Origin of the sequence: Rhodococcoides fascians A25f (assembly GCF_000760935.2) — a bacterium.
Taxonomy (GTDB): domain Bacteria; phylum Actinomycetota; class Actinomycetes; order Mycobacteriales; family Mycobacteriaceae; genus Rhodococcoides.
Genome location: NZ_CP049744.1, coordinates 3,216,043 through 3,446,728, shown reverse-complemented (window position 1 = coordinate 3,446,728; position 230,686 = coordinate 3,216,043). Strand labels below are relative to the sequence as shown.

218 protein-coding genes, 2 tRNA genes and 1 pseudogene (2 of these 221 running past the window's edge) are annotated in these 230,686 nt (G+C 64.8%); 158 read left to right on the top strand and 63 right to left on the bottom strand.

What is annotated here, in order from left to right:
• Positions 1-1,070, top strand: the 3' portion of a protein-coding gene (locus tag BH93_RS16205) for a THUMP-like domain-containing protein (protein ID WP_037174095.1). It extends 103 nt beyond the left edge of the window; 1,070 of the gene's 1,173 nt are visible here — the last part of the coding sequence; the start codon falls outside the window, past its left edge; it ends in the stop codon at positions 1,068-1,070.
• Here the strand turns inward: BH93_RS16205 and BH93_RS16200 are convergent.
• On the bottom strand, positions 1,058-2,380 hold the full coding sequence (locus tag BH93_RS16200) for an outer membrane protein assembly factor BamB family protein (RefSeq protein WP_052065120.1): 1,323 nt from the start codon (positions 2,378-2,380) through the stop codon (positions 1,058-1,060). The genes BH93_RS16205 and BH93_RS16200 overlap by 13 nt on opposite strands.
• A 148-nt stretch (positions 2,381-2,528) precedes the next feature.
• On the opposite strand from BH93_RS16200, the gene BH93_RS16195 reads away from it, so the two are divergent.
• The gene (locus tag BH93_RS16195) at positions 2,529-3,290 is read left to right on the top strand and encodes an acyltransferase (RefSeq protein WP_037174093.1); all 762 of its coding nucleotides are present in this window, start codon (positions 2,529-2,531) and stop codon (positions 3,288-3,290) included.
• A 43-nt stretch (positions 3,291-3,333) separates the two neighbouring features.
• Here BH93_RS16195 and BH93_RS16190 read toward each other — a convergent pair whose 3' ends face one another.
• The 3 genes from BH93_RS16190 to BH93_RS16180 are packed head-to-tail and all read right to left on the bottom strand — an operon-like array spanning position 3,334 to position 6,922.
• On the bottom strand, positions 3,334-4,581 hold the full coding sequence (locus BH93_RS16190; RefSeq protein WP_037174090.1) for a glycosyltransferase family 4 protein: 1,248 nt from the start codon (positions 4,579-4,581) through the stop codon (positions 3,334-3,336).
• Entirely contained in the window at positions 4,578-6,110 is a 1,533-nt protein-coding gene (locus BH93_RS16185; RefSeq protein WP_037174431.1) for a 1,4-alpha-glucan branching protein domain-containing protein, read from the bottom strand. Before BH93_RS16185 ends, BH93_RS16190 begins: the two co-directional genes overlap by 4 nt.
• Positions 6,111-6,133: 23 nt before the next feature.
• Positions 6,134-6,922, bottom strand: coding sequence for a class I SAM-dependent methyltransferase (locus tag BH93_RS16180; protein ID WP_242458991.1), 789 nt, complete (start codon positions 6,920-6,922; stop codon positions 6,134-6,136).
• Positions 6,923-7,142: 220 nt separating this feature from the next.
• Between BH93_RS16180 and BH93_RS16175 the strand changes: the two genes are divergently transcribed.
• From BH93_RS16175 to ligA, 10 genes are all read left to right on the top strand, one after another.
• Entirely contained in the window at positions 7,143-7,943 is an 801-nt protein-coding gene (locus BH93_RS16175) for an electron transfer flavoprotein subunit beta/FixA family protein (RefSeq protein WP_032376980.1), read from the top strand.
• Between the two features lie 42 nt (positions 7,944-7,985).
• Positions 7,986-8,942 carry an electron transfer flavoprotein subunit alpha/FixB family protein gene (locus tag BH93_RS16170; RefSeq protein WP_037174086.1) on the top strand — a complete coding sequence of 319 codons (957 nt, stop codon included), beginning with the start codon at positions 7,986-7,988 and terminating at the stop codon, positions 8,940-8,942.
• Between the two features lie 148 nt (positions 8,943-9,090).
• Positions 9,091-9,909, top strand: coding sequence for a GNAT family N-acetyltransferase (locus BH93_RS16165; RefSeq protein ID WP_032403138.1), 819 nt, complete (start codon positions 9,091-9,093; stop codon positions 9,907-9,909).
• On the top strand, positions 9,906-10,817 hold the full coding sequence (locus tag BH93_RS16160) for a lysophospholipid acyltransferase family protein (RefSeq protein ID WP_242458990.1): 912 nt from the start codon (positions 9,906-9,908) through the stop codon (positions 10,815-10,817). The genes BH93_RS16165 and BH93_RS16160 overlap by 4 nt, the downstream gene beginning before the upstream one ends.
• Positions 10,818-10,900: 83 nt before the next feature.
• Positions 10,901-12,139, top strand: coding sequence for a cysteine desulfurase family protein (locus tag BH93_RS16155; RefSeq protein ID WP_052065119.1), 1,239 nt, complete (start codon positions 10,901-10,903; stop codon positions 12,137-12,139).
• Positions 12,139-13,227 (top strand): tRNA 2-thiouridine(34) synthase MnmA, encoded by a 1,089-nt coding sequence (gene mnmA, locus BH93_RS16150; RefSeq protein WP_032376985.1) that lies wholly within the window; start codon positions 12,139-12,141, stop codon positions 13,225-13,227. Before BH93_RS16155 ends, mnmA begins: the two co-directional genes overlap by 1 nt.
• Positions 13,224-14,243, top strand: a complete 1,020-nt coding sequence (locus BH93_RS16145) for a methionine synthase (protein WP_037174081.1) — start codon at positions 13,224-13,226, stop codon at positions 14,241-14,243. Before mnmA ends, BH93_RS16145 begins: the two co-directional genes overlap by 4 nt.
• 133 nt (positions 14,244-14,376) lie before the next feature.
• Positions 14,377-15,564, top strand: a complete 1,188-nt coding sequence (locus BH93_RS16140; RefSeq protein WP_052065118.1) for a GGDEF domain-containing protein — start codon at positions 14,377-14,379, stop codon at positions 15,562-15,564.
• Between the two features lie 66 nt (positions 15,565-15,630).
• Entirely contained in the window at positions 15,631-15,813 is a 183-nt protein-coding gene (locus tag BH93_RS16135; protein ID WP_032378171.1) for a hypothetical protein, read from the top strand.
• 172 nt (positions 15,814-15,985) lie between these two features.
• Positions 15,986-18,019, top strand: coding sequence for an NAD-dependent DNA ligase LigA (gene ligA / locus BH93_RS16130; protein ID WP_242459239.1), 2,034 nt, complete (start codon positions 15,986-15,988; stop codon positions 18,017-18,019).
• Between the two features lie 15 nt (positions 18,020-18,034).
• Here the strand turns inward: ligA and BH93_RS16125 are convergent, their stop codons facing one another.
• The gene (locus BH93_RS16125; RefSeq protein ID WP_032376988.1) at positions 18,035-18,685 is read right to left on the bottom strand and encodes an amino acid-binding protein; all 651 of its coding nucleotides are present in this window, start codon (positions 18,683-18,685) and stop codon (positions 18,035-18,037) included.
• A 306-nt stretch (positions 18,686-18,991) separates the two neighbouring features.
• Between BH93_RS16125 and gatC the strand changes: the two genes are divergently transcribed.
• From gatC to BH93_RS16110, 3 genes are read left to right on the top strand one after another with little or no spacing between them, the layout of a single operon-like run.
• Positions 18,992-19,291 carry an Asp-tRNA(Asn)/Glu-tRNA(Gln) amidotransferase subunit GatC gene (gatC, locus tag BH93_RS16120; protein ID WP_032378172.1) on the top strand — a complete coding sequence of 100 codons (300 nt, stop codon included), beginning with the start codon at positions 18,992-18,994 and terminating at the stop codon, positions 19,289-19,291.
• The gene (gene gatA / locus BH93_RS16115; protein ID WP_037174077.1) at positions 19,288-20,760 is read left to right on the top strand and encodes an Asp-tRNA(Asn)/Glu-tRNA(Gln) amidotransferase subunit GatA; all 1,473 of its coding nucleotides are present in this window, start codon (positions 19,288-19,290) and stop codon (positions 20,758-20,760) included. The genes gatC and gatA overlap by 4 nt, the downstream gene beginning before the upstream one ends.
• Before the next feature lie 6 nt (positions 20,761-20,766).
• Positions 20,767-21,849, top strand: coding sequence for an alpha/beta hydrolase (locus BH93_RS16110; protein ID WP_052065116.1), 1,083 nt, complete (start codon positions 20,767-20,769; stop codon positions 21,847-21,849).
• Between the two features lie 30 nt (positions 21,850-21,879).
• Here the strand turns inward: BH93_RS16110 and BH93_RS16105 are convergent, their stop codons facing one another.
• Complete coding sequence (locus BH93_RS16105) at positions 21,880-23,280, bottom strand: alpha/beta-hydrolase family protein (protein ID WP_052065115.1); 1,401 nt, start codon at positions 23,278-23,280, stop codon at positions 21,880-21,882.
• A complete protein-coding gene (locus tag BH93_RS16100; RefSeq protein WP_155290950.1) occupies positions 23,277-23,924 on the bottom strand; it encodes a hypothetical protein in 648 nt (215 codons plus the stop codon). The genes BH93_RS16105 and BH93_RS16100 overlap by 4 nt, the downstream gene beginning before the upstream one ends.
• Before the next feature lie 165 nt (positions 23,925-24,089).
• Between BH93_RS16100 and BH93_RS16095 the strand changes: the two genes are divergently transcribed.
• The 3 genes from BH93_RS16095 to BH93_RS16085 all read left to right on the top strand — a co-directional run bounded on the left by BH93_RS16095 (position 24,090) and on the right by BH93_RS16085 (position 27,131).
• Entirely contained in the window at positions 24,090-25,325 is a 1,236-nt protein-coding gene (locus BH93_RS16095) for a sensor histidine kinase (RefSeq protein WP_371832068.1), read from the top strand.
• A gap of 10 nt (positions 25,326-25,335) precedes the next feature.
• The gene (locus BH93_RS16090) at positions 25,336-25,998 is read left to right on the top strand and encodes a response regulator (RefSeq protein ID WP_037174076.1); all 663 of its coding nucleotides are present in this window, start codon (positions 25,336-25,338) and stop codon (positions 25,996-25,998) included.
• 101 nt (positions 25,999-26,099) lie between these two features.
• Positions 26,100-27,131, top strand: a complete 1,032-nt coding sequence (locus BH93_RS16085; protein ID WP_032376991.1) for an ATP-dependent 6-phosphofructokinase — start codon at positions 26,100-26,102, stop codon at positions 27,129-27,131.
• Between the two features lie 17 nt (positions 27,132-27,148).
• On the opposite strand, the gene BH93_RS16080 is transcribed toward BH93_RS16085, so the two are convergent.
• A complete protein-coding gene (locus BH93_RS16080; RefSeq protein WP_242459238.1) occupies positions 27,149-27,613 on the bottom strand; it encodes an acyl-CoA thioesterase in 465 nt (154 codons plus the stop codon).
• A 94-nt stretch (positions 27,614-27,707) separates the two neighbouring features.
• Here BH93_RS16080 and gatB point away from each other — a divergent pair, with 94 nt between their 5' ends.
• Complete coding sequence (gatB, locus tag BH93_RS16075; RefSeq protein ID WP_037174061.1) at positions 27,708-29,219, top strand: Asp-tRNA(Asn)/Glu-tRNA(Gln) amidotransferase subunit GatB; 1,512 nt, start codon at positions 27,708-27,710, stop codon at positions 29,217-29,219.
• A gap of 56 nt (positions 29,220-29,275) precedes the next feature.
• On the opposite strand, the gene BH93_RS16070 is transcribed toward gatB, so the two are convergent.
• The gene (locus BH93_RS16070; RefSeq protein ID WP_037174060.1) at positions 29,276-30,424 is read right to left on the bottom strand and encodes a PQQ-dependent sugar dehydrogenase; all 1,149 of its coding nucleotides are present in this window, start codon (positions 30,422-30,424) and stop codon (positions 29,276-29,278) included.
• Positions 30,425-30,508: 84 nt separating this feature from the next.
• Between BH93_RS16070 and BH93_RS16065 the strand changes: the two genes are divergently transcribed.
• On the top strand, positions 30,509-31,504 hold the full coding sequence (locus BH93_RS16065) for a DoxX family protein (protein WP_037174059.1): 996 nt from the start codon (positions 30,509-30,511) through the stop codon (positions 31,502-31,504).
• Between the two features lie 68 nt (positions 31,505-31,572).
• Here BH93_RS16065 and ilvD read toward each other — a convergent pair whose 3' ends face one another.
• Together ilvD and BH93_RS16055 are read right to left on the bottom strand one after the other, a co-directional pair.
• On the bottom strand, positions 31,573-33,414 hold the full coding sequence (gene ilvD, locus BH93_RS16060; RefSeq protein WP_037174058.1) for a dihydroxy-acid dehydratase: 1,842 nt from the start codon (positions 33,412-33,414) through the stop codon (positions 31,573-31,575).
• A gap of 59 nt (positions 33,415-33,473) precedes the next feature.
• Positions 33,474-33,899: a PH domain-containing protein gene (locus BH93_RS16055; RefSeq protein ID WP_037174423.1), complete on the bottom strand. Its 426-nt coding sequence runs from the start codon at positions 33,897-33,899 to the stop codon at positions 33,474-33,476.
• A 365-nt stretch (positions 33,900-34,264) separates the two neighbouring features.
• Between BH93_RS16055 and BH93_RS16050 the strand changes: the two genes are divergently transcribed.
• From BH93_RS16050 to BH93_RS16030, 5 genes are all read left to right on the top strand, one after another.
• Entirely contained in the window at positions 34,265-36,223 is a 1,959-nt protein-coding gene (locus tag BH93_RS16050) for an acetolactate synthase large subunit (RefSeq protein WP_032376997.1), read from the top strand.
• Entirely contained in the window at positions 36,220-36,723 is a 504-nt protein-coding gene (ilvN, locus tag BH93_RS16045) for an acetolactate synthase small subunit (RefSeq protein WP_008717436.1), read from the top strand. Before BH93_RS16050 ends, ilvN begins: the two co-directional genes overlap by 4 nt.
• A gap of 62 nt (positions 36,724-36,785) precedes the next feature.
• Positions 36,786-37,787, top strand: coding sequence for a ketol-acid reductoisomerase (gene ilvC, locus BH93_RS16040; RefSeq protein ID WP_170944858.1), 1,002 nt, complete (start codon positions 36,786-36,788; stop codon positions 37,785-37,787).
• A 188-nt stretch (positions 37,788-37,975) separates the two neighbouring features.
• The gene (gene serA / locus BH93_RS16035; RefSeq protein WP_037174057.1) at positions 37,976-39,571 is read left to right on the top strand and encodes a phosphoglycerate dehydrogenase; all 1,596 of its coding nucleotides are present in this window, start codon (positions 37,976-37,978) and stop codon (positions 39,569-39,571) included.
• A 42-nt stretch (positions 39,572-39,613) separates the two neighbouring features.
• Positions 39,614-40,624 (top strand): 3-isopropylmalate dehydrogenase, encoded by a 1,011-nt coding sequence (locus tag BH93_RS16030; RefSeq protein WP_037174056.1) that lies wholly within the window; start codon positions 39,614-39,616, stop codon positions 40,622-40,624.
• 80 nt (positions 40,625-40,704) lie between these two features.
• On the opposite strand, the gene BH93_RS16025 is transcribed toward BH93_RS16030, so the two are convergent.
• The gene (locus BH93_RS16025) at positions 40,705-41,916 is read right to left on the bottom strand and encodes an MFS transporter (RefSeq protein ID WP_037174055.1); all 1,212 of its coding nucleotides are present in this window, start codon (positions 41,914-41,916) and stop codon (positions 40,705-40,707) included.
• Between the two features lie 133 nt (positions 41,917-42,049).
• Between BH93_RS16025 and BH93_RS16020 the strand changes: the two genes are divergently transcribed.
• Genes BH93_RS16020 through BH93_RS16010 form a run of 3 tightly spaced genes read left to right on the top strand, consistent with a single transcriptional unit; the run spans position 42,050 to position 45,375 of the window.
• Positions 42,050-42,823, top strand: coding sequence for a fumarylacetoacetate hydrolase family protein (locus tag BH93_RS16020; RefSeq protein WP_037174053.1), 774 nt, complete (start codon positions 42,050-42,052; stop codon positions 42,821-42,823).
• 7 nt (positions 42,824-42,830) lie between these two features.
• Positions 42,831-44,306, top strand: coding sequence for a glutamate--tRNA ligase (gltX, locus tag BH93_RS16015; protein ID WP_037174050.1), 1,476 nt, complete (start codon positions 42,831-42,833; stop codon positions 44,304-44,306).
• Between the two features lie 46 nt (positions 44,307-44,352).
• On the top strand, positions 44,353-45,375 hold the full coding sequence (locus BH93_RS16010) for a YihY/virulence factor BrkB family protein (RefSeq protein WP_037174049.1): 1,023 nt from the start codon (positions 44,353-44,355) through the stop codon (positions 45,373-45,375).
• Here BH93_RS16010 and BH93_RS16005 read toward each other — a convergent pair.
• Positions 45,315-46,898, bottom strand: coding sequence for a bifunctional 3'-5' exonuclease/DNA polymerase (locus BH93_RS16005; RefSeq protein ID WP_037174048.1), 1,584 nt, complete (start codon positions 46,896-46,898; stop codon positions 45,315-45,317). The genes BH93_RS16010 and BH93_RS16005 overlap by 61 nt on opposite strands.
• A 245-nt stretch (positions 46,899-47,143) precedes the next feature.
• Between BH93_RS16005 and BH93_RS16000 the strand changes: the two genes are divergently transcribed.
• Together BH93_RS16000 and BH93_RS15995 are read left to right on the top strand one after the other, a co-directional pair.
• Positions 47,144-47,215 (top strand) — tRNA-Gln (locus BH93_RS16000).
• Positions 47,216-47,305: 90 nt separating this feature from the next.
• Positions 47,306-47,378 (top strand) — tRNA-Glu (locus BH93_RS15995).
• A 62-nt stretch (positions 47,379-47,440) separates the two neighbouring features.
• On the opposite strand, the gene BH93_RS15990 is transcribed toward BH93_RS15995, so the two are convergent.
• Positions 47,441-47,608, bottom strand: coding sequence for a DUF5302 domain-containing protein (locus tag BH93_RS15990; RefSeq protein WP_165430210.1), 168 nt, complete (start codon positions 47,606-47,608; stop codon positions 47,441-47,443).
• Positions 47,609-47,724: 116 nt separating this feature from the next.
• Positions 47,725-48,453, bottom strand: coding sequence for an IclR family transcriptional regulator (locus tag BH93_RS15985; protein ID WP_032403157.1), 729 nt, complete (start codon positions 48,451-48,453; stop codon positions 47,725-47,727).
• A 144-nt stretch (positions 48,454-48,597) separates the two neighbouring features.
• Between BH93_RS15985 and leuC the strand changes: the two genes are divergently transcribed.
• From leuC to BH93_RS15970, 3 genes are all read left to right on the top strand, one after another.
• Entirely contained in the window at positions 48,598-50,022 is a 1,425-nt protein-coding gene (leuC, locus tag BH93_RS15980) for a 3-isopropylmalate dehydratase large subunit (protein WP_037174047.1), read from the top strand.
• Positions 50,023-50,067: 45 nt separating this feature from the next.
• Positions 50,068-50,685 carry a 3-isopropylmalate dehydratase small subunit gene (gene leuD, locus BH93_RS15975; RefSeq protein ID WP_032377008.1) on the top strand — a complete coding sequence of 206 codons (618 nt, stop codon included), beginning with the start codon at positions 50,068-50,070 and terminating at the stop codon, positions 50,683-50,685.
• Between the two features lie 150 nt (positions 50,686-50,835).
• Complete coding sequence (locus BH93_RS15970) at positions 50,836-51,522, top strand: HU family DNA-binding protein (RefSeq protein ID WP_032377009.1); 687 nt, start codon at positions 50,836-50,838, stop codon at positions 51,520-51,522.
• 92 nt (positions 51,523-51,614) lie between these two features.
• Here the strand turns inward: BH93_RS15970 and BH93_RS15965 are convergent, their stop codons facing one another.
• The 3 genes from BH93_RS15965 to cofC form a co-directional block, all read right to left on the bottom strand.
• Positions 51,615-52,550, bottom strand: coding sequence for an NUDIX hydrolase (locus BH93_RS15965; RefSeq protein ID WP_032377010.1), 936 nt, complete (start codon positions 52,548-52,550; stop codon positions 51,615-51,617).
• Positions 52,550-54,670, bottom strand: coding sequence for an RNA degradosome polyphosphate kinase (locus BH93_RS15960; protein WP_230594596.1), 2,121 nt, complete (start codon positions 54,668-54,670; stop codon positions 52,550-52,552). Before BH93_RS15960 ends, BH93_RS15965 begins: the two co-directional genes overlap by 1 nt.
• A 157-nt stretch (positions 54,671-54,827) precedes the next feature.
• On the bottom strand, positions 54,828-55,598 hold the full coding sequence (cofC, locus tag BH93_RS15955) for a 2-phospho-L-lactate guanylyltransferase (protein WP_080730462.1): 771 nt from the start codon (positions 55,596-55,598) through the stop codon (positions 54,828-54,830).
• A 122-nt stretch (positions 55,599-55,720) separates the two neighbouring features.
• Here cofC and BH93_RS15950 point away from each other — a divergent pair, with 122 nt between their 5' ends.
• Both BH93_RS15950 and BH93_RS15945 read left to right on the top strand, forming a co-directional pair.
• The gene (locus BH93_RS15950) at positions 55,721-56,719 is read left to right on the top strand and encodes an NAD(P)H-dependent glycerol-3-phosphate dehydrogenase (protein ID WP_037174045.1); all 999 of its coding nucleotides are present in this window, start codon (positions 55,721-55,723) and stop codon (positions 56,717-56,719) included.
• A 73-nt stretch (positions 56,720-56,792) separates the two neighbouring features.
• A complete protein-coding gene (locus BH93_RS15945; RefSeq protein WP_037174044.1) occupies positions 56,793-57,899 on the top strand; it encodes a D-alanine--D-alanine ligase family protein in 1,107 nt (368 codons plus the stop codon).
• A gap of 9 nt (positions 57,900-57,908) precedes the next feature.
• Here the strand turns inward: BH93_RS15945 and BH93_RS15940 are convergent, their stop codons facing one another.
• Both BH93_RS15940 and BH93_RS15935 read right to left on the bottom strand, forming a co-directional pair.
• Entirely contained in the window at positions 57,909-58,520 is a 612-nt protein-coding gene (locus tag BH93_RS15940) for a DUF3515 domain-containing protein (RefSeq protein WP_037174043.1), read from the bottom strand.
• Between the two features lie 3 nt (positions 58,521-58,523).
• Positions 58,524-58,772: an Lrp/AsnC ligand binding domain-containing protein gene (locus BH93_RS15935; protein WP_032377015.1), complete on the bottom strand. Its 249-nt coding sequence runs from the start codon at positions 58,770-58,772 to the stop codon at positions 58,524-58,526.
• A gap of 58 nt (positions 58,773-58,830) precedes the next feature.
• Here BH93_RS15935 and BH93_RS15930 point away from each other — a divergent pair, with 58 nt between their 5' ends.
• Genes BH93_RS15930 through BH93_RS15920 form a run of 3 tightly spaced genes read left to right on the top strand, consistent with a single transcriptional unit; the run spans position 58,831 to position 61,205 of the window.
• A complete protein-coding gene (locus tag BH93_RS15930; protein ID WP_442981232.1) occupies positions 58,831-59,952 on the top strand; it encodes a thiamine-phosphate kinase in 1,122 nt (373 codons plus the stop codon).
• Positions 59,953-59,991: 39 nt separating this feature from the next.
• Positions 59,992-60,516 (top strand): gamma carbonic anhydrase family protein, encoded by a 525-nt coding sequence (locus BH93_RS15925; RefSeq protein ID WP_032377016.1) that lies wholly within the window; start codon positions 59,992-59,994, stop codon positions 60,514-60,516.
• Positions 60,513-61,205: a uracil-DNA glycosylase gene (locus BH93_RS15920; RefSeq protein WP_032377017.1), complete on the top strand. Its 693-nt coding sequence runs from the start codon at positions 60,513-60,515 to the stop codon at positions 61,203-61,205. The genes BH93_RS15925 and BH93_RS15920 overlap by 4 nt, the downstream gene beginning before the upstream one ends.
• A 21-nt stretch (positions 61,206-61,226) precedes the next feature.
• Here BH93_RS15920 and BH93_RS15915 read toward each other — a convergent pair whose 3' ends face one another.
• The 6 genes from BH93_RS15915 to rpmB all read right to left on the bottom strand — a co-directional run bounded on the left by BH93_RS15915 (position 61,227) and on the right by rpmB (position 65,870).
• Entirely contained in the window at positions 61,227-62,021 is a 795-nt protein-coding gene (locus BH93_RS15915; protein ID WP_080739047.1) for an enoyl-CoA hydratase/isomerase family protein, read from the bottom strand.
• 83 nt (positions 62,022-62,104) lie between these two features.
• Positions 62,105-63,499, bottom strand: coding sequence for a sensor histidine kinase (locus BH93_RS15910; RefSeq protein WP_242458989.1), 1,395 nt, complete (start codon positions 63,497-63,499; stop codon positions 62,105-62,107).
• Positions 63,499-64,218: a response regulator transcription factor gene (locus BH93_RS15905; RefSeq protein WP_037174037.1), complete on the bottom strand. Its 720-nt coding sequence runs from the start codon at positions 64,216-64,218 to the stop codon at positions 63,499-63,501. The genes BH93_RS15910 and BH93_RS15905 overlap by 1 nt, the downstream gene beginning before the upstream one ends.
• 52 nt (positions 64,219-64,270) lie before the next feature.
• Complete coding sequence (locus BH93_RS15900; protein WP_037174035.1) at positions 64,271-64,915, bottom strand: phosphatase PAP2 family protein; 645 nt, start codon at positions 64,913-64,915, stop codon at positions 64,271-64,273.
• Complete coding sequence (locus BH93_RS15895) at positions 64,912-65,484, bottom strand: M15 family metallopeptidase (RefSeq protein ID WP_052065113.1); 573 nt, start codon at positions 65,482-65,484, stop codon at positions 64,912-64,914. Before BH93_RS15895 ends, BH93_RS15900 begins: the two co-directional genes overlap by 4 nt.
• A gap of 194 nt (positions 65,485-65,678) precedes the next feature.
• Positions 65,679-65,870 carry a 50S ribosomal protein L28 gene (gene rpmB, locus BH93_RS15890; protein ID WP_008717389.1) on the bottom strand — a complete coding sequence of 64 codons (192 nt, stop codon included), beginning with the start codon at positions 65,868-65,870 and terminating at the stop codon, positions 65,679-65,681.
• Between the two features lie 275 nt (positions 65,871-66,145).
• Here rpmB and BH93_RS15885 point away from each other — a divergent pair, with 275 nt between their 5' ends.
• The 14 genes from BH93_RS15885 (at position 66,146) to smc (ending at position 83,711) form a co-directional block, all read left to right on the top strand.
• Positions 66,146-67,825: a DAK2 domain-containing protein gene (locus tag BH93_RS15885; RefSeq protein ID WP_080739046.1), complete on the top strand. Its 1,680-nt coding sequence runs from the start codon at positions 66,146-66,148 to the stop codon at positions 67,823-67,825.
• Positions 67,826-67,837: 12 nt separating this feature from the next.
• Positions 67,838-70,102: an ATP-dependent DNA helicase RecG gene (gene recG / locus BH93_RS15880; protein ID WP_165712726.1), complete on the top strand. Its 2,265-nt coding sequence runs from the start codon at positions 67,838-67,840 to the stop codon at positions 70,100-70,102.
• 211 nt (positions 70,103-70,313) lie between these two features.
• On the top strand, positions 70,314-73,730 hold the full coding sequence (locus BH93_RS15875; RefSeq protein ID WP_037174029.1) for a pyruvate carboxylase: 3,417 nt from the start codon (positions 70,314-70,316) through the stop codon (positions 73,728-73,730).
• The gene (gene rsmD, locus BH93_RS15870) at positions 73,727-74,281 is read left to right on the top strand and encodes a 16S rRNA (guanine(966)-N(2))-methyltransferase RsmD (RefSeq protein ID WP_037174026.1); all 555 of its coding nucleotides are present in this window, start codon (positions 73,727-73,729) and stop codon (positions 74,279-74,281) included. Before BH93_RS15875 ends, rsmD begins: the two co-directional genes overlap by 4 nt.
• Before the next feature lie 36 nt (positions 74,282-74,317).
• Positions 74,318-74,806, top strand: coding sequence for a pantetheine-phosphate adenylyltransferase (gene coaD / locus BH93_RS15865; RefSeq protein ID WP_037174024.1), 489 nt, complete (start codon positions 74,318-74,320; stop codon positions 74,804-74,806).
• A gap of 135 nt (positions 74,807-74,941) precedes the next feature.
• On the top strand, positions 74,942-75,730 hold the full coding sequence (locus BH93_RS15860) for a DivIVA domain-containing protein (RefSeq protein WP_032377026.1): 789 nt from the start codon (positions 74,942-74,944) through the stop codon (positions 75,728-75,730).
• Between the two features lie 90 nt (positions 75,731-75,820).
• Positions 75,821-76,429 (top strand): YceD family protein, encoded by a 609-nt coding sequence (locus BH93_RS15855; protein WP_032403173.1) that lies wholly within the window; start codon positions 75,821-75,823, stop codon positions 76,427-76,429.
• Positions 76,430-76,612, top strand: coding sequence for a 50S ribosomal protein L32 (rpmF, locus tag BH93_RS15850; RefSeq protein ID WP_032397784.1), 183 nt, complete (start codon positions 76,430-76,432; stop codon positions 76,610-76,612).
• Between the two features lie 26 nt (positions 76,613-76,638).
• Positions 76,639-77,421, top strand: a complete 783-nt coding sequence (gene rnc / locus BH93_RS15845) for a ribonuclease III (RefSeq protein WP_037174022.1) — start codon at positions 76,639-76,641, stop codon at positions 77,419-77,421.
• The gene (gene mutM / locus BH93_RS15840) at positions 77,421-78,287 is read left to right on the top strand and encodes a bifunctional DNA-formamidopyrimidine glycosylase/DNA-(apurinic or apyrimidinic site) lyase (RefSeq protein ID WP_032377029.1); all 867 of its coding nucleotides are present in this window, start codon (positions 77,421-77,423) and stop codon (positions 78,285-78,287) included. Before rnc ends, mutM begins: the two co-directional genes overlap by 1 nt.
• 91 nt (positions 78,288-78,378) lie before the next feature.
• On the top strand, positions 78,379-78,807 hold the full coding sequence (locus BH93_RS15835) for an OsmC family protein (RefSeq protein ID WP_032377030.1): 429 nt from the start codon (positions 78,379-78,381) through the stop codon (positions 78,805-78,807).
• On the top strand, positions 78,807-79,721 hold the full coding sequence (locus tag BH93_RS15830) for an SMP-30/gluconolactonase/LRE family protein (RefSeq protein WP_037174021.1): 915 nt from the start codon (positions 78,807-78,809) through the stop codon (positions 79,719-79,721). The genes BH93_RS15835 and BH93_RS15830 overlap by 1 nt, the downstream gene beginning before the upstream one ends.
• Entirely contained in the window at positions 79,718-79,993 is a 276-nt protein-coding gene (locus tag BH93_RS15825) for an acylphosphatase (RefSeq protein WP_032377032.1), read from the top strand. The genes BH93_RS15830 and BH93_RS15825 overlap by 4 nt, the downstream gene beginning before the upstream one ends.
• A 64-nt stretch (positions 79,994-80,057) precedes the next feature.
• Positions 80,058-83,711, top strand: a complete 3,654-nt coding sequence (gene smc / locus BH93_RS15820; RefSeq protein ID WP_037174020.1) for a chromosome segregation protein SMC — start codon at positions 80,058-80,060, stop codon at positions 83,709-83,711.
• Between the two features lie 12 nt (positions 83,712-83,723).
• Here smc and BH93_RS15815 read toward each other — a convergent pair whose 3' ends face one another.
• Positions 83,724-84,356: an MSMEG_1061 family FMN-dependent PPOX-type flavoprotein gene (locus tag BH93_RS15815; protein ID WP_032377034.1), complete on the bottom strand. Its 633-nt coding sequence runs from the start codon at positions 84,354-84,356 to the stop codon at positions 83,724-83,726.
• Positions 84,357-84,450: 94 nt separating this feature from the next.
• Between BH93_RS15815 and ftsY the strand changes: the two genes are divergently transcribed.
• From ftsY to trmD, 12 genes are all read left to right on the top strand, one after another.
• On the top strand, positions 84,451-85,839 hold the full coding sequence (gene ftsY, locus BH93_RS15810) for a signal recognition particle-docking protein FtsY (RefSeq protein ID WP_197914411.1): 1,389 nt from the start codon (positions 84,451-84,453) through the stop codon (positions 85,837-85,839).
• A gap of 187 nt (positions 85,840-86,026) precedes the next feature.
• Positions 86,027-87,331, top strand: coding sequence for an ammonium transporter (locus BH93_RS15805; RefSeq protein ID WP_371829143.1), 1,305 nt, complete (start codon positions 86,027-86,029; stop codon positions 87,329-87,331).
• A 72-nt stretch (positions 87,332-87,403) separates the two neighbouring features.
• Positions 87,404-87,742 carry a P-II family nitrogen regulator gene (locus tag BH93_RS15800; protein ID WP_019664269.1) on the top strand — a complete coding sequence of 113 codons (339 nt, stop codon included), beginning with the start codon at positions 87,404-87,406 and terminating at the stop codon, positions 87,740-87,742.
• Entirely contained in the window at positions 87,732-90,263 is a 2,532-nt protein-coding gene (locus tag BH93_RS15795; protein ID WP_037174413.1) for a [protein-PII] uridylyltransferase, read from the top strand. Before BH93_RS15800 ends, BH93_RS15795 begins: the two co-directional genes overlap by 11 nt.
• A gap of 207 nt (positions 90,264-90,470) precedes the next feature.
• Positions 90,471-91,454 carry a M23 family metallopeptidase gene (locus BH93_RS15790; RefSeq protein ID WP_037174412.1) on the top strand — a complete coding sequence of 328 codons (984 nt, stop codon included), beginning with the start codon at positions 90,471-90,473 and terminating at the stop codon, positions 91,452-91,454.
• Positions 91,455-91,602: 148 nt separating this feature from the next.
• Positions 91,603-93,162, top strand: a complete 1,560-nt coding sequence (gene ffh / locus BH93_RS15785) for a signal recognition particle protein (RefSeq protein ID WP_032403595.1) — start codon at positions 91,603-91,605, stop codon at positions 93,160-93,162.
• Positions 93,163-93,180: 18 nt separating this feature from the next.
• Positions 93,181-94,290: an amidohydrolase family protein gene (locus BH93_RS15780; protein WP_037174411.1), complete on the top strand. Its 1,110-nt coding sequence runs from the start codon at positions 93,181-93,183 to the stop codon at positions 94,288-94,290.
• Positions 94,283-95,113: a CPBP family intramembrane glutamic endopeptidase gene (locus BH93_RS15775; protein ID WP_037174019.1), complete on the top strand. Its 831-nt coding sequence runs from the start codon at positions 94,283-94,285 to the stop codon at positions 95,111-95,113. Before BH93_RS15780 ends, BH93_RS15775 begins: the two co-directional genes overlap by 8 nt.
• A gap of 186 nt (positions 95,114-95,299) precedes the next feature.
• On the top strand, positions 95,300-95,776 hold the full coding sequence (gene rpsP / locus BH93_RS15770; protein ID WP_032377037.1) for a 30S ribosomal protein S16: 477 nt from the start codon (positions 95,300-95,302) through the stop codon (positions 95,774-95,776).
• Positions 95,773-96,015 (top strand): RNA-binding protein, encoded by a 243-nt coding sequence (locus BH93_RS15765; protein ID WP_008717313.1) that lies wholly within the window; start codon positions 95,773-95,775, stop codon positions 96,013-96,015. Before rpsP ends, BH93_RS15765 begins: the two co-directional genes overlap by 4 nt.
• Positions 96,016-96,030: 15 nt before the next feature.
• Entirely contained in the window at positions 96,031-96,609 is a 579-nt protein-coding gene (rimM, locus tag BH93_RS15760; protein ID WP_037174018.1) for a ribosome maturation factor RimM, read from the top strand.
• A 3-nt stretch (positions 96,610-96,612) separates the two neighbouring features.
• Entirely contained in the window at positions 96,613-97,293 is a 681-nt protein-coding gene (trmD, locus tag BH93_RS15755; protein WP_037174017.1) for a tRNA (guanosine(37)-N1)-methyltransferase TrmD, read from the top strand.
• Positions 97,294-97,298: 5 nt separating this feature from the next.
• Here trmD and BH93_RS15750 read toward each other — a convergent pair whose 3' ends face one another.
• The gene (locus BH93_RS15750) at positions 97,299-98,255 is read right to left on the bottom strand and encodes a serine hydrolase (RefSeq protein WP_032377040.1); all 957 of its coding nucleotides are present in this window, start codon (positions 98,253-98,255) and stop codon (positions 97,299-97,301) included.
• 68 nt (positions 98,256-98,323) lie between these two features.
• On the opposite strand from BH93_RS15750, the gene BH93_RS15745 reads away from it, so the two are divergent.
• The 13 genes from BH93_RS15745 to BH93_RS15685 all read left to right on the top strand — a co-directional run bounded on the left by BH93_RS15745 (position 98,324) and on the right by BH93_RS15685 (position 111,509).
• A complete protein-coding gene (locus tag BH93_RS15745) occupies positions 98,324-100,672 on the top strand; it encodes a Tex family protein (protein WP_032377041.1) in 2,349 nt (782 codons plus the stop codon).
• Between the two features lie 107 nt (positions 100,673-100,779).
• A complete protein-coding gene (locus BH93_RS15740) occupies positions 100,780-101,628 on the top strand; it encodes a hypothetical protein (protein ID WP_032378187.1) in 849 nt (282 codons plus the stop codon).
• Positions 101,629-101,766: 138 nt separating this feature from the next.
• Positions 101,767-102,108: a 50S ribosomal protein L19 gene (rplS, locus tag BH93_RS15735; protein ID WP_032378188.1), complete on the top strand. Its 342-nt coding sequence runs from the start codon at positions 101,767-101,769 to the stop codon at positions 102,106-102,108.
• A gap of 143 nt (positions 102,109-102,251) precedes the next feature.
• Entirely contained in the window at positions 102,252-103,028 is a 777-nt protein-coding gene (lepB, locus tag BH93_RS15730; RefSeq protein WP_037174015.1) for a signal peptidase I, read from the top strand.
• A complete protein-coding gene (locus tag BH93_RS15725) occupies positions 103,025-103,819 on the top strand; it encodes a ribonuclease HII (RefSeq protein ID WP_196248413.1) in 795 nt (264 codons plus the stop codon). Before lepB ends, BH93_RS15725 begins: the two co-directional genes overlap by 4 nt.
• Positions 103,820-103,856: 37 nt before the next feature.
• On the top strand, positions 103,857-104,162 hold the full coding sequence (locus BH93_RS15720) for a DUF2469 domain-containing protein (RefSeq protein ID WP_008717288.1): 306 nt from the start codon (positions 103,857-103,859) through the stop codon (positions 104,160-104,162).
• Between the two features lie 408 nt (positions 104,163-104,570).
• The gene (locus tag BH93_RS15715; RefSeq protein WP_032377043.1) at positions 104,571-104,915 is read left to right on the top strand and encodes a histone-like nucleoid-structuring protein Lsr2; all 345 of its coding nucleotides are present in this window, start codon (positions 104,571-104,573) and stop codon (positions 104,913-104,915) included.
• A gap of 363 nt (positions 104,916-105,278) precedes the next feature.
• The gene (locus tag BH93_RS15710; protein ID WP_032377044.1) at positions 105,279-105,635 is read left to right on the top strand and encodes a YraN family protein; all 357 of its coding nucleotides are present in this window, start codon (positions 105,279-105,281) and stop codon (positions 105,633-105,635) included.
• Positions 105,635-107,140 carry a YifB family Mg chelatase-like AAA ATPase gene (locus BH93_RS15705; protein WP_032377045.1) on the top strand — a complete coding sequence of 502 codons (1,506 nt, stop codon included), beginning with the start codon at positions 105,635-105,637 and terminating at the stop codon, positions 107,138-107,140. The genes BH93_RS15710 and BH93_RS15705 overlap by 1 nt, the downstream gene beginning before the upstream one ends.
• Positions 107,137-108,258 carry a DNA-processing protein DprA gene (gene dprA / locus BH93_RS15700; RefSeq protein ID WP_032377046.1) on the top strand — a complete coding sequence of 374 codons (1,122 nt, stop codon included), beginning with the start codon at positions 107,137-107,139 and terminating at the stop codon, positions 108,256-108,258. Before BH93_RS15705 ends, dprA begins: the two co-directional genes overlap by 4 nt.
• Before the next feature lie 94 nt (positions 108,259-108,352).
• Positions 108,353-109,135 (top strand): siderophore-interacting protein, encoded by a 783-nt coding sequence (locus BH93_RS15695; protein WP_037174014.1) that lies wholly within the window; start codon positions 108,353-108,355, stop codon positions 109,133-109,135.
• A gap of 69 nt (positions 109,136-109,204) precedes the next feature.
• Positions 109,205-110,131 carry a tyrosine recombinase XerC gene (locus BH93_RS15690; protein ID WP_032377048.1) on the top strand — a complete coding sequence of 309 codons (927 nt, stop codon included), beginning with the start codon at positions 109,205-109,207 and terminating at the stop codon, positions 110,129-110,131.
• 109 nt (positions 110,132-110,240) lie between these two features.
• Positions 110,241-111,509, top strand: a complete 1,269-nt coding sequence (locus tag BH93_RS15685) for a MinD/ParA family ATP-binding protein (protein WP_242458988.1) — start codon at positions 110,241-110,243, stop codon at positions 111,507-111,509.
• A 3-nt stretch (positions 111,510-111,512) separates the two neighbouring features.
• Here the strand turns inward: BH93_RS15685 and BH93_RS15680 are convergent, their stop codons facing one another.
• Entirely contained in the window at positions 111,513-112,019 is a 507-nt protein-coding gene (locus BH93_RS15680; RefSeq protein ID WP_155290948.1) for a M23 family metallopeptidase, read from the bottom strand.
• A gap of 347 nt (positions 112,020-112,366) precedes the next feature.
• Between BH93_RS15680 and rpsB the strand changes: the two genes are divergently transcribed.
• The 6 genes from rpsB (at position 112,367) to BH93_RS15650 (ending at position 117,445) form a co-directional block, all read left to right on the top strand.
• Positions 112,367-113,257 (top strand): 30S ribosomal protein S2, encoded by an 891-nt coding sequence (gene rpsB, locus BH93_RS15675; protein WP_032377049.1) that lies wholly within the window; start codon positions 112,367-112,369, stop codon positions 113,255-113,257.
• A gap of 159 nt (positions 113,258-113,416) precedes the next feature.
• Entirely contained in the window at positions 113,417-114,241 is an 825-nt protein-coding gene (tsf, locus tag BH93_RS15670) for a translation elongation factor Ts (RefSeq protein WP_032377050.1), read from the top strand.
• A gap of 176 nt (positions 114,242-114,417) precedes the next feature.
• Positions 114,418-115,146, top strand: a complete 729-nt coding sequence (pyrH, locus tag BH93_RS15665; RefSeq protein WP_032377051.1) for a UMP kinase — start codon at positions 114,418-114,420, stop codon at positions 115,144-115,146.
• 55 nt (positions 115,147-115,201) lie between these two features.
• Positions 115,202-115,759: a ribosome recycling factor gene (gene frr / locus BH93_RS15660; protein WP_037174013.1), complete on the top strand. Its 558-nt coding sequence runs from the start codon at positions 115,202-115,204 to the stop codon at positions 115,757-115,759.
• Positions 115,760-115,793: 34 nt separating this feature from the next.
• The gene (locus BH93_RS15655; protein WP_032377052.1) at positions 115,794-116,708 is read left to right on the top strand and encodes a phosphatidate cytidylyltransferase; all 915 of its coding nucleotides are present in this window, start codon (positions 115,794-115,796) and stop codon (positions 116,706-116,708) included.
• A gap of 17 nt (positions 116,709-116,725) precedes the next feature.
• Positions 116,726-117,445, top strand: a complete 720-nt coding sequence (locus BH93_RS15650) for a class I SAM-dependent methyltransferase (protein WP_037174408.1) — start codon at positions 116,726-116,728, stop codon at positions 117,443-117,445.
• 30 nt (positions 117,446-117,475) lie between these two features.
• Here BH93_RS15650 and BH93_RS15645 read toward each other — a convergent pair whose 3' ends face one another.
• Positions 117,476-118,318: an HpcH/HpaI aldolase/citrate lyase family protein gene (locus BH93_RS15645; protein WP_032403192.1), complete on the bottom strand. Its 843-nt coding sequence runs from the start codon at positions 118,316-118,318 to the stop codon at positions 117,476-117,478.
• Between the two features lie 102 nt (positions 118,319-118,420).
• Positions 118,421-118,840: a LapA family protein gene (locus tag BH93_RS15640; RefSeq protein WP_037174012.1), complete on the bottom strand. Its 420-nt coding sequence runs from the start codon at positions 118,838-118,840 to the stop codon at positions 118,421-118,423.
• Positions 118,841-118,967: 127 nt separating this feature from the next.
• Between BH93_RS15640 and rlmN the strand changes: the two genes are divergently transcribed.
• Positions 118,968-120,119 carry a 23S rRNA (adenine(2503)-C(2))-methyltransferase RlmN gene (rlmN, locus tag BH93_RS15635; RefSeq protein WP_052058493.1) on the top strand — a complete coding sequence of 384 codons (1,152 nt, stop codon included), beginning with the start codon at positions 118,968-118,970 and terminating at the stop codon, positions 120,117-120,119.
• A gap of 7 nt (positions 120,120-120,126) precedes the next feature.
• On the opposite strand, the gene BH93_RS15630 is transcribed toward rlmN, so the two are convergent.
• A complete protein-coding gene (locus BH93_RS15630; RefSeq protein ID WP_032377055.1) occupies positions 120,127-120,396 on the bottom strand; it encodes a DUF2631 domain-containing protein in 270 nt (89 codons plus the stop codon).
• Positions 120,397-120,609: 213 nt separating this feature from the next.
• On the opposite strand from BH93_RS15630, the gene puuE reads away from it, so the two are divergent.
• On the top strand, positions 120,610-121,509 hold the full coding sequence (gene puuE / locus BH93_RS15625; protein ID WP_037174406.1) for an allantoinase PuuE: 900 nt from the start codon (positions 120,610-120,612) through the stop codon (positions 121,507-121,509).
• 1 nt (position 121,510) lies between these two features.
• On the opposite strand, the gene BH93_RS15620 is transcribed toward puuE, so the two are convergent.
• Positions 121,511-122,032 carry a DUF1990 family protein gene (locus BH93_RS15620; protein ID WP_052065160.1) on the bottom strand — a complete coding sequence of 174 codons (522 nt, stop codon included), beginning with the start codon at positions 122,030-122,032 and terminating at the stop codon, positions 121,511-121,513.
• 69 nt (positions 122,033-122,101) lie between these two features.
• Here BH93_RS15620 and dxr point away from each other — a divergent pair, with 69 nt between their 5' ends.
• The 5 genes from dxr to BH93_RS15595 all read left to right on the top strand — a co-directional run bounded on the left by dxr (position 122,102) and on the right by BH93_RS15595 (position 128,560).
• Positions 122,102-123,295 carry a 1-deoxy-D-xylulose-5-phosphate reductoisomerase gene (gene dxr, locus BH93_RS15615; protein ID WP_242458987.1) on the top strand — a complete coding sequence of 398 codons (1,194 nt, stop codon included), beginning with the start codon at positions 122,102-122,104 and terminating at the stop codon, positions 123,293-123,295.
• A gap of 5 nt (positions 123,296-123,300) precedes the next feature.
• The gene (locus BH93_RS15610) at positions 123,301-124,524 is read left to right on the top strand and encodes a M50 family metallopeptidase (protein ID WP_037174010.1); all 1,224 of its coding nucleotides are present in this window, start codon (positions 123,301-123,303) and stop codon (positions 124,522-124,524) included.
• Positions 124,525-124,585: 61 nt separating this feature from the next.
• Positions 124,586-125,725, top strand: coding sequence for a flavodoxin-dependent (E)-4-hydroxy-3-methylbut-2-enyl-diphosphate synthase (gene ispG / locus BH93_RS15605; protein WP_037174404.1), 1,140 nt, complete (start codon positions 124,586-124,588; stop codon positions 125,723-125,725).
• 121 nt (positions 125,726-125,846) lie between these two features.
• On the top strand, positions 125,847-126,683 hold the full coding sequence (locus BH93_RS15600) for a GNAT family N-acetyltransferase (protein ID WP_032377058.1): 837 nt from the start codon (positions 125,847-125,849) through the stop codon (positions 126,681-126,683).
• A gap of 86 nt (positions 126,684-126,769) precedes the next feature.
• The gene (locus tag BH93_RS15595; protein ID WP_037174403.1) at positions 126,770-128,560 is read left to right on the top strand and encodes a penicillin-binding transpeptidase domain-containing protein; all 1,791 of its coding nucleotides are present in this window, start codon (positions 126,770-126,772) and stop codon (positions 128,558-128,560) included.
• A gap of 23 nt (positions 128,561-128,583) precedes the next feature.
• Here the strand turns inward: BH93_RS15595 and BH93_RS15590 are convergent, their stop codons facing one another.
• A complete protein-coding gene (locus tag BH93_RS15590) occupies positions 128,584-129,456 on the bottom strand; it encodes a helix-turn-helix transcriptional regulator (RefSeq protein WP_037174008.1) in 873 nt (290 codons plus the stop codon).
• A 149-nt stretch (positions 129,457-129,605) separates the two neighbouring features.
• On the opposite strand from BH93_RS15590, the gene map reads away from it, so the two are divergent.
• The gene (map, locus tag BH93_RS15585) at positions 129,606-130,481 is read left to right on the top strand and encodes a type I methionyl aminopeptidase (RefSeq protein WP_052065111.1); all 876 of its coding nucleotides are present in this window, start codon (positions 129,606-129,608) and stop codon (positions 130,479-130,481) included.
• Positions 130,482-130,521: 40 nt separating this feature from the next.
• A complete protein-coding gene (locus tag BH93_RS15580; protein WP_037174399.1) occupies positions 130,522-132,051 on the top strand; it encodes a cobyric acid synthase in 1,530 nt (509 codons plus the stop codon).
• Here BH93_RS15580 and BH93_RS15575 read toward each other — a convergent pair.
• Genes BH93_RS15575 through BH93_RS15565 form a run of 3 tightly spaced genes read right to left on the bottom strand, consistent with a single transcriptional unit; the run spans position 132,035 to position 134,009 of the window.
• Positions 132,035-132,730, bottom strand: coding sequence for an ABC transporter permease (locus tag BH93_RS15575; RefSeq protein ID WP_037174006.1), 696 nt, complete (start codon positions 132,728-132,730; stop codon positions 132,035-132,037). The genes BH93_RS15580 and BH93_RS15575 overlap by 17 nt on opposite strands.
• The gene (locus tag BH93_RS15570; protein WP_037174005.1) at positions 132,727-133,650 is read right to left on the bottom strand and encodes an ABC transporter ATP-binding protein; all 924 of its coding nucleotides are present in this window, start codon (positions 133,648-133,650) and stop codon (positions 132,727-132,729) included. The genes BH93_RS15575 and BH93_RS15570 overlap by 4 nt, the downstream gene beginning before the upstream one ends.
• Positions 133,647-134,009 (bottom strand): GntR family transcriptional regulator, encoded by a 363-nt coding sequence (locus tag BH93_RS15565; RefSeq protein WP_027496722.1) that lies wholly within the window; start codon positions 134,007-134,009, stop codon positions 133,647-133,649. The genes BH93_RS15570 and BH93_RS15565 overlap by 4 nt, the downstream gene beginning before the upstream one ends.
• A 106-nt stretch (positions 134,010-134,115) precedes the next feature.
• Between BH93_RS15565 and BH93_RS15560 the strand changes: the two genes are divergently transcribed.
• Complete coding sequence (locus tag BH93_RS15560; protein WP_037174004.1) at positions 134,116-134,682, top strand: alpha/beta fold hydrolase; 567 nt, start codon at positions 134,116-134,118, stop codon at positions 134,680-134,682.
• 6 nt (positions 134,683-134,688) lie between these two features.
• Here the strand turns inward: BH93_RS15560 and mtr are convergent, their stop codons facing one another.
• Positions 134,689-136,074 carry a mycothione reductase gene (gene mtr, locus BH93_RS15555; RefSeq protein WP_037174003.1) on the bottom strand — a complete coding sequence of 462 codons (1,386 nt, stop codon included), beginning with the start codon at positions 136,072-136,074 and terminating at the stop codon, positions 134,689-134,691.
• Complete coding sequence (locus BH93_RS15550) at positions 136,071-137,111, bottom strand: alpha/beta hydrolase (RefSeq protein ID WP_037174002.1); 1,041 nt, start codon at positions 137,109-137,111, stop codon at positions 136,071-136,073. Before BH93_RS15550 ends, mtr begins: the two co-directional genes overlap by 4 nt.
• A gap of 175 nt (positions 137,112-137,286) precedes the next feature.
• Here BH93_RS15550 and mqo point away from each other — a divergent pair, with 175 nt between their 5' ends.
• The 11 genes from mqo (at position 137,287) to BH93_RS15495 (ending at position 151,219) form a co-directional block, all read left to right on the top strand.
• Positions 137,287-138,807 carry a malate dehydrogenase (quinone) gene (gene mqo, locus BH93_RS15545; RefSeq protein ID WP_037173996.1) on the top strand — a complete coding sequence of 507 codons (1,521 nt, stop codon included), beginning with the start codon at positions 137,287-137,289 and terminating at the stop codon, positions 138,805-138,807.
• 11 nt (positions 138,808-138,818) lie between these two features.
• A complete protein-coding gene (locus BH93_RS15540) occupies positions 138,819-139,295 on the top strand; it encodes a GNAT family N-acetyltransferase (RefSeq protein WP_032377066.1) in 477 nt (158 codons plus the stop codon).
• A 310-nt stretch (positions 139,296-139,605) separates the two neighbouring features.
• On the top strand, positions 139,606-141,549 hold the full coding sequence (locus BH93_RS15535; RefSeq protein ID WP_080739067.1) for a magnesium chelatase subunit D family protein: 1,944 nt from the start codon (positions 139,606-139,608) through the stop codon (positions 141,547-141,549).
• Positions 141,550-141,558: 9 nt separating this feature from the next.
• The gene (gene cobO, locus BH93_RS15530) at positions 141,559-142,179 is read left to right on the top strand and encodes a cob(I)yrinic acid a,c-diamide adenosyltransferase (protein ID WP_032403206.1); all 621 of its coding nucleotides are present in this window, start codon (positions 141,559-141,561) and stop codon (positions 142,177-142,179) included.
• Positions 142,173-143,567, top strand: a complete 1,395-nt coding sequence (locus tag BH93_RS15525) for a cobyrinate a,c-diamide synthase (protein WP_037173993.1) — start codon at positions 142,173-142,175, stop codon at positions 143,565-143,567. The genes cobO and BH93_RS15525 overlap by 7 nt, the downstream gene beginning before the upstream one ends.
• Positions 143,568-143,579: 12 nt before the next feature.
• Positions 143,580-143,966, top strand: a complete 387-nt coding sequence (locus tag BH93_RS15520; RefSeq protein WP_052065110.1) for a cobalamin biosynthesis protein — start codon at positions 143,580-143,582, stop codon at positions 143,964-143,966.
• Between the two features lie 2 nt (positions 143,967-143,968).
• A complete protein-coding gene (locus BH93_RS15515; protein ID WP_037173992.1) occupies positions 143,969-144,985 on the top strand; it encodes a zinc-binding alcohol dehydrogenase family protein in 1,017 nt (338 codons plus the stop codon).
• Positions 144,986-145,042: 57 nt separating this feature from the next.
• On the top strand, positions 145,043-146,710 hold the full coding sequence (locus tag BH93_RS15510; RefSeq protein WP_032403209.1) for a DUF7800 domain-containing protein: 1,668 nt from the start codon (positions 145,043-145,045) through the stop codon (positions 146,708-146,710).
• An 84-nt stretch (positions 146,711-146,794) separates the two neighbouring features.
• Positions 146,795-148,477, top strand: coding sequence for an ATP-binding cassette domain-containing protein (locus BH93_RS15505; protein ID WP_032403210.1), 1,683 nt, complete (start codon positions 146,795-146,797; stop codon positions 148,475-148,477).
• Positions 148,478-148,488: 11 nt separating this feature from the next.
• Positions 148,489-149,724, top strand: coding sequence for a uroporphyrinogen-III C-methyltransferase (gene cobA, locus BH93_RS15500; protein WP_037174396.1), 1,236 nt, complete (start codon positions 148,489-148,491; stop codon positions 149,722-149,724).
• 7 nt (positions 149,725-149,731) lie between these two features.
• Positions 149,732-151,219 carry an MFS transporter gene (locus BH93_RS15495; RefSeq protein ID WP_037173989.1) on the top strand — a complete coding sequence of 496 codons (1,488 nt, stop codon included), beginning with the start codon at positions 149,732-149,734 and terminating at the stop codon, positions 151,217-151,219.
• Positions 151,220-151,232: 13 nt separating this feature from the next.
• On the opposite strand, the gene mgtE is transcribed toward BH93_RS15495, so the two are convergent.
• From mgtE to yaaA, 3 genes are read right to left on the bottom strand one after another with little or no spacing between them, the layout of a single operon-like run.
• A complete protein-coding gene (mgtE, locus tag BH93_RS15490) occupies positions 151,233-152,579 on the bottom strand; it encodes a magnesium transporter (RefSeq protein ID WP_155290947.1) in 1,347 nt (448 codons plus the stop codon).
• A 40-nt stretch (positions 152,580-152,619) separates the two neighbouring features.
• On the bottom strand, positions 152,620-153,831 hold the full coding sequence (locus BH93_RS15485; protein WP_037173987.1) for a DUF2786 domain-containing protein: 1,212 nt from the start codon (positions 153,829-153,831) through the stop codon (positions 152,620-152,622).
• The gene (gene yaaA, locus BH93_RS15480; RefSeq protein ID WP_037174393.1) at positions 153,828-154,571 is read right to left on the bottom strand and encodes a peroxide stress protein YaaA; all 744 of its coding nucleotides are present in this window, start codon (positions 154,569-154,571) and stop codon (positions 153,828-153,830) included. Before yaaA ends, BH93_RS15485 begins: the two co-directional genes overlap by 4 nt.
• Positions 154,572-154,641: 70 nt before the next feature.
• Here yaaA and BH93_RS15475 point away from each other — a divergent pair, with 70 nt between their 5' ends.
• Both BH93_RS15475 and BH93_RS15470 read left to right on the top strand, forming a co-directional pair.
• A complete protein-coding gene (locus BH93_RS15475) occupies positions 154,642-156,393 on the top strand; it encodes a proline--tRNA ligase (RefSeq protein ID WP_037173984.1) in 1,752 nt (583 codons plus the stop codon).
• Between the two features lie 76 nt (positions 156,394-156,469).
• Positions 156,470-158,194 carry an acyl-CoA dehydrogenase family protein gene (locus BH93_RS15470; protein ID WP_037173983.1) on the top strand — a complete coding sequence of 575 codons (1,725 nt, stop codon included), beginning with the start codon at positions 156,470-156,472 and terminating at the stop codon, positions 158,192-158,194.
• Positions 158,195-158,197: 3 nt separating this feature from the next.
• Here BH93_RS15470 and BH93_RS15465 read toward each other — a convergent pair whose 3' ends face one another.
• A complete protein-coding gene (locus BH93_RS15465; RefSeq protein ID WP_032377077.1) occupies positions 158,198-158,812 on the bottom strand; it encodes a TetR/AcrR family transcriptional regulator in 615 nt (204 codons plus the stop codon).
• Positions 158,813-158,894: 82 nt separating this feature from the next.
• On the opposite strand from BH93_RS15465, the gene BH93_RS15460 reads away from it, so the two are divergent.
• Positions 158,895-160,349 carry a DHA2 family efflux MFS transporter permease subunit gene (locus tag BH93_RS15460; RefSeq protein WP_052065108.1) on the top strand — a complete coding sequence of 485 codons (1,455 nt, stop codon included), beginning with the start codon at positions 158,895-158,897 and terminating at the stop codon, positions 160,347-160,349.
• Here the strand turns inward: BH93_RS15460 and BH93_RS15455 are convergent.
• Complete coding sequence (locus BH93_RS15455) at positions 160,312-160,752, bottom strand: ferritin-like domain-containing protein (RefSeq protein WP_032377078.1); 441 nt, start codon at positions 160,750-160,752, stop codon at positions 160,312-160,314. The genes BH93_RS15460 and BH93_RS15455 overlap by 38 nt on opposite strands.
• Positions 160,749-161,291, bottom strand: coding sequence for a hypothetical protein (locus tag BH93_RS15450; protein ID WP_230594505.1), 543 nt, complete (start codon positions 161,289-161,291; stop codon positions 160,749-160,751). Before BH93_RS15450 ends, BH93_RS15455 begins: the two co-directional genes overlap by 4 nt.
• Positions 161,292-161,418: 127 nt before the next feature.
• On the opposite strand from BH93_RS15450, the gene rimP reads away from it, so the two are divergent.
• The 8 genes from rimP (at position 161,419) to BH93_RS15410 (ending at position 169,779) form a co-directional block, all read left to right on the top strand.
• Complete coding sequence (gene rimP, locus BH93_RS15445; RefSeq protein ID WP_032378206.1) at positions 161,419-161,994, top strand: ribosome maturation factor RimP; 576 nt, start codon at positions 161,419-161,421, stop codon at positions 161,992-161,994.
• Complete coding sequence (gene nusA / locus BH93_RS15440; RefSeq protein ID WP_032377079.1) at positions 161,991-162,998, top strand: transcription termination factor NusA; 1,008 nt, start codon at positions 161,991-161,993, stop codon at positions 162,996-162,998. The genes rimP and nusA overlap by 4 nt, the downstream gene beginning before the upstream one ends.
• 96 nt (positions 162,999-163,094) lie before the next feature.
• Positions 163,095-163,427 (top strand): YlxR family protein, encoded by a 333-nt coding sequence (locus BH93_RS15435; RefSeq protein WP_196249085.1) that lies wholly within the window; start codon positions 163,095-163,097, stop codon positions 163,425-163,427.
• A gap of 97 nt (positions 163,428-163,524) precedes the next feature.
• Positions 163,525-166,404: a translation initiation factor IF-2 gene (infB, locus tag BH93_RS15430; RefSeq protein ID WP_037173982.1), complete on the top strand. Its 2,880-nt coding sequence runs from the start codon at positions 163,525-163,527 to the stop codon at positions 166,402-166,404.
• Positions 166,405-166,558: 154 nt separating this feature from the next.
• Positions 166,559-166,849 (top strand): DUF503 domain-containing protein, encoded by a 291-nt coding sequence (locus tag BH93_RS15425; protein ID WP_032377081.1) that lies wholly within the window; start codon positions 166,559-166,561, stop codon positions 166,847-166,849.
• A gap of 104 nt (positions 166,850-166,953) precedes the next feature.
• Positions 166,954-167,454, top strand: a complete 501-nt coding sequence (rbfA, locus tag BH93_RS15420) for a 30S ribosome-binding factor RbfA (RefSeq protein ID WP_052058494.1) — start codon at positions 166,954-166,956, stop codon at positions 167,452-167,454.
• A 1-nt stretch (position 167,455) separates the two neighbouring features.
• On the top strand, positions 167,456-168,454 hold the full coding sequence (locus tag BH93_RS15415) for a DHH family phosphoesterase (RefSeq protein WP_037173980.1): 999 nt from the start codon (positions 167,456-167,458) through the stop codon (positions 168,452-168,454).
• Positions 168,451-169,779 (top strand): MATE family efflux transporter, encoded by a 1,329-nt coding sequence (locus BH93_RS15410; RefSeq protein WP_032377083.1) that lies wholly within the window; start codon positions 168,451-168,453, stop codon positions 169,777-169,779. The genes BH93_RS15415 and BH93_RS15410 overlap by 4 nt, the downstream gene beginning before the upstream one ends.
• Here BH93_RS15410 and BH93_RS15405 read toward each other — a convergent pair.
• The 4 genes from BH93_RS15405 to BH93_RS15390 are packed head-to-tail and all read right to left on the bottom strand — an operon-like array spanning position 169,768 to position 172,874.
• On the bottom strand, positions 169,768-170,862 hold the full coding sequence (locus BH93_RS15405; protein WP_052065107.1) for a sulfate/molybdate ABC transporter ATP-binding protein: 1,095 nt from the start codon (positions 170,860-170,862) through the stop codon (positions 169,768-169,770). The two genes, BH93_RS15410 and BH93_RS15405, sit on opposite strands and share 12 nt — an antisense overlap.
• Positions 170,859-171,671, bottom strand: a complete 813-nt coding sequence (locus tag BH93_RS15400; protein ID WP_037173979.1) for an ABC transporter permease — start codon at positions 171,669-171,671, stop codon at positions 170,859-170,861. Before BH93_RS15400 ends, BH93_RS15405 begins: the two co-directional genes overlap by 4 nt.
• Positions 171,668-172,459, bottom strand: a complete 792-nt coding sequence (modA, locus tag BH93_RS15395; protein ID WP_037173978.1) for a molybdate ABC transporter substrate-binding protein — start codon at positions 172,457-172,459, stop codon at positions 171,668-171,670. The genes BH93_RS15400 and modA overlap by 4 nt, the downstream gene beginning before the upstream one ends.
• Before the next feature lie 16 nt (positions 172,460-172,475).
• A complete protein-coding gene (locus BH93_RS15390; RefSeq protein WP_032377085.1) occupies positions 172,476-172,874 on the bottom strand; it encodes a TOBE domain-containing protein in 399 nt (132 codons plus the stop codon).
• 243 nt (positions 172,875-173,117) lie between these two features.
• On the opposite strand from BH93_RS15390, the gene BH93_RS15385 reads away from it, so the two are divergent.
• From BH93_RS15385 to truB, 3 genes are read left to right on the top strand one after another with little or no spacing between them, the layout of a single operon-like run.
• Entirely contained in the window at positions 173,118-174,041 is a 924-nt protein-coding gene (locus BH93_RS15385) for a metallophosphoesterase family protein (protein ID WP_032377086.1), read from the top strand.
• Entirely contained in the window at positions 174,038-174,703 is a 666-nt protein-coding gene (locus BH93_RS15380) for a 4'-phosphopantetheinyl transferase family protein (protein ID WP_032377087.1), read from the top strand. Before BH93_RS15385 ends, BH93_RS15380 begins: the two co-directional genes overlap by 4 nt.
• 35 nt (positions 174,704-174,738) lie before the next feature.
• Positions 174,739-175,671, top strand: coding sequence for a tRNA pseudouridine(55) synthase TruB (gene truB, locus BH93_RS15375; RefSeq protein ID WP_032403613.1), 933 nt, complete (start codon positions 174,739-174,741; stop codon positions 175,669-175,671).
• A gap of 13 nt (positions 175,672-175,684) precedes the next feature.
• On the opposite strand, the gene BH93_RS15370 is transcribed toward truB, so the two are convergent.
• From BH93_RS15370 to BH93_RS15355, 4 genes are read right to left on the bottom strand one after another with little or no spacing between them, the layout of a single operon-like run.
• On the bottom strand, positions 175,685-176,419 hold the full coding sequence (locus BH93_RS15370) for a metal-dependent transcriptional regulator (protein ID WP_032378212.1): 735 nt from the start codon (positions 176,417-176,419) through the stop codon (positions 175,685-175,687).
• 19 nt (positions 176,420-176,438) lie between these two features.
• Positions 176,439-177,311, bottom strand: a complete 873-nt coding sequence (locus tag BH93_RS15365) for a metal ABC transporter permease (RefSeq protein WP_037173976.1) — start codon at positions 177,309-177,311, stop codon at positions 176,439-176,441.
• Positions 177,312-177,314: 3 nt separating this feature from the next.
• Complete coding sequence (locus BH93_RS15360; protein WP_052065106.1) at positions 177,315-178,139, bottom strand: metal ABC transporter ATP-binding protein; 825 nt, start codon at positions 178,137-178,139, stop codon at positions 177,315-177,317.
• Positions 178,136-179,047 (bottom strand): metal ABC transporter substrate-binding protein, encoded by a 912-nt coding sequence (locus BH93_RS15355; RefSeq protein WP_037173975.1) that lies wholly within the window; start codon positions 179,045-179,047, stop codon positions 178,136-178,138. Before BH93_RS15355 ends, BH93_RS15360 begins: the two co-directional genes overlap by 4 nt.
• Before the next feature lie 154 nt (positions 179,048-179,201).
• Between BH93_RS15355 and BH93_RS15350 the strand changes: the two genes are divergently transcribed.
• From BH93_RS15350 to BH93_RS15335, 4 genes are all read left to right on the top strand, one after another.
• Complete coding sequence (locus BH93_RS15350) at positions 179,202-180,170, top strand: bifunctional riboflavin kinase/FAD synthetase (RefSeq protein WP_176457617.1); 969 nt, start codon at positions 179,202-179,204, stop codon at positions 180,168-180,170.
• Between the two features lie 123 nt (positions 180,171-180,293).
• Positions 180,294-180,563: a 30S ribosomal protein S15 gene (rpsO, locus tag BH93_RS15345; RefSeq protein ID WP_027496764.1), complete on the top strand. Its 270-nt coding sequence runs from the start codon at positions 180,294-180,296 to the stop codon at positions 180,561-180,563.
• A gap of 394 nt (positions 180,564-180,957) precedes the next feature.
• The gene (locus BH93_RS15340; RefSeq protein ID WP_032377091.1) at positions 180,958-183,219 is read left to right on the top strand and encodes a polyribonucleotide nucleotidyltransferase; all 2,262 of its coding nucleotides are present in this window, start codon (positions 180,958-180,960) and stop codon (positions 183,217-183,219) included.
• Between the two features lie 67 nt (positions 183,220-183,286).
• Positions 183,287-184,573 (top strand): M16 family metallopeptidase, encoded by a 1,287-nt coding sequence (locus BH93_RS15335; RefSeq protein WP_052065105.1) that lies wholly within the window; start codon positions 183,287-183,289, stop codon positions 184,571-184,573.
• Here BH93_RS15335 and BH93_RS15330 read toward each other — a convergent pair.
• Complete coding sequence (locus BH93_RS15330; RefSeq protein WP_037173974.1) at positions 184,554-185,126, bottom strand: TetR/AcrR family transcriptional regulator; 573 nt, start codon at positions 185,124-185,126, stop codon at positions 184,554-184,556. The genes BH93_RS15335 and BH93_RS15330 overlap by 20 nt on opposite strands.
• Positions 185,127-185,179: 53 nt before the next feature.
• On the opposite strand from BH93_RS15330, the pseudogene BH93_RS15325 reads away from it, so the two are divergent.
• A pseudogene (locus tag BH93_RS15325) lies at positions 185,180-185,853 on the top strand (lysophospholipid acyltransferase family protein).
• Positions 185,850-186,647, top strand: a complete 798-nt coding sequence (locus BH93_RS15320; protein WP_037173973.1) for an SDR family oxidoreductase — start codon at positions 185,850-185,852, stop codon at positions 186,645-186,647. Before BH93_RS15325 ends, BH93_RS15320 begins: the two are co-directional and overlap by 4 nt.
• Positions 186,648-186,665: 18 nt before the next feature.
• On the opposite strand, the gene BH93_RS15315 is transcribed toward BH93_RS15320, so the two are convergent.
• Together BH93_RS15315 and BH93_RS15310 are read right to left on the bottom strand one after the other, a co-directional pair.
• Positions 186,666-187,409, bottom strand: coding sequence for a polyprenol monophosphomannose synthase (locus BH93_RS15315; RefSeq protein ID WP_032403616.1), 744 nt, complete (start codon positions 187,407-187,409; stop codon positions 186,666-186,668).
• A 70-nt stretch (positions 187,410-187,479) separates the two neighbouring features.
• Positions 187,480-188,271, bottom strand: a complete 792-nt coding sequence (locus tag BH93_RS15310; RefSeq protein WP_037173972.1) for a 2-phosphosulfolactate phosphatase — start codon at positions 188,269-188,271, stop codon at positions 187,480-187,482.
• Positions 188,272-188,337: 66 nt separating this feature from the next.
• Here BH93_RS15310 and BH93_RS15305 point away from each other — a divergent pair, with 66 nt between their 5' ends.
• Together BH93_RS15305 and BH93_RS15300 are read left to right on the top strand one after the other, a co-directional pair.
• Positions 188,338-188,772, top strand: coding sequence for a hypothetical protein (locus BH93_RS15305; protein WP_032377095.1), 435 nt, complete (start codon positions 188,338-188,340; stop codon positions 188,770-188,772).
• Between the two features lie 9 nt (positions 188,773-188,781).
• The gene (locus BH93_RS15300; protein ID WP_037173970.1) at positions 188,782-191,064 is read left to right on the top strand and encodes an FHA domain-containing protein; all 2,283 of its coding nucleotides are present in this window, start codon (positions 188,782-188,784) and stop codon (positions 191,062-191,064) included.
• Between the two features lie 8 nt (positions 191,065-191,072).
• Here the strand turns inward: BH93_RS15300 and BH93_RS15295 are convergent, their stop codons facing one another.
• The gene (locus BH93_RS15295; RefSeq protein ID WP_032377097.1) at positions 191,073-191,348 is read right to left on the bottom strand and encodes a hypothetical protein; all 276 of its coding nucleotides are present in this window, start codon (positions 191,346-191,348) and stop codon (positions 191,073-191,075) included.
• 98 nt (positions 191,349-191,446) lie between these two features.
• Here BH93_RS15295 and BH93_RS15290 point away from each other — a divergent pair, with 98 nt between their 5' ends.
• Together BH93_RS15290 and BH93_RS15285 are read left to right on the top strand one after the other, a co-directional pair.
• The gene (locus BH93_RS15290) at positions 191,447-192,097 is read left to right on the top strand and encodes an AMIN-like domain-containing (lipo)protein (protein ID WP_052065104.1); all 651 of its coding nucleotides are present in this window, start codon (positions 191,447-191,449) and stop codon (positions 192,095-192,097) included.
• Positions 192,098-192,177: 80 nt separating this feature from the next.
• Positions 192,178-192,618 (top strand): chemotaxis protein CheY, encoded by a 441-nt coding sequence (locus tag BH93_RS15285; RefSeq protein ID WP_037174388.1) that lies wholly within the window; start codon positions 192,178-192,180, stop codon positions 192,616-192,618.
• Between the two features lies 1 nt (position 192,619).
• Here the strand turns inward: BH93_RS15285 and BH93_RS15280 are convergent, their stop codons facing one another.
• Positions 192,620-193,333, bottom strand: a complete 714-nt coding sequence (locus tag BH93_RS15280; protein WP_037173968.1) for an aquaporin — start codon at positions 193,331-193,333, stop codon at positions 192,620-192,622.
• 290 nt (positions 193,334-193,623) lie between these two features.
• Between BH93_RS15280 and BH93_RS15275 the strand changes: the two genes are divergently transcribed.
• From BH93_RS15275 to nuoN, 14 genes are all read left to right on the top strand, one after another.
• A complete protein-coding gene (locus BH93_RS15275) occupies positions 193,624-193,983 on the top strand; it encodes an NADH-quinone oxidoreductase subunit A (protein WP_037173967.1) in 360 nt (119 codons plus the stop codon).
• 55 nt (positions 193,984-194,038) lie between these two features.
• Positions 194,039-194,593: a NuoB/complex I 20 kDa subunit family protein gene (locus BH93_RS15270; protein ID WP_037173966.1), complete on the top strand. Its 555-nt coding sequence runs from the start codon at positions 194,039-194,041 to the stop codon at positions 194,591-194,593.
• Positions 194,590-195,246, top strand: coding sequence for an NADH-quinone oxidoreductase subunit C (locus BH93_RS15265; protein WP_037173965.1), 657 nt, complete (start codon positions 194,590-194,592; stop codon positions 195,244-195,246). The genes BH93_RS15270 and BH93_RS15265 overlap by 4 nt, the downstream gene beginning before the upstream one ends.
• Entirely contained in the window at positions 195,246-196,544 is a 1,299-nt protein-coding gene (nuoD, locus tag BH93_RS15260; protein WP_032377103.1) for an NADH dehydrogenase (quinone) subunit D, read from the top strand. Before BH93_RS15265 ends, nuoD begins: the two co-directional genes overlap by 1 nt.
• Positions 196,541-197,452, top strand: a complete 912-nt coding sequence (gene nuoE / locus BH93_RS15255) for an NADH-quinone oxidoreductase subunit NuoE (RefSeq protein WP_037173964.1) — start codon at positions 196,541-196,543, stop codon at positions 197,450-197,452. The genes nuoD and nuoE overlap by 4 nt, the downstream gene beginning before the upstream one ends.
• 1 nt (position 197,453) lies before the next feature.
• On the top strand, positions 197,454-198,755 hold the full coding sequence (gene nuoF / locus BH93_RS15250) for an NADH-quinone oxidoreductase subunit NuoF (RefSeq protein WP_032377105.1): 1,302 nt from the start codon (positions 197,454-197,456) through the stop codon (positions 198,753-198,755).
• Between the two features lie 104 nt (positions 198,756-198,859).
• The gene (locus tag BH93_RS15245) at positions 198,860-201,268 is read left to right on the top strand and encodes an NADH-quinone oxidoreductase subunit G (protein ID WP_052065158.1); all 2,409 of its coding nucleotides are present in this window, start codon (positions 198,860-198,862) and stop codon (positions 201,266-201,268) included.
• Between the two features lie 26 nt (positions 201,269-201,294).
• Complete coding sequence (nuoH, locus tag BH93_RS15240) at positions 201,295-202,575, top strand: NADH-quinone oxidoreductase subunit NuoH (RefSeq protein ID WP_052065157.1); 1,281 nt, start codon at positions 201,295-201,297, stop codon at positions 202,573-202,575.
• Complete coding sequence (nuoI, locus tag BH93_RS15235; protein ID WP_037173963.1) at positions 202,568-203,113, top strand: NADH-quinone oxidoreductase subunit NuoI; 546 nt, start codon at positions 202,568-202,570, stop codon at positions 203,111-203,113. The genes nuoH and nuoI overlap by 8 nt, the downstream gene beginning before the upstream one ends.
• Positions 203,110-203,877, top strand: a complete 768-nt coding sequence (locus tag BH93_RS15230) for an NADH-quinone oxidoreductase subunit J (RefSeq protein ID WP_037173962.1) — start codon at positions 203,110-203,112, stop codon at positions 203,875-203,877. Before nuoI ends, BH93_RS15230 begins: the two co-directional genes overlap by 4 nt.
• Positions 203,874-204,173: an NADH-quinone oxidoreductase subunit NuoK gene (gene nuoK / locus BH93_RS15225; RefSeq protein WP_008717020.1), complete on the top strand. Its 300-nt coding sequence runs from the start codon at positions 203,874-203,876 to the stop codon at positions 204,171-204,173. Before BH93_RS15230 ends, nuoK begins: the two co-directional genes overlap by 4 nt.
• 16 nt (positions 204,174-204,189) lie before the next feature.
• Positions 204,190-206,061, top strand: a complete 1,872-nt coding sequence (gene nuoL / locus BH93_RS15220) for an NADH-quinone oxidoreductase subunit L (protein ID WP_037173961.1) — start codon at positions 204,190-204,192, stop codon at positions 206,059-206,061.
• Positions 206,058-207,596, top strand: coding sequence for an NADH-quinone oxidoreductase subunit M (locus BH93_RS15215; protein ID WP_037173960.1), 1,539 nt, complete (start codon positions 206,058-206,060; stop codon positions 207,594-207,596). The genes nuoL and BH93_RS15215 overlap by 4 nt, the downstream gene beginning before the upstream one ends.
• Positions 207,593-209,155, top strand: a complete 1,563-nt coding sequence (gene nuoN / locus BH93_RS15210; protein ID WP_052065103.1) for an NADH-quinone oxidoreductase subunit NuoN — start codon at positions 207,593-207,595, stop codon at positions 209,153-209,155. Before BH93_RS15215 ends, nuoN begins: the two co-directional genes overlap by 4 nt.
• Before the next feature lie 11 nt (positions 209,156-209,166).
• Here the strand turns inward: nuoN and BH93_RS15205 are convergent, their stop codons facing one another.
• Entirely contained in the window at positions 209,167-209,646 is a 480-nt protein-coding gene (locus tag BH93_RS15205; protein ID WP_037173958.1) for a DUF4188 domain-containing protein, read from the bottom strand.
• Between the two features lie 77 nt (positions 209,647-209,723).
• Here BH93_RS15205 and BH93_RS15200 point away from each other — a divergent pair, with 77 nt between their 5' ends.
• Positions 209,724-210,317: a TetR/AcrR family transcriptional regulator gene (locus BH93_RS15200; RefSeq protein WP_037173957.1), complete on the top strand. Its 594-nt coding sequence runs from the start codon at positions 209,724-209,726 to the stop codon at positions 210,315-210,317.
• Here BH93_RS15200 and BH93_RS15195 read toward each other — a convergent pair.
• Positions 210,311-211,231 carry a YdcF family protein gene (locus tag BH93_RS15195; protein ID WP_052065102.1) on the bottom strand — a complete coding sequence of 307 codons (921 nt, stop codon included), beginning with the start codon at positions 211,229-211,231 and terminating at the stop codon, positions 210,311-210,313. The genes BH93_RS15200 and BH93_RS15195 overlap by 7 nt on opposite strands.
• A 137-nt stretch (positions 211,232-211,368) precedes the next feature.
• Positions 211,369-211,623, bottom strand: a complete 255-nt coding sequence (locus BH93_RS15190) for a hypothetical protein (protein WP_032378219.1) — start codon at positions 211,621-211,623, stop codon at positions 211,369-211,371.
• Between the two features lie 58 nt (positions 211,624-211,681).
• Here BH93_RS15190 and BH93_RS15185 point away from each other — a divergent pair, with 58 nt between their 5' ends.
• The 7 genes from BH93_RS15185 (at position 211,682) to BH93_RS15155 (ending at position 222,690) form a co-directional block, all read left to right on the top strand.
• Entirely contained in the window at positions 211,682-212,212 is a 531-nt protein-coding gene (locus BH93_RS15185; protein WP_052065100.1) for a DinB family protein, read from the top strand.
• Between the two features lie 86 nt (positions 212,213-212,298).
• Positions 212,299-213,789, top strand: coding sequence for an aldehyde dehydrogenase family protein (locus tag BH93_RS15180; protein WP_037174381.1), 1,491 nt, complete (start codon positions 212,299-212,301; stop codon positions 213,787-213,789).
• Positions 213,790-213,813: 24 nt separating this feature from the next.
• Positions 213,814-215,325: an APC family permease gene (locus BH93_RS15175; protein ID WP_032377115.1), complete on the top strand. Its 1,512-nt coding sequence runs from the start codon at positions 213,814-213,816 to the stop codon at positions 215,323-215,325.
• Between the two features lie 12 nt (positions 215,326-215,337).
• Positions 215,338-216,885 carry a GMC family oxidoreductase gene (locus BH93_RS15170; RefSeq protein WP_037173955.1) on the top strand — a complete coding sequence of 516 codons (1,548 nt, stop codon included), beginning with the start codon at positions 215,338-215,340 and terminating at the stop codon, positions 216,883-216,885.
• A 70-nt stretch (positions 216,886-216,955) separates the two neighbouring features.
• Positions 216,956-218,797: a putative nucleotidyltransferase substrate binding domain-containing protein gene (locus tag BH93_RS15165; protein WP_080739065.1), complete on the top strand. Its 1,842-nt coding sequence runs from the start codon at positions 216,956-216,958 to the stop codon at positions 218,795-218,797.
• 24 nt (positions 218,798-218,821) lie between these two features.
• Positions 218,822-221,500 (top strand): MGH1-like glycoside hydrolase domain-containing protein, encoded by a 2,679-nt coding sequence (locus BH93_RS15160; RefSeq protein WP_242458986.1) that lies wholly within the window; start codon positions 218,822-218,824, stop codon positions 221,498-221,500.
• Positions 221,501-221,583: 83 nt separating this feature from the next.
• A complete protein-coding gene (locus BH93_RS15155; protein WP_037173951.1) occupies positions 221,584-222,690 on the top strand; it encodes an alcohol dehydrogenase catalytic domain-containing protein in 1,107 nt (368 codons plus the stop codon).
• Positions 222,691-222,693: 3 nt separating this feature from the next.
• On the opposite strand, the gene BH93_RS15150 is transcribed toward BH93_RS15155, so the two are convergent.
• Positions 222,694-223,482: an ABC transporter ATP-binding protein gene (locus BH93_RS15150; RefSeq protein WP_037174376.1), complete on the bottom strand. Its 789-nt coding sequence runs from the start codon at positions 223,480-223,482 to the stop codon at positions 222,694-222,696.
• A 94-nt stretch (positions 223,483-223,576) separates the two neighbouring features.
• Here BH93_RS15150 and dapB point away from each other — a divergent pair, with 94 nt between their 5' ends.
• From dapB to BH93_RS15130, 4 genes are all read left to right on the top strand, one after another.
• The gene (gene dapB, locus BH93_RS15145) at positions 223,577-224,335 is read left to right on the top strand and encodes a 4-hydroxy-tetrahydrodipicolinate reductase (RefSeq protein ID WP_032377119.1); all 759 of its coding nucleotides are present in this window, start codon (positions 223,577-223,579) and stop codon (positions 224,333-224,335) included.
• A 50-nt stretch (positions 224,336-224,385) separates the two neighbouring features.
• Positions 224,386-224,805, top strand: a complete 420-nt coding sequence (locus tag BH93_RS15140) for a hypothetical protein (protein ID WP_052058497.1) — start codon at positions 224,386-224,388, stop codon at positions 224,803-224,805.
• A gap of 6 nt (positions 224,806-224,811) precedes the next feature.
• Positions 224,812-225,264: a flavodoxin family protein gene (locus tag BH93_RS15135; RefSeq protein ID WP_037173950.1), complete on the top strand. Its 453-nt coding sequence runs from the start codon at positions 224,812-224,814 to the stop codon at positions 225,262-225,264.
• A 157-nt stretch (positions 225,265-225,421) separates the two neighbouring features.
• Positions 225,422-226,186, top strand: coding sequence for an alpha/beta hydrolase (locus BH93_RS15130; protein ID WP_347402315.1), 765 nt, complete (start codon positions 225,422-225,424; stop codon positions 226,184-226,186).
• Position 226,187: 1 nt separating this feature from the next.
• Here the strand turns inward: BH93_RS15130 and BH93_RS15125 are convergent, their stop codons facing one another.
• Positions 226,188-226,640, bottom strand: coding sequence for a hypothetical protein (locus tag BH93_RS15125; protein ID WP_052058487.1), 453 nt, complete (start codon positions 226,638-226,640; stop codon positions 226,188-226,190).
• Positions 226,641-226,793: 153 nt separating this feature from the next.
• Between BH93_RS15125 and BH93_RS15120 the strand changes: the two genes are divergently transcribed.
• The 4 genes from BH93_RS15120 to zwf all read left to right on the top strand — a co-directional run.
• Positions 226,794-228,164, top strand: coding sequence for an OFA family MFS transporter (locus BH93_RS15120; protein WP_037173949.1), 1,371 nt, complete (start codon positions 226,794-226,796; stop codon positions 228,162-228,164).
• Positions 228,161-228,277, top strand: a complete 117-nt coding sequence (locus BH93_RS28365; protein WP_420030340.1) for an MFS transporter small subunit — start codon at positions 228,161-228,163, stop codon at positions 228,275-228,277. Before BH93_RS15120 ends, BH93_RS28365 begins: the two co-directional genes overlap by 4 nt.
• Before the next feature lie 35 nt (positions 228,278-228,312).
• The gene (locus tag BH93_RS15115; protein WP_037173946.1) at positions 228,313-229,521 is read left to right on the top strand and encodes a winged helix-turn-helix domain-containing protein; all 1,209 of its coding nucleotides are present in this window, start codon (positions 228,313-228,315) and stop codon (positions 229,519-229,521) included.
• A gap of 64 nt (positions 229,522-229,585) precedes the next feature.
• Positions 229,586-230,686, top strand: partial view of a glucose-6-phosphate dehydrogenase gene (gene zwf / locus BH93_RS15110; protein WP_032403260.1) — the 5' portion only. The gene runs 354 nt beyond the window's last position; 1,101 of the gene's 1,455 nt are visible here — the first part of the coding sequence; its start codon is at positions 229,586-229,588; the stop codon falls past the right edge of the window.

Genomic DNA, 230,686 nt, shown 5'->3' with positions numbered 1-230,686 from the left:
CGGTGCGCGACACAGCGTCGGTGCGCACTCGCTTCCCCGACCACGCGAGTGCCCTGATCGAAACCGTCACTGTCCGCCGCAAGGCCCGGGTGAAGTTGTTCGAGTCCGATCACTGGCTGGTGACCGACGACGCCGTCCAGCAAGCCACTCCGACACTCGTGGCGCGCAGGCGTGCCGAGCGACTGGCCGGTCGTCGAGTGCACGATGTCACGTGCTCCATCGGCAGTGAACTGGCCGTGCTGGTCGGATCGGCCGAGCTGGCGGTCGGGAGCGATCTCGACCCGATCCGGCTTCGGATGGCCGCACACAACGTGCCTGCTGCCACCCTGCTGCGGGCCGACGCACTGACACCGACGACGCGGGGGACCGTCGTCGTGGCCGATCCCGGCCGCCGAGCGGGCGGGCGGCGACGCCATGATCCGGCAGCGCTGCAACCTCCGCTACCGGAACTGTTCGACGCATATCGCGGCCGAGATCTGGTCGTCAAATGCGCGCCAGGTCTCGACTTCGACGCTGTCGATTGGCCCGGCGAGATAGAGGTGGTCTCGCTCGACGGAGGGGTGCGTGAAGCCTGCCTGTGGTCGGAAGGGCTCAGCGAGAAGGGTATTCGGCGTCGTGCGGCAGTTCTTCGCTCCGATGGCAGCGCACTGGACATCACCGATGCCGAATCCGACGACATTCCGGAACGGCCGCCAGGGCAGTACATCGTCGACCCCGACGGGGCAGTGGTCAGGGCCGGTCTGGTTCGTCACTACGGTGCCAGATTCGGTCTGTGGCAACTCGATCCGAGGATCGCATACCTGACCGGGGATACGGTACCGGCGGGGGTACGCGGCTTCCGGGTTCTGGAGCAGTCCAAGTTCTCCGAGAAAGTGCTTCGGCAGCAACTGAATCGGATGGACTGCGGCTCGGTCGAGATACTCGTGCGCGGAGTGGACGTGGATCCCGCGATACTGCGGCCCAAGCTCAAGCTTCGCGGAACCGTCGCGCTCTCGGTGGTCATCACCCGCATCGATCGGTCCGCGGTGTCCTTCGTCTGCGCGCCCGGGGCGATCGATCAGCCGGTGTAGGTGAAGATCTCACCCAGATAGCTCGCGGTGACGACCTGCCCGTCCGGCCCGATGGACGTGCCGACGGTGGCTCCGACGACGTCGGGAACAGGCTGTGAGTCCACCGTGCTGCCGGTAGCCGAATCGAACGTGAGCAGCGCCAGTCCGTCGCCGTCGCGGACGACGGTATGGCCGCGGCCGTCTGCGGATTGTGCTGCTGTTCCCGCTTGTTCGATGTCGTCGCGCACCCACACCCGCTCGACGGAATCGCCGTTGTCGCGCAATCCGACCAAGGTGCCGTCACCGCCGGCGGGGACGATGGTGCCGTCCGCGGCGATCGACGGGGACGCCCCGACTCCGAGTCCGGTGCCCTCGGTCCACCTCTGCCGCCCGTCCGCGGTGTCGAACGCGGTCAACCGGCCGTCGACGTCGGCCACGTAGACCGTCGACCCGTCCTCGGACAGCACCGGAGACGACGCGACTCCTGCGGGCAAGAGGTCCGAGGACCAGCGTTCGGTGAGTCCGGGGGAGCCATCGCGGTTGTACTGCAGTGAAACGAGTTGCGGCGCAATCGAACCCGGACGCCACAGTGTGAGATAGATCGCTCCGGTTGCGGTGTCGACCGCGGGTGCTGCTGGTACGACGCACTCCGACCCTCCCGCACTGCACTCGGCGAGCCCGGTGTCGACCGGCTGAAAATCGGAGTTCGGATCGGTGAGGAAGTTCGGCGTCGGAACGAGGTCGAGGATGGGCACTCGAAGCTGCCCGTTCTGGGTGTCCAGAACGCTGACCTGACCCATCTGGGTCACCGAGAGCACGCTCCCGTCGCCGAGGAACTGAGCCGACTTCGGTACCCCGTACACCGGTGTCCGCCAACGAAGTTGCCCGTGATCGTTGTACGAGTTCATGCCGCCGTCGTCACCGATGTACACGTTGATCGCGGAGTCGACGGTAGGCGTTGCCGTCACGACCGATGGTCCGACGCGATTGCACCAGCGCTTGCGAGCGGAGTCGATCTCGAAGGAGAAGAGGTTGCACCCGGATTCGGTGGCTGCGGTGACGAACATCTGGCCCGTCGAGCCGATGGACACCGGAGAGCTCACGGTGCCGCCGGTGGGCCGCGTCCAGTCCAACGTGAGGGGAGAGTCGACCGACACTGCGGTCGATCCACTGTTGTGCGCGTTCGCGTGGGAGGCGGGCCACGAATCGGGTGAGAGCGGTTCGATGGCAGCGGTGTCGGAACTGCAGCCGCTCAGGGTCACCAGCACAACCGCAGCGGCGAACGCAGTGACCTTTCTGCCGGTCCTGCCGTGGGCACTGACGCCGTGCATCGATCGCTCCCCATGAGGTCTTCCGTGCCCGACGCGGTGCCGGGGCGTCCTGTTCTCCTGCGCCGACTGGCAACAGTCGACAGGCAACCCTAGCCCGCCGACGGGTGCCGGCAGAGAGCGGGCGAACGAGAAACTAGGGTGAACGACCATGACGAGTATGTGGAACGCGCCGCTGCGGACACGCTGGCGCGGGTCGAGACGACGCGATACAGAGCAGGCGCGTTTCCTGACGCGTGCGTCCCTCGATTGGGTGCTCGCGAACAAGGCGTACACGCCCTGGTATCTCGTGCGGTACTACCGACTTGCGAAGTTCAAGATGGCCAACCCGCACGTGATTCTGAGGGGCATGGTATTTCTCGGCAAGAACGTCGAGATCCACTCCACCCCCGAGCTCTCGCGTCTCGAGATCGGGCGCTGGGTACACATCGGCGACGGCAATGCCATTCGATGCCACGAGGGTTCGCTGCGGATCGGTGACAAGGTGGTGTTCGGCAAGGACAACGTCGTCAACACCTACCTCGACATCGAGATCGGCGCGTCGACGCTGGTGGCCGACTGGTGCTACATCTGCGATTTCGATCATCGGATGGACGATGTGAACATGCCCATCAAGGACCAGGGAATCGTGAAGGGGCCCGTGCGAATAGGGCCGGACACCTGGATCGCGGCCAAGGTGACGATTCTGCGCGAGACCAGGATCGGACGCGGCTGCGTGCTCGGTGCCCATGCCGTGGTCAAGGGCGAGATTCCCGATTACAGCATCGCCGTCGGTGCCCCGGCCAAAGTTGTCCGCAATCGCAAGGACGCGTGGGAAGCCGGTGCCGCAGAACGCGCGAAATACATTGCGGCGCTGGAGGACATTGCACGCAAGAAGGCCCTCGGTCAGGCCGAGGCGGCGCGGGAGAGCTGACGACCAGGTGAGCGGAAAGTCGTAGTGGGTTACGAGGTTCTGCTCACGTGCGGCCGGGGAGAGCGCGTTCGACGATGTGCGGACGGCCCAGCGGATGGCGAACCTTACGCTTGGCTTCCAGGTAGACCCGGGCCGTCGCCTCGGCGACGTGTTTCCAGTCGAAGTCGACATCGAGGCGTTCTCGAGCCGCTACCGCCCGTTCCTGCGCGGCGTCGGCGTTGTCGAGCACCTTCCGCACGGCCGCGGCGAGCCCAGCGACATCCGCGGGCGCGAAGGACAGACCGGTGACACCGTCGACGATTGCTTCGCCGAGGCCGCCTGCGGTGGACGCGACCAACGGTGTGCCTGCGGCCGCGGCCTCGAGAGCGATGATGCCGAACGGTTCGTATCGGCTCGGCAGGACGATGGCGTCGGCTCCGTGCAGCCAACCGAGCAACTCGGTGTGATCCAGGTTGCCCAGGAACGACACTGCCCGGCTCACCCGGTGCGTGCGCGCCAGCCCCGCCAACCAAGCGAACTGCGTTCCCTCACCGGCGATGTGCAGAGTGGTACCCGGGTGACTCCGCCGAATACGGGGGAGGGCGGCGATTGCGTCCTGGATGCCCTTCTCGTATTCGAGCCGGCCGACGTAGAGCAGCTTCGCGGGCTCGGATCGGGGCTCGCGTCGTCGGAAGCTCCAGGTGGATCCGTCGATTCCGTTGCGAATGACCGAGACCGACGACTCGGACACACCGAACAACGTGGTCACCTCGTCTCGCATCGACGCCGAGCAGGTGATGACTGCATCCGAGTCGTTGGCCAGCCACCATTCGACGGAATGCACCTGACGGTTGACGGGACCGGAGATCCAGCCACTGTGACGTCCGGCCTCGGTGGCGTGGATGGTCGAGACCAGCGGTACGTCGTAGAACTCGGCCAGAGCGATGGCGGGGTGCGCAACGAGCCAGTCGTGGGCGTGGACGACGTCGGGCTGCCAGCCCTCGCCCAGCCCCGGCTTGCTCAGCGCGACACCGGCCCGGACCATCGCGTGACCCATCGCCAGGGTCCACGCGAGCATGTCTTCCCCGAAGACGAAGTGAGCCGGGTCCTCCGCGACGGCAACGACGAGAACGCCGTCCTCGATGTGATGCGAGGTCGGGTGCGTGGCGGCGTCGGTTCCGGTGGGTCGACGCGACAGGACGACGACCTCGTGTCCGCAGCGGACCAGTTCGGTCGCCAGGTGATGAACGTGGCGGCCGAGTCCGCCGACCACGACGGGTGGGTATTCCCACGACACCATCAGAATCTTCATCGACGTCCCCCTGCAGTTTCGGGCTCGCTGCCACGGCGCGCGCCGGGTAGGCGGCGCGCGTCCAACGCGGGGAACAATCCGTCCGCGCGGTTCCACTGCCTCGCCAGTTCGGCCGCTCGGGTTGTCGAACCGCCGATGGCCGCAGCAGCGATCTCGCGCAGAGCATGCGCGTGAACGTGCGCGCGTTCCCGCGCATAACCGGCGGCGGAGTCCTTGCTGACCATGAATGCCCAGTCGCTGGCCACTGCCATCAGTGTCTCACGCAGTATCTGATCGCTGACCCGATTGCGTAGTTCCGGCCCACCGTTGCTGCGTCGGTGCTCCCGAGCGGAATCGACGGCGTCGAGCGCGGTCCGGGAGACTTCGGAATTGAGCGCAACGAGGTCGGCGACATCGTCTCCTGCCCACACTCGCCAGTCCTTGCCCGATCCCCACGAGGAATCCTGTAGTTCGAGCGGTGCACCGACGTACCCCTGCTCGCGCGCGTCGTTCAGCGTGCCGACGGTGATTCCGGCGGCCGGGAGTGCGCGCATGAGCTTCTCCAACCACTGAGGGCCCTCGTGCCACCAGTGTCCGAACAGCTCGGTGTCGAATGCGGCCACGACCAGAGCGTCACGGCCGATCCGTTCGGATTCCGAGACGAGGCGTCGACGAACCACCTCCACGAAGTCTGCGACGTGGCGATCCACCGTGGCCGCAGCCCGTGCGGGATCGTAGGGGGCCTTGTCGTTCGAGGCGACCGTGCGGCCGGTGACTCGGGCGGGTTTGAGGCCGGTGTCGTGATCGTAGGTGTGGAAGTCGCGGTAGGAACCGTGTCCCGGATAGCCCGATTTGGGTGACCAGACGCGGTAGCTGACCGGAAGATCTCGGCCGAACGCGACGACGTCCGAATCCCACACCGGCCTGCCGAGCGAGGTGTCACCGCGCATCGCGGGGCCGTCGACCATGAAGTGCGAGACCCCGGCCGCCGCGTATTCGGCTTCCATGCCGGGTGTGAAGCCGCATTCCGGTGCCCAGATGCCCGACGGGGCGGTGCCCCAGCGTGCGCGAGCGTCCAGCAGGCCCTCTCGGAGGGAGAACTCACGCAGACGCGGATGGAGCAGTGGCTGGAACGGGTGCGCGAGCGGGCCGCCCAGCAACTCGACCGTCCCGGCGTCGAGCAGCGGCCGAAGCACTGCGGAGCCGCCATGTCGCCAGCGGGTCTCGAATCGATCGAGCGCGGCGGCGGAACCTCGGTGCTCGCGAACGGACAGATCCCGGTCGGTCGCCTCGTGGGCCCGCAGCTGCCAGTTGCCGAGCCAGTGATGCATACCCGACAGGCAGTGTGGATCGTCGAGTTGGGCGGCCAGAACCGGGGTGACACCGAGCGAGAGCACATCGGTGTGTCCGTCGTCGGCCAGTCGTTCGAGGGCCGCGGTGAGCGGCAGGTAGCAGTCGGCCCACGACTGGTACAGCCATTCCTCGCCGACGGGCCATCTGCCGTGATTGGCCAGCCAGGGGAGGTGGGAGTGCAGCACCAGGGAGAACATGCCCGGCACGGTGGTGCCGGATGTCACCCGATCACCGAACTCGAGCTCTTGTTGGCGATTGCAACCAGGTCGAGGCTCTCGTCGATGCGGTCGGCGGCGATCTCGAAGTCGTCGATCGTGATCGCCGCGACGTCCTCGGCAAGCTCGGTCGGCCACGGCTCGCCTGCCAGAGCCCGTTCGATCTGCGCGTCGATGAAGGAGCCACCGTGTTTGGCATCGAGGGCGGCCAACGTACTACCGTGTCGGACCCCGGTGAGTTGGGTTACCTCGAGGCGAGCGTCGACGAGAAGTTCGGTCAGCTCGGCGGCGTCGAGTTCGCGGGTGTGGAACGGGTTGAGCGGTGTGTCGCGGCCCGGCGAGAACGTGATCCGGTTGGGTGTGCTGATCAAGAGCGTGCCGCCGGGTTTGAGAATCCGATGCACTTCGGCGAGGAACGCGCCCTGGTCCCACAGGTGCTCGATCACTTGGAAGTTGACGACGACGTCGACGGTGGAATCCGCGAACGGAAGGCGGTCGAGGTTGCCGCGCAGCATTGTCACCCGGGGGTAACGCGCACGCACGTGCGTGGCCGCAGAGGCGTCGTAGTCGAGACCGATGACATGCGTTGCAACATCGGCAATCATGTTGGCTCCGTAGCCTTCTCCCGATCCGGCCTCGAGTACGGTGCGGTCTCGGCACCGCTCGACCAGAGCTCGGTAGACCACCTCGTGTCGGCGGAACCAGTAGTTCTCCTCGGCGATACCCGGCGCTGTTCTCTCGCCGGTGAGGGGGAGTGGTTCCGGTACCGGTGCCTGAGCCGAAGAATCGTTCACCGACGGAAGGTTAGTGGAGGCGTGGGAGAGGTAAGCCAACGTGGTCTCCGTAACAGTCGGGGCGCAGATGTATGGTCGGACGGACGAGGAGGTAAGTTACCCATGAGTAACTACGGTGAGGTAACCTCGTCCCAGGCCGTAGAACTGCACCACCAGAACTGCACGAACCGTTAGAACACTCACGATCAGCAGAACATGACCAGGAGGTCGACGCAGACCCATGACGAACATCGTTGTTTTGATCAAGCAGGTTCCAGACACGTGGTCCGAGCGCAAGCTCACCGACGGTGACTACACCCTCGATCGCGAGGCCGCCGACGCCGTCCTCGACGAGATCAACGAGCGGGCCGTCGAAGAGGCATTGCTCATCAAGGAAGCCCAGGGCGGTGAGGTCAAGGTGCTGTCCGCAGGCCCCGATCGCGCCACCGATGCGATTCGCAAGGCGCTGTCGATGGGTGCAGACAGTGCAGTGCACCTCAACGACCCGAGCCTGCACGGCTCCGACGCCATCCAGACCGGGTACGCCCTGGCTGCGGCGTTGGGCAACGTCGCATTCGAGAACGACGAGCCGGCCGATCTCATCATCGCCGGCAACGAGGCCACCGACGGACGCACCGGTGCAGTCCCCGCGATCATTGCCGAATACCTGCAGATCCCGGCACTGACGCAGCTGCGCAAGCTCACCGTCGCCGACGGCAAGGTCACCGGCGAGCGCGAGACCGACGAGGGCATCTTCGGCCTCGAAGCCACGCTGCCCGCCATCGTGAGCGTCACCGAGAAGATCAACGAGCCCCGGTTCCCGTCCTTCAAGGGCATCATGGCCGCCAAGAAGAAGACGGTGCAGACCATCACGTTGGCCGACATCGGTGTCGAGGACGGCATCGTCGGAGTCGACAATGCGGGCACGACGGTTACCTCGTCGACCCCCAAGCCTCCCAAGACTGCCGGCGAGCGGCTCACCGACGAGGGCGACGGCGGCGACAAGATCGCCACCTACCTCGTAGGCCAGAAGATCATCTGATCCCGCCCCACCGAGCAATCGAAGACAAACGAGGAGCAAGTCATGGCAGAAGTACTCGTGCTCGTGGAGCACGTCGAGGGAACACTGAAGAAGGTCAGCTCCGAGCTGATCACCGCCGCTCGCGCACTGGGTGAGCCGTCCGCGGTCGTCACCGGCCCGGTCGGCACCACCGACAAGGTCGCCGATGCGCTGGCCGAAGCCGGTGCCGAGAAGATCTACGCCGCCGAGTCCGACGACATCGACGGATTCCTGGTCACGCCGAAGGTCGACGTGCTGTCGGCACTCGCGGAGTCGGTCTCGCCTGCGGCGATCATCACCGCGGCCACGATCGAGGGCAAGGAAGTTGCGGGACGGCTCGCAGCGCGCCTGGGCTCGGGCTACCACAACGACGTCGTGTCGCTGAACGACGACGGCAGTGCCGTCTACTCGATCTTCGGCGGCGCGTTCACCGTCGAGGCCAAGGCCAACGGCGACGTTCCGGTCATCTCACTGCGTCCCGGCGCAGTCGAGGCCGAGCCGAAGGCCGGAGCAGGAACTCGCGAAACCGTCGAGGTCCCGGCGCAGGAAGACGGCACCGTCAAGGTCACCTCGCGTGACCCGATCGTGGGCGGCGACCGTCCAGAGCTCACCGAGGCGACGGTCGTCGTCTCCGGTGGACGTGGCGTCGGCAGCGCCGACAAGTTCTCGGTCGTCGAGGAGCTCGCCGATTCACTCGGTGCCGCAGTCGGTGCCTCGCGCGCCGCCGTCGACTCCGGCTACTACCCCGGCCAGTTCCAGGTGGGCCAGACGGGTAAGACCGTCTCCCCGCAGCTGTACGTTGCACTCGGCATTTCCGGAGCCATCCAGCACCGGGCCGGAATGCAGACCTCGAAGACCATCGTCGCAGTGAACAAGGACGAAGAGGCTCCCATCTTCGAGATCGCCGACTACGGCATCGTCGGGGACCTGTTCAACGTCGCGCCGCAGCTGACGGACGCAGTCAAGAAGCACAAGGGATAGCGACAGTCGCTGTTCTGCGAGAAGGCCCTCACCGCGTCGACGGTGGGGGCCTTCTCCGGTGAGTCGGGGCAACCTTGTTCATGCAAACTCTTCCGACACGTTCCCCTGTCGACGCTCGGTAGTCTTCCTGGCTCGTTAGACACACCTCATGACCACTTCCGTCATGAGCTCGACTGCATCGATCGTCCCGGCCACCGACCGCTATTCACTCGTGTTGTCCACCGACCCGGAGCACCGACTCGCGGCGCAGCGTTTGCGCTACGACGTGTTCGCGTCCGAGCCGGGATTTGCTGTTCCCACCGACCCCGACGGCCTCGACGCCGATCGGTTCGACGAATTCTGTGACCACCTCCTCGTCCGTGACCAGTGGACCGACACGTTCGTCGGCTGCTACCGCATGTTGCCGCCACCGGCTGCGGTGGCCGCAGGCGGCTACTACACGGCAACCGAATTCGATATCTCCGCGCTCGATCCCGTCGGTATGAACATCGTCGAAATGGGCAGAGCCGCAGTGCATCCCGACCATCGATCCGGATCGGTTCTCGGCCTGATGTGGGCGGGAATACTGCACTACCTCGATGTGACGGGGTACGAATGGGTGATGGGCTGCGTGTCGGTTCCCATGCAATCCGCACCGGGTGAACCTCTCGGGGCCAATGTCCGAAGCGTTCGAGATCGCTTGTTGGACAAGCATGCAACGACGCCCGATCGACGGGTCCGGCCCTACGCTCCGGTCGTCGTCGACGGAGTCGACCTGGTCGACATCGCACCTGCGAAGCGAACGTCCATGCCGCCGTTGATGAACGGATACCTCCGACTCGGGGCCTCCATCTGTGGTGAGCCTGCACACGACCCCGACTTCGGTGTGGCGGATTTCGTCGCGCTGCTCGGGCTGCACGAGGCCAACACCCGCTACCTCGATCGGTTGCGTTCGGCTGCAACGACATTCGAGTCGGGTGCCCGGTGACGCAGCCGATCGTGCACGCTCATGCGTGGATGCCGTCGTCGCCGTGCGGTGACGGTTGTCTACCGAAGAACCCGCCGACGGTGAGACGGATCGTTCTCGTCCTGCGCGTCGTGCTGGCACTGACTGCGTTCGGATTGCTGCCGGTGTTGGTCGTACTCGGCGTGCCCTTTCCTCGGGTTCGTCGTTCGCTGACGCGTCTCGGCTCTCGGATGCTGTTGCTGGCGATCGGCATCGACCTCACAGTCCTCGATGCCCGCTCGGAACGGGAACGATCTCGAACATCCGGGGGAGCTCTGCATGTCTCCGGGCACATCTCCTGGACCGATGTCGTTGTGCTCACCGCTGTCCGGCCCTCGACCTTCGTTGCGCGCGCCGACTTGGTCGACTGGCCGGTGCTCGGACGGCTGGCGCGGGCCATGAAGGTGCTCCCCATCGATCGAGCCCGCCTGCATCAGCTGCCCGGTGTCGTCGAGCAGGTGGCCGAACGAGTCCGAGCAGGTGGATCGGTCGTCGTTTTCCCCGAGGCCACCACCTGGTGTGGGCGCGCCTACGGCTCGCTGCGCCCGGCGTTGTTGCAGGCGGCCATCGATTCCGAGACCTGGGTGCAGCCGATCCGGTTGCGGTACCTCGACCGAACCGGAGAGCAGACCACGGCGACCTGCTTCGTCGGAGACGAAACCATCGGCGCCTCCATCGGCCGGATCTTCCGACTTCGAGGACTGCGGGCGGAAGTGGAGTTCACGGCACCGGAGGCACCCGGCAGCGACCGGCGCGACCTCGCTCGCCGCTGTGAGGTGGCAATTCGTCGCGACGACGTGTACGACCCCACAGTGCACCAGGTCACAGTGCGCGAGGTCGTGGCCGAAGCCGAGCGCCGCCCGAGTGCGCCGACGGTTGCGGCAGCCTGACCGAAGCGTCGACCGACGTGAGTGCGGACCCGCCTTGCGCAGGTAGGTCCGCGCTCCGGGCAGCGGGTATCGTCTAGCCTGTTATGCCTTCTGTGCGCAGTACGACTGCTACCGTCCCGTCTCGGCCACCGGTGTACCTCGATCACGCAGCAACGACCCCGATGTTGCCGAGTGCGATCGAGGCGATGAACTCTGTGTTCACCACCGTCGGAAACGCGTCCTCGCTGCACACCTCCGGCCGATCGGCCCGGCGTCGGGTGGAGGAATCTCGCGAGTCGATAGCCGCGGACCTCGGCGCGCGCCCGTCCGAGGTGATCTTCACCTCCGGTGGCACCGAAAGCGACAACCTCGCCGTGAAGGGCATCTTTGCCGCGCGCCGTGACTCCGACCCCACGTTGACCAGAATCATCGCGAGCTCGGTCGAACACCATGCCGTACTCGACGCCGTGGAATGGCTGGTCGCCCACGACGGCGCGGTTGTCACGTGGCTCCCGGTCGACACCGACGGCCGGGTGACTCCCGAGGTATTGAGAGCGGAACTGGCCCTGCACGCGGACGAGACTGCCCTCGTCACCGTGATGTGGGCGAACAACGAGATCGGTACCGTCATGCCGATCACCGAGCTGGCAGCCGTCGCCGCCGAATACGGCGTCCCGATGCACAGTGACGCGATCCAAGCTGTCCCGCATCTGCCCGTGAGTTTCGCGGACAGCGGTCTGTCTGCGCTGAGCATCGCCGCGCACAAGTTCGGTGGACCCCAGGGCGTCGGCGCACTCCTGCTCGGTCGTCAGGTTTCGTGTGTTCCGTTGTTCCACGGCGGTGGCCACGAGCGAGACGTGCGTTCGGGCACTCCGGATACCGCAGGCGTCGTCGCCATGGCAGCTGCGCTGCGGTCGACCACCCAGAATGCGTCACGGCACCGTGCCGAACTGAGTGCATTGCGTGATCGGTTGATCGCCGGAATTCGAGACACAGTTCCCGACGTCATCCTCAATGGTCCCGAGGGTGACGACCGGTTGGCAGGAAACGTTCATTTCACGTTTCCCGGCTGTGAGGGCGATTCGCTGTTGATGCTGCTCGACGCCGCAGGAATAGAATGCTCGACGGGCTCCGCTTGTACTGCGGGCGTGGCCAGTGCCAGCCACGTACTGATCGCGCTCGGCCTCGATCCTGGCGTGGCCCGTGGATCGTTGCGGTTCTCCCTGGGGACCGGATCGTCCGATGAAGACGTCACCACTGTGCTTGCGGCGCTGCCGCAGGTCGTCGAACGTGCTCGTGCCGCCGGATTGGCCGGCGTCGGAGCTCGAGGAGGAAATCGCTGATGCGTGTTCTGGCTGCTATGAGCGGAGGAGTCGACTCGGCGGTGGCCGCGGCTCGTGCCGTGGACGAAGGCCACGATGTCGTCGGCGTTCACCTGGCCCTGTCGACCGCTCCCGGTGCGCTTCGCACGGGTTCGCGCGGCTGCTGCTCGAAAGAGGACGCCGGTGACGCTCGCCGAGCCGCCGACGTACTCGGAATACCCTTCTACGTCTGGGATTTCGCCGACCGATTCAAAGAGGACGTCATCGACGACTTCGTGGCGTCGTACGCAGCGGGCGAAACTCCCAACCCCTGCCTGCGGTGCAACGAGAAGATCAAGTTCTCCGCGCTGGCGGACCGGGCTCTTGCACTGGGCTTCGACGCCGTGGCCACCGGACACTATGCCCAGCTGCACGACGGAGTGCTACGCCGGGCCGTGGACGCGGACAAGGACCAGTCCTACGTCTTGGCCGTGCTCAACCAGGGCCAACTCTCGCGTGCGATGTTCCCCATCGGCGACACTCCCAAGTCCGAGATCCGCGAGGAGGCAGCCGAGCGCGGGCTGGCCGTTGCGGACAAGCCGGACAGCCACGACATCTGCTTCATCCCCTCGGGGGACACCCGCGCCTTCCTCGGCGCACACATCGGAGTGCGCCCGGGCAAGGTCGTCGACTCCGACACCGGAGTCGAACTGGCCGACCACGACGGTGTGCACGGTTTCACCATCGGACAACGCAAGGGACTCGGAGTCGAAGGGCCTGCCGCCGACGGCCGCCCGCGCTATGTCACCTCGATCGAGCCCGACAGCGGCACCGTCATGGTCGGTTCCGCGCAGAAGCTCGATGTCTGGGCCATCAGCGGAGACCGTGCGGTGTGGACCGAAGGCGTCGCCCCGACCGGTCCCATCGAGTGCATCGTCCAGGTTCGCGCGCACGGCGGGCTGACCGACGCCGTCGCCGAGGCAGTCGGCGACGGGGTGGAGATCCAGTTGCGCGCTCCACTCACCGGAGTTGCCAAGGGGCAGGCAGCGGTGTTGTACCGCAAGGACATTCACGGAGACATCGTCATCGGCAGCTCGACCATCTCGGGCACTCGATCCGAGCGCGAGTGACCGCGAGCGATTTCGCAGGACTTGCAACCGGTATCGGTTCCTGGCCGGGTACCGACATCCGTGAGGCTGCCGCAATCGTCCTCGGTGAGTTCGACGAGTTACCGCACATCGTCGAGCTCCCGGCACGCGGACTGGGTGCGGACACGATCGGGCGCACCGGAGCCATCATGGTGGACGTCGAACTCGACGTGCGCACGTCCGGATATCGGGTCGTACCCCGTCCGATGCTTGCCGGTCGTCGGGCCGGCGATTTTCTCGCCGAGGACCTCGATGTGCTCGAGGAACTGTGGGAGGTCTCGGGGCTTCGCGGCAGCGGCCGCACGATCAAGGTTCAGGCCGCGGGACCGTTCACCATGGCAGCCAATGTCGAACTTCGGCACGGGCATCGGGCTTTGACCGACCGCGGAGCCGTCCGGCATTTCACCGAAGCCCTCGGTGAGGGGCTTCGGGTGCACTGCGCGGAGGTGGCGCGTCGGCTCGGCGTCGACGTCGTGGTCCAGCTCGACGAACCCAGTCTCGCAGCCGTTCTGGCCGGCAGCCTGACCGGGATCACCGGGCTCGATACCGTGCGTTCGGTTCCCGAACCCGATGCACTCGAACTGCTCGACTCGCTGATGGAGACCATTGCGCTCCCGGTCGTGGTGCATTGCTGCGACTCCGATGTCCCTTTCGATCTGCTTCGTCGCTCGCGAGCGGCTGCGGTTGCCGTGGACGCGACCGGACTGCGCCGCACCGACTTCGACGGGATCGGCGAGTTGCTGCAGACGGGAAAGACGCTGATGCTCGGCTTGATTCCAGCGGTGGCCCCCGAGCGGCCCACGGGTTGGCGGGAACTCGCGGAGCCGGGTGTGACCTTGATCGACCGCCTCGGGTTCGATCGTTCTGTGCTCGCATCACAGATTTCGGTGACGCCCAGTTGCGGTCTGGCCGGCAGCACGCCGGAGTGGGCCCGTCGCGCAACAGGACTCGCCCGCGATGTGGCCGCCGCATTCGCCGACTCGCCCGATTCGTTGTGAGATCGCACAGTCGCTTCGAGTGACCGGGCGCTGACTCCGCCACCTCGCGCCCCACGAGTATTGGGACGTCGAACAGGTGTGACACTATTCACATGGCCGTCGGGGGTCTATCGAATCGGTGGGAGTTCGGAACATGGCATCAGGCGGTCGCGACTTCGATGAGGTTGCCTCCCTCCGGCGTTCCGGCCGACACCGTCGAGGTGTGTTGGCCAAACTCGCTGCTGCCACCTCCGACTGGTATCGAGCGCCGCACGATTTCGAGTGGATTCTCAACCACAGATCGACCCGCCCGCTGACCGGAATCATTCGGGTCGTCTTCGGCACGGCAACGATGATGTACGCGCTGACCTCGATCCTGATGCTCTTCAGTGACCTGGGGCCTCGCGGAACGACTGCGATCGGTTGGGTCGCGCTGGTGCTCGTGATCCAGGTTGCCGTCGCCGCTCGGTGTGTGCTCGGGCCGATCCCTGGAAAGACGTGGTTCATCGGCTTTCTCGCCTTCGGCGACATTCTCACGACCTCGGTATTGATTCTGTACGACCCCATCGCCTCACTCATCGGAACAGTTCTGTTCGCCATCACGGGCGCACTGTGCACCTACTTCCTGAGTCCACGCCTGCTGGTGGCGCACTTGGTGTGGACCGCCACGTTCATCGTCGGCTTCGGTATCCGCACTTTCGTGACGGTGATGAACGACGATGTGGACTACATCGACGGGCCCGCTGTCGCGACCGCCACCGTTGTGCTGCTCCTGGCGACCGTGGGAGTGCCGGTGTTCGCTCAGGTGGCGTGGACGACGCTGTCCAACGACGCCAAGCGTTCGGTCCTCGATCCACTGACCGGGGTGTACAACCGGCGAGGCATCGACAGCGAACTGTTGGACCTGTGGCAGCAGGCCAACTATCGGGATATGTCGATGGCGTTCATGGTCGTCGACATCGACAAGTTCAAGTCCGTCAACGACCGATTCGGACACAGCCGCGGCGACGACGTGATCGTTCGAGTCGCCGACCGACTGCGTCGCCTGGTTCGGCACCAGGGGGGAGTCCTCGCCCGAACCGGCGGCGAAGAATTCCTCGTCGCCCTGGTCGGTGACGCGAAGGTGATGGTCGATCTCGGCTTCGACATCGTTCGGGTGCTCTGCGACCACCGGGACGACATCCCCGTCACCGTGAGCGTCGGCATGGCTCTGCTGCGGGAGGACTCGGCCCTGTGGGACGTGGGTACGTCGGTGGTCGGTAGAGCGGCACGCACGGCGGACGCCGCGATGTACCGGTCCAAGCAGTCCGGCGGCAACAGTCTGGTGATCGACGAGATCTGAGTCCGCACTGTGCCCGTAGCGCGGTGCGCCGGTGTGCTCGCCCGAGACCTCTGCGATGATCGTCCGATGTATCGGCTATCGGATGCCCAACGACGGGGACTGCCTGCCGGAGTGTTGTTGTCTGTGATGGCCTCCGTGCTCGGCGGCATCTACTCCGACTCCTTCGTGACGGGTTTCGCACTGACCGCCGGTATCTGCGCGGTGGCGCTCGTGGCCGCGACGCTGCTGCTGGGTCTCATGGGTCGCTAGTGGCACGGTGTCGGCCGATGGGTCGCTGTCGGTGGGGTCGGATAATCTTCGAGACGTGCCCGAGCCGACCGAACTACCCGCAGGAACCGACGACAGCGCAGGGACCGTCGGTGTAGAACTCGATGCCGCGTCCTCTGCCGATCGCGAGCGATGGCAGACGCTTGCCGAGGAAGTGCGCGGCCACCAGTTCCGCTATTACGTTCGAGATTCACCCATCGTGTCCGACGGTGAATTCGATGCTCTGCTGCGTGAGCTCAACGATCTGGAAGATGCACACCCGGATCTACGGACCGCGGACTCGCCGACCCAACTCGTCGGAGGCGGCTTCGCGACGGAATTCACCGCCGTGGACCATCTGGAACGAATGCTGAGCCTGGACAACGTGTTCGACCACGACGAGCTTCGTGCCTGGGCCAAACGAGTCGAGACCGAGGCCGGGCCGGATCTGCACTACCTGTGTGAGGTCAAGATCGACGGCGTCGCGCTGAATCTGGTGTACGAGAACGGCACTCTGGTTCGTGGTGCCACCCGCGGCGACGGACGTACGGGCGAGGATGTGACCCTCAACGCACGCACTATCGACGACATTCCGGACACCCTGACGGGCAGTGCGGAGTACCCGGTGCCGGAGGTGCTGGAAGTGCGTGGGGAGGTCTTCTTCCGCCTCGAGGATTTCCAGGCTCTCAACGCCTCCCTCGTGGAGGAGGGCAAGCCCCCGTTCGCCAATCCGCGAAACTCCGCGGCAGGATCGCTGCGACAGAAGAATCCTGCCGTCACCTCCAAGCGACGCCTGGGAATGATCTGCCACGGGTTCGGGCGCATGGTGGGCTTCACCCCCGATTCGCAGTGGCACGCCTACGAGGCACTCCGCGCGTGGGGCCTGCCGATCTCCACGCACACGACGCGCGTGCGGGGGATCGACGAGGTCGTCGAGAAGGTCGTCTACTGGGACCAGCACCGACACGACGTCGAACACGAAATCGACGGGCTCGTGGTCAAGATCGACGAGATGTCGCTGCATCGGCGCTTGGGAACGACGTCTCGAGCACCGAGGTGGGCCATCGCCTACAAGTACCCACCCGAGGAAGTCACCACGACTCTGCTCGACATCCGTGTCAGCGTGGGCAGGACGGGCCGAGTGACCCCGTTCGCGTACATGACTCCGGTTCTCGTAGCCGGCTCGACGGTGTCGTTGGCAACTCTGCACAACGCCTCCGAGGTCAAGCGCAAGGGCGTGTTGATCGGCGATACGGTGACCATCCGCAAGGCGGGAGAGGTCATTCCTGAGGTTCTCGGCCCTGTCGTCGACGCCAGGACCGGTGACGAGACCGAATTCGTCATGCCCACCGAATGCCCGGAGTGTTCGACGCCACTTGCTCCGGCCAAGGAGGGTGACGCAGACCTGCGCTGCCCCAACTCGCAGTTCTGTCCGGCGCAGCGGCGCGAGCGGGTGTTCTTCGTGGCCGAGCGGCAGCGATTCGACATCGAGGGACTCGGGTACGAGGCCGCATCCGACCTGTTGACCACCGGTGCCATCGAGGACGAGGGCGATCTGTTCTCGCTCACCGAGACGGACCTGATGAAGACGGCGATCTTCCGCACCAAATCGGGAGCGCTCTCGGCGACCGGTCGCAAGCTGCTCGACAACTTGGCCGTAGCGAGGAACCAGCCGCTCTGGCGCGTTCTGGTCAGCCTGTCCATCCGGCACGTGGGGCCGTCGGCAGCCCGCGCGTTGGCCGGAGAGTTCGGCAGTCTCGAACGTATCGAGGCGGCGTCCGTAGAGGAACTGTCTGCGGTCGACGGGGTGGGTGGCACCATCGCGGCCGCTGTCTCGGAATGGTTCGACGTCGACTGGCATCGAGCCATCGTCGACAAATGGCGGGCCGCAGGCGTGCGGATGGAAGACGAGCGCGATGCCTCCATAGAGCGAAATCTCGAAGGGCTGTCGATCGTCGTCACCGGATCGCTGACCTCCTACTCACGTGACGAGGCCAAAGAGGCGATCCTGCTCCGCGGCGGGAAGGCGGCGGGTTCGGTGTCGAAGAAAACTGCGTTCGTCGTCGTCGGCGAGTCTCCGGGATCCAAGCACGACAAGGCGATCGAGCTCGGCGTACCGGTACTGGACGAGTCGGGGTTCACACGGTTGTTGACCGAGGGACCCCAGGCGGTGGCTCCCGCCGATACCGAACCTGCATCGGACGACTGACGTGATGCGACAGCGTCAGGTCAGTACGGTGGCCACGATGCCGGCGAGGTAACCGAGCCGGGCAACCTCCGACGGTCTGAACTCCGGCCCACCCGGCCTTCCCAGCATGAGTACGGTGCCGGTGTTTCCGAGCGGGGCGGCGGCGATCTGGGTATCCATGTCTCGCCACACCTGCGGAACCCATTCTGCATCTGCGTCCAGCGCAGCGGGAGCCGCCAACGGGAACCACGGCAGCTCTGCGGCGTGGGTCTCGGGTGCTCCGGAGCTACCCACCAGGCGGAACGGGCCGTGTGCGTTGGTGGCCACCACGGTGCTCCACCCCACTCGTAGAACCCGAGGGGCGCCATCGACCAGTACCTGCAGTCGGTCGTCGGATGCAGCGGCGACGCGATCGATCAATTCCAGTTCGCGGTGGGTGTCGAGGACTCCGGTGTACGGCCGGATGGAATCGACCCGGACATCGTCGAGGTTCTCGGCGGCCGTGATCAGCGTGTCGGGAAGGGAACCGGGCGCGACGTCGACCACCAGATCGTCGACCGCGTATCCGTCACCGCGTTCGATGACGTCGAGGGAGAGGATGTCTGCGCCGACCGAACCGAGCGCGACGGCCAACGATCCGAGACTGCCCGGCCGGTCCGGCAGTTGAACGCGGAGCAGGTAGGACATGTCACGCTCCCTTTCGACTTCTGGCGTACTACGGCCACCTCCGCGCAGCGAATCGATGCTGACGGGCGGAAAGGGAACATGTGCACCCCGGCGCGAGCAATCCTTGCATCTTCGACCTGTTCGGCACGTCCCGCAACGCGGGCAGTGACAATTCTGACACCCGGAGCGCCCACGAGGAGTGCGTGAAGCCTGCGCGACGTTCCGCACTAGGCTGGACGTCGTTCGCGGACCCGTTCGGTTCGCGCTGCACAAACATGGGGTCGTTTCGTCCGGCTCCACTCCTACAGTGTGAAAGGGGTCCACGCGGTGCCTGACATCTCCCGCGACGAGGTCGCTCACCTCGCCCGGCTGTCGCGCTTGGCTCTCAGCGACGCCGAACTCGACGAGTTCGCCGGTCAGCTGGATTCGATTCTCCACCACGTCAAAGCCGTGGCGGAGGTGGCTACCGACGATGTTCCGCCGACGGCCAACCCCAGCGAGATCGTCAACGTGACCCGCCCCGACACGACCGTTCCCGGACTGACGCCGGAGCAGTCGCTCGCCGGCGCACCGAACGCGGAAGAGGGCCGTTTCGCGGTACCGCAGATTCTGGGAGAGAGCGAATGACCGACCTGACGAAGCTCGATGCATCCGAGCTCGCCACCCGAATTCACGCGCGCGAGATCAGCGCTGTGGAGGTGACCCAGGCGCATCTCGACCGGATCTCGGAGGTCGATGGAGACCTGCATGCATTCCTGCATGTCGCATCGGTCGAGGCACTGTCCGCGGCGACCGACGTCGACGCGGGACTGTCTGCAGGTCGTGCGCCCGCGTCCGCTCTGGCCGGGGTCCCGTTGGCTCTCAAGGACGTGTTCACCACGACCGACATGCCGACGACGGCCGGCTCGAAGATCCTCGACGGCTGGGTTTCGCCGTACGACGCGACATTGACCTCGAAGCTGCGCGCAGCGGGTATCCCGGTGCTGGGCAAGACCAACATGGACGAGTTCGCGATGGGCTCGTCGACCGAGAACTCCGCGTACGGGCCGACCAAGAACCCGTGGGACACAACCCGGATCCCCGGTGGCTCGGGGGGTGGTAGCGCGGCGGCGCTCGCCTCGTACCAGGCACCGTTGGCCATCGGCACCGACACCGGCGGATCCATTCGCCAGCCGGCCGCACTGACCGGCACCGTGGGAACCAAGCCGACCTACGGCAGCGTGTCGCGCTACGGTTTGATCGCCTGTGCGTCCTCGCTCGACCAGGGTGGTCCGTGCGGGCGCACGGTGCTCGATACCGCGCTGCTGCACGAGGTGATCGCCGGATACGATCCGCGGGACTCCACGTCCGTCGACACGGCAGTTCGGCCCGTCGTCGCAGCGGCACGAGAGGGTGCTCGCGGCGACCTGTCGGGCGTTCGCGTCGGGGTCGTCAAGGAATTGCATTCCGACAGTTACCAGCCCGGTGTGATCTCGTCCTTCGATGCCGCGGTGACCACACTCACCGAACTCGGTGCCGAGGTCGTCGAGGTCTCGTGCCCCAATTTCGTGCACGCGTTGGCCGCGTACTACCTGATTCTGCCGTCCGAGGTGTCGTCCAACCTCGCTCGGTTCGACGGTATGCGATACGGCTTGCGGGCCGGTGACGACGGCAAGCACAGCGCCGAGCAGGTCATGGCCATCACGCGTGCCGAAGGGTTCGGGCCGGAAGTCAAGCGCCGCATCATGATCGGAACGTACGCACTCTCGGCCGGATACTACGACGCCTACTACGGTTCGGCACTGAAGGTGCGCACCCTCATTGCACGCGACTTCGATGCCGCCTACGACAAGGTCGACGTGCTGGTGTCACCGACGACCCCGACAACGGCATTCCCGTTGGGGGAGAAGGTGGACGATCCGATGGCGATGTACCTCAACGACCTGTGCACGCTGCCGACGAACCTCGCGGGCCACTGCGCGATGTCGGTGCCGTCGGGTCTTGCCACCGAGGACGGTCTGCCCGTGGGACTTCAGATCATGGCTCCAGCGTTCGCGGACGAACGTCTCTACCGTGTCGGCGCCGCCTACGAGGCCGCTCGCGGCGATCTGAGGTAGTACGAGGTGCTCCATCGGTGGGCTGCAGACCTGGCTCATCTACCTCTGCTCTCCGGTGCCGTGCCGACAGTCGCACTGACGGTGGCGGCGGTACTGTCGCTGGCCACGATCGGTGCCGTCGTCGTGCGGGTTCGGCGCGGCTCGGGGCTCGGGCCGTTGTTCGGTTCGCTGAGTGCCCTCGGTCTGCTGGCAGCGGTACTGGTTGCAGCCGCCGTGCTCACCAATCTGACCGTCACCCGGTATCCGACGGCGGCACTCGCTCTGGGGCGTCAACCTGTCGTTCCGGTCGAGGGCCACGGCAGACTGGTCGATCTCGAGGTGCCCGGCACGGTGTCGCACTTCGACGCGCGGCCCGCGACGATCTACCTTCCGGCCTCGTACGACGCCGGTGCCGACGACCTGCCGGTGCTGGTGCTGCTCACCGGCCAACCCGGTCACGTCGTCGACTGGATCGAGGGTGGCCGCTTGATGCAGACGATGGACGCTTTCGCGGCCCGTCACGAGGGTGCTGCCCCGATCGTCGTCGTTGCCGACGGTCTCGGTGACACCGAGGCCAATCCGATGTGCATGGACTCGGACCTCGGAAATGCGGCGACCTACCTCTCTGTCGATGTGCCGCAATGGGTTCGGTCGAATTTCCGGGCGTCCCCGGATCCACGGGCATGGGCGGTCGGCGGGTACTCCTACGGAGGAACCTGCGCCCTGCAGCTTGCGGTGACTGCACCGTCGGTGTACCCGACGTTTCTGGATATCTCCGGTGAGGACGAGCAACGTCGCGGCACGAGAAGCGAATCGGTTGCCGCAGCATTCGGAGCGGACACTCCGGCGAACGAGGCTCGATTCGAACGCTCGACGCCATTGAACATACTGTCGCGTAACAGCTTTCCCGATTCGGCCGGTGCCTTTGTCGCCGGTTCCGACGACGAAGAATTCCGGCCGCAGACCGAGCGGGCCTTCGAGGCTGCTACGGCTGCCGGTCTCGACGTTCACTACAGCGAGTTACCCGGCGGACACTCGATGCAGGTATGGGCTCCGGCCCTGGAACACGAGATGGACTGGCTCGGAGAACGATTGGGACTGCTCGACTGACTCACCGGCACAGCGACACGAGGCCGGTCGTCACCGGCACAGTGGCATGTCGGTGCCCTGGTCGATTCCGTATCGATGGCCGTGACCGGCCTCCACGTCGAGGGCCGCAGCCAGATCGACGGACGTCTGGACGAAGCTGACGAGCGGTAGCCACATCGGCGTCGGCGCATCGTGACGAGTTGCCGTTGGATCGGGAGCCGACCACAGCAGATCTGCAGACCATCGGACGACGGGGTCCGAGGAATTGGCGAGCACCGTTGCGCCGTCGGTGTTCACGGCTCCGGCGGGTGGACCTGCCCACACTGCTCCGCAGACGAGCGGATCGGTCCGACGAAGAGACAGATAGGTGTCGCTGCCCGCTACCGCCCCCAGACTCTGGCCGTACACGACGATCTGCGGCGGTGACGATGTCGTGGCTGCCCGCGCAGCGACTGCGCGTGCAACTGCCTCGGCCGAGCTGCGTGCATCGTCCTCGGCGAACATGAACGTCGCCCAGCTCGGCTTGTTCGAGTACTGCACGGCCACGGTCGCGACATCCCCGCCGAATCTGCTTTCGGCACCCGTGACCGCGTTCTCGTCCACCCAGCCCGATCCGGTCGGTATCGCGACGACCACCACACTGCGATCGAAAGCGCCCGCGCGTTCCATGTCCGCGACGGCCAACGCGACGCGTCGATCGAGCGAGGGTGCCGAGTCGAGGCCGACGTACGTTCGTACGGAACCGGGGACGAAACCGCCGGACACGAACTTTCTGCCTTCTCTGCCCAGCGTGCCCCACGGAACGAGCGAGTCGGGACCACCTGATCTCGTTGTCGTAATCGGAGCGGTCACCGTGTCGTCCATCACCGAGTTCGAAGCCGAGAAAGAACTGGACATTGCCGACCAGAGCGCGGGCGCGGCAACAACGTACGACAGCACTCCGACGACAGCGATCAGAACGACCGATCGCACACCGCCGAGCGCAGTGCACGCTCTCCGGGTGGCGAGTCCGATTGCCCACAGGGTGAGAGCGACGCACGCCGCTCCACCGACGACGTCGACGGCGTAGTGCCAGTCCACTGCAGGGGTGGCCATCGCGGCTCGCAATGTGTTCTGCCACAAAATATTCGAGTACACCGCACCGATCGAGATCAGCGTTCCCGTGCCCGCTGCCCACGCCCGCGCGCCGAAGCCGGCGGGTCGCCGCGTGCCGAGAGCGTGCCGGGCCGACCATGCGAGGGCGAGCGCGATCGCCATCGATACGCCGATCAACAGTGCCTGGGTGACGGCTGGACGGGGGAGCAGCCCAGGAGCCGACGACATCGACACTGCAGCTGTGAGCGCAATCGAGGTCCCGATTCGTGGCAGCCGTATTTCCGTCGAGAGTGGCGGTGCAACAGCAGTCCCAGCAGAGCCGATACGCCCGGAGGATCCGGTGATCGAGGCGATCATGCGTGTTCGCCGATCTCGGGTACCGATACTCGTGTGCGCATGTATCGGCCCGTCAGTAGAGCCGAAAGCGTCATCAGGGCAAAGGCTGCGCCGCCCAGCGCGATCGGCAGTGCGGGTTCGGCCACCGGTGCGCCGAACGACTGCCGCCACGAATTCATGTCCACGGCCGCCGCGGCCACCGATGCGGCGGCGTCGCACGCCCGGCGGGATCCGTCATCGGTTCGCTCGATGCAGGCGGCGTGCAGACGGCTTTCCAGCTGACCATCGATGGCTCGGCGCCAGTGCGGGTCCACGGTCTTGCCTGTCGCAGCGGCATACCGTAAGAGGTCGTAGCCCAGATCGTGTGCCTTGCAGGAGGGTTCGAATTCCGATGGCAGCGGCACGGGCGAAGAACAGTCCCCGTGAGGATTCTCTGCCATGGCGTCGAGCACTATCGGTCGGTAGCCCATCACCGATGCGAAGTCGGCGGGGATCGCTCGGGTCGCCGCATCTGCCGACTCGGCGACGAGCGCGTGCACTGCTACGGCGACGGGCGATGTCCTGTCGGGTGCGGACGGTGGGGACGACGCGGCACCGGTGGTAGCAATCACCGCTATCGTGGCTGCGCCGATGCACATCGCGATGCGAGAAGTGTTCCTGTTCATGGCATTCGACGCTACGAAGCGAGATGCTCGACGAGCATCGCGCCGAGGTCTCGTTCTGCAGTGACCGGCGGTCTCGGTGTGCGGCCGGTTCGATACCTAAGGTGTGTGCGGAACTGATACTCAGGTATGACGTCCTCGTCGGCCCACACTCCCTAGGCTCGGTCCGTGCGCAAGAACAGATCAGGAGAATCGAAGCCCGGAGCGGCGAGGCGTCGGATACCGACTCGAATTGCCGGCGTCCGTTCGGTCGACGCGCTGATCGTTGTCGTCGGTGCGGTGCTGTATTCGATCGCATGGCCGACACTGCCGGTCACCCATCAGGTCTCGGGGCCGTTGATGCCTATCGTCGGCGCCCTCGCGGCCTTCCCGTTCGTGCTGATTCGAGTCAATCCCGCGTTGGGGTGGGCGGTGTCGGCGCTGTCCGCTCTGGTCATTCCGGTAGCGTTCGACCGCACTCCGGGGTACGACTATCCGTGGCAGGTAGTGCACATTCTCGTCCTGTTGTCGCTGCTGTTCGCCGTCGCGTTGCGGTCTCCGCCTTCGGTGCTGCTGCTGGCCTGGTTGGCCAGCATGCTGGTGTTCTTCGCGTACATGCCGGGCTCGGACGGAGTCGGTTGGTCGGTCGGTCTCACGGCGGTCGTCGTGTTCGGACTGTTGATCCGCTGGCTCGTCCTCTCCCGCAGGCAACTTGCCCAGCAGGAGGAGGTCAGCGAACTCGAGCGCACCAGGCGCACGGTTCTCGAGGAGAAGGCGAAGATCGCTCGGGATCTGCACGACGTCGTTGCACATCACATGTCGATGGTGGTCGTGCAGGCGCAGAGTGCGCCGTATCGACTCGACGACGTATCCGAGGCCGCCGCGCTGGAATTCGCGTCGATCGGTGCCACGGCGCGCGAGGCGCTCAACGAGATCAGGGGAATGCTCGGCGTACTCCGCAGTGATGGGCAGCCGTGGCAGGACGCACCGGCACCGAACGCACTCGATCTCGAACGCGCCCTTCACGCGAGCCGCAAGGCCGGGATGGACGTGCGCTGGAACATCACCGGACCGATCGAATCGATCTCCGACACAACAGGTTTGGCGCTCTACAGAATCCTCCAGGAGTCGTTGTCCAATGCTGCGCGCCATGCCCCAGAGGCTGCCGTGACCGTCGAGATCACGGTGGGGCCGAGCACCGTCGTGATGACCGTGGTCAATGCGCCGTCACCGAAGATCGGTGGACCTACCGCTGGATCGGATACCGGAGGGCACGGGATAGCGGGCATGCGAGACCGAGCGCGGGCAGCACACGGGTGGCTGCACGCTTCCGCCCTACCGGACGGCGGATTCGAGGTCGCGGTGCACGTTCCGAACGGCATGCCGACCTCGACGGCATCGACGGTCGCGGACGAACTCGCCTAGGCTGACGGGCGTGGCTACCACGGTGTTCATCGCCGACGACCAGGCGATGGTGCGGCAGGGGTTCGGTGCCCTTCTCGGCGCTCAGGCCGACATCTCGGTGATCGGGGACGCCGACAACGGCAGGACGGCGGTAAGCGAGGTAGCTCGCCTGTTGCCCGATGTGGTGCTGATGGACGTTCGGATGCCGGAGATGAACGGTCTCGATGCCGCGCGAGCAATCCTGTCCGCCTCCCTCCCGTCGCCGGTGCGCATCCTGATGCTGACGACATTCGACATCGACGACTATGTCTACGAGGCGCTGGCGCTCGGCGCGAGCGGCTTTCTGCTCAAGGATGCGCCGGCCGAGGAGCTGATTCGAGGCGTGCGTGTCGTCGCCGCCGGCGATGCCCTGCTGGCACCGTCGGTGACCAGACGGCTCATCGCGGACGTCACCGCCCGCCGCGGAACGCGCCGCCACACGTCGCCGCGTCTGAGCGATCTGACTCCGCGTGAACGCGAGGTGCTCGAACTCATCGCCACCGGCATGTCCAATTCCGAGATCGCGGGCTCGCTGTTCCTGGCCGAACAGACCGTCAAAACCCATGTGGGCAAGGTCTTGGCCAAGCTCGGCCTACGCGATCGTGCCCAGGCTGTGGTGCTGGCCTACGAGACCGGCGTCGTGACGCCGAAGTGAGCGGCGGGCGGTACCGACGCGCGCACCACACCACGCCCCATTAGGCTGACGACCGTCATCGGGTCCACTTCACGGATCCGTAAGCAGAGAGGCGAAAATCGATGCGCATCGGAGTTCTGACCGGAGGCGGCGATTGCCCAGGGCTCAATGCGGTGATCCGCGCAGTGGTTCGTACCGCTGACGCGCGGTACGGCTCCACGGTCGTCGGCTTCCAGGACGGATGGCGCGGCCTTCTCGAAGATCGCCGCGTGCAACTGCGCAACGACGACCGGAACGACCGGTTGCTCACCAAGGGTGGCACGATGCTCGGCACCGCGCGCACCAACCCGGATGTGTTGCGTGCCGGACTCGATCGGGTCAAGCAGACCCTCGAAGACAACGGCATCGACGTGTTGATTCCGATCGGTGGCGAAGGAACCCTCACCGCTGCCGCGTGGTTGTCCGAAGAGGGAGTGCCTGTGGTCGGGGTGCCCAAGACCATCGACAACGACATCGATTGCACCGACGTCACGTTCGGCTTCGACACGGCACTGACGATCGCTACCGACGCGATCGACCGTCTGCACAGCACCGCCGAATCCCATCAGCGGGTGATGCTCGTCGAGGTGATGGGTCGGCACGCGGGGTGGATTGCGCTGCACGCCGGATTGGCGTCGGGCTCGCACATGACGCTCATCCCGGAGCAGCCGTTCGACGTCGAGGAAGTATGCACCTTGGTGCGCAAGCGTTTTCAGCGTGGAGATTCACATTTCATCTGCGTCGTCGCCGAGGGAGCCAAGCCGATGGAGGGCTCGATGAAGCTTCTCGACGGCGGCATCGACGAGTTCGGTCACGTTCGATTCACCGGAGTCGCTCACCAGCTCGGTGTCGAGATCGAACGTCGCATCAACAAGGAGGTTCGCACCACCGTGCTCGGGCACGTCCAGCGCGGTGGAACCCCCACGCCCTACGACCGTGTGCTCGCGACTCGGTTCGGCGTCAACGCGACCGACGCGGCGCACGCCGGCGACTTCGGCAAGATGGTCTCGTTGCGGGGCACGGAGATCGGCCTGGTGTCTCTGGCCGAGGCGACCAAGCAGCTCAAACGAGTACCGCAGACCCGATACGACGACGCCGCCGCGTTCTTCGGCTGAACCGGTGCCTCGGGAGGTCAGATGCGACTGGCGGCCTCCTGGATCTCGGCCTCGCGTGCTTCGGTCTCACGGCGCAATTGGCGTCGCCGCAGCGCAGCCTCGAAGCGCTGAGCACCGACGTCGGTGGTCGGCGTCAACTGGGGCAGTGTCTTCGGCTTGCCGTCGTCGCCGATCGCGACCATGGTGAAGTAGCAACTGTTGGTGTGCCGTAGCTCACCGAACTGAATGTTCTCGGTTTCGACGCGAATCCCGACTTCCATCGAGGTGCGGCCGGTGTAGTTGACCGATGCCGAGAAAGTGACGAGTTCACCGACGTGGATGGGCTCGCGAAAGACGACTCGATCGACCGACAGAGTGACCACGTACGCCCCGGCATAGCGACTGGCACAGGCATACGCCACCTGGTCCAGGAATTTGAGAATGGTGCCGCCGTGGACGTTGCCGGAGAAATTCGCCATGTCCGGGGTCATCAGCACGGTCATCGACAGTGTCTGCTTCTCGGTGTGCGTCACCCGTGCACGGTAACCAGTGCACGTGGTTACTCGCGCGTCGTATGCAATGCATAAACTACGGACCATGACTGCTGCAACCGTCGATCTGATCGATTACGACGATGTGCTCGCCACGTTCGACCCCGTGTTGGGCATGGAGGTCCACGTGGAGCTGGGTACGGAGACCAAGATGTTCTGCGGTTGCCCCACCGCGTTCGGTGCCGAGCCGAACACGCAGGTGTGCCCGGTGTGCCTGAGCCTTCCCGGCGCGCTACCGGTGGTCAACGCCGCTGCCGTGGAATCTGCGATCCGTATCGGGTTGGCGCTCAATTGCTCGATCACTCCGTGGGGTCGGTTCGCTCGCAAGAACTACTTCTACCCGGATCAGCCGAAGAACTATCAGATTTCGCAGTACGACGAGCCCATCGCCACCGAGGGCTACCTCGATGTTCTGCTCGATGACGGCAGCACGTTCCGCGTCGAGATCGAGCGCGCGCACATGGAAGAGGACACCGGCAAGTCGACGCACGTCGGCGGAGCGACCGGCCGCATCGAGGGGGCGTCGCATTCGCTGCTCGATTACAACCGTGCCGGTGTGCCGTTGGTGGAGATCGTGACGAAGACGATCACGGGGACCGGAGCGCGCGCGCCCGAAGTGGCGCGCGCCTACGTCACCGCACTCCGAGATCTGTTGAAGTCGCTGAACGTGTCCGATGTACGGATGGATCAGGGGTCGCTGCGCTGTGACGCCAACGTGTCGCTGATGAAGAAGACCGCCACCGAATTCGGCACCCGCACCGAGACGAAGAACGTCAACTCGCTCAAGAGCGTCGAGGTTGCCGTTCGGTACGAGATGCGCCGTCAGGCAGCGGTTCTCGAAGCCGGCGGAGAGGTGACGCAGGAGACTCGGCACTTCCAGGAATCCGACGGCACCACCACCCCGGGCCGCAAGAAGGAGACCGCGGAGGACTACCGCTACTTCCCCGAGCCCGATCTTGCGCCCGTCGCTCCGAACGCGGACTGGATCGAGGAGCTCCGCGGGACCCTGCCGGAGCTTCCGTGGCTGCGACGCGGCCGGATCCAGAAGGATTGGGGTGTCTCCGACGAGGAAATGCGCGACCTGGTGAACTCCGGGGCGCTCGAGCTCGTCGCGGCAACGGTGGATGCCGGTGCGTCGCCGCAGGCCGCGCGGTCCTGGTGGGTGTCGTACCTGTCGCAGCAAGCCAATGTGGCCGGAGTCGAGCTGGCCGATCTGGCGATCACTCCGGCGCAGGTGGCGGAGGTGGCCGCGTTGGTCTCCGACGGCAAGCTCAACAACAACGGTGCCCGTCAGGTGGTGGACGGGGTGCTGGCAGGCGAGGGCGAGCCGGCTCAGGTGATGTCCGACCGTAACCTCGTGTTGGAGAAAGACGACACGAAGTTGCAAGCCGCTGTCGACGAGGCACTTGCCGCCAATCCTGGTGTGGTGGAGAAGATCCGCAGCGGCAAGGTTCAAGCTGCCGGTGCCATCGTGGGTACGGTGATGAAGGCGACGCGCGGTCAAGCCGACGCGGCCCGCGTCAAGGAGCTCGTGCTCGAGGCCTGCGGCCAGTCCTGATCGTCGAAAAAGACTGCGGCCGAGCGCGATTGCGCTCGGCCGCAGTCGTTCGTCGATCAGTCGACTCCGCCTCCGCCTCCACCGGGGAAGGGCACCTTGACGACGCGGTCGTCGGTGGGGCCGGGCTCCGCGCCGTTCTTGTTCACCGTTCCCACCAGAATCTGACCGTCCGCCGAGCTCGTTGCCCCGTTCAGCTGTCCGTAACGGTCCTGGATCAGCAGCGTCGGTTCGGCCGATACGGCTCCGGTGTTTGCATCGGTGGTCAGCGCTGCAACAGCTTTCGCTGTCGTGAGGGCCACAGCCACGCCACCGTCGCCTGCTGCACATCCGGCCACGCCGGGGCGGTCCGGCCACGTCCATACCGGAGAGAACACCGCGCCGAGTTTGTCGATGCGCTGCAAGCGGTCTTCGATCGCGGTGCGGTCGGTGACATAGATGTTCCCGGCACCGTCGGTGCACACATCGCCTGCCGTCCCGATTCCACTCAGTGCGATCTGCGGACGCGGGGGATTGGACGTCGGGGACAACGACGTCACCCGTAACAGCTTGCCGGACAGAGAATCCGGATTCTGGGCTGCGGCCGGGTCGCCGTTGTCGCCGGTGAGGACGAGCAGCTCGGTCGGGGTGTAGAAGTCGATGGACCCACGATTGCCCGTCGCGCCGCGAGGAATGCCGGTCAAGATGTCCTTGGGGACGTCGCCGGGAGCGAGCCGAACCACTCTGGTGTCCGAGGGCGTGGTGACGAGGGCGTAGAGCAGCCTGTCCTCGGTGTAGGTGGGGGAGAGCGCGATGTCGAGTAGTCCTCCGTCACCGGTGCCATCGACCGCGATGCGGGCGACCTCGAGCGGTGTGCGACCTGCCGCGACCTCCATGATGCGACCGGTTCGGCGCTCGGCTACCAGCGCGCTCTGTCCGTCGGGCAGTGCCACGAGGCCGCCGGTGGTGTCCAGACACGTCGCGATCACCGACGGGTCGGGATCGACGCAGGGACCCGACGGCGGGGGCGGAGCATTCGGATCCGACGACGGCGGTGCCTCGCTGGGGGTCGTCGGTTGCAATTCGGCGGCACCGACCTCGGGTGCAGGGGTGAACGGCGACGAATTCGAGTCGTCGAAGCGGGCGCACCCGGCGAGCATGGCGGCCGTCATGGACAGTGCGACGACAGCGGCAGTGGCACTTCGAGGTGACGCTCCGACCGGCTTCATCCTTCGAACGGTACGTCAGCGTCGGTGCGGACTCGCCACGCGGCCATGAGGGTAATCGGCGCATATCGGCTCTACTGTGGGGAGGTGACCGATACACCGCGCGACCCAAACCGGCCGGACCAGTCGTACGAACCGGCCGAGAGCCCGTACGACAATCCCACCGAACAGATCCCACCCTCGCGCTCTGCGTCCGGCACACCCGCCTCGGACCGAGCCGATACCTCCGGCGCATCGACCTCTGCGTTCGGTGCCCAGCGTTCGGATCGATTGCCTCGGACCGACGACGAGCTCGACTTCCCGTACTCGTCGACGTCCGACGCACGTTCGTCCGATACGAGGTCGACAGACGCGCAACCGACCGAGAAGATCCAGGCCTATCGGCCGTCGGCTTACGCGGATTCGCCCACGACCGGTGCGTCGGCCGACAGCACGTCCTCGACCGCATACTCCGATCACTCCACCGAGTACCTCGGCACCTCGGCGGGCGCAGGAGCCACAGCGTCCGGAGCGGCAGTCACCCCCGAGCCCGAGGTTCGCACCGAGACCGTCGAGGTGCCCGCTCGTCGCGGTAGCACCGATCTCGGCTTGTTCGTCCTGCGCGTGGCGGTAGGAGCGGTATTCCTCGGTCACGGCTTGCAGAAACTGGTCGGCCTGTGGAACGGGCCGGGACTCGACGGATTCCAGAATCTGCTGGAGAACTCGGGCTTTCGCTACTCGGAGATTCTCGCGATCGCGGCTGCTGCAGGCGAGACGCTCGGCGGCGCGTTGTTGATCCTGGGTCTGGCGACACCGCTCGCGGGCGCAGCCGTGCTCGCGACCATCATCAACGCGTGGTGCTTCAAGCAGGCCGCAGAGCCCGGGTTGCAGTTCTCCGGTAGCAGCGGCGTCGAGTACGAGACAGTTCTCGGCTTCGCCGCGGCCGCAATCATCCTCACCGGCCCGGGAAAGATCGCCTTCGACGGTCGGCGCGGGTGGGCCACTCGACCGCGAATCGGATCGCTGCTGGCACTCGTCGTCGGCATCGCCGCAGGCGTGTGCATCTGGATCTTCCTCAACGGAGCCAACCCCGTCGTTCGCTGATCCCCGATACCGATCGAACCCATGTGCGTGGCACTTCGTAGCTCCACGCACATGGGTTCTGCTGTTTCTCAGGGCACGTAGCGGACGGCACCCTTGTCGGCCGACGTCGCCAAAGCCGCGTACGCGCGCAGGGCGGTCGTGACCGTGCGCTGGCGGTCCACCGGCTGCCACGGACGCTCGGACGTGAGCATCTTCGCTCGGCGCGTCTCGAGGGTCTCGTCGTCCACCAGAATTTCGAGGGTGCGGGAGGCGACGTCGATCCGAACCTGGTCACCGTTCTCGACGAGCCCGATGACTCCGCCGGCCGCGGCCTCGGGCGAGATGTGCCCGATGGACAGGCCCGAGGTTCCGCCGGAGAAGCGGCCGTCGGTGATCAGCGCGCAGACCTTGCCCAGACCGGCACCCTTCAGAAACGCCGTCGGGTGCAGCATCTCCTGCATGCCCGGGCCGCCCTTGGGTCCCTCGTAGCGAACGACCAGCACGTCGCCGGGTTGGATCTTCTTCTGCAGAATGGCGGAGACGGCCTCTTCCTGCGATTCGACGACCAGGGCCGGGCCCTGGAAGGCGAACAGGTCCTCGTCGATGCCGGCGGTCTTGAGGATGGCACCGTCGACCGCGATGTTGCCGCGGAGCACCACCAGGCCACCTTCGACCGTGTACGCGTGCTCGAGATCGCGGATGCAGCCGCCTGCGGCGTCGGTGTCGAGAGACGACCAGCGGTTGTTCGTGGAGAACGGCTCGACGGTGCGGACGCCACCGGGCGCAGCATGGAACAACTCGACCGCTTCGTCGGACGCCTTTCCTGATCGGATGTCCCAGGTGTCGAGCCACTCGTCGAAGCTCTTCGTGTGCACGGTCGAGACGTCGGTTTCGAGCAGGTTCGCGCGACGCAGTTCGCCGAGGAGAGCCGGAATTCCGCCGGCGCGGTGTACGTCCTCCATGTGGTAATCGGAGTTGGGGGAGACCTTTGCCAGGCACGGGACCTTGCGGCTGATGGCGTCGATGGTCTCGAGGTCGAAGTCGACCTCACCTTCCTGCGCGGCAGCGAGGGTGTGCAGCACCGTGTTGGTCGATCCGCCCATCGCCACATCGAGTGCCATGGCGTTGCGAAACGCGGCCGGGGTGGCGATGTTGCGAGGGAGAACGGACTCGTCCTCGTCGCGGTAGTACTTCAATGCGGCGTCGACGATCGTGGTGCCGGCTCGCGTGAACAGGGCGCGGCGGGCCTGATGAGTAGCCAGAGTCGAACCGTTTCCCGGCAGTGCGAGTCCGAGTGCCTCGGTGAGACAGTTCATCGAGTTCGCAGTGAACATTCCCGAGCAGGATCCACACGTGGGGCAGGCACTGCGCTCGACCTCGTCGAGACCTTCCTCGGACACAGCGTCGTTCGCGCTGGCGGAGATCGCGGTGATCAGGTCGGTCGGTGCCTGTGCGACGCCGCCGACGACGACGGCCTTGCCCGCCTCCATCGGTCCGCCCGAGACGAAGACGGCCGGGATGTTCAGGCGCATCGCGGCATTGAGCATGCCGGGAGTGATCTTGTCGCAGTTGGAGATGCAGACCAGCGCGTCGGCGGTGTGCGCGTTGGCCATGTACTCGACGGAATCGGCGATGATCTCGCGGCTGGGCAGCGAGTACAGCATGCCGCCGTGGCCCATGGCGATGCCGTCGTCGACGGCGATCGTGTGGAATTCACGGGGAACGCCGCCGGCCGCGCGGACGGCGTCGGCGACGATCTCGCCCACGTTCTTCAGGTGCACGTGGCCCGGGACGAACTGGGTGTACGAGTTCGCGATGGCGACGATGGGTTTACCGAAATCCGAATCGGTCATTCCGGTGGCGCGCCACAGCGAGCGTGCGCCCGCGGCGTTGCGTCCGACAGTGGTGACCCGTGAGCGTAGCGGCGGCATGTGCGTAGTCCTCGTTCGTTGCAGCGGTTTCTCGCACGGACGAGGCTACTCGCCGTCTGCTACCGGTCGGTCGGTGCCTGCTCGCCCTCGGCGTCGTCGGCTTCCGCTCGGGCCTTGTCTTCTGCGGCAGCGGCAGCGGCGTACGGATCGGTGATGCGGCCGCCGCTGGCAGCAGCGAGTTGGGGAAGGAGATCGAACCGCACCAGCGGCAGCGATTTCTCGCTCGTGTCGCTCAGGACGACGCGCGCCCAGCGGCGATCCGGGAAATGCAGACCCGTCACCGAATTCCAGTCGATCACGTCCGAACCCACGAACCGTCGAGCGGTGATCGCGTCCGGAGTGACGACGGTGCGCACCCGAAGCACCCAGACGAACGCAACGATCGGCAGGATCAGCAGCCAGCCCAGAGCCGCGGGCCAGCTGAACGCCGGCAGCGCTGTGCCGAACAGCAGCAGCGCCACGCCGAGCAGTGCAAGGCGCGGCATGCGAATGACCTGCGTGGTCGACGGTTGTCGACCCTCGGCACCGTTCGGTGCCTCGGAGGCAGTGTGGGATGATGGCCGAGGTGGTTCGGACTGCTGCGGAGACGACACCCATTCATCTTCGCATTGCATCTACGCGATCTCACATAATGGGATTGCGTCGTGACGAGTTTGACTCTTCCCTGTGCGCGCGCCTACCGTCGAGCGCGTGAAGCGGAATTGGATACTCGTAATCGGCCGGCGCGTCAACGCCTGAGCCGGTTGTTCAAACTCGCATCGACGCGCCACCCTCGTACAGCACTCGCTGACGGGGGTTTTTTCTTGCCCAGAGATCGCCCAGCAATTTCACATTCCTGAGGAAGCAATCAGTGAGCGCACCAACCGCACGCCCGGGGCCCACGACTCGTAAGTCGGGGCCGGCCGCAAGCCCGTCGACCAGCAGCCCGTCCGCAGAAGCGGCGACCAACGGATCGCGACGTCACGTCGCGCCCGAGAAGGTCTCCGGCGCACAGTCGGTCGTTCGAGCCCTCGAAGAACTCGACGTCGACACCGTATTCGGCATTCCCGGTGGCGCGGTTCTCCCGGTCTACGACCCGCTCTTCGACTCCGTCAAGGTGCGCCATGTGTTGGTGCGTCACGAGCAGGGTGCAGGCCACGCAGCGACCGGCTACGCCCAGGCGACCGGCAAGGTCGGCGTCTGCATGGCGACGTCCGGCCCGGGTGCGACCAACCTCGTCACCCCGTTGGCCGATGCACAGATGGACTCTGTGCCCATCGTCGCGATCACCGGTCAGGTCGCGCGCAGCCTCATCGGCACCGACGGCTTCCAGGAAGCCGATATTTCGGGTATCACGATGCCCATCACCAAGCACAACTTCCTGATCACCGACGGCGCGGACATTCCGCGCATCATGGCCGAGGCGTTCTACATCGCGGCCTCGGGTCGTCCCGGAGCCGTGCTCGTCGACATCCCGAAGGACGTGCTGCAGGCACAGACCACGTTCTCGTGGCCACCGGAAATGCGTCTGCCCGGGTACCGCCCGGTCACCAAGCCGCACGGCAAGCAGGTTCGCGAAGCAGCGCGCTACATCGCCGATGCCAAGCAGCCGGTGCTGTACGTCGGCGGCGGCGTCATCAAGGCGAACGCCTCGGCAGAACTGCTCGAGCTCGCCGAACTGACCGGTATTCCGGTCGTCACCACGCTGATGGCGCGCGGGGCGTTTCCCGACACCCACCAGCTGAACCTGGGCATGCCCGGCATGCACGGCACGGTCGCTGCGGTCGCCGCTCTGCAACGCAGCGATCTGCTGATCACGCTCGGTGCCCGGTTCGACGACCGCGTCACCGGTCAGCTCTCGTCCTTCGCGCCGGATGCCAAGGTCATCCACGCCGACATCGACCCCGCCGAGATCGGTAAGAACCGGTACGCGGACGTGCCGATAGTGGGCGACTGCGGCGAGGTCATCACCGAGCTGATCGAGGCTCTGCGGGCCGATCGCGCTACGGGAACGACTCTCGATCTCGAGCAGTGGTGGGTCTACCTCGACGGCATCCGCAAGACGTACCCGTTGAGTTACGACCGTCCGTCCGACGGTTCCATGTCTCCCGAGTTCGTGATCTCCTCGGTCGGCAAGTTCGCCGGTCCCGACGCGATCTACTGTGCCGGCGTCGGCCAGCACCAGATGTGGGCCGCGCAGTTCATCAACTACGAGAAGCCGCGCACGTGGCTCAACTCGGGTGGCCTCGGCACGATGGGGTACGCGGTTCCGGCCGCCATGGGAGCCAAGATGGGCCTGCCCGACGCCGAGGTGTGGGCCATCGACGGTGACGGTTGTTTCCAGATGACCAACCAGGAGCTCGCGACCTGCGCGGTCGAGGGCATCCCGATCAAGGTCGCGCTCATCAACAACGGCAACCTCGGCATGGTTCGGCAGTGGCAGACCTTGTTCTACGAGGAGCGCTACTCCAACACCAACCTCGGTACGCACGGTGCCGTTCGTATCCCCGATTTCGTCAAGCTTGCCGAGGCATTGGGCTGCGTCGGTCTGCGGTGCGAGCGGGAAGAGGACGTCGATGCCGTGATCGCTCAGGCACGCGCGATCAACGACCGTCCGGTCGTCATCGACTTCATCGTCGGTGCCGACGCCCAGGTGTGGCCGATGGTGGCCGCCGGAACAGGCAACGACGAGATCATGGCCGCCCGCGGAATTCGGCCGCTGTTCGACGAGGACGAGACCGTGGGCAGCGAGCCGGGAATCGACGACGCGATGGAACGCGAGCAGGCGCCGCACCCGATGAACAACGACGTGAAAGGCACCGACCTGTGAGCACGAGCCATACCCTCAGCGTCCTCGTCGAGGACAAGCCAGGTGTGCTGGCCCGCGTCGCCGCACTGTTCTCGCGTCGCGGCTTCAACATCTCCTCGCTCGCCGTCGGCGGAACCGAGATTCCCGACATCTCACGCATGACCATCGTCGTGACCGTCGACGAATTTCCGCTCGAGCAGGTGACCAAGCAGCTCAACAAGCTCATCAACGTCATCAAGATCGTCGAGCAGGACGACGATTCGTCGGTGGCTCGCGAGTTGGTGCTGATCAAGGTCCGAGCCGACGCCAGCGTCCGCAGCGAGGTCATCGAAACGGTGAACCTGTTCCGCGCCAAAGTGATCGATGTCTCGCCCGAGGCAGTCACGGTCGAAGCGACGGGCACCCGCTCGAAGCTCGACGCGTTGCTGAAGATGTTGGACCCCTATGGAATTCGAGAAATAGTTCAGTCGGGAGTCGTTGCCGTCGGACGTGGACCGAAATCGATCACTGCGTCGCGGTAGCGGCCCCGGTGACGAACACACGTAAAACCCAAGAGGAAAGGTAACAACCAGTGGCAGTCGAGATGTTCTACGACGACGATGCTGATCTGTCGATCATCCAGGGCCGCAAGGTCGCTGTGATCGGATACGGAAGCCAGGGCCACGCGCACTCGCTGAGCCTGCGCGACTCCGGCGTCGATGTTCGCATCGGCCTGGCGGCAGGCTCGAAGTCCCGCGCCAAGGCGGAGGAGCAGGGCCTGAAGGTCGGTACGCCCGCCGAGGTGTCCGAGTGGGCAGACGTGATCATGGTGCTCGCACCCGATACCGCTCAGGCCAAGATCTTCTCCGAAGAGATCGAGCCCAACCTGAAGGACGGCGACGCGCTGTTCTTCGGCCACGGCCTCAACATCCACTTCGACCTGATCAAGGCTCCTGAGTTCGTCACCGTCGGCATGGTCGCCCCCAAGGGCCCCGGCCACCTCGTGCGTCGCCAGTTCGTCGACGGCAAGGGCGTTCCCGCGCTCATCGCCATCGACCAGGACCCGAAGGGTGAGGGCCAGGCCCTCGCACTGTCGTGGGCCAAGGGCATCGGCGGAACCCGCGCAGGCGTCATCAAGACCACGTTCAAGGAAGAGACCGAGACCGACCTCTTCGGTGAGCAGGCCGTGCTGTGCGGTGGCACCGAAGAGCTCGTCAAGACCGGCTTCGAGGTCATGGTCGAGGCCGGCTACGCCCCCGAGATGGCGTACTTCGAGGTGCTGCACGAGCTCAAGCTCATCGTCGACCTCATGTACGAGGGCGGCATCGCTCGCATGAACTACTCGGTGTCCGACACCGCGGAGTTCGGCGGCTACCTCTCGGGACCTCGCGTCATCGACGCAGGTACCAAGGAGCGCATGAAGGCAATTCTGGCCGACATCCAGTCGGGTGAGTTCACTCGTCGCCTGGTCGCCAACGTCGAGAACGGCAACACCGAGCTCGAAGGCCTGCGCAAGGCCAACGCCGAGCACCCCATCGAGGTCACCGGCAAGAAGCTGCGCGACCTGATGAGCTGGGTCGATCGTCCGATCACTGAAACGGCATGATTCTCGCCGAATCGCGTTCGCACGCACACTGATCGAAGGGCACCGCTACACAAGGTGGCGGTGCCCTTCGGTGCGTGCCCGACGGTGGCGTCGCAGCTCGACGTCGCCGGCCACTAAACTGTTTCTGCTGCACCAGCTCCGAAATTTTTACCGTCAACAGTCTCGAACCGACTTAGGGAGTTCTTCACGTGAGCCAGCCAGGCCGTCCTGTCGTTCTGATCGCCGACAAACTTGCGCAGTCCACCGTCGAGGCACTGGGTGACGGCGTCGAGGTCCGTTGGGTCGACGGCCCGGATCGTCCCGCGCTGCTCGCCGCGGTTCCCGAGGCCGACGCGATCCTCGTGCGTTCCGCGACCACGGTCGACGCCGAGGTGCTCGCTGCCGGGACCAATCTCAAGATCGTCGCCCGCGCCGGCGTCGGCCTGGACAACGTCGACGTACCCGCAGCCACCGAGCGCGGCGTCCTCGTCGTCAACGCACCGACCTCCAACATCCACACCGCCGCCGAGCATGCAGTCACGTTGCTCCTCTCGGCCGCGCGTCAGATTCCCGCTGCCGACGCCACCCTGCGTCAGCACGAGTGGAAGCGCAGCAAGTTCAACGGTGTCGAGATCTTCGGCAAGACCGTCGGTGTCGTGGGTCTCGGCCGCATCGGTCAGTTGTTCGCGCAGCGTCTCGCCGCATTCGAAACCCACATCATCGCCTACGACCCCTACGTCTCCGCTGCCCGCGCGGCGCAGCTCGGTATCGAACTGGTGAGCTTGGACGAGCTGCTCGAGCGCGCAGACATGTTCTCGGTTCACCTGCCGAAGACGCCCGAGACCAAGGGCATCATCGGCAAGGAAGCCCTCGCCAAGACCAAGCCGGGTGTCATCGTCGTCAACGCCGCTCGCGGTGGTCTGGTCGACGAGCAGGCGCTGGCCGACGCCATCACCAGTGGTCATGTCTTCGCCGCCGGTATCGACGTCTACGCCTCCGAGCCGTGCACCGACAGCCCGTTGTTCGAGCTGCCCCAGGTCGTCGTCACCCCGCACCTCGGCGCGTCGACCACCGAGGCCCAGGACCGCGCAGGCACCGATGTGGCCAAGTCCGTGTTGCTCGCTCTCGCAGGTGAATTCGTGCCCGACGCGGTCAACGTCAAGGGTGGGGCCGTCGGCGAAGAGGTCTCGCCGTGGCTCGAGATCGTGCGCAAGCAGGGGGTACTGCTGGGCGCACTGTCCGCCGAGCTTCCCACGTCGCTCTCGGTCGACGTACGCGGCGAACTGGCCGCCGAGGACGTCGAGATCCTCAAGCTGTCGGCGTTGCGGGGCTTGTTCTCTGCGGTCATCGAGGACTCGGTCACGTTCGTCAACGCTCCGTCGCTCGCCGAGGAGCGTGGCGTCACCGCCGAGGTCACCACGGCGTCCGAAAGTGAGAACCACCGCAGCGTCGTCGACGTCCGGGCCGTGTACGGCGACGGAACGGTCCTGAACGTCGCCGGAACTCTCACCGGGACGACGCAGGTCGAGAAGATCGTCAACATCAACGGTCGCAACTTCGATCTGCGCGCCGAGGGCAAGAACCTCATCGTCAACTACGCGGATCAGCCCGGCAGTCTCGGCCGGATCGGCACGCTGCTCGGTGATGCAGGCATCGACATCCAGGCCGCTGCGCTGAGCCAGGACTCCGAGGGTGACGGCGCAACGATTCTGTTGCGCGTCGACAAGGACGTTCCGGCCGAGCTCAGTGCGAGCATCGCCGGTGCGGTCGGTGCATCCACCATCGAGCTGGTCGACCTGTCCTGATCGCCGCAGCCGATCGGACCAACACGAACTACGAGGAGTGAGATGAAGCTGGCCGTCATCGCCGGGGACGGAATCGGACCCGAGGTCGTCGCCGAGGCGCTTGCCGTGCTCGACGTGGTCGCGCCCGGTACCGAGAAGACCGAGTACGACCTCGGCGCGCGCCGCTACAACGCCACCGGGGAGCTGCTACCGGACTCGGTGTTGGCGGAACTGCGTGAGCACGACGCAATCCTGTTGGGAGCCATCGGCGATCCGTCGGTACCCAGTGGTGTGCTCGAACGCGGGTTGCTTCTGCGCGCTCGATTCGCGCTCGATCATCACATCAATCTGCGTCCGGCCAAGCTGTATCCCGGAGTTGTCGGCCCGCTGGCCGGCGACAAGGAGATCGACGTCGTCGTCGTGCGCGAGGGCACCGAGGGGCCCTACACCGGAAACGGTGGTGCGCTTCGGGTCGGTACGCCGCACGAGGTCGCTACCGAGGTCAGCGTCAACACGCGCTACGGCGTGGAGCGGGTGGTGCGCAACGGTTTCGAGCGAGCGCTCACTCGGAAGAAGCATCTGACGCTGCTGCACAAGACCAATGTGCTGACCTTCGCAGGCAGCCTGTGGGCTCGCACCGTCGACGAGGTCGCCGCGGAATTTCCGGACGTCGAGGTCGCATATCAGCACATCGATGCCGCGATGATTCACCTCGTCACCGATCCCGGTCGGTTCGATGTGATCGTCACCGACAACCTGTTCGGCGACATCGTGACCGACCTCTCGGCCGCAGTGACCGGTGGAATCGGTTTGGCCGCAAGCGGAAACATCGATGCGACCGGTACCAACCCGAGCATGTTCGAGCCGGTTCACGGTAGTGCGCCCGACATCGCCGGACAGCAGAAGGCAGATCCGACCGCTGCCATCCTGTCGGTGTCGCTGTTGCTCGATCATCTCGGAGATGCGGCGGGAGCCGCGCGAGTGGAAGCCGCTGTCGCAGCGGATCTCGCGCAGCGAGGAACGACGGCGGCGTCGACGAAGGAGATCGGCGCACGAATCGCCGCTCGCCTGTAGCTCGATCGACACGACATGCCACGGTAGGCCGACTGCCCACCGTGGCATGTCGTGTTTCCGGATATCCCCGCCGTGCTGGATCAGCCCGCGCTGTCGGGAATCTCGGGACGTGGATCGTCGGGGACGATCGGCACGGAGAGTGCGGGGAAGATCGCCGACACCAGGAATGCGATGGGAAAGCTGACCGCCGCAAGTGCCCCGAACACCGGCGGCACGGCCGACGCGAACACGTATTGACTCGTGTTCTGCACGCCGAGGGCGCGGCCGCTCCAATACGGTCCAGATATCTCGGCGACTGCGGTGAAGGCAAGACCGTTCGGGGCAACGGTGGCTACGGACGCGACGACGAGCAGCACGATCGCGACGGGGGAGTCGAACCAGTCGGCCACTCCGAGTCCGAGCATGCTGACGGCGGCAGTCACCGCGACCCACCGTAGGGGCCGCATGCGGCTGCCGACCCGATCGGACAGTGCGCCGACGCTCATCCGGCCCAGTGCGCCGAGAATCTGCGTGACCGTGACGAGAACGCCCGCCGCCGCCGCCGTCCATCCTCGGTCGGTCATCAGCCAGACGAGCGCGTACGTCCAGACCACGTACTGCGGGACCACCAACAGGATCGACGTGGCGTGAATGCGCCACAGTTGCCTGCTGCCTCGGTACGGATTGTCGAGCAAACCCTGCTCCGCCGCATCGGTGCGATTGGGACGCGGGGGGTCGACGACAGCGAGACACAGGAGTGCGGCTGTTGCGCACACGGCGGCGGGTACGAGCAAAGCCGCTCCGACGCCGTGGTCCCGGGCGATGGGTGGGATGGTCAGTGCCGCAACGGCCACGCCCAGCGGTACCGACATCTGCCTGATACCCATCGCCAATCCACGGCGATGCGGCGGGAACCATCCCACCACGACTCGTCCGCTCGCGCTGTTCGCACTGGCGGCTGCCATACCGCCGATCAGCAGAAGAACGGCCAGCACCGGAATGGAGGTGCTGACCACTGCAGCGACACTCGCGGCGGCCGTGAGCCCGAGCCCGATCACCAGGACGAGACGCTCGCCGATCCGGTCGACGAGCACGCCCCATGCGATGAGGGTCAACATGATGCCGACGGTGGGCATCGCAACGACGAATCCTGCCGTGGCAAGGCCGAGCCCTCGGTCGTCGTGCAGAGCGGGAATGAGAAATGCAGCACCGTTGATGAAGACGGCACCTGCAGTCTGCGCAAGCATTCCGAGTACGAGCATGAACCACCGTCGTGCCTCGCCGATACCGGACAACTGCTTCGTGGCGTCCATTCCGTCCTCGCGATCTCACTATGTGAACATTCAGTCTTGAAATATGGAACTTATTCGGAACATTACACCGGCGAAGGATCAACGGATCGGACGGCGTCGACGTGTGGAGAACGACGGTCGATAGACTTCGGGCATGCGTCTCGGTCGAATTGCAAGTCCTGATGGTGTGGCATTCGTGAGTATCGAAGGTGAGGGTGACTCGCAGACTGCGAAGGAAATTGCCGAACATCCTTTCGGCACACCCACGTTCACGGGTCGGTCGTGGCCGCTTGCCGACGTACGACTGCTCGCTCCCATCCTCGCCAGCAAGGTCATCGCCATCGGCAAGAACTACGCCGCTCACGCGGCCGAGATGGGCGGTGAGGCACCGAAGGACCCCGTGATCTTCATCAAGCCGAACACCTCCATCGTCGGCCCGGGTGCGGCCATCGTGCTGCCGTCGTCGTCGAGCGAGGTGCATTACGAGGGTGAACTGGCCATCGTGATCGGTCGTCCCTGCAAGGACGTTCCGGCGTCGAAGGCGTACGAGGTGGTGCTCGGATACACCGTCGCCAACGACGTCTCGGCCCGCGACCACCAGAAGAACGATGGGCAGTGGACTCGTGCCAAGGGGCACGACACCTTCTGCCCACTGGGGCCGTGGATCGAGACCTCGCTCGATCCCTCCGATCTGGAGATCAAGACCGAGGTCGACGGTGTCGTCAAGCAGCGGAGCCGCACTTCGCTTCTGCTGCACGACATTCCGAAGATCATCGAGTGGGTGTCCGCGGTGATGACGCTGCTCCCCGGCGACGTGATCCTCACTGGAACCCCCGAGGGAGTGGGACCCATCGTCGACGGTGACAGTGTGTCGATCACCGTCGAGGGAATCGGTACCCTGACCAATCCCGTCGCAGCGAAGAAGTAGGGCAACGATGACCACTCCAGCAGCCGTACGCGTTCGATTCTGCCCGTCTCCCACCGGTACCCCGCACGTCGGACTCATCCGAACAGCGCTGTTCAACTGGGCGTTCGCGAGGCATCACGGTGGAACTTTCGTCTTTCGCATCGAGGACACGGACGCCGCACGCGACTCCGAGGAGTCCTACGCCGCCCTGCTCGACGCATTGCGCTGGCTCGGTCTCGACTGGGACGAGGGTCCCGAGGTGGGCGGTCCGTACGAGCCCTACCGTCAGTCTTTGCGTCGAGAGCAGCACACGGCCGTCGTTCGACAGTTGCTCGACGCCGGTGAAGCCTACGAATCGTTTTCCACGCCCGAGGAAGTCGAAGCTCGCCACAAGGCCGCCGGGCGCGACCCCAAGCTCGGCTACGACAACTTCGACCGCGATCTGACTCCGGAACAGCGGCAGGGCTTTCTGGACGAGGGGCGTGGAGCCGTCGTACGGCTGCGTATGCCCGATCACGATCTGACCTGGAACGACCTCGTACGCGGGGAGACCACGTTCAAGGCGGGAACCGTACCGGACTTCGCGTTGACCCGCGGTAACGGAGTTCCGCTGTACACGTTGGTCAATCCCGTCGACGACGCACTGATGAAGATCACCCATGTGCTGCGTGGCGAAGACCTGCTGTCGTCGACCCCTCGTCAGCTCGCCCTCTACGAGGCGCTGATCCGAATCGGCGTGGCCGATCGGACCCCGGAGTTCGGGCATCTGCCGTTCGTGATGGGCCAGGGCAACAAGAAGCTGTCCAAGCGTGATCCCGAAGCCGATCTCTTCATCCACCGCGATCGGGGATTCATCCCCGAGGGGTTGCTGAACTACCTCGCCCTTCTCGGGTGGGGCATCTCGGACGACCACGATGTGTTCTCGCTCGACGAGATGGTGGAGGCGTTCGAGATCTCGTCGGTCAATTCCAACCCGGCGCGCTTCGATCAGAAGAAGGCCGACGCGATCAACGCCGAGCACATCAGGATGCTGGCAGCGGACGATTTCGCGGCGCGCTTGCGCGAATACCTCGTCGCTCGAGGCTATCTCACCGAGCCGGTCGACGAAAAGATCTTCGCCGTCGCGGCCGATCTGGTGCAGACCCGCATCGTCGTGCTGTCGGACGCCTGGGGACTGCTGAAATTCTTGTTCGTCGACGAGGCGGACTTCGAGATCGATCCCGCTGCTGCAGCCAAGAACCTCGGCCCCGATGCCGCACCCGTTCTCGACGCCACTGTCGAGGCACTGACGGCGTTGCAGACCTGGACCACGGCGGACCTGGAAGCGACTCTCAAGGACGCGTTGATCGAGAAGCTGGAGCTCAAGCCGCGCAAGGCCTTTGCTCCGGTTCGAGTGGGAGTGACAGGGTCGCACATCAGCCCGCCGCTCTACGAGTCCATGGAACTGCTCGGCCGCGAGAGGACCCTCGCTCGTCTGGCTGCTGCACGCACTCGTATCGCGTGACGGCGGTTCGTCGCGGGCCGTCACGCTCGGTCGGAGATTTCGACACATGAGTGTCGCCGATCGACTCGACCGACTGCAGCGCAGGCGGCCGGTTCTCGGATATCCCATTGCGGTGGTGTACAAGTTCGTCGACGATCAGGGCGGGTATCTTGCCGCCCTGATCACCTACTACGCCTTCGTCTCGCTGTTTCCCGCGCTCCTGTTGTTCTCCACGGTTCTGGGCATCGTGTTGGTCGGTAGCCCCGAACTGCAACAACAGATCCTCGACTCGGCGCTGGGGCAGATTCCGGTGATCGGTGACGAACTCGGGCAGCCGGATCGAATCAGCGGCGGTGTCGTGGGTTTGGTCGTCGGTGGACTCGGATCCCTCTACGGCGGGCTCGGTGTGTCGGTGGCATTACAGAACGCGACCAACACCGCGTGGGCCGTGCCCAAGAACGTGCGCCCCGATCCGATCCGCGCCCGCGTGCGCGGGTTGGGCCTGCTCGGTACTGTCGGGATCGCGACCCTCACGATCACGGCTGTCAATGTGCTCAGTGCCGCAGGATATTTCGGTCCCGAGGCCGGCCCGATCGTTTTCACCGTGGCCACCCTCCTGTACGTCGCGGTGTTCGTCGTTGCCTTCCGCTTGGCGACCGCCAGGCCCCTGTCCATCCGAGACGTCCTGCCGGGTGCCGTCGCGGCGGGCATCATCTGGCAACTGCTGCAGAGCTTCGGCAGCGTCTACGTCAAGTACGTGGTGAGCAATGCGACCGTCACCAACGGAGTGTTCGCCGTGGTGCTCGGACTCCTCGCGTTTCTGTACGTCACCTCGTTGTCCGTGGTGATGTGCATCGAGATCAACGTCGTTCGTGTCGATCGACTCTTCCCGCGAGCCCTTCTGGCACCCTTCACCGACGACGTGGAACTGACCGAGGGTGACAAGCTCACCTACACCGGACAGGCAGAAGCGCAGCGCAGCACAGCATTCGAGGAAATCGAGGTGACGTTCGAGGACCCACCGAGTGCTCAGTCGGACTCCGACTCCGACTCCGACTCCGACTCCGAATCGGAAGCCGAAACGCCGTAGAAGCGGTCGATTCTCGTCTCCATCGGAAACCGCACGGCCGTATCGCCGAACATCAACCGAGTAGCCGACAATGCCGCCGCTGCAACGGCTTCCGACACCGTGTCTGCATCGACCGTCGGGCAGTGCACCACCACTTCGTCGTGCTGAAAGAACACCAACTCGCCACTCCCGGCTCCGATCTCGTCCCGCAATCGTCCGCGCAGATCGGCCAACAAGCACAACGCCCATTCCGCAGCGGTGGCCTGTACCACGAAGTTACGGGTGAATCGTCCACGTGCGTGAGCGTCACCACTGGCCCACCACTGCGCCGAGGGCGGTGGGCAGGCCCGACCCAGCCACGAACGGACGACCTCACCCCGCTCGCCGGCGCGGGCGGCCTCTTCGACGAGTCCCACCGCACCGGGGAACCTGGCCCGCAGTCTCGTCAGCAGACCGCGAGCCTCACCCGACGTCGCGCCGTACAGAACTCCGAGAACGGCGACCTTGGCCTTGCCTCGATCGCCCTCGAACGACTCTGCTGCCACAGGTGCGTACAGATCAGCGGTACCGGCAGCGGCAACCATGCGTGGGTCGCCGGACATCGCCGCGAGAATGCGGGGTTCGAGTTGTCCGGCGTCGGCGGCGACGAACGTATGTCCGGGATCGGCGATCACGCTGGCTCGCAACGGTTTCGGAATCTGTAGACCGCCCCCGCCGCGGCTTGCCCACCGGCCCGAGACCACGGCACCGGGAACGTAGACCGGCCGGAACCGATCGCCCCGCACCCACGAGTCCAGCCAAGTCCACCCATTCGTACTGTGCAATTTCGAGAGATCGCGATGGCGCAACAGCAGAGGGACGGCAGGGTGATCGATCTCGCGGATGACGTGTGCGCGAGTCGATGTCAGTTCGATTCCGGAGCGTGCGAACGCGGCCACCACCTCCACCGGCGACGAAGGATTGACGCGTCGACCGAACGCCGACGAGATCTCGCTTTCGAGCCGAACCAGAGACGGAGGGAGGGAACCATCGACCGGACGGGCCCCGAGCATCGACTCGAGATGACGCCGGTGCGCCGCTGCCGAGAACGGCAATCCGCTGTGGGTCATCTCCGCAGCGGCCAGACCCCCGGCCGATTCCGCTGCCGCCAGTAGGTGCAGTGCGCGGTCGGCACCGATGTGCTCGAACTGACGCTGGTACTCGGTGACCACTTCTGCGGGGTCGGAGTGCGGATCCGCGTCGAACAGTCCCGGTCGCAGGTCTGCGGGTGCGGATGGGACAGCTGCGGAGCCGGTTCGCATCGCCAGAATCGCGCCGACCAGAGCGAGATCGTGGCAACGGCGCACGCGTATCCCACGTTCGAGGAGACGAGGGTAGATCCGGCTGGTGTCCTCCCATACCCATCTGGGCCGTTCGGACGCCTCGAGATCGGCAACTGCTGCGGCCGGATCCTCGACCACGGTGGGTACGCCTCGGATCGCACAGTCGTCGTCGAGATACGTCAGTACCGCCTGCTCGCCGCGAGGTACGAGCACGACCTTCATCGGATTGTGCGGTGTGTGCGAGCGGTCACGAAGATCAAGTCTGCTGTACGTGCGACCCGAGGGGCAGTGCGGGCTCGTGCATCGGTGACAGACGCCGGTCGAGCGCTGTCGGAGCGCGTCCACAGCGTCGTTTTGGAGGCTCTGAGCAGCCGATTTGGAGAATGGGTATGCACCTTTGATAGTCTCTATCCCGGCTCGAAACGCAGTGCACACCGATGTCGGTGAGCAGTTCGATTCAAGTCCATTGGGGTATGGTGTAATTGGCAACACAGCGGTTTCTGGTACCGCCATTCTAGGTTCGAGTCCTGGTACCCCAGCGAGCAGGTAGCGGCGATTTTGTCGCCGGTGCCGAGGCAGTTAAGCTGACTCGGCACTTACAAGCTCGAAACAATGCAGGTGAAGTTCCTGGCCCCGTCGTCTAGCGGCCTAGGACGCCGCCCTCTCAAGGCGGTAGCGCGGGTTCGAATCCCGTCGGGGCTACAACTGACAACACCCTCTCGATCCTCGGATCGAGAGGGTGTTGTCGTTTCGGGCCGGATGCTTCACACGCTCTTGCGACGGAACATCTTCTGATGGTCGGCCGGTCCGTGGGTGCTGTTGACCTTCGGTCCACCGTCTTTGTGCTCGACGGAATTGTGGGCCTTGCTGTTCTTCTGCTCCAGAACCTCGCGGAACTTCTTCTTCAATTCTTCACTGCCGGATTCGGGCATGGGTGACTCCTCGCAGTAGACGACCGGCCGGTGGGGCCGCTCGAGACGAAGGTACTCCATTCTCGCCGCGGGCTCAGCCGATTTTCGGCTGTCCGACCGTGGCCGGAGAGCATCGGTCACAGACGCTTGTGCAGCGCGTCGGCTGCTGCGAGAAGATCCGCGGCCCAGCGCGCACCGGGCTTGCGTCCGATTCGATCGATGGGTCCCGATACCGAGATCGCCGCCACCACAGTGTCGTTGCCGTCGCGAACCGGCGCCGCCACGCTGGCGACGCCTGGTTCGCGCTCGCCCGCGCTCTGCGCCCAGCCGCGGCGTCGTACCTCGATGAGGACGCGCTCGCCGAATTCTGCATCGGGCAGAACGGTTCTTTGAGTGTGCGAGTCTGCCCATGCCAGTAGAACTTTGGCACCGGAACCGGCTGTCATCGGCAGTCGCGCGCCGACGAGCACTGTGTCTCGAAGGCCTGTCGGGGGCTCCATGGACGCCACGCAGACACGTACCGTTCCTTCCCGCCGATAGATCTGCACACTTTCACCGGTGATTTCGCGCAGGCGTGGGAGCACGGAGGCGGCGGCGTCGAGCAATGCGTCGGACGCGCTCGCTGCGAGTTCTCCCAGGCCCGGCCCGGTGTGCCACAGGCCGTCGGCATCTCGAACGAGCAGTCGGTGGGTCTCCAGGCCGACCGCGAGTCGGTGAGCGGTGGCGCGGGGGAGGGCGGTGCGAGCGCACAGATCGCCGAGATTGCAGGGCTTCTCGGCCACTGCGTGCAGCACCGCCATTGCCTTGTCGAGTACACCGATGCCACTCGATTTGTCGACGAGGCCGGCCAGGCTATGCTGTCTCATAGAACGATATTAGCCTCCCGAATGCTGAGATTGCACAACTGTGAGATCTCCAGCGCGCCGAGAGGCATGATGTCGAGACGAGACGCAAGGTGAACCAGCGAAGTTCGCCGACGCGACGACAGGAAGGCGAGGTCGACGAGACCGATGTCCGATACACCGAAGACTTTGGCGGAGAAGGTATGGGACCAGCACGTGGTGGTCCGAGGCGGAGGAGAAGGCGGCGCTCGTGAGCCCGATCTGATCTACATCGATCTTCACCTCGTGCACGAGGTGACCAGTCCGCAGGCGTTCGACGGTCTACGGTTGGCCGGCCGCGGGCTTCGCCGCCCCGATCTGACGATCGCGACCGAGGACCACAATGTCCCCACGGCCGACATCTTCGCCCCCATCGCAGATCTCGTCTCGCGTACCCAGGTGGACACCCTTCGCCGAAACTGCCAGGAATTCGGAGTGCGGCTGTACCCGATGGGCGATCTCGATCAGGGCATCGTGCACATCATCGGACCTCAGCTGGGTCTTACCCAGCCCGGTATGACCGTCGTGTGCGGGGACAGTCACACGTCGACGCACGGGGCCTTCGGCTCGATCGCCATGGGCATCGGTACCAGCGAGGTCGAGCACGTGATGGCCACGCAGACTCTCTCTCTGCGCCCGTTCAAGACGATGGCGATCACCGTCGACGGTGAACTGGCACCCGGCGTGACGAGCAAGGACCTGATTCTTGCTGTCATTGCCAAGATCGGTACCGGTGGCGGGCAGGGTTACGTCCTCGAGTACCGCGGTGAGGCCATCCGCAAGCTGTCGATGGAAGCGCGAATGACCATCTGCAACATGTCGATCGAGGCCGGTGCGAGGGCAGGCATGATCGCACCCGACGAGATCACCTACGAATACCTGAAGGGTCGCCCGCACGCACCGCAGGGAGCCGACTGGGACGCAGCAGTGGCGTCGTGGAACCAGCTTGCGACGGATCCGGATGCAGTGTTCGACAACGAGGTCCACATCGATGCCGATACGTTGACGCCGTTCGTCACGTGGGGCACGAATCCGGGTCAGGGTGCGCCGCTGGGAAGTACGGTGCCCGATCCGGAGTCGATGACCGACGAGGGCGAGCGGTCGTCGGCGCAGAAGGCCCTGCAGTACATGGGTCTCGAAGCCGGCACGCCGATCCGTGAGATCGCCGTCGACACCGTGTTCGTCGGTTCCTGCACCAATGGCCGGATCGAGGATCTGCGTGCCGTTGCGTCGGTTCTGGAGGGACACCGAGTTGCCGAGGGCGTGCGAATGTTGGTGGTACCCGGCTCGATGCGGGTACGAGCGCAGGCGGAGGAGGAAGGCCTCGGCGACATTTTCACTGCCGCAGGGGCCGAATGGCGCCAGGCTGGATGTTCCATGTGTCTCGGGATGAACCCGGACCAACTGGTGGCGGGTGAGCGATCGGCGTCGACCTCGAACCGCAATTTCGAGGGCAGGCAGGGCAAAGGTGGTCGTACTCATCTCGTCTCGCCTCTGGTTGCTGCTGCTACCGCAATCCGCGGAACCCTGTCCTCTCCGGCGGATCTCGCGTAGAACGCGTCCTCGCTCGGATCGATCGAACCCATAGGAGACAATTCGATGGAAGCTTTCACCCGGCACACCGGTATCGGAGTTCCGCTTCGGCGGTCCAACGTCGACACCGATCAGATAATCCCCGCGGTCTACCTCAAGCGGGTGACGCGCACCGGATTCGAGGACGGGTTGTTCGCCGCGTGGCGCTCGGATCCGAACTTCATCCTGAATCTCGAGCCGTACAACCGTGGCTCGGTACTCGTAGCCGGGCCCGATTTCGGTACGGGATCGTCACGCGAACATGCCGTCTGGGCGCTGTCGGACTTCGGTTTCAGGGTTGTGATCGCGTCCCGATTCGCCGATATCTTCCGTGGAAACTCGGGCAAAGCCGGGCTGCTGGCGGCCGAAGTGGAACAGTCGGACGTCGAATTGCTGTGGAAAGCCTTAGAAGAACAGCCCGGTCTGGAAATAATTGTCGACCTCGTCGACAAGACCGTAACGGCTGGAACTTTGGTGGTGCGCTTCGCGATTGACGACTACACCCGGTGGCGTCTGCTGGAAGGTCTGGACGACATCGGATTGACATTACGCCAGGTAGAGGCCATTACGGAGTATGAAAAGTCAAGGCCTTCATACAAACCCCTGACGCTCCCAGCGCGGATCGAGACCCCGACCGAAAGCTGACCGCGTGGGGGTCCGACACGCTATGCGGCCGTGAATCATTCCGCGACACCAAAATGAAAATTGGCGTGGCGCATAGACTCTTGACGACTTGGGGTTTACCGTTGTAGTAGTCGGTCCGACGATGGGCCACCATATAGCGGAGGAAATTCCATGAACAAGGCAGAGCTGATCGACGCCCTGACCGAGAAGTTGGGGTCTGACAGGCGGAGCGCCACAGAGGCTGTCGAGAACATCGTCGACACCATCGTGCGTGCAGTGCACCGCGGCGAGAGTGTCACGATCACAGGCTTCGGCGTGTTCGAGCAGCGTCGTCGCGCAGCGCGTGTCGCGCGCAACCCCCGCACCGGCGAGACCGTTCGCGTCAAGCCGACCAACGTTCCGGCGTTCCGTCCGGGTGCGCAGTTCAAGGCAGTCATCGCAGGCGGACAGAAGTTGCCCGCCACCGGACCCGCCGTCAAGCGCGGTTCCGCAGCGGCTCCGGCCAAGAAGACTGCGGCGGCAAAGAAGACGGCTGCGAAGAAGGCAGCCGTGAAGACGACCGCCCGCAAGGCAACCACCGCTGCAGCCAAGAAGGCAGCTCCCGCGAAGACCGCCGCCAAGAAGGCAGCTCCCGCGAAGACTGCAGCCAAGAAGGCAGCTCCCGCGAAGACCACCGCACGTAAGACAGTTGCAAAGAAGGCTCCGGCCAAGACAACTGCTCGCAAGGCTGCAACGACGGCCGCACCCGCCAAGAAGGCTCCGGCCAAGACGGCAGCCAAGAAGACCGTAGCCAAGAAGGCTCCGGCCAAGAAGGCTCCGGCCAAGAAGGCCCCCGCGAAGCGCGCAGCGAAGAAGTAGAGCCTGCAGGCTTCGCATCTCGCAGGAACGCAAGTAAGGCCCCCGACTCGAATATCGAGTCGGGGGCCTTACCGTCGTTCGTGTTGCGTCCCCTAGTCTCCGGAGACGAGGGTGGGTAGGGGGCTGGCAATGTGGTCGGCCGCAACGAGCCTGCCGTCGTGACGCGAGAGCACCCACACGCTGCCTTTTCGATTCCTGTTGGCAGGCAACGTGATTCCGTCCTTCTCGGCCCACCAGCGCATCAGGTCGGGGATCACCTTGCCCTGGCTGCAGACAACGGGCGTGCCGGGCAGTTCGGCTATGTCGCGAGCGCGATGACGCCCCTTGCGGGGGTCATCGGCATACCCCTCCTCGGACAGCAGGTGCTCCGGGGTGATCTCCGCACCCAACGACTCTGCGAACGGAGCGACCGTCTGAACACACCGGGCACGGTCGGCCGCGTACACCGCGTCGGCCCCGAATGCCCGAAGCAGCGAGACCAGTGACTCGGCCTGACGTCGTCCGGTCTTGTCGAGCGGGCGATCGACGTCGTTGCCCTTGTACCGCGATCGCGAGCCAGCGCTGCCGTGACGGACCAACAGGACCGTCGAGGTGTCGGCAGGTTTGGCCACGAACCGGCGAAGAATCTTGTGGTCCATGGGATACGAGAGTTCGCGGCCGATGTCCGCGGGTGCTATCCAGCGCACCTCGTCCACCTCTTCGTTGGGGACGAACTCACCGCCGGTTGCCTCCGCCGCCCAGTAGAGGACCTTCTTCATCCGACGGTGGCCCGGGATCGGGTATGTGACGTAGGACAGTGACCGCCCCAGTCGCGAGTCGAATCCGGTCTCTTCCTTGACTTCTCGGACTGCCGCATCGACAGCGGTCTCACCGGGATCGAGCTTTCCCTTGGGGAACGACCAGTCGTCGTACTTCTGCCTGTGTACCAACGCGATCTCGACGGCACCGTCGCTGCGCGGAGATCGTCGCCACAGAACAGAACCGGCCGCAAAGATGTTGGCGCGAGGGGAGCCATCGGAGGTTCCCATCAGGACGCCTGATTCCTCCGGCTACGCATCAACTCCACCTGATGCTCACGGACTGTCTCACCCTGCGCCGGTGACGCGACCCAGCCGCCGTCCGGTCCCAACTCCCAGCAGCGCGTGGTGGGATCGAGTGCGGAGTCGAAGATCTCGCTCAGCTGGTTCGCCAGTCGTGTGTCCTTCACCTGAGCCATCACCTCGACTCGGCGATCGAGGTTGCGGTGCATCATGTCCGCACTGCCGATCCAGAACTCGTCGGCACCCTGAAAATGCAGAACTCGCGAGTGTTCGAGGAACCTGCCCAGGATGGAGCGAACCTCGATGTTCTCCGACAGTCCTGGAACTCCCGGCTTGAGCGCGCAGATACCGCGAACGACCACCTTGACCGGAACGCCTGCGATGGACGCGCGGTAGAGCGCATCGATGACCTGCTCGTCGACCAACGCGTTCGCCTTGAGACGAATCCCCGCCGCACGTCCCTGCTTGAGGTGTTCGACCTCGGCCTCGATGCGTTCGACGATGCCGCGGCGCACTCCGTACGGTGCCACGAGTAGGTTGCGGTACTTGGACTTTCGTGAGTAGCCGGTGAGCGAGTTGAACAGATCGGTGAGGTCGGCACCGATCTCCGGGGACGACGTGAACAAACCGACGTCCTCGTAGATGCGCGCTGTCTTGGGGTTGTAGTTGCCGGTTCCGATGTGGCAGTACCGGCGAATGACCGACCCCTCTCGGCGCACCACGAGACAGGTCTTGCAGTGCGTCTTGAGGCCGACGAGGCCGTACACCACGTGCACGCCTGCCTTTTCCAGCTTGCGCGCCCATTCGATGTTGGCCTGCTCGTCGAAACGTGCCTTGATCTCGACCAGTGCAACCACCTGTTTGCCCGCACCGGCTGCATCGACGAGCGCATTGACGATCGGGGAATCTCCCGACGTGCGATACAACGTCTGCTTGATGGCGAGCACCTGCGGGTCGGCCGCTGCTTGCTCGATGAAGCGTTGGACGCTGGTGGAGAACGAATCGTACGGATGATGCACCAGGACATCGCCGTCGCGCAGCGTCGAGAAGACGCTCTTGGGGGTCTCGCGCTCGCCGAACGCCGGGTGGGTCGCCGGAACGAAGGGTGCGTCCTTCAGATTGGGACGGTCGACGCTGTAGACCTGCCACAGGCACGAAAGATCGAGCAGTCCGGGTACCTGGATGACGTCGCCGGGGTCGACATCGAGTTCACGCAGCAGCAATTCGAGCATGTGCTCGGTCATGTCGTCGGCGATCTCGAGGCGGACCGGTGAGCCGAAACGCCTACGGGCCAGCTCGCGCTCGAGCGCCTGCAGCAGATCCTCGTCGCGGTCTTCCTCGACCTCGAAATCGGCGTTGCGCGTGATGCGGAACGCGTGAGACTCGACGACCTGCATGCCGGGGAAGAGTACGTCGAGGTGCGCCGAGATCAACTCTTCCATCGACAGAAACGCGTCGATGCGGTGCGAGCCTTCGCCGCGCTTGACCCGCACGAAGCGATCGACGTTGTCGGGGACCTTCACGCGAGCGAAATGCTCACCGGTTGTGGAGTAATCCTTCACCGTCACAGCGAGATTGAGGCTCAAGCCGCTGATGTAGGGGAACGGGTGAGCGGGGTCGACGGCCAGTGGTGTGAGTACTGGAAAGACCTGTTCGGTGAAGTACTCCGAGAGCCGGGCACGTTCGTCGCTGTCCAGATCCGACCACCGGATGATCGCGATGCCTTCGGCGGTGAGCTCCGGCAGAATCGAATCCAGCAGTACTCGCGCATGTTTGAGCGCCAGCTCCTGGGTGCGCTGGCCGATCACCGCGAGCTGTTCACGCGGAGTCATACCGTCGGCGGATCGAACCGAAAGACCGGTTTCGTCACGACGTTTGAGACCGGCCACTCGAACCATGTAGAACTCGTCGAGGTTCGACGCGTAGATCGCGAGAAACTTTGCCCGTTCCAGCAGGGGGAGCGACGAGTCCTCCGCCAGAGCGAGAACACGTGAATTGAAGTCGAGCCAGCTCAATTCCCGATTGAGATAGCGATTTTCGGGGAGCACGGTGGTGATGTCCACCGACTGCGGTGTGGCGGCCGGTAGCGCGGAGGGGATGCTCGGCATCGTCGCTGCGATCGGAGCGCTCCAGACCGGCTCCGAACCGGTGCCTTCCCCGGTCTCCCTCGACGGATCTTCGTTGGCCGGCTGCGCGTCGTCTCTGCTCACCGGACGATCATCCCTCATACCCGGCGTGGGTGAAACTCCGATGGGCGAAACTCGGTCACGCAGTTGTCGCCGATGCGTCGTCACTCCAACCGAGCGAGCGCAGGACGGCAGCCGTTGCCGGCCCGACCCCGAGCCGGTGTGCACTGCGGACGTCCACCGCAGTGTCGACGTCGAGCCGCAGACCCGGCCAGATGCCGTCGAGCTTCTGTGCGCCGGACTCCGCGTGGCGGCGTGCGGAATCAACTCCGAACAGTGGTGCGAGCTCGCCGGGTGAGTCCTTGAGTATCAATGCGGCGGTACCGGTGCCGTGGTGATCGACCACCAGTGATCGGCCTCCGCGAGGCGCAACAGAGTATGCCTGAGCGAGTTCGGCGGGACGCATGGCCGGTAGGTCGGCTTGCAGCGCGATGATGTCGATCCGGGCGTCGTCGTCGTGCCCTCGTCGCCGGCCGACGACCTCTGCGCGTCGCAACACGGCCGCCGCGGACGCGAACGCGTGATTGAGACGTGCGTCCGGTGGCTGTGCGGGATCGCCGACCGGCTCGTCGAACACTCGCGCGCCGATTCTGCGGGCGGTCTCGGCGACGAGGGGATCCGGGGTGACCACCGTGACCGAATCCACCACCGATACGGCGTCTGCGGCGGCCACGGTGTCGCTGAGCATCGCGAGCACCAAACTGGTGCGCTCGGAACCCGAGAAGTCGGCCGCCAACCGCGACTTCGCCGCCGCAAGATCCTTCACCGCGATGAGGACCGCGACAACACGGCGGGCAGGGTCGGACGACGCGGCCACTCGGTCGCCGTCGTCGAATCGGTGTGCACCCATGGTGCTCGATCCTGCCAGCGTCGCGGATCTGTGCCGACTCCGACCGCCCGAGCCGGTGTGCGAGTTAGGGTGATGCCGCGCGAAGAACGAGGGCATCGGCAAGCAGGTGAGGGGTTGGCGGCATGAGCAGAGCAGCGGTGATGGGTTCGGGGTCGTGGGGAACGGCTTTCGCCAAAGTACTGGCCGATGCCGGGACCGACGTCACGATGTGGGCCCGCCGTGACGAGCTCGCTGCATCCATCACCGACGACCACGAGAACAAGGACTACCTTCCGGGTATCGAGCTGCCCTTGTCGATTCACGCATCGAGTGATCCCGCTCGTGCTCTCGACGGAGCCGACATCGTGGTGTTGGCCGTGCCGTCACAGAGTCTGCGGGCCAACCTGGGGGAGTGGACCGACTCGATCCCGCCGCACGCGACACTGCTGTCGTTGGCCAAGGGAATCGAGACCGGCACGCTCATGCGCATGAGCCAGGTGATCGCTCAGGTCACCGGAGCAGATCCGAGTCGGGTGGCGTGTCTGTCCGGGCCCAACCTTGCGCGCCCGATCGCCGAGGGACAGCCTGCCGCGACCGTCATCGCATGCTCGGACTCCCAGCGCGCCCTGGAGATCCAGAAGTCCTGCGCCACCGGTTATTTCCGGCCGTACACGAACTCCGATGTCATCGGTGCCGAGATCGGTGGAGCCTGCAAGAACGTCATCGCCCTCGCGTGCGGGATGGCCAGTGGCGTCGGATACGGAGAGAACACTCTCGCATCGATCATGACCAGGGGTTTGGCCGAGATCATCCGACTCGGCGTAGCACTCGGTGCCAAGCCGTCGACGTTGTCCGGTCTGGCCGGCGTAGGCGACCTCGTCGCCACGTGTTCCTCGCCCCTCTCGCGCAACCGCACGTTCGGTGAGCGCCTCGGTTCGGGTGGTTCTCTCGAAAGCGCGCAGGAAGCAGCGCACGGACAGGTTGCCGAGGGCGTGAAGTCCTGCACGTCGGTGCGTGCGCTCGCCGAGAGCTACGACGTGGAGATGCCGCTGACCGATGCGGTGCACCGGGTGTGTCACGGGGGCATGTCCGTTCCGGACGCGGTCGGTCACCTGTTGGGACGACGTATCAAGCCCGAGTGAGGCAGAGTTCGCGCGCTCGCGACCGACAGGGCGAATCCGCGCCGAGCGGGTAGCGACGGTACGGTTTCTCATCGTGAGTACTCCCCGCATCAAAGTCGCCGTCGTCTTCGGTGGCCGCAGCAGCGAGCATGCCGTGTCCTGTGTATCGGCAGGTAGCGTGCTGCAGAATCTCGATCCGGCCAAGTACGAGGTGGTCCCGGTGGGCATCACCCCGGACGGTGCCTGGGTTCTCGGCTCCTCCGATGCCGGTGCACTGACGATTCACGACCGGGTGCTGCCCACCGTGGACAAGGCCGGTGCGGCACTGACCCTCAGTACCGACCCGGGCCACGCCGGTGCGCTGATCGCTCTCGGCGAGGGAGACGGCGCAACGGTCTTCACGTCTGTCGACGTGGTGTTCCCGGTACTGCACGGGCCGTACGGCGAGGATGGAACATTGCAGGGCCTGCTCGAGTTGGCGGGCGTCCCCTACATCGGGCCAGGGGTGTTGGCCAGCGCGGCCGGAATGGACAAGGAATTCACCAAGAAGCTGCTCGGTGCCGAAGGGCTTCCGATCGGTCGCCAGGTCGTACTTCGCCGCGGTGCCGACGACCTCACCGCGGTCGAGCGGGACCGGATCGGGTTGCCCGCGTTCGTCAAACCGGCCAGAGGCGGATCGTCGATCGGTATCTCCCGGATCACCGAGTGGGATCAATTGGACGCCGCGATAGCCGTCGCGCGTGAACACGACCCCAAAGTGATCGTCGAAGGAATGATCCACGGCCGCGAGGTCGAGTGCGGGGTCCTCGAATTTCCGGATGGAACCGTGCGCGCGAGCGCCATTGCCGAAATCCGCATTCCGGATGCGGAGGTCGACGATCACGCGTTCTACGACTTCGACACCAAATACCTCGACGACGTCAGCGAGTTCGACATCCCGGCTGCTCTCGACGATGCGACCAGCGACCGCATCCGCGAACTCGCCGTTGCCGCCTTCCGGGCGCTGGACTGTCAGGGGCTGGCGCGAGTGGACTTCTTCGTCACCGAAGACGGCCCTGTCATCAACGAGATCAACACGATGCCCGGATTCACCTCCATCTCGATGTACCCCAAGATGTGGGCGGAATCCGGGGTCGACTACCCGACGCTGATCACCACCCTGATCGACACCGCGCTCGCCCGCGGGACGGGATTGCGCTAGTTCCGTCCGCTACTGCAACGGAGCCGGATCGAGGGCTTGCTGGGGTAGTGCGTTCGACACCGCCGATGACGCATCCTGCAGGGGCGTCGGACCGGAATCGCCCGGAATGGTCAGGGCGATGTAGACACCTCGATCGACGACGAACCATGTGCTGGCGTCGATTCCGTCGTCCTCCCCGGACACTTCGAACCATTGGACGCCGTCGATGACCTGAAGCGGCGCAGCCACATCGAACCCGACCGGGCGGGTCAGGCCGCAGCGCAGCACGACCGGCTCGGCGTTCTCCTCGGCCGAGACCCACGCGCGAACCCCGGCCGGCGCAGGGTCGGCCAGCTCGGCTGCGGTGTAGTCGCCCAGATCCTCGGGTAGGGAGTCGAGCAACGACGCACATTGCGCACTCGTGGCGTCCGGGGAGTCGACCGGGCCCAACGCGACCGGATCGTGGACCGGCGAACGGTTCACCGCAATGGCGGCGACCAGAACTCCGACCACCAGCGCAACCGGCAACGCGATCGCGGTGGCGATCACGGCGGGGTGTCGTTGTTCGCGGGTGCCGTCGGTGTCGGTCTTGCCGTCGGTGTTGTCGTCGTGGGCGTCGTTGCCTGCGTCGGTCGAGCTCACGAGCTATCCGACCGACGCGGTCGGCTGCGGAGCGACCGGACAGGTGAGAGTCCGAGTGATGGCGTCCACCTTCTGAATGCGGGAGACGATCTCGGCGACCTCGGCGTCGGATGCACCGTCGGCGCGCACGATGACGTCGTAGGGCCCGACGACTGCCTCCGCGGAGACCACTCCGTCGACGGCCTCGATCTGCTGCGCGACGGCCCTCGCGCGGCCCACCTCGGTCTGAACGAGAACGAATGCTTGCACCATCGGTGGTCCCTTTCCCTGCCGGACTTCTCGACTGTAAGTTGGGTCGACTACGTTCTCTGTGCACGTAACCTGCAGCGTCGGTGCTGTCCCGGCCGCCTCTGAAAGGTACCGCAGGCGGGCCACGCGCTCCGCGCGAGTCCGTCGCGCACGCACCGCGTTCTCGAGGAGGAACATCATCGACGACCCCGGCACCGAGTCGGCCGCAGACACCGAACCCACCGTCGCGCAGCTCGGCGAATTCGAGGTGATCTCCCGCGCCGTCGCAGACCGCGTGCAACCTCCGTCGACCATCGTCGGGCCCGGTGACGACGCGGCCGTCGTCGCCGCGCCCGACGGAAGAATCGCGGCATCGACGGATATGTTGGTGCACGGCAGGCACTTTCGGCTGGACTGGTCCAGTCCGGTGCAGATCGGCCGCAAGGCGATCGCGCAGAACGGCGCGGACATCGCCGCGATGGGTGCTCGGTGCTCGGGATTTCTCGTCTCTCTCGGATGCCCGGCCGATACGCCGGTGCGGGTGACCGACGGCCTCAACGAGGGCATGTGGCTCGAGGCGGTTGCCGCGGGATCGGCCATCGTCGGTGGCGACGTGGTGCAGTCACCGGAGCTGGTGATCTCGGTCACCGCCCTCGGTGATCTTCAGGGCAGGGCGCCGGTTCTGCGATCGGGCGCGCGTGTCGGTGACCTGATCGCTTACGCTGGTCGGCTGGGCTGGTCGGCCGCCGGACTGGCGCTACTGCTTGCGGACGCGGACAGAACGGGCCACGACGCTGTGCTCGACGCACACCGAGTTCCCGTCCCGCCGTACCGTGCAGGGGTCGGGGCCGCCGAGGCCGGCGCGACGTCACTCACCGACGTCTCCGATGGATTGCTGTCCGATCTGGGCCACATAGCCGATGCATCGAACGTCCGAATGAACATCGATCCCGAGCTGTTGGATATTCCGACCGACTTGCGTTCGGCAGCAACGACAATGGGAGTCGATGCGCTGGATTGGGTACTCACGGGCGGTGAGGACCATGCTCTGGTCGGAACCTTCGGCGATCACAGTGCCGTTCCGGCGGAATGGACGGTGATCGGTCGTGTCGAGCACGTCGGTGACGATCGGGCGAATCGGGTGACTGTCGACGGACGCGTTCATTCGGGTAGATCGGGGTGGACGAGCTTCGAGAGCGAGTGAACGCGGCCGACGTCCGATCGAGTCGGCTAAGTTGCTGAGATGGCTATCTACGCACTCGGTGATCGTGAACCCGACATTCATCCCGACGCCTACGTCCACCCCGACGCGGTCGTGATCGGAGCGGTGACCCTCGCGGCCGGATCGTCCGTGTGGCCCACCGCAGTTCTGCGGGCGGATTACGGCACCATCACCATCGGCGCGGGGACCAACGTCCAGGACGGGACCGTGGTGCACTGCACACCGATCGACGCGACGGTGATCGGCTCCGGATGCGTACTAGGGCACAATGCGCACGTCGAAGGTGCGGTCATCGGAGACAACTGCCTCATCGCCTCGGGCTCGGTGGTGCTGAACGGCTCGAAGATCGGGGCGGGTTCGATCGTCGGGGCGGGAGCAGTGGTGCCGTTCAAGTTCGTCGTTCCCGAACGTTCCATGGCGCTCGGTGTTCCCGCGAAGATCCGGGAGGGGTACCAGGTCCCCGAGGGGCATGTGGACATCAACGTACAGATGTACTCGGCCAATGCCGCGTACTACCGCGACGCGCTGCGCCGGATCGACCGATGACGCCCCGGCCGCTCGCCGAGAGCGTCGAATCGGGGTGGGCGGATGCCCTTGCTCCCGTCGAGTCGAATGTTGCTGCGATGGGCAACTTTCTGCGGGAAGAGCTTGCCGCCGGTCGGCACTACCTGCCTGCAGGAGAGAACGTTCTGCGCGCTTTTCGCTATCCCTTCGACCGTGTCCGGGTCCTCATCGTCGGTCAGGATCCGTATCCGACACCGGGACATGCAGTGGGACTGAGCTTTTCCGTCGCACCGGAAGTAAAGCCCGTGCCGCGCAGCTTGAGCAACATCTTCAAGGAGTACTCCGACGACCTGGGGTTACCCACGCCCAGCAACGGTGATCTCACACCGTGGTCGGACCGTGGCGTGATGCTGCTCAACAGGGTGCTCACCGTCGAACCGTCGCAGGCCGCATCGCACCGAAAGAAGGGGTGGGAAGCGGTGACGGAGCAGGCTATTCGGGCTCTCGTCGCCCGAGCCGAGAATCCCGACGCGCCGGGTCTCGTCGCGATTCTGTGGGGACGCGATGCTGCGACTCTGAAGCCGATGCTCGGATCTGTGCCGTACATCGAATCTGCGCACCCGTCACCGCTGTCCGCGTCACGCGGGTTCTTCGGGTCCAAGCCTTTCAGTCGAGTCAACGAGTTGTTGGTCGAGGGGGGAGACGAGCCGATCGACTGGACGTTGCCGTGATCGGACGTTGCCGTGATCGGATCAGGAGAAATCGGGACGACGCTTCTCCACGAACGCGTCGACGCCTTCTCGTCCGGCCGGCGAGGATGCGGCCGCCGAAATCGATGCGGCTTCGGCATCCAAATGCTCTGTCAGAGTTGCGGATTCGGACGCCTGTAGCAACGATTTGATTCCCTTGTACGCTGATGTCGGCCCGTTGGCGAGGGTTCGAGCCAGGCGCTCGGCCTCGCTGTCCACGATGTCGTCGCCCACCAGTCGGCTGAGAATCCCGAGACGAACTGCCTCTTCGCCGTTGATGATCGAGTCGTTCAGCAGAATGTCCATCGCGCGGCCCGAACCGACGATGCGGGGCAGCGTCCACGACATTCCTCCGTCCGGAGTGAATCCGATCGAGGGGTACGCGGGGCGCAGCTTGGTGGACGGTCCGCCGATGGCGATATCGGTGAGACACACCAGGCTCATGCCTGCACCGGCGGCCCAGCCGTGTACCCCGGCGACGATCGGGACGCTGACCGATGCGAGTTCACGAACGAAAGCATGGAACGTGTCTGCGACGGAACCGACGAAGGCGCTGCGATCGGCCGCACCGGCGAAATCGCGGACATTGCCGCCGGCGCAGAAATTGGGTCCCCGTCCGATGAGCAGGACGCTTCCGATTGCGGTCGTACCGGCGTTGACGGAGCGGAGGGCCGAGGTGCCGTCGGCGATGCCTTCGAGGTCGAGCGAGGCACCGCCTGCCTCGGTGGCGACGACGATGCGCAGTACACCGTCCTCGATGCCGACCTTGCTGGAAATGTCTGCGTCCGAATAAGTCACGTTCGGGACTCTAACCGACTCTTCTGTTCCGCCGTGGGGCCGGCGTGCTCGGGCACGGATGCGCGAGCCCACTGCCGGGACCGCTACCGGGGTCGAAGACGGGGCAGCTGGACGCTGAATACCGTGCTCGAATCCACCCGGCCGACGGTGATGGTGCCGCCGTGCAGGCGCACGTTCTCGGCGGCGAGGGACAGTCCGAGACCGCTGCCCTCGCTGCGTCGACGAGCGGTGTCCACCTTGTAGAACCGTCGGAAGATCGCGTGGCTGTCCTCCGGTGATATCCCGGGCCCGTGGTCGACCACTGTCACGTCCACCCACTCGGGACGAGCGTGCATCTCCACGCGTACCGGGGGGTCGCCGTGACGCAGGGCATTTCCCACGAGGTTGGCGACCACCACGTCGATGCGTCGTGGATCCACGGTGGCGCCGATAGTGTCCGGCGCACGCAGTTCGACGCTCTCTGCCCATCCGCGGCGGGCCAGCGAGTGTCGGACGAGCTCGACGAGGTCGACGTCGTCGAGAACCAGGCGCGCCTGTTGTGCGTCGTGACGAGACATCTCGATGAGATCCTCGACGAGCCGAGTGAGCTTGCCGATCTCACCGCTGACTATTCGGGCGGCTGCTCCCGCATCGGGCGAGAGTTGGGGGATTTCCTCTCGGAGTATCTCGCCGACCGGAACGAGTGCGGCCAGTGGAGTTCTCAGCTCGTGGGAGACGTCGGCGACGAACCTGCGCGCCTGCTCTTCCGACTCCTCCAACCCGCGAATGACCGTCTCGTTTCTGGCGATCATGGTGTTGAAGGTCGTCGTCAGCTCGGCGAGTTCGGTCACGCCCTCCTCGGAGAGTCGAACACTCAGATCACCCTCGGCGGCGCGGGCAGCGGCCCGATCGAGGCGTCGCAGCGGACGCACCAGGGTCGAGGCGATCCACAATCCGAGCAGACCACTGACCAGTACTCCGCCCGCCAGGGTGAGGGCCACGGCGCGCAGAAGATCGTCGAACTTGTCCTGCACGCCCTCGAGCGGCCGAATGGCGACGGCCGTGACAAGCGTTTCGTCGCCGTCCGGGTCGTTCGACTCGAAGACACGGACCGACATGGCCAGCATGATCCGTTCGGAGTCGAGTCGGACGAAACGGATGATTCCGCGACCGTCCACCCCGGCCAGAAAGTCGGGGGAGAGCATGGCCGGGTCGACGGATCCCCGTTGCACTTCGTCGTCGCCGACGAGCAACGTCGCGTCGGACGGAAAGAGTTGTCTCAGTTCGGATGCCGTCGTTCGGGACACCTGGGCCCCGTCGACGTTCCGTAGCTCGTCGCGGAACTGCGCCGTCGCCACGTCCTGCGCGTTGGAGTAGATCCACGATCGCGCCATGAACGACACCACACCGGCAGTGGCACCGGCGATGATCACGACGATGGTGATGAACACGAGGACCAGTCGAGTACGCAGGCCGTCGACTCGCAGCCGAGACGGCATCAACGAGCCGGGCCGGGATCGAATCGATATCCGAACCCGCGCACCGTTTCGATGGCGGCCGGTGCGGCAGGGTCGTCCTCGATTTTTCCCCGAAGTCTCTGGATCGCGGCATCGACGATCCGGGAGTCACCGAGGTAATCCTGATCCCATGCTGCAGACAACAATTGGCCTCGGCTGAGCACGTGACCCACGTTCTCGGTCAGGGCGAGCAGGAGCCGAAGCTCGGTCGGTGTCAGCGTCAGCAGAGTTCCGCCCTTCCTCACCTGTAGCGACGAACGGTCGACGGTCACATCGCCGTACTGCTCGACGATTGCCGTTGCCGTTGCCGTTGCCGTCGCCGTCGCCGCGGCGGGTGTCGTCTCGGTCGATCGTCTGACCACAGCCTTGATGCGAGCGTCCAGGACTCGTGGGCTTGCGGGTTTGACGACGTAGTCGTCCGCACCGGCTTCCAGACCCGCGACGGTGTCGATGTCATCGGAGCGGGCCGTGAGGATGATGATCGGGATCGAACTCTGCGCTCGAATCCGTCGACAGATCTCGTAACCGTCGGCTCCGGGGAGACCGAGGTCGAGCAGGACGATCTCGGCGGCGGCGAGCGCGTTGTCGAGATCACCGTTGCCGTCGGGGCGATGGTCGACGCAGTGACCGAGTCGATTCAGCCCCAACGTCATTGCTTCGGCCACAGCTGGATCGTCCTCCACGAAGAGAATGCTCACCATGTCGAAGACCTTGTGTAGTAGGGGCAATCGCGATCGGCCAAGGGTACAGGGCTCACACCTGCGCGAGACGTTCGTTGTCGGGGTCGGCCAGCGTCGAATGTCGGGGGTCGGAGATCCTGATCGGAAATGCGGAGACCGCCAGGGCATAGCATCCGACGAGCAGCAGCGCGCCGAGCGCGTCACTGGGGCGGTGCCATTTCAGGACGACGACCGACACGGCAGTTCCGAGGACGAGCAGTGCTCCGTTGATCGCGACGACGATCCGCCAGGGGCGAGCGGTTGCGAAGTAGACCGCACAGACGACAGCCGTGACGCAGGTGAGGGTGCCGCTGGGAAAGGAATTGTGCTGGACGAGGCCGTCCAGGTTCGGTCGATCGAGCGAGTACTTGAGAATCCAGGCCGTCGCAATCGGTCCGAGTGTCATGATTCCCACTCGCAGCGTCAGGGCAATCCTGTTGCCGCTGAACATGATCAGAAATGCGACGAGAACCGCTCCTGCGGCCGAGACCGGTGCGACGAGGTCGACGAATTCGGCGCAGACGTCCACGAGGTCTCCGGACAGTGTTTCGGCGCTCACCATCAGTTCCTGATCCACCGTTTGTCCAGCGGTCGTCAACACGCCCAGGTAGTAGACGAGAACTCCCAGGTTCAGCACTGCCAGCGCGGCGACCAGACGCCTCGGTTCGACCCGTGTCATCGTCGGCCCTCCGCTCGTTCGTCGGACGGGTCGTCGAGTGCGGCCGGGCAGGTGTCGCCGGGAGTGGTCGCCATCTCGAAGTGCCACATTTCGTTGGCATAGGTCTGGCACAGGCCGTAGTCGTTGCCGTGTCGGCTCATCCAGTCGGCGGCATCCGTCGGTCCGACATCCACCGCCCGTCCGGTGACGTGCTTGGAGGCGTTCGGGGTTTGCACCCATCGTCTGGCTTCGTCGGTGCTGCCGTAGCGGCGTACTGCCTCGTCGAACAAGCGTTGCTGGTACGCCGCGGAACGCCATCCGGAGGTGACGTACACATCCACCCCGGACGATGCCGCATCGGCAGCAGCGGAGTGCAGCGCTTTCAGCAGAACGGGGTCGAGACGGGCCAGCGCGGGAAGATCGGTGTTGTCGAGGCCTATCCGGTCGTCTATCTCACCGCCGGCCGGCCCCGAGTCGGGCTGACTGGCCAGGTAGTGCGCGGCCGTCGGCGTGTCGGGCTCTGTATTCGAGCACGCCGTGAGCGTCAGCATTGCGAGCGCCGAGACGAAGAGTGTGCGTGTGGTCGCCATGCGTTCGAGACTGCCCGGCCGGTGTCACCGGCCGGTGCCCGTGATTCGCCATCTTCGTCACGGTTCCGATCGGCTGTGTAACAGAACGGAACGGGAGCACGAACGACTGTGCCCCGCCTCCGAGTATCCGGGGGCGGGGCACAGAGCTCGCACGCAGTCGAGGCCGTGGAGGAAATCGAAGAGCGAGGCCGAAATCAGCCCCGGACCACCTTGCCTGCCTTCAAGCAGGAGGTGCACACGTTCATGCGCTTGGAGTTACCAGGCGCAACCTGAGCGTGAACGGTCTGGATATTCGGGTTCCAACGACGGTTGGTCCGTCGGTGCGAGTGCGAGACCGACTTACCGAAGCCGGGCCCCTTGGCGCATACGTCGCAGACGGCAGCCATAGTCGCGAACTCCTTGATAGATGTTGATCGATACATGTGGTCGAAGACATCGAAACGAACTACGAGCAGATGCAAGGATTGCAATGCGTGAAGATCGCCTCGAGGCAACCCTGCAAGAATAGCGGCGCAGCACGCAATCACCAAACCGCCACGGCAGACGCTGCGTGAGGGCTCACGGCGGCGCACCACCGATCATGCCCGACTAAGCTTCGGGCACTGTCCGCGACCGGAGTTCGGACAAGGGTATCGGTGCAACGCGGGGGAGGCTGCTCGACGTGGTCGACGTTCTCGATTCGATCGATGCCGCGGCCCTGCGACGGTGGGCCTACCGGTGCGTGGATTCCCTCACTGCCCGGTGCGACGAGATCAATGCGCTCAACGTGTTCCCGATCCCCGACTCGGACACCGGTACCAACCTGATGTTCACCTTCCGGGCCGCGGTGGAGTCGATGCGAGGGGCCGGACCCGCTGCGGACACCCGGGCCATCGGGCGTGCACTGGCCGTCGGCGCGGTAGCGGGTGCCCGCGGTAACTCGGGTGTGATCGTCTCCCAGTTGCTGCGCGCGGTCGCCGAGGCTGCAGCGGACGGCCCACTGGACACCGTGTCGATCCAGGCAATGCTGCGACGCGCGCAGGTCCTGGTCTCGGATGCAGTGAGCGTTCCCGTCGAGGGCACGATGCTCACCGTGCTCGCCGCCGCCGACCGCGATGCTGCGGCGCACGACGCCAATGTCGACCTCTCCACGCTGGTGATCGACATCGCCGAGGCCACTGCTCGCGCCCTCGACAGCACGACCGACCAACTCGTCGAACTCCGCGAGGCCGGGGTCGTGGACGCCGGAGCCCTCGGGCTCTCGGTCGTTTTCGATGCGCTGGTCGAAGTGGTGACCGGCCGAATCCCGCCGCGCAGGCGTTATCACCGCCCACAAAATCGTGAGCGGACACTCGTCGGCGACGGATCGAGCGCGACCGACGGCTGTACCGGAACACCCGAGACGGTGACGGTGTCCACCCACGGTCGGCCCCTGGGGTACGAGGTGGTCTACGTCGTCCACGGGATCGACGACGCGCAGGCAACTGCCCTCCGCGCTGCTCTGTCCGATCTCGGCGACTCTGTGGTGGTTGCCGGTGACGGATCCGGGGCCTGGTCCGCTCACGTTCACACCGCAGATCCCGGTGCTGCCGTCGAGTGCGGAATCGGCACCGGAAGCGTTCGCGGGGTGCGTATCTCGTGCTTCGGCTTGGCCGAGTTCGAGGCTGGGGTCGGCGGCGACGCACGCCGTGGACCGGCGTTGTCGGTGGGACGCGATATTTTGGCGCTGGTGGCCGGTGACGGTGCCGCTGATCTCTACGTTCAGGAAGGCGCGACGGTGGTGCGGTGTGACGAGCCGATCGACTCCTCGGTACTACAGCGAGCAATTGTCGCAGCCAAGCATCGCGAGGTGTTGGTGTTGCCGAACGGGGCGCTGTCGGCGCAAGAACTGGTTGCCGTCGGTGCCGCGGCCCGAGCCGACGGCAAGGACGTGATGATGCTGCCGTGCTCGGCGATGGTGCAGGGATTGGCCGCGCTCGCGGTGCACGACGCCGCCAGGGCTGCGGTCGACGATGCGTTCACGATGTCCGAGGCGGCGGCGGGAACCAGGTGGGGTTCACTGCGCATCGCGCAGGAGCGGTCGCTCACGTGGGTGGGTATGTGCGAGCCGGGCGACAGCATCGGCCTGGCGGGGCAAGAGGTGGTGATCGTTGCCGCGCGCCCGCTCGACGCCGGGTGCCGTCTGATCGATCAGCTTCTGGCCACCGGCGGAGAGATGGTGACGGTGCTCGTCGGGGCTCAGGCTTCGGCGGACTTCGGTGATCGGCTGGCCGAGTACGTGACGGGTGCGCATCCCGGGGTCGACGTGGTGGTCTACGCAGGTGGGCAACCCGGAGACCTCGTGCAATTCGGAGTGGAATAGGGAATTTCGGTTATGGCAACGCTGGTGGACCGGCTCGATCACGTTCTCGGAGTCGCGGCGGCGACCCCGCTCGCAGACACCTTCGGTATTCATACCGTCGAGGATCTGCTGCGGCACTATCCGCATCGCTACATGACGCACGGTTCCGAGCTCGGTGAAACCGAGCCCCCCGAGGGCGAGCACATCACCATCGTCGCCACGGTCGAGTCCGCGACGCTGCGTTCGATGAAGAATCGCAACGGCCAGTTCCTCGCGGTGACCCTCGCCGCCGACGGACAGCGGATCGAGGCCACCTTCTTCAGTCCGCACAAGCTCAAGCACGTAGTCGTGCCAGGTCGGCGGGGAATGTTCTCCGGCAAGGTGAAGTACTTCGGCAAGCGCTGGAATCTCACCCATCCCAGCTACGTGATCCTGGGCGGAGACGACAACGACGGAGCCGTCGTGCCCGCGGGTCGCATCGTCGGCGGCGGAACTCTGGCCGGTCTGGCCCGCGGTGCGGTCGATGCCTCGGGATCCGTCGACATGTCGGTCTTCGATCGGGCGTTCGTTCCCATCTACGCGGCCACCAAGGACGTCGAGAGTTGGACGTTCATGCGTTGCGTGCGGCAGGTCCTCGACCAACTCGACGATGTGACCGATCCGCTGCCGGAATCGGTGCGCCGAGAACGTGGACTCGTCGACATCGACACCGCGCTGCGGTCGGTCCACTTCCCCGACACCGCGCAGGACAAGGACTCCGCCCGTGAGCGGCTCAAATTCGACGAGGCTCTGGCCGTACAGCTCGTCCTCGCGGACCGTCGCCGCGATGCATCGACTCGGGTGGCCGCGCGATGCCCGCCGATCACCGACGGCATCGCCGTCGAGTTCGATCGGCGGCTGCCGTTCGAATTGACGGCCGGTCAGCACGACGTCGCGGCCGAGATCGCCAACGATCTGTCTGCGCCTCATCCGATGTCGAGGCTGTTGCAGGGCGAGGTCGGCTCGGGCAAGACCATCGTCGCGCTCCGGGCGATGTTGCAGGTGATCGATGCCGGTCATCAGTGTGCGCTGCTGGCACCCACCGAGGTGCTCGCCTCCCAGCATGCGCGATCGATCAGGTCGATGCTCGGCAGTCTTGCCGCCGGTGGTGAGCTCGGATCGCACGAACTCGCGACCAAGGTCGCTCTGCTGACCGGTTCGATGTCCACTGCGGCCAAGCGGTCCGCACTGCTCGATGCCGTGACCGGCGACGCCGGGATCGTGATCGGTACCCACGCCCTGATCGAGGATCGCGTGGAGTTTCTCGATCTCGCGATGGTCGTCGTGGACGAACAACACCGATTCGGCGTCGAGCAGCGAGATGCGTTGCGGGCCAAGGCCCGCGGCAACACCAGTCCCCACTTGCTCGTGATGACGGCGACACCGATCCCGCGCACCATCGCGATGTCGACGCTCGGTGATCTCGAGACGTCGGTACTGACAGAACTTCCGCGCGGCCGGTCACCGATCATCAGCAACGTCGTGCCTGCCAGAGCCAAGCCGACGTGGGTGGATCGAGCGTGGCAACGCATCCGTGAGGAAGTTGCTGCCGGACGCCAGGCCTACGTGGTCTGCTCGCGGATCGGCGACGGCGACGACGCCGAGACGGGCAAGAAGAAGACCGCCTCGAAGTCCGACGACGGACCGGAGACCACGGCCGCGGTGGACATGTACGACACCCTCGTTGCCGGTCCGATGCACGATCTCCGGGTGGGGTTGTTGCACGGGCGACTGTCGGGTGACGACAAGGACATCACCATGTCCGAGTTCAATACGGGCGAGATCGACGTCCTCGTGTGTACGACGGTGGTCGAAGTGGGCGTCGACGTTCCCAATGCGACGGTCATGGTGATCATGGACGCCGACCGATTCGGGGTCAGTCAACTCCACCAGTTGCGTGGTCGAATCGGTCGAGGCGGACACCAGGGTCTGTGCATCATGATCAGCTACCTCAGTCCCATGGGCGGTTCGTTCGCCCGGCTTGAGGCGGTGGCCGCGACCAACGACGGCTTCGAGCTGGCAAAACTGGACCTCGCCACCCGGCGAGAAGGCGACGTACTCGGGGCCGCACAGTCCGGCACGGTCAGTGGCCTTCGGCTGCTGTCGTTCATCGACGACGAGGACATCATCGCCGACGCACAGGACTGCGCGAGGACGTTGTTCGCACGGGACCCGTCGTTGGCGAACGATCCCGGCATCGCGTCGATGATGCGGTCGGCCTGGCGATCGGACCGGGTCGACTACCTTCAGAAGTCCTGACCGGACAGGAGTGGAGCCTGCAGGAACGATCAGGGGAGCAGGAGTGAAGCCTGCAGGAACGACCAGGGGAGCAGGAGTGAAGCCTGCAGGAACGACCAGGGAAGCCAGTAGGCCTTCACTGCACCGTTTCAGTCGAGAGAATCGAACAATTCGTCCCGAATGGTGAGATCAGTACGCCTCGGAGGCCCATGCTGCCGGGTAAGTTGAGCCAATGTTCTCCAAAGTTTTGGTTGCCAACCGCGGCGAGATCGCCATCCGTGCCTTCCGTGCTTCCTACGAACTCGGTGCCTCCACCGTTGCGGTGTTCCCGTTCGAGGACCGAAACTCGGTGCACCGGACGAAAGCCGACGAGGCATATCAGATCGGGGAGAAGGGCCATCCGGTACGGGCGTACCTCTCGGTCGACGAAATCGTCGCCGCGGCCAAGAGGAGCGGGGCCGACGCGGTGTATCCCGGGTACGGATTCCTCTCCGAGAACCCGGATTTGGCCGCTGCGTGTGCCGACGCCGGCATCACCTTCGTCGGCCCGTCCGCCGATGTACTGGAGCTGACCGGCAACAAAGCACGCGCTATCGCGGCAGCGAAAGCCGCAGGGCTTCCGGTTCTGGCGTCGTCGGAACCCTCGTCCGACATCGACGAGCTCGTCGCAGCGTCGGAGACCATGACCTTTCCCCTGTTCGTCAAGGCGGTGGCGGGCGGCGGTGGCCGAGGGATGCGACGAGTTGCCGAACCGGCGCAGTTGCGTGAGTCCATCGAAGCTGCTGCGCGCGAGGCGGAGTCGGCTTTCGGAGACGCGACGGTATTCCTCGAGCAGGCCGTGATCGATCCCCGGCACATCGAAGTCCAGATTCTCGCCGACGGCCAGGGCAATGTGGTGCACCTGTTCGAGCGGGACTGCAGCGTGCAGCGTCGGCACCAGAAGGTCATCGAATTGGCACCGGCACCGAAGCTGCCCTCGGAGCTGCGGGAGAGAATCTGCGCAGACGCCGTTGCGTTCGCCAAGCAGATCAACTACTCGTGTGCCGGTACCGTGGAGTTCCTCCTCGACACCCGCGGCAATCACGTCTTCATCGAGATGAATCCGCGAATTCAGGTGGAGCACACCGTCACCGAAGAGGTGACGGATGTGGACCTGGTGCAGTCCCAGTTGCGGATCGCCTCGGGGGAGACGCTTGCGGACCTCGGTCTGCAGCAGGAGAACATCGTGTTGCGCGGTGCCGCGTTGCAGTGCCGCATCACCACCGAGGATCCAGCGAACGGCTTTCGGCCCGACGTCGGCCGCATCACCGCCTACCGCACTCCCGGCGGTGCCGGGGTTCGGCTCGACGGTGGTACGACGCTGGGCGCGGAGGTCGGCGCGTACTTCGATTCCATGCTCGTCAAGCTCACCTGCCGTGGCCGTGATTTCGACACGGCCGTGGCGCGGGCCCGACGTGCGGTGGCGGAGTTCAGGATTCGCGGCGTCGCGACGAACATCCCGTTCCTGCAAGCGGTTCTGGTCGACCCCGACTTCACCGCGGGCCGGGTCACCACCTCGTTCATCGAAGAGCGACCGGAACTGCTGACGTCGCGCTCCTCGGGTGACCGTGGCACCAAGATTCTCACCTACCTTGCCGATGTGACGGTCAACAAGCCGCACGGTGAGCGTCCGTCCCCGGTGTACCCACACGACAAACTTCCTGCGGTCGACTTCTCCGCGCCGATTCCCGACGGTTCGCGTCAGCGATTGCTCGCCCTCGGGCCCGAAGGCTTTGCCCGAGATCTGCGCAACCAGAAGGCACTCGGCGTTACCGACACCACCTTCCGTGACGCGCACCAGTCCTTGTTGGCCACGCGTGTGCGCACGAGTGGATTGCTGGGTGTGGCCCCGTACGTGGCACGTACGACGCCGCAGTTGCTCTCCATCGAGGCGTGGGGCGGTGCTACGTACGATGTGGCGCTGCGCTTCCTGCACGAGGATCCGTGGGAACGACTTGCAAGTCTGCGAGAAGCCGTCCCCAACATCGCAATTCAGATGCTGCTGCGCGGTAGGAACACCGTCGGCTACACCCCGTACCCGGAGAAGGTGACCCGCAGTTTCGTCGCCGAGGCCACAGACACCGGAATCGACATCTTTCGCATCTTCGACGCGCTCAACAATGTCGATCAGATGCGCCCTGCAATCGATGCGGTGCGCGAAACCGGAACTGCGCTGGCCGAAGTGGCGCTGAGCTACACCGGGGACCTGTCCAACCCGAACGAAGACCTGTACACCCTCGACTACTACCTGAAGTTGGCCGAGCAGATCGTCGATGCAGGAGCGCATGTACTCGCGATCAAGGACATGGCCGGGCTGCTGCGCGCACCGGCGGCCAAGACGTTGGTGACGGCGCTACGGTCGAATTTCGATCTGCCCGTACATGTGCACACGCACGACACACCCGGTGGTCAGTTGGCCACGTACTTGGCAGCGTGGGAGGCCGGTGCCGACGCCGTCGACGGTGCCAGCGCGGCGATGGCCGGAACCACCAGCCAGCCGGCGCTCTCGGCCATCGTTGCGGCAGCGGCCCACACCGACCGGGACACCGGGTTGGATCTGCAGGCCGTCTGCGATCTCGAGCCCTACTGGGAGGCCGTGCGAAAGGTCTACGCGCCCTTCGAGTCCGGACTGCCGGCACCGACCGGCCGTGTCTACACGCACGAGATTCCCGGCGGTCAACTCTCCAACTTGCGGCAGCAGGCCATCTCGCTCGGACTCGGTGATCGGTTCGAGACGGTCGAGGCCAATTACGCCGCAGCAGACCGTATGTTGGGTCGCCTGACCAAGGTGACGCCGAGTTCGAAGGTCGTCGGTGATCTGGCCCTGGCTCTGGTCGGTGCGGGAGCATCGGCCGAAGAGTTCGCCGAAGACCCGAGTCGATACGACATCCCCGATTCGGTGATCGGATTCCTCCGTGGTGATCTGGGAACTCCTGCAGGTGGCTGGCCCGAGCCGCTGCGCACCAAGGCTCTCGAAGGCCGAGGTGCGGGCAAGCCGGTCACGCCGCTGACCGACGAGGACGAGAAGAATCTCGACGGCACGTCGGCGCAACGCCGTACGACTCTCAATCGCCTGCTCTTCCCCGGCCCGACGGCGGAACTCGAGGCACACCGCGAGAAGTACGGCGATACGACTCGGCTGTCGGCCAACCAGTTCTTCTACGGGCTGCGTCAAGGTGAAGAGCATCGCGTCACCCTGGAGAAGGGAGTCGAGCTGCTCATCGGGCTCGAAGCGATCTCCGACCCCGACGAGCGTGGCATGCGCACCGTCATGTGCATTCTCAACGGTCAGCTGCGTCCGGTGTCGGTGCGCGATCGATCCATCTCGAGCGAGGTGCCGACGGTCGAGAAAGCGGACCGATCGAACTCCGGTCACATCCCGGCACCGTTCGCCGGTGTCGTGACCCTGTCCGTCGAAGAGGGACAGAAGATTTCGGCCGGTGACACTGTCGCCACCATCGAAGCGATGAAGATGGAGGCGGCGATCACCGCGCCTCGCGGCGGCACGGTGACCCGGCTGGCGATCTCGGGTGTTCAACAGGTCGAGGGCGGCGATCTGCTCGTCGTCGTCGGTGGGGGGTCGACGGGCGAAGAGGCCGGGAGCGAATGACGCGGATCGTGGCGGGGGTCGCAGGGGGCCGGCGGCTCTCGGTTCCTGGCCAGGGCACCCGCCCGACATCCGAGCGGGTGCGGGAGGCTCTGTTCAGCTCGCTCGAGAGCCGGATGGACTTCGACGGTGCCGCGGTTCTCGATCTGTTCGCTGGGTCGGGTGCGCTCGGGCTCGAAGCGCTCTCGCGCGGCGCATCGTCGGCGGTACTGGTCGAGTCCGACTCACGAGCGGCGGCGGTGGTGCGCCAGAACATAGAGTCCGTCGGGCTGGCCGGCGCGTCGGTCAAGTGTGCCCCGGTGGCCTCGGTACTGGCTGGGGTACCGGATGCGGAATACGACCTGGTGCTCGCCGACCCGCCGTACGCCGTCACCGACAGTGCGGTGACGGATCTGCTGAACAGGCTCGTCACCGGGGGTTGGCTTGCACCCGATGCGGTGGTCGTTCTCGAGCGATCGTCGCGTTCGCCGGAGACGGAGTGGCCGGACGGTCTGGTAGCGGAGAAGTCGAAGAAGTACGGGGAGAGTCGAATCGAGATCGCGGCACGATCGTGACGACCGACCCCGCGATCGGCTGATAAATTCGCGGGCATGACTGGCGCACTGTGTCCTGGATCCTTCGACCCGGTGACCAATGGTCATCTCGATATCTTCGAGCGAGCCGCCGCCGCGTTCGACGAGGTGGTGGTCACGGTGATGGTGAACAAGAGCAAGAAGGGCATGTTCAGCATCGTCGAGCGAATCGAGATGCTCGAGGTGGCCACGGAGCATCTACCCAACGTCAGAGTCGGTTCCTGGTACGGCCTGTTGGTCGATTATGCTCGGCAAGAAGGCTTTTCGGCGATCGTCAAGGGTCTGCGCAGCTCGGTCGATTTCGACTACGAGTTGCAGATGGCGCAGATGAATCGAACCCTCACCGGGGTGGACACGTTGTTCCTCCCGGCGAATCCAGCGCACAGCTTTCTGTCCAGTTCGCTGATCAAGGAAGTCGCGACCTTCGGGGGAGATGTCACCGGGATGCTGCCGCCGTTCGTGCAGGAGCGACTGACCGCTCGTATCGCCGAGCGCGCCGCCGACTAGTTCGCGGGGCGACACACCGGGAGGGTATAGCGCCGACGCGCGTGTGGGCAGGCAGACTGACAAGTGCAGCACTGTGTAGCTCGACCGCTCGGCGGTCGGCACGTGCAGTGGCAGATTCGACGATTGGGGTAACCGGTGTACCGCGTATTCGAGGCGCTCGACGAGCTCGTCGCCATTGTCGAGGAGGCGCGCGGCGTTCCGATGACCGCTGGATGCGTCGTCCCGCGGGGCGATGTCCTGGAACTGCTCGACGATGTTCGTGACGCCATCCCCGGCGAGCTCGACGACGCGCAGGACGTTCTGGACCATCGCGACAAGCTCGTGGGTGACGCCCGGGCCACAGCGGAGAAGACGGTCGGAACCGCCAACGCCGAAGCGCAGGACACCGTCGAGAACGCTCGGGATTCTGCCGATCGCATTCTCGCCGATGCCAAGGCGCAGGCGGACCGCATGGTGTCCGAGGCGTCGGCGCATGCCGAGCAGCTCGTGGCCGATGCCGAGGCCGAAGCAGAGCGGACGGTGCTCGAGGGCCAGCGCGAGTACGAGGAGTTGACCGTTCGGGCCCGTACCGAGGCCGACCGAATGATCGAGTCCGGCACGTTGTCCTACGAGCGATCGGTGGCCGACGGCACCGCCGAACAGAACCGGTTGGTGTCCCAGACCGAGGTGGTGCAGGCCGCGCACGCCGAGTCGGCGCGCGTGATCGACAGTGCCCATGCCGAATCCGATCGGATGCGCAGTGAATGCGACGTGTACGTCGACACCAAACTCGCGGAGTTCGAGGAGTTCCTCAGCGGCACCATTCGCTCCGTCGGCCGTGGACGTCAGCAACTTCGAACCGGTTCCGGTGTCCCGGAATACGGCAGCGAGCCGTACGGCGAACCCGCGTACGGCAGCCAGGAAGGCCGTCGCAGCCGACACTGAGGGCGGTGATTTGCCCTCGTATGCACGCATGCGTATCGTTGTGGGGTTGCTTACCGACAGTAGGCAAACCGACAGTAAGGAAGAACAGCCGTGCCCCCGCCCAAGAGAACGACCCGTCCTGAACTGGACGCCGGATTCGTTCTGGACATCCTCAACCTCGGTCGTCGACCGGGGTCGACGAAGACCGTCGAGCGGACGGTTCCGGCTCCTTCCCGAATCGGCCTCGATGCGATCGCCATCGAAGCCGGAGTCCCGGTCTCGCTCGATCTGCAGTTGCAGGCGGTATCGGAGGGCGTTCTCGTCACCGGTTCCGTACGAGCTGCCACTGCCGGCGAGTGCACGCGGTGCCTCGATCCGGTCAGCGGCAACGTCGACGTCTACTTGACCGAGCTGTTCGCATACCCGAACAGCATCACCGAGGAGACCACGGATGCGGACGAGATTCACCGCATCGTCGACGACCTGATAGATCTCGAACCCGTCATCGTCGACGCGGTCGGTCTGGAGCTTCCACTCCACCCCGTCTGCAGTGACGAGTGCGAGGGATTGTGCCCAGAATGCGGCGTTCGCCTGGCGATTGCTGAATCCGGCCACAGTCACGATACAATTGATCCTCGCTGGGCTGGTCTTGCAGCCAAATTTGGCGTGGATCCAGAACCGAGCACAGAACTTGTGAACAACGAAGCCGAGGAGAAGTAAGTGGCTGTCCCGAAGCGCAAAATGTCGCGTTCCAACACGAGGTCGCGTCGTGCACAGTGGAAAACCACTGCGCCCACCCTCGTGACGTGCCCCAACCGTGGGTGCGGCGAGAAGACGTTGCCCCACATCGCGTGCCCTTCGTGCGGTACCTACAAGGGCCGCCAGGTCGTCGCAGCGGTCTGATTCCCGCTCCGGTGACCAACGAAGTAGTGGATCGTCGCAACAACGATTCACAGAAGAATAGTTCTACTGCCGTCAGCGGCGGGGACGACCGAGAGTCGCTCCTCGCCGCTATCGGTGTCTCTCTGGCGGAACCACTGCTGACCCTGGCACTGACGCATCGTTCGTTTGCCTACGAGCACGGTGGTCTTCCTACCAACGAGCGCCTCGAGTTCCTGGGCGATTCGGTGCTCGGCCTGGCGGTGACGGAGCATCTCTACGCGGTGCACCCCACCAAGTCCGAGGGCCAGCTGGCCAAGATCCGGGCAAGCGTGGTGAACATGCACGCCCTGGCTGAAGTAGCGCGCGGTCTCGGTGACGGCGGTCTCGGTCGGCATCTGCTGCTGGGCAAGGGTGAGGAGCAGACCGGCGGACGCGACAAGCCGAGCATCCTTGCCGACGGTATGGAATCGATGCTGGGTGCGATTCACCTGCAACACGGCATCGACGTCGCTCGCACCGTTGTTCTGACCCTGTTCGCCGGCCTGTTGGACCGCGCTCCCAAGCTCGGTGCAGGTCTGGACTGGAAGACGAGCCTGCAGGAATTGACTGCAGAACGCGCGCTCGGCGTTCCCGCGTACGAGATCGCGTCCACCGGGCCCGACCACGACAAAGAATTCACTGCCACCGTATTGATCGGTGGATTTCCCCGTGGTGTCGGAGTCGGTAGATCGAAGAAGGAAGCCGAGCAGAAGGCTGCCAGTTTGGCGTGGAATACGCTGTCGGGCAACGACATTACCGTAGCCGACGCGCCCACGACCAACCCTTCCTGATGCCCGAACTGCCCGAGGTCGAAGTCGTCAGGCTCGGTCTGGAATCCCACGTGGTGGGTAAGACCATCGACTCGGTGGAGGTACTGCACCCCCGTGCCGTGCGTCGACACGATCTCGGTGGCCTCGATCTGATCGGTCAGCTGCGGGGTCAGCGCGTCTCCTCGGCCCGGCGCCGTGGGAAGTATCTGTGGCTGGTGATGGAGCCCGGCGACTTCGCCACCGTCGTGCACCTGGGTATGAGTGGACAGATGCTGGTGCAGCCGCCATCCGCGCCGGACGAGAAGCACCTGCGGATTCGGGCACGACTCGACGACGGTACCGATCTTCGGTTCGTCGACCAGCGAACATTCGGCGGCTGGGCTCTCGCCCCGATCGTGACGGTGGACGGCACACCGGTACCCGAACCGGTGGCGCACATCGCGCGAGACCCGATCGACCCGCTGTTCGACGCGGAATCCGTGGTGAACGTGTTGCGCGGCAAGCACACCGAGATCAAGCGGGCTCTCCTCGATCAGACCGTGCTGTCCGGCGTGGGCAACATCTACGCAGACGAGGCTCTGTGGCGGGCGAAGATTCACGGTAACCGCATCGCAGAAACGTTGACCCGGCCTGCTCTTCGTCGACTGCTGACTGCCGTGCACGCGGTGATGGGGGAGGCCCTGGCACAGGGTGGTACCTCGTTCGATGCGCTGTACGTCAACGTCAACGGACAGTCCGGCTACTTCGACAGGTCGCTCGACGCCTACGGACAGGAAGGTCTGCCCTGTTCACGATGCGGAGCACCGATCAGGCGTGAGAAGTTCATGAACCGCTCCTCGTTCAGCTGCCCCACCTGCCAGCCGCGACCCCGACACATCCGCACCTGACAGCGCACAGGTCCTTCCGCGGGCTCCACTCCTGTGTGGATAGGTCATTCCGCGGGCTCCACTCCTGACCCGCCCGCCTAGTATTTCGGTCATGGCAGAACAGAGCACGCCGACCAACCTCTGGGTCGAGCGCACAGGCACCCGTCGCTACACCGGCCGCAGCTCGCGAGGAGCCGAAGTACTCATCGGTTCCGAGTCGGTCGAGGGCGTTTTCACTCCCGGCGAGCTGCTCAAGATCGCGCTCGCAGCGTGCACCGGTATGAGCTCGGACGTACCGCTCTCGCGTCGACTGGGGGACGACTACTCCGCCACCGTCGAAGTGTCCGGTGCAGCAGATCGTGAGAACGAGCTGTATCCGGAATTGAACGAGATCCTCCGCGTCGACCTCAGCGCGATGGACCCCGATGCGCAGCAGCGACTGCTCACCGTCGTCGAGCGGGCGATCGACAAGGTCTGCACGGTGGGGCGGACCCTGAAAGCCGGTACGACGATCAACCTGGACATCGACGTGGACGCCTGATGAAGGTGGGGGCAGCCGCCGTCGTGGCGGGCCTTGTTCTCGCAGCGTCGGTTGCCCTGTCTCCCACCGCGGAGGCGTCGAGTACCTGCACTCCGTGGTCGGTGAGCACGGTGGCATCGGGATTCGGGCTGCTCGAGAATCTGGAATTCGACGGCAGAGGCTCGATGATCGTCTCCGAGACCTCGCCGGTCGGACCGGGCGCTCTGCGTACCGTCGCACCGAACGGGGACCGGGGCACTCTCGTGTCGGGCGTCGAGTCACCCGGCGGATTGGTACGGGACGGAGACACTCTGTACTTCACGACCGGAAACAGTGCTGCCGCAGGACTTCTCGACATGCGGACCGGAACAATCGAAAAGATCGATCTTGGCACGGGTGCCAGGTCGACGTACGCGTCGGGCTTGACCATGCCCAACGGCCTGGCCCGCTCCGCGACCGGCGATCTGTTCACCACTCGGAATCTCGGTGGCGCGTCGGGGCTCACTCGCATCGCAGTCGGCGGCGATGGGTCGGTCGTTTCGGTGTCGACGGTGCGTACCGATCTGGGTTCGGCCAACGGAATCGGTATCGGCGGCGGAAACATCTACGTGGCCACTACGTTCGATCCGGAAACGATGGTGAATGTACTCGACGAGAAGGACCCGGCGGGGCCGTCCACGCGCATTCGCGTCGACGGATTCGGACCGCTCACGATGTCGGACGATCTGACCGTGGGCGACGACGGAACGGTCTATCTCGCACAGAATCTCGCGGGCAGGGTCGTCCGTGTCGATCCCGAGACCGGATCGTCCTGTGTCATCGCGACGGGGGTGCCGTTGACTTCGTCGGTTGCTTTCGGCGGAGTCGGATTCGATTCGGAGGCGTTGTACGCCACGAGTTTCGACGGAACGGTCCGAAAGCTGAGTCCGGTATGACGGACGAACGGCTGACGGCATGGGTGCACGGCCTGGTTCAGGGAGTCGGGTTTCGTTGGTGGACTCGCTCGCGTGCGCTGGAGCTGGGATTGGTCGGGCACGCGACCAACCACGCGGACGGACGCGTTCTGGTGATAGCCGAGGGTCCGCGTCAGCGCCTCGACGCACTCCTGGAATTGCTCCGAGGCGGCGGCACCCCGGGCACGGTCACCCTGGTCGTCGAGAGCTGGGAGAGCGCCCGCGGTGGCCTCACAGGCTTCGTGGAACGGTGACCCGCCGCCGCCCGCGGACGGCTCGGCGCACATCGCTGCGTCGTACCGGTAAAGTACGGACGCTATGTATCTCAAGAGTCTGACGCTCAAGGGCTTCAAGTCCTTTGCTTCGGCGACGACTCTTCGTTTCGAGCCTGGAATCACCTGCGTGGTCGGCCCCAACGGCTCCGGTAAATCCAACGTTGTGGACGCTCTGACCTGGGTGATGGGTGAACAAGGTGCCAAGGCGTTGCGCGGCGGGAAGATGGAGGACGTCATCTTCGCGGGTACGTCCGGCCGCGCACCCCTCGGCCGCGCCGAGGTGACTCTGACGATCGACAACTCGGACGGTGCGCTGCCGATCGACTACTCCGAGGTCTCGATCACCCGACGCATGTTCCGGGACGGTGCCGGTGAATACGAGATCAACGGCAGCTCGTGCCGCTTGATGGACGTCCAGGAGTTGCTCAGCGACTCCGGTATCGGCCGCGAGATGCACGTGATCGTCGGTCAGGGTCGACTGGCGGCGATCCTGGAATCGCGTCCCGAGGACCGGCGGGCCTTCATCGAGGAAGCCGCCGGGGTGCTCAAGCACCGCAAGCGCAAGGAAAAGGCCGTACGCAAGCTCGACGCGATGCAGGCCAATCTCGCGCGGCTGACGGACCTCACAACCGAATTGCGCCGTCAACTCAAGCCACTGGGCAGGCAGGCCGAGGTAGCGCGTCGCGCGCAGACCGTGCAGGCAGATCTGCGTGACGCTCGGCTGCGGTTGGTGGCCGACGACCTGGTGGCCAGACGTGAAGAATTCGCGAACCAGACCCAGGACGAGGAAGCGGCTCGCGAGCAGTACGCGATGGTGCAGGATGCCCTCGAAGCCGGAACCGTAGCGCTCGCAGAACACGAGCAGGCGGTGGCACGGCTGACACCGAGCGCCGAAGCGGCCGGGCAGACGTGGTTTCGCCTGTCCGCGCTGGCCGAACGCGTGAATGCGACGGTACGCATCGCGCACGAACGTGCTCGGCATCTGGACGCCGTCCAGAGCACCGGTCGCGGGCAGGATCCGGACGAGCTCGAAGCACAGGCCGAGCGCGTGGCCGAGGAAGAAATGGAACTCGTCGAGGCCGTCGAGATGGCGCGGGAGACCCTCGAAGCGGCCCGCGAACAGCTCGCCGAGCGCGAATCTGCTGCCGCGGCCGCCGAGCGTGCTCACCTCGCCGCTGTTCGCGCGGTTGCCGACCGCCGCGAAGGATTCGCGCGCCTGTCCGGTCGAGTCGACACCTTCAGAACCAAGGTCGAGTCCATCGACGCCGAAGTAGCGCGGCTCTCGGTGGCCATCGACGAGGCCAGAGAACGCGGCGAGTCGGCTCAACGTGAGTTCGAGAGCGTCCAGGACCAGATCGGCACCCTCGACGCCAGTGAGCTCAGCCTCGACACCCATTACGAACGAGCGGTCGCCGCTTTACGCCATGCCGACGCCCGGGTATCGGAATTGCAGGCCGAAGAGCGCATCGCCGGTAAGAGGGTGGCGTCGTTCGAGGCCAGGATCGAGGCGCTCACCATGGGCCTCGAACGCAAGGACGGTGCCGGGTGGCTGGTGGAGAACCAGCAGGACGGTCTGTCCGGTCTGCTCGCCGGCCATCTCACGGTCGAGCCGGGGTACGAGATCGCGGTGGCCGTCGCCATGGGTCCGGCGGCCGATGCTGCGCACGCCGAATCGTTCGATGCCGCGCGCGCTGCCGTGCTGGCCCTACGCGCTGCCGACGGCGGTCGCGCGTCCATCGTGCACGGTAATGCTGTTGCGGCACAACAGATTCAGCGGCCTACGCTACCGAGCGGTGCTCGGTGGGCACTCGACCTGATCGAGTATCCGGATCGGTTGGCCGGAGCGATGGCGGCATTACTCGACGGTGTGGTGGTTGTCGACTCGCTGGACGCGGCGCACCGGCTCGTCTCGGATTCGAGTCGACTGCGTGCCGTGACCACGGACGGCGACGTCGTCGAGCCGGGCTGGGTCACCGGCGGATCGGACCGTCGACCCAGCACCCTGGAAGTGCAGTCGGCGATCGATACGTCGACGGTGGAGCTGACAGCAGCAGTACGCCGGGCCGAGGAGCTCGACGCCGCGCTCTCGGGCGCGTTGGCGGAACAGCGCGACCGGCGTGAATCCGCCGAGCAGGCGCTCGCAGCGCTGAACGAATCCGATGCTGCGATGGCCGCTGTGTACGAGCAGTTGGGCCGCTTGGGGCAGCTGGCGCGTTCGGCGCACGCAGAATCCGCGCGATTGGCGACCCAGCGCAGTTCTGCCGAAGCGAGCCGCGAAGAAGCGATCGAGCGCCTGGCCGAGCTCGAGGACAGTTTGCGGACGGCAGAGGACGAACAGAACGGTTTCGCCGGAGACGGCGAGAGCGGTGACGCGGCGACCACCATGGAGCGCGAGATGGCGGCTGCGGCACTGACCGAAGTGCGCGCGGTGGAGGTCGAGGCGCGGCTGAACGTACGAACCGCCGAGGAGCGCGCGCAGTCGTTGCGGGGCCGAGCCGATTCGCTGCGCCGAGCGGCGCGAGCCGAACGCGAGGCCAGGGCACGAGCCGAACGCGAGGGCGCCGCCCGGCGGCACGCTGCCGCAGTGGCTGCTGCCGTCGGCGAATCGGGTGAGGACCTCGCCGCTCGATTGGCCTCGGTGGTGGCTGCGGCGGCCCGAAGGCGCGACGAGCTCTCCGCCGAACGCGCTACGCGCACAGTCGAACTCGACAAGGTCAAGGAACAGGTTCGGGCCCTGCAAGGCCAGCTTGCGTCCATCACCGACGCCGTCCACCGGGACGAGGTCGCCCGTGCGCAGGCGGCACTGCGAATCGAGCAACTCGAAACGACGATTCTCGAACAACACGGCATCGGCCTCGACGATCTGGTGGCCGAGTACGGCCCCGATGCGACGCTGCCCCCGACCGAGCTCGAGATGGCAGAGTACGAGGCCGCCAAGGAACGCGGTGAGCAGGTTGTGGCCCCCGCGCCGATGCCGTTCGATCGCGCCACTCAGGAGCAGCGGGCCAAACGCGCAGAACGTGATCTCGCCACACTCGGCAAAGTGAACCCGTTGGCTCTCGAAGAGTTCGCAGCCCTCGAAGAGCGCTACAACTTCTTGTCCACTCAACTCGAGGACGTCAAGTCCGCGCGCAAGGACTTGCTCGGCGTGGTCGCCGACGTCGACGACCGCATCCTGCAGGTCTTCACCGAGGCCTGGCTGGACGTCGAGAGAGAATTCACCGGCGTGTTCGCCAAACTCTTTCCCGGCGGCGAAGGACGGCTGATTCTGACCGACCCGTCGGACATGCTCACCACCGGAATCGAGGTGGAGGCGCGCCCACCGGGCAAGAAGGTCAAGCGACTGTCCCTGCTCTCGGGCGGCGAGAAGTCGCTGACTGCAGTCGCCATGTTGGTCGCCATCTTCCGCGCTCGGCCGTCACCGTTCTATGTCATGGACGAGGTCGAGGCTGCACTCGACGACACCAACCTGCGCCGACTGATCGGGTTGTTCGAGCAGCTCCGTGAGAAGTCGCAGCTGATCGTCATCACGCATCAGAAGCCGACCATGGAAGTGGCCGACGCGTTGTACGGCGTCAGCATGCGCGGTGACGGCATCACCACGGTCATCTCGCAGCGACTGAACCGAGAACGCGTCGCGGTGGATGTAGCCGAGCCGGAGACAGCACCCGTGGTCGAACCGGACGCGGTCTCGTAGGACCGGTCCTGCCTACTGCTTCGGGTAGAGCTGCTCGGCGTACGAGGGCCCGTAGTACTCGCGCAGCTCCTCGACGGTCTCGGGGGCCTGCGGAATCAATGCCTTCGTCAAGGACGCGACATCGGGAATGGACTCCGCATCCCATGTTTCCGGCTGCCACAACTTGGACCGCATGAACGCCTTGGCGCAGTGGTGGAACACCTGCTCGATGTCGACGACGAGGCACATGATCGGCCGGTGGCCCTTGACCTGCAGTTCGTCGAAGAACGGTGCATCGGTCACCAGTGACGCGCGACCGGCGATGCGCAGAGTGTCACCGCGCCCCGGCACGAAGAAGTTCAATCCGACGAAAGGGTTCTCGAGAATGTTCCGGTAGCCGTCCATCCGACGATTGCCGGGACGTTCGGCAAGGGCGATCGTGGCGTCGTCGATGACGTGGACCAAGCTGCCGGGCGGGTCACCTTTGGGGGAGACGTCGCATCGTCCACTCGCGTCCGAGGTACCCATCAGGCAGAAGGGCGAGGCAGCGAGCCATTGCACATCCAGCGGGTGCAGTGTGCTGCGGTCCTTGTTCGCGGCTCGAAAGCTCGGTTGGCCGAACATCTCCGTCAATCGGTCGGCATCGCGCACCGTCGTCCACTCCATGCCTACAGATGCTATCGACACGGCTCGGGTGGGGGACAGTGCTTTTCTCGGGCGGAGCACCACCGGTGACGAACGGCCGTGAACGCCTGACAGGATGGGGTACGTGAGTAACCAAGCGTGGATCATCGTCGCGGCGATCGCCGCTGTCCTACTGGTCGTTCTCGTCGTCGGGTTGGTGCTCTCCCGTCGACGGAGAGTGTCGCTCAAGTCGGACGAGGCGGCACGGATCGAGGACGCGGCCACCAAGGACAGATCCGGTGGCTATACGGCGGGCAGTGGTTTCTCGTTCAGCCAGGGCACGGCGACCGCCGAGCCCGTCGCGCCTGCCCCGAAGCCCGTTCCACCTGCGCCGAAGCCTGTTCCGAAGCCCGTCGAGACCTCCCCGGTCGAGCCGACGCCGGTGGCACCCACTCCCACCCAGGACGAGCCGGAGGTGCTCGAACCCGAGGTGCCGGTCATCGAGCCTCAGGGGCCGGTTGTCGAGCCCCCCGAGCCGGCCGAGCCCGCACTGCCGGAACCGGCCGTGGACGCCGAGGCTCCTGCTCCTCGACTGGACACCATCGATCCCACCGAGGGTCGGCTGGATCGGCTCCGCGGTCGCCTGGCGCGCTCTCAGTCCGCGGTGGGCAAGAGCTTGCTCGGATTGCTCGGCGGCGGTGACCTGGACGAGGATTCCTGGGAAGAGGTCGAGGACACCCTGCTGATCGCCGATATCGGTTCTGCGACCACCGCAGAGATCATGCGCACCCTGCGCGAGCAGATGGCGGCGCGCAGTATCCGCACCGAGTCCGATGCGCGAGCACTTCTGCGCGAGATTCTCGTTGCACAACTTCATCCCGAGTTCGATCGGTCGATTCGAGCGCTTCCGCACGACGGTGCGCCTGCCGTGCTGCTGGTGGTCGGAGTCAACGGCACCGGCAAGACCACGACCACCGGCAAGCTTGCTCGCGTGCTGGTGGCGGACGGCAGGCGAGTGTTGCTCGGTGCCGCCGACACGTTCCGCGCGGCCGCGGCCGATCAGTTGCAGACCTGGGCCGAGAGAGTCGGTGCCGAGGTGGTGCGTGGCAAGGAGGCCGCAGATCCGGCTGCTGTCGCATTCGACGCGGTGAGCAAGGGAATCGAGAACGGAGTCGACGTGGTTCTGGTCGACACGGCGGGACGCCTGCACACCAAATCGGGTCTGATGGACGAGCTGAGCAAGGTCAAGCGAGTCATCGAGAAGCGGGCCCACGTCGACGACGTTCTGCTCGTTCTCGACGCGACCGTCGGCCAGAACGGGCTGACCCAAGCTCGTGTCTTCGCGGAGATCGTCGACATCACCGGTGTGGTGTTGACCAAACTGGACGGAACCGCCAAGGGTGGCATCGTTTTTCAGGTGCAGCGTGAACTCGGGGTGCCCGTCAAGCTCGTCGGTCTCGGTGAAGGTGCCGACGATTTGGCCCCGTTCGAGCCGGGAGCGTTCGTCGACGCGCTGCTCGGCTGATCGAGCCCTTCGGGTTGTCCGCGAACCGGGCGAAAAGCACAAACGCCAGCACGAAACCTTTTTGCAACAGAATTCGGTCATGCGTTCACATGTCCGAAACACCCGAGTGTCACGGATGAAACTTCGTGAAACCACTCTTCTTGCGTAACGGCGCGCCAACCGGTGTGCAGGAGAATGGAGGGTGTACGTGAGTCCCGAGGATATGTTGGCCAACTCCGGCAACGCCGCGTGGATGCTGATTGCAGCATCTCTGGTACTGCTGATGACGCCGGGCTTGGCGTTCTTCTACGGCGGTATGTCGCAGTCGAAGTCCGTGTTGAACATGATGATGATGTCGTTCGGAGCAATGGCCGTCGTCTCGATCATCTACTTCCTGTGGGGTTGGTCGATGTCCTACGGAACCCAGGACATCGGTGGCGTCTTCGCCAACCCGTTCGAGTTCTTCGGACTCAAGGATTCGATCACCGATGCCGACGGTAACTACATCGCCGGTGCATGGGGATACGCCAACATCATCGATGTGGCATTCCAGGTCACCTTCGCGATCATCACGGTCGCACTGATCAGCGGCTCCATCGCAGGCCGCGTCAAGTACGGCACGTGGCTGGCATTCGCAGGCATCTGGGTCACCCTCGCGTACTTCCCGCTGGCCCACATGGTGTGGGGTGGCGGACTGCTCTCCGGGTCCGAAAAGGGTCTGGCTGCAAAGATTTTCGGAACGATGGTCAACGACGACGGTGACACTGTCGCCAACGTGGCTCCCATCGACTTCGCAGGTGGCACGGTCGTGCACATCAACGCCGGTATCGCGGGCCTGATTCTGGCGATCATCATCGGCAAGCGCGCCGGATTCGGCAAGGTCGCCTACCGTCCGCACAACCTGCCGTTCGTCATGCTCGGTGCTGCACTGCTGTGGTTCGGTTGGTTCGGATTCAACGCAGGTTCCGCATTCGCAGCCGACGGCATCGCCGGCGTGGCGTGGGTGAACACCACTGCCGCCACCGCAGCCGCCATTGCGGGCTGGCTCATCACCGAGCGCATCCGTGACGGGCATGCCACCAGCCTCGGCGCTGCCTCGGGCATCGTCGCCGGTCTGGTCGCCATCACCCCGGCCGCAGGCGCACTGACGCCTGTCGGCGCCATGATCCTCGGCGTCATCGCCGGTGTTCTCTCTGCTCTGGCGGTCGGCCTGAAGTTCAAGTTCGGCTACGACGATTCGCTCGACGTCGTGGGCGTGCACCTCGTCGCAGGCCTGTGGGGAACCATCGGAATCGGCTTCCTCGGCTCCGAGACCGGTCTCTTCTACGGCGGCGACTACAAGCAGCTCGTGGTGCAGATCGTCATCGCACTGTTCGCGCTGATCTTCACCGCGATCGTCACCGCGGTGATCGCGTTCGCGCTCAAGCCTCTCGGCTGGCGCGTGTCGGACGAGGAAGAGGCCAATGGCATCGACGAAGCCGAGCACGCTGAGACTGCATATGATTTCGCCTGACAAGGTAGAGATAGACGTGAACGCTGCACCGTACGACAACGGGCACTCGAGGTCTTGTGAAGGGAATCAAAAATGAAGCTGATCACGGCAATCGTCAAACCGTTCACCCTGGAGGACGTCAAGACGGGGCTGGAGCAGGCCGGCGTACTCGGAATGACAGTCAGTGAAGTTCAGGGTTACGGCCGTCAGAAGGGCCACACCGAGGTGTACCGAGGTGCGGAGTACTCGGTCGACTTCGTTCCGAAGGTGCGTGTCGAGGTAGTCGTCGACGACGCTGCCGTCGAGAAGGTCGTCGAGGTCATCGTCGAGGCCGCTCGCACCGGCAAGATCGGTGACGGCAAGGTCTGGGTTTCCCCGGTCGATTCGGTCATCCGAGTCCGCACCGGAGAACGTGGCGCCGATGCACTCTGACCCCAAAGGGTCTCGGGCCGGGGGCCCCGGTTCTGGCGCGAAAGCGTCAGGATCGGGGCCTTCGGTCTCCACGGGCTCCGCATCGAAGGGCACGAGCGATGCTGCAGCAGATCTCGCTCGCGCCAGAAAACAACTACTCGACGGCGGCACGCGCAACCGTCGCCTCGATGCTCCGTCGCTGAGGCAGGCTCTGGTCGATCTCCACGAGTTCTGGCTGACCACCAAAGGTGCCGAGCTGGGGATCAAACCGGACTCGGGCTTTGCGATCGTCGCTGTCGGCGGTCTGGCACGCCGTGAACTGCTGCCGTACTCGGATCTGGACCTGATACTGCTGCACGACGATCTCGAACCGAGAATCGTGGCCGAGGTCGCCGACAAGCTCTGGTATCCACTGTGGGACGCCCATATCAAGCTCGATCACAGTGTGCGCACGGTGCCGCAGGCTCTCCAGGTAGCGGCGGCCGATATGACGGCAGCGCTCGGGATGCTCGAGGCCCGCCATATCGCCGGCGACGTCGAGTTGAGCAATCTGCTCATCGGCGGAGTACGTCGCCAGTGGCGCACCGGAATTCGCGGACGCTTCGACGAGCTGATCGAGCAGACCCGCGGCCGGTGGGCGCGTAGCGGTGAAATCGCGCACCGCGCCGAGCCCGAGCTCAAGAGTGGCCGCGGCGGATTGCGTGACGTACAGCTTCTCGACGCCCTCTCCATCGCCCAACTCACCGACGGTATGCCCGGTCTCGGCCCTGAATCGCCCGGTGGCGGTTTGGCATTCGCGCACGGAAGACTTCTCGACGTCCGCACCGAGCTGCACCGTGTTGCCGGCCGAGCGCGGGATCAACTGCGCGCGCAGGACGCCGATGAAATCGGTGCCGCGCTCCGCATCGGCGATCGCTTCGATCTTGCACGCGTGCTGAGCGATTCCGCTCGCACCATCAGTTACTCGGTCGATGTCGGATTGCGTACTGCCGGCAATTCGCTGCCGAGGAAGGGCCTTTCACGTCTGCGTCGTGTGCCGGTTCGTCGTCCGCTGGACGAGGGGGTCGTCGAACACGCCGGTGAGGTGGTACTCGCCCGTGACGCACGACCGAACAAGGATCCGGGCCTGATCATGCGCGTCGCCGCGGCATCGGCACAGACCGGAATGCCGATGTCGGCATCGACACTCAACCGGTTGTCGGACAGCGCACCCGAACTCCGCGAGCCCTGGCCGAAGGAGGCTCTGAACGATCTGCTCGTGCTGCTCGGATCGGGTCGCAAAGCCATTGCGGCCATCGAAGCGCTCGATCGAACAGGCCTGTGGGGCCGACTCATTCCGGAGTGGGGCGCAGTACGCGACCTACCGCCGCGAGATGCGGTGCACACGTGGACCGTCGATCGGCATCTGGTCGAAACTGCCGCCTACGCAAGCGCTTTGACCACCAGAGTCGCGCGTCCGGATCTGCTGGTTCTCGGCGCGCTGATACATGACATAGGCAAGGGTCGCGGCGGCGACCACAGCGTCGTCGGAGCAGATCTCGCAATCCAGATCGGTAACAGGCTCGGGCTGTGGCCGTCCGATGTGGCGCTGCTGACGTCGATGGTGAGATACCACCTCCTGCTACCGGAGACCGCCACCCGACGCGACCTCGACGACCCTGCAACCGTACAGACCGTCGTCGACGCACTCGGTGCCGACACCATCCTGTTGGAGCTGCTTCATGCTCTCGCCGAAGCGGATTCGCTCGCCACGGGTCCCGGAGTCTGGGGGGACTGGAAGGCGTCGCTCATTCGCGAGCTCGTGCGCCGCTGTCGATTGGTGATGGCGGGGGAGTCTCTGCCATCCCCGGATCCACTCGACCCGGCTCACATCGAGCTGGCCGCGCGTGGAGGTGTGCACGTCGACATCGCGCCGACCGACGGGCTCCACACCTTCGTCGTCACGGTCGTCGCGCCCGACACCCCAGGACTGCTGTCGGACGCTGCCGGAGTCCTGGCGCTGCACTCGCTGCGCGTGCTTTCTGCCTCGCTCGGCAGTCACGAGGGGTCGGCGATCAACTCGTTCGACGTTGCACCGCTGTTCGGAGCTCCGCCGCAGGCCGGTCTGCTCCGCCAGGAGATCATCCGCGCTCAGGCCGGAGAACTCGACCTCGTCGCGGTACTCGACGCCAAGGAACGTGACGCCAGAGCCGAGTCCGTCGAGGACGACGGCGAGGATTCGGCGGTGCCGGTTCTCTACGCGCAGGCTCCGCCTCGGGTGCTCTGGTTCGACGACCACGAACCAGGTCAGGTAGTGCTCGAACTACGAGCAGAAGACCGGCTCGGTCTTCTCTGCAGGCTGGCCAGTGCCATCGAGCAGCAGGGATCCGATATCCGCTGGGCTCGCGTGTCGACACTGGGCAGCTCGGTGGTCGACTCCTTCTGCATCGACCTGGCGGGAGCGGACAGCAGGGCGGTCCGAGAGGATCTCGAACGAGCCTTGCTCGCGGTTGTACCGGCCCCGGAACCGCCCAAGCCTCCGGAGAAGCCGGAAGGCACTTGACCGCTGGTCGGAACACAACCGCAAACCGACACTCCGTGGTGACTTCTCACGAACTTACGGCCGGTGGGTTTACCCCCGATATCAATTTGTTATGTTCGTCACCACACGCAGGACGACTCGGCGAGATCACTTCCGCAGAATCCACACCGCCGGACCAATGAGTCGTTCCTGCAGGCTCCACTGCTGCTAATGCGAGAGGCACGAACTGTGGGATCCCACCGACGGTCGAACATCTACACACCGGCCGACACAGCAACGGATACGACGCCCGGCAAACACCGCGCCGCAGAAGTGACCCCGGACACCGGTCGACGGGCCGCGACCATCGTTGCGGCTACCGGTGCGATCGTCGTCGGCGCGACGTCGATGGGGGCGGGCACCGCGGGTGCCGCTCCGATCCCCGAGCCGCCTGCCGCAGGTTTTCCCTTCGCCGTCCCGGAGGGGCTGCTCCCCGCGGGATTCGAGCTACCCCAGTTCGTACCCCCGCAGTTCGAGGTTCCGCAGTTCGTCCCCCCGCAGTTCGTGCCCCCGCAGTTCGTGCCCCCGCAGTTCGTGCCCCCACAGTCGGCACCCCCGTCGCAGCCCGCCTCGCCGGAGTCGACGCCCTCCGAGGCCGCACCGGCAGCGGAGCCCAGCGCCGCACCGAGTCCCGGTCCGCTCGCTGCATTCGGAGTGACCGATCCCGGTGCTGCAGCGCAACAATGGCTCGACGACGTGGGTCTGGGTCAGATGGGTACCGGTGGTGCGTCACCGCTCGAGAGTCTGCGTTCGCTGAAGAAAGCCACGGTCCAACCCGTGGCGGGCGTGCTGACGTCCAATTTCGGATCGCGGTGGGGTGCCCAGCACAGCGGCCTCGACATCGCGGCACCCATCGGGACCCCCATCTACGCGGCCGCCGACGGCACGGTGTCCGACGCGGGCCCGGCGTCCGGGTTCGGTCTCTGGGTGAAGGTGAAGCATGACGATGGCACCGAGACGATCTACGGGCACGTCAACGATTTCTCGGTGCAGACCGGTCAGCGCGTGTCGGCCGGCGAGCAGATCGCCACGGTGGGCAATCGTGGCCAATCGACCGGTCCGCATCTGCACTTCGAGGTGCACGATCCCTCGGGCGTCAAGGTCGATCCCGCATCGTGGCTCTCGACGCGGGGAGTGGCAGTGACATGGAACGATTCCGCGCGCAACGCCTGACTCGGTGCCGTCTCCGACCGACACGTCGGTCTGTCGAACGACACGGCTGCCGCACGCCCCAGCGACGGCAGGTTGTGCTGGCGCTAGTCTGGTGACCGTGCCGGATTCGGCTCGTTTTCGGTGATCGGCTAGCTCAGGAGTGCAATCGGTGTTCGAATCCCTTTCCGACAGGTTGGCCGGGACTCTCAAGGACCTGCGTGGCAAAGGTCGACTGTCCGGTGCGGATATCGACGCCACGGCCCGCGAGATCCGTCTGGCCCTGCTCGAAGCGGACGTGGCCCTGCCCGTCGTGCGGGAGTTCATCAACCGCATCAAGGTCCGTGCCAAAGGTGCCGAGGTATCGGGCGCGCTCAACCCGGCGCAGCAGGTAGTCAAGATCGTCAACGAGGAACTCGTCGGCATCCTCGGCGGCGAGACCCGCAGACTCGTCTTCGCCAAGAACCCGCCCACGGTGATCATGCTCGCCGGCCTGCAGGGTTCGGGTAAGACGACGTTGGCAGGCAAGCTGGCCAAATGGCTCAAGGGCCAGGGCCACACTCCGTTGCTCGTTGCCTGCGACCTGCAGCGCCCCGGTGCCGTCAGCCAGCTTCAGATCGTGGGCGAGCGCGCGGGTGCAGCTGTGTTCGCGCCGCATCCCGGCACGTCGATCGGCGGCGGTGACAACGCACTCGGTGTCTCGGCTGCAGATCCCGTCGAGGTCGCGCGAGCCGGCATCGCCGAGGCGCGGAGCAAGCAGTACGACGTGGTCATCGTCGACACCGCCGGCCGCCTCGGCATCGACACCGAGCTGATGAGCCAGGCCGCTGGGATTCGCGATGCGGTGGAGCCGGACGAAACCTTGTTCGTTCTCGACGCCATGGTCGGCCAGGATGCCGTCAGTACCGCCGAGGCGTTCCGCGACGGAGTCGGCTTCACCGGCGTTGTGCTCACCAAGCTCGACGGCGACGCTCGTGGCGGCGCAGCACTCAGTGTCCGCGAGGTGACCGGGCAGCCCATCATGTTCGCGTCGACCGGCGAGAAGCTCGAGGATTTCGACGTCTTCCACCCCGATCGTATGGCCAGTCGGATCCTCGGCATGGGCGACGTTCTCAGCCTCATCGAACAGGCCGAGCAGCACTTCGACGCCGAACAGGCCGAGGCGACCGCCAACAAGATCGGCTCGGGACAGCTCACGCTCGACGACTTCCTCGAGCAGATGATGGCCGTCCGCAAGATGGGACCCATCGGAAATCTGTTGGGCATGTTGCCCGGTGCGGGTCAGATGAAGGAACTCGCCAACGTCGACGAGAAGCAACTCGACCGTGTTCAGGCGATCATCCGCGGCATGACGCCGCAGGAGCGAACCGACCCGAAGATCATCAACGCATCGCGGCGACTCCGTATCGCGAACGGCTCGGGCGTCAAGGTGTCCGACGTCAATCAGCTGGTGGATCGATTCTTCGAGGCACGCAAGATGATGTCGGCGATGGCCGGTCGTATGGGCATGCCGGGCGCGCGCAAGCAGGTGCGGAACAACAAGAAGGGCAAGAAAGGCAAGAAGGGTGCTCGCGGCCCGACACAGCCGAAGATCCGCGGTGGATTCCCCGGAATGCCGGGTGGAATGCCGGCAGGAATGCCCGATCTGTCGTCCATGCCCAAGGGCCTCGACCAATTGCCACCAGGGCTGGAAGGTATCGATCTCTCTCAGCTGAAACTGCCGAAGAAGTAAGCGCCGCACGTGTCGGCGATGCGGGTGCGGGGGCGCGTACTGCCGGAGGGGTCCGAGGTCGATCTCTGGATCGACCACGGTCTCTTCTCCGCGGAGCCGATTGCGAACGCGGATTTCGTGCACGACGGTGGTTGGATTCTGCCCGGTCTCGTCGATGCCCACTGTCATGTGGGAATCGAGTACGGCGGGGGCCACACGGATCTGAGCGGCTCGATCCGGCAGGCACAAACCGAGCGAGGCGTCGGCGCGTTGCTGCTTCGCGACGCCGGGTCCCCGGTCGACACCCGCGAGTTGGACGAGCGGGACGACCTTCCTCGGATCATCAGAGCAGGCCGACACATCGCATCGCCGAAGCGGTACATACCGGGTCTGGCCATCGATATCGAGGACGAGTCGCAGCTGCCCGAGGCAGTTGCACAGCAGGCTCGATTCGGTGACGGCTGGGTCAAGCTCGTCGGCGATTGGATCGATCGCTCGGTAGGCGATCTTCGGCCGCTGTGGAACGACTCGATCCTCGTCGACGCCATAGCCGCTGCTCATGCCGAGGGCGCGCGGGTGACCGCCCATGTATTCGGCGAGGATGCGCTCCCCGGACTGATCGCGGCGGGAATCGACTGCATCGAACACGGCACCGGTCTGACCGACGAGACCATCGAGATGATGGTCGATCACCGAACTGCGCTGGTGCCGACGCTCATCAACATCGAGACGTTTCCCGGAATCGCGGACTCCGCCACCCGATACCCCGTCTACGCCCGGCACATGCGGGCGCTGCACGCCCGCGTCGCCGGCACCGTCGGACGGGCCCATGATGCCGGGATCTCCATCTATGCGGGAACCGATGCCGGTGGGTCGATCGCCCATGGTCGCATCGCCGACGAGGTCGCGGCACTCGCGCGCGTCGGACTTTCTCCGACGGACGCCCTCGGTGCTGCCTGCTGGGACGCTCGGTCCTGGCTGGGACGACCGGGGCTCGAGCACGGCGCACCCGCAGACCTCGTCGTCTACTCCCAGGATCCACGTGGAGGACCGGACGTGCTGGCCAACCCGGAGTTGGTGATACTGCGCGGACGCGTGACCGACAGAGGAGCCCGCACGACGAGAAGATCGGAGGCCGGTGATGACTGATCCGTACAACAGCGGCGGGCAGTTCGACCCGAACCGCCCGGGTTGGGCCGGATTGGCACCGATGAATCACGTTCAGCAGCAAGGCTCGGGACTGTCCGAGACCTACTGGCGGGCCGAACAGGCCGCTCACCAGCGTCGACGCGGCCAGCGATGGGGACTACCGGCGGCAGCGCTCGTTCTGGGCCTCAATCTGGCGGGCTTCCTGCTTCTCGGACTCGTCGTGACGACCGAGACCTCCTCTCTGTTCGTCGTGGGCATCATGATTCCCAGCCTGCTCGCCGCCGGACTGGCTGTGGCGATCTCGATGTCTCGTGGCAACGGTCCCGTCGTGGATTTCGGTCTTCCCAGATCCAGTTCCGAACTACTGGGTCAGGTTCGATCCGGACTGGCCTGGGGCGGTGTCGCCGTGGTCGGCGGTCTACTGCTCGCGCTGGTGCTCTTGTCTAGCCTCGACCTCGAGGACCAGACCCCACTGGGCAACGTCACGGATACGGCTGTCGGATGGAAAGTCGCTCTGGCCGTATGGATCTGGACCGGCGCACCGATCTGCGAGGAAACGATGTTTCGCGGCATGCTGTGGGGCGCGCTCGAGAAGCGCACCCGCCCGATGCCGATGGCCTGGCTGGGCAATCGATGGGTGGTCCTGGCGATCACGGCGGTCGTGTTCGCCATCTGGCATCGCGAATGGTGGCGCTTCGTGATTCTGCTGTGGGGCGGGCTGGCAATCGGCATCGCCAGAATGCGGACCGGCTCGATCGTGGCGTCGACCACGGCCCACTCGATGAACAACACACTGCCTGCCCTCGTGATCCTGCTTGCTTGAGCGACTCGTTGCCGAGGGCGATTCACGGTTCGCGGTGCTCGTCTGGCACAATGAACAGCTGTTCGCCCGTCTTCCGGTTACGTACCGCGCGGCGGTCACAACAACCTTCAACGCAAAACCGGGTTCGCATGCCGTGTGAACCGCTGAATTGCGCCGTGACCAACTTTCGAAAGGCTCCACCAGAACATGGCCGTCAAGATCAAGCTCATGCGTATCGGCAAGATCCGCACCCCGCACTACCGCGTCGTCATCTCCGATGCTCGTACCCGCCGTAACGGCCGTGCGATCGAGACCATCGGCACGTACGAGCCCAAGCAGGACCCCAGCGTCATCGAGATCAACTCCGAGCGTGCGCAGTACTGGCTGGGCGTCGGCGCGCAGCCGACCGAGCCTGTCGAGGCCCTGCTGAAGATCACCGGCGACTGGCAGAAGTTCAAGGGTCTGCCCGGCACCGAGGGAACCCTCCGCCTCGCCGAGCCCAAGCCGTCGAAGCTCGACCTGTTCAACGCCGCACTGGCGCAGGCAGATTCCGAGCCGCAGGGCGAGGCCACCACCGCGAAGAAGAAGAAGGCTCCGAAGTCCGACGACGCCGCTGCGGAGAGCACCGACGCTGCAGCAACCGAGACGGCAGACGCGCCGGCCGCCGAGGCTGCTGAGAAGTGAGCGCCGTTGTCGCCGATGCCGTCGAACATCTCGTTCGCGGCATCGTCGCCAATCCCGATGACGTTCGCGTCGAGATGATCACCGGCCGTCGTGGTCGCACCGTGGAGGTTCACGTGCACCCCGACGATCTGGGCAAGGTCATCGGTCGCGGCGGTCGTACCGCCACGGCGCTGCGCACACTCGTCTCGGGTATCGGTGGTCGCGGCATTCGTGTCGATGTGGTCGACACGGACCACTAGGTCACGCACACAATCATGGAGCTGGTCATCGGCCGTGTTGCAAAGTCGCACGGCATCAAAGGCGAAGTCGTCGTCGAGGTTCGCACCGACGACCCCGACGACCGCTTCGCAGTGGGGACCGTTCTTCGCGGCCGCAAGCCCCGATCGGACGCTGCTCCCACCTCGTACACGGTGGATGCCGTCCGGGAACACTCCGGGCGGCTTCTGCTGCGTCTGAACGGCATCGACGACAAGACGACCGCGGACCAGATCCGCGGAACGTTGTTCATCGTCGAGTCGACGGATCTGCCGCCGTCCGACGATCCGGACGAATTCTACGATCACGAACTCGAAGGACTCACCGTCGTTCTGGCCGACGGTTCGGCAGTGGGAACGGTCCGCGAAGTCCTGCACTCGGCCGCGGGGGAGTTGCTCTCGATCCGGCCTGCCCCTGAATTCGGTCGTTCCGCAGGCTCCGCTACTGGTCCGAAGTCCGGCGGAGACACACGCGCCGAAATTCTCGTTCCCTTCGTGGCCGCGATCGTCACGTCGGTGTCGTTGGCCGACAAGACGATCGAGATCGATCCGCCCGAGGGCCTGCTGGACCCGGAGTAGATCGTGCGCCTCGACGTCGTCACCATTTTCCCCGAATACCTGACTCCGCTGCGAACTGCTCTGTTGGGCAAGGCAATCGACCGCGGTCTTGTCTCTGTGGAGGTTCACGATCTGCGATCGTGGACCCATGACGTGCACAAGGCCGTCGACGATTCACCCTATGGCGGCGGACCTGGCATGGTCATGAAGCCGACGGTCTGGGGCGATGCCCTCGACCACGTGCTGACCGAGGATTCGCTCCTCGTCGTTCCCACTCCCGCCGGTGTTCCGTTCACCCAGCGCACGGCCGAACGGTGGTCCACCGAGCAACATCTGGTGTTCGCGTGCGGCCGGTACGAAGGTATCGATCAGCGGGTCTTCGAAGACGCATCGCGCCGCGTACGCGTCGAAGAAGTCAGTATCGGCGACTACGTGCTCATCGGCGGCGAGGCGGCCGTCCTGGTGATGGCCGAGGCGGTGGTTCGACTCATGCCCGGAGTACTCGGCAATCAACAGTCGCACCAAGAGGATTCGTTCTCCGACGGTCTGCTCGAAGGGCCGAGCTACACGCGTCCGGCCCGGTGGCGCGAACTCGACGTTCCCGACGTCCTGCTATCCGGCGATCACGCGAAGATAGCGGCATGGCGTCGGGCCCAGTCGTTGACTCGGACCGCCGAGCGTCGCCCGGATCTGCTCGGCGACTGAGCAATTCAGCTGATCGTACCGCCAGGAAAAAGCATCGAGACGAATCCGGTGAGAGTGTCCCTGGCATGTAGGGCGCTGGCGTCGTCACTCACGTCGACCACCGCGGTGTCCGGATAGCTCTCCATGTCGTCGGCGTAGAAGATGTCTTCCCGTGACGACAGAGCGAGGACGTAGCGATTGTCGACCCCGATCGTGCCGGTCGACAAGTGCACCCACCGATCGGAAACACAGCACATCCAGCCCTGCTTGACGGCGTGCACGCTCTCGCCCGGTAGACCGTCGACGATTCCGAAATGTTGTTTGTAGCCGTCTGCGGCAATCGGTGCCGAACGCCGCAGCATGCCGATGATGACGTCCGTCGACGCAGTCGTCAGTCCGCCGCTGCCGTTGAGCAAGCCCGCGTAGTACCCGACCAGGTCGCTCGGCGTTGTTTCGGTGTTGTACCACTGATCGTCGCCCGGTGCCGTCGTGCGTTGCAATCCGTATCGGGCCGCGACCGCGCGGACGATGTCGGACGTGCCGTAGCGGTACCACAGGGTGTAGGCGGCGTTGTCGTCGGAGAGCTCCAGCATGCTGGTCATGGTGGCCAGTTCGTCGGCCGAGACAGGGCGGTTCTCCGACTGCGCTCGGAACATCACTTCGTCGGCGATGAAGAGCTTGGACACCGATGCGGTTTCGACCTGTATGTCGGCGTTGCTGCTGTAGAAAGACCCGGTGTCGCGGTCGAGCAAGGCGAAGTCGACGTCGGCACCTCGGGCCTGCGCCGACGCGATCGCCATGGGGATTCGGGCTTCCAGAGCGACGCCGTCGACCTTCTGCATGTCGGGAAAGGGCGACGCGGAGGTCTCGGCGGTTGCTTTCGCAGCGGAGTCGCCGGGTTGATCGTCCGGTGGAACCGAGCAACCTGCGGTGAAGAGCAGGGAGGCACAGACGACAGTCAGGAATCGAGACACCCTGACCATGCGTGCATCTCTCCCAGACGTTGAACCGCTGACCGACCTGTCCCACAGTAGCGGTAGGGTCCATCGCCGTGACCACTGCTCTGAAATCTGTGAACAAGCGCATAGCCGAAGAACTCGACGTTCGTGAGGAACAGGTTCGGGCCGCCGTAGAACTGCTCGACGGCGGCTCGACGGTCCCGTTCATCGCGCGGTACCGCAAGGAGGTCACCGGCACCCTCGACGATGCGCAGCTGCGTCAGCTCGACGAGCGGCTGCGGTACCTCCGTGAGCTCGACGAGCGCAGAGACGCCGTCATCGAATCCATCCGTGGTCAGGGCAAGCTCGACGACGCCCTCGAGCAGTCTTTGATGCTCGCCGATACCAAGGCGCGCGTCGAGGACATCTATCTGCCGTTCAAGCCCAAGCGTCGGACGAAAGCCCAGATTGCGCGTGAAGCGGGGCACGAGCCCGTGGCCGATGCCCTGTTCTCCGACCCCACGACGGATCCGGCGCAGTTCGATCAGGAGCAGCTCGACGGCGCGCGTGCGATTCTCGTCGAGCGCTTCGCCGAGGACGCCGACCTGGTGGGTGAACTACGCGAACTCATGTGGACCTCCGGCAAGCTGGTTGCCACTGTCCGCAAGGGCAAAGAGGAGGAGGGTGCCAAGTTCTCGGACTACTTCGAATTCTCCGAACCCTTCACGAGCCTGCCCTCGCATCGCATCCTCGCCACCCTCAGAGGCGAGAAGGAAGAAGTACTCTCGCTCGGATTCGAGCCCGAGCGCGAAGAACCGACGCCCGGGGTGCCGAGCGTCTACGAGGGTCGGATCGCCACCAAGTTCGGAATCGCGAATCGAGGACGGCCCGCCGACAAGTGGCTGCTCGATACCGTTCGATGGGCGTGGCGTACCAAAATGCTGGTCACGGTCTCCCTCGATACCCGTATGCGACTGCGCCAGTCCGCCGAGAAGGACGCCGTCGACGTGTTCGCGAGCAACCTCAAGGACCTGCTGCTCGCCGCGCCGGCGGGCAACCGCACCACGATGGGCCTCGACCCGGGCTTCCGTACCGGCACCAAGGTTGCCATCGTCGACGCGACCGGAAAGGTCGTCGACTACGACACCATCTATCCCCACAAGCCGCAGGGCAAGTGGGATCAGGCACTGGCCACTCTCGCCGGCCTCGCGGCCAAGCACAAAGTGGAGCTCATCGCCATCGGAAACGGTACGGCGTCACGCGAAACCGATTCCCTGGCAGCAGAATTGATTGCCAAGTTCCCGGCTGCGAATCTGACCAAGGTGGTGGTCTCCGAGGCCGGTGCCTCCGTCTACTCGGCGTCGGCGTACGCCTCGAGTGAACTGCCCGAACTCGACGTCTCGATCCGCGGCGCGGTCTCGATCGCACGCAGGCTGCAGGATCCGTTGGCCGAGCTGGTCAAGATCGATCCCAAGTCCATCGGCGTCGGCCAGTACCAGCACGACATCTCCGAAACCCTGCTCGCTCGTTCTCTCGGCGCCGTCGTCGAGGATGCGGTGAACGCGGTCGGTGTCGACGTCAACACAGCGTCGGTGCCACTGCTGTCGCGGGTATCCGGAATTGCCGGCTCGCTCGCCGAGAGCATCGTGGCGCACCGCGACCAGAACGGACCGTTCGCCAGCCGCAGCACCCTCAAGGACGTACCGCGCTTGGGCCCCAAAGCTTTCGAGCAGTGCGCCGGATTCCTCCGCATCTCCGGGGGAGAGGATCCACTCGATCGGTCGAGCGTGCACCCGGAGGCGTACCCCGTAGTGCGCCGCATCGTCGGCAAGGCCGGCGTCGGAGTGCGCGAAGTGGTCGGAAACACGGCCCTCCTGCGCCGCCTCGATCCCGCGGAATTCGTCGACGAACGATTCGGGTTGCCCACTGTCACCGACATCATCTCCGAGCTGGAGAAGCCGGGACGCGACCCGCGTCCGGAGTTCAAGACCGCCACTTTCGCGGCCGGTATCGAGAAGGTGGCCGACCTGAAGCCGGGGATGACGCTCGAAGGCGTCGTGACCAACGTGGCGGCATTCGGTGCTTTCGTCGACGTCGGTGTGCATCAGGACGGTCTCGTTCACGTCTCTGCGATGTCGCACAACTTCGTCAAGGACCCGCGTGAGGTCGTCAAATCCGGTGACGTCGTGCGCGTCAAGGTCATGGAGGTCGACCTCCCTCGTCAGCGCATCGGGTTGAGCCTGCGACTGGACGACGAGCCTGGGGCCTCCGCCGGAAAGGACGCCCCACGTGGACAACAGGGCGAACGTCCGCGGGGCCAGGGGCGAGCCGGCGGTGCCGACCAGGGCAGTCGCGGACGAGACTCACGTCCCCAGCGTGAACGCCGCGGCGGCGGCCAGCAGGCCGCACCGGCGGCCGGTTCGATGGCCGACGCGCTGCGGAAGGCCGGATTCGGAAAATAGCGACGGCTCGGTGGTCGATGCCGTCCTGGGCGGCACTTATCACGAATAGTGTGAAGTCCGACTCGCCGGTCGTTCGGTAGGAAGGACGTGAGACGCACGTGAGGTGGTTGCAACACGGGGTCATCGATCACGGTCGTCTGCCACTGCTGTGTTTCCTCCTGGGACTGCTGCTGGGCTTTCTGCTGATCCGGCTCAGCGTCAGGATGATTCGCGCAGATGTGAAGTGGTGGCCCGGCAACATCACTCCCGGTGGCCAGCACATACATCACGTCGTGTTCGGGATCGTGTTGATGCTGCTGGCAGGGATCGGCCTGATCGCGGTGTACGTCGACGGATCGCAGACGATCGGCGCGGTACTGGCCGCCGTCTTCGGCATCGGCGCTGCGCTCGTTCTCGACGAGTTCGCGTTGATCTTCTACCTCCGCGACGTCTACTGGTCGGAACAGGGCCGCACGTCGGTCGATGCCGTCTTTGCGGCCCTCGCGTTCACCGGTCTGCTGCTGCTCGGCTTCCATCCTTTGGAGCTGTTGAGCCCGGCAGACTTTCGGGCCGACCCCGATCCGTGGGTGCGCAGCGCGCTGGCACTCCTGGCGCTGATCAACCTGGCCCTGTGCGTGATCGTCCTGCTCAAGGGCAAGATCTGGACCGGATTGGTAGGGCTGTTCGTACTGCCTATCCTCGTGTTGGCGGCGATTCGGTTGAGCCGACCGAGCGCGCCGTGGGCGAGGTGGCGCTACACCAGCAGGCCGAAGAAGATGGAGAGAGCTCTGCGGCGCGAGAAGCGCTGGCGCAGACCGCTCATCAGAGCCAAGATCTACTTGCAGGACGCGATCGCGGGCAAGCCGAGCATCGTCCATGCACGCGAGGCCACCGAGGACGAGTTGGCGCGTGTGGTGGTGCCGGCACCGGTGTCGGGTGCTGCCGTCTCACCCCGCGCGGAGTCGATTTCGCCGTAGGCATCATGGTCTGGCACAATGGTCGGGTTGCCTCTAGCAGGCACGGACCTCACTCGGAGTACGAACCAGTCGAGCCGCGCAGTCAGCGAGCCGCTCGGTTCCTCTACTCAAGCGCAGAACGCAAGGATGGCACAACCGATGAACACTCTGGACTTTCTCGACAATCAGTCGCTGCGTGGCGACATCCCCGATTTCCGCCCCGGCGACACCCTGAACGTGCACGTCAAGGTCATCGAAGGCTCGAAGGAGCGTATTCAGATCTTCAAGGGCGTCGTCATCCGACGTCAGGGCGGTGGCGTTCGCGAGACGTTCACGGTTCGTAAGGTCTCGTTCGGCGTCGGCGTCGAGCGCACCTTCCCGGTGCACAGCCCCAACATTGCGCAGTTCGAGGTCCTCACCCGCGGTGACGTCCGTCGCGCCAAGCTCTACTACCTCCGCGATCTGCGTGGCAAGGCTGCCAAGATCAAGGAAAAGCGCTGACCGGTTTCGCCCGGCTCCACATAGCTCCCATCATGCCGCGTCGCCCCTTCGGGCGGCGCGGCATGATGCGTCTCGGCCGGTCCGAAACGCCGGTGCAGAGACCGTCCGGCCGTGCAGACGAGCGTTCCGGCTAACCTGTTGACGTGACGCAGTCCCCACAGGATCCGACCGATGAGCCCGACGACGAGTCTTCCCAGAACAAGCGTCGGGATCGCAAGCCACGATCGTTCTGGCGAGAGCTTCCGATTCTCATTCTGGTAGCGCTCGTGTTGAGTTTTCTGCTCCAGACATTCGTCGCTCGGGTGTACTTGATCCCGTCCGAATCGATGGAGCCGACTCTGCACGGCTGCGCGGGCTGTACCGGCGACCGGATCGTGGTCGAAAAGATCGGTTACCGCTTCGGAGACCCGAAGCCCGGCGACATCGTCGTCTTTCGTGGTCCGGATTCGTGGAACGACGAATTCGTCTCGCAGCGCTCCGACAATTCGATTGTCCGCGGGGCTCAGGAAGTGGGCTCCTTGATCGGCGTCGTCGCCCCGGACGAGAACGATCTGGTCAAACGCGTCATTGCCACCGGCGGTCAGACCGTCGAGTGCTGTGACGATCAGGGCCGAGTACTCGTCGATGGAAAGCCCTTGGACGAGCCGTACATTGAGATGGATTTCCCGTTCGCGCCCGGGACGATGACCTGCGATACCGAACTGAAGTCGGGACGCTGCTTCGACCCCGTGACCGTTCCGGAGGGCAACATCTGGGTGATGGGAGACAACCGGAGCAACTCACGAGACTCCCGTTATCACGTCACCGACGAATTCACCGGTACCGTTCCGATCGACAACGTGATCGGTAAGGCCGTCTTCATTGCGCTGCCACCGTCACGGACGGGCCTCCTGGATTCTCCCGACATTCAAGGTCGATGACGACGGCCCCCCGCCGCGTGCCCCGTGCACGAGCGACTCTGACGCGGTCGTCGTGGCCGCCACGTCCGGTCATCCGGCGGGCTGCCGGTTTGCGGACGATGGAGTCGGCCTTGGAGCGCGGAGGTCTCGGGCCGGTTGCGGGTGTGGACGAAGCAGGCAGGGGAGCGTGTGCCGGCCCGTTGACGGTGGCGGCGTGCGTACTCGGTGCGCGCGCCCACGCAGCGCTGGCCGATCTGGACGACTCGAAGAAATTGACCGAGCGCCGACGCGAGGAGCTGTTCCCCAAGATCCAGAAGCTGGCACTGGCATGGAGCGTGGTGTTCATCGACGCTGCCGAGGTCGATCGCATCGGGGTGCACGTTGCGAACATCGAGGGAATGCGTCGCGCAGTTGCCGGGCTCGGAGTGACCCCCGGGTACGTGCTCACCGACGGCTTTCGGGTGCCCGGCCTGCCGGTTCCGTCGCTACCGGTGATCGGCGGCGACGCCACCGCCGCGTGCATCGCTGCCGCGAGCGTGCTGGCGAAGGTCTCACGCGATCGGCTGATGGTACAGATGGACGAAGAGATTCCGGGCTACGGATTCGCCGTCCACAAGGGCTACAGCACGCGGGCTCATTCGGCCGCCATGATCGCTCTCGGCCCCAGCCGAGAACATCGAATGTCGTATGCGAATGTCGCTGCGGCGGCCGCGGGCTCGGCTGGGGATCCACCTGTGGGTCGTGCCGCAGGCACCACTCGGAACGGCGACGCCGTGGGGCGAATGGACTGCCGCGACGCAGGTGCGCGATGATTGCTTTTCACGCCCGACTGGAGGATGAAAGAGACCGATGAGTGCCGAAGATCTCGAAAAGTACGAAACCGAGATGGAGCTCTCGCTGTATCGCGAGTATCGGGACATCGTAGGTCAGTTCAACTACGTGGTCGAAACCGAACGTCGGTTCTATCTGGCGAACTCCGTCGAACTCATTCCGCACAACGCCGACGGTGAGATCTACTTCGAATTGCGGATGTCGGATTCGTGGGTGTGGGACATGTATCGCCCCGCCCGTTTCGTCAAGCACGTCCGAGTGATCACGTTCAAGGACGTCAACATCGAAGAGTTGGACAAACCAGACCTTCGCCTTCCGGAATAGCTCGCTGCGGCGAACGTCGCGGCACGCGGCAGTCGACGACGGCTCGCGGACGTGTGAAACACACCAGGCCTCGCGTCGACGAGTTGTCGAACCGGTGTTCGCCGATTATGACCGTGATTGTTCGAGAAATTGGACAGCCGACCAAATCGTTCCGCATGTCCTGTTTCATCGTCGGTTTCGGCGGGGGCCAGCTCCGGCAGGTAACGGCGCGGTAGATTCTCGTCCCGAAAGTAACTGCGTAACAAAGGCATTCGATTTCGACGTCTATTTTCTCGAAATGTGCCGCCATATCCGGACTGATATTCGCCGATTCGACACGTTGCGTAACACCTGCACTTCTTTGCGCCGATACGAGAATCGGTGGTAGAACTTGAATATCACATCCCCCAGACGTGTAAGAGGTACGAGATGGCACGCAAGACGCTTGTGCAGATGATCGACGATGTCGATGGATCGGTAATCAAAGACGGCCAAGGTGAATCCATCGAATTCGGCATCGGTGGAAACCAGTACCGCATCGATTTGAACCTCAAGCATGCAAACGAATTGCATGAACAGTTGGCTTTCTGGATCGAGCACGCAGAGAAGGTCTCCGGACGCCGTACCCGTAAGGGCGGCGCTGCTCCGGCACCGGCTCGCGGAAAAGTCGATCTTCAGGACATTCGAGCATGGGCACGCGAGAACGGCCACGAGGTCAGTGCTCGCGGCCGCATCAGTCAGGACGTGCAGGCAGCATACGAGGCCGCCCACTGATCATCCGGTAGCGCCGACTTCGTCGGTGCCCCAAAACGCTCCACCGGCACCCGTTTCCTGGTGTCGACGCTCGGCATCAGCTCCGTCCGAATTCTGAATTCGGGCGGAGTTTTGTGCGTGGGGGCCACTGCCTCCGGGCCGTTGTCACTCGCCGACGCTGTAACTCGCCCACGCTGTAACACGAAGGTCCGACAATGCCGACATTTTGTCTCCGCACATCTGCCCGTTCGTGCACAGGCGAGCAGTTGTCCACAGGGTAATCGCCCACCTGCGCATTCCTTGTTTCTCCTCGATTCGGACGTGCCACCTTCGGTACCACCGAATCGGCCGCGAAGTACGGCCGGAGAGTGGAGGAATGCGGATATGGCGACCAATCAGGAACTCGGTGCGCGCGGTGAGGACCTCGCGGTGCGCCATCTCGAGGACATCGGGCTCGAGGTGATCGAGCGGAACTGGCGGCATCGATCCGGTGAGCTCGACATCATCGCGCGCGAGGGTGACACCATGGTGTTCGTCGAGGTGAAGACGCGTTCGGGAATCGGTTACGGAACGCCGGCCGAGGCTGTGACGTACACCAAGCAGGTGCGGATCAGAGGGCTGGCGCTGTCGTGGCTTGCCCTGCAACAGGGTCCGTGGGTGCAGATCAGATTCGACGTGATCGCGATCGTGGTCGGGAGAGACGACAATCCGGTGATCACTCACATCCGGGCTGCGTTCTGATGCCACTCGGGAGAGCGCATTCGGTTGCGGTCAACGGTGTCGACGGTGTGCTGGTGGAGATCGAAGCCGATATCGGGCAGGGCTTGCCCGGCACCCATCTGGTCGGTCTGCCCGATACCGCGCTGAACGAGTCGCGAGATCGCGTGAAAGCTGCCGTGAAGAACTCGGGTGGCACGTGGCCGGACAGCCGGGTGATTCTCGCGCTGTCGCCCGCGACGTTGCCCAAGGGTGGATCGGTGTACGACCTCGCTCTCGCGTTGTCTGTTCTCGATGCGGCGAAGGCCATTCCGCGCGGGAGTCTGTCGGAGACGGTGTTTCTGGGCGAACTCGCTCTGGACGGCCGGCTCAGGGCGGTTCGCGGGGTCTTGCCCGGTGTGCTTGCGGTCAAGGGTGCAGGTTGGCAACGGGTGGTGGTCCCGATGCAGTGTCTACCCGAGGCGGGCCTGGTGGACGGTATCGACGTGCTGGGCGCAGGCTCGCTCGGGGATGTCGTGGCGTGGCTTCGCGGCGAGCAAGCCTTGGAATCGCCGGTGCCGACCGAGTGGCATCAGGAGATCTATCCGGATCTCAGTGATGTAGCCGGGCAGGCGGATGCGCGGTGGGCTCTGGAAGTGGCGGCAGCCGGAGCGCATCACATCATGCTGACCGGACCGCCGGGGATCGGCAAAACTATGCTGGCGCAGCGTCTTCCGGGGATTCTGCCACCGCTGACCGAGTCCGAGGCGCTCGAGGTGACGGCCATCCATTCGGTGGCCGGGTTGTTGACCACTGCGCGACCGCTCATCACATCGCCGCCGTTCATCGCACCTCATCATTCGACGTCGGTGAGCGCCTTGGTGGGTGGGGGAACGGGAATGGCCAAGCCGGGAGCGGTCAGTCGCGCGCATCGCGGAGTCCTGTTTCTGGACGAATGCGCCGAGATGAGCGTTCGCGTACTCGAGGCTCTGCGGACTCCGTTGGAGGACGGTGAGATTCGCATTGCTCGTCGAGACGGTGTGGCGAGATATCCGGCTCGATTTCAGCTGGTTCTGGCGGCGAACCCGTGCCCGTGCGCACCTGCGCGACAGGTCGATTGTGTCTGTGCGCCCACTGCTCGGCGCAAATATCTCGGAAAGCTTTCGGGGCCGTTGCTGGACCGTGTCGATCTCCGCATACAGATGATGGGTGTCGCGACGGGAGCGCTGGTCGACGAGGTGGGGGAGGGAACGAGTGAGATCCGCGCACGCGTGACCGGAGCCAGGGACGCGGCCGCCCACCGGTGGCAGGATTTCGGCTGGAGAACAAATGCAGAAGTCCCGGGACCTGCGCTACGGCAACGGTTTCGGCTGGCGCGCTCGACGCTCGCGCCGGTGGAGCGTGCGCTGCGGAACGGATCGTTGACCGCGCGGGGAGCAGACAGGGCGATACGGGTGGCGTGGACGCTGAGCGACCTCGCAGGTGGCACGGTTCCGGGTGCCGACGAGGTCGGAGCCGCACTGGATTTCCGCGACAGGGGAGTGGCATGACCCACGACGCACGCCGACTCGCGTGGGCATATCTGTCGCGGGTGGCGCAGGGCCCGCATCGACTCGTGGTCGACCATGCCGCGGCGCACGGCCCGGAAGCGGCCGCTGCGGCGGTGCGGGCAGGCCGATTGGGCGAGCGGCTCGAGGTACGTGCCCACATCGACACCGCTGCAGCCGATCTCGATCACATCGGCGCGCTGGGTGGCCGGTTGATCACTCCCGACGACGACGAGTGGCCGGCGTGGAGATTCCTCGGCTTCGACGGATCGGGTCTGACCGCAGGGGTGGACACCTGTCCTCCGATTGCGTTGTGGGCGCTCGGAAATCGGCCCGTCGCAACGGCCACCGAAAGATCGGTGTCGATCGTGGGGACCCGTGCATCGAGCCCGTACGGGGATCACGTGACCGCAGAAATTTCGGCAGACCTCGCACTCGACGGTTGGACCATCATTTCGGGAGCGGCCTTCGGGATCGATGCCGCGGCGCATCGGGCGGCTCTCGGAGTAGAGGGAACGACGATGGCGGTGCTCGCCTGTGGCGTCGACCGTGCGTATCCGGCGGGGCATTCGCGATTGCTGCGACAGATAGCCGATCACGGGCTGGTCCTGAGCGAATACGCACCGGGCACCACCCCTGCCAAGCATCGCTTCCTCGCTCGCAACAGACTCGTTGCGGCACTCGGATCGGCAGTGGTGGTGGTCGAGGCCGGGTGGCGCAGCGGGGCTCGCAACACTGCGGCATGGGCGAAAAAACTGGGTCGTCCGGTACTCGCGGTTCCCGGCCCGGTCACATCACCCACGTCCAAGGGGTGCCATCGCATGATCCGCGACGGCGAGGCCGTGCTGGTGTCGAGCTCGCACGATGTCGTTGCCGAGGCCGGTGCCCTCGGGTCGCCGGAGGAATGGCGGCCCGACCTCTTTCGGGAGACGGATGCGCTCTCGGAGACCGGATTGTTGATCTACGACGCGTTGCCGGCAACCGGGTCGCTGTCGAGCCGCGAGTTGTCCGAACAGTCCGGTGTGCCGATCGGCAAGGTGCGCGCTGCACTGCCTGTGCTGGAAATGGACGGCTTCGTTGCCAGCGACGAGACGGGGTGGTTCCGCGTGGTGCGGGGATGAACACCACGCTCGCCGAGCCCCGAAGGTAGGGTGTTAGGTAATGCTTAGTCGGTGCAGCACGCATCGACGTCGTTCGCTCGAAGAGGGGTCCGAAGTGCCACGCAAGAAAACCACCCTGTCCGTCCTGCGCACCGAGGCGCTCACCCCGCACATGTACCGGGTGTACCTCGGCGGAGAGAATTTCGACGACTTCGACGCGATCGAGGAGACCGACGCCTACGTCAAGCTGTTCTTCGGAACCGACGACGATCCGATCATGCGCACCTACACCGTTCGATCCGTCGACACGAGTGCGCGCGAGATCGCGATCGACTTCGTGGTGCACGGCGACGAAGGAGTTGCCGGGCCGTGGGCCACCAAGGCGAAGCCGGGGGACGAGATGTCGTTCTTCGGTCCGTCCGGTGGGTACGCCCCTCGACCCGACGCGGACTGGCATCTGTTCGCAGGTGACGAATCGGCGATTCCCGCTATCTCGGCCGCCGTGGAGGCGCTGCCCGAAGACGCCATCGCCAAAGTCTTCATCGAAGTTGCCGACCGTCACGACGAGATCTACATGGAGACGCTCGCCGTCGTCGATGTCACCTGGGTTCACCGGGGTGCATCCTCGAACGACGTCGGCGACGACCTGGCCGGCGACAACGCTCCCTTGATCGCAGCAGTCAAGGGCACGGAATGGCTGCCCGGCCAGGCGCAGGTTTTCGTGCACGGTGAGGCGCAGGCCGTGATGCACAACATCCGGCCCTACATTCGCAAGGAGCGTGGGGTCGGTGCCGAGTGGGCGTCGATCTCGGGCTACTGGCGTCGAGGGCGGACCGAGGAGAACTTCCGAGTGTGGAAGCGCGAGCTCGCGCAGGCCGAAGCCGGTGTCGACGCCTGAACGGGCGACGGCTCGTGACGGTCGGCGTGTCCGGTTGTCGCGGAGCGTGGGAGCGCTCAAGCTGAGCCGATGACCGATTCGCTGCCGCCCCACCTCGGCATCCACATCGAAGAGTTCGCCGAACACCTTCGACTCGGTCGAGAGCGCTCCGAGCACACCATCCGCGCCTACGTCGCGGATGCTCGATCGCTCCTCGCGCATCTGGCGGACTCCGACCCCGAAGCGACCATCGCCGATCTCGATCTCCGCGCTGTGCGCTCCTGGTTGGCGAAGTATTCGGCGGCCGGTGCGGCCAGAACCTCGATGGCCAGGCGCACATCGTCGGCGCGGACCTTCGGCAAGTGGCTCGAGCGGGTGGGAGCGGTGCAGATCGGGCCTGCAGAACGGTTGGCAGCACCGTCGAGTCACCGGACTTTGCCCGGTGTACTGCGCCACAATCAAGCGGCCGAGGCATTGGCCGCTGCCGAATCGGGTGCTGCCGAGCTCGATCCGATCGCGCTGAGAGACCGGCTCATCGTCGAGCTCCTGTACGCAACCGGGGTCCGCGTCGGAGAGCTGTGCGGACTCGACATCGACGACGTCGACACCGATCGCCGCCTGATTCGCGTTCTGGGTAAAGGAAACAAGGAACGTTCTGCGCCGTACGGCATGCCGGCAGCACACGCACTGGAGAACTGGCTCGTCAGCGGCAGGCCGGAATTGGCCGATGAGCGATCCGGGGCCGCGCTGTTGCTGGGTAGGCGAGGTGGGCGGCTCGACCAGCGGCAGGCCAGAACAGCAGTTCATGCCGTGCTCGACACCGTTCCCGGTGGCCCCAGCCTCGGTCCGCACGGCTTGCGCCACACAGCAGCGACCCATCTCCTCGAAGGCGGTGCCGATCTCAGGGTGGTGCAGGAGTTGCTGGGGCACGCCTCCCTCGCGACCACGCAGATCTACACCCACGTATCGGTCGAACGGTTGCGTGCCGTGCACGATCAGGCTCACCCCCGAGCGTGAGTCGAGCGTCGGCGGCGCTACGTTTGGTAGCGTCATCACCGACCAACAAGACCGAATACGGGGGACCGTGGACCGCGACCGACCGCAAGGTACTTCGGAGCCGTGGTCGATGCATGGCCGTCAGGACTTCGCGGCGCAGGGCCAGGAGCCCGGCGACCGAAGCGGCACGGCACCGGAGAACGGTTCTCGGCCGGCATCATCGGAGCCGAGTTCGCGATCGCCTCGGCAGCCGCCACCCTGGCAGACGCCCGATTCGATCGACCGACGGGCCGTTCCGCCCCGGTACAACCCACCCGTGCCGCTCGAGCCGGGTCCGGTGGCCCCGGAGCCCAACCGACACTTGCCCGCACAGTCGCGGCCCGAGGAGTTTCCGGCACCGACTGGAGGTTGGTCGCCCCAACCGTGGGCGGGTGCCCCCAATCCGTATCGGCCCAACAGTCAGGACCTCGGCGCGGATTCGCTGCTCAAGCGTCCCAAGCGCGCGTCGAACTCCGGATGGCGTCGAGGCGTTCACCGGCTGACCGGTGGTGTCATCAATCCGGGTGAGTCGACCGCTGAGGAGCGGTACCGAAATCAGGTCGAGCGCATCCGCCAGCCCGTGCTCGGTGACTACCGGATCGCGTTCCTCTCGCTCAAGGGTGGTGTCGGCAAGACGACGACCACTCTCGGCCTCGGTTCGACGTTCGCGTCGTTGCGGGGAGATTGTGTCATCGCAGTGGACGCGAACCCCGATTTCGGCACCCTCGGAGAGCGGGTTCCGCGGCAGACGGCGTCGACCGTCCGAGACCTGTTGGCCGCCGCGCCGAACATTCGGCGCTACTCCGACATTCGCGAGCACACCTCGCAGGCACCGAGTCGACTGGAAGTGCTTGCGGGAGAGCGCGACCCGGCGGCGTCGGAAATGTTCGGCGAAGAGGACTACCGAGCCGTCATCGACATGCTGCAGGTCTACTACAACCTGATCCTGACCGATTGCGGAACCGGCATCATGCACTCGGCGATGAACGGGGTGCTGCAACTGGCGAATGCGCTGGTTCTGGTCAGCTCGCCGGCGGTCGACGGTGCGCGCAGTGCAGCGGCGACGTTGGACTGGCTGGAGCTGCACGGTTACGGACACCTGGTCGAGCGAACGGTAGTGGTGATCAGCTCGGTTCGTCCTGGCTCGTCGGCAGTGGACATGAACCTGCTGCAGCAGCATTTTCTCGAGCGCTGTCGAGCCGTCCTCGTCGTTCCGTTCGACGAGCATCTGGCCGAGGGTGCCGTGGTCGATCTCGACATGTTGCGCCCCCAGACCAGGAGCGCATTCGTCGAGCTCGCCGCCATGGTCGCGGACGATTTTCCAGCAGCGTCCGGCAGACACTCCGGCCCCCCGCGCTGACGATCACCGGCTCGGTCCGTCGACTGGTTTCAGTCTGATCGGACGGGTGCGCACCAGAGCCGTCGGATCGAGGTATTCGCGGCCCCGCCTGATGCCCCAGTGCAAACATGCGGACGAGCAGCCCTCGTGTCCGGACGCCAGCGAACCCAGCACCGTTCCGCGTCGGACCCGGGTTCCTGCCGCAACCGAGGCCGTCACCGGCTCGTACGTCGATCGCAGTCCTCCCGGATGGTCGACCGACACGACGGGTTTCCCCGCGACCGAACCGGCGAACACCACCGTGCCGTCGGCCACCGCCAGTACCGATCGGCCCTCCTCGGCGGCCAGGTCGACACCGCGGTGTCCGGGAAGCCAATTCTGGTCGGGGCGGTCGAACGGGGTGACGATGCGGGGCTTCGGTTGCAACGGCCAGGTGAAGTCGCCCGGAGCGGCCGATGCCACCGCCGTCGAGAGCGAGAGGGCGACCACGACGCCGATCGACGATGCCCGTAGTGCGAGACGAATGTTCACCCGTCGACCATCTCCCGAATCCGAGCATCGAAACGACAGCGAACGTCGATTGTGGACAGCGGACTTCTTTGTCCACAGGTAGCGGAATCTCTTGACAGTCGGGCCTGGTTATGACGGGGGGCGCGGCAGGTCTACAATCGTCGATGCGGCCTGTGCGTGCACGGGTCGACTTCGCGCGTCCGCTTTCTTCGCATCGACTGCCACGGCAGAACTACCGATACGAGAACCGGTTGTCGGCGGTCCTGAGGATCCTCGAGATTCGCAGGTCCGGCAACTCCAGCGGCCGCCAGGGCAGAGGTCACCGACACTCTGCGTCAACCGCACCATCGAAAGAGAGTTCTTCAGCCATGGCTGTAGTAACAATGAAGCAGCTGCTCGACAGCGGCACACACTTCGGACACCAGACCCGTCGCTGGAACCCGAAGATGAAGCGATTCATCTTCACCGACCGCAACGGCATCTACATCATCGACTTGCAGCAGACTCTGACCTTCATCGACAAGGCCTACGAGTTCGTCAAAGAGACCGTCGCCCACAACGGCACGGTTCTGTTCGTCGGAACCAAGAAGCAGGCACAGGAGTCCATCGCCGCTGAGGCGACCCGCGTGGGCATGCCCTACGTGAACCAGCGCTGGCTCGGTGGCATGCTCACCAACTTCCAGACTGTGCACAAGCGTCTGCTCCGCCTCAAGGAGCTCGAGGCCATGGAGCAGACCGGTGGCTTCGAGGGACGCACCAAGAAGGAAATCCTCATGCTCACGCGTGAGATGACCAAGCTCGACCGCACCCTCGGTGGCATCCGAGACATGGCCAAGGTTCCGTCGGCCATCTGGATCGTCGACACCAACAAGGAGCATCTCGCCGTTGCCGAGGCTCGCAAGTTGAACATCCCGGTCATCGCGATCCTCGACACCAACTGCGATCCCGACGTGGTCGACTACCCGATCCCGGGCAACGACGACGCGATCCGTTCCGCTGCGCTGCTGACCAAGGTCGTCGCATCCGCAGTCGCCGAGGGCGTGCAGGCGCGAGCAGGTCAGAACACTGCATCCGACGCCAAGCCCGAGGTCGGCGCAGGCGAGCCCCTCGCCGAGTGGGAGCTCGAGCAGCTCCAGCAGGCGTCACCGGCAGCCGACGCACCGGCAACCGAGGCACCGGCAGCAGAGGAAGCTCCGGCAACCGACGCTCCCGCTGCAGAGGCTCCGGCAGCAGAGGAAGCACCGGCCGCTCAGGCTTGATCGAATTCGGTCCCGGTTCACCGAAGTGGGGTGGGCCGGGGCCGCTTCGGTATGTCAGGGTGGTCGTCGCGTCAGCTCTGAAGTGAGCCCGTCGATCACGCCTGAGAACAGCATTTTTCGTCAACGCCCGTAACCAGACTTTGAGGAGGCTCGCCCACGATGGCGAACTACACTGCCGCCGACGTCAAGCGGCTCCGTGAGCTCACCGGCTCCGGAATGATGGACTGCAAGAACGCGCTCGCCGAGAACGACGGCGACTACGACAAGGCCGTCGAGTACCTGCGTATCAAGGGTGCCAAGGACGTCGGCAAGCGCGCCGAGCGCAACACCGCCGAGGGCCTCGTCGTCGCCGAAGGTGGCGTGCTCGTGGAGATCAACTCCGAGACCGACTTCGTGGCCAAGAACGACGAGTTCCAGACGTTCGCCGCGTCCGTCGCGTCGACGGCTGCAGCAGGCAAGCCGGCCGATGTCGACGCCCTCAAGGCGCTCGACCTGAACGGCAAGACCGTCGAAACGGCCCTGAACGAGTTGTCGGCCAAGATCGGCGAGAAGCTGGAAATCCGCCGCGTCGTGTCCTACGAGGGCAACACCGCGACGTACCTGCACAAGCGCAGCGCGGACCTGCCGCCTGCCGTCGGCGTGCTGGTCGAATACACCGGTGACGGCGACGCCGCAGGCGATGCCGCTCGCGCGGCCGCCATGCAGATCGCCGCGCTCAAGGCCAAGTACGTCAGCCGTGACGAGGTCCCCGAGGATCTGGTTGCGGCCGAGCGTCGCATCGCCGAAGAGACCGCTCGCGAAGAAGGCAAGCCGGAGCAGGCTCTGCCGAAGATCGTCGAAGGTCGCGTCAACGGATTCTTCAAGGACGTCGTTCTCACCGAGCAGAAGTCGGTTCAGGACGGCAACAAGACCGTGAAGGCCATTCTCGACGAGGCCGGCGTGACCATCACCCGCTTCTCTCGATTCGAGGTCGGCGCCAGCTAGTCTGCGCACCTGTCGGTCGAGGCGATGCCGTTCATTCGATTCCATCGAGTGGGCGGCATCGTTCGTGCGCAGGGCAGGTGGGAGTGCAGGTCGGAGCCGTGTCCACCGATCGGGTGTCGATAGGGCAGGATGATCGGTGAGTAAACCGTAGTGTTCGACGAGTACCGAGGAGAGCTATGACCGATCCGGCCCCTGACCGTCCCGGGTTCCGACGTGTGATGCTCAAACTGGGTGGGGAGATGTTCGGTGGCGGCCAAGTGGGGCTCGACCCGGATGTCGTGAACAACGTTGCCGAACAGATCGCCGAGGTGGTGGCCACCGGAGTTCAGGTCGCCGTGGTGATCGGTGGCGGAAACTTCTTCCGTGGTGCCGAACTGCAGCAGCGCGGAATGGATCGATCTCGCTCGGACTACATGGGCATGCTCGGCACGGTCATGAATTGCCTTGCACTGCAGGATTTCCTGGAAAAGCAGGGAGTGGCAACCAGGGTGCAGACGGCAATCACCATGGGCCAGGTCGCGGAGCCGTACTTACCGCTACGCGCGCGCAGGCACCTGGAGAAGGGCCGCGTGGTGATCTTCGGGGCCGGGATGGGGATGCCGTACTTCTCCACCGACACCACGGCCGCACAGCGCGCTCTCGAAATCGGAGCCGAGGTGCTGCTGATGGCAAAGGGCGTCGACGGCGTGTACTCGGCAGATCCGCGTCTGGACCCCGACGCGACGATGTTCGACACGATCACCCACCGCGAGGCGATCGAGCAGGGACTCAAAGTCGCCGACGCGACGGCCTTCAGCCTCTGCATGGACAACCAGATGCCGATGTTGGTGTTCAATTTGTTGGTTCAAGGAAACATTGCTCGCGCCGTGGCGGGCGAGAAGATCGGCACGCTGGTCACGTCGTGAACGTCACCGACAAGACCGCGGGCGAATCGAGAACGAAGACGATGGAGGACAGATCGTGATTGACGAAGCGCTCTTCGACGCCGAAGAGAAGATGGAGAAGGCCGTATCGGTTGCACGTGACGATCTGTCCTCGATCCGTACCGGGCGTGCCAACCCCGGAATGTTCTCGCGCATCGTCATCGAGTACTACGGAGCGGCGACGCCGATCACTCAGCTGGCGAGCATCAGCGTTCCGGAAGCTCGTCTGGTCGTGATCAAGCCGTACGAGTCGAATCAGCTGGGGCCGATCGAAACCGCGATCCGCAACTCGGACCTCGGCGTGAACCCCACGAACGACGGCAACCTGATTCGTATCGGTGTGCCGCAGTTGACCGAGGAACGACGCCGCGAATTCGTCAAGCAGGCGAAGGGCAAGGGCGAGGACGCGAAGGTCTCCATTCGCAACGTTCGCCGCAAGACGATGGAAGAGCTCAAGCGAATCCAGAAGGACGGCGAAGCGGGCGAGGACGACGTCGTGCGCGCGGAAAACGAGCTCGACAAGACGACCGCCAAGTACACCGCGTCGGTGGACGAACTCGTCAAGCGCAAAGAGGGCGAGTTGATGGAGGTCTGACCTCCGAGGGGAGTGGCTTTCACGACGGCAGACGATGAATCGCGAGGAGTTGACGACAGTGGTGGGACCGGATCGGCAGGAGGGCAGCGGTACGCCCGCTGCCTCGTCCGGGGTCGCTGCCGCGAAGTCCGCCGGGAAAGCCGGCCGTAATCTGCCTGCCGCGATCGGCGTCGGCGGCAGCTTGGGTATCGGGTTGATTCTCGTGCTCGTGTTCGTCCCGCTGGTGTGGATCGGTGTCGTCGCGGTTGCGTTGGCGGTCGCGACGTACGAGGTCTCCAAGCGGCTCCGTGAGGGCGGTGTGCTGGTTCCGCGCATCCCGCTGATTCTCGGCGGTCAGGCCATGATCTGGCTGGGCTGGCCGTTCGGTGCCGTCGGAGTACTCAGTGCCGCGGTGGGCACCGTTGTGGTCTGCATGGTGTGGCTGTTACTCCGTCAAGGCTTCGGCACCGCACCCAAGAATTACCTCGAAGAACTCTCGGTCACCGTTCTGGTGGCCTGTTGGTTACCGCTCCTGGCCTCGTTCGCCGTTCTGATGGTTCTGCAGGACAACGGTGCCGGCCGCATCCTGGTGTTCGTCATCGGCGTCGTCTGTTCGGACGTCGGCGGTTACATCGCCGGCGTGTTGTTCGGCAAACACCCGATGGCACCGGCGATCAGCCCGAAGAAGTCCTGGGAGGGGCTCGTCGGGTCGCTCATCTTCTGCGTCATCGGTTGCCTGCTGACGGTGACCCTGATCCTCGAGGCGAACTCGATGATCGGTGTGTTGCTGGGAGTCGTGCTTGTCGTCACGGGCACCCTGGGTGACCTCATCGAATCGCAGGTCAAGCGCGACCTGAGAATCAAGGACATGGGCTCGTTGCTCCCCGGGCACGGCGGCATCATGGACCGACTCGACTCGCTGCTGCCGTCGGCGTTCGTTGCATGGCTCGTCTTCACCGTCCTGCTCTGAAACGACTCGATCGGACGATGCGCGGAAACCGCGGCGGGGTGATCCCCAGTCCCAACATCTGGCACTGGCCGCACCTGTACGAGGCAGAGAACCGTGCTCAAGATGTCGACGGTGCCGTGTTCGAGGCGATCAGGTCGGTCGCGGACTGGGCGTCCAGGACAGTTGTCGACGTGGGCTGCGGAAGCGGATTTCACCTTCCGATCTTTGCCGCCGATGCCGACGGTGTGCTGGGTATCGAGCCGCACGAACCGCTTGCGGCCGCGGCGAGATCGCGGGTGGCCGGCCTCTCGAACGTCGACGTGAAGGTCGCTCGAGCAGATTCGCTACCGGTCGCCGACGCGAGCATCGACCTCGTTCATGCCCGCACGGCGTACTTCTTCGGCCCCGGCTGCGGTCCGGGTATCCGCGAGGCGATGCGCGTCCTCCGGCCCGGCGGCGCACTGGTCGTGGTCGACCTCGACGCGACGGCGTCGCCGTACGGTGACTGGATGCGTGCGGATCTTCCGCAGTACGACCCTGCGGCCGTCGAGGCATTCTTCGATGCGCAGGGGTTCGAGCTGCTCCGCGTCGGCACCAGATGGACGTTTCCCGACCGTCGGACCTTGCGCGAGGTGATGGGAATCGAATTCTCCCCGCGAGTAGCGCGTATGGCGGCAGGGGAGGTCGACGGACTCGCTCTGGATGTGCGCTATCGCATCCACGTTCGGTACAAACCGACGGGAGTCGAATTGCGCTGAGGTGAGCCCGCGCACCTCAGCGCCGAGTGATCAGGACGCGCCGGAGATTCCGAAAACCTCGGCGAGTTCGCTGATCTTGAGCGCCTTCGCCAGCCGAGGCAGGTCGCTACCGTCTTTGACGTGAGCACCGTCGGCACCGAGAGCATCGATCACATCGCGTGCCCAGGACACGTCCGTGGGTGAGGGTGCCAATTCGCGGTTGACGATGGCCACCTGATCGGTGTGCATGCACAGTTTGCCTGCCATGCCCATCGACAGCGTCAAGGCTGCATCGCGTCCGAGGATGCTGTCGTTCGCGGTCAACGTCGGACCGTCGATGGGTCCGGGCAGTCGTGCCACCCGTGAGGAGACGACCAGGCGCGAGCGGGGGTAGGCCATGGCCAGTGGATCGTCACTCATACCGGTGTCGCGTCGGAAGTCGCCGCTGCCGAAAGCGAGACGGAAGGTCGAATCCGCGCGGGCGATCTCGGTAGCCGCTTCGAGGCCCATGGCCGACTCGACCAACGCCAGAATCGGGGTACCGGGTGCCAGCCGGGCCGCGGTCGCCTCGACCTGTCCACCGCTTTCGGTCTTGGCGAGCATGACGCCGACCAGACCGGGGAGACCGGACAACGCGGCGAGATCGTCGGCCCAGTACGGGGTTGTTGCATCGTTGATGCGCACCCATGCGGAATTGCCCTGGCTCAGCCACTGAACAACAGCCTCGCGTGCGGCGGGCTTCTTGGCCGGAGCGACGGCGTCCTCGATGTCGAGGATGACGGCATCGACTCCCGACGCGACTGCATCGCCGAAGGTGTCGGGCTTGGTTGCGGGCACCAGCAGCCAGGATCGCGCGCGGTCGGGGGCAACGCCGGATGCCACTGGTGTCTCCATGAAAGTTGTCACGTCATGCTCCTCGAGTGAAGTGGGGCACCCACAGCCTGATCGATTCAGTGAGTCAGCGCCAGCTTCTGTACATAGTGTTCACGAGCCGCGTTACTTCTTTTTCGCGGAGCGCCGCACCTGAAGGATGCGAGCCCCTCCCACCATGGCCATCACCAGGGCGCCCGCGATCGCGGCCAGCAACATGCTGATGCCGAGCGGCAGATCGAGCTGCCACGCGAAGATCTGCACGGTGACCGAGTCGAGGTTCTGCACGATGAACACGAGGAGAATGACCAGTACCACGGCTCCCACCACGAGGCCGGTCCACAGGGCAGCGGTACGAGTGTGGGCGATGTCGTTCGAACCGGCGGCCTGCCGCTCGGGAACGAACTCCGGATCGGGTGCCGAGTGACCGTCCGAATCCGGAGTGGTGATCGGAGCGAGGTCGCCCGAGGCACTGTGTTCGCCGGGGAGGCCTGCGCTCGACTTGTCGAGCGATGCCTCGTGACTGTCTTCAGCTCTGGTGGCCATGTCGATGATCCTTCCGCACGTGGAGGTCGAATGCACGCGCATCCGGCCACGTCGCCAGTACCCGTCGGACAACGGTCGGAAACCGACGCGAATAGGACTGCGAGGCAAACGGGTGGACAATGGAGACATGAGTGAGGCCGCCGACGCAACGAACACCTCGACCGAGCAGAAGAGACCGAATCTTCCCTTGGTCTTCACTGCGCCGCGCCGGGGCATGCCGTCGCGTCACCTCGCCGACCTGGACAAAGAGGGCCTCCGGGAGGCGGTGAAGGCGCTCGGACTGCCTGCGTTCCGGGCGGATCAGCTGGCGCGCCACTACTACGCGCGGCTCGAAGCCGACACCACCAAGATGACCGACCTTCCGGCCGAGGCTCGCGAGAAGGTCGGTGCCGATCTCTTCCCCACGTTGCTGACGCCGATCAAGCACCTGGCATGTGACGACGGTGACACTCGAAAGACCCTGTGGAAGGCCAACGACGGGACGTTGCTCGAGAGCGTTCTGATGCGATACCCGGATCGGGCGACTCTGTGCATCTCCAGTCAGGCCGGGTGCGGAATGGCCTGTCCTTTCTGTGCGACCGGCCAGGCCGGTCTGACGAGGAACCTGTCGACCGCCGAGATCGTCGACCAGGTCCGTTCGGCCGCGGCCGATCTGCGTGACGGCGTGGTTCACGGCGGCGAAGGCCGACTGTCGAACGTGGTGTTCATGGGGATGGGCGAGCCGCTGGCCAACTACAAACGCGTCGTCGCTGCAGTGCGCAAGATCGTCTCACCTGCACCGGACGGTCTTGGACTCTCCCAACGTTCGGTCACCGTGTCGACGGTCGGTCTGGCTCCGGCCATTCGCAAGTTGGCCGACGAGGGATTGTCCGTCACGTTGGCTGTGTCCTTGCACACGCCCGACGACGAGCTTCGCGACACGTTGGTTCCGGTCAACAACCGGTGGTCGGTGGCAGAGGTTCTCTCCGCGGCTCGGTACTACGCCGATCAGACCGGTCGACGCGTCTCGATCGAGTACGCGATGATCCGGGACGTCAACGATCAGCCGTGGCGAGCGGACATGTTGGGCAAGAAGCTGCACAAGGCGCTCGGATCCCGGGTCCACGTGAACCTGATCCCGCTCAATCCGACTCCGGGCAGCGAGTGGGATGCCAGCCCGAAGCCGGTGGAGCGAGAATTCGTCAGACGAGTGATTGCGCAGGGTGTCTCGTGCACGGTGCGCGACACCCGTGGCCAGGAGATCGCCGCGGCGTGCGGTCAGCTGGCAGCCGAGAACTGACCGGCAGCTAGCGGGGCTTGCGGCGAACGATCACGTCACGCACGACCAGTCCGACCAGAGCGACGGCGAATCCGATCAGCCACAGGTCCTCGACCTTGCCGGTGTGATTGCCGATGATCATGAAGAGCAGGAACGCGGCGACGACGATGGCGGCCACTCGCATCGCACGGTTCGACTCGCCACTCCATCCCCACTCGGCGGACGGCACGTCCGGAACCTCGTGACGGGTATCGACGACCTGGTCGTACGAAGCGGTTTCCAGTTCGTTGTTTGCCACCGGTCGGTCCTCTCGAGTGATGATTCACGTTGACGTGCGCACGAGGCGTCGAGGCTGCCGCGTTGCGACAATATTGGCATACGACCGCCCGTCGTAGCCATCAGGGTTGCGCTCACCCGGCGCGAGTGTCGACTTCGGTGAGAGACTGCCTCGGTGACGTCCGAGCGCCTTCCGCACCCGTTGACCCAGTTTCCGCTGAGCTACCCCCGTGACATGGTCGGGTACGGCCGAACACCACCGGATGCCCAGTGGCCGGGAGAGGCGAACATCGCCGTCCAGTTCGTCCTCAATTACGAGGAGGGCGCGGAGAACAATGTGCTCGACGGCGACACCAAGTCCGAGACGTTCCTGTCGGAAATGATCGGGGCACAAGCGTTTCCGAACCGGCACATGAGTATGGAGTCCCTGTACGAGTACGGATCCAGGGCAGGTGTGTGGCGAGTACTGCGGGCGTTCGAGAAGCGAGATCTACCGCTGACGGTGTTCGCCGTCGCGAAGGCCATGGAACGAAACCCGGAAGTGGTTGCCGCACTGGCGGAATTGGGCCACGAGATCGCTTGCCACGGCCTGCGGTGGCTGTCCTATCAGCAGATCGACGAGAACGTCGAGCGTGAGCACATGGCCGAGGCGGTGGCGATTCTGACGGAGCTGACCGGCTCGGCCCCGCTGGGGTGGTACACCGGCCGCGATTCACCGAACACGCGATCACTCGTCGTCGAGCACGGTGGATTCGTCTACGACTCCGATTCCTACGCCGACGACCTGCCGTACTGGGAGAAGGTGTCCACGGGCAATGGGACGGTCGATCACCTGGTGGTGCCGTACACCCTGGACACCAACGACATGCGATTCGCCTCACCGGGAGGCTTCTCGACCGGAGACGAGTTCTTCGCACATCTTCGGGACGCGTTCGACGTGCTCTACTCCGAGGGCGAGAACGGCAGCCCCAAGATGCTCTCGGTCGGACTGCACTGTCGACTCGTCGGCAGGCCCGCTCGCATCGCGGCCCTCGAACGGTTTCTCGATCATGTGCAATCGCACGAGAAAGTATGGGTCGCCAAGCGGATCGACATCGCCGAGCACTGGCGCGCCGTACACCCGCCCGGCTCCTGACTCAGCGCGGCGAACGGCAGGCCTTCGCCAGCGCAGTCAGATACCGGTCGGTGAACAGAGCCTGGACGCGCCTTCCCACCGGACCGCCGAGCCTGGTGTACCAGCGGCCAGGGCTCGAGAACGCGGTGATGTGAGCGGTGACGGTTCCATCCGTGGGGGAGTAGTCGACGTGGAACAGCTCCTCCCCGGACTCGGGATGTCCGTCGAGCGTGCCGTAGGCGAAGCCCTGTCGGTTGGCCTCGTCGATGACGTAGACGACCTTGCACGGGATACGGATCGGACCGAGCGTGAGAACGACCACCGCGTCGGGAACGGCGGAATCTTCGCTCGAATGGATCTTCAGACCGGCACCGCGATGCATGTCCCACCGCATCAGAGCATCTGCTGCGGCTACGAAGTCGTCGAGCCCTGAGCCGACCACTCGCGACCTCTCGACGTAGTGGCAGCCCGCTGGGAAGGGTCCCTTCGTCGCCCCCACATCGGTGTAGTTGAACGATGCTGCGCTGTACTTCGAGACGTCCATGCCGTCCACCCTGCCAGCATCGGCGGAGCGCATAGGGGTTTCTCAGGCTCGGTAGGCAACAATGGACCGGTGCCAGACCATAGTGAGCGAACGACCACCTCGGATCGCCCCGAGCCGATTCGCGTGCTGCTGCTGGGGAGTACCGGTTCGATCGGCACCCAAGCGCTCGACGTCATCGCAGCCAACCCGGATCGCTTCGTTGTGGTCGGTCTCGCAGCGGGCGGCGGAAACATCGACCTGCTTCGCCGTCAGATCGCCGAAACCGGTGTCCAGCGTGTCGCCGTCGCCGACTCGGACGCCGCCGCCGCGCTCGATTTTCCCGGAACACTCAGTGGGCCACGGGCAGTCACCGAGCTCGTCGAGACGACTCCGGCTGACGTCGTGCTCAATGCGCTGGTGGGTTCGCTCGGTCTCGAACCGACGCTCGCGGCGCTGAAAACCGGTTCCCGGCTCGCGTTGGCCAACAAGGAATCACTGGTGGCAGGAGGCGAGCTCGTACTGGCCGCTGCCGCCCCCGGGCAAATCGTGCCGGTCGACTCGGAGCACTCGGCATTGGCGCAGTGCCTACGAAGCGGTACCCGCAGCGAGGTGGATCGGTTGATCCTGACTGCGTCGGGTGGACCGTTCCGAGGGTGGACCGAGACCGAACTGAAGTCGGTAACCCCGAAGCAGGCCGCGGCCCATCCCACCTGGTCGATGGGTCCGATGAACACGTTGAATTCGGCGACCCTGGTGAACAAGGGGCTCGAGTTGATCGAGGCGCATCTGCTCTTCGGAGTGCCGTACGACAAGATCGACGTGACCGTTCACCGGCAATCCATCGTGCATTCCATGGTCACGTTCGTCGATGGCTCCACCATCGCCCAGGCCAGCCCGCCGGACATGAAGCTGCCGATCGGTCTGGCGCTCGGGTGGCCCGATCGCGTGCCCGATGTCGCTCGCGCACTCGACTTCACCTCCGCGTTCTCCTGGGACTTCGAGCCGCTGGACGATCGAGTGTTTCCCGCCGTACAGCTCGCACGCGAGGCCGGCATTCTGGGCGGTTGCATGACTGCGGTGTACAACGCGTCCAACGAGATCGCGGCCGAGGCATTCTTGGCCGGGCACATCGAATTCCCGCAGATCGTGCACACGGTGCGTGCGGTGGTCGACGACGGTAGGGCGGACTGGTGTGCGGTGCCGACTAGCGTGGACGATGTTCTCGCGGCGGATTCCTGGGCTCGCGCACACGCGCGTGAGCTCCTGAAGCAGAAGGGCCTCTGACTCACATGGTGTTCGCACTCGGCGTCGTGCTGTTCGCTATCGGCATCGGTGTGTCGATCGCACTGCACGAGGCAGGACACATGTGGACCGCAAAAGCGCTCGGCATGAAGGTCCGTCGGTACTACATCGGTTTCGGTCCCAAGATCTTCTCCTTCCGGCGCGGCGAGACCGAGTACGGTCTCAAGGCGATTCCAGCCGGAGGATTCTGCGACATCGCCGGAATGACGGCGATCGACGAGCTCGCACCCGACGAAGTCGAGCGAGCCATGTACCGCCAGAAGACGTGGAAGCGCATCGTCGTCATGGTCGGCGGCATCGCGATGAATTTCGTGCTCGGCATCGTGCTGGTCTACGCCTTGGTCCTGGGCTGGGGAACACCGGATCGGGTGACGCCGCCGACCGTCCAGGTCAGCGAGGTCGTGTGCATCGCACCCTCGCAGACCGAGGACGGCGAACTCGCGCCGTGCTCGGGAGCGAGCCCGGCTCAGCAAGCGGGGCTACGTAAGGGCGACGTGGTCACCGCAGTGAACGGCGAGCCGGTGCAGTACTGGTCCGAGGTCGTCGAGACCGTGCAGGCGTCGTCCGGACCGGTGGATCTGACCGTCGAGCGAGACGGTTCGTCGCTCGATCTCACGATTCCGGTGACGCAGGTACAGCGTTACGTCGTCACCGATCCGGACACCGGAGCCAAGGAGTCCACGACGGTCGGCGCGGTCGGCGTCAGCGGTTCCACGATCGCTCCGCCGAATATTCGGTACAACCCGATCGAGGCGGTACCCGAGACGTTCGTCTTCACCGGTGACATCTTCGTCCAGACCGGCAAAGCGCTCGTGCAGCTTCCCACCAAGGTGCAGGCGCTGTGGGAGTCGATCTTCGGCGGTGAACGTGGACTCGATACTCCGATGAGTGTCGTGGGTGCGAGCGTGATCGGCGGCCAGGCTGCCGAGAACGACAACTGGTCACTGTTCGTCGGATTGCTCGCGTCTCTGAACTTCTTCCTCGGAGCCTTCAACATCGTGCCGCTGCTACCGCTCGACGGTGGTCACATCGCGGTGACCATCTACGAGCGCATCCGCAACATCTTCCGCAATCGCCGGGGGCTGCCCGACGGCGCGCCGGTGGACTACATGAAACTCATGCCGGTCACCTACGTGGTCATCGTCGTTTTCATCGGGTTCTCCTTGTTGACGCTCACGGCGGACATCGTCAACCCGATTCAATTGTTCTAAGTAGACTCGACAGTCGTAGCTAGGAAAGAAGGCCACTGTGTCCGTGTCAGTCGGATTGGGAATGCCCGCACCGCCGGTGCCCGTACTCGCGCCACGTCGAAAGACCAGGCAGCTCCAGGTCGGCTCGGTGGGAGTGGGTAGTGACAGCCCTATTTCGGTGCAGTCCATGTGCACTACCAAAACTCACGACATCAACGCCACGCTGCAGCAGATCGCCGAGCTGACGGCGTCGGGCTGCGACATCGTGCGTGTGGCGTGCCCCACACAGGATGACGCGGATGCGCTGTCGATCATCGCCAAGAAGAGCCAGATCCCGGTGATCGCCGACATCCACTTTCAGCCCAAGTACATCTTCGCCGCTATCGATGCGGGCTGCGCCGCGGTGCGCGTCAATCCCGGCAACATCAAGGAATTCGACGGTCGCGTCAAGGAAGTCGCCAAGGCTGCAGGCGATGCGAACATCCCGATCCGCATCGGTGTGAACGCTGGATCACTCGATCCCCGCCTGATGAAGAAGTACGGCAAGGCCACTCCCGAGGCACTCGTCGAGTCGGCGCTGTGGGAGGCCGGACTGTTCGAGGAACACGGATTCGGCGATATCAAGATCTCCGTCAAGCACAACGACCCTGTCGTGATGGTCGCCGCGTACGAGCAGCTCGCCGCACAGTGCGACTACCCGCTGCACCTCGGCGTCACCGAGGCCGGGCCCGCGTTCCAGGGGACAATCAAGTCCGCCGTCGCCTTCGGCGCGTTGCTGTCCAAGGGGATCGGCGACACCATTCGCGTCTCCTTGTCGGCACCGCCTGCCGAGGAGATCAAGGTGGGCAACCAGATTCTGCAGTCCTTCAATCTCCGCCCCCGCAAGCTCGAGATCGTCTCGTGCCCGTCCTGTGGGCGTGCACAGGTCGACGTCTACACCCTCGCCGACGAGGTCACTGCGGGCCTCGAAGGCATGGAAATCCCGCTGCGCGTTGCCGTGATGGGCTGCGTCGTCAACGGGCCGGGCGAGGCGCGTGACGCTGATCTGGGCGTGGCATCGGGCAACGGCAAGGGCCAGATCTTCGTCAAGGGCAAGGTCATCAAGACCGTGCCCGAGGCGCAGATAGTGGAGACCTTGATCGAGGAAGCAATGCGCATCGCCGAGGAGTTCGAGAAGGACGAGTCCGCAGACGGCGGCGCTCCGGTGGTGACCGTCAGCTGAGCAGGACGAACCCGGTCGTCATCCGGTTTGTCGCACTGCCACCGGGGGAACACGTTCTCTGGAATGATTCGGTGCACGCTCGGTCGATGTGTACGCGGTAGGTGGGTCAGGAGGTCGGTAGGTGCTCAAGCTCCTCGGTGCGAAGCCTCTCGGTAATCGAGACACCGCACACGTGCTGCGGGTGCTCGACGCCGACCCGGTCGCGACCTGCATGGTTGCGGCCCGGGTACAAGAATCCGGACTGGATCCGAGGTCGTTTCACGGCGAGATGTGGAGCAGGGGCGGCCCGGACGAGTCGTTGTGCTTCTACGGAGCGAACCTGGTCCCACTCCTCGGATCGAGCGACGACCTCCGGTCGTTCGCAGATCGTGCGTGCCGCGGCCCCCGATTGTGTTCCTCGCTGGTCGGGCGGGCCGAACTGACGCTGCCGCTGTGGGAGATGCTCGAGACCGACTGGGGCCCCGCCCGGGAGGTCCGCGGTGAGCAACCACTGCTGGCCACGTCGGTGCGCTCGTCTTTGCCACCCGATCCTCAGGTCCGTCTCGTTCGACCCGACGAGCTCGACGTGTACCTCACTGCGGCCGTCGCCATGTTCATCGAGGAAGTCGGAGTCGACCCCCGGCAGAACGACGGCGGCCGTGGATACAGACGCCGGATCTCGAGTCTCATTGCGGCGCAGCGTGCCTGGGCTCGATTCGAGGACGGCCGAGTGGTGTTCAAGGCCGAAATCGGATCGCAGTCGGCGACGGTGGGCCAGATTCAGGGTGTGTGGGTTCACCCCGACCGGCGTGGACACGGTCTCGGTGCGTCCGGTACCGCCGCAGTGGTCGACTCGGTCGTTCGTCAGGGCCGCACCGCCAGCCTGTACGTGAACAGCTTCAACTACGTCGCCCGGCGGGCGTACGCGAAAATCGGGCTGACTCAGGTGGCAACCTTCACCACGGTATTGCTCGATTAGCTTGTCCCGAACCGCGTTTCGTTGCCATCGGTAAGGGGTGCGCCCTATTACGATGGGCCGCAATGAGATCACGTGGTGCAACCGAGATGCGGTATCGAGTCGGCGTCGTGCTGGCGATCGGAGCCGTGGTTGTCGGCTCTCTCACCGGGTGTACCCCCAAGCCCGACGGCCCGGAGCCCGCGGCCCAGGCATTTCTCGCCGCCTTCGAGTCCAATGACATCGCCGCCGCCGCTGCGGACACCGACAAGCCCGATGCCGCCGCCACCGCACTCACCGAGGCGTGGACCAATCTGCAGGCCGAGTCCTTGGACGCGCAGACGACGTCGGTGCAGGTCGACGGAGATACCGCCACGGTCGGTTACACGTACACGTGGCGGCTGCCGAAGGACCGGGTGTGGACCTACGACGGTCAGCTGAACATGGGGCGCAGCGAGGGCGACTGGGTGGTGCGCTGGACGGCGTCGGACATCCATCCCAAGCTCGGCGACACCCAAACCATGTCGCTGCGCTCGACCGCGGCCCCGAGGGCCCGCGTCAACGAGCGTTCCGGAACCGACGTTCTGGTGCCCGGCGTCGTGCATCGAATCAAGTTCGACGCAGCGAACGCGAACAATGTGGTGGCATCTGCGACTGCGTTGTCGACTCTGCTGACTCCGTTCGACGCGTCGATCACGGCTCAGTCCATCGTGGAGTCGGCGACCTCGGTCGACGGCGACTATCCGGTGGCACTGCTGCGCGAGAGCGACTTTCAGCCCATCTCGGCAGCGCTCACCGAGATTCCCGGTGTCACGGCATCCGACGAGTCGGATCTGGTGTCCACCGATCCCACGTTCGCGCCGGATCTGGTGGGTCAGGTCAAGAAGGCCGTCATCGACGAGGTCGACGGTCAGGCGGGCTGGAGCGTGGTGACCAGCAACCGGAACGGCGTCGACGTCGACGTCCTGACCGACACTCCGCCGCAGCCCGCTCCATCCTTCTCGATCAGCCTCGATCGCAATATCCAGGTCGCGGCGCAGCGAGCGGTGAACGCGCGCACCGAGCAGGCGATGACGGTGGTCATCCAACCGTCGACGGGTGCGATCCTCGCGGTAGCGCAGAACCCGGCCGCCGACCGGGACGGACCGGTGGCCTCCGCCGGTCTCTACCCGCCCGGATCGACGTTCAAGATCATCACCGCCGGCGCGGCCATTTCGAGCGGACTGGCGACCCCGGGCAGTACCGTTCCGTGCCCGGGTCGCATCGAGATCGGTGAGCGCAGTGTGCCCAACTACAACGAGTTCGCGCTCGGCGACGTGACGATGAGTACCGCGTTCACTCGATCGTGCAACACCTCGTTCGCGAAACTGGCCAGTGAGATGTCGCCCGACGCGTTGACTGTCGCGGCATCCCAGTTCGGCGTCGGCCCGGACTACGACGTCGTCGGGCTGCCGACCGACTCGGGTTCGGTGCCCCCGGCGGACGAGCTCGTCCAACGCACCGAGGACGGCTTCGGGCAGGGCAAGGTGGTCGTCTCCACCTTCGGCATGGCCTTGGCCGCGGCGACGGTGGCCCACGGTTCGACTCCGGTGCCGAACCTGTTGGTGGGACGCGACACGGTGATCACCGGCGATCACCCGCCGATCGAACCGGCGATGGTCGACGGACTACGCGGGATGATGCGATCGGTGGTCACCAGCGGTACGGCCGAGCGCATCGCAGACCAGGGTGAGGTCTACGGAAAGACCGGTGAGGCCGAGGTCGAAGGCGGCTCGCACTCGTGGTTCGTCGGCTATCGAGGCGACATTGCGTTCGCCACCCTCGTGGTGCGCGGGGGCAGCTCGGACAACGCTGTTGCGGTGACCCGGGAGATGTTCGAGCAGCTGCCGCCGGGGTACTGAGAGCGATTAGCCGGTGCGGCGGATCAGGACGTCACGATGCCCAGCCGACGGCACGCCACCACGGCTTCGTAGCGGGTGTGCGACTCGGTTTTTCGCATCACGCTCCGCAGGTACGACTTGACCGTTTCGGCACCGATCGACAGGCGCTGTGCAACCTCGATGTTGGTGCAGCCCAACGCAACCTGTGAGATCACGTCGATTTCACGCGGCGTCAACGACTGCGATATCTCCTGGACCTGTGGGTCGTGGGGCACCTGTTCGCCGAATGACGCGGCCACCCGCGCTGCGACTGCGTCGAGTCTGCGCCGGGTCTTCTCGTCACCCACGGAGCGGGCGAGATCGGCCAGCTCCTCGTGAACGCTGCGCAGTTCGGCCGCCCGCGACAGGTCCGAATCGACGATCGAACGGGTGGTCGCCAGTAGACGAACCCTGCGGTCGACCTCGTCGCGAACGGCGATCTCGTGCCCGAGGCGTCGCGCGGCTGCCGTCATGATGTCGCCGACGCGATCGCCGAGCGGGCCCCGCTCGCGTACCGCGGCGTACATCACTATCCGAGCGACTCCCGCCACCACCACAGGCATCGCGAGGATCGATTTGAGGCCTTCGCCGAGCACCGGTCGATCGAAGTGATGGGTGATCGACATGGACGATCCGTAATCGCTCACGGCTGCCGGTCTGCGCTGTTCCATGACGCGTCCACCGAGGCCCGACCGAGGTGGGATGGCGAGTCCGTCGAGGCCGCGGGTGCGGGTGCCCTGGAACTCGCTCAGATACAGAGTCTCCGAAGAGACTTCGCCGCCGAACACGACGGGCACATTCGACGATGCTGCCACCTGGCGTAGTTCGGCGCGCAGGGCGTCGCCGTCACGAGGGCGCAGCAGATTCGCATGAACCATGGTGCTTCCCTTCTTCGAGTCGGCAATCAGCGTCGGCAGTCAGCATTGAACGTGACCCAGATCATATCCGCTCGAGAGAACGATGATTCGGTTGCCCGGCATCCTGCGCTGGGCGGAGTGTCGGTACGGGGCCGACTACTCTGGGGCACATGTCTGTGACCGCCGAGAGCAAGCCCCGTCAGCCACTCGTACCAGGCGTCGTATCGCCCGTCCTCGCGGTGCCCAAGTCGATCGAGCGGCCCGAGTATGCGTGGAAGTCGACTGTCGCCGAAGGCAGCGAACCGTGGGTGCAGACTCCCGAGGTCATCGAGAAGATGCGGATGGCATCGAAGATCGCGGCCAGGGCCCTACAGGAAGCGGGCCGGGCGGTGGCACCGGGAGTGACGACCGACGAGCTCGACCGAATCGCTCACGAGTACATGATCGATCACGGCGCATACCCGTCGACGTTGGGCTACAAGGGTTTTCCGAAGTCGTGCTGCACCTCGCTCAACGAGGTCATCTGTCACGGCATTCCCGACTCGACGGTGATCGAGGACGGCGACATCGTCAACATCGACGTCACCGCGTACATCGACGGAGTACACGGCGATACCAACGCAACGTTTTTGGCCGGCAACGTCTCCGAGGAGGCCCGCCTGCTCGTCGAGCGCACACACGAGGCCACCATGCGGGCCATCAAGGCGGTCAAGCCGGGTCGCGCACTGAATGTGGTGGGCCGCGTCATCGAGTCGTATGCGCACCGGTTCGGGTACGGAGTGGTCGAGGATTTCACCGGACACGGCATCGGTACCACCTTCCACAACGGTCTCGTCGTTCTGCACTACGACCAGCCGTCGGTGGACACCATCATCGAGCCCGGGATGACCTTCACGATCGAACCGATGATCAACCTGGGCACCATCAACGCCGAGATGTGGGACGACGGCTGGACGGTGGTCACGCACGACAAGAAGTGGACCGCGCAGTTCGAACACACCCTTGTGGTCACCGAGACGGGCAGCGAGATTCTGACTCTGCCGTGAGCGGAGCCTGCGGAGTGAATAGAAAGCCAATGCCGTGAGTCTGAAAGGTGCCCTGCTGGTTGCGGGGACGACGTCGGATGCGGGCAAGAGTGTGTTGGTTGCCGGTCTGTGTCGCATGTTGGCGAGACGGGGCGTGCGGGTGGCTCCGTTCAAGGCGCAGAACATGTCCAACAATTCGGTGGTCACGCTCGACGGCGGCGAGATCGGGCGGGCGCAGGCGATGCAGGCGGCGGCCTGCGGCCTCGAGCCGAGTGTGCGTTTCAATCCGGTGTTGCTCAAACCAGGAAGCGACCGGACCTCGCAGTTGGTGGTGCGGGGTCGGGCCGTGGCGCAGGTGAGTGCGAGCAATTACATCGAGCATCGGCAGTCGCTGCGCGCCGTGGTGGCGGACGAATTAGCCTCTCTGCGTGCAGAATTCGATGTGGTGATCTGCGAGGGCGCGGGCTCGCCAGCCGAGATCAATCTGCGCGCCACCGACTTGGCCAACATGGGGTTGGCGACGGCGGCATCGCTGCCGGTGATCGTGGTGGGGGATATCGATCGCGGGGGAGTGCTGGCCCATCTTTTCGGCACCGTTGCCGTCCTGTCTCCGGAAGATCAGGCGCTCGTCGCGGGATTCGTGATCAACAAGTTTCGCGGTGATCCGGCGCTGTTGGCACCGGGTCTCGATCAGTTGCATGCACTGACGGGGCGGCCGACGTACGGAGTCGTTCCGTTCGCGGACGGTTTGTGGATGGATGCGGAGGATTCCCTCGGTACGGTTGCCGATGCTCCGGTGGGCAGGCCGCGTCCTCCCGTCGGATCCCAGTGGGTACGGGTGGCGGCGGTGCGGTTGCCGAGAATCTCCAATACGACCGATGTCGAGGCGCTGGCGTGCGAGCCCGGAGTGTCGGTGCACTGGGTCACCGAGCCCTCTCGGCTCGACGATGTGGATCTGGTGGTCGTCCCCGGCAGCAAGTCGACCGTGTCGGATCTGGAGTGGTTGCGGCGCAGCGGTCTTGCTCGTGCCATTTCCGAGCGCGCCGCCGCGGGTCGGCCGGTTCTGGGTATCTGCGGCGGCTACCAGATGCTCGGTCGAACCATCTCGGACGCGGTGGAGTCGGGTGTCGGTGTGGTCGAGGGGCTGGGTCTGCTCGATCTCGATATCGAGTTCGCAGCCGACAAGGTACTCGCGCAGGTGTCGGGTCGGTCGGTGCTGTTCGACTCGAGTTCGTTGTCCGGGTACGAGATTCATCACGGACGAGTTGTTCGTAGCGGGGACGATGCACTGCTGACTGCAGCGTTGGGTGTTCGCGAGGGCAGTGTGCGTGGCAGCGTCGTCGGAACTCACTGGCACGGCCTTCTCGAGTCCGACGATTTCAGACGATCCTTCCTTGCCTGGGTGGCGGCGAAGTCGGGTCGCGAGGGATTTCTGGTGGCCCCTGCCACGTCGGTCGCGGCACTGCGGGAGCAGCAGTTGGACCTCCTGGCCGATCTGGTGGAAGACAACCTCGACGTCGACGCCGTACTCGATCTCATCGAGCACGGCGTCGATCCTGCGTTGAAAAAGATTGTCACGCAGTTGCTTTGAGAAGTCCGACCCAGCTGGCTGCGGACAGCACCGCGGTGATGATCAAGGGGATGATCACGAGCAGCAGGATGCGTGGGGTGTCGGTGAAGAAGCTTCCGACGTTGGGCCACCAGTTCTGCCAGGTCACGAGTACAGAGCCGCCGCCGAAGAGCACGAGCGCACCGAGTCCGAGGGTGAACAGGCCATTGGTGCGGTAGCGCCGGTAGACGACGCCGATGAATGCGCCGATCCCGCCGATCAACAGCAATCCGGTCACCAGAGTTGCCCACTGTAGAACTTCGTTGTCGGTCGCATAGCGGGCGAGGCCGAACATGCGAAGCTTCTTCCCGAAGCCTCCCGTCGCGGCCTCGACTACCGACAACAGGTACACGATGGTGCCGATCGCGAACGATTGCGTGACGCCCACGAGGGCTGTGGCACCGAGGAATTCGCGCCGCGTGACACTCAGGCCGAGCGCGTACGGAAAGCATTGTGTGATAGCGGTGATATAGAACGCGATCCCGAATCCGTACACGGAAAACACTCCACCGGTGAAGGTGAACTCTGATTCGTTCACGGGAACCACGAGGAAGATGCCGTACGTGATCACGAAGACGACCGCGAGAATTCCCAGTGGCCACGCGAATGTGGTTGCCCAGGAGGTGTTGTGGATTCGAGCGACGTTCAGTATTCGTTTCATGACGCTGCCTCCTCGATTGCGACATTGGTGCGTTCGATGATCAACTGCTGCAATGGAATTGCTTCGATAGTGAGCCCCGCTGCGGCACCGTCCGATTTTTGTCTGTCGGTGAGTCGGCCGTCGATCGTCGCCCGCGCGCTGGCACCGAGGCTGGTTCGGTGCAGAGTTCTGTGTCCCGAGATGAACGAGTCGACCGCCTTGGCGGGACCGGTGATCTCGAATGCGCCCTCGCGCAGCGCATCCGAGTCGGCGTCGAGCACGATTCTTCCCTTGTCGATGAGGATCACGTGTTCGATCAGATCACTGACCTCGTCGATCAAATGGGTGGACAGGATCACTGTCCTGGGATTCTCGGCGTAGTCGGCCAGCAATTTGTCGTAGAACATGTGTCGCGAGACCGCGTCCAGTCCCAAGTAGGGCTCGTCGAAAAAGGTCAGTGGTGCACGCGACGCGAGTCCGATGACGATTCCGAGAGCCGACGTCATTCCTCGCGAGAGCTTCTTGATCTTGCGGCCGAGGGGCAGGTCGAAGTCCCGCAGTAATTCGGCCGCGAAATCGTCGTCCCAGTGCGGAAGAATGTGGGATGCCTGCGAGATGGCGTTCTTCACCTTCAGATCGTCCGGATACTTCTGGCTTTCCTTGACGAAGCACACGTGACTCAGGGCATGTGGGTTCTCCCACGGCCGCTGTCCGAGTACCGACACTTCGCCGGCGCTCTGGCGCATCTGCGCGGTCATCATCTGCATGACGGTGGTCTTGCCCGCGCCGTTGCGGCCGAGAAAGCCGTAGATCTTGTTCTGTTCGATCTCGAAACTGACATCGTCGACAGCGGTGAACGTGCCGAACTTCTTGGTCAGGTGAGTGGCCGACGCGGCGATGGTGCCGGGTTCGCCGATCGAGCCGAGAGTGTGGACGCTCATCGTGCTGCCTCCCAGTTGTCGAGCATGGTCTTGAGTTCGTCGACGGTCATCCCGAGCTTGCGTGCCTCGGTGACCAACGGATCGATGTACTGACGGGCGAAGAGGTCGCGGCGGCGGAATCGAAGAGCGTCCCGAGCCCCTGTGGTGACGAACATGCCGATTCCTCGCTTCTTGTAGACGACGCCGTCGGCGACGAGTTTGGCGAGCCCCTTGCCCGCGGTTGCCGGATTGATTCGATGGAACGCGGCGAGCTCGTTCGTCGAAGGGACCTGCTCTTCCTCGGCCAACGATCCGTCGATGATGGAGTTCTCGACGAGCTCGGCGATCTGCAAGAAGATCGGCCTGCCCTCGTCCATCAGAACCGCCGCCGGTGCGTGGAGGTTGCTTGCCTCACTGGTTCATTACTCATGTAACTAACCATAGAACCGATGCGGAGCATGCGCAAGAGGCAGTACCGTCGTCGTCATGGAGTTCACGCATGTGAGTGCTGCGGGCGGGCAATGTTCGGTGCGAGTGGCGGGCCCCGACAGCCGGCACGCTGTCCTGTTGCTTCCCGACGCAGGTGATCCGGTGGATGTGTACGACGCAGTCAGTGAACGGCTGCACAACTCGGATCTGAAAACCGTTGCGCTGGAAAGCATCGACGGCGTCACCGACGACGCGATCCTGGCTGTTCTCGACGAGCTGAAGCTCTCGTGGGTGCACCTCGTCGGCAGCAGCGCGGGCGCAGAACCTGCGTGGACGCTGGCCGCGAAAACCTTCGGACGGTTCGCCAGCCTGATCGCGGTGAACCGTTGCCACCCCGCAATCGCGGACGAGCAGGGCACCGTCCGCGCGGCGGATTGCCCTCCGGTCGAGCTACCGACGACATTGGTCGTCGGGTCCTCGTTGGGTCGCGCATCCGCCGACGCGAGCGGCCGGTTCGTCTACTCGGATTTCCGAGTGGTTCAGCTCGACGGGGCCCGGAACATCCCCGCCGACGCATCGGCCGAGCTGGCTACCGAGATCGTGCTCCGCACCAGCCCCTGGTGATCAGAGCTACAGGTCGAGCCCCAACAGAGCGTTCTCGACCACCTCGGGCAGTGCCGGGTGAATCCAGTACTGACCACGAGCCATGTCCTGGGCAGACAACCCGAAGCTCATGGCCTGAATGAGGGGTTGGATCACCGTGGGGGCCTGTGCGCCGATGATGTGGGCCCCGAGGATCTTGCCGGTGCCTTTCTCGGCGATGATCTTGCACAGGCCTTCGCTGTCCTCCATCGCCCAGCCGTAGGCGACGTCGCCGTAGTTCTGCACTTTGACCGTGATGTCCAACCCCGCGTCGCGGGCTTGTTCCTCGGTCATGCCCACCTCGGCGATCTGCGGATCTGTGAACACCGCCGCAGGAACGAACCGATGGTCGTACTCGCGCAGTGCCGAGGTGTCGCCGTGCCACGCGTCCTGCAGCAGGTTGTACTGCACGACCCGAGCTTCCTGGTTGGCCACATGCTTGAGCTGGTAAGGGGACGAGACGTCGCCGAGTGCGAACACTCCCTCGGCCGTGGTGCGGCCGAATTCGTCCACCACGATGCGGCCTTCGTCGTCGAGCTCGATGCCGGCCGTGCCCAGATCGAGTCTGTCTCCGTTCGGTTCCCGGCCCACGGCCACGAGGAACGCGTCGCCCAGGACTTTGGTGCCGTCGGCCAGTTCGACGCCGTGCAGCGTGCCCTCGGTCACAGCACGGGTCTCGCCGGCGTCGAGATGGACATCCCACTTGGCGCGCGCCAGTTCGGTGAAGCGCTTGGAGATATCGGCGTCGAGCGCGCGCAGCAGCCCGTCCTTCCTGGCGACGATCGAGACCTTGGAACCGAGGGCCGAGAACACGTGCGCGAATTCTGCTGCGATGTAACCGGATCCGAGAATCACCAGATGCTCGGGAAGCTCCGGCAGCCGCATCACGTCACTGTTGGTGTGATAGGCGACACCCGAATCGGCAATGGCCTGTGGCACCGTCGGACGTGATCCGGCCGCTATGACAACCTGGTCGGCGGTGATGACGGTGCCGGTGCCGGTGTCGATCGTGCGGGGACCGACGAACGTCGCGTGTCCCTCGAACAACGTGACGTTGGGGCTGCCCTCGGCGCGGTATCGCTTCCCGCCCTCGGAGATGGGGTCGATCCGTCCGAAGACGCGGTCGACGATGTCGGGCCAGCGCACCGCGTCGACGTGGGCGTCGACCCCGTACTTCGCCGAGTCTCGCACCGTGCGAGCGACTTCGGCTGCATAGACGAACATCTTGGTGGGGATGCACCCGACGTTGAGACACGTGCCACCGAACGTGGAATTCTCCTCCAGCAGAGCGATCTTCTTGTCGTCGAAGCGCGAATCGGCGATCGAGTTTCCCGATCCGGAGCCGATGATCGCGATGTCGAAATGCTCGGTCATGAAATGTGCCCGCTCTCGCTGTGGTCCTTGCCCGACGCATGGTCGGTGCTCTCTCCTCGGTGCAACCACTCGAGCCATTCGTCCATTTCCTCGAATGCCCGTACCCGCGGGCCCTCGGTGGACAGAAACACGTCGTGGCGGGCTCCCTCGATGGGCACGATCGTCGTACGGTCGCCCAGGCAGCCGGCCCATCGCGCGATCTGGCGAACGTCCAGAACGGCATCCGCGACGTCGACGGCCGAGCTGTAACGGCGGGAGAAGTGCGTCACCTTCGAGCGAAGAATCAGCGAGGGAATGCCGATGTCGAGGCCCCGGTGCAGCTCGGCGTGTCCGTGGCGGACAGCGCGAATCCACCCGAAGGTGATGGGAAAGCCTGCGAGCGGTTTCCAGTCGAGGTCGTAGTCCCATTCGCCGTTCTCCGACGCAGCGAGCGACAAGCCGTATGTGTCGAGCCCACTACCGGGGACCTGCGTCTTGGACCGGAATCGGCCGATCACGTCGATCGCTGCGGTGCCGACACTGCGAATGGCGGGTGGGCCCTGCAGGTCGAACCACGGGCTGTTGAGGACGACTCCTGCCAAGCCCAATCCGGCCGACCCGCCTTCCTGACGGTTGAGGCGGTTCAGCCACAGCGGGAGAACGAGGCCGCCCGTGGAGTGCGCGATCAGCAGGACCGAGGCGTCCGCGCGCTCGGTGCGTACCAGGCTCAGTGCTTCGTTCAACTCGGCGTCGTACATCGCCAGATCGGTCACGAAATGCGCGGTCTGGCCCTCGCGGCGCGAACGCCCGCACTTACGCAGGTCGAGGGCGTAGAACGCGTATCCCTTCTCCGCGAAGTGCTCGGCGATGTGTCGCTGGAAGAAGTAGTCGGTGAAACCGTGAACGTAGATCACCGCGCGGTCGAAGTTCGATGCACCGGACGGTTGATACCGCACCAGTGTGGCCTCGACCTGCCCCTCTCCGTCCGGATCGTCACCGAGTGGAATGGTCGTCTGTTCGTAGCCGTCGCCGAGGACGTCGGGCACCCAGGTAGTCACAGATCACAACTGTAGTGGGCGCCGTGAGCGGCGTCCGTGGAGCACAATCGAGAGCAGATTGACGTGGTGTCCGATGGGGTAGGCCCAGCTAGTAACCTGACCGCATCGGGTGAATAGCCCTCTACAGCAGAGTTCTCCGGTCGAGACCTCCACAGACAAGGAAGTCGATTCTCCAGTGTCCAAAGAAGAGCAGGGTAAGCGGATCAAGACCGACGTCGTTCTGGTCGGTGCCGGAATCATGAGCGCCACCCTCGGTGCGCTTCTCCGTCAGCTCGAGCCGAACTGGTCGATCGACGTCTACGAGCGCCTCGATGCTGCCGCGGCCGAGAGCAGCGACGCGTGGAACAACGCGGGTACCGGCCACTCGGCACTGTGCGAGTTGAACTACACGCCGCAGAACAAGGACGGCAGCGTCGACATCTCCAAGGCGCTCAACGTCAACGAGCAGTTCCAGGTCTCACGTCAGTTCTGGGCCCACGGTATCGAGACCGGCGTGCTCTCCGACGCCAAGAACTTCATCAACCCCATTCCCCACGTGAGTTTCGTGCACGGAGCCGACAACGCGAAATACCTGCGTGCGCGGTACGAGGCCCTCGTCGGCAACCCGCTCTTCGCCGGAATGGAATTCATCGATTCCAAGGACGAGTTCTCGGCGCGACTGCCGTTGATGGCGAAGGGCCGCGACTTCTCCGATCCGGTGGCGCTGAACTGGAGCCAGGAGGGCACCGACGTCGATTTCGGTGCGCTGACCAAGCAGCTCCTCAACTACCTCTCGTCCGCGGGGGGAACGGTGCACTTCGGCCACGATGTGCGCAACATCACCAAGCAGTCCGACGGCACCTGGGACGTCAAGGTCGCCAATCAGCGCACGGGCGTGAAGAAGACCGTCAACGCCAAGTTCGTGTTCGTCGGCGCAGGCGGCGGCGCACTGCACCTGCTGCAGAAGTCCGGTATCGCGGAGATCAAGGGATTCGGCGGCTTCCCGGTCAGCGGTGAGTGGTTGCGGTGCACCAACCCCGAACTGATCGAGCAGCATTCGGCCAAGGTGTACGGCAAGGCCTCGGTGGGCGCGCCTCCCATGTCCGTGCCGCACCTCGACACTCGGGTGATCAACGGTGAACAGGGTCTGCTGTTCGGCCCGTACGCCGGGTGGTCGCCCAAGTTCCTCAAGCAGGGCAAGATCACCGACCTGCCCGGCTCGGTCAAGCCCGGCAACCTGATGTCGATGCTCGGCGTCGGTGTGACCGAACTCGGGCTCGTCAAGTACCTCGTCAGCGAGCTGGCGCAGTCGCAGGCCGATCGGGTGGAGACTCTGCGAGAGTTCGCCCCCTCGGTGATCGGTAAGGACTGGGAGCTCGTCACCGCAGGTCAGCGAGTACAGGTCATCCGTAAGAAGGGTCGCGGCGGTGTGCTCGAGTTCGGCACCGCTGTGGTCAACGCTGCGGACGGCACGATCGCCGGATTGCTCGGTGCCTCGCCCGGTGCGTCCACCGCCGTCCCGGCCATGCTGGACGTGCTCCAGCGGTGCTTCGGCGACAAGTACGACGCGTGGCAGCCCAAGCTCAAGGAAATGGTCCCGTCGCTGGGGGTCAAGCTGGCCCAGAACAGCTCGTTGTTCGACGAGGTCTGGGCCTGGACCTCGAAGACACTGGAGCTGGAAAACTCGCGTGAGCTCGCACAGCCCACGGGTGTGTGATAGCAAAAGGTATGAATACGCAAGCAGCAGCTCTCAAACGATCATGGGCACTAGACCTGTCCAACAACACGTTGTACGACCTGTTGAAGCTGCGTGTCGAGGTGTTCGTGGTGGAGCAGGCATGTGCTTATCCGGAGTTGGACGGGCGTGACCTGCTGACCGAGACACGACACTTCTGGCTCGAACGAGACGGCGAGGTGGTGTGCACCCTCCGTCTGCTCGAGGAGCACGACGACGGAGAGAAGGCGTTCCGCATCGGCCGCCTCTGCACCCAGCGCTCGGCCCGAGGGCAGGGCCACACCACGCGGATCCTGCGGGCAGCGCTCGCCGAGGTCGGCTCCGCGCCGTGCCGCATCAATGCTCAGAGCTACCTCGTCGACATGTACGCCAAGCACGGCTTCCTGCCCGACGGTGAGGAAGTTCTCGAGGACGGTATTCCGCACACCCCGATGCGTCGGGGCGGCGGCACCGCCTGGAGCGAGGCCTGACCTTCCGCAGTACTCGATAATCGGTGAGGTCGTTCCGCAGGCTCCACTCCCGAATTGGTGAGGTCGTTCCGCAGGCTCCACTCCCGGAACGAATGCCACACACGGACCTACCGTGTGTGGCATTCGTTCGTTCGGCGGTAGTGTTCCGTTCGAAGTCGGTTGCGGAGAAGTCCTGTACGAATCAGGCGCGGTCCCGCCACTGTGTTCAGGAGTTTCTTCGCTCGAGCAGATTCTCCTGTCAGCCAGATCGCCGCCCGGCTTCGCGTTTTTCTACCGAACGCCCGGCGCGGAACTCCGGGCACGAAGGGACATAGCTGTGCAGCAAGGTGGAAGTGTTCCCGAACCGGGATATCCGTTCAGTGCGATCGTCGGTCAGGACCGACTGCGCCTGTCGTTGATTCTGTGCGCCGTGCATCCCGGTATCGGAGGCGTGCTGGTCCGCGGCGAGAAGGGCACCGCCAAATCGACGGTGGTGCGTGCGCTCGCGACGCTGTTGCCGGCAGTGGAGGACGAGAACGGATCCCGACCGGCAAAGCTCGTCGAGCTTCCGGTGGGAGCCACCGAGGATCGAGTGGTCGGGTCCATCGACCTCGAGAAGGTGCTGCGTGACGGCGAACGCGCCTTCCAGCCCGGCCTGCTCGCAGCTGCGCACCGCGGAGTTCTCTACGTCGACGAAGTGAATCTGCTGCACGATCATCTGGTCGACGTATTGCTCGACGCGGCCGCGATGGGCCGCGTACACGTCGAGCGTGACGGTGTATCACATTCGCACCCAGCACAATTCGTCTTGGTCGGCACGATGAACCCCGAGGAGGGTGAGCTGCGACCGCAGCTGCTCGACCGGTTCGGTCTCGCAGTGGAGGTGACGGCCTCGCGCGATGTGGATGTTCGGATGAACGTCGTCCGCCGCCGGATGAACTACGAGCGCGATCCGCACGCGTTCGCGGCCCAATTTCGCGACGACGACATCGCGGTGGCCGAGCAGATTCTGGCCGCCCGGAAGATCCTCGACGATGTGGAGTTGAGCGACAAGGAACTTCGGCGTATCGCCGCGCTCTGCGCGTCGTTCGACGTCGACGGCATGCGCGCCGATCTGGTGCTGGCACGCACTGCGTCCGCCCACGCGGCGTGGCGGGGCGCGAGCGAGGTGGCAGAGGAAGACGTGCGGGTCGCTGCGGAACTGGCGCTACCGCATCGGCGTCGACGCGATCCGTTCGACGAGCCGGGCATCGACGACAAGCAGTTGGACGACGCCATGCGCGACGCCGCGGAACAGGCAGAGCAGCAACCGGATCCAGATCCAGACCCGACGCCCGACGGCGACGGGGGAGCGCCGGTGCCGGACAGTGTCGAAGGGACCGAGCGTTCGGAGTCGTCTCCGTCGTCGCCCGACACCGAGACCTCGGGCACCCCTGAGCCACAGCCCTCGGGAGCGGGTAAGGACAAGCAGGCAGGAACTCCGGGTGCTCAGTTCAAGGCCCGGCTGCTCGAGGTTCCCGGAGTAGGAGAGGGCGCGCCGGGTCGACGCTCGCGGTCACGCTCCTCGCACGGACGGTCGGTGCGGCCCACTGTCGAGCGAGGCAAAGGCCTGCATCTGATCGGCACGTTGTTCGCCGCCGCCGAGCATCAGGTCGTCCGCGGCCGTACCTCCGGCCGGTTGAAGCTCGAGCCTGCGGATCTTCGGGGCGCGATCAAGGAGGGGCGCGAGGGCAACTTGATCGTCTTCGTCGTCGATGCCTCGGGATCGATGGCTGCACGAGATCGACTCTCGGCGGTGACCGGTGCGGTGCTGTCACTGTTGCGCGATGCGTATCAACGCCGTGACAAGGTCGCCGTCATCACCGTGCGCGGCACGGAAGCCGAGACGGTATTGCCGCCCACGTCTTCGGTGGATGTGGCCGTGACGCGGTTGCGCAACATGAAGACCGGTGGTCGGTCTCCGTTGGCGCAGGGATTTCTGAAGGCCCGGGATCTGGTTCTGCGAGAACGGGTTCGAGACCCGCTGCGCCGCGCACTGGTGGTGGCGCTGACCGATGGCCGAGCGACCGGAGGCACCGACCCCGTCGGCCGAGCGCGCATTGCCGCAGGACGTATCGCGTCGGACAAGATCGCCTCGGTCGTCGTCGACTGCGAATCGGGAATGGTCCGTCTCGGCCTGGCCGCCGATTTCGCAGCCCGTCTCGGTGGTGGCTACGTGGCGCTGGAGGATCTGTCGGCCGAGCAGGTCACCGCCGTCGTCCGCGCAGCGGCGTAGGGGCGCGCGATGCCTCAGGGTGTACCCGCTCCCGGCACCGTTCCGCAGGACGGACTCACGACGCGTCAGCGCCGTAATCTGCCCGTCCTCGCCGTCCATACCGGCCCGGGGAAGGGGAAATCGACCGCTGCGTTCGGCATGGCGTTGCGGGCGTGGAACCAAGGGTTCGACGTCGGAGTGTTCCAGTTCGTCAAGAGTGCCAAGTGGAAAGTCGGCGAGGAAGCGGCGTTCAGGACTCTCGGCGACCTGCACGAGAGCACCGGTGTCGGCGGAGCCGTCGAGTGGCACAAGATGGGCGAGGGCTGGTCGTGGACTCGCAAGAAGGGCAGCGACGTCGACCACGCCGAGGCGGCAGCCGAGGGCTGGCGGGAGATCGCCCGGCGGATCGAGCAGGAGTCACACCGCTTCTACGTGTTGGACGAGTTCACCTACCCACTCAAGTGGGGTTGGGTCGATGTCGCGGAGGTGGTCGAGGTGCTGACCCATCGACCGGGCAACCAACACGTCGTCATCACCGGACGGGATGCGCCCCGTGAGCTGATCGAGGCCGCGGATCTCGTCACCGAGATGGCCAAGGTCAAGCACCCGATGGATGCCGGCCGCAAAGGGCAGCGAGGCATCGAATGGTGAATCCGTCGTGCCCCGCCGTGGTCATTGCGGCCCCCGCTTCGGGCAGCGGAAAGACGACGGTGGCCACCGGGCTGATGGGCGCACTACGGGCGGCCGGCCGAAAGGTCGCTCCGTTCAAGGTGGGTCCGGATTACATCGACCCCGGCTATCACGGTCTGGCGGCCGGGCTGCCCGGACGCAATCTCGATGCGGTCATGGTGGGTGCCGATCGAATCGGGCCTCTCTTTCGGCACGGCAGCCGGGGCTGCGACATCGCGGTCGTCGAAGGCGTCATGGGACTGTTCGACGGCAAGATCGACATGACCGGCCCCGGGGAGGCGTCCGCCGAGGGGTCGACTGCGCGGGTGGCGGCGATGCTCGGTGCCCCGGTGATCCTCGTGGTCGACGCGCGCGGCCACAGTCAGTCTCTTGCGGCTGTGCTGCACGGTTTTTCGACGTTCGATTCCAGTGTCCGCATCGGCGGAGTGATCCTGAACCGGGTCGGCAGCCAGCGGCACGAGGATGTGCTGCGTCAAGCGTGCGAGCGGGTGGGTGTGCCGGTACTCGGCGCCCTACCGAGAATGAGCGAATTGGTCGTGCCATCACGACATCTGGGCCTGATCACCGCCGTCGAACACGGTGGAGCCGCCACCGATGCTGTCGACGCGATGAGCGCACTGGTGGCGCAGTTCGTCGACATCGAGGCAGTGAGCGCGCTGGCACGATCGTCGATTCCCGCCCCGGAATGGAATCCGGCGGACGAGGTTCGCAGGTCCGAGGGATCGCCGGTCGTTGCGGTGGCCGGTGGGCCCGCATTCACCTTCGGCTACACCGAGCACGTCGAACTCCTGCGCGCAGCCGGGGCCGATGTCGCGGTCTTCGACCCTCTACGCGACGGATTGCCCACCGACACAGCAGCAGTCGTGTTGCCCGGCGGATTCCCGGAGGAGCACGCTGCCGCGCTGGCAGCGAACGAACTGTTGCTCACCGATATCAGGACGGCCGCGGCCCGTGGCTTGCCCGTTCACGCAGAATGCGCCGGATTGCTCTATCTGGCAAAACAATTGGACGGTCATGCAATGGCGGGCGTCATCGATGTCGACGCGGAATTCGGGAACACGCTCACTCTCGGGTATCGCGACGCGGTCGCCCTCGAGGCGTCGCCTCTGTTCGACGCGGGAACCCGTGTCACCGGCCACGAGTTCCATCGCACGAAGCTCGTCTCAGTGCGCGAGGCGGCGTCGGCGGCCTGGGGTTGGCATCGGCAGCGACCGGACGGCAGAACCGCCGCTCGCGAAGGCTTCGTCCGCGGCGGAGTGCACGCGTCCTACCTGCATACACACGCCGCGGGCAACCCCGAGTCCATCACCCGATTCGTCTCCGCCGCAGTCGATTACGCGCGCGTCTAGGGCTCGTCTGCGATGCGGGTGGTGGTCGGAATCGGTGCCCGGTCGGGTGTTGGGGCCGCCGAGATCGTGCGCGTGATCAGGGCCGTCCTGCAACCGAATTGGCGCGTCGAGGCCATCGCATCGATCGACCGGAAAGCGGATCTGGTGGCGGCGGTGGCGTCGAGCATGGGGGTTCGGGGGGTGACCTACTCGGCCGATGAACTGTCGACCGTCGTCACGCCCACCGTGTCGGTCCGAGTGCTGCGTGCCGTCGGAAGTGCCAGCGTCGCCGAAGCAGCGGCACTGCTGGCCGGCGGTTCGACGGAGTTGACGGTACCCAGGTTCGGTCTGGACGGTGTCACCGTTGCCGTTGTCGAGCTCTGCCTTGACGGTGGACAGGGGGTTCGGGCCATCCTGTAGGCATGACCGAGACGATGAAAGCCGTTGCCTACACCCGCTCGCTCCCGATCGACGATCCCGCCAGCCTCACCGATGTGGTTGTCGACGTGCCGAACGTGCGACCGAGGGACATATTGGTAGATGTCAGAGCCGTGTCGGTGAACCCGGTGGACGTCAAGGTCCGCGCAGGCAACGACCCGCACGGCGAGCCGAAAGTCCTCGGGTTCGACGCGGCCGGTGTCGTGCGTGCCGTCGGTGCCGACGTCTCACTGTTCACCCCGGGCGACGAGGTCTACTACGCGGGCGACCTCGGCAGACCCGGGACCGACTCGGAGTTGCATGCGGTGGACGAACGGATCGTGGCGAAGAAGCCGACCACTCTCGATTTCGCAGAGGCCGCGGCGTTGCCACTGACTGCGATCACTGCCTGGGAAGGATTGTTCGACAAACTCCGCATCACTGCCGAGTCCACCGGCACGTTGCTGATGGTGGGGGCCACCGGCGGCGTCGGATCTCTGGTGCTGCAATTTCTTCGGGTTCTCGCTCCCCGAGTGAGGGTGATCGCGACAGCAGCGGACGAGGATGCGGAGAAGTGGGTCCGTTCTCTCGGCGCAGCCGAGGTGGTGAACCATCGGCGCGATCTTCGGGGCGACGTACGACGGGTCGCTCCGGACGGCATCGACTACGTGTTCACTGCGCATTCCGCCGGCCAGGTCGAGATCTATGCGGACCTGTTGACACCGTTCGGGCAGATAGTGGCGATCGACGATCCCGAGACGCTCGACGTTCTCCCGCTGAAGACGAAAGCGATCTCCTGGCACTGGGAGTTCATGTTCGCTCGCCCGATGCACGAGACTGCGGATCTGATTCGTCAGCACGAGCTACTGACCAGGGTGGCCGAGCTCATCGATGAGGGTTCGGTGCGCACCACCGCCACGACGGTTCTTTCTCCGATCGATGCCGAGCAACTTCGCGAAGCACATCGGTTGGTCGAGACCGGGCACGTACGGGGAAAGGTCGTGGTCGCCGCCCGCTCGTGAGGACCGAAACGCGCCACTGACTGGCGAAAGCGGGCCGACGCAGGCAATGTGGATCCAATGACTTCCGACAGCCTTGTCCTGCTCGGCCCGATCGTCCGGTACGTCGGCACCGAGACCGCGACCCTGTGGTTCGAGATGGCCGAAGCGTCGACCGTGACAGTCGTCACCGATGCCGGCGTCCGCGCGGCGGAACGCACGTGGGGTGTCCACGGACACCACTACGCGCTGGTTCCACTCGAGGGCCTGCCCGCCAATTCCGCGGTGTACTACGAGGTGTTCGTCGATGAGCGCAAGGTCTGGCCGCGTGAAGGCCACACTGCGGCCATCCACACTGTCGACGCCCAGGGGCCCGTCACATTGGCGTTCGGATCGTGCCGGCGAGGCGACAACTACAGCGAGGAATCTCTGAAACAGATCGGAGCCGACGCGTTGGCCGGGCTGGGCAACGCGCTGATCGAAGAGGATCCGAGTCGGTGGCCGCAGGCATTGCTGCTCCTCGGTGATCAGGTCTACGCCGACGACCCGTCGCCGGAGATCGTAGAACGGCTGCAGGCTCGGCGTCGCTCCGGCGAGGGCCCGCGGAGTGCCGTGGGAACCGACGCGGAGAACGAGATCTGCGACTTCGAGGAGTACTCCTGGCTGTACCGGGAGTCGTGGGGACTGGAGCCGGTACGGACACTGATGGCGAGCATCCCGTCGTGCATGATCCTCGACGACCACGATCTGCGGGACGACTGGAATTCGTCCGCGTCCTGGCGTCGGGACATCGAGACTCGGCCGTGGTGGAACGATCGCGTGATCGGCGCGTACTCGTCGTACTGGGTGTACCAACACCTGGGCAATCTGTCGCCGAAGGAATTGGCGCAGGACGAGATGTACGCCGCGGTCCGGTCCGCTGCCAGTGACGCGGATCGCGAGAAGTTGTTGGCCGACTTCGCATTACGGATCGACCGCAATCCCGAGACGGGGCGCTGGAGCTTCTACCGCGATTTCGGGGACACGCGTCTGATCATGATCGATTCGCGGTGCTCGCGAAATCTGGATCCGAACAACCGAGAGATGGTGGACGAGAAGGAGTGGGCGTGGGTACGCGAGCGCGCGCTCGAAGCCACTCCACGGCACCTGCTGTTCGGTTCTTCGCTGCCCTACCTCATGCTGCCGGCACTGCACTACCTGGAACAGTGGAACGAGGCTGTGGCGCAGGGAAGTTGGGGTTCCATGCCGGCGAAGGTGGCCGAGAAGATGCGGATCGGCCTCGACCTCGAACACTGGGCCGCCTTCACCAATTCGTTCAACGACATGGCGGCGTTGACGCGTGAGCTCTCTCGCGGCGAGAACAAGCCTGCCTCCATCATGTGGCTGTCCGGCGACGTGCATTGCTCCTACGTGGCGAACGCGAACTTCGGTGTGGGTGGGCGCGATGTTCCTGCCACCTACCAGCTGACCATGTCTCCGTTCCGCAATCCGCTCGATCTCCCTATCCGCGCGGTGAACAAGCTTGCCATCAAACGTCCAGCAGCTCGGATCCTGTCGAAACTCGCTCGAGCCGCGCACGTGGGCCCCTCGGGAGTCGAATGGGAAGCCGAGGCAGGACCGTGGTTCGACAACGGCGTCATGTTGCTGACCCTGCACGGTGATTCGGCGCGGTTGCAGGTGCGCCATGCTCACGTCGACGATGCCGGTGAGCAGGTTCTGACCGAGACATCGACCCTGGCCCTCGCCTAGAGAAGGCTCGGCCCTCGCCCGAAGAGACGAGCGTCGTCGTAAACGATTGGCCATCGCGGTGCCGATGAGGTTGGCTGGTTCGTTGTGGCCCACCTCGAACTCAACGACATCGTGTACTTCCTGCCCGACGGCAGGCAGCTGCTGAACGGAGTCGGATTTCGAGTGGGCGACGGTGCCAAGACGGCGTTGATCGGCCCGAACGGAACCGGCAAGACGACGCTGACGCGGATCATCGCCGGCGACGAGACCGCCGACGAGGGTTCGGTGTCGAGTTCCGGCTCGCTCGGAGTGATGCGGCAGTTCGTCGGTCAATTGCGCGACGACTCGACCGTGCGCGACCTGCTGCTCTCGGTTGCGTCGCCTGCCGTCCGCGCGGCGGCTGCGGCACTCGACGACGCCGAGAACACGATGATCGAGATCGACGACGAGAAGACCCAGATGAAGTACGCCCAGGCGCTGTCGGATTGGGGTGACGTCGGCGGTTACGATCTCGAGCCGTTCTGGGACAAGGTCACCACCGCCGCACTGGGCATGCCGTTCGACCGGGCCAAGTGGCGTGCCGCATCGACGCTCAGTGGCGGTGAACAGAAGCGTCTGGTGCTCGAAGCACTCTTCGCCGGGCCCGACAACCTGTTGCTGCTCGACGAGCCGGACAACTACCTCGACGTGCCGGGCAAGCGTTGGCTCGAGGCGACCATTCGCGACTCGGACAAGTCGGTGTTGTTCATCAGCCACGATCGTGAGCTGATCGCCAACGCTGCGAATCGGATCGTCACCCTCGAGCCGGGAGTGAGCGGTGCTACGTCCTGGGTTCACGGTGGGGGATTCGCGACCTATCACGCCGCCCGCGAGGACCGGAATGCTCGGCTCGACGAATTGCGGCGGAGGTGGGACGAGGAACTGGTCAAGCTTCGTGCGCTGGTGTTGCGACTGCGTGAGAAGGCGAAGTTCAACGACGGGGTGGCCGCCCGGTACCACGCGTCCCAGACCCGTTTGGCCAAGTTCGAGGAGGCCGGACCCCCAGAGGCGGTGCCGCTGAAGCAGCACGTCACCGTTCGACTACGAGGCGGTCGGACGGCCAAACGAGCGCTGGTGTGCACTGCTCTGGAACTGACCGGCCTGATGAAGCCCTTCGACACCGAGATCTGGTACGGAGACCGCGTTGCGGTGTTGGGGTCCAACGGTTCCGGCAAATCGCACTTTCTGCGGCTGCTCGCCAACGGCGGAACCGATCCGGAGAAGGAGCACGAGCCGGTACAGGAATTGGCACTCGACCCGGTGCCCCATACCGGCACGGCGGTCCTCGGTGCGCGAGTGCGCCCGGGACTGTTCGCGCAGACCCACACTCGCCCGGACCTTGCGGGCAACACGTTGCTCGACATCTTGCACATGGGCAACGAACACCGTGACGGCATGGGCCGGGAGGCCGCGGGCCGGGCATTGGACCGCTACGGTCTGGCCCGTGCTGCCGAGCAGTCCTACGACAATCTCTCGGGCGGTCAACAGGCGCGCGTGCAGATCCTGCTTCTCGAACTCTCGGGCGCAACGCTGTTGCTGTTGGACGAGCCGACCGACAACCTCGACCTCATGTCCGCCGATGCCCTGGAGGACGCGATCGCGGCGTTCGAGGGCACGGTGATCGCGGTCACTCACGACCGCTGGTTCGCCCGCAGTTTCGACCGATTTCTGGTGTTCGGCAGTACCGGGCAGGCTTACGAATCCGGTGAGCCCGTATGGGACGAAAAGCGAGTGCAGCGCGCGCGGTAGCGTTTCTTCCCGTGAACGCGACTGACTCTCCCTATCTGGTCGGCCTGAATCTGGACGGTCGACGCGTCGTCGTGGTCGGAGGCGGCACCGTCGCGCAGCGGCGATTGCCGCTGCTCATCTCCTCCGGTGCCGTGGTGCACGTGATCACTCGCGAGGCCACGCCTGCTGTCGAGGCGATGGCGACCGCAGGCCAGGTGACGCTCGAGTTGCGCGACTACCGCGAGGGTGACCTCGCCGACGCCTGGTACGCCATCGCCTGCACGGACGAGGCCGACACCAACGTCGCCATCGTCGCCGAGGCCACCGCGTCCAAGATCTTCTGCGTCCGGGCCGACATCGCCAAGGACGGTACGGCGGTCACTCCGGCCTCGGCCGAGTGGGACGGCTTGACCCTCGGTGTGCTCGCGGGAGGCGAGCATCGGCGTTCCGCGGCAGTGCGCAACGCCGTGATCGAGGCCCTGCAGTCCGGCGTCGTCGCCGACTCGGCCCACGCGCCGATGACCGGCGTCGCGCTGGTCGGTGGAGGCCCGGGCGACCCGGATCTCATCACTGTCCGAGGCCGCAGACTCCTTGCCTACGCCGACGTCGTGGTGGCCGATCGCCTTGCTCCGCCCGAGCTGCTCGCCGAACTGGGTCCGCATGTCGAGGTCATCGACGCCTCGAAAATTCCGTACGGGCGTGCCATGGCGCAGGAAGCGATCAATCAGGCATTGATCGACGGTGCCAAAGCGGGCAAATTCGTCGTTCGGCTCAAGGGCGGCGACCCCTATGTCTTCGGTAGAGGATACGAGGAGCTCGAAGCCCTCGCTGCCGAGGGAATCCCGGTGACCGTCGTGCCCGGCATCACCAGTGCCATCTCGGTGCCCTCGTCTGCGGGCATCCCGGTGACGCATCGCGCCGTCACCCACGAGTTCGTGGTCGTCAGTGGACACGTGGCACCCGATCACCCCGATTCACTGGTCGACTGGGACGCCCTCGCCAAGCTCAAGGGCACGATCGTGCTGCTGATGGCCGTCGAGCGGATCGGGAAGTTCGCCGACGTGCTCGTCGCCGGTGGACGGCCGTCCGACACCCCGGTCATCGTTGTGCAGGAGGGCACCATGCGTACGCAGCGTGAAGTTCGGGCGGACCTGAGCACCGTCGCCGAGGCCGTTCGCGAAGCAGGGATCAGACCTCCTGCCATCGTGGTTATCGGGACCGTTGCCGGTTTCTCCGTGAACGCCGGTAACGTGAACGCTCGTGCCTGAGTCATCGATGTCCCAGACCTCCGCCACCGAGATCGAATATCCGGTGACGACCCGAGCGTTCGGGATGGCGATCATCGTCCTGAGTGGCCTGCAGCTGATGGTGGTGCTCGACGGCACCGTCGCCAACCTGGCCCTGGCACCCCTGCAGGCCGATCTCGGGCTGTCCGACGCCGGGCGCAACTGGGTGCTGACCTCGTACGCTCTGGCCTTCGGCGGGCTGATGCTCCTCGGCGGCAGACTCGGTGATGCGTTCGGTCGAAAGAAGATGTTCCTGGCCGGCGTGGTGCTGTTCACTATCGCGTCGTTGCTGTGTGGTCTCGCGGTCAACGAAGCCACGCTCGTCGCGGCCAGGGCCCTGCAGGGGGTGGGGGCCGCAGTGGCGTCGCCCACGGCGTTTGCGCTGGTGGCAACCACCTTCGCGCCCGGCCCGGTGCGCAATCAAGCCATTGCGATCTACGCGGCCATGACGGGTGTCGGCTCCATTGCCGGACTCATCATCGGCGGTGCGTTGACCGAGGTGTCCTGGCGCTGGATCTTCCTGATCAATGTGCCGATCGGCGTGGTCATCGTGGTGCTCGCGGTCGTGTCGCTGCAGGAGACGGTGGGCGCAAGATTGCCCCTCGACGTTCCCGGCGCGATTCTGGCCACGCTGGGCTGCACCGGCGTGGTCCTGGCCTTGAGCGAGGGCACCGAACTGGGCTGGACCAGCCCGATCGTCATCGTCTCGCTGATCGCGGGATTGCTCTTCCTCGGATTGTTCCTGCTTGTCGAGCGTCGTGCCGACAATCCGCTGCTGCCGTTCTCGCTGTTCCGCAACCGGGATCGGGTCGCGACGTTCGTGGCCATCTTCTTCGCCGGCGGAGTGATGTTCTGCCTCGCCGCGTACGTGGCCCTGTTCGTCCAGGACATCCTGGGATACAGCCCGCTTCATGCCGGTCTGGCGTTCGTGCCGTTCGCCTTCGGCCTCGGTGCCGCGGCGTTCCTGGCCTCGCAACTGGTGACCCGAATCGCTCCCCGCTGGTTGATTCTGAGCGGTGCCGTCATCATGGTCGGCTGGCTCATGGTGTCGGTCACGACGATGAACGCGGACTCGTCGTATTTCCCCGGACTGTTCTTTCCCGTCATCGGCATCGGCTTCGGTGTCGGCCTGACGGTGGTGCCGCTACCGCTGTGCGCCATCGCCGGGGTCAGCCCCACCGAGATCGGGCCGTTGACGGCGATTTCACTGGTTGCCCAAACTCTCGGTGGCCCGTTGGCCCTGGCCGTCATCGGAGCGCTGGTCACCTCGCGCACCATCTCGCTGGGCGGAATCTCCGGGCCCGCGACACTGATGAACGAGGGCCAACTCGATGCACTGAGCTCGGGCTACATGTTCGCTCTGTTCTGCTGCGCAGTCTGCGCCGTGATAGCCGGCTTCGCGGCCCTCTTCATCCGATTCACCCCGCAGCAGGTCGCCCAGGCGCAGGCAGCTCAGGAAGTCGCCCAGAAAGGCTGACGAGCAGGGCTGATCACACGCCCAGAACGGCCTTCGCGATGAGGAAGTAGACGATCAGACCCGTTGCGTCGCAGAAGGTCGAGATGAACGGCGTCGAGAAGACGGCCGGATCCACGCCGATCTTCTTGGCAACCAACGGCATGGCACCGCCGACGGTGGCCGCAATGGTGCAGATCGACAGCAGGGTACTTCCGATAACCAGTCCGAGGTGCCAGTCGTAGACGAGTCCTGTGATGGCGAAGCCCAGGGTGCCGAGCATCGCACCCATGGTCGCGCCGACGCGAACCTCTCGAAACAGCACTGCGGCAATGTCGCGCGGACGGACGTCGCCGAGTGCCAGGGCTCGGGTCACGGTGGTCGCTGCCTGCGAGCCCGTGTTGCCTCCGGTCCCGGTCAACAGAGGGATGAACAGGGCGAGAGTGACCACGGCGGCAAGAGCATGCTCGAAGATCTCGAGTACCTGCACCGTGAGAATTGCCGACAATGCCAGGACCAGTAGCCACACCACACGGGAGCGAACGATGGCGAGCACCGGTGTGGACAGGTAGGGACGCCGTAGTGGCTCCGAGCCGCCTGCCCGGGCGGCGTCCTCGTCCTCTGCCTCCTCGAGGATGCGCGCGGACTGCTCGAGGGTGAGAATGCCGATCAGCCGTTCCTCTGAGTCGACGACCACCACCGCGGGACTACGGTGCTCGAAGCACAGCCGGGACGCGATCTCGGCGGACGAGTCCGCCTTCACCACCGGGTGATCCGAGTACAGATCGCCCACCGGGGTCGACGGCGCCGCGGTCGCCAGGTCGGCAAGAGTCACCACACCGACCAGCGTGCGGTGCTGGTCGGTGATCGGCAGGAGGTAGACCGATTCGGCATCCGCGCCGGTACGACGAACAGCATCGAGCGCCTCGGCCACCGTGGTATCGGAGTGCACGCGTACGTATTCGGGGCTCATCCGTCGACCGACCGATCCCCGGTCGTAGCCCAACATGGGTGCCGTCAGCGCTCGCTCCGCGGCGGAGAGTCCGCTCATCATCCGGTGCGCGACGTTGGACGGAAGTTCGTCGAGCAGTTCGACTCGGTCGTCCGGGTCGAGGTCCTCGAACAGCGCGATGACGTCGTCACTACGCAGGCTCTCGAACAACTCGCTGCGCACCGTGGCGTCGAACCTCTCGAACACCGACACCGCCTCGTCCTTGGGCAGTAGGCGAAAGAGCACCGCGCGGCGAGCGGAGTCGACTCGCTCGAGTATCCGAACCGCATCGGTCGTCGACACGCCTGTCATCAACGTCGACAGCGCGGCCATGTTGCGCTCGGAGAGCAATTCCGAGGTTCTTGTCATGATGTCGTCGAGAGTCTCGGGCACAGAATCATTTTGCCTTGCGAACCGGCAGTGGAATCACACCTCAGCGCGAGAGGTCGGCCCGATCCGCAGCCGCCTGGCCCGAGTCCCAGCCCTCCGCGTCCAGGCGCGGACCGCGCATCGGCTTCGCCGTCGGGAACAATCGATCGAACTCGGCCTCCACTGCGACCGTTTGCGCCGCCAGTATCGGTAGTAGATCACCGGAGTCGTGGCGCGCCTCCTCGAGTACGTGCGCATCGGCGTCGGTCAGGCGATCTCCGACTCGGATCGCATATGCGTACAGGAAGGCCTTCCCGAAGGCAGCCGACCCGGCTTTCTTGCGCTTCTTCGCTTCCGGCGAATGACCGAGGGCGCGGGTTGCCTGGACCAGCAGGGAGGTGAACAGCAATTCGGTCTGTTCCACGTCCACCGGGGCACCCACCAGGGTTGCGACGGCGAACTCGGAGTCCCAGATCGCCTTGACGCGGTTGGCAGTTCCGACGACGTGCAGCAGTTGCGCCTTGGCTGGGGCATGGGGGCCGTCGACATGTACCCGTCGGCCGTGAATATCGATGTGGCCCTGCGAGAGCAGCATGGTGTCGATGGAGTAGCGCGTCATCAACTCCTGCGCCTTGGCCGTCAACGTTTCGGCCTCCTCCTCGAAGTCCGTGGCGTCGGCTTTGGCCAACAGACCACGAATCTTGCTCAGCATCTTGGTGTTCGGCGAGTCGGAGCCGGAAACACCCTGCAGCGTGGGACGAGTGCGCGGCCACTGGGACGGCTTGGGGCCGAGCTGAGGCCATCGGGGGAGTGTCTGCCATTGCCCGAGCAGGGTGAGCACATCGAGCCACTGATCACTGGCGGCGATGTAGTCGGACTTGCCGGAGGAGGTGAGGTATGCCGTCAGGAAGTCGGGGGTGGACTCGACCCTCGTCGCAACTTTCGGGAACTGCTCGCAGATGGACGACATCTGATCCACCCAGTCCTGCGGGGCCCGCGAATCCGCATCGGTGAGATCGGCTTGATGCAGCAGTGCCGCCGCCGCCAGGGTGGCCACGGCCACCGTGTGCTGACGCCGCACGACATGCACCAGATCTATGGGCTGCCAACCGTTTTCGTACATCGTCTCGATCATGTTCGTCAGTGCCAGAGAGCCGAGTGCGGTCGCGTCCATCGACACCAGCCGATCGGCGACGTCGTCAGCGACGCGTTGGCTCTTGGTCTTGCCCACGGACGCGTCGGCACCGCGGCGGAGCAGACCGGGGATATCGCTCATTCGGTGAGCACGATCAGCTCGGTCGACGACGCCACTTCGACTCGAAGACCCGCTTTCGATGCCACACGCGCAACGGCTTTCACGTCTTTGGGCTCGGCGGTGGTCAGCGTCAACGCGCGTGCCAGCAGTCCCTTGTGATGCTTGTTGAAGTGGCTCACCACCGATCGGCTGCCGTCGGGCTTCTCGGTGAGCACCGTAGCGGTGATCGCGCCGGGAACGGGACCGAGCTGTTGATAGGTGCCGGAGCGGAGGTCGACGACGATGCCCTCGTCCTCGGCGAGGATCGCGTCGGACAGTTCCGGCTTCCAATGTGATCGCAGTGTGCCGAAGTCGGGAATCGTCGATCCGCCGGAGAGCCGGTAGGACGGAATCGGATCGGACGCCCGGACGGCCCCGAACAGCGCCGATCCGATCCACAGTCTCGCGTGTGCGCGGGCGCGGCCGGCCCTGGTGAACGACGGCGCATCGAGTGCGTCGTAGAGCACGCCGGTGTACCGCTGCAGGGCGGGCGTGGTGGGGGAGGACCACAATCGGGCGTTGCGTTCGATCTCGTCGACCTGGGTGGGACCGAGGCCGAGTGCCGTGATGGAGGCATCGACGTCGCCGGACAACTCGACCAGGGCATCGGCGAGCTTTCGGCGAAGGGGCAGCAACGACGGCAACGCCAGTCGGTCCAGATCGAGGGGTGCTCCGGAACCACCGTCGGACTTCGTCTCGGAGGGAGGAAGGAGAATCAGCACGATGGTCAAGGCTACTCACTGCACGGCCACCTGCTCACAGGTGCTGCGCAACCGACTAGTCTGACAACCCGTGATCACCCGTCTTTCGCAGCTGTTCCTCCGTACCCTTCGCGACGACCCGGCCGACGCCGAGGTCGACAGCCACAAGCTGTTGGTTCGCGCCGGCTACGTTCGTCGTATCGCGCCGGGTGTCTACTCGTGGCTTCCCCTCGGTTTGCGGGTCCTTCGCCAGGTCGAGCGCGTGGTACGCGAGGAGATGAACGCCATCGGTGCGCAGGAGATCTCGCTGCCCGCCCTGCTGCCGCGCGAGCCCTACGAGACGACGAATCGGTGGACCGAGTACGGCGACGCACTGTTCCGGTTGCAGGACCGCAAGGGCAACGACATGCTGCTGGGGCCCACCCACGAAGAGCTGTTCGCGCTGACGGTGAAGGCCGAGTACAACTCCTACAAGGATCTTCCGGTCACGCTGTACCAGATCCAGACGAAATACCGCGACGAGGAGCGTCCCCGCGCAGGCATTCTGCGCGGGCGCGAATTCGTCATGAAGGACTCGTACTCCTTCGATATGGACGAGGACGGACTGAAGAAGTCCTACGCCGCCCACCGTGAGGCCTACCAGCGCATCTTCGCCAGGCTCGGCGTCTCCTACGTCATCGTCGCTGCGACGTCCGGTGCCATGGGCGGCAGTGCATCCGAGGAATTCCTCGCCGAGAGCGACATCGGCGAAGACACGTACGTTCGATGCGTCGAGTCGGGTTACGCGGCGAATGTCGAGGCCGTCACGACACCGGCACCCGAGCCGATCCCCATCGAGGGGCAGCCGGCTGCAGTCGACTACGAGACGGGCGATACCCCGACCATCGCGACTCTCGTGGAGTGGGCCAACGGTGCCGATCTGGGCCGTACCGTCACCGGGGCCGACACTCTCAAGAACATCCTGCTCAAGGTTCGTAATGCCGAGGGGGAGTGGGAGTTGCTCGCCGTCGGGCTGCCCGGCGACCGTGAGGTGGACGAGAAGCGGCTCGAAGCATCGCTCGAACCCGCCGAGTTCGCCTTGCTGACCGACGCGGACTTCGCGTCCAATCCGTTCCTGATCAAGGGGTACATCGGACCGCGCGCGTTGCAGGCCAACGGTGTTCGCTACCTCGTTGATCCGAGGGTCGTCGACGGGACGTCGTGGATCACCGGCGCGGATGTCGAGGGCAAGCATGTGGTGAACCTCGTGGCCGGTCGTGACTTCGTTCCCGACGGCACCATCGAAGCGGCCGAGGTGCGCGACGGTGACATGTCTCCCGACGGTCGTGGTCCGCTCGTCAGTGCCCGCGGGATCGAGATCGGACACATTTTCCAGCTCGGGTACAAGTACACCGACGCGTTCTCGGTCGATGTCCTCGGCGAGGCCGGCAAGCCCGTCCGCCTGGTGCAGGGGTCCTACGGCGTCGGTGTCTCGCGTCTGGTCGCTGTGATCGCCGAGCAGATGCACGACGACAAGGGACTGCGGTGGCCGTCGGAGGTTGCGCCTGCCGATGTTCATCTGGTGATCGCGAACAAGGACGACGCTGCGCGTACGGGTGCGGAATCCATTGCATCGCAATTGGATACGCAAGGAATCGAGGTTCTGTTCGACGATCGCAAGGCGTCGCCGGGAGTGAAGTTCAAGGACTCGGAACTGATCGGCGTTCCGCTCGTGGTCGTTCTCGGCCGCGGCTGGGCCGACGGCAAGGTCGAGATCCGCGACCGCTTCTCCGGTGAGAGTCGCGAACTGGACGTCGATTCGGCGGTCGAGGAGATCGTGAAGGCCGTGCGGCACACCCCGTAGGACTTCTCTCGCGATCTTTCTGCGCGGTCGTTTACCCGCTGGTAGCTTCGGGTCAACGACTAGGAGAGGTCACACCGTGGCTCAGTATTCGCTGTTCGATCCGACGACTTTCGACCCGGCCGAGCTCGACGAAGACTCTCGCCGACAGCTGCGCGCACTGATCGAGTGGTTCGAGAGCCGCGGTAAAGGCAGGCTGTTGGCGGACGATCTCGACAGCGTCTGGCCCGCAGACTTTCTGGAATTCGTCGCCGAGCAGAAGTTGTTCGCGACGTTCTCCACACCCGCCGCGTACGCCGACGGATTGCCGAACACACGATGGGACGCCGCGCGCAACGCTGCGCTCAGCGAGATTCTCGGGTTCTACGGTCTGGCGTACTGGTACACCTGGCAGGTCACCGTCCTCGGGCTCGGGCCGATCTGGATGAGTGCGAACGACGACGCCAAGCGCCGTGCCGCAGCCGAGTTGGACCGCGGTGGAGTCATGGCCTTCGGCTTGTCCGAGCGGGCACACGGTGCCGACGTGTATTCCACCGACATGCTGTTGACGCCCTCGGCCGACGACGCCGACCTCGAGTTCACCGCGTCGGGGGAGAAGTACTACATCGGAAACGGCAACGTGGCCGGGATGGTGTCGGTGTTCGGTCGGCGCACCGATATCGAGGGACCGGATTCGTACGTGTTCTTCGTAGCCGACAGCGCGCATCCCGCGTATCAGTTGCGCGAGAGTGTCGTGCACGGCCAGATGTACGTCAGTACGTTCTCGCTGGAGAGCTACCCCGTCCGTGGGCAGGACATTCTGCACACCGGTGCCGATGCCTTCTCGGCGGCACTGAACACGGTGAACGTCGGCAAGTTCAACCTCTGCACCGGTTCGGTCGGCATCTGCGAGCATGCGTTCTACGAGGCGATCACACATGCGAACAACAGAATTCTCTACGGAAATCGCGTCACCGATTTTCCGCACGTGCGCAGCGCATTCGTCGACGGTTACTCGCGCCTGATCGCGATGAAACTCTTCAGCGCCCGCGCGGTGGACTACTTCCGCGCTGCCGGACCCGAGGACCGGCGCTACCTGCTGTTCAATCCGATGACCAAGGCGAAGGTCACCTCGGAGGGCGAAACCGTCGTTCGGCTGCTGCACGACGTCATCGCAGCCAAGGGGTACGAGAAGAACACCTACTTCCGTGAGGCCGCCCAGCTGATCGGAACGCTTCCCAAGCTCGAGGGCACCGTGCACGTCAACGTTGCGCTGATGCTCAAGTTCATGCCGGCGTACATGTTCTCGCCCACCGACTACCCCGACGTCGGCACCCGAACCGAGCCGGTCGACGACAGTTTCTTCTTCGCTCAAGGCCCGGCTAGGGGCGCGAGCTCGGTGCGGTTCCACGACTGGAATCCGGTGTACCAGAAGCACTCCGGTATCCCCAATGTCGGACGGTTCTACGAGCAGGCGCAGGCGTTCAGGTCGTTTCTCGCCGAGTGCGCGCCCGACGAAGCGCAGCAGAAGGACCTCGACTTTCTGCTCGGGGTGGGCCACCTGTTCTCGCTCGTCGTCTACGGTCATCTCCTGCTCGAGCAGGCCGACGAGATCTCGAACGAGATGATGGATCAGATCTTCGATTTCCAGATCAGGGACTTCTCCGGCTATGCCGTCGCTCTGTACGGAAAGCCGTCGTCGACTGCTGCGCAACAACAGTGGGCTCTTGATTCGATTCGTAAGCCGGTGGTCGACGGCGACCGTTTCGAGACGGTGTGGAACGAGGTCGTCTCGTACGACGGTCGGTACGAGATGCGTCCCTAGCCTTTACAGCAGTCCGGGATCGGCCGGAACGAGCTTGGTTCCGAACGCACACATCGTCATCTCGTGCAGCCCAGCGCTGTCTTCCGGATGCTCCGGTGCCTGCATCGATATCAGGACATTGAGCAGCATTCCGTGCGCGATGAACTGCCGTGCCTGATCTTCCGAACACCCGGTCCCGTTGCGGATCTGGCTGTAGATCGCGCCCATTCCTTCTCTGGCCTGACGGCCGATCTCGGGTACCGCCCCTGCGCCGAACCCGTGCATCATGACCATCAGCAGGTCGCGATCGGCCACCAGATCGGCGTAGGCACCGCCGAGGTCGGCCCAGGTCTCGTCGTCGGCTGGGTCCAGGGGGCCCGAGGCCAGCACTCCGTCGAACGCCGTCATGATGCCGTCGATGGAGCGTTGGAAGACCAGCCGAAACAATTCGACCTTGGTTCCGAACATGCGGACCACGTACGGCTGCGATACGCCCGCTTCCTTCGCCACCGCATCGGTACTCGTTCCGGCGAACCCGCCGCGTGCAAACGCACGTGTTGCGGCGTCGAGGACGAGTTCTCGACGGTCGGCCGCGTCCATCCGGGTTGCTCTGGGCTTGGGCGTAGGAGTGTCGGACATGTTGACAGGTTATCAGTCGATAACTTACGGTCGTTCGTAAGTAATCATTCGATGCTTACAAACTCGAGACGGGACGTTCGCCGTGACCGCTACAGCCTCTCCGCCTGCACATCATCCTGTCGCTCGGTCGATTCCGGTGTGGCTGGGAATCCTCGCGGCATCCCTACCGATGTTCATGGCAACACTCGACAATCTGGTGATGACCAGCGCGCTGCCGGTCATTCAGCAGGATCTGAACGCGTCGGTCGGCCAGCTGCAGTGGTTCCTCAACGCCTACACCCTGAGCTTCGCCACGTTCATGCTCACCGCGGCGACGCTCGGTGACAGGTGGGGCAGACGGGCGGTGTTCCTCGGTGGCATCGCGATCTTCACCGTCGCTTCGGTGGCCAGTGCACTCGCCACGAGCCCGGCCATGCTCATCGCGGCGCGGGCTGTGCAGGGCGTAGGTGCTGCCGCGATCATGCCGTTGTCGTTGACCCTGCTGGCCGCGGTGGTACCGATGGGCAAGCGCGCCATGGCAATCGGGATCTGGGGCGGAGTCTCCGGCCTCGGTGTGGCCCTGGGGCCGGTCGTCGGTGGAGCCGTCGTCGACGGCATCTCCTGGCAGGCGATCTTCTGGATCAACGTTCCGGTGGCACTGGTTGCAGTACCGCTCGCCTACACGGCGCTGAAAGAGTCGACGGGACGGACCCAGCCGCTCGATCTGCTCGGTGTGGTGCTTGCCGGCGGTGGCGTCTTCCTGTTGGTGTGGGCGGTGGTTCACGGCAACGACGACGGATGGGCGTCGACCACAGTGCTCACCAGTGCCATCGGGTCAGCGGTGTTGCTCGTCGCGTTCGTCGTGCGAGCGTCTCGCACCCGGTATTCGGTACTGCCGTTGGCGCTGTTCCGATCACGCAGTTTCACCCTCGCCAACGTCATCGGAATCACGTTCTCGCTCGGCATGTTCGGAGCTGTGTTCCTTCTTGCGCAGTACCTGCAGATCGTCATGCACTACACACCGTTCCAGGCAGGCCTGCGTACGCTGCCCTGGACCGCAGCGCCGATGGTGGTCGCGCCGATTGCGGGCCTGTTGGCGGAGCGCGTCGGGCTCCGTGGATTGCTGGTCAGCGGCTTGGCGCTGCAGTCGGTGTCGCTGGTGTGGATGGCTCTGATCCTCGGGCCCGACACCGAGTACCTGTCCATGGTCCCGGCGCTGCTGATGGCCGGCGTGGGCATGGGCCTGACGTTCGCGCCGTCCGCGACGGCAGTGTTGCGCGACATGAAGGTCGACGATCACGCCACGGCGAGCAGCGCGAACTCCACGATGCGCGAAGTGGGTATCGCGCTGGGGATCGCGGTGCTGACCGCCGTGTTCATCGGTAACGGCGGATCGTTGACGCCCACCGGATACACCGACGCTCTGGCACCGGCCCTACTCGTCGGCGCGGGAGCAGTCGGGATCGGACTGGTCGCGGCACTGTTCATGCCGGGTCGTTCCGCCGCTGGGGCGGAGGCCGTCACGGTCGACCGGGAAATGCCGTCGACGAGGGTGTGACTCCCAGGATCTGTTGCCACGTCGCGAGCCGGACCGCGGCGTCGGTCAACGCCTGGACTCCCATCTCGCGTGTACCACCGGACTGGCTGCGTTCGATCAGCGAACGCCACGCCACACACGTGTCGATCTCGGCCTGGGCAGCCAACTGAGTGGCCGAGATCGCGTCGGTCACCGGAAACGGTGATGCGTATGCGGGATCGGGGAGGGGGACGGCGACACTGGCTGCCTGGAGCGCGTCGATGGTCGCGTCTCTGCGCGCGCGATGGGCAGCAGTGTTGGTTGCGACCAGATCGGCGCGCGTGGGGTTGGAGAACGCCGCGACGACGCCGTAGGCGAATACCGCCGCGTACTCGGCTTCGAGGGCGTCGACCAGACCTTGCTGTTCCGGACCGAGATCGCTCATGCCAGCACCACCAGAGCCGACACCGTGCACGACGCACTGATCGAACCGAGAAGACCGGCCCGATAACCGCTTTCGTTTCGAGCCGCGTCCGCTGCACTGCGAGCGGATGTGGTCAACATCTCCCGCACCGCCGCGATGTCCGGTGGCGGAGCCGGGGGAGCGACGGTGGTCGTGCTGGCTGACGTGGAGGTGTCGGTCGTTGCACCGGTGGCGCGGGCGATCTCGGTGTCGAGCGCATCGGCGTGCTCTGTCCGCTGAGCCGCAACGACTCCGAGCGCAGCTGCATAGTCGGGAATCGCGGTCGCTGCCGCGGTGGCATCCGTTGCGTCGCTGCGGGCAGCACGCAGCTGTGCGGTCAGAGAATCGAGCGCGGGGCCGGAGATCTCGTCCTGGGCGCAGGCCGCAACGGCGGAGACGGTGGCCGCAGACAGGGCTGCGGCACCGGCGAGTCGGAACAACCCGCGGCGACTGAGCGCAAAGGGGGCGATCGGCGTGGGCACCCCGACATCGTGCCAGACCGCAGCGCCTGCACGTGCCATGCCCGTGTGTCGTGACGCGTGCGTGGTCACGAGCAGTGTCCGCGGGGCGGTAGTCTGTTGGTTCGGCAAACGCAGTCCGGCTGCCGCTCGCCGGATCGCCCACAACTACACACGAGGAGTTCGCGACATGCCTGTTCCGTCCAAGGAGAGGGTTGTCGAACTACTCGCCGACCTCGTTCGAGAACGGGGCTACGACCTCGAAGACGTGAACGTCGTCGCAGCAGGCAAGCACAGCGCGGTGCGCATCATGGTCGATCGAGAAGAGGGCATCGACCTGGACGCGCTCCCGGAGCTGAGCCGCGAGATCTCCGACGCCTTCGATGCGGTGACGGATTTCGGTGAAGCGCCGTACACGCTCGAAGTCACCACTCCCGGAATCGACCGGCCCCTGACCGAGCCGCGGCATTGGCGTCGGGCCCGCGGACGCAAGGTGCGCATCGAGTTGGCCGAGAGCAAGCTGGACGGTCGGGTCGGTCTACTCGACGGAGATTCGGTCACCGTGGTGACCAAGGAGAAGGGCGTGCTGTCGACGCGGTCGATAGTTCTGACAGACGTTGTGAAAGCTGTTGTGCAGGTGGAATTTTCAAGGCCCACCGCCGAGGAGATGGACTTGGCGGGTGGCGTGGTCGGCAGTAGGCCCTCGCCTGCGAACACCGACGAAATCGTGGATGTGGAAGCACCGGAAGAAGGGTCGAACAAGTGAATATCGACATTGCCGCACTGCGGGCGATCGAGGCGGACAAGGGAATTCCGATCGAGATGGTGATCTCGACCATCCAGACCGCGTTGTTGACCGCCTACCGACACACCGAGGGACACCAGTCCAACGCGTGGATCGATGTCGATCGCAAGACCGGATCCGTTCGCGTGATGGCCAAGGAAATCGACGCCGACGGCAACGTGATCTCCGAGTGGGACGACACCCCGGAGGGCTTCGGGCGTATCGCAGCCACCACCGCGCGCCAGGTCATTCTGCAGCGCTTGCGCGACGCCGAGCACGAGCGGTCGTTCGGTGAGTACTCCACTCACGAGGGTGAGATCGTCAACGGAGTCATCCAGCGCGACACGCGCGCCAACGCCAAGGGCACCGTCATCGTGCGCATCGGCAGCGACGCCAACGGGGCCGACGGACTCCTGCCTCCCGCCGAGCAGGTTCCGGGCGAAACCTACGAACACGGCGAACGCATCAAGTGCTACGTCGTCGGAGTCGCTCGGGGCAACCGGGGTCCGCAGATCACACTCTCACGCACCCATCCGAATCTGGTGCGCAAATTGTTCGCCCTCGAGGTACCCGAGATCGCCGACGGTTCCGTGGACATCGTGGCGGTCGCACGCGAGTCGGGTCATCGGTCGAAGATCGCTGTCGCCTCCACGGTGTCGGGCCTCAATGCCAAAGGTGCCTGTATCGGACCGATGGGGCAGCGGGTGCGGAACGTGATGAGTGAACTGGCGGGCGAGAAGATCGACATCATCGATTTCGACGAGGACCCGGCCACGTTCGTCGGGAATGCGCTCTCACCGTCCAAGGTTGTCTCTGTGACGGTCGTGGATGCTGCTGCTCGCGCGGCTCGCGTGGTGGTTCCGGAGTACCAGCTCTCTCTCGCGATCGGCAAGGAAGGACAGAACGCTCGACTGGCTGCTCGACTGACCGGTTGGCGTATCGATATCCGCAGCGATGCGGCGGCACCCGAGACGACCAGCGCATAGGGCCGGAATGCGGAGTTCGAGGCAATACAGCGGTAGAGTGGTCGATGGTTCGGTAACGAAGTCTCTTCCCAGAAGCATGAACGCGAGTATCCGGTTGTGAAAGCCCGGCCGATTCGTACATGCGTCGGGTGCAGGGAGCGAGTTCCGGCCGCCGATCTGTTGAGGATCGTGGTTCGAGAAGCTGGTTCGCACGAATTCGCTCTCGTCCCCGACATCCGGCATTCGATGCCCGGCCGTGGTGCGTGGTTGCACTACAACCGAGAATGCCTGCACAATGCGGAGCGACGCCGAGTTTTCGGTCGTGCGTTTCGGATATCGGGAAATGTGGAATCGTCCGCAGTGACAGCCGTGCTCGACGAGCACGGCCGACTACCGGCCGAGGATACGACAAGAGCAACACCCGTCGACAAGAACAGGCAACAGCACTGATGAGCACACCGTGAAGCACCAACGATGAACGTCCATCGGAGATAACCCGAGGTCGTGCGGGCACCAAGCCTCGCTCGGCCTCTCAGTGAGGAGAGCAGTGGCAGGCAAGGCCCGCGTGCACGAGTTGGCAAAAGAACTCGGTGTCACCAGTAAGGAACTACTCGCACGGCTCAAAGAGCAGGGCGAGTTCGTCAAGTCCGCATCATCCACAGTCGAGGCCCCGGTGGCTCGTCGTCTTCGTGAGTCCTTCCCGTCCGAGAACTCGGACGCGTCGGCACCCGCCGCATCTGCACCCAACGGTCGCGCAGCAGCCGATCGCGCCGCCGGCAGCACCGCGAAGCCGGGTACAGCAAAGCCGGGTGGACCCCGTCCGGGACCCAAGCCGGCACCCCGCCAGGCAGAGCCGGAAGCACCCGTAGCCCCGGTAGCACAGGCACCCGTCGAAACACCCCCGGCTGCGCCCGCTGCTCCGGCACCGGCCGCTCCCGCTGCGCCGCCCGCTGCTCCGGTCGAGCAGGCACCGGCCGCGTCGGCCGACACCGGCGACGCAACACAGGCACCGGCAGCACCCAAGCCTGCAGGTCCCGGCCCCAAGCCGGGCCCCAAGGCTCCGCGTGTCGGTAACAACCCGTACTCCTCGGCCCCCGTGGAACGACCGGCTCCTCGGCCGGCTCCCGGTGCCCCGCGCCCCGGTGGCGGACGTCCCGCGCCCGGACAGGGTGGGCCTCGTCCCGCCGCACCGTCGGCCGGCAGTCGTCCGGCTCCCGGTCAGGGTGGGCCGCGTCCCGCTCCGGGCCAGGCCGGACCTCGTCCGAGCCCGGGCTCGATGCCTCCTCGCCCCAATCCGGGTGCGATGCCGACCCGTTCGGCTCGTCCGGGACCCGCAGCAGGACGCCCCGGTCGCCCCGGCGGCGCACCGGGCGGTCGTCCGGGCGGCGGCGGTGGCTACCGCGGCGGTGGCGCTCCTGGCGCTCCCGGTGGTGCCCCCGCAGGCGGCGCTCCCGCAGGCGGCTTCCGTGGCCGTCCCGGCGGCGGTGGCCGTCCCGGTCAGCGCGGCGCAGCAGCAGGTGCATTCGGTCGTCCCGGCGGAGCAGTCCGTCGTGGCCGTAAGTCGAAGCGGGCGAAACGCGCCGAGTACGAGAGCATGCAGGCTCCCGCAGTCGGCGGCGTCAGGCTGCCCCGCGGCAACGGTGAGACCATTCGTCTCGCCCGCGGCGCTTCGCTGTCGGACTTCGCGGACAAGATCGACGCGAACCCGGCCGCACTGGTGCAGGCACTGTTCAACCTCGGCGAGATGGTCACTGCGACGCAGTCGGTCAACGACGAGACGCTGGAGCTGCTCGGCGGCGAGATGAACTACGTCGTTCAGGTCGTCAGCCCCGAGGACGAAGATCGTGAACTGCTCGACTCGTTCGACCTCACCTACGGCGAGGACGCCGGCGGCGAGGACGATCTCGAACAGCGTCCCCCGGTGGTCACCGTCATGGGCCACGTCGACCACGGCAAGACTCGACTGCTGGACTCGATTCGTAACACCACGGTGCGCGAAGGCGAAGCAGGCGGCATCACGCAGCACATCGGTGCCTACCAGGTGTTGACCGAGCTCGAGGGCAACGAACGTCTCGTGACGTTCATCGACACCCCCGGTCACGAGGCCTTCACGGCCATGCGTGCCCGTGGTGCCAAGGCCACCGACCTCGCGATCCTGGTGGTTGCAGCCGACGACGGCGTCATGCCGCAGACGGTGGAAGCCATCAACCACGCCCAGGCGGCCGATGTGCCGATCGTGGTTGCGGTCAACAAGATCGACAAGGAAGGCGCGAACCCGGACAAGATCCGGCAGCAGCTGACCGAATACGGTCTGGTCGCCGAGGAATACGGCGGCGAGACCATGTTCGTCGACATCTCCGCCAAGCAGGGCACCAACATCGATGCCCTTCTCGAAGCGGTGCTGCTGACGGCCGACGCGTCGCTCGATCTGCGCGCCAACCCGGACATGGACGCTCAGGGTGTTGCCATCGAGGCCCACCTCGACCGTGGTCGTGGGCCGGTCGCGACCGTGCTCATCGCCCGCGGAACGCTCCGTGTCGGTGACTCGATCGTTGCCGGTGACGCGTACGGACGCGTTCGCCGAATGGTCGACGAGCACGGCGAGGACGTCACCGAGGCGTTGCCGTCCCGGCCCGTTCAGGTCATCGGCTTCACGTCGGTGCCCGGTGCAGGCGACAACCTTCTGGTCGTCGACGAGGACCGGATCGCCCGTCAGATCGCCGATCGTCGGAATGCACGCAAGCGGAACGCGCTCGCAGCCAAGAGCCGTAAGCGCATCAGCCTCGACGATCTCGATGCAGCTCTGAAGGAGACTTCGCAGCTCAACTTGATCCTCAAGGGTGACAACTCGGGAACCGTCGAGGCTCTCGAAGAGGCGCTGCTCGGTATCCAGATCGACGACGAGGTCGAACTGCGGGTCATCGACCGCGGTGTCGGTGGCGTCACGGAGACCAACGTCAACCTGGCGTCGGCATCCAACGCGATCATCATCGGCTTCAACGTTCGAGCGGAGGGCAAAGCCACCGAGCTGGCCAACCGCGAAGGCGTCGACATCCGCTACTACTCGGTGATCTACCAGGCGATCGACGAGATCGAGAAGGCCCTAAAGGGCATGCTCAAGCCGGTGTACGAGGAGGTTGCCCTCGGGCAGGCCGAGATCCGCGCGCTGTTCCGATCCTCCAAGGTCGGAAACATCGCCGGTTGCCTCGTCACCTCCGGTACGATCCGTCGCAACGCGAAGGCACGACTCATCCGAGACAGTGCCGTTGTTGCGGAAACCGTCACGATCTCCTCGCTCCGTCGCGAGAAGGACGACGCGACGGAGGTCCGTGAGGGATACGAGTGTGGTTTGACGGTGACGTACTCCGACATCAAGGTGGGCGATGTCATCGAGGCGTACGAACTCCGTGAAAAGCCGCGCGACTAGAACAGATGCGGAGCCGTTCGGCTCCGCATCCGGTCGCGTCGGCTCGGTGGTGAAGCCAGGGGAGTGACACTGCGCTCCGACTTTCGAGCCGGTGGTGGTACGACAGTTGTACCGCCACCGGCTTTGTCGTCGGAGCCGATCGAAGGACGTCAGCGTGTATCTGGGTGCTCTGGAGTTGGACGTGTTGTTGGGGGACGTACGTTCGCTGGCCGAGAAGCGGTCGATGATGGAACCGGTGCTGGGTGATCTGCAGAGGTTGGGAGTGTCGGCTGCGGAAACCGGTGAACGAGAACGTATTCGACGGTCGTTGCTGGGAGTGGCGGCCGCTGGAACCGATGTGGACCTGCTGCACGACAAGCTGGACGAATGCGAACGGCACGTCGCCGAACGTCACGATCTGGAATTGTTGGCAGTACGTCGGAGAATATTCGGACCCGAGGATTGATTCGGGAAGTCCTGTCGAGCACTGTTCGGCAGGCGTGTACATCGCAGCCGCCGGGACGTCGAACTTCGGTCGACGTCCGGCCATGAAAGAGGAGTGTGATTGTCGTGGTGGATCAGGCCAGGGCTCGTAAGTTGTCCAAGCGAATCGCTGCCATCGTTGCGACGGCGATCGATCACGAGATCAAAGATCCGCGGCTCGCCTTCGTGACCATCACCGACACCAAAGTCACCGCTGACCTGCACGACGCGACGGTGTACTACACCGTGATGGGCGAAGACCTCGATACTCCGCCCGATCTGCAGGCTGCCGCGGCCGGACTGGAGAAGGCCAAGGGCGTGCTGCGCTCGAAGGTCGGAGCCGGAACGGGTGTGCGGTACACACCCACCTTGACGTTCGTGACCGACACGGTGCCCGACACCGCGCGCCACATGGAAGACCTTCTCGAACGCGCCCGCGTGGCCGACGAGGAACTGGCCCGTGCGCGTGCGAACGCAAAACCTGCCGGAGACCCGGACCCGTACAAAGCTCCGCGCGAAGTCGCAGACTTGGATGGTCATTCCGCAGGCTCCACTCCTGCAGACGTCGAGCCAGCCGAAGCCGACTGACATGTCCGATGGTTCGGGGGCAGAGTCGCAGCAGGACGAGGACCTGGCGCGGGCGATCGAGATGCTCGAACGTGCATCCTCGGTGACCGTTCTGTGCCACGTGCAGCCCGACGCGGACACGATCGGTAGCGGGCTGGCGCTCGGCTCGGTACTCGAACGTCGTGGCGCCGATGTGCAAGTGGCCTTCGCAACGCCGGCTTTTCTGCCCGAGTCGATGAACGAGCTGCCCGGCCGGCACCTGCTGGTCGACGCCGACAAGGTGGCCGACGCGGTGGATCTGGTCGTCACGGTCGACGCCGGAAGTCGGGGCCGGCTGGGGTCGTTGGGTGACCGGCTCGATACTGCGTCGACCAGCCTCGTCATCGATCATCACCGCAGCAACACCCGATTCGGAACGGTCAACGTGGTGCATGCGTCAGCGGAGTCGACCACTGCTGTGATCGCGCGGCTGTTCGACCAGTGGGGTGTCGAGATCGACGCCGATCTGGCGCACCTGCTGTTCGCCGGCCTGGTCACCGACACCGGATCGTTCCGATGGGTTCGCCCCGGTTCACATCTGCTGGCCGAGAGACTGCTGGCGACGGGTATCGACGGCGCACACATCGCGCGCAAGCTGCTCGATACTCACCCGTTCGAGTGGCTGCCGATGCTCGGGTCGGTACTCGGTTCGGCATCGTTGATTCCCGAGGCGGCCGACGGGCGCGGGTTGGTGTACGCGGTCATCCGGAGCGAAGACGCGGCCGGATTGCGGTCGGAAGAGATCGAGAGTGTCATCGACATCGTCCGCACCACGTCCGAAGCCGAGGTGGCTGCCGTGCTCAAGCAGCAGGACTTCGGCACGGTCTGGGTGGTGTCGTTGCGGTCCAAGACCGAGGTGGACGTGTCGGCGGTGGCGTGTGCCCTCGGAGGTGGCGGACACCGCAACGCGGCCGGCTACACCGCGACCGGTGAGCTCGGCGATGTGATCGACGCTCTGCGCGGAGCCTTGTCCACGTCGTGAGTTCCTCGCCGGTCACTGCTCGTCGAATTCTCGGCTTGTCCCTTCCCTCTCTCGGCGTCCTCGCCGCCGAGCCTCTCTACCTGTTGTTCGATGCCGCTGTGGTCGGCCGACTCGGTGCCCTGGCGCTCGCCGGCCTGGCGATCGGTGGTTTGGTACTCGCACAGGTCAGCACCCAGTTGACCTTCCTGTCCTATGGCACGACTGCCCGAGCCGCTCGTATGCACGGTGCCGGGCGCGAACACGACGCCGTAGGTGAGGGGGTTCAAGCAACCTGGTTGGCATTCGGGCTCGGGGTCGTCATCGTGGCGGTCGTGCAACTCGCGGCCGAGCCTGTGGTGTCGGTCTTGACCGGAGGTGGCGACATCGCCGCCGAGGCGATCGCGTGGCTGCGCATCGCGCTGCTGGGTGTGCCGTTCATCCTGATCTCGTTGGCCGGAAACGGGTGGATGCGCGGTGTTCAGAACACCGTGACACCGCTACGTTTCGTTGTGCTCGGCTTCGGTGTGTCGGCGGTACTGTGCCCGCTTCTGGTTCACGGGTTGTTCGGATTCCCACGATTGGAGCTGGTCGGATCGGCCGTGGCCAACGTGATCGGTCAGGGCGTCGCCGGTGCATTGTTCGTCGTGGCGGTGGTTCGAGAAAGCACCGAACTGCGTCCGCGATGGTCGGTGATGCGTGCGCAGTTGATACTCGGCCGCGATCTCATCGTGCGCAGCCTCGCGTTTCAGGCCTGCTTCCTCTCCGCAGCCGCGGTCGCGTCGAGGTTCGGGGCCGCCTCGGTCGCCGCGAACCAGGTGGTGCTGCACATGTGGAACTTGGTGTCACTCATGCTCGATTCGTTGGCAATTGCCGCGCAGACCCTCGTCGGGGCTGCGTTGGGTGCCGGCCGAACCGAGGATGCGCGCGCACTGGCATGGCGCTTGACAGCATGGTCGACCGTATTCGCCGTGGTCCTGGCCGGCGTGTTCGCCGTCGGGCGTTCGTTCGTCCCGGGCCTGTTCACCACCGATGCATCGGTCGTCGATCAGATGCATGCGATCTGGTGGATCTTCGTTGCGATCATTCCCATCGCCGGCGTGGTGTTCGCGTTGGACGGGGTGCTGCTCGGCAGTGGCGATGCAGCGTTCCTACGAAACGCCACCATGGCATGTGCCGTCGTGGGGTTCCTGCCGTTCATCTGGTCCGCTCTGGTCTTCGACTGGGGCTTGGTGGGGATCTGGATCGGACTCGGTGTCTTCGTCGCCTTGCGCATGCTCGCGGTGGCCGGGCGAGTGCTGTCCGGTAAGTGGCTGGTGATCGGCAGCGATCGTCAATTACGACGGTGACGGCAACGCGGGATGCAGTGCAACTTCGAGGCTCTTCACCACGAAGTACACGCTGCGCCCCGGCTCGAGCCCCAGATCGGAGACCGCTGCGGGGGTGATGTCGGCGGCCATTCCGGGCGAGCCGTCTGGATGCGGACGAGATCGGACGCGAATGCCGGAGCCCTGCACCTCCATCTCGTCGATCACGACCTCGAAAACGTTCCGCGGGCTGGCATGGGGGGCTGTCGGGTGCACCGAGACCGCGGCGGGGGAGAAGACCGCGACCAGCGACGTCCCGGTGACGTGTTGCCCTGATCCATGGACCGTCAAGCCCCAGCTCGTGGTCAGTGCGGTCGTGCCGTCGGCGTCGGCCGCGCGGCCGGAGAGCAAATTGACCCCGGCGATCCGGGCACCGAATTCGCTGCGGGGAGCGGCGAGTACCTCGGCAACGGACCCTCGCTCGACCACGCGCCCACCGTCGACGATCGCGACGGAGTCGGCCAATGCGACCACGTCGAGCAGATCGTGGGTGACGATCAGCGCCGTGCGGGAACTGTCGCGCACTACCGATCGCAGCACTCTGCGGAGCGCCGGTGCTGTCTCGACATCCAACGCCGCAAGGGGTTCGTCGAGCAGCAACAGTCGAGGATCGGCGGCAAGAGCACGTGCGATCGCTATGCGTTGGGCCTGCCCACCGGACAATTGGTCCGGGGGACGATCGGCCAGATGAGAGGCTCCTACCGCGGCCAGCCACGTGTCGGCCACAGTCTTCGAGGACGCTCGGCTCTCACCCGCGCTCCGCGGCGCGAAGGCGACGTTCGTTCGAGCGTCCATGTGGGGAAACAGGAGTGCGTCCTGCGCGAGAGTGGCCACACCTCGCGCGTGGATCGGAACGAAGGTCTTCGACGAGGTGTCGGTCAACGTGTCCTCACCGAGCCGGACGATGCCGTCGTCGGGTACCACCGACCCCGACACCAGCTGCAGCAGTGTCGATTTGCCGGCCCCGTTGGGGCCGAGGATGGCGACCGTCTCACCCTCTTCGACGTCGAGTTCGATGTCGACGCCGCGGACATCGACAGTGGCGCGAACGTGCAGCGAGCTCACAGCGAACCCGACGATCGAGTGCCGCGCGCGGTGACGACGACGACGGCAGCAACCAGGATCAGCACCAGCGACAGCGCCACCGCGGCATCGGGATCGGCCTCGCGCTGTAGATAGATCTCCAGCGGCAGGGTTCGGGTGACTCCTTCGAGCGAGCCCGCGAAGGTCAAGGTCGCTCCGAATTCGCCGAGTGCGCGTGCGAACGCGAGAACGGTACCGGATATCAGTCCAGGCAAGATCAGGGGAACTGTGACGCGGCGCAGAACGGTGGTCGGAGTTGCCCCCAGAGTCGCCGCAACCACGTCGTAGCGACTTCCGGCCGTACGCAGTGCGCCTTCGACACTCACGACGAGAAACGGCAGCGACACGAACACCTGCGCCAACACGACGGCGGAGGTGGTGAACGCGATTCGGATTCCGAACGCTTCGAGATGTTCGCCGAGCAGGCCCTGACGGCCGAATGTGTAGAGCAACGCGATACCGCCGACCACCGGAGGCAGGACCAGAGGGAGTACGACCAGGGAGCGGAGTACCGACAGGCCACGAACAGTGCTGCGGGAGAGCACGATTGCCATCGGTACACCCAGCAGCACGCACATCACCGTGCTGGCTGTGGCCGTCTTCAGGCTCAGAACCAGCGCTGCGACCGCAGACTCCGAGGTGACGAGACCGACGAAGTTCGACCAGTCGATGCGGGTGAACATCGCGGCAAGGGGTGCCACGACAACGAGCGCGCCGACGGCCGCCGGAACGAAGATCCACAGCGGTACCCCTACCGCCGATCGCCCGCCATCGGCGACGCGTACGGTCACGGGGCGGCGAAGCCGGCTCGGGCGAGGACGTCTCGGCCGACCTGTCCGGTGACGAACTCGGCGAACGCGCGAGCGGTGGCGTCGTTCTCGGACCCATTCAGTGTCGCAACCGGATAGGTGTTGACGGCTTCGCTCGATTCCGCGAACGGCACTGCTGTCACGGCGTCACCCGACCCTGCTGCGTCTGTGACGTACACCAGCCCGGCATCGGCTTGACCCGACGTGACTTTGCCCAGTACATCGGTGACCGACGATTCCTCGCTCACCGCCGGTATGTCCGTGCCGGTCGCGGCTTCCACGGCTGCCGTCGCCGCACCGCACGGCACCTGAGGTGCACAGATCACCGTCAGAATGTCGGGGTTCGCCAGATCGGCGAACGATGTGATGCGATCCGGGTTGCCCGGCGCGGTGACGATGGTCAGTGTGTTCGAGGCGAAGTCGACGGGATCACCTGCCACCACGCCGGCGTCGACCGCCTTCGTCATGTTTTTCGTATCCGCGGAGGCGAAGACATCGGCGGGTGCACCGGAGATCAGCTGCGTGGCCAGATCGGAGGATCCGGCAAAGCTGAACTCGACCGAGGTGCCGGGGTGCTCGGCCTCGAAGCGCGTACCCAGTTCGGTGAACGTCGCTCGCAGGGATGCTGCGGCGAAGACGGTGATGTCACCCCCGACGGTATTGCCGGTCGCGGCCGGATCGGAGGCACCGGATTCGGATGCCCTGTCGCATCCGGTGAGGACGAGAGTGACGGCAACGAGAGCCACGAATGCCGGTCTGAGTGTCTGCACTGAAATCTCCTGCGATCTAGGGTGTCTCGACGATGACCGTGGTGGCCTTGACGACCGCGACGGTCACCTTGCCCGGCTCCAGTCCGAGTTCACGAACGGACTCGGTACTCATCAGGGACACGATGGAAAAGGGCCCACACTGCATGGTGACCTCGCTCATCACTGTGTCCGAGACGACCCCGGTGACGAGCCCGACCAGTCGGTTGCGGGCAGAACTGCCGCCGGAGGCCACTTCGGGTGGGGGCGCGGCATGCTCGCGGGCATAAGCGGCGAGGTCACTGCCGGCGATCACCTTGCGCCCTGTCTCGTCCTCGAACGAGGCGAGTGTGCCGCCGTCGATCCACCTCCGCACGGTGTCGTCACTGACGCCGAGCAGTGCGGCAGCGTCTCGAATGCGGACCGGAGGCACCGTCATCGCGTCACCCGCGCCGTCTTGGTCGTCCGCAAAAAAGTCATGAAAGGCACCATATACCCGAATCTGCGGTTGAGACGACCGGATTGCCTCCAGGGCGGCCGGGACCGTCGGTCATGACGGGAGCTACCGCTTCACCCCGCCTGGATGCGCCGCGGAATCTCCGTGGAGGATTGAGCGTTGATACGTTCTCGGACGGTTCGGCGACTCGACGTCGACGGCCGAACGGATCGGAAGGGGTCATCAGTGGCAGCGAAGCTGTGGGCAGTGAGCGACATTCACGTCGGACATCGGGGCAACAGGCCTGTCACCGAGGACATCTTCCCCGAGTCTCCCGACGACTGGCTGATCGTGGCCGGTGACGTGTCGGAGAAGACCGACGACATCAAGTGGGCGCTCGAACTGCTGCGCAGTCGTTTCGCGAAGGTCATCTGGGTTCCCGGAAACCACGAGCTGTGGACGACGGTGAAAGATCCCGTCCAGATCCACGGAGCAGCCCGATACGAGTACTTGGTCAACCTGTGCCGTGAGATCGACGTCGTCACTCCGGAGGATCCGTACCTGCTGTGGGAGGGAGAGGGTGGTCCGGCGACGATAGTGCCGATGTTTTTGCTGTACGACTACACCTTCCTGCCGCAGGGAGCTCGGGACAAGGAGCACGGGCTGGCGATCGCGCGAGAGAAGAACGTCGTCGCCACGGACGAATTTCTGCTGTCCTCGCAGCCGTATGCCACGCGGGATGCGTGGTGCCATGCGCGCATCGACGCCACTCGTGACCGGCTCGATGCCCTCGATACAACCGTTCCCACGGTGCTGATCAACCACTTTCCGATGGTCCGTCAGCCGACCGAGGTGCTCTTCTACCCGGAGTTCGCGCTGTGGTGCGGGTCGACTCTCACGGCGGATTGGCACACGAGGTACAACGCGATCTGCTCGGTGTACGGGCACCTGCACATTCCGCGTACCACCTACTACGACGGCGTTCGCTTCGAGGAGGTGTCGGTGGGCTACCCGCGCGAGTGGCAGCGACGTGGACTGCCGAAGAACGTTCTGCGACAAATTCTTCCGGTTCCCGAGTATCCGCCGGGGTCGTTGAACAAATGGGGCGGGCACTTCACCGTGACTCCCGAGATGGAAGCAGAAGTAGAGAAGATGAGGGCGGGCAAGTGATCGAATCCATACTTCCGAACGGTGTGGTCTCGGCCGAACTGTTCGTCGACCCACCGGATTTGGTGCCCCATCCACTCGAAGCCCCGTTGGTCGCCAAGGCTGTGGACAAGCGCAAGCGTGAGTTCACCTCGGCTCGGCACTGTGCTCGAGTGGCGATGGGAAAGCTGGGCGTGGAGCCCGCGCCGATCATGCGAGGCAAATCCGGTGCGCCACAGTGGCCGAAGGGTGTGGTCGGATCCTTGACGCACTGCGACGGGTATCGCGGTGCTGTACTGGCCTACTCGATGCAGGTGCGATCGGTCGGCATCGACGCCGAGCCGCACGGGCCTCTACCCGACGGTGTGCTGGAGGCGGTGAGCCTCGAGGCAGAGCGAGACTGGCTCGCGACCGCGGGCCGCGAGGACGTGCACTGGGATCGAGTGTTGTTCTGCGCCAAGGAAGCGACGTACAAGGCCTGGGAGCCGTTGACCGGACGGTGGCTCGGTTTCGAGGACGCGCACATCACCTTCGAGCGCACCGGCTCAGGTGACGACATCTCCGGGACGTTCAGATCCGAACTGCTGGTGCCCGGCGATACCGTCTCCGGGCCTCCTCTGACGTCGTTCGACGGTCGATGGATGGTGGCCGGCGGACTGGTGATGACGGCAATCTCGGTGATGTGACGACCGGCTGGTCGCGCCTGGCACAATGCTCTCTCGTGAGTGCTCGCGAAAAGATTTCGTCCGGTCTCGTCGGTGCCGGCCTACTGGTGGTCGACAAAGGACCGGGCGTGACGAGTCACGATGTCGTGGCGTCGTGTCGAAAATTGTTGCGCACCAGAAAGGTCGGCCACGCGGGAACTCTCGACCCCATGGCGACCGGAGTGCTGGTGCTTGGTGTGGAGCGGGCGACCAAGATGCTCGGACTGCTCTCACTGACCACCAAGTCGTACACCGCGACGGTGCGGCTCGGCCGCAGTACGACGACAGACGACGCCGAGGGTGACGTTCTGGCGGATGTCTCGGCCTCGCACCTCTCCGATTCGGACATCGCGACCGCGATCTCGGCGTTGACCGGTGACATCGAGCAGGTGCCGGCGAGTGTCAGTGCCATCAAGGTCGACGGACAGCGAGCGCACAAGCTGTCTCGAGCCGGCGAGGAGTTCACCCTTGCCGCCCGGAAAGTCAGTGTCACCCGATTCGATGTGACGGCCAGGCGTGATGTCGTCGAACACGAAGCCACCTTCGTCGACCTCGATGTGGAGGTGGAGTGCACGTCGGGGACGTACGTGCGCGCGCTGGCGCGAGATCTCGGTGCGGCGCTGGGCGTCGGCGGTCACCTGACCGTGCTGCGCCGCACACGCGTCGGTCCTTTCACCCTCGAGCATGCGCGGACACTCGAGGAGTTGGCCGAGGATCCGGCCGTCAGTCTCGATATCGACGAGGCCGCACGCACCGCTTTTCCGCACCGGCAGATCGATGCAGGCGAGGCGGAATCACTGAGCCAGGGCCGCTGGCTGGATCCGATCGGAATCGATGGGGTGTACGCGGCCGTCGATCCGACCGGTCACACCATTGCTCTGCTTCAGGAGAAGGGCAAGCGCGCCAGTTCGGTCATGGTCGTGCGGCCCGCGACCTTGCGCGGGCACTGAACCGGCCCGGCAATCAGTTCGCGGGAACCATCCAGATCGCCTCGGCGGCGCGATGGCCGAGGTCGATGGAATCCGTGGCGTCGTCCCGCGCGAGTTCGATGGCAACCGTGCCGGCGTAGTCACGTCGTTCGATCACCGTGATCGGTAGGTCGAGCGTGATACCGACCGAATCGAAGTAGCGAAGCATCGCAGGATCGGAGTCGGAGATTCTGGCGACTCGGCCGGACTGTCCGTCGAGGTACTCGCTCAGGCGGGTCGCGGACGGAGTCTCGATCGCACCGTCGACCGACGGAATCGGATCTCCGTGCGGATCGCGTTCGGGGTGGCCCAATTTGGCGTCGATCCGGTCCATCATCAGGTCCGAGACGGCGTGTTCGAGAATCTCCGCCTCGTCGTGCACTTCGTCCCAGCCGTACCCCAGTTCGCGGACCAGGTAGGTCTCGATCAGCCGGTGCCGACGCACCATGCCGATGGCAGCCAGGCGACCCTTCTCGGTCAGTGAGATGGCTCCGTAGCGGGCGTGGTCGACCATGCCCTGATCGGCGAGCTTGCGAATCGCCTCGGACACCGTCGAGGCGGAGACGCCGATGCGCTCGGAGAGCATCTTGGTGCTGACGGAGTCCTCGCTCCATTCGCTGGCCGTCCAGATGACCTTGAGATAGTCCTGCGCAACCGCGGACAGCTGGACGCCCTCGTCGGCCGGTGCGGGATCGGTTCTTTGTTGCGCCACGCCGCCGAGCTTAGGCAATCCAATGGAAAAAGACATCTCACCCGGCCGGAGCAGCCGGCACCTGTCGGCGTTGTCGCAGGGCGCGGACGACGATGCCCTGTGATGGGCTCAGCAGGTAGGCAAGCACGAAGACGAGTCCCTGGGTGAGCACGACGCTGCCTCCCGAGGACACGTCGAGGTAGAAGCTGGCGTAGATCCCCACCAGTGCGCACCCCACCGAGATCAGCGGTGCCAGCACGAGCATGCGGCCGAAGCTGTGCGTGAGCAGGTACGCCGACGCGCCGGGAGTGATGAGCATCGCGACGACGAGAATCACTCCGACGGCCTGGAGTGCAACCACGGTGGTCAGCGCCAGCAGGGTCAGCATCACGGCCGAGATCACCGTGGGATTGATTCCGACGGCGCGTGCCTGGGTGCGGTCGAAGGCGAAGAGCGTGAAGTCGCGACGCTTGACGATCATGACGGTCAGCGCGATTCCGCCCAGGACGAACACCTGCACCATGTCGGCCTGCGAGACGCCGAGCAGATTGCCGAACAGGATGTGATTGAGGTCGATCTGGCTGGGAAACTTCGAGATCAGGACGACGCCGAGCGCGAACAAGGTGGTGAAGACGACGCCGATCGCAGCGTCCTCCTTGACGATGGTGGTGTTGCGGACGACTCCGATGGCACCGACCGCGATGAGAGCGAACAACAGCGCTCCGATCGCGAACGGTGCACCGAGCAGATACGACAACGCGACACCGGGCAGAACGGCGTGCGAGACCGCGTCGCCCATCAGAGACCAGCCGATCAGGACGAGCCAACAGCTCAGTACCGCGCACACGATCGAAGCGGTGACGGTCACCAGGAGCGCCCGTTGCATGAAGGTGTACTCGAGTGGGTCCACGAGAAAGTCGATCACGTACACGGTTCAGCTCGCTTCCGAGGTTCGGGCCGGTCGTGGAGTGCCAGCGCCCAGCTCGTCGATCTTCGTCGGATCGATGCCGAATGCCAGAGCGAGGTTCTCGGGGCGAAGTACCTCGACCGGACTGCCGTGCATCAGCACTCGCTGTTGGAGCAGGATCGCCTCGTCGCACAGGTCCGGCAGGGCATGCAGATCATGAGTGGACACGAGCACCGATGCACCGTCTGCTGCCAGTTCGCGCAGCAGCCGGGTAATGGTTGCCTCGGTCTTCTTGTCCACTCCGGCGAAGGGCTCGTCGAGCAACAGCAACGACGCCTCCTGGGCAATGGCGCGGGCCACGAACGCGCGCTTGCGTTGGCCACCCGAGAGCTGGCCGATCTGTCGGTTCGCGAGATCGGCGAGGTCGACGCGCTGCAGGGCCTCGTCGACGGCGCGCCGATCGGCCGCTCGAGGAGTACGGAGAAGATTCTGCTTTCCGTATCGGCCCATCATCACCACGTCCCGCACACTGATCGGAAACGTCCAGTCGACCGATTCCGCCTGGGGCACATAGCTGACAGTGCCTGCCTTGCGCGCCTGGGCGGGGTCGCCGCCGAACACGGTGATCGAGCCGGAGTTGGGCTTGACCACGCCCATGACGGCCTTGAACAGCGTCGACTTGCCCGATCCGTTCATGCCGACCAACCCGCACACCCGCCCTGGTGCGAGCGTGAGGCTGGCATCGACGAGAGCCACGACGTCGCGGTATCGCACGTTGACGGTGTCGACCGTCAGCGCTGCTCCGTTCTCGTGCGGGGCCCTGTCGTGCTGGGTCCCAGTCTTCCGGGTCATTGTTCTCCTACCAGTGCGTCGGCGATCAACCGTGCGTCGTAGCGCAGTAGATCCAGGTATGTGGGTACGGGGCCGGACGCGTCGCTCAGCGAGTCGACGTACAGCTTTCCCCCGAATCGAGCGCCGGTGTCCTCGGCGACCTGCAGCTGCGCCTTGTCCGAGACGGTCGACTCGCAGAACACGGCTGGTACAGCGTTGTCGCGAACGAAATCGATGGTGCGCACCACCTGCTTCGGCGTTCCTTCCTGCTCGGCGTTGACCGGCCACAGGTAGGCCTCCTGCAAGACGAAGTCACGGGCCAGATAACCGAAGGCACCTTCACAGGTGACGAGTGCCCGCTGACGTTCGGGCAGTGCGGAGAGGTCGGCATCGAGTTCGGTACCGACCTCGCGGAGTTGTCCGATGTACGCGACCGCGTTCGCTCGGTAGTCGTCGGTGTTGGCGGGGTCGAGTGCGACGAACGCGTCGGCGATGTTCTGCACGTAGGTCTCGGCGACGACCGGCGACATCCAGGCGTGCGGGTTGGCCTTGCCGGCGTAGGCATCGTCGCGAATGTAGACCGGCTCCACGTCCGCACTCACCACGGCGTGTGGTGCGGGAACACGTTCGACGAACTTCGCGAACCATGATTCGAGTCCGAGTCCGTTGTCCAGGATCAGCTCGGCCTGCTCGGCAGTGCGGAGGTCTCCCGGAGTCGGCTCGTAACCGTGAATCTCCGCACCGGGTTTTGTGATCGATTCCACTCGCAGGTGTTCACCGGCGACGTTCGCGGCCATGTCGGCGAGGACGGTGAACGTCGTCAGTACGAGCGGTCTGCCGTCGTCGAGTGCAGCCCGATCGTCGTCGCCCACGGCGCGGGCACAGCTGGTCGACGCCACGACCAGGAGGCCGGCCACCACCCAGCTCACGACGACGCGTCGAGTGCGAAATCCACTCGAGCGAAGAAAAAAGTTAGGCACACCGAAATATTTACCGTGGGGATACCTTTTTGTCCATACCTGCCATCTGCGACACGCCTGGCCGAGAGTGACCGAGCGGCCGTCGGGCCGTAGGCTTCGCGGTGTGCAGAGATGGCGAGGTCTCGACGATGTACCTGCCGACTGGGGTCGGTGCGTGCTCACGATCGGCGTCTTCGACGGCGTTCATCGCGGACACGCGCAACTGATCGGCCGAGCGGTGGCCGCTGCGAAGAAGCGTGGCGTTCCCAGCGTGCTCATGACGTTCGATCCTCATCCGATGGAAGTCGTGCGGCCGGGGAGCCATCCTGCTCAGTTGACGACCCTGACGAGGCGAGCCGAACTCGCCGAGGAACTGGGAATCGACGTGTTCTGTGTCATGCCGTTCACGCCCGAGTTGATGAAACTCACCCCCGAGCGATACGTCCACGAGATCCTGATCGAACGCCTGCACGTTGCCGAGGTGGTCGTCGGCGAGAACTTCACCTACGGGAAGAAGGCACTCGGTACCGTTCCGATGCTGCGCAAGATCGGCGAACGGTCCGGATTCGCAGTCGACGGAGTCAACCTGCTCGCCGAGCACGCCGTGACGTTCTCCTCGACGTACATCAGATCGTGCGTGGACGCCGGTGACGTCGCTGCAGCCACTGCCGCGCTCGGGCGACCGCACCGCGTCGAGGGTGTCGTTGTGCACGGTGACGGCCGAGGTCGCCAAATGGGTTACCCGACAGCCAATGTCGCGCCGCCCATGTACTCGGCCATTCCCGCCGACGGCGTCTACGCGGCATGGTTCACCGTGCTCGGGCCGGGTCCGATCATGGGGACGGTCACGCCGGGGGAGCGACATCCTGCCGCCGTGTCGGTGGGCACCAATCCCACGTTCTCGGGTCGTACCAGGACTGTCGAGGCGTTCGTGCTCGACGGTGAGGCCGACCTGTACGGGCAGCATGTGGCGGTCGATTTCGTCGAGCGGCTGCGCGGAATGGAGAAATTCGACTCGATGGAAGCGCTCGTGGAGGAAATGGGCCGCGACGCCGATCGTGCCCGCTCCATTCTGGCGGCGAGCACAGCCTGATAGGCTGTCCCCTCGGTGCTCGCTGCGGTCCGCGGCGGCTGTACCGGCTTCGATCCCGCGCGTTCGATCGGCGGGACGCGTTGCTTCCTTTCACGCGGACGTCATTGATCAGGAGTAGTACCAGTGGCATTGACCACCGAACAGAAGAAGGCCGTTCTCGGCGAGTACGGCTTGCACCCCACCGACACGGGCTCGCCCGAGGCGCAGGTTGCAATGCTCACCAAGCGCATCGTCGACTTGACCGAGCACCTCAAGATGCACAAGCACGATCACCACTCCCGCCGCGGCCTGTTGCTGCTGGTCGGACGTCGTCGTCGTCTGCTCAAGTACATCGCCAAGGTCGACGTCACCCGCTACCGCTCGCTCATCGAGCGTCTGGGTCTGCGTCGATAATTCGCATCGACGCGAGGTTGTCACCGATGCACGGTTCGACGCGCCGGTGTACACCGGACTCGCAGCAATAGTGCAGTAGCCAACGAGGCAGTGCTTAGACTGTTCCTCGTTGGCTATCTGTGTTTGTACCGCAAGAACAGTTTCGCCAGCACGAGAAAGCGGATGCACGGCATCCGCACACCGCCGTGTATGCCTGTCACGCCGTGGTGACGGTCTTCGGTAGTGGCCTTTCGGATACGAGATCCGGTGGGCTTCGATCGATGGCCGCCTCCGCGCAGCCGCGTCCCGAGACGAGATCTCGGAGATGGACGGCACAGGTATGCCGCCACAGCCAGGAGGGCTCGTGGTGTGTCCACGCGGGCACGGCAAAGACGAGAGGACGAGAACAGAACACATGTCGGAAACCACAACCTTGGACGTCGAAGAAGGCGTCTACGAAGCCACTGCGATCATCGACAACGGCACGTTCGGCAAGCGGACCATCCGTTTCGAGACCGGACGACTCGCACAGCAGGCCGCGGGCGCAGTCGCCGCGTACCTCGACGAGGACACCATGCTGCTGTCGGCAACGACCGCAGGCAAGCACCCCCGTGAGGGATTCGATTTCTTCCCGTTGACGGTCGACGTCGAAGAGCGCATGTACGCCGCGGGCCGGATCCCCGGATCGTTCTTCCGCCGTGAGGGCCGTCCGTCCACCGACGCCATCCTCACCTGCCGCCTGATCGACCGGCCGCTGCGTCCGACGTTCGTCGACGGACTGCGCAACGAGATCCAGGTCGTCATCACCGTCCTGAGCCTCAACCCCGCCGATCTGTACGACGTCGTCGCGATCAACGCGGCATCGGCCTCGACTCAGATCGCCGGCCTGCCGTTCTCCGGCCCGATCGGTGGCGTTCGCGTCGCACTGATCGACAAGCAGTGGGTCGCCTTCCCGACCAACGAGCAGCTCGAGAAGGCCGTGTTCAACATGGTTGTCGCGGGCCGCATCGTCTCCGGCTCCGGTGCCGACGCAGATGTCGCCATCATGATGGTCGAAGCCGAGGCCACCGAGAACGTCATCGAGCTCATCGAGGGCGGCGCTACCGCACCCAACGAAGCAGTCGTCGCCGAGGGCCTCGAGGCATCGAAGCCCTTCATCGCTGCCCTGTGCACCGCCCAGCAGGAGCTCGCGTCCAAGGCCGCCAAGCCCACCGGCGACTACCCGGTCTTCCCGGCGTACCAGTCGGACGTCTTCGAGGCCGTCGAGAACGCCGCGAAGATCCCGCTGAACGAGGCGCTGACCATTGCGGGCAAGGCCGAGCGCGAGAGCAAGCTCGACGAGGTCAAGGCTCAGGTTCTCACCTCGGTCGGAGACAGCTTCGCCGGCCGCGAGAAGGAGATCGGTGCCGCATTCCGTGCACTGACCAAGAAGTCGGTTCGCCAGCGCATCCTCACCGACCACTTCCGTATCGACGGTCGCGGCATCACCGACATCCGGTCGCTGTCCGCCGAGGTCGCGATCATCCCGCGTACCCACGGATCGGCTCTCTTCGAGCGCGGCGAGACCCAGATCCTTGGCGTCACCACCCTCGACATGGTCAAGATGGCGCAGCAGGTCGACTCGCTCGGGCCCGAGACGTCCAAGCGATACATGCACCATTACAACTTCCCGCCGTACTCCACCGGTGAGACCGGCCGCGTCGGTTCGCCGAAGCGTCGCGAGATCGGTCACGGCGCGCTCGCCGAGCGCGCTCTGCTGCCGGTTCTGCCCAGCCAGGCAGAGTTCCCGTACGCGATCCGCCAGGTCTCCGAGGCACTGAGCTCCAACGGCTCGACCTCGATGGGCTCGGTCTGCGCATCGACCCTGTCGCTGCTCAATGCCGGTGTGCCGCTGCGTGCCCCGGTTGCCGGAATTGCCATGGGCCTGGTGTCCGACGAGGTCGACGGCGAGACCCGTTACGTCGCCCTCACCGATATCCTCGGTGCCGAGGATGCGTTCGGAGACATGGACTTCAAGGTCGCCGGAACCAAGGACTTCGTCACGGCGCTGCAGCTCGACACCAAGCTCGACGGCATCCCCTCCAAGGTGCTCGCCGGCGCGCTGTCGCAGGCCAAGGATGCTCGCACGACGATCCTCGAGGTCATGGCCGAGGCCATCGACACCCCGGACGAGATGAGCCCGTACGCACCTCGCGTCACCGCGATCAAGGTGCCGGTCGACAAGATCGGCGAGGTCATCGGGCCCAAGGGCAAGATGATCAACTCCATCACCGAGCAGACCGGTGCCAACATCTCGATCGAAGATGACGGCACTGTCTACGTCGGTGCAGCGGACGGCCCGTCCGCACAGGCTGCGATCGACATGATCAACGCCATCGCCAACCCGCAGCTGCCGAAGGTCGGCGAGCGATTCCTCGGAACCGTCGTCAAGACAACGGCTTTCGGTGCATTCGTCTCGCTGCTTCCGGGCCGCGACGGGCTGGTGCACATCTCGAAGCTCGGTAACGGCAAGCGCATCAACAAGGTCGAGGACGTCGTGAGCGTCGGATCCAAGTTGCGCGTCGAGATCGCCGATATCGACAACCGCGGCAAGATCAGCCTCGTTCCCGTCGAAGACGACAACGCAGCTGCTCCTGCCGACGCTCCCGAGGCACCCGCCGAGGTCAGCGCTGAGTAAGAAGCAACCGAGCCGAACGGTACGTCCCCTCGGGTCGTACCGTTCGGCCGTTTCGGACAACGTCGCCATCGATGCCGGCGTGCAACGCACGACTCTGCCCGGCGGGCTTCGGGTCGTCACCGAGTTCGTTCCCGGCGTTCGCTCGGCGTCGGTCGGAGTGTGGGTCGGAGTGGGCTCACGCGACGAGCAACCGAGTGTTGCCGGAGCCGCGCACTTCCTCGAACATCTGCTGTTCAAGTCGACGCCGACGCGCAGTGCGCTCGAGATCGCCCAGGTGATGGATGGTGTCGGTGGAGAGCTGAACGCATTCACCTCCAAGGAGAGCACGTGTTTCTATGCGCACGTGCTCGACGAGGACGTGGCACTCGCCATCGATTTGGTCAGCGATGTGGTGCTTCGCGGTCGGTGTAGATCGGCAGATGTGGACGTCGAGCGGCAGGTGGTTCTCGAAGAGATCTCCATGCGCGACGACGATCCCGAGGATCTGCTGGGAGATGCCTTCCTGGAAGCGATGTTCGGTGATCACCCCATCGGACGTCCGATCATCGGATCCGTCGAATCCATCGAATCGATGACCCGTTCCCAACTGCACTCGTTTCACGTTCGCCGCTACACCCCGCAGCGCATGGTCGTGGCGGTCGCAGGCAACGTCGATCACAAGCAGATCGTCTCGCTCGTGCGCCGCGCATTCTCCGGCCATCTGGAGAAGGGTGTGCGGCCGGCCGAAAGGCGCGGTGGCACAGCACGATTGCGCAACGCTCCCACGTTGAGCCTGACCACCCGTGACAGCGAGCAGGCGCATCTGTGCCTGGGTGTGCGGGCGTTCGGTCGACACGAAGGGCATCGCTGGGCGTTGTCCGTGCTCAATTCGGCTGTCGGCGGTGGGCTCAGTTCTCGCCTGTTCCAGGAGATCAGGGAAGAGCGCGGACTGGCTTACTCGGTGTACTCCTCGGTGGACACGTTTGCCGACAGCGGTGCGTTCTCGGTGTACGCGGGATGCCAGCCGGAGAACCTCGGCGAGGTCACCACGGTGATTCGTGAGGTCTTGGCCAAGGTTGCGGCCGAGGGCATCACCGATGCGGAGTGTGCTCGCGCGAAGGGCTCGTTGCGCGGCGGACTGGTTCTGGGCCTGGAAGATTCGGGTTCCCGGATGAACCGTATCGGTCGCAGCGAACTGAACTACGGCAATCACCGCGACATCACCGACACGCTCTCGCGTATCGACAGCGTCGGCAACGACGAGGTACGCGAGGTCGCCGCCGTGCTGCTCGATCGTCCGTTCGGTGCCGCGGTGGTCGGTCCGTACAGGAACGCTCGTCAGTTGCCGGCATCGGTCAGGTCCCTGGTCCGATAGCGTCTGCGATCACGTCGCGCACTGCACAGCGGATCAGGTCCGGTACTGCCGAGCTGTCGGTGATCGGCTCGAATGCTCGGGTGGAGTGCAGCGCGGCTATTCCGTGCACGGAGGTCCACAGTCTCATCGCTGTGAACTGTGGATTCTCCGGCGCGACGGCACCGAGTGTCGAGGTGAGTGCTTCGAAGAGGGGGCGCGATTGTTGCCGCAGATTCTCGCCCGAGCCCACGAGCATGTCGTGTCGAAAGATGAGAGCGAACATCGCCGGGCGCTGCGCTGCGAATTGCACGTACGCGTGCGCCATCGAATCCAGTGCATCTCGGGGTGAATCCGACTGTTGTGCAGCAGAACTCAGCGCGGCCCCGAGGTCGACGAGGCCGACTCGGGCCACGGCCGCGGCGAGTGCGCTCAGCGTCGGAAAGTACCGTCTGGGAGCGCCGTGCGAGACACCGGCCTCGCGAGTGACCGCTCTGATGGTCAACCCTTCCAACCCTTCGCTGTCGAGTAGGCGTACACCCGCGTCGATCAGCCGCGTCCGGAGGTTGTCTGGCACGTAGACATTGTCTACTCTCGGCCGAGAGGTTGTCCAGCCGAGAGGAACGATCGATGTGGTATCTGCTCTTCAAATATGTGTTGATCGGCCCGATTCTCCGAGTTCTCGGACGTCCGTCGGTGGTCGGTGGAGGCAATCTCCCGACGACGGGACCGGTGATCATCGCCGGCAACCACCTCACGGTCGTCGACTCGTTCTTTCTCGTCCTCCTGGTTCGTCGCCGGGTCACGTTCATCGCCAAGAGCGAGTACTTCACCGGCAGGGGCATCAAGGGCGCGGCGCTTCGTTGGTTCTACAGCGCGACTGGTCAGGTTCCCGTCGACCGCCGCGGGCGGATGCTTCTGCTCCAGCGCTCGATGCTGCGAAAAGCATTCTGCGACAACGGAAAGTGTGGGCGGTGTATCCGGAAGGGACGCGATCTCCCGACGGACGGTTGTACAAGGGCAAGACCGGGCTGGCGAGAGTGGCGATCGAGACCGGAGCGCCCGTCGTGCCGGTGGTGATGCACGGGACGCTCGGAGTCAACCCGGTGGGTTCGAGGATGTGGCGGCCGGGAAAGGTGCGCATGGTCGTCGGCGAACCATTGGATTTCACGAGATACGCAGGGGGAGAGAACAGTAGAGCCATTCTGCGGGCTACCACCGATGAGGTGATGGCAGCGCTGGCGACCCTGTCGGGGCAGGAGTACGTGGACGTGTACGCCGCGACGGTCAAGGACGCGGCATGACCTCGGACGCGCAGGCACGTGGCAGAACAGTCCTCGTCACCGGCGTCGGTCGGCGGGAGGGAATCGGTTTCGCCATCACCCGCCGGCTGTTGAAAGGCGAGAGCACCCGCGTCTTTGCGCACTCGTGCGACGGCTACGACGTCACCGAACCCTGGGGAGCCGGTACACCGGGAGCGCAGGAGGTGTTGGCCGAGTTGTCCACTGCCACCGACAGGCTCGGCCACCTCGACATCGATTTCGTCGATCCGGCGGCACCGGCAACCCTGTTCGACGCGGCTGAATCCACGCTCGGCAGCATCGATTCTCTGGTGGTCAACCACGCGCGGTCGCAGCTGGGTGATCTGGGTTCGATGACGGCGGAGTCGCTCGACCGGACGTGGGCGGTGAATGTGCGAGCGTCTCTGCTTCTGGTGCAGGAATTCGCGCGGCGCTACGTCGATCATCCCGACGGTGGTCGCGTCGTACTGTTCACCTCTGGCCAGGACCAGGGGCCCATGCCGACAGAGATTCCCTACGCGGTGAGCAAGGGTGCCATCGCGTCGATCACCCCGACCCTGGCCGATGCGGTGATCGAGCGAGGCATCACGGTCAACACGATCAATCCGGGTCCCACCGATACCGGCTGGGCCAGCGCAGATCTGAACGAATTCGTAGAGCGTCACATGCCGCGCGGTCGGTGGAACTCACCGGAAGAGGCCGCGGCCGTCGTGGCGATGTTGCTCTCGCCCGATTCGGGTTCGATCACCGGTCAGGTCATCGGGGCCGAAGGCGGATTCCGACGCTTCACGCCGTGATGGCGGCCGGTGCGCCGGTTACAGCTTCTTCTTGCCCAGCAACAACTTCCAGGGCACCAAGGCGGATTCGAGCTGGACCGACAGGCTCATCTTGGATTCGCCCTCGCTACGCTCCTCGAACGTGATCGGCACCTCGGCGAGAGTGAGGCCGTGCTTGACGGTCCGGTAGTTCATCTCGACCTGGAACGCGTACCCGTTGCTCTCGACCGACGCCACATCGATGGTGCGCAGGGTGCGCGCGTGCCATGCTTTGAATCCTGCCGTCGCGTCCTTGACGCCGAGTCGCAGGATCGTGTTGACGTAGAAGTTCGCCCATGCCGAGAGCGCTTTGCGGTGCCAGGGCCAATCTGCGGCAACGGCACCGCCGGGAACGTATCGCGATCCGAGAACCACGGCCGCATCGGTGGTGTTCAGCTTGTCGATCATCGCCGGGATCACCTCGGTGGGGTGCGAGAGATCGGCATCCATCTGGATCACGATGTCCGCGCCTTCGTCGAGAGCCCGCGTCATGCCCGCGACGTATGCGCGGCCGAGACCGTTCTTCTCGGTGCGGTGGAGAACACTGATGTCGAGAGGGCCGTCGATGGCCAGTTTGTCGGCGATGTCGCCGGTACCGTCGGGTGAATTGTCGTCGACGACCAGCACGCCGAGCCCTTCCACCTTCAACCCGGCGAGCAACTCGACGAGCTTGGGGAGGTTCTCGCGCTCGTTGTACGTCGGTACAACGACGGTGGTCTTCGGGGCGACTCGTTCCGTACTCACCACCGTATGATCCGTGATCAGGGGTCCCGATCCAAATATCGGACATGATCGGCCGTGTCGGTTCGGCGTTTCAGCCCTCTGTCGATCCCGCGATCGTCCGTCGACGACTTGCGTCGACGAACATTCCGTCGCGCAGAATCGGAACGCAGCCAGTCGAGCCGGTCTCGGCGGCGATCACCACGTCTTCGGGATGCCCCATCGCGTTCAGTTCCTGTCCGGACGCGCATCGCAGCAGCTCGGAGCCCACGCTCTGCTTCACGGCCCGCCACGCCGCTGCTGCCGCCACCGCCTCCGCAGACGCGTCGGCTGCTCCGGAATCGAGAAGTTCGGCGATGACCGCACCCGCACCCCACAGGTCCTCGACTGCGGGACGCAGTGATGCGTCGGGCCACCGTTCACCGGACGCTATGACGGCAATCACGGCGGTCGGGTTCTCGGCACGTATCCACGTCGCGACCGCCGCGGCATTTCTCAACGATGCGCCTATGCACAGCCCGGCCCGGCTCGCGAGTTCGTAGGCGATGGTGGAGCCGTTGGGTGACGGCAACACCAGACGGGCGGGTGGTGGAGTGTTTCGGATACTGGCCGGGCACAGGCTGATCCGGCCCGGTGAGCCTGCCGAACGGCCGACGGCGAGGACCGCGTCGAACTCCTCGGCCAGCTGCGAAGCTCGGTCGTCGCGCCATCGGCACGGAATCACGTCGATACCCGCATCCATCGCCACCGTCAGCGTCGTCGTGAACGACAGGACGTCGACGATCACGGCGATGTCCGCCCCGTCGACGATGGCATCGGCCCCCGAGAGACCCCACTCGAATCTGACTCCGTGCGCGCGCTGGGACAGTCCGGGATCGACAGGCATTGCCGAACGGTAACAAAGCAGGCGACGGTGCTACCTTCGGCGCGTAATCGAGTGGGGGAGGCGAAGATGCAGTTGGAGCTGGATACGAAGGTGATCGTCCTTGCGGCCGGTCTTCTGTTGCTGTGGGCTCTGGGGTTGGGGGTGCTGAAATATCGCCAGATGTCGACCTCGGCGGACGGGACGGCGCATCGATACGTCGACATCGCCCATCGAGCGGCGCTGATGTACTCGTTCGCCGCGCTGGTGCTGGCAGTGCTGGCGCACTTCAGTGCCTGGCCGGTTCCGGTCGATCTGACCGCCGCATCGGTGGTGTTGCTGTTCTTCGTGGGTGCGATCGCCGGATACACCGTGCACGGAGTCCGCCGGGACACCGAGAATCAATTCGTCCAGCCTGTTCCCGGAACGCACGTGTTCATGTACGCGCTGATCGTCGGAGAGATCGGCGGAACGGCGGTGCTCGTCGCCGGGTTCGTCGTCGAGCAGTTCTTCGGGCCGAACTAGGATCCGCCCATGGACAGTCGGGGGATTCCGTCGGTGACGGTGCGCATCGGGTCGGTGCACCGAACGTTCGACGGTGCAGTTCCGGTGACTATCGGCCGAGACGACGGTCATCTGCTGCCGGTGCACGACCCGCTCGTCTCGAGACATCATGCCGAGCTGGTGTGGCGCGGTCGGTGGTCGATCCGAGACACCGGGAGTGCCAACGGAACCTTCGTCGACGGTTCGCCGATCTCCGATGCCCTCGCGGTGTTCGCCCCCGTCGACGTACGCCTCGGTGACCCGCGATCGGGCCCTCTGCTGACCATCGTCCCGAATACCGAACCGCTGGATTCGACGGCGTACGTTCTCGCTCGACCCAACGTGCCGATCACGGTTCCGATGACCGGCGTGACCCTCGGCCGCACCGACGACAACGACGTCGTGGTGTCCGACGTTCTCGTCTCGCGCAGGCACGCCAGGGTGTCGGCGGGGCAGGACGGATTGTGTCTCGAGGATCTCGGCAGCATGAACGGCACGTACGTCGGCGGGCACCGCGTCACCTCGACGCAGCTGCTCGACGGGCAGGTGTTCACGATCGGGAACGTGGATTTTCTCGTCGTCGACCGAGCCATCGTGCCCAGGACGGCCGAAACGACAGGTGACGGTCTCGTTGTGCACGGAGTCGGACTGGTCGTGGGGAGCAACACGACGCTCCTGACCGAGGTCGACCTCGACGCTGCACACGGAACGCTGACCGCGTTGATCGGACCGTCCGGCGCAGGCAAGTCGACGCTGTCCACGGTCGTTTCCGGTGTGATCGCGCCGACCACCGGCTCGGTGATGTTCGACGGTCACGACGTACATGCGGAGTACCCGGCCCTTCGCGGACGCATCGGCATGGTTCCACAGGACGATGTGCTGCACCGACAACTGACCGTGACGCAGGCGCTCACCTACGCGGCCGAGCTTCGCCTCCCACCCGACACCACGGCATCGGACCGGGCCGCTGTCGTCGCGGGTGTCCTCGCCGAGCTGTCTCTGACCGAGCATGCGAACACCCGAATCGACGCCCTGTCCGGTGGGCAGAGGAAACGCGCATCGGTTGCGCTCGAATTGCTCACCGGCCCATCACTGCTCATCCTCGACGAACCGACCTCCGGTCTCGATCCAGCTCTCGATCGTCAGGTCATGGCGATGCTGCGACAGTTGGCCGACGCCGGGCGCGTCGTGATCGTCGTGACTCACTCGGTGACGTACCTCGACATGTGCGACCAGGTGTTGCTTCTCGCGCCAGGTGGGAAGACGGCCTATCGCGGTCCGGCTGGGGAGGTGGGAGAGGCTCTGGGTACTGCGGACTGGGCCGACGCGTTCGCTGCGGTCGCCGCAGATCCGGATTCGGTGTTCGACGCATACAGAGCGCGGCGACCGCGCCGTCCGCAGCCGCCGCCCGCACCGAGAACCGGATCGGTGGACGCGGACCGGACTGGTTCCCCGACGACCTTCCGTCGACAACTCGATACCGTCGCCCGTCGACAGTTGCGTCTCATCGCCGCGGATCGCGGTTACTTTCTCTTCTTGACCGTGCTGCCGGTGCTGCTCGGTGTGCTGGCGCTGGTCGTTCCGGGCAGCAGCGGGTTCGGAGCAGCGGGTCAGGACGCGCCGACCGAACCCGTGCAGATCATGGTGCTGCTGATCGTGGGTGCCTGCTTCATGGGACTGTCGCTGTCGGCGCGTGATCTGGTGGGCGAGCGCACCATATTTCGGCGCGAGCGTGCGGCAGGCCTCGACCCCGGCGCCTACCTGGTGGCGAAGACGGCGGTGTTCGGCGCGGTGGCGGTGATACAGGCGCTGGTCCTGGTGTCACTGGTACTGCTGGGTAAGGGGCGTCCCGAATCCGCGTCGCTACTGCCCGGTTCTTTCGTGCACAGTGGCGCAATCGAATTGACGCTCGTGATCGCAGCCACCACTGCGTGTTCGGCGATACTCGGACTGGCGTTGTCGGCGATGGCGAAATCCGCAGAGCAGGTCATGCCGATGATGGTGGTCACGGTGATGGCGCAACTCGTACTGTGCGGTGGCTTGATTCCGGTGACCGGACGCATCGTGCTCGATCAACTGTCGTGGCTGCTGCCCGCGCGGTGGGGGTTCGCGGCGGGGGCATCGACGGTCGACGTCCGGTCACACGTCCCCTCCGCGCAACAGGACGTGCTGTGGCAACACGAGCCGGCACAGTGGATTCTGAGCATGCTGATGCTGACGATCCTCGGCGGTCTGATGTTCTCCCTGGTGCGGCATCGGCTCCACAGAACCTGACCGGGCGGCTACCGGGGGTCGAGGTAGAGCTCTGCGGTCTCGGTGGCGACCGCAGAGACCGCGGCGGCCAGTTCGGGCTCCAGGTCGAGTGCCCGGGTGAGACCTTCGCCGCGAAGTCCCTGTGACCGAAGGAGCTCCCAGGCCTGTTCGACGAGCCGAACCGAGGTGGGATGATCCAATTCGGGGCGGTTGGACCGTAGTGCTGTCGCAGCCCAATCTGCGTCGAACGTCCCGTTGGGAGGACCGAACACACGCTCACCGGACGAATAGCTTTTCGGCTCCATGCTCCGACGCTAGCAGGATCGACCGTCGGCGCGATCGTGACCGAATCGCGTCGAAGCACCACTACCGAACCGAACGGTTTCTTCGGTACGGTACGTCGATGCACGAAGGTCACCGCAGCGAGCCGGCCGCGTCCTTGGCGGCCTGCTCACTGCTGGTCGCCCTACTTGCGGGCTGCTCCGGCGGTGACGTGACACCTCGAGTGGACGAGGTCTCGGCAAGCACGAACTACACCACGATCACGGGTTCTCTTGTGGTCGGAGATCCGTTCGCTGTTCCGGGTCCCACCGCAGCGCCAACGGCCGTGATTCCCTACGTCGACGAGCTTCCTCCGAGTCTCGAAGGTGCCCGTTACCCGGGAATGTCGCCGGTCGGTGTCACCGATGTCGTGTTCGTTGGGGCTTCGGCCGTCGAATATCGGCTGGAAGGCAACGGTCCGGTGTCGTACACCGTGAGGTACGTCGACGAGGCGGTGCGGTACGGCACGAGTGAACCCGTCGCGGTGCCCGGGAAATCGATAGTGCAGGTCGACCTGTCGGGCACGTCGACGGAATCCGATGACAGCGTGGCGGCTTATGCCGGGCCGGAACGAATTCGCAACGATGCAGGTTCCGCCGTGGTCTCGGTCGACTTTCTGGCCGATCCCGGCGGAATCTCGCAGTCGTTCATCGGTGTGGGTACCGATCGACCCGAGTTCACGGTGACCACCACGGAAAATCCCGCCGCGGTGGTCGTCACCATCGCATCCTGATCGACACTGTGAACGTCGAATGCACTTCCGCCCTGGCTGTTTCGGCCCCTCCTCGTCGGCCGCGCGGTAGCATCGCCGGTGTGTCCGACGCCACTGATCGACCAGCTCGTGTGCGGGTGCTCGTCTACAGCAGCAACGCCGAGACTCGCGCTCAGGTGAAGTCTGCAGTGGGAACTCGACCGGATCCGGCGCTTGGCGAGATCGACTACGTGGACGTCGCTACGGCGGCCGTCGTCATCGAGCACTTGGATGCGGGCGGAGTCGACTTGGCCGTCCTCGACGGTGAGTCCTCGCCCGTCGGGGGCCTCGGCCTGGCGAAGCAGCTCAAGGACGAGATCGACCCGTGCCCGCCGGTGCTGGTTCTCATCGGACGCCCCGACGACAGGTGGTTGGCAGACTGGTCACGCGCCGAGGCCGCCGTTCCCCACCCCTTGGATCCGATCCGGCTGGGACGGGCAGTGGTCGATCTGCTGAGGCAGCGCTCGGTACGCGTCGATGCTTCGGTCTCTCGATCGCGGTAGGTCAGACCGTCTTTTCCGATGCGGGCACCGTCAGCACGAACCGGTGGATCGAGCCGGCTATGACCGCTCCGAGCACGGGAAACACCACGAACACCCACAGTTGTGACAGGGCAGGACCGCCGGCGACGAGGGCTGGGCCGAAGGACCGAGCAGGGTTGACCGAGGTCGAATCGATTCCGATGCCAAGCAGGTGGACCACGGTCAGGGTCAGGCCGATCGGGATGCCGGCCGCCACGACGGGGTGAACGGTGGGGGCCGTGGTGGCCAGTACGACGAGGACGAGTAGGCCGGTCGCGATCGTCTCGAACACCGCTACCGACGCCAGCCCGTATTCTCCGGGCGAGGAGGTGCCGAATCCATTGGTGCCCAGACCGTCCGACGACATGTCGTATCCGGGACGGCCGGACGCGACCACCAGCACGATCAGCGCGCCGATCACTGCACCGACCGCCTGGGCGGCGATGTAGAACACAGCCTTGATCGGGGTGATGGCGCGAGCTATCAGGGCTCCGATCGTCACGGCCGGGTTGATGTGGCAGCCGGAGATCGGGCCGATCGCGTAGACGAGGGCGAGCAAGGTGAGCCCGAACGCCAGTGCGATGCCAGGGGTCCCGACGGTGTCTCCGGCGATGACGGCAGTGCCGACACCGAAAATGACCAGCAGGGCAGTGCCGAGTCCCTCCGCGGCGAGCGCTGAGATGGAAATCGACTTCATCGTGTCTCCTTCGTGATGCCGGCAGCCCGGGTCGGGCGGCCGGAAATGTTCGGAGATTGGTCGTCATCCGCTGCATGGACCGCATGTGGCGGCAGAGTGATATGGATCACATCGAAGAAGGAGGTCCGAGGGCGGGTGACCCATGCGCGTCAACGGTTTACGAAACTCGACTGCTCGAAATCCCGCGAGATCCGTACCGAACCCATACTGTGTGTTTCAGGTCACATTGGTACGGTCGTCGCATTTACCTCGCGTCGGCGCGGACGTCGATCGAGGGAGCGGATGCCCGAATGAACGCCTACGTTCCGATTCTCGTTCTCGGTGTCATTGCGATCGCTTTCGCGGTGTTCTCGGTGATGGTCGGCACCATGGTGGGGCCCGCGCGATACAACCGCGCCAAATTCGACGCCTACGAATGCGGTATCGAGCCGACGATGCATGCGCCTACGGGCCAACGATTTCCGGTGAAGTTCTACCTGACCGCGATGCTGTTCATCATCTTCGACATCGAGATCGTCTTCCTCTATCCGTGGGCGGTCCACCTCGACGTGTTGGGAGCATTCGGGCTCGTCGCCATGGCGCTGTTCGTCGTCAACGTGTCGGTCGCCTACGTCTACGAGTGGCGGCGAGGCGGACTCGGTTGGGACTGATTCGACGAAGAACGGTGCTTGTTCTCAATTCTGCGAAAGCGAAAGAGCGTGATCGATGGGACTCGAAGAGAAGCTACCCAGTGGATTTCTGCTGACCACCGTCGAAGGGTTGGCCGGATACGCCCGTAAGGGTTCGCTGTGGCCGGCCACATTCGGTCTCGCGTGCTGCGCGATCGAAATGATGGCCACTACGTCCGGTCGGTTCGACCTCGCCCGATTCGGTATGGAAGCGTTTCGCGCGTCTCCGCGCCAAGCGGATCTGATGATCGTGGCGGGGCGCGTCAGCCAGAAGATGGGTCCGGTGCTGCGGCAGGTGTACGACCAGATGGCCGAACCCAAATGGGTGCTGGCCATGGGGGTCTGCGCGTCCTCGGGCGGAATGTTCAACAATTACGCGGTGGTCCAAGGCGTCGACCACATCGTTCCCGTCGACATCTATCTGCCGGGTTGCCCGCCGCGGCCGGAGATGTTGCTCAACGCAATCCTGGAGCTGCACAAGAAGATTCAGGAAATGCCGCTCGGCGTGAATCGCGAGCAGGTGCGCGCGGCAGCCGAAGCCGCGGCGCTGTCGTCCACCCCGACGATCGATCTCAAAGGACTGCTGCGATGACCGCGCACGGACCCCGCGGGATGTTCGGTGTCCAGGGCACCGGTGACACATCCGGTTACGGCCGACTACAGCCTCCGGTGGCAGCGATCGACACCGCCGTGCGTCCCTACGGCGGCTACTTCGATGCAGTGGTCGACCGGCTGGCCGCAGTTCTCGAAGCCGGTGCTGTGTCGTACGAGGACGCCGTCGAACGCGTGGTGATCCATCGGGGCGAGTTGACGTTGCATCTCACGCGGCAGCTTGTTCCCGTGGTGGCCCGGACGCTGCGTGACGACGAGGAGCTGCGATTCGAGTTGTGTACGGGCGCATCGGGTGTGCATTACCCGGATCAGGTCGGCCGCGAATTGCATGTGGTCTATCACCTCGTCTCCATCACACACGGACGTCGCCTGCGACTCGAAGTCGCCGTGCCCGATGCAGATCCGCACACGCCCTCGCTCTGCGGGGTGTATCCCACCAACGACTGGCACGAACGCGAGGTCTACGACTTCTTCGGCATCGTGTTCGACGGTCACCCTGCACTGACGCGTATCGAGATGCCCGACGACTGGGTCGGTCACCCGCAACGCAAGGACTATCCGCTGGGCGGAATTCCCATCGAGTACAAGGGCGCTCGGGTCGCGCCCCCGAACGAGCGCAGGTCGTACAACTGATGAGCGCAACAGACGAAACCATCTACGCGGTATCGGGCCAGGACTGGGACGACGTCGTCGAACTGGCGCGCGGGTCCGGCACCGAACGGATCGTGGTGAACATGGGTCCGCAACACCCGTCCACCCACGGGGTACTGCGGTTGATTCTCGAGATCGAGGGCGAGACCGTCACCGAGGCTCGATGCGGGATCGGCTACCTGCACACCGGAATCGAGAAGAACCTCGAGTATCGCAATTGGACCCAGGGCGTCACGTTCGTCACCCGTATGGATTACCTGTCGCCGTTCTTCAACGAGACGGCGTACTGCCTCGGCGTGGAAAAGCTGCTCGACATCACCGATGACATTCCCGAGCGCGCGACGGTGATCCGGGTGATGCTGATGGAGCTGAATCGAATTTCGTCCCACTTGGTTGCATTGGCAACGGGCGGAATGGAATTGGGTGCGGTAACAGCGATGCTGTTCGGCTTCCGCGAGCGAGAACTGATCCTCGACGTCTTCGAGGCCATCACCGGGCTCCGGATGAATCACGCCTACATCCGTCCGGGAGGGCTGTCTCAGGATCTCCCGGACGATGCGATCGAGAAGGTGCGCGAGCTTCTCCGGGTGCTGCCCGGACGCCTTCGAGATCTCGAACTCATGCTCAACGACAACCCGATCTGGAAGGCCAGAACCGAGAACGTCGGCTACCTGGACCTCACCGGATGCATGGCCCTCGGCGTCACCGGCCCGGTGCTTCGATCGACCGGACTGCCCTACGATCTGCGCCGCGCCGATCCCTACTGCGGATACGACAGCTACGAGTTCGACGTGGTGACCGACACCGGAAGCGACTGTTACGGGCGCTATCTGATCCGGGTCGAGGAGATGAAGGAGTCACTCAAGATCGTCGAACAGACCCTCGATCGCCTCCGTCCGGGTCCCGTCGTCATCGACGACAAGAAGATCGCCTGGCCTGCCGATCTGGTGTCGGGACCCGATGGCCTCGGCAACTCGCAGGATCACGTGCGCACCATCATGAACACCTCGATGGAATCACTGATCCACCACTTCAAACTGGTGACCGAGGGGATGCGAGTCCCGGCCGGGCAGGTGCTGTCGTCGGTGGAGTCACCTCGCGGTGAGCTGGGCGTCCACATCGTCAGCGACGGCGGGACACGGCCGTACCGAGTGCATTTCAGAGACCCTTCCTTCACCAATCTGCAGGCAGTGGCCGCGATGTGCGAGGGCGGCATGATCTCCGACGTCATAGCCGCGGTCGCCAGTATCGACCCGGTGATGGGTGGGGTGGACCGATGACCGCGCAGCCGCACCCGGAGCCGGTGCTGATTCAACTCGGAGCCCGCCCGGACGAGGCGGTGCAACTGGCCGGGCGCGGTGCACGAACGTCGTATGCCCCCGAGGTGCTCGCCCGGCTGCACGCCGACGCCGCCATCGTTGTCGCGCGCTATCCGCAGGCCAGATCGGCACTGCTGCCGTTGTTGCACCTCGTGCAATCCGAGGATGGCTTCCTCACCCCCGCAGGAATCGAATTCTGTTCCGACGTACTCGAACTCACCGGTGCGGAGGTCACTGCCGTCGCAACGTTCTATTCGATGTACCGCCGCGAGCCCACGGGGACGTACCGCGTCGGCGTGTGCACCAATACCCTGTGCGCCGTCATGGGCGGCGACGCCATCATGGACACCCTGCGCGACCACCTCGACATCGAGCATGGCGAGACGACCGCCGACGGCACCATCACTCTCGAACACATCGAATGCAACGCCGCGTGCGACTACGCACCGGTGATGATGGTCAATTGGGAGTTCTTCGACAACAGCACCCCGTCTTCTGCGCGGGATCTGGTCGATGCACTTCGATCCGGTGCCCAGGTCACCCCGACGCGTGGAACGCCACTGTGCACGTTTCGTGAGACCGAACGAATTCTCGCCGGATTTCCCGATGACCGCCCCGAGGCGGTCGAATCATCCGGTGGCGCAGGCGAAGCCACTCTCACCGGTCTGCGCTACGCCCGAGAGCACGCGATGTCTGCTCCCGAGGTCGCATCGAACCCGGACGACGGGCACCCCGATGTCGAGACCCCCGATGTCGGAGCCGAAGCAGTAGCGGAGACGGTGCGAGACAAGCCTGCGCCGGCGCCCTCGGCCACCGTGCCACCACAGCCGAACACCACCGAGACCGATCCATCGACGAAGGGGGAGTGACATGGCCCTGACGCCGGTCTTGAGCGAGTTCTGGGACGAGAAGGACTCGTGGACTCTCGACACCTACCGAAGTCACGACGGGTACGCGGGGCTCGAGAAGGCCCTCGCGATGGACCCCGACGACCTCATCGCCTTCGTCAAGGAATCCGGCCTGCGTGGCAGGGGTGGTGCGGGCTTTCCTACCGGAACGAAGTGGAGCTTCATACCCCAGAACGACGGCAAAGAGCACTATCTGGTGGTCAATGCCGACGAGTCCGAGCCGGGTACCTGCAAGGACATGCCGCTGCTGATGGCGAGTCCGCATACGCTGATCGAGGGAATCGTGATCGCCGCGTACGCAATTCGTGCATCCCACGCCTTCGTGTACGTCCGAGGTGAAGTGGTGCCGGTGCTGCGCAGGCTGCAGGCCGCGGTCGCCGAGGCCTACGCGGCGGGCTATCTGGGAAAGGGCGTTCTCGGATCGAGTTTCGACCTCGAGTTGGTGATCCACGCCGGAGCCGGTGCGTACATCTGCGGAGAGGAGACAGCCCTGCTGGATTCGTTGGAGGGTCGGCGGGGGCAACCTCGGCTGCGGCCACCGTTCCCCGCAGTGGCGGGCCTGTACGCGCGCCCGACCGTGGTGAACAACGTCGAATCGATCGCCAGCGTTCCAGTGATCCTGCGCAAGGGAATCGAGTGGTTCCGGTCGATGGGCAGCGAGAAGTCGCCCGGTTTCACGCTGTATTCCATCTCTGGCCACGTCTGCCGTCCGGGCCAGTACGAGGCACCGCTGGGAATCACGCTGCGGGAGTTGCTCGGCTACGCGGGCGGGATCAGACCGGGACACGAACTGAAGTTCTGGACGCCGGGAGGATCCTCGACACCGATGTTCACCGGCGACCATCTCGATGTCCCACTCGACTACGAGGGCGTCGGTGCCGCCGGATCGATGTTGGGTACCAAGGCACTGCAGATCTTCGACGACACGACATGTGTGGTGCGAGCGGTGTTGCGGTGGACCGAGTTCTACGCACACGAATCCTGCGGCAAATGCACACCGTGCCGGGAGGGGACCTACTGGCTGGTGCAGATCCTCAGGCGCCTCGACGGTGGTACCGGTACCGAGGGTGACCTGGCCACTCTGCTCGACATCGCGGACGGCATCGCCGGAAAGTCTTTCTGCGCGTTGGGAGACGGTGCCGCCAGCCCCATCGTGTCCTCACTGAAGTACTTCCGCGACGAGTACATCCGTCACGTCACCGAGCAGGGATGCCCATTCGACCCGCACCGATCGACCCTGATGGCAGAGGAGCTGACGTCATGACTGCACCGACACCCGGTCGTTCCGCAGGCTCCACTCCTGCGCCCTCTGGTCGTTCCGCAGGCTCCACTCCTGCCAGCCCCGATCAGTCGGTCACCGGGGTCGAGATGGTGACGTTGACCATCGACGACCACGAGATCAGTGTTCCCAAGGGCACATTGGTGATTCGCGCTGCCGAGTTGATGGGTGTGCAGATACCGCGCTTCTGCGATCATCCGCTGCTCGATCCGGTGGGTGCCTGCCGGCAATGTCTGGTCGATGTCGAGGGGCAACGCAAGCCGTTGGCGTCCTGTACGACGACGGTGGCCGACGGCATGGTCGTGCGTACTCAGGTGACGTCGGAGGTCGCGGACAAGGCACAGCGCGGGGTCATGGAGTTGTTGCTCATCAACCACCCCCTCGATTGCCCGGTGTGCGACAAGGGCGGTGAATGTCCACTGCAGAACCAGGCGATGGCTGCGGGCCGCACCGAGTCCAGGTTCACCGAGACCAAACGTACCTATCCCAAGCCGATTCCGCTGTCGGCCGAGGTTCTGCTCGATCGGGAACGTTGTGTCCTGTGCGCTCGGTGCACTCGCTTCGCGGCTCAGGTTGCCGGAGATCCGTCCATCGAGTTGCTCGAACGAGGTGCGGTGCAGCAGGTGGGCATCTTCGGTAACGAACCGTTCGACTCCTACTTCTCGGGAAATACCGTCCAGATCTGCCCGGTGGGGGCACTGACGAACACCGAGTATCGGTTCCGAGCCCGACCCTACGACCTGACCTCGTCGCCGAGCGTGTGCGAGCACTGTGCAGGAGGCTGCGCTCAACGTACCGACCACCGACGCGGCAAGGTTCTTCGACGTCTGGCGGGAGACGATCCCCAGGTCAACGATGAATGGAACTGTGACAAGGGCCGCTGGGCGTTCCACTACGCCACCGAGCCGGACCGCATCACCGCCCCGATGATCCGAGACGAGTCGGGCGCTTTGATCGAGACGTCGTGGTCGGCTGCACTGGCGGCCGCAGCAGCCGGATTGGCCGCGTCCATCGGTCGTGCCGCGGTACTCGTGGGCGGAAGATCGACCCTCGAAGACTCCTACGCGTACGCCAAGTTCGCTCGAACGGTACTGCACACCAACGATATCGACTTTCGCAACCGTAGTCACAGCGCAGAGGAAGCCGACTTCCTGGCCGGTCGAATCGCAGGGACCGGGTTGGAAGTCACCTATACCGACCTCGAAAATGCGCCCGTGGTGGTGTTGGTCGGCTTCGAGCCCGAGGAAGAATCGCCACTGGTGTTCCTGAGACTGCGTAAGGCGCACCGTACTCGGGGGCTGGTGGTGGCTTCGATCGCGCCCTGGGCCAGTCGAGGTCTACGCAAACTCGATGGTGTTCTGCTGCAATCGGTTCCAGGCGACGAGCCACACTGGCTCGACGCCTTGCACGTCGGCGATCGAGGCACCGAATCCATTGCCCAACTCCTCCGCGAGCCCGGATCGATCGTTCTCGTCGGTGAGCGGCTCGGCACTGTCTCCGGCGGACTGTCCGCAGCGTCGAAGTTGGCCGACGACACCGGAGCAAAGTTGGCGTGGATTCCGCGACGTGCAGGAGAACGCGGCGCGCTCGACGCCGGCACACTGCCGAATGTGCTGCCGGGCGGGCGGCCTGTGGTCGATGCGTCGGCGCGCGCCGAGGTGGCAGCCGTGTGGGGAGTGGCCGAACTTCCCGCTGACGTGGGTCGAGATACCGGCGCGATACTGGCGGACGCCGGTCCCGATCGCGTTCTGATCACTGCTGGAATCGACCCGGACGATCTACCCGATCCGCGCGCCGCGCTCGACGCGGTGGATCGATCGGCGTTCGTGGTCAGTCTCGAACTTCGACACAGCGCGATCACCGAGCGCGCCGACGTGGTGTTCCCGGTGGCACCGGTAGTCGACAAACAGGGAACCTTCGTGGACTGGGAGGGCAGACCACGCGCATTCGACACTGCACTCGGTGCAGGCGCGGTACTGCCCGATCAACGCGTTCTCGATGCCATCGCCGAACAGATGGGCATCGAGCTGTCGCTACCCGACGCGGCTGCGGCGCGCAGTGAGCTGGCCCGTTTGGGTGGCTGGAACGGATCGCGGATCGCCGTGGCCCGAGTGAGTCCGCGCGCGGAAACGCCGTCGCTCGAGCCCGGGGAGGCGATTCTGGCGACGTGGCGGATGCTCATCGATTCGGGACGGATGCAGGACGGCGAGGACGATCTCGCGAAGACCGGTCGCCCGCCTACGGTCCGACTGTCCGCAGCGACTGCGTCGGCCATCGAGGCGGAGGCCGGTGACTGGGTGAGTGTCGAGACGGACGGTGGCTCGATCACGTTGCCGCTGAAAGTAACCGATCTACCCGACAACGTGGTGTGGGTACCGATGAACTCGCCCGGTTCCTCGGTGTACCGCTCACTCGGCGCGGAGTCGGGTGCGGTGGTCAGGCTGCGCAGGGCGGAGCCTGCACAGACGGTGGAGCCACGCGAAAGTGAGGCATCGTGATCGTCTCCGCGCCGACCGATCTGTCGATGTTCGGCACCGACCCGTGGTGGTTGGTGATCGGCAAGGCCTTGGCGGTCTTCGTATTCTTGGTTCTCACACCGCTCGTTGCGATCTATGCCGAACGCAAGATCATGGCGTGGATGCAGATGCGCGTCGGGCCCAATCGGGTCGGTCCGTGGGGACTGTTGCAGTCGCTGATGGACGGAATCAAGCTTGCGCTGAAAGAGGGAATCACTCCGACCGGTGTCGACAAGCCGATTTACATTCTGGCTCCGATCATTTCGGTGGTCCCTGCCTTCATGGCCTTTGCGGTGATTCCGTTCGGGCCCGAGGTGTCGGTTTTCGGCACCACGACTCCGCTGCAGATGACCGACCTGCCGGTGGGGGTTCTGTACATCCTCGCGGTCACCTCGGTGGGTGTGTACGGAATCGTCCTGGCTGGCTGGGCGTCGAATTCGACGTATCCGTTGCTGGGTGCACTCCGTTCGACGGCGCAGGTCATTTCCTACGAGGTCGCGATGGGCCTGTCGTTCGCTGCGGTATTCCTGTACGCGGGGACCATGTCTACGTCCGGAATCGTTGCTGCGCAACAGAACACCTGGTACGTGCTGTTGCTCCTGCCGTCGTTCCTGGTGTACGTGACGGCGATGGTCGGTGAAACCAACCGCGCACCCTTCGACTTGCCCGAGGCCGAAGGGGAATTGGTGGGCGGGTTCCACACCGAATACTCGTCCTTGCGTTTCGCGATGTTCATGCTTGCCGAGTACATCAACATGGTCACGGTGTCGGCGCTCGCGACCACGTTGTTCCTGGGCGGCTGGCGGGCTCCGATTCCGTTGAGTCTGTGGAGCGGTGCCAATTCGGGATGGTGGCCGGTGCTGTGGTTCGTCGTCAAGGTGTGGGTGTTCCTGTTCGTCTTCATCTGGCTGCGGTCGACGTTGCCGAGGCTGCGATACGACCAATTCATGAACTTCGGCTGGAAGATCCTCATTCCCGTCGCTCTGATCTGGGTGATGGTGATCGCGACGGTGCGGGTACTCGGCACCGGTAGGTACGACGTGCCTCTCGTCACGTTCGTCGCGTCGATGATCTTCGCGGTCGCCGTTCTGGGTTCTCTGCTGCTCATGCTGCGAAAGCGTGCACGTATCCGGAACGTTCTGCCTCCGCCGCCCACCGAAGAATTCGATGCCGTGGCAGGCGGATTCCCGATTCCTCCCATCCCCAAGCAGGGCGCGACGATTGCGAGCCGGCACGCCGGTGCGCGGTCACACCCGGCCCGGTCACAGAAGGAGAACGCCGATGCCTGAATTCCTCGGTCCCATCGCCGGATTCGGTGTCACCTTCGCCACGATGTTCAAGAAACCCGAGACCGAACTGTATCCGGAGGAGAAGAAACCGACCGAGGTTCGCTACCACGGTCGGCATCAGCTCAACCGATACGCCGACGGCCTCGAGAAGTGCATCGGCTGCGAGCTCTGCGCGTGGGCCTGTCCGGCCGACGCGATCTACGTCGAAGGAGCCGACAACACCGAGACCGAGCGATTCTCGCCGGGCGAGCGATACGGCGGGGTCTACCAGATCAACTATCTTCGGTGCATCGGCTGCGGATTGTGTGTGGAGGCCTGTCCCACAAGGGCTCTGACGATGACCAACGAATACGAACTCGCCGGTGACAACCGAGCAGACCTGATCTACGAGAAGGATTCACTGCTGGCACCGCTGGAGCCGGACATGGTGGCACCACCACACGCGATGGCACCGGGGCGTTCGGCCGATGACTACTACCGCGGCACCGTCACCGGTGCCGAGAGCGAGCCCGACACCGATCGCGGTCCGGTTCGATGACTGCCGCAGTGTCACTCGCCCTCGAGGCAACCTCCACCGGTGAGGCCGTGCAATTCTGGACCCTCGGTGTCGTTGCGGTCCTCGGCGCTCTGGGTGTGGTGATGAGCACGAAAGCTGTCTACTCGGCACTGTTTCTCGCCGCCACCATGGTGGTGCTCGCAACCTTCTACATGGCGCAGGGGGCGCTGTTCCTCGGTGTCGTGCAGATCGTCGTCTACACCGGTGCGGTCATGATGCTGTTTCTGTTCGTCCTGATGCTCGTCGGGGTCGACACCTCGGAGTCCTTGACCGAGACGTTGCGAGGGCACCGTATCGCGGCCGTCGTCATCGGAATCGGCTTCGGGCTGTTGATCATCGGGGTGCTGCTGCGCGACTCGGCACGCGCCGGTCGACTCGATTTCGTCGGGCTCGACCTGGCCAACTCCACCGGAAACGTCGAAGGCCTGGCCGAGCTGATCTTCGTCGAGTACGTATGGGCGTTCGAGCTGACCGGAGCGCTGTTGATCACGGCCACCATCGGGGCGATGATCCTGGCGCACCGGGAGGCTCTGGGACCGGTGAAGGGTCAGCGAGAGATGTCGCAGGACCGGTTTCGCGACGGCTCCCGGGTGACGCCGCTGCCGAGCCCCGGTGTGTTCGCCCGTCACAACGGCGTGGATCGCCGCGCTCTGCTGCCGGACGGAAGCGAGTCGGAGTCGTCCGTCAACGCCCTGTTCGCCGATCGACGGAGCCAGTACAAGGTGGACGGGGGTGACGAGCGATGAATCCCGAGAACTACCTCTATCTATCGGTTCTGCTGTTCACGATCGGCGCGGCGGGAGTCATCGTCAGGCGTAACGCCATCATCGTGTTCATGTGCATCGAATTGATGCTCAACGCAGTCAATCTCGCGTTCGTCACGTTCTCCCGCATGCACGGCAATCTGGACGGCCAGTTGTTCGCGTTCTTCACCATGGTGGTCGCTGCTGCCGAGGTGGTGGTGGGCCTGGCGATCATCATGGCCATCTTCCGTTCTCGTCGCTCGATCTCGATGGACGAGAACTCTCTGATGAAGAACTGACGGGGGAGCAGAAACGATGTCGATCCTGTGGCTTCTCCCGGCTCTGCCGGCGTTCGGTGCGGCCGTCCTGCTGCTCGGTGGCCGGCGCTGCAACCCGTGGGGGCACCTGGTTGCGACGGCAGCAGCGGTGTCGTCGTTCGTGTTCGCAGCACTGGTGTTCGCCTCGATGCTGGGGCGTGACGAGTCGAACAGAGCGATCACCGAGACTCTGTTCCGCTGGGTTCCCGTCGACGAATTGCAGGTCGACTTCGGACTGCGCGCCGATCAGCTGTCGATCTGTTTCGTCCTGTTGATCACCGGAGTCGGGTCGCTCATTCACGTGTACTCGATCGGATACATGAGCCACGACGCGGAACGTCGGCGCTTCTTCGCGTACCTCAATCTGTTTCTCGCCGCCATGCTGCTGCTGGTGCTGGCCGACAACTTCCTCGGCCTGTATCTGGGGTGGGAGGGTGTCGGCCTGGCGTCGTACCTGCTCATCGGATTCTGGCAACACAAGCCGTCGGCCGCCTCGGCAGCTCGAAAAGCGTTCGTGGTCAACCGCGTCGGCGATATCGGCCTGGCGATCGCCCTGATGATCATGTTCGTGAACTTCGGGTCGGTGCAATACGACGTGGTGTTCACCGGAATCGGGGATGCGAGTGAATCGGTGGCCACCGCGATGGCACTGATGTTGCTGCTGGCCGCCTGCGGAAAGTCGGCGCAGGTGCCGCTGCAGTCGTGGCTCGGCGACGCCATGGAGGGCCCCACTCCGGTCTCCGCACTCATTCACGCGGCGACGATGGTCACCGCCGGGGTGTATCTCATCGTCCGATCCGGACCGGTGTTCGAGGCGTCGCCGGCCGCCCGTGCAGCAACGGTCACGGTTGGTGCGGTGACATTGCTGTTCGGTGCCGTGATCGGTTGTGCGAAAGACGACATCAAGAAGGCGCTCGCGGCCTCGACGATGAGTCAGATCGGGTACATGGTGCTCGCGGCCGGACTCGGCCCGTCCGGCTACGCCTTCGCCATTGTGCTGTTACTCTCGCACGGGTTCTTCAAGGCAGGCTTGTTCCTGGGTGCCGGCTCGGTGATGCACGCGATGAACGACGAGACCGACATGCGACGGTTCGGCGGGCTCCGCGCCGCGATGCCGATCACGTTCGTCACGTTCGGTCTCGGCTACCTCGCCATCATCGGAGTACCGCCCTTCTCCGGCTTCTTCGCCAAGGATCCGATCATCGAGGTCGCGTTCGCGGCGGGGGGAGCGGCAGGTGTGGTGCTCGGCTGCGTGACGTTGCTCGGTGCGGGTCTGACGGCCTTCTACATGACTCGAGTGATGCTGATGACGTTCTTCGGCCCGAAACGGTGGGCAGCGCAGGCACATCCGCACGAAGCGTCGGCGACGATGACGGCTCCCATGATTTTGTTGGCCGTGGGCTCGGTGGCATCGGGAGCTTTCCTCGCGGTGGGTGGCCGCCTCGAGAGCTGGCTGGAACCGGTGGTGGGATCGGCGCACGAGGAGCACGCGATTCCTGCCTGGGTCGTCACTGTCGCAGTTCTGGCAGTGGTACTCGTGGGCGCAGGCGTCGCGTACCGGAAGTACATCGCCCGAGACGTTCCCCCGACCCCACCCGAGGATGTATCGGTGCTGACCAGAGCCGCACGCGCCGATCTGTACGGCGACGCCTTCAACGAGGCAGCATTCATGCGACCCGGTCAAAAGCTCACGAGCACAATGGTATACGCCGATACAGCTGGTATCGACGCGGTCGTGGATGGGGTGGGGAGATCGATCGGCGGAGTGTCGAGTCGATCCAGGGGGCTCCAGACCGGTTTCGTACGGTCCTATGCGTTGGCGACGTTCGCCGGGGCCGTTCTCGTCGTGCTGATGGTGGTGGTCCTGTGACGATCCCCTGGTTGACCGTCCTGTGGGTTCTGCCGGTACTCGGCGCGATCGTCGTCGCCCTGGTGCCGGCGGATCGTCCGACGATCGCGCGTGGTGTCGCCGTGGGTTTCGCCACCGGCACCCTCGCTGTGTCGGTGGTACTCGCGGTCGCGTTCGACTCCGGTGGCGATCGATACCAGTTCCTCGAAGACCATTCCTGGATAGCGGCATTCGGTGCGCGCTACACGCTCGGCCTCGACGGAATCGGTCTCGTGCTGGTGTTGCTCACCACCGTCCTGACCCCACTGCTCCTCGTTGCGGGCTGGAACGACGGCAGCCGCGTGGCGAACTACGGATCGCGCCGGGTCTCGCACACCTACATGGCGTTGATCCTGGTGGTCGAGTCGATGGTGATCGTTTCGTTCCTCGCCTTGGACGTACTGCTGTTCTACATCTTCTTCGAGGCGATGCTGATTCCGATGTACTTCCTCATCGGTGGTTTCGGTGGTACCGAGCGCACGCGCGCCGCGGTGAAGTTCCTGCTGTACAACCTGTTCGGTGGCCTGGTGATGCTGGCTGCCGTCATCGGGTTGTACGTCGTCACCGCCAGGGCGGGTGGCCCGTTCGACGGCGGTACGTTCGATCTGCGCACGATCGCGGATGCGGCGGCATCGGGCGGGCTCGGCGTGGATCCGGTAGTACTCAACGCGTTGTTCCTCGGTTTCATGCTTGCGTTCGCGATCAAGGCACCCCTGTGGCCGTTCCATACGTGGCTACCCGACGCCGCAGTGCAGTCCACCCCCGCAACGGCGGTGCTGATGATGTCGGTGGTGGACAAGGTCGGCACCTTCGCGATGCTGCGCTTCTGTCTCGAGCTCTTCCCCGAGTCGTCGCAGACGTTCGCCCCGTGGATCATCACGCTCGCGGTGATCGGCATCGTGTACGGCGCGATACTGGCGATCGGTCAGACCGACATGATGAGACTCATTGCCTACACCTCGATTTCGCACTTCGGGTTCATCATCCTCGGCATCTTCGCGATGACCGGCCAGAGTCAGGCCGGTGCCACGCTGTACATGGTCAACCACGGAATCTCCACCGCCGCATTGTTCTTGATCGCAGGTTTTCTCGTGTCCCGTCGCGGTTCGCGGGCGATCGCCGACTACGGCGGCGTCCAGAAGGTCGCGCCGGTGCTCGCCGGAACGTTTCTGATCTCTGGTCTGGCCACGCTCTCCCTACCCGGTCTCGCCCCGTTCATCAGTGAATTCCTGGTGCTGATCGGCACATTCGGTCGATACGGCGTCGCCGCGATCGTGGCCACCGGTGCGCTCGTTCTGTCGGCGATCTACATTCTCTGGCTCTATCAGCGGGTGATGACGGGGCCGGTCCGAGAGGGCAGCGAGAAGATCTCCGATCTCGTTCCCCGTGAGGCGTTGGTGGTGGTCCCGTTGCTCGCGTTGCTGATCGTGTTCGGGGTGTACCCGAAACCGGCACTCGATGTCATCACTCCGGCAGTGCAATCCACGATCGTCGACAGTGCAGGAGGTCAACGATGACCACTCCCGAGGTGCAGTACGGACTGCTGTCGCCCATGTTGATCGTCTTCGGTGTCGCGGTTCTCGGGGTCCTCGTCGAAGCGTTCGTACCGATGCGGGCACGTCGTGGGGTCCATCTCGGCCTTGCGCTGGCCGGTTTGGTGGCGGCTCTCGCGGCCGTTCTCGGGCTGGCGGGCACCGAGGCATATGCGATGAACGGGGCCGTGGCCATCGACGGCCCGACGCTGTTTCTGCAGGGAACCATTGTGCTGGTGGCAATCCCGGCCGTGGCTTTGCTGGCGGAGCGCACTGTCGCCTTGACCGGGGCCGGAACCGAGCGCCGCATCGATTCGTTCACTCCGCAGGCCTCGACCACTCCGGGCAGCGTCGCGGAGAAGGAGGCCATCGACGCAGGCGTTGCCCAGACGGAGGTCTTTCCACTGGCGATGTTCGCGATCGGCGGCATGCTGTTGTTTCCGGCGTCCACCGATCTGCTGACGATGTTCGTCGCGCTGGAGGTACTGTCTCTGCCGCTGTATCTCCTGTGTGGTCTGGCCCGGCGACGGCGGCTACTCTCCCAGGAGGCGGCGCTGAAATACTTTCTCCTCGGCGCATTCTCGTCCGCGTTCTTCCTGTTCGGAGTCGCGTTCCTGTACGGCTATGCCGGTACCGTCGGATTGGACGGCATTGCCGACGCCATCGCCGCAGACGGTCAGGGAAGATCGCTCGCGCTGATCGGAACCGCACTGCTGGCTGTGGGTTTGTTGTTCAAAGTCGGTGCGGTGCCCTTTCATTCGTGGATTCCAGATGTCTACCAGGGTGCCCCCACGCCGGTGACCGCACTGATGGCCACGGTGACCAAGGTCGCGGCGTTCGGTGCGATTCTGCGAATCTTCGGAATGGCACTGCCCGGTCTCGAGTCGAGTTGGCGGCCGATGCTGTGGGTGGTAGCCATCGCGACGATGGTGCTCGGTTCGGTTGTCGCGGTGACGCAGACCGACGTCAAACGCATGCTGGCCTACTCGTCCGTGGCGCACACCGGGTTCATCCTCACCGGAGTGACCGCGCTGGGTAATTCAGGTGATGTGGGTGATTCGGGTGCCTCGGCCACGATGTTCTACCTGCTTGCTTACGCCTTCAGCACGTTGGGTGGATTCGCCGTCATCGGTCTGGCCCGAGACGAACGTGGTGAGGTGGGCGACCTGGAGCGGTGGGCCGGTGTCGGTCGACGCTCACCGCTCGTTGCCGCAGTGTTCGGATTGTTCTTGCTCTCGTTCGCCGGTATCCCGCTCACCAGCGGCTTCATCGGCAAGTTTGCGGTGTTCAGCGCGGCCTCGGGTGCCGGGGGAGCAGCATTGGTCGTGGTCGGTGTGGTGTGCAGCGCGATCGCGGCGTTCTTCTACGTGAGAGTGATAGTGCTGATGTTCTTCACCGATCCCACGGACCGGACCGTCACGATGGTGCGGCCCACCGCATCGGTGTCGTGCGCGATCGGGGTTTCGGTGGTCGTCACCGTGGCACTGGGAGTCTTTCCTCAGCCCGTTCTCGATATCGCCACGCGAGCGGGGAACTTCCTCTAGCTCGTACGGGCCTACTTCGCAGATTTCATTCGCTGCTTCCAGGTGTGTGAGCCTGTGCCGATCGGGATTCCACCGATGGCTCCAGCGAGGCCGAACGACGGCATGTTGACGTAGATCGCTTCACTGTTCTGTGCTGTCGCCGTGTAGGTTTCGTGCCATACGCCGACGTGCCCGGTCGCGGCGACCGATCGGTTGAAGGCGCGCCAGGCGGGTGCATGTGGTGCGTCGGGATCGGCGGCGAATCGCGTCAGGTCTTCCGCGTTGCGCCAGTAGCTGACCAGCATGGTGGTGCGACCCAACCATGAGTGGTAGCCGAGCAGTCCTGAGGCGGGATCCTGCTCCAGATGGCTGAGCATCCGCGGCATCGCGCGCACCGCGGGAAGCCAGGAGCGAACGGCAAGGGGATTGTTGATGCGCATTCCGATGAGGAAGACCGTGACGGTGTCGCGGTCGGCGTCGACCGTGCGGCGGCCGTCGATGATGGTTTGCATGACGTGTTCCTGTCTGTTCGGGGCAGGTGAACTTACTGTGACACCGTTATAAAACACCGTTGTGGTAAGTTTTGCAAGTGGCGAGACCCAGAATTCACGATGCCGAACTACGCACCCGGCTACTCGGGGCCGCGGCGGAAAGCGTTGCCCAACACGGCGTCGACTCGCTGTCTCTCCGTAAGCTGGCGGCCGCGGAGGGCACCTCGACCACGGCCATCTATTCGCTGTTCGGTGGTCGCGCCGAGTTGCTGGTCGCCCTGTTCGCTGCGTCGTTCTCGAGTTTCGGTGACGCGCAGCGCAGCGTTCCCGTCACCGGCGACCCCGAGGTCGATCTACGCGAACTTGCCGTTGCCTACCGGCACTGGGCTCTGCACAACCCGCATCTGTACGCGGTGATGTTCGGCGGCGTACTCGGTTCGGTCGATGTATCCGAAGAGGCGCAACTCGCCGCCGCAGCGATGGACCCGCTTCGGGCCGCGGTAGCGCGCGCCGTCGAGGCCGGCACCATGAGCGGCGCATCGGTCGACTTGATCAGCCATTCGTTCTGGGCGATCGTGCACGGGTTGGTGTCGCTGGAGTTGGCGATGCCGACGAACCCCGACGACGAGATTCGCCGGGCGATGTTCGACGCCGGGACGGAGTCGGTGCTACGAGGGTGGACGCGTCAGTAGGTGCGCGGTATCCCGAGGATCTTGGTGGCGTCGACGGTCATGCCCAACCGTGCCGTCGGAGCGAGGGCAGGCAGATCCGGGAGATCGTCGGGAGTGGATGTCGCAGCACCGATCACGTCGGCACCGGCGATCTCGAAATCGGAGATCGCTCGCCGAAGGTGGCTGGGAGTTGTTGCGAGCAACAGATTCTCAGCACCTATCTCTGCGGCCAGCGAGGTGGCGCGCTGCGCGTTCTGTACCGTCGAATTCGCGGTGGCCTCGGTATGAATGCGGTCGTCCGCGATCTCGTTGTCGATCAGCCACTTCTTCATCGCTTCGGCCTCGGTGATGCCGCTCTGCGGATTCCCGCCGGTGACGATGATGGGGGATTCGGGGGAACGCTCTGCCACTGCGACGGCGGAGCGCAGCCGCTCGACCAACTCCGGGGCCATACTGCCGTCGCTGTTCAGGCCGAGACCGAGCACCACGATCGCGGTCCGCGGTCCGTCGGTCGTCGGCGCGAAGTCGATCGTCCGGGTCGCGGCGTCGTCGATGACGGCGATGGCTCGATCGACGGCGTCGGCGAGCGTAGGGGACAGGGTGCGTAGGCGGGCCGAGTGCTGTGCACGCGCGGCGGCATCATCGGTTGCGTTGGCATAGAACGTCTGCAGCGCTGCCACATTGGCATCGTTCGGTGCCGCGGCCGCAACGGCATCCAGCGCGGCGAAACCGGCATCGTATCGGCCTTTGACCAGAGCGTTCTGTGCATCGTTGTACTGCTGCGCGTCGGCCGAACGGACTGCCTCGGCGACGGTTGCGGGGGCCGACGCGTCGGGCTCGGCAACCGCGGTGATCGAGCCGAAACCGACAGCGAGCGCGGCGGCACAGGACACCACCGCAACGCGAACGGTCGGTCGTACTCGGCCTTGTCGCACTACTGACGTCCTTTTCGAGTGGTGACGGGTCTCCGCCACCCTAGCTCAATTCGGTGCCAGTGTGACTGGTGTGAGCAGAGTTGTTCGAGTTACACGAATGTACTTCTGAGCAGGTATTCGTCTGCCCGGCAGAGAAGTCACAGAGTGACGGGGGCGCGTCCGCGGTCGGCCGGTTCGATGGTCACCTCGGCGTCGGGAAGAAAGACTCGCTCGGTCGTGGTGGTTCCGTCGACGCCATCGGTCACTGTCACCGCGACGCTCTCGGCTACCTGGCCCGCGCTTTCGATGAATCCGGTCGCGACACCCTCTTCGATGAGCAGATGATCACCCACCAGGAGAAGTAGCTCGTCCGCCGTCACCGTTCGTCTGCCGCCCACATCTTCGATAGTCATGAATCCCACCGTAATGCGCTGCGCTGCACAGTGCAGTTGCATGTTCGACAATCGGTGCATGACCGAACGGCGAAAGACATGGACAGTGCCCACACCGGAACCGGTCGACGGTCCACTCGTCGGTGACGACAGACCGATGCTCGAGGGAGTGCTGCGCTGGCATCGAGCCACGTTGCTGAACATCTGTGCCGGTGCCGATGCCGAACAGCTTGCGCGCCGTCCTTTCTCGCACTCGACGGTCTCCCTTCTCGGACTCGTCCGTCACCTCGCGAAGGTCGAACGCATCTGGTTTCGAGAGCGACTGGCTTCGATGTCGTTCGACCCGATGTACGACGCCGCGTTGGGTAAGGACTCCGACTTCCTGGGAGCGGCGGCATCGGGTGCCGAGTCGGACTTCGCGCGATTCGCTGCCGAGTGTGCGGCCTCGGACGTGGTCGCTGCCCGACACTCGTTCGAGGATCCGGTCGACTTTCGAGGCGGACCGATGTCACTGAGGATGGTCTACGTGCACATGATCGGCGAATATGCGCGGCACAACGGGCATGCGGACATCATCCGCGAGCAGATCGATGGAGTCACCGGCCGCTGAGGGCATACCGTAGACACACGATCAGGCCCACACACGGAAGAAGGTGTCGAGTGACCGACTCCGACGCAGGATTCGATCCGACCGCATTGCGCCCCTCGTTGTTCGTCGACGGGCAGTGGCTGGGGTCCGGTGACGGTGGGACCCGCGACATCGTCGATCCGTCCAACGGCAGCACGGTAGCCGTCGTGGACGAGGCCACGCCCGACGACGCTTTGCGCGCGGTGGCAGCGGCGCGGTCCGCGTTCGACGACGGGCCGTGGCGCTCGGTGACGGTGGGTGAGCGCAGTGATCTGCTCAATCGCATCGCAGACTTGCTCCAGCGGGACAAGGCGAAGTTGGCGCACATCGAGACCCTCGATACCGGAAAGACGTTCGGCGAGAGTGAGATCGACATCGACGACGTCACGTCGGTGTTCCGCTTCTATGCCGATCTCGCTGTGGTGCAGGCGGATCGACTGATCGATGTCGACCGGCCCGAAATTCTCAGCCGCGTGGTACACGAGCCGATCGGTGTGTGCGTCATGATCGCACCGTGGAACTATCCGCTGCTGCAGATCTCGTGGAAGATCGCGCCGGCGCTTGCGGCCGGTTGCACGATGGTACTCAAACCGAGCGAAGTGACCCCATTGAGCACCATCGCATTCACCAAGCTGGTCGAGGAAGCAGGTGTACCTGCGGGTGTGGTCAATCTGCTGCAGGGGAGCGGCGCGGTTCTCGGAGATGCGCTCACCCGAAACCGTGACGTCGACTTCATTTCCTTCACCGGTGGGCTGGCGACAGGCAGACATATCCTGGCCGCTGCCGCCGAGAACGTCACCAAGGTAGCCGTCGAACTCGGCGGTAAGAATCCACATATCGTGTTCGCCGACGCGGTGGCCGACGATCAGTCGTTCGCCGACTCGGTCGACAACGTGCTGACCGGAGTGTTTCTGCATTCCGGTCAGGTGTGTTCGGCCGGAACACGACTGATCGTCGAGGGATCGGTGGCCGACCGTTTCGTGGCCGCCGTGGCAGAGCGCGCGAAGACCATCGTGATGGGTCCGGGTATGGACCCGGCCAGCGAGACCGGACCGCTCGTGTCGCAGGCGCAACGCGAGAAGATCGAAGGCTTCGTCGCGGGTGGCATCGAAGAGGGTGCAACGCTGGTGATCGGTGGAACGAAACCGGACGATCCCGCTCTGGAGAAGGGTAGCTATTTTCTGCCCACGATTTTCGATCATTGCGATCGGTCCATGAATATCGTGCAGGAGGAGACATTCGGGCCCATACTCACTGTGGAGCGCTTCGACACCGAGGCCGAAGCGCTGCTGCTGGGCAACGATACGAATTACGGTCTCGCTGCGGGAGTTCGGACGTCCGACGCCGCGCGAGGCGAAAGAATGGTGCGTGGGCTACGTCATGGAACGGTGTGGCTCAACGATTTCGGTGTCTACACGGCGGGCGCGGAATGGGGCGGCTTCAAACAGTCCGGAAACGGCCGTGAACTCGGTCCGTCCGGTATGTCCGAATATCAAGAAGCGAAGCATATTTGGCACAACACCTCACCTACAGCGGCGGGGTGGTTCGGTACCCGATAGTGCACGATGGGAAAGGCCAGGAACATGGCATTACTGAACGACAGCTCGAGCGGAATGGACGATTTCGGGTACAAGGAATCGCTCGACCGCAGTCTCGGGAAATTCGCCAGCTTCGCCGCCGGCGTCAGCTACATCTCGATCCTCACCGGCACGTTCCAGCTGTTCTACTTCGGTTTCGGCACCGCCGGTCCGGCGTACCTGTGGTCATGGCCTGCAGTCTTCGTGGGCCAACTCTGCGTAGCACTGTGCTTCATGGAGTTGGCTGCGAAGTATCCGGTGGCGGGATCGGTGTACAACTGGGCGAAGCTGTTGGGCCGCAGGATCGTCGGTTGGTCGGCGGGCTGGTTGATGCTCACGGCATCGATCGTGACACTGGCCGCCGTTGCCCTCGCTCTGCAGCTGAATCTGCCACGGATCTGGAGCGGGTTCCAGATCATCGGTGACGGCTCGGGCGACACCGACTTCGCGGCCAACGCAGTGTTGCTCGGTGCGATTCTGATCGCCATCACCACCACGATCAACGCGCTCGGCGTTCGGCTGATGGCAATGATCAACAGTGCAGGTGTGTTCATCGAACTCATTGCGGCCGTCCTCATCGCTATCCTGCTCGCGGCCAACATCACTCGGGGGCCCGAGGTGTTCTTCTCCACCAACGGCTACGGTGCCGGCGAGAGCGGCGGTTACCTCGGTGCCTTCCTGGTCGCCTCGTTGGCGTCGGGTTACGTGATGTACGGATTCGACACCGCGAGCTCGCTCGGCGAGGAAACCGTCGAACCTCGGCGGACCGCGCCCAAAGCGATCTTGCGCGCCATCCTCGCCTCGTTCGTCATCGGCGGAGCCATCCTGGTGTTCGCGGTCATGGCCGCGCCGGACCTGAACGATCCTTCCCTCGGCAGCCCCGACGGCAGCCTGCAGTCCATCGTCGAATCGGTGATGTGGGGCCCGCTGGGCACCGTCTTCCTGATCTGCATCGTCATCGCGGTCTTCGTGTGCTCGTTGGCCGTGCACACCGCGGCCATCCGACTCACGTTCGCCATGGCGCGAGACAATGCGCTGCCCTTCGGTGAGAGCCTGGCCAGGGTGAATCCGAAGACTCAGACTCCGGTGGTACCCGCGGTGACCATCGGCGTGCTGGCCATCGTCATTCTCGTCGTCAACATCGGTCAGCCGCAGATCTTCACGGTCCTCACCTCGATCGCGATCATCATGATCTACCTCGCGTATCTGATGGTCACCGGGCCGTTGCTGGTCAAACGAGTGAAGGGTGAGTGGCCGCCGGCAGATCTGAAGCCCGGCGGGTACTTCACGATGGGCAGGTGGGGCCTGCCGGTCAACATCGCGGCAGTGGTGTGGGGCGCAGGAATGGCGATCAACCTCGCGTGGCCGCGCGAGGCCGTGTACGGAACCCCCTGGTACAACACGTTCGGTGCGTTCGTCTACATCGGCGGCATCCTGGGCGTCGGGCTGCTGTGGTACGCAATCAAGGGGCGCAAGCACATCGGCACTCTGAAATCACATGCCTCCACGGGCAACTAGAAGGAGCGTGCAGTGACAGACACCCAGTTCGATTACGTCGTCGCAGGTGGCGGGACGGCGGGGTGTGTCCTCGCTGCGCGGCTGAGCGAGGACCCCTCCGTCAGTGTCTGCCTCGTCGAAGCAGGTCCGACCGACGTCGGCGACAAGGCAATTCTCGAACTGGCGGAGTGGATGCATCTGCTCGACTCCGGCTACGACTGGGACTATCCCGTCGAACCGCAGGAGCGCGGCAACAGCTTCATGCGGCATGCGCGAGCAAAAGTGCTCGGTGGCTGCTCCTCGCACAACTCCTGCATCGCCTTTCACCCGCCTGCGGAGACCCTCGACGATTGGGCTGCGGCCGGCGCGACGGGCTGGGGCGCGTCGGACATCCTTCCTTTTGTTGCGCGCGTGGAGAACAACGACACCGGCCGCGGCCACGACGGGCCCGTGCGGATACGCGACGTGCCACCGAACGATCCGTGTGGTGCAGCGGTGCTCGAGTCGGCCGCCGGAATAGGCCTTCCCACAGTCGCATTCAACCGCGGTACGCCCGTACTCAACGGTGCGGGTTGGTTTCAGATCAATGCGGGTGAGGACGGCTCGCGGATGTCGACCTCGCATGCGTACCTGCACCCGATCATCGGATCGCGGCCCAACCTCGAGGTGCGCACCGACTGCTGGATCAGCGAGATTCTGATCGACGAGTCTCTGACCGCGACGGGTGTGCGGTACCAACGCCCCGATCTGACCGGTTACGACACCGTCTCGGCACGTCGCGAGGTGATCGTCACCGCCGGGGCCATCGACACTCCGAAGTTGTTGATGCTCTCCGGAATCGGACCGGCGGCACAGCTGCAGGAGATGGGAATCACCGTTCGGGTCGATTCACCCGGAGTGGGCGAGAACCTCGACGACCACGTCGAAGGACTGGTGTTCTGGGAGGCGAGCAAGCCGATGGTCACCACCTCCTCGCAGTGGTGGGAAATCGGGGTGTTCGCGCAGACCGACTCGTCGCTGAACTATCCCGACGTCATGATGCATTACGGCAGTGTTCCGTTCGACATGAACACCCTTCGCTGGGGCTATCCGACCACCGACAACGGCTTCTGTCTGACGCCCAACGTGACCCAGGGGCGCTCGCGTGGCACTGTTCGATTGCGCAGCAGAGACTTTCGTGATCGGGCCAAGGTGGATCCGCGCTACTTCACCGACCCGGACGGCCACGACGACGCGGTGATGCTTGCCGGTCTGAAGCTGGCCCGTTCTATTGCCGCAGACGGTCCACTGTCGGAATGGATCGAACGTGAACTCGCCCCCGGGCCCGAGGCCGTGACCGACGAGGACCTGCTCGACTACGTGCACAAGACGCACAACACGGTCTATCACCCGGCCGGAACTGCTCGGATGGGATCGGTGGACGACGCCATGGCCGTTCTCGATCCGGAGCTTCGCGTCAAGGGAATTTCGCGTCTTCGCGTCGTCGACGCGTCGGCGATGCCGAAGCTGCCCTACGTCAATCCCAACATCACGGTGATGACGATGGCGGAGAAGTGCGCCGACCTGATCCGTGGAGGATAGATCGGCGCTGGCCGACTTTCTCGGCAGGTATCCACCGTTCCAGGGCGCGCCGCCGGCTGTGCTGGCCGAGATGGCCGCAGCAGCCGTCGAACGCGAGTACGGCAGTGGTGCATGGGTTGTGGACCGCTCACCGATGGATGCCTCGGCCGATGCCGACACCGTGTGGGTGGTGCGTACCGGGCGTGTGGTGATCACGCACCCGGACGACACCTCGCGCACCGACGTTCCCATCGACACGGTAGGTCCCGGCGGGGTATTCGGATTCTCGGCGCTGCTCTCGGGTGGCACCGTCGAATTCTGTGCGCGCGCTACCGAACCGAGTGTCGTTCTGCAGTTGCCCGGTGCGCTGGTTCGGCCGTTGTTCGCAACGCCCACCGGTCTGGCGTTCCTGGCCGATGCCGTCAACTCCTCTTCTGCATACCGTGGGGGACCGGTGGAGGGCAGCGCCAACCGGACCGTCGGTGAATTGGTCTCTGCGCCTGCGGTGTTCACCTCCGCCGGTACCACTGTTCGAGATGCCGTCCGGCACATGACCGAGCAGGGCAGCTCGTATGTCCTTATTCCGCTGCGAGGGTCGCGCCACGGCATCTTCACCGACCGAGACCTCCGAGTTCGCGTGGTGGCCGCCGGGATCGGCGTCGATACTCCCATCGAGAAGGTGATGACGTCGCCCGCCGAGACCGTCACGGCGGACCGACTTGCCGGCACCGTCCTGATGGACATGCTCGAGCTGGGGCTGCGGCACATGCCCGTGCTGTCCGATCGGGGCGAGGTTCTCGGTGTCGTCGAGGATTCCGATCTGCATGCTGCGTCCACCCGGCGTAGCTTCGTGGTCCGCCGGGCAGTGACGTCCGCAGCGACCACCGCCGAACTCGCCGACGCAGGAAAGCTCGTCCCGCGCTTGGTGGTGGATCTGTTCCGAGGCGGCACCGACGCCATGGCGGTCAGCGCGATCCTGTCCGTCGTGGTCGACAGCCTCGTCCGCCGTGCCGTCGAGATCGAATGGTCGGCGCGGCCGGAAGTGCCGCGCGACCGGTTCGCCTGGATCACCCTCGGCAGTGTGGCGCGTCGGGAAGCCATGCCGTCCTCGGACGTCGACAGTGCATTGACCTGGTCCGACACCACCGCGGACCCCGGCACGCGGGGGACATCGAACGCGGTGCCGCGAACCCGCGACGAGGCGCTGATGGACTTGGCCGCCCGCGTGCACGTGAGCCTGGACGGTGCCGGACTGCCGTCGGACACCAACGGCGCGGTCGCGAGTTCGCCCCGATTCGCACGCTCGGCCGGGCAGTGGGAAAGGGCCGCAGCTCACTGGCTCAGCAACCCCTTCGGTGACCGTGGCAATCCGGCAGAAGACTCCGGCCTGATCATGTCCTCACTGATGATCGACGGAAGAGTGGTGTGGGGCCCGAGGACACTGCACACCGTGCCCGAGGCCTACCGCCGACTTCTGGTCGATCACCCCGATGCTCTGCGGTTGCAACTGCGCGATGCGCTCGCCGGTCGCGCGCGGCTGCGATCGCTCCGCGACGTGCTGGCTCGGCGCGGCGGCACGTTCGACCTCAAGGCTCACGCTCTGACACCCATCGTCAACCTCGCTCGCTGGGGCGGGCTCTCGGTCGGCATGGCCTCCGCCTCGACCCCGGCACGACTCGCGGCAGCGTCGGGCAACGGAATGCTCTCCGACGACGATGTATCGGTGCTCACCGAAGTGTTCGCCCTGCTTCAACGCTTACGGCTGGCGCATCAGATCGACCAGATCACCGCCGGCCACCGGCCTGGTGACGTGCTGGTCATGGCCGACCTGTCGCCCCTGGAGCGCAGTCTGCTCACCGACGGAGTCCGAGAGATCGCCGCGGTGCAACGCCGAGTCGGTTACCTGGCTGCCAATGTCGGCGTGCATCGCTGACCGCCAACCACCAGACTGTGTGCCGTGACCACCAATCCCGTGAGCGTTCCTACCCCGTCCACCGTCGAGCACTGTCGGTTGGCGGAATCACCCGGCGTCAGCGGCCCGTGGCGTCAGTGGGGGCCGTACCTGGCAGGACGGCAGTGGGGCACGGTGCGCGAGGACTACTCGGAGGACGGAAACGCCTGGTCGTCGTTCCCGTTCGATCAGGCGCACAAGCGGGCCTACCGCTGGGGTGAGGACGGCATCGGCGGAATCTGCGATCGCTTCGGGTTCCTCAATTTTTCGTTCGCGCTGTGGAATCGCAAGGACCCGATCCTCAAGGAACGGTTGTTCGGTCTGGCCAACGAGGAGGGCAATCACGGCGAGGACGTCAAAGAGTACTTCTGGGCGGTCGACGGAACACCGACGCACAGCTGGATGCAGTGGCTCTACCGCTATCCGCACGCGGAATATCCCTATGCCCAACTGAGGGAAGAGAATGCCCGACGCGGCCGTGACGACCGCGAGTACGAGTTGGCCGACACCGGCATTCTCGACGAGAACAGATTCTTCGACGTCCAGGTCACGTATGCGAAGGCCTCACCCGACGACATCTGCATCACCATTTCCATCACCAACAACGGCCCCGAGTCGGCGTCGGTCGATCTCCTGCCGCACCTGTGGTTGCGCAACACGTGGTCCTGGGGACGCGACGACCGCGGCGGTGTCCTGGATCGGCTGACCCCACCGGACCTGCTGGCCGGCGGCCTCGAGGCCATCGCCGTCGACCACGGGTTTCTGGGGCGGTATTACCTCAGCGCCGAGGGCACGCCTGCAGTTCTGTTCTGCGACAACGAAACCAACGCCGAGGCGCTGTGGGGCCAGGAGAACCTGTCGGCCTATCCCAAGGATGGGATCGGACGGCGAGTCGTCGACGGCGACGTCGATGCCGTCAACCCCGAGCAGACCGGAACGAAGGCTGCATTCTGGTATCGGTTCGACGACATCGCTCCCGGTGCAACGGAATCGGTGAAACTGCGCCTGTCGCCCAACCGGCCGGACGAGCAGACGTTCGGGACCGGATTCGACGCGGTCAACATCGATCGCCGAGTGGAGGCGGACGAGTTCTACGGCGCAGTGATCGGTGCCGAGCTCACCGACACCGATCGGCACGTGGCCCGGCGCGCCTACGCCGGACTGCTGTGGACGAAGCAGCTCTACCGGTACGACGTCGAAGAGTGGATCGAAGGCGACAAGGTGGGGGCACCGGCCCCGGGATCGAGGCAGGACCCGGGCGGTCGTAATGCGCACTGGCGGCATCTCGCGTTGGCCGATGTGATTTCGATGCCCGACGAGTGGGAGTACCCCTGGTTCGCGGCCTGGGACTTGGCCTTTCATGCGATTCCGCTGGCGCACGTGGACGCCGATTTCGCCAAGGAACAGTTGGTTCTGATGTGCCGAGAATGGGCCATGCACCCCAACGGTCAACTGCCCGCGTACGAATGGGAGTTCGGCGACGTCAATCCACCCGTGCATGCGTGGGCTGCGTGGCACGTCTACCGCATCGACGGTTACCGCGACCGCGAATTTCTGGTTCGGGTGTTCACCAAGCTGCTGCTCAACTTCGCCTGGTGGGTCAACCGCAAGGACTCCGAGGGGTCGAACATCTTCGAGGGTGGATTCCTCGGAATGGACAACATCGGATTGTTCAACCGATCCGCACCGCTGCCCCCGGGGTTCCGACTCGAGCAGTCCGACGCGACGAGTTGGATGGCGTTCTACTGCCAGCAGATGTTCAAGATCGCCTTGGAGCTCGCGCGGCACGACAGCGCCTGGGACGACGTCGCAACCAAGTTCTTCTCGCACTTCCTCTCGATTGCGAAAGCGGTCAATTCGTTCGGTTCGCAGCATATTTCGTTGTGGCACGAGGAGGACGGGTTCTTCTACGACGTCCTCGTCCAGCCCGAGGGCGACGCGGTGCCGATGCGCGTCCGGTCCATGGTCGGGCTGCTGCCCATCCTCGGTGCCACCGAGATTCCGCCGTGGGTCGAGGAAGAATGCCCCGATCTGACCGCCCGCCTTCGGTGGATCCAGCGTCGGCGACCCGAGATGGTCAGTCCGCTGCTGGCGCGGCGTGAGGGCGGTGAGGTGCGAATGTTGCTCACGCTCGTCCAGCCCGAGCGGCTGAAGCGCATACTCGCGCGCATGTTCGATTCCGAAGAGTTTCTGTCGCAGTTCGGAATTCGATCGCTCTCGGCCTCGTACCGCGAACCGGTCACGTTCGACGTCGACGGCCGCAGCCTGTCCATCGAGTACGAACCGGGGGAGTCTCGCACCGGAATGTTCGGCGGCAATTCCAATTGGCGGGGTCCGGTGTGGTTCCCCGTCAACGTGCTGCTGGCCGACAAGTTGCGCGCCTACGGCCGGTATTACGGCGACTCGTTCACCATCGAGATCCCCACCGGCTCGGGCAACCATCGCACCCTCACCGACGCGGCGGATCTGATCGACAACGGTCTCGCCGGCCTGTTCCGGCCGGTGGACGGCAAGAGGCCTGCCGACGGCAATCGCATCGAGTCCAGTGCCGACCCGCTGTGGAGCGAGCACCCCAGCTTCAACGAGTACTTCGACGGGGACACCGGCGAGGGACTCGGTGCCACCCACCAAACGGGGTGGACTGCGCTGGTTGCGCACCTGCTCAGGCCGCGTCTGCCGCTGTGAGGGCCTGCGGCCCATGTGCACGGAAACTCGTAGCCCACTACGAAGTTCCGCGCACATGCGGCGCAGCCGCATAGTCTGGCGGGATGAAGATTCGCGGCGCAGTACTCGAAGAAATCGGCCGATCTCGTCCCTTCGCGGACTCGCATCCCATCACGATCTCCGATCTCGAGCTCGGCTCGCCGGGTGACGGTGAACTGCTGATCAGAATCGAAGCCGCGGGGCTGTGTCACTCGGACCTGTCGGTGGTCGACGGCAATCGCGTTCGTCCGGTCCCGATGCTGCTCGGCCACGAGGCCGCGGGCCGCGTCGAGGAAGTGGGCGCGGGCGTCGACGACATCGCAGTCGGGACCCGTGTGGTGATGACCTTCCTGCCGCGCTGTGGTGACTGCGCCGGGTGCGCCACCGACGGCCAGATGCCATGCATCACCGGCAGTGCGTCGAACAATGCCGGGACATTGCTCGGCGGCGGCATCAAATTGCACCGTGACGGGGAAGAGGTCAAGCATCACCTCGGAGTCTCCGGATTCGCCACCCACGCCGTGGTGAGTCGAAAGTCCGTGGTTCCGGTCGAGGAAGACATCCCGGCCGATATCGCCGCAGTCCTCGGTTGTGCGGTGCTGACGGGCGGCGGCGCGGTGCTCAACGCCGGAACTCCGAAGCCCGGGCAGTCGGTGATGGTGGTCGGCCTCGGCGGAGTCGGCATGGCAGCCGTTCTGACGGCCGTATCGGTGGGTGCCGGTGAGGTGATCGGTGTCGACGGCGTCCCGGACAAGCTGTCCACCGCGACCGATCTCGGTGCGACACAGGTCTACTCACCCGCCGAGCTTGCAGAGAAGGGCATCAAGGCCGACATCGTGATCGAGGCCGCAGGCAATGCCCGCGCCTTCGAGACTGCGGTCGCAGCAACCGCTCCCGGGGGAAAGACCATCACCGTCGGACTTCCCGCACCCGACGCACGGTCGTCCATCTCGCCCTTGGGCCTGGTGGCGGAAGCGCGCACGATCATCGGCAGCTACCTGGGCTCGGCCGTCCCGGCGCGCGATATCCCCACGTACGCCCAGATGTGGCGCGAGGGTCGGCTTCCCGTCGAGAAGCTGATCTCCTCGCGTATCACGTTGGACGAGATCAACCGCGGCATGGACGAATTGGCCGACGGAAATGCGATCCGTCAGGTCATCGTCTTCGACTGAGCATCAGCTCTGCGAGGCTGTGGCCACCCAACGGCCACGTTGCTTCGAGATCTCGATGGGATGATCGAAACAGACACTGATGTTCTCGGTGGTCAGCACAGTGTCGACAGACCCTTGCGCCTGTACTTTTCCGTTGCGGACCAAGAGCGCGTGCGTGGTCGAGACCGGAATTTCCTCGAGGTGGTGCGTCACCAGGATGCTCGCCAGGTTCGGGTGTTCGGCCCGCAGCGAATCGAGCGCACTCAGGAGTTGTTCGCGGGCAGCGAGATCGAGTCCGGTGGCGGGTTCGTCGAGCAGCAACACGGCAGGGTCGGGGAGCAGGGCTCGCGCAATGAGCGCTCGGCCACGTTCTCCCTGCGAGAGCGTGTGCCATGACGCCTCGGTGCGATGGGCGACACCGAGGGACTCGATCAGCCGGTGAGCGCGGGCGATCTCGTTCTCGGTGGCCGACCACCTCGGGATCAGGTCGGGAGTGTTGGTCAGCCCGGTCAGCACCACCTGGAACAGCGTCAGCGGAGCGTCGATCCTCAGCCGTGGATCGACGTGGCCGATGTGCGTGCGCAATTCCCGCATGTCCACCCGGCCGAGGCGATGACCCAGAACGTGCACGGCACCGTGGGTGGGATGGACGATGGCACCCAGCAAGCTGAGCAGGGTGCTCTTGCCGGCACCGTTGGCACCGAGCAACACCCAGTGCTCGCCCTCGTCGACCCTCATCGTTGCATCGCTGAGCAGGTATCGGCCCCCGCGGACCAGATCGACTCGGTCGGCGAACAGAACAGTGGACGTCACCGGACGACCGTAGCTGCCGGTGTGGACCACAGGGAAAGTAGGCTCTGAGGTCGGTAGGGCCTCGAGACGACGAAGAAACGAGTGTGGGTACGACGTGAGTGCAACAGCACCTGTTCGAGTAGGGGTACTGGGATCGCGAGGCAAGGTTGGGCAGGCTATTTGCGCAGCCGTCGAGGCAGCCGACGACCTCGAGCTCGTGGCAACCGTCGACCAAGGTGATCCGCTGGCGAACCTGGTCGACAGCAGTGCCCAGGTGGTCGTGGATTTCACCCACCCCGATGTGGTGATGGACAACCTGCAGTTCCTGATCGAGCACGGCATCCACGCCGTTGTCGGTACCACCGGTTTCGACGAGCCGCGGCTCGAACAAGTCCGTGAATGGCTGGCCGGATCCCCGGAGACGGGAGTGCTGATCGCCCCCAACTTCGCCATCGGAGCGGTGCTGTCGATGCGCTTCGCTCAGCAGGCCGCTCGGTTCTTCGATTCCGTCGAGGTGATCGAACTGCATCACCCCAACAAGGCCGACGCCCCGTCGGGCACGGCGTACCGCACTGCTGCGCTGATCGCCGAAGCACGCGCCGCCGCAGGCACCGCGCCCAGCCCCGATGCGACGACGACCGAACTGGACGGCGCACGCGGTGCAGACGTCGACGGAGTGCGTGTGCATTCCATCAGACTCGCGGGACTCGTTGCGCATCAAGAGGTTCTGCTGGGGACACAGGGCGAGACGCTGAGCATCCGACACGACTCGCTGGACCGAACGTCGTTCGCTCCGGGCGTGCTCCTCGGAGTGCGAGAGATCGCAGCCCGACCCGGGCTGACCGTCGGTCTCGACCCGCTACTGGATCTGTGAGCTGATCGACTGTGAACAAAGCGACCAAGGTTGTCGCCATCATCGCGGTGATGGTGCTGATCCTCGGCTTCTACTTCTTTCTGCTCGGCCAGCGCGGAGTGACGCTGATCCAGAACGGCGGGGTGGCCAGTATCGCACTGGGGATCGGGGTCATCCTGCTGCCGATCGTCGGGTTGTGGATCGTGTGGGCGACGCTCAAAGCGGGCTTCGACCATCAGCGGCTGGCATCACGTATGCGGGAGGAGGGCCTCGAACTCGACGTCGACGACCTCCCTCGGATGCCGTCGGGACGAATCGAACGCGATGCCGCCGACGAGCTGTTCCAGCAGATCAAGGCCGAGTGGGAAAAGGATCCCGACAACTGGCGAAGCTCGTACCGGCTTGCGCGGGCATACGACTATGCGGGCGATCGTGGGCGAGCTCGCGAGACCATGAAACGCGCGGTGGCACTGGAACGCGCAGAGAGCTGACGGTCGATGCCGCGCACTCTGCTGGTCGTTCATCACACCCCGAGCCCGCTCACTCGCGAGTTGCTCGAGGCCGTTCTCGCCGGTGCGCGTGATCCCGAGATCACCGGGGTGGACGTGCGTAGTGTGCCTGCTCTCGGCGCGACAGTCCCGGACGTGCTCGATGCCGACGGTTTCCTCTTCGGAACACCGGCGAACTTCGGCTACATGAGCGGGGCGCTCAAGCACTTCTTCGACACCGTCTACTACCCGTGCCTGGACGCCGTCGCCGGAAAGCCCTATGGGGCATGGATTCACGGCAACAACGACACCGTGGGTGCTGCACGCGGTGTCGAGACCATCGCGTCGGGCTGGGGATTGGAGAAGGTGTTCGGCACCTTGCACCTCGCCGACGGGGGAAAGGCGGCGCGCGAGCGCTGCTACGAACTGGGCGGCACGGTCTCGGCCGTACTGTCCGACTGAGGGTTACTGATCCGATCATGGATTTCGACCGATACGGCCGATTTCTACCCACGGCGTACCAGGGAGCGTCCACCGGCGGTCCCGAGTCGACTACTGGACGTGGCGCGACACGTCTGTTCATGTGGCGCGCGCGGTCAGGCCCGAATCGAAGGTCCGAGTGCTGGCTCTGCACGGAGCGGGCGGCTACTCGGGTCTGTTGTGGCCGTACGCCGCGATTGCAGCCGGTGAGGGATTCGAAGTGATGTGTCCTGACCTGCCCTTGTACGGAGACACTGTCGTCCCTGATCCAGCGTCGGTGCGCTACGGAGACTGGCTCGATCTTCTCTGCGACCTCGTCGTCGCGGAGAAGTCGATCGACGACCGCCCGTTGATCCTGTTCGGTGCCAGCATGGGCGGCATGCTCGCCTACGAGGTTGCACATCGAACGGGGTTGGTGGACAAAGTGATCGCCACATGTCTGCTCGACCCCGCCGATCCGGTCGCCCGTCGGGCTGCCGCCCGCTTCGACATCCTCGGCGGACCCGCACCCCAGCTGCTGCGGGCGGTGTCATCGGTGGCGGGTCGGGTTCGTGTTCCCGTCAGGTGGATGGCAGACATGGCGAACATGAGTCTGAACTCCGAACTGTCGAATCTGTGCGCTGGAGACCCCAAGGGTGGAGGGGTCGCGGTTCCCGTCGGCTTTCTCGCCGACTTCTTCGGTTACGCGCACACCCGGCCCGAAGAGTACGACGGCCCATCGGTCCTGCTGACCCATCCCGCCGAGGATCGATGGACGCCGCCGCAGGTCAGTATCCGATTCCTACAACGCATCCGGGCAGACACCGAGATCGTGATGCTCGACGGGTGCGGTCATCTGCCCGTGGAGGAACCCGGGTTGACGCAGCTGGCAGATGCGCTGAGGTCTGTTCTGAAGAACTACTGACTCAGTCGGAATCGGCGGGGGAGTGGGGTCGCAGAACGTCGTCGGCCGGGATCGACAACGGAATCTCCAGAAGTCGTTCCGGCCAACTCGGGTACGCGGGTCTGATCCACACTCGGTTGTCGTCGAGTTGCGTCATCAACACCCGACGCCACTGCCAATCATCTTGCGGCGTGAGGAGATCGGTCTCGAGCTGCAGAGGCAGCGGGGCTTTCGTCCAGTGCGGCAACGACAGTGATGCCAGTCCGCGTTCTTCCAGGGCGGCAATCGCGTCCTCCAACGACACACCCTGGGCAACAGTGATTCCCACCGGATTGACGGCATCGACCAGGTATCCCTCGTCGTGTTCGTCGCGCGGAGTCGATCCACTCGAGCTGTGTGCGACAGTCCACCCGATCACCTCGCCGTCCGAGGCTCGCTTCACCGGCAATCTGCTACGCCACCGTTCGATATCCACTGTCCCTAGATTACGCGGCCCCGAGGATGCCCGGCTCGATGTAGTGAGTTCGGTGAAGAAACTATCTCCGATTGTGAGCAGGCAGGGCGGTGCCCGTGTTTGACTGCAAGGGATAGTTGATATTTGTACCGCTCTCGATACCAAGGGATTTCGATGACCCTCCCCATTCTCGACCGCTCCAGAATTGTTGCTACGCCCGAGTGGAGTCGCTGGTTGATACCGCCGGCAGCACTGTCGATCCACCTCGCGATCGGGTCTGCGTACGCGTGGAGCGTATTCAAGAACGCCATCTCACAGCCCGATGCCCTGGGACTCAGCGGAACCGTCACCGCCATACCGTTTCAGCTCGCCATCGTGATGCTCGGCCTGTCGGCCGCGATCTTCGGCACCAGAGTGGAGAAGAACGGTCCGCGCTGGGCGATGGCCGTTTCGCTGGTCTTCTTCGTATCCGGACTGCTCATTTCCGCACTCGGCATGGCACTCGGCCAGTTCTGGCTGGTGATATTCGGGTACGGGTTCGTCGGCGGTATCGGCCTCGGAATCGGATACATCTCGCCCGTGTCGACGCTGATGAAGTGGTTCCCGGACAGGCCGGGAATGGCCACCGGTATCGCCATCATGGGCTTCGGCGGCGGTGCACTCATCGCGTCACCCCTCACCAGCCAACTGATGGTGAACTTCGGCGGCTTCACCGATGGTTCGATAGCCAAGACGTTCCTGACGCTCGGCGTCGGGTACGCGGTGTTCATGGCGCTGGGGGTCGTTCTCATTCGAGTGCCGGCCGAAGGATGGACACCGGCCGGATGGACGCCGCCGGCGTCGTCGGCGATGATTTCCACGCACAACGTGTCGGCCGCGAACGCCGTCAAGACTCCGCAGTTCTGGTTGTTGTGGGTTGTGCTGTGTTTCAACGTCACTGCCGGTATCGGAATCCTCGAGCGAGGCTCGGGTATCTATCAGGACTTCTTTCCCGACGCCACCTCGCCCGAGTCTCTCGCCGCTGCGGCTGCAGGGTTCGTTGCCTTCCTCTCGCTGACGAACATGATCGGACGATTCGTCTGGTCGTCGGTCTCCGATGCGGTGGGCCGCAAGAACATCTACCGGATGTACTTGGGCGTCGGCGCGTTGCTCTACCTGTACATCGCACTGTTCACCAATACGAACAAGATCCTCTTCATGGTGTCGGCACTGCTGATCCTGTCGTTCTACGGCGCGGGATTCGCAACCGTTCCGGCCTACCTCAAGGACCTGTTCGGCACGTACCAGGTGGGCGCAATCCACGGACGACTGCTCACCGCATGGTCGGTAGCAGGTGTTCTCGGGCCATTGATCGTCAACGCCATCGCCGACGCCGGAGAGTCGGGAACCACCGGCCGGTACCTCCCGGCCTTCTACGTGATGATCGGATTGTTGGTCGTCGGGTTCCTGGCGAACGAAGCCATCAAACCGGTGGCGTCGAAATTCCACGAATCCGACTCGGCTGCGCCCGCCGATTCGACGACCTCGACAGGAGCCAAGGCATGACCACCGCGCGAATGCAGGGAACGATGGTGATCGCATGGCTGTGGGTGTCCGTGCCGTTCGCCTACGGACTGTACGAGTTGATCCTCAAAGCGAAGAATCTCTTCAGCACCTGACCCACCGTGTCGGTGGGTCGTGACAGGGTGGCCCGATGCGAGACATGAGCGCTGCAATGGCGCGACGCACTGCTTTGGCCGCCCAAGGTCTGGCTTCGCGTCGTAGCAGGAGCGCCCCGGCCGGCCGAGCGGCAGTACACGCCGCGATCGACACCACCGGGTTGTTGCAGATCGACTCGGTGTCGGTGGTGGTGCGCGCGCATTACGCGCCGGTGTTCAGCCGCGTCGGCGCCTATGACAGAAAGATCGTCGACGACGCCGCGTGGACCGACACCACCCGACGCCCCAGGCGGTTGGTCGAGTACTGGGCGCACGAGGCAGCGTTGCTGCCGGTGGAGGACTGGCCGCTGATGCGGTGGCGCATGGAGTTGTATCGACACGGTCGATGGGGCGGAGCCGCCCGCATTCTCGACCGTGAACCGACGTTGGTGGACGATGTTCTCGCCGTGATCGGAGAGCACGGCGCGGCCAGCGCGGGTGAGATAGAGAAGCATCTGGACGTCGAGAAGCCCGGGCGAAAAGGTCCCTGGTGGGATCGAAGCGATGTCAAGGTCGTCTGCGAGCAACTCTTCGCTGCCGGCGTGGTGAGCGTGCCTGCGCGGTCCGGGTTCGTGCGGCAGTACGAACTCAGCGAACGGGTGCTCCCGGATTCCGTGCTGCGCAGGCGCGTCGAAGAGTCCGATGCGGTGCGGGCGCTGATCGAAAAGTCCTCTTGCGCACTGGGAATCGGTACCGAGCCGGACCTGCGAGATTACTATCGGCTCTCCCAGAAGCAGTCCAAGGCCGCGATCGCCGACCTGGTCGAGGACGGCGTTCTCGAGCAGGTGTCGGTCCGAGGGTGGAATGCGCAGGCCTACATGCATCGAGACGCCAGAACACCCCGAACCGCAACCGCGGCCGCCCTGTTGTGCCCGTTCGATCCGATGATCTTCTTCAGGCCTCGGGTGGAGCGGATCTTCGGGTTTCACTACCGCATCGAGATCTACACCCCGCAGCACAAGCGGATTCACGGCTACTACGTTTTTCCCTTCTTGCTCGACGGCCACTTGGTGGCACGCGTCGACCTGAAAGCGGTGCGAGCGCAATCCGAACTGCACGTCATTGCGGCCTACGTCGAGGGGGACCGCGACGCCCGCGACATTGCTCCACGACTGCGGGACGTTCTCCGCGAGATGGCAGACTGGCTCGAACTCGAACGAGTGGTGGTGGGGGAGCGCGGCGACCTCGTGGCAGCGTTGCGCTGAATTCTGCCGACGTGCGCGTTCTGCCGAAGTGCACGTCGGCAGGATCGGTGCCACTATTTCCACTGTGACTTCGCGCCGGACAGATACCGCCACCGAACTTCCACCCCAGGTCGTCGTGCTGTTCGGGGCGACAGGAGACCTGGCCAAGCGAAAACTCCTGTCCGGAATGATGCACCTGGCATTGTCAGAGCTCGCACCGAACATCCGCGTCGTCGGCACATCGCTCGAAGAGATGTCGACCGACGAATTCCGCGCTCTCGCTCGCGAATCGATCAACACCCACTCGAGTCGCAAAGTGGGCGACGAGCAATGGAGTCGTTTTGCCTCGCGACTGACCTACGTGTCGCAGAAGGCAGGACCGGCGGCGCTGGGAGAGGCTGTGGCCGAGGCCGAGATCGAACTGGGAGGAAGCGCCAAACGGCTGCACTACCTGTCCGTTCCACCGAGAGCTGCACTCGCAGTGGTCGATACGCTCGCATCGGCAGATCTGGTGAAGCGTTCCCGGATCATCATGGAGAAGCCGTTCGGCACCGACCTCGAGAGCGCGATCGCCTTGAATGCACGGGTGCACGAAACGTTCGACGAGGACCAGATCTTTCGGATCGACCACTTTCTCGGGAAGGAACCGGCGCAGAACATCCTGGCGTTTCGTTTCGCCAACGGGTTGTTCGAGCCGATCTGGAACCGCAACTTCATCGATCACGTGCAGATCGACATACCGGAGAAGCTCGCCCTCGACGGTCGAGCAGGGTTCTACGAGTCCACCGGCGCGTACAAGGACATGGTGGTCACCCATCTGTTCCAGGTCCTGGCCTTCATGGCGATGGAACCGCCGACGGCACTCGAGCCCCGCGCGATCAGTGAAGAGAAGAACAAGGTCTTCCGATCGATGGTGCCGCTGGACCCGAAAAACGTTGTGAGAGGGCAGTATACGGGATATCGATCGGAGGAAGGCGTAGCGCCCGATTCCGACACGGACACGTTCGTGGCACTCAAATGCGAAATCGACAACTGGCGCTGGGCCGGTGTGCCGTTCTACCTCCGTAGCGGGAAACGTCTCGCCGAAGGCCAACGCATCATCTCGATAGCGTTCCGCGAGCCACCGAAGAGCATGTTCCCTGCCGGGTCCGGGGTCGGCGCTCAAGGCCCGGATCATCTGACCTTC

What these genes read in the sequence shown, in the direction of transcription:
- BH93_RS16200 (WP_052065120.1), bottom strand. Translation starts at nt 2,380, where the DNA reads ATGCACGGCGTCAGTGCCCACGGCAGGACCGGCAGAAAGGTCACTGCG.
- BH93_RS16195 (WP_037174093.1), top strand. Translation starts at nt 2,529, where the DNA reads ATGACGAGTATGTGGAACGCGCCGCTGCGGACACGCTGGCGCGGGTCG.
- BH93_RS16190 (WP_037174090.1), bottom strand. Translation starts at nt 4,581, where the DNA reads ATGAAGATTCTGATGGTGTCGTGGGAATACCCACCCGTCGTGGTCGGC.
- BH93_RS16185 (WP_037174431.1), bottom strand. Translation starts at nt 6,110, where the DNA reads ATGTTCTCCCTGGTGCTGCACTCCCACCTCCCCTGGCTGGCCAATCAC.
- BH93_RS16175 (WP_032376980.1), top strand. Translation starts at nt 7,143, where the DNA reads ATGACGAACATCGTTGTTTTGATCAAGCAGGTTCCAGACACGTGGTCC.
- BH93_RS16170 (WP_037174086.1), top strand. Translation starts at nt 7,986, where the DNA reads ATGGCAGAAGTACTCGTGCTCGTGGAGCACGTCGAGGGAACACTGAAG.
- BH93_RS16165 (WP_032403138.1), top strand. Translation starts at nt 9,091, where the DNA reads ATGACCACTTCCGTCATGAGCTCGACTGCATCGATCGTCCCGGCCACC.
- BH93_RS16155 (WP_052065119.1), top strand. Translation starts at nt 10,901, where the DNA reads ATGCCTTCTGTGCGCAGTACGACTGCTACCGTCCCGTCTCGGCCACCG.
- mnmA (WP_032376985.1), top strand. Translation starts at nt 12,139, where the DNA reads ATGCGTGTTCTGGCTGCTATGAGCGGAGGAGTCGACTCGGCGGTGGCC.
- BH93_RS16140 (WP_052065118.1), top strand. Translation starts at nt 14,377, where the DNA reads ATGGCATCAGGCGGTCGCGACTTCGATGAGGTTGCCTCCCTCCGGCGT.
- BH93_RS16135 (WP_032378171.1), top strand. Translation starts at nt 15,631, where the DNA reads ATGTATCGGCTATCGGATGCCCAACGACGGGGACTGCCTGCCGGAGTG.
- BH93_RS16125 (WP_032376988.1), bottom strand. Translation starts at nt 18,685, where the DNA reads ATGTCCTACCTGCTCCGCGTTCAACTGCCGGACCGGCCGGGCAGTCTC.
- gatA (WP_037174077.1), top strand. Translation starts at nt 19,288, where the DNA reads ATGACCGACCTGACGAAGCTCGATGCATCCGAGCTCGCCACCCGAATT.
- BH93_RS16105 (WP_052065115.1), bottom strand. Translation starts at nt 23,280, where the DNA reads ATGATCGCCTCGATCACCGGATCCTCCGGGCGTATCGGCTCTGCTGGG.
- BH93_RS16100 (WP_155290950.1), bottom strand. Translation starts at nt 23,924, where the DNA reads ATGAACAGGAACACTTCTCGCATCGCGATGTGCATCGGCGCAGCCACG.
- BH93_RS16085 (WP_032376991.1), top strand. Translation starts at nt 26,100, where the DNA reads ATGCGCATCGGAGTTCTGACCGGAGGCGGCGATTGCCCAGGGCTCAAT.
- BH93_RS16080 (WP_242459238.1), bottom strand. Translation starts at nt 27,613, where the DNA reads ATGACCGTGCTGATGACCCCGGACATGGCGAATTTCTCCGGCAACGTC.
- gatB (WP_037174061.1), top strand. Translation starts at nt 27,708, where the DNA reads ATGACTGCTGCAACCGTCGATCTGATCGATTACGACGATGTGCTCGCC.
- BH93_RS16070 (WP_037174060.1), bottom strand. Translation starts at nt 30,424, where the DNA reads ATGAAGCCGGTCGGAGCGTCACCTCGAAGTGCCACTGCCGCTGTCGTC.
- ilvD (WP_037174058.1), bottom strand. Translation starts at nt 33,414, where the DNA reads ATGCCGCCGCTACGCTCACGGGTCACCACTGTCGGACGCAACGCCGCG.
- BH93_RS16055 (WP_037174423.1), bottom strand. Translation starts at nt 33,899, where the DNA reads ATGCCGCGCCTTGCACTGCTCGGCGTGGCGCTGCTGCTGTTCGGCACA.
- ilvC (WP_170944858.1), top strand. Translation starts at nt 36,786, where the DNA reads ATGTTCTACGACGACGATGCTGATCTGTCGATCATCCAGGGCCGCAAG.
- BH93_RS16030 (WP_037174056.1), top strand. Translation starts at nt 39,614, where the DNA reads ATGAAGCTGGCCGTCATCGCCGGGGACGGAATCGGACCCGAGGTCGTC.
- BH93_RS16025 (WP_037174055.1), bottom strand. Translation starts at nt 41,916, where the DNA reads ATGGACGCCACGAAGCAGTTGTCCGGTATCGGCGAGGCACGACGGTGG.
- BH93_RS16020 (WP_037174053.1), top strand. Translation starts at nt 42,050, where the DNA reads ATGCGTCTCGGTCGAATTGCAAGTCCTGATGGTGTGGCATTCGTGAGT.
- gltX (WP_037174050.1), top strand. Translation starts at nt 42,831, where the DNA reads ATGACCACTCCAGCAGCCGTACGCGTTCGATTCTGCCCGTCTCCCACC.
- BH93_RS16010 (WP_037174049.1), top strand. Translation starts at nt 44,353, where the DNA reads ATGAGTGTCGCCGATCGACTCGACCGACTGCAGCGCAGGCGGCCGGTT.
- BH93_RS16005 (WP_037174048.1), bottom strand. Translation starts at nt 46,898, where the DNA reads ATGAAGGTCGTGCTCGTACCTCGCGGCGAGCAGGCGGTACTGACGTAT.
- BH93_RS15990 (WP_165430210.1), bottom strand. Translation starts at nt 47,608, where the DNA reads ATGCCCGAATCCGGCAGTGAAGAATTGAAGAAGAAGTTCCGCGAGGTT.
- BH93_RS15985 (WP_032403157.1), bottom strand. Translation starts at nt 48,453, where the DNA reads ATGAGACAGCATAGCCTGGCCGGCCTCGTCGACAAATCGAGTGGCATC.
- leuC (WP_037174047.1), top strand. Translation starts at nt 48,598, where the DNA reads ATGTCCGATACACCGAAGACTTTGGCGGAGAAGGTATGGGACCAGCAC.
- leuD (WP_032377008.1), top strand. Translation starts at nt 50,068, where the DNA reads ATGGAAGCTTTCACCCGGCACACCGGTATCGGAGTTCCGCTTCGGCGG.
- BH93_RS15970 (WP_032377009.1), top strand. Translation starts at nt 50,836, where the DNA reads ATGAACAAGGCAGAGCTGATCGACGCCCTGACCGAGAAGTTGGGGTCT.
- BH93_RS15965 (WP_032377010.1), bottom strand. Translation starts at nt 52,550, where the DNA reads ATGGGAACCTCCGATGGCTCCCCTCGCGCCAACATCTTTGCGGCCGGT.
- BH93_RS15960 (WP_230594596.1), bottom strand. Translation starts at nt 54,670, where the DNA reads ATGCCGAGCATCCCCTCCGCGCTACCGGCCGCCACACCGCAGTCGGTG.
- cofC (WP_080730462.1), bottom strand. Translation starts at nt 55,598, where the DNA reads ATGGGTGCACACCGATTCGACGACGGCGACCGAGTGGCCGCGTCGTCC.
- BH93_RS15950 (WP_037174045.1), top strand. Translation starts at nt 55,721, where the DNA reads ATGAGCAGAGCAGCGGTGATGGGTTCGGGGTCGTGGGGAACGGCTTTC.
- BH93_RS15935 (WP_032377015.1), bottom strand. Translation starts at nt 58,772, where the DNA reads ATGGTGCAAGCATTCGTTCTCGTTCAGACCGAGGTGGGCCGCGCGAGG.
- BH93_RS15925 (WP_032377016.1), top strand. Translation starts at nt 59,992, where the DNA reads ATGGCTATCTACGCACTCGGTGATCGTGAACCCGACATTCATCCCGAC.
- BH93_RS15920 (WP_032377017.1), top strand. Translation starts at nt 60,513, where the DNA reads ATGACGCCCCGGCCGCTCGCCGAGAGCGTCGAATCGGGGTGGGCGGAT.
- BH93_RS15910 (WP_242458989.1), bottom strand. Translation starts at nt 63,499, where the DNA reads ATGCCGTCTCGGCTGCGAGTCGACGGCCTGCGTACTCGACTGGTCCTC.
- BH93_RS15905 (WP_037174037.1), bottom strand. Translation starts at nt 64,218, where the DNA reads ATGGTGAGCATTCTCTTCGTGGAGGACGATCCAGCTGTGGCCGAAGCA.
- BH93_RS15900 (WP_037174035.1), bottom strand. Translation starts at nt 64,915, where the DNA reads ATGACACGGGTCGAACCGAGGCGTCTGGTCGCCGCGCTGGCAGTGCTG.
- BH93_RS15895 (WP_052065113.1), bottom strand. Translation starts at nt 65,484, where the DNA reads ATGGCGACCACACGCACACTCTTCGTCTCGGCGCTCGCAATGCTGACG.
- rpmB (WP_008717389.1), bottom strand. Translation starts at nt 65,870, where the DNA reads ATGGCTGCCGTCTGCGACGTATGCGCCAAGGGGCCCGGCTTCGGTAAG.
- recG (WP_165712726.1), top strand. Translation starts at nt 67,838, where the DNA reads ATGGCAACGCTGGTGGACCGGCTCGATCACGTTCTCGGAGTCGCGGCG.
- BH93_RS15875 (WP_037174029.1), top strand. Translation starts at nt 70,314, where the DNA reads ATGTTCTCCAAAGTTTTGGTTGCCAACCGCGGCGAGATCGCCATCCGT.
- rsmD (WP_037174026.1), top strand. Translation starts at nt 73,727, where the DNA reads ATGACGCGGATCGTGGCGGGGGTCGCAGGGGGCCGGCGGCTCTCGGTT.
- coaD (WP_037174024.1), top strand. Translation starts at nt 74,318, where the DNA reads ATGACTGGCGCACTGTGTCCTGGATCCTTCGACCCGGTGACCAATGGT.
- mutM (WP_032377029.1), top strand. Translation starts at nt 77,421, where the DNA reads ATGCCCGAACTGCCCGAGGTCGAAGTCGTCAGGCTCGGTCTGGAATCC.
- BH93_RS15835 (WP_032377030.1), top strand. Translation starts at nt 78,379, where the DNA reads ATGGCAGAACAGAGCACGCCGACCAACCTCTGGGTCGAGCGCACAGGC.
- BH93_RS15830 (WP_037174021.1), top strand. Translation starts at nt 78,807, where the DNA reads ATGAAGGTGGGGGCAGCCGCCGTCGTGGCGGGCCTTGTTCTCGCAGCG.
- BH93_RS15825 (WP_032377032.1), top strand. Translation starts at nt 79,718, where the DNA reads ATGACGGACGAACGGCTGACGGCATGGGTGCACGGCCTGGTTCAGGGA.
- smc (WP_037174020.1), top strand. Translation starts at nt 80,058, where the DNA reads ATGTATCTCAAGAGTCTGACGCTCAAGGGCTTCAAGTCCTTTGCTTCG.
- BH93_RS15815 (WP_032377034.1), bottom strand. Translation starts at nt 84,356, where the DNA reads ATGGAGTGGACGACGGTGCGCGATGCCGACCGATTGACGGAGATGTTC.
- ftsY (WP_197914411.1), top strand. Translation starts at nt 84,451, where the DNA reads ATGGGGTACGTGAGTAACCAAGCGTGGATCATCGTCGCGGCGATCGCC.
- BH93_RS15800 (WP_019664269.1), top strand. Translation starts at nt 87,404, where the DNA reads ATGAAGCTGATCACGGCAATCGTCAAACCGTTCACCCTGGAGGACGTC.
- BH93_RS15795 (WP_037174413.1), top strand. Translation starts at nt 87,732, where the DNA reads ATGCACTCTGACCCCAAAGGGTCTCGGGCCGGGGGCCCCGGTTCTGGC.
- BH93_RS15780 (WP_037174411.1), top strand. Translation starts at nt 93,181, where the DNA reads ATGCGGGTGCGGGGGCGCGTACTGCCGGAGGGGTCCGAGGTCGATCTC.
- BH93_RS15775 (WP_037174019.1), top strand. Translation starts at nt 94,283, where the DNA reads ATGACTGATCCGTACAACAGCGGCGGGCAGTTCGACCCGAACCGCCCG.
- rpsP (WP_032377037.1), top strand. Translation starts at nt 95,300, where the DNA reads ATGGCCGTCAAGATCAAGCTCATGCGTATCGGCAAGATCCGCACCCCG.
- rimM (WP_037174018.1), top strand. Translation starts at nt 96,031, where the DNA reads ATGGAGCTGGTCATCGGCCGTGTTGCAAAGTCGCACGGCATCAAAGGC.
- BH93_RS15750 (WP_032377040.1), bottom strand. Translation starts at nt 98,255, where the DNA reads ATGGTCAGGGTGTCTCGATTCCTGACTGTCGTCTGTGCCTCCCTGCTC.
- rplS (WP_032378188.1), top strand. Translation starts at nt 101,767, where the DNA reads ATGAACACTCTGGACTTTCTCGACAATCAGTCGCTGCGTGGCGACATC.
- BH93_RS15725 (WP_196248413.1), top strand. Translation starts at nt 103,025, where the DNA reads ATGACGACGGCCCCCCGCCGCGTGCCCCGTGCACGAGCGACTCTGACG.
- BH93_RS15720 (WP_008717288.1), top strand. Translation starts at nt 103,857, where the DNA reads ATGAGTGCCGAAGATCTCGAAAAGTACGAAACCGAGATGGAGCTCTCG.
- BH93_RS15715 (WP_032377043.1), top strand. Translation starts at nt 104,571, where the DNA reads ATGGCACGCAAGACGCTTGTGCAGATGATCGACGATGTCGATGGATCG.
- BH93_RS15710 (WP_032377044.1), top strand. Translation starts at nt 105,279, where the DNA reads ATGGCGACCAATCAGGAACTCGGTGCGCGCGGTGAGGACCTCGCGGTG.
- BH93_RS15705 (WP_032377045.1), top strand. Translation starts at nt 105,635, where the DNA reads ATGCCACTCGGGAGAGCGCATTCGGTTGCGGTCAACGGTGTCGACGGT.
- dprA (WP_032377046.1), top strand. Translation starts at nt 107,137, where the DNA reads ATGACCCACGACGCACGCCGACTCGCGTGGGCATATCTGTCGCGGGTG.
- BH93_RS15690 (WP_032377048.1), top strand. Translation starts at nt 109,205, where the DNA reads ATGACCGATTCGCTGCCGCCCCACCTCGGCATCCACATCGAAGAGTTC.
- BH93_RS15685 (WP_242458988.1), top strand. Translation starts at nt 110,241, where the DNA reads ATGCATGGCCGTCAGGACTTCGCGGCGCAGGGCCAGGAGCCCGGCGAC.
- rpsB (WP_032377049.1), top strand. Translation starts at nt 112,367, where the DNA reads ATGGCTGTAGTAACAATGAAGCAGCTGCTCGACAGCGGCACACACTTC.
- tsf (WP_032377050.1), top strand. Translation starts at nt 113,417, where the DNA reads ATGGCGAACTACACTGCCGCCGACGTCAAGCGGCTCCGTGAGCTCACC.
- pyrH (WP_032377051.1), top strand. Translation starts at nt 114,418, where the DNA reads ATGACCGATCCGGCCCCTGACCGTCCCGGGTTCCGACGTGTGATGCTC.
- BH93_RS15655 (WP_032377052.1), top strand. Translation starts at nt 115,794, where the DNA reads ATGAATCGCGAGGAGTTGACGACAGTGGTGGGACCGGATCGGCAGGAG.
- BH93_RS15650 (WP_037174408.1), top strand. Translation starts at nt 116,726, where the DNA reads ATGCGCGGAAACCGCGGCGGGGTGATCCCCAGTCCCAACATCTGGCAC.
- BH93_RS15645 (WP_032403192.1), bottom strand. Translation starts at nt 118,318, where the DNA reads ATGGAGACACCAGTGGCATCCGGCGTTGCCCCCGACCGCGCGCGATCC.
- BH93_RS15640 (WP_037174012.1), bottom strand. Translation starts at nt 118,840, where the DNA reads ATGGCCACCAGAGCTGAAGACAGTCACGAGGCATCGCTCGACAAGTCG.
- rlmN (WP_052058493.1), top strand. Translation starts at nt 118,968, where the DNA reads ATGAGTGAGGCCGCCGACGCAACGAACACCTCGACCGAGCAGAAGAGA.
- puuE (WP_037174406.1), top strand. Translation starts at nt 120,610, where the DNA reads ATGGTCGGGTACGGCCGAACACCACCGGATGCCCAGTGGCCGGGAGAG.
- BH93_RS15620 (WP_052065160.1), bottom strand. Translation starts at nt 122,032, where the DNA reads ATGGACGTCTCGAAGTACAGCGCAGCATCGTTCAACTACACCGATGTG.
- BH93_RS15610 (WP_037174010.1), top strand. Translation starts at nt 123,301, where the DNA reads ATGGTGTTCGCACTCGGCGTCGTGCTGTTCGCTATCGGCATCGGTGTG.
- ispG (WP_037174404.1), top strand. Translation starts at nt 124,586, where the DNA reads ATGCCCGCACCGCCGGTGCCCGTACTCGCGCCACGTCGAAAGACCAGG.
- BH93_RS15595 (WP_037174403.1), top strand. Translation starts at nt 126,770, where the DNA reads ATGCGGTATCGAGTCGGCGTCGTGCTGGCGATCGGAGCCGTGGTTGTC.
- BH93_RS15590 (WP_037174008.1), bottom strand. Translation starts at nt 129,456, where the DNA reads ATGGTTCATGCGAATCTGCTGCGCCCTCGTGACGGCGACGCCCTGCGC.
- map (WP_052065111.1), top strand. Translation starts at nt 129,606, where the DNA reads ATGTCTGTGACCGCCGAGAGCAAGCCCCGTCAGCCACTCGTACCAGGC.
- BH93_RS15575 (WP_037174006.1), bottom strand. Translation starts at nt 132,730, where the DNA reads ATGAAACGAATACTGAACGTCGCTCGAATCCACAACACCTCCTGGGCA.
- BH93_RS15570 (WP_037174005.1), bottom strand. Translation starts at nt 133,650, where the DNA reads ATGAGCGTCCACACTCTCGGCTCGATCGGCGAACCCGGCACCATCGCC.
- BH93_RS15560 (WP_037174004.1), top strand. Translation starts at nt 134,116, where the DNA reads ATGGAGTTCACGCATGTGAGTGCTGCGGGCGGGCAATGTTCGGTGCGA.
- mtr (WP_037174003.1), bottom strand. Translation starts at nt 136,074, where the DNA reads ATGACCGAGCATTTCGACATCGCGATCATCGGCTCCGGATCGGGAAAC.
- BH93_RS15540 (WP_032377066.1), top strand. Translation starts at nt 138,819, where the DNA reads ATGAATACGCAAGCAGCAGCTCTCAAACGATCATGGGCACTAGACCTG.
- cobO (WP_032403206.1), top strand. Translation starts at nt 141,559, where the DNA reads ATGCCTCAGGGTGTACCCGCTCCCGGCACCGTTCCGCAGGACGGACTC.
- BH93_RS15525 (WP_037173993.1), top strand. Translation starts at nt 142,173, where the DNA reads ATGGTGAATCCGTCGTGCCCCGCCGTGGTCATTGCGGCCCCCGCTTCG.
- BH93_RS15520 (WP_052065110.1), top strand. Translation starts at nt 143,580, where the DNA reads ATGCGGGTGGTGGTCGGAATCGGTGCCCGGTCGGGTGTTGGGGCCGCC.
- BH93_RS15515 (WP_037173992.1), top strand. Translation starts at nt 143,969, where the DNA reads ATGACCGAGACGATGAAAGCCGTTGCCTACACCCGCTCGCTCCCGATC.
- BH93_RS15510 (WP_032403209.1), top strand. Translation starts at nt 145,043, where the DNA reads ATGACTTCCGACAGCCTTGTCCTGCTCGGCCCGATCGTCCGGTACGTC.
- BH93_RS15495 (WP_037173989.1), top strand. Translation starts at nt 149,732, where the DNA reads ATGTCCCAGACCTCCGCCACCGAGATCGAATATCCGGTGACGACCCGA.
- BH93_RS15485 (WP_037173987.1), bottom strand. Translation starts at nt 153,831, where the DNA reads ATGAGCGATATCCCCGGTCTGCTCCGCCGCGGTGCCGACGCGTCCGTG.
- BH93_RS15465 (WP_032377077.1), bottom strand. Translation starts at nt 158,812, where the DNA reads ATGTCCGACACTCCTACGCCCAAGCCCAGAGCAACCCGGATGGACGCG.
- BH93_RS15455 (WP_032377078.1), bottom strand. Translation starts at nt 160,752, where the DNA reads ATGAGCGATCTCGGTCCGGAACAGCAAGGTCTGGTCGACGCCCTCGAA.
- BH93_RS15450 (WP_230594505.1), bottom strand. Translation starts at nt 161,291, where the DNA reads ATGGCACGTGCAGGCGCTGCGGTCTGGCACGATGTCGGGGTGCCCACG.
- rimP (WP_032378206.1), top strand. Translation starts at nt 161,419, where the DNA reads ATGCCTGTTCCGTCCAAGGAGAGGGTTGTCGAACTACTCGCCGACCTC.
- BH93_RS15415 (WP_037173980.1), top strand. Translation starts at nt 167,456, where the DNA reads ATGTCCGATGGTTCGGGGGCAGAGTCGCAGCAGGACGAGGACCTGGCG.
- BH93_RS15390 (WP_032377085.1), bottom strand. Translation starts at nt 172,874, where the DNA reads ATGACGGTGCCTCCGGTCCGCATTCGAGACGCTGCCGCACTGCTCGGC.
- BH93_RS15360 (WP_052065106.1), bottom strand. Translation starts at nt 178,139, where the DNA reads ATGACCCGGAAGACTGGGACCCAGCACGACAGGGCCCCGCACGAGAAC.
- BH93_RS15340 (WP_032377091.1), top strand. Translation starts at nt 180,958, where the DNA reads ATGTCGGAAACCACAACCTTGGACGTCGAAGAAGGCGTCTACGAAGCC.
- BH93_RS15320 (WP_037173973.1), top strand. Translation starts at nt 185,850, where the DNA reads ATGACCTCGGACGCGCAGGCACGTGGCAGAACAGTCCTCGTCACCGGC.
- BH93_RS15310 (WP_037173972.1), bottom strand. Translation starts at nt 188,271, where the DNA reads ATGCCTGTCGATCCCGGACTGTCCCAGCGCGCGCACGGAGTCAGATTC.
- BH93_RS15305 (WP_032377095.1), top strand. Translation starts at nt 188,338, where the DNA reads ATGCAGTTGGAGCTGGATACGAAGGTGATCGTCCTTGCGGCCGGTCTT.
- BH93_RS15300 (WP_037173970.1), top strand. Translation starts at nt 188,782, where the DNA reads ATGGACAGTCGGGGGATTCCGTCGGTGACGGTGCGCATCGGGTCGGTG.
- BH93_RS15295 (WP_032377097.1), bottom strand. Translation starts at nt 191,348, where the DNA reads ATGGAGCCGAAAAGCTATTCGTCCGGTGAGCGTGTGTTCGGTCCTCCC.
- BH93_RS15290 (WP_052065104.1), top strand. Translation starts at nt 191,447, where the DNA reads ATGCACGAAGGTCACCGCAGCGAGCCGGCCGCGTCCTTGGCGGCCTGC.
- BH93_RS15280 (WP_037173968.1), bottom strand. Translation starts at nt 193,333, where the DNA reads ATGAAGTCGATTTCCATCTCAGCGCTCGCCGCGGAGGGACTCGGCACT.
- BH93_RS15275 (WP_037173967.1), top strand. Translation starts at nt 193,624, where the DNA reads ATGAACGCCTACGTTCCGATTCTCGTTCTCGGTGTCATTGCGATCGCT.
- BH93_RS15270 (WP_037173966.1), top strand. Translation starts at nt 194,039, where the DNA reads ATGGGACTCGAAGAGAAGCTACCCAGTGGATTTCTGCTGACCACCGTC.
- BH93_RS15265 (WP_037173965.1), top strand. Translation starts at nt 194,590, where the DNA reads ATGACCGCGCACGGACCCCGCGGGATGTTCGGTGTCCAGGGCACCGGT.
- nuoD (WP_032377103.1), top strand. Translation starts at nt 195,246, where the DNA reads ATGAGCGCAACAGACGAAACCATCTACGCGGTATCGGGCCAGGACTGG.
- nuoE (WP_037173964.1), top strand. Translation starts at nt 196,541, where the DNA reads ATGACCGCGCAGCCGCACCCGGAGCCGGTGCTGATTCAACTCGGAGCC.
- nuoF (WP_032377105.1), top strand. Translation starts at nt 197,454, where the DNA reads ATGGCCCTGACGCCGGTCTTGAGCGAGTTCTGGGACGAGAAGGACTCG.
- BH93_RS15245 (WP_052065158.1), top strand. Translation starts at nt 198,860, where the DNA reads ATGGTGACGTTGACCATCGACGACCACGAGATCAGTGTTCCCAAGGGC.
- nuoH (WP_052065157.1), top strand. Translation starts at nt 201,295, where the DNA reads ATGTTCGGCACCGACCCGTGGTGGTTGGTGATCGGCAAGGCCTTGGCG.
- nuoI (WP_037173963.1), top strand. Translation starts at nt 202,568, where the DNA reads ATGCCTGAATTCCTCGGTCCCATCGCCGGATTCGGTGTCACCTTCGCC.
- BH93_RS15230 (WP_037173962.1), top strand. Translation starts at nt 203,110, where the DNA reads ATGACTGCCGCAGTGTCACTCGCCCTCGAGGCAACCTCCACCGGTGAG.
- nuoK (WP_008717020.1), top strand. Translation starts at nt 203,874, where the DNA reads ATGAATCCCGAGAACTACCTCTATCTATCGGTTCTGCTGTTCACGATC.
- nuoL (WP_037173961.1), top strand. Translation starts at nt 204,190, where the DNA reads ATGTCGATCCTGTGGCTTCTCCCGGCTCTGCCGGCGTTCGGTGCGGCC.
- nuoN (WP_052065103.1), top strand. Translation starts at nt 207,593, where the DNA reads ATGACCACTCCCGAGGTGCAGTACGGACTGCTGTCGCCCATGTTGATC.
- BH93_RS15205 (WP_037173958.1), bottom strand. Translation starts at nt 209,646, where the DNA reads ATGCAAACCATCATCGACGGCCGCCGCACGGTCGACGCCGACCGCGAC.
- BH93_RS15190 (WP_032378219.1), bottom strand. Translation starts at nt 211,623, where the DNA reads ATGACTATCGAAGATGTGGGCGGCAGACGAACGGTGACGGCGGACGAG.
- BH93_RS15185 (WP_052065100.1), top strand. Translation starts at nt 211,682, where the DNA reads ATGACCGAACGGCGAAAGACATGGACAGTGCCCACACCGGAACCGGTC.
- BH93_RS15175 (WP_032377115.1), top strand. Translation starts at nt 213,814, where the DNA reads ATGGCATTACTGAACGACAGCTCGAGCGGAATGGACGATTTCGGGTAC.
- BH93_RS15165 (WP_080739065.1), top strand. Translation starts at nt 216,956, where the DNA reads ATGGCCGCAGCAGCCGTCGAACGCGAGTACGGCAGTGGTGCATGGGTT.
- BH93_RS15155 (WP_037173951.1), top strand. Translation starts at nt 221,584, where the DNA reads ATGAAGATTCGCGGCGCAGTACTCGAAGAAATCGGCCGATCTCGTCCC.
- BH93_RS15140 (WP_052058497.1), top strand. Translation starts at nt 224,386, where the DNA reads ATGGTGCTGATCCTCGGCTTCTACTTCTTTCTGCTCGGCCAGCGCGGA.
- BH93_RS15135 (WP_037173950.1), top strand. Translation starts at nt 224,812, where the DNA reads ATGCCGCGCACTCTGCTGGTCGTTCATCACACCCCGAGCCCGCTCACT.
- BH93_RS15120 (WP_037173949.1), top strand. Translation starts at nt 226,794, where the DNA reads ATGACCCTCCCCATTCTCGACCGCTCCAGAATTGTTGCTACGCCCGAG.
- BH93_RS28365 (WP_420030340.1), top strand. Translation starts at nt 228,161, where the DNA reads ATGACCACCGCGCGAATGCAGGGAACGATGGTGATCGCATGGCTGTGG.
- BH93_RS15115 (WP_037173946.1), top strand. Translation starts at nt 228,313, where the DNA reads ATGCGAGACATGAGCGCTGCAATGGCGCGACGCACTGCTTTGGCCGCC.